At 57.9% G+C, this 230686-nt stretch carries 186 protein-coding genes, 5 tRNA genes, 6 rRNA genes, 1 other RNA gene and 6 pseudogenes (1 of these 204 cut by a window edge); 93 read left to right on the top strand and 111 right to left on the bottom strand.

The window, feature by feature from the left end; genetic code table 11:
* Positions 1–48: 48 nt before the first annotated feature.
* The 3 genes from pap to fhuF all read right to left on the bottom strand — a co-directional run bounded on the left by pap (position 49) and on the right by fhuF (position 3123).
* Positions 49–1536, bottom strand: a complete 1488-nt coding sequence (pap, locus tag AC0J6G_RS06235) for a polyphosphate:AMP phosphotransferase (protein ID WP_475252269.1) — start codon at positions 1534–1536, stop codon at positions 49–51.
* A gap of 73 nt (positions 1537–1609) precedes the next feature.
* The gene (locus tag AC0J6G_RS06230) at positions 1610–1918 is read right to left on the bottom strand and encodes a class I SAM-dependent methyltransferase (protein ID WP_475252267.1); all 309 of its coding nucleotides are present in this window, start codon (positions 1916–1918) and stop codon (positions 1610–1612) included.
* 350 nt (positions 1919–2268) lie between these two features.
* Positions 2269–3123, bottom strand: a complete 855-nt coding sequence (gene fhuF, locus AC0J6G_RS06225) for a siderophore-iron reductase FhuF (RefSeq protein ID WP_475252265.1) — start codon at positions 3121–3123, stop codon at positions 2269–2271.
* 101 nt (positions 3124–3224) lie between these two features.
* Here fhuF and AC0J6G_RS06220 point away from each other — a divergent pair, with 101 nt between their 5' ends.
* The 6 genes from AC0J6G_RS06220 to AC0J6G_RS06195 all read left to right on the top strand — a co-directional run bounded on the left by AC0J6G_RS06220 (position 3225) and on the right by AC0J6G_RS06195 (position 10404).
* Positions 3225–4445, top strand: coding sequence for an MFS transporter (locus AC0J6G_RS06220; RefSeq protein ID WP_475252263.1), 1221 nt, complete (start codon positions 3225–3227; stop codon positions 4443–4445).
* A gap of 61 nt (positions 4446–4506) precedes the next feature.
* Complete coding sequence (locus tag AC0J6G_RS06215) at positions 4507–6480, top strand: TonB-dependent receptor plug domain-containing protein (RefSeq protein ID WP_475252261.1); 1974 nt, start codon at positions 4507–4509, stop codon at positions 6478–6480.
* A gap of 58 nt (positions 6481–6538) precedes the next feature.
* Positions 6539–7576 carry a FecCD family ABC transporter permease gene (locus AC0J6G_RS06210; RefSeq protein WP_475252259.1) on the top strand — a complete coding sequence of 346 codons (1038 nt, stop codon included), beginning with the start codon at positions 6539–6541 and terminating at the stop codon, positions 7574–7576.
* Positions 7577–7578: 2 nt separating this feature from the next.
* On the top strand, positions 7579–8622 hold the full coding sequence (locus AC0J6G_RS06205; RefSeq protein WP_475252257.1) for a FecCD family ABC transporter permease: 1044 nt from the start codon (positions 7579–7581) through the stop codon (positions 8620–8622).
* Complete coding sequence (locus tag AC0J6G_RS06200) at positions 8622–9458, top strand: ABC transporter ATP-binding protein (RefSeq protein ID WP_475252255.1); 837 nt, start codon at positions 8622–8624, stop codon at positions 9456–9458. Before AC0J6G_RS06205 ends, AC0J6G_RS06200 begins: the two co-directional genes overlap by 1 nt.
* Positions 9459–9462: 4 nt before the next feature.
* Entirely contained in the window at positions 9463–10404 is a 942-nt protein-coding gene (locus AC0J6G_RS06195; RefSeq protein WP_475252253.1) for an iron-siderophore ABC transporter substrate-binding protein, read from the top strand.
* Between the two features lie 354 nt (positions 10405–10758).
* On the opposite strand, the gene AC0J6G_RS06190 is transcribed toward AC0J6G_RS06195, so the two are convergent.
* Positions 10759–11235: a DUF1289 domain-containing protein gene (locus AC0J6G_RS06190; protein WP_475252251.1), complete on the bottom strand. Its 477-nt coding sequence runs from the start codon at positions 11233–11235 to the stop codon at positions 10759–10761.
* A 405-nt stretch (positions 11236–11640) separates the two neighbouring features.
* Between AC0J6G_RS06190 and acnB the strand changes: the two genes are divergently transcribed.
* The 4 genes from acnB (at position 11641) to alaC (ending at position 17674) form a co-directional block, all read left to right on the top strand.
* Positions 11641–14250, top strand: coding sequence for a bifunctional aconitate hydratase 2/2-methylisocitrate dehydratase (gene acnB, locus AC0J6G_RS06185; RefSeq protein WP_475253621.1), 2610 nt, complete (start codon positions 11641–11643; stop codon positions 14248–14250).
* Positions 14251–14457: 207 nt separating this feature from the next.
* Complete coding sequence (locus AC0J6G_RS06180; protein ID WP_475252249.1) at positions 14458–15654, top strand: CmpA/NrtA family ABC transporter substrate-binding protein; 1197 nt, start codon at positions 14458–14460, stop codon at positions 15652–15654.
* A gap of 1 nt (position 15655) precedes the next feature.
* On the top strand, positions 15656–16234 hold the full coding sequence (locus AC0J6G_RS06175; RefSeq protein WP_475252247.1) for an ANTAR domain-containing response regulator: 579 nt from the start codon (positions 15656–15658) through the stop codon (positions 16232–16234).
* Between the two features lie 210 nt (positions 16235–16444).
* Positions 16445–17674, top strand: a complete 1230-nt coding sequence (alaC, locus tag AC0J6G_RS06170) for an alanine transaminase (RefSeq protein ID WP_475252245.1) — start codon at positions 16445–16447, stop codon at positions 17672–17674.
* A gap of 70 nt (positions 17675–17744) precedes the next feature.
* On the opposite strand, the gene AC0J6G_RS06165 is transcribed toward alaC, so the two are convergent.
* Positions 17745–18137: a hypothetical protein gene (locus AC0J6G_RS06165; protein ID WP_475252243.1), complete on the bottom strand. Its 393-nt coding sequence runs from the start codon at positions 18135–18137 to the stop codon at positions 17745–17747.
* 196 nt (positions 18138–18333) lie between these two features.
* Between AC0J6G_RS06165 and AC0J6G_RS06160 the strand changes: the two genes are divergently transcribed.
* From AC0J6G_RS06160 to cobA, 9 genes are all read left to right on the top strand, one after another.
* Positions 18334–18651: a transcriptional regulator gene (locus AC0J6G_RS06160; RefSeq protein ID WP_475252241.1), complete on the top strand. Its 318-nt coding sequence runs from the start codon at positions 18334–18336 to the stop codon at positions 18649–18651.
* Between the two features lie 437 nt (positions 18652–19088).
* Positions 19089–20372: a CmpA/NrtA family ABC transporter substrate-binding protein gene (locus AC0J6G_RS06155; protein WP_475252239.1), complete on the top strand. Its 1284-nt coding sequence runs from the start codon at positions 19089–19091 to the stop codon at positions 20370–20372.
* A gap of 14 nt (positions 20373–20386) precedes the next feature.
* Positions 20387–21238 carry a nitrate ABC transporter permease gene (ntrB, locus tag AC0J6G_RS06150; protein WP_475252237.1) on the top strand — a complete coding sequence of 284 codons (852 nt, stop codon included), beginning with the start codon at positions 20387–20389 and terminating at the stop codon, positions 21236–21238.
* 39 nt (positions 21239–21277) lie between these two features.
* Positions 21278–22069, top strand: a complete 792-nt coding sequence (locus tag AC0J6G_RS06145) for an ABC transporter ATP-binding protein (protein ID WP_108488301.1) — start codon at positions 21278–21280, stop codon at positions 22067–22069.
* A gap of 125 nt (positions 22070–22194) precedes the next feature.
* A complete protein-coding gene (locus tag AC0J6G_RS06140; protein WP_475252235.1) occupies positions 22195–22644 on the top strand; it encodes a thioesterase family protein in 450 nt (149 codons plus the stop codon).
* 302 nt (positions 22645–22946) lie between these two features.
* Entirely contained in the window at positions 22947–25418 is a 2472-nt protein-coding gene (gene nirB, locus AC0J6G_RS06135; RefSeq protein WP_475252233.1) for a nitrite reductase large subunit NirB, read from the top strand.
* Positions 25415–25741 (top strand): nitrite reductase small subunit NirD, encoded by a 327-nt coding sequence (nirD, locus tag AC0J6G_RS06130; RefSeq protein WP_475252231.1) that lies wholly within the window; start codon positions 25415–25417, stop codon positions 25739–25741. Before nirB ends, nirD begins: the two co-directional genes overlap by 4 nt.
* Positions 25742–25820: 79 nt before the next feature.
* The gene (locus AC0J6G_RS06125; RefSeq protein ID WP_475252229.1) at positions 25821–28529 is read left to right on the top strand and encodes a nitrate reductase; all 2709 of its coding nucleotides are present in this window, start codon (positions 25821–25823) and stop codon (positions 28527–28529) included.
* Positions 28530–28540: 11 nt separating this feature from the next.
* The gene (gene cobA / locus AC0J6G_RS06120) at positions 28541–29278 is read left to right on the top strand and encodes a uroporphyrinogen-III C-methyltransferase (protein ID WP_475252227.1); all 738 of its coding nucleotides are present in this window, start codon (positions 28541–28543) and stop codon (positions 29276–29278) included.
* 132 nt (positions 29279–29410) lie between these two features.
* Here the strand turns inward: cobA and AC0J6G_RS06115 are convergent, their stop codons facing one another.
* The 8 genes from AC0J6G_RS06115 to ppsA form a co-directional block, all read right to left on the bottom strand.
* Positions 29411–30379 (bottom strand): OmpA family protein, encoded by a 969-nt coding sequence (locus tag AC0J6G_RS06115; protein ID WP_475252225.1) that lies wholly within the window; start codon positions 30377–30379, stop codon positions 29411–29413.
* A gap of 101 nt (positions 30380–30480) precedes the next feature.
* The gene (gene sigX, locus AC0J6G_RS06110) at positions 30481–31080 is read right to left on the bottom strand and encodes an RNA polymerase sigma factor SigX (protein ID WP_475252223.1); all 600 of its coding nucleotides are present in this window, start codon (positions 31078–31080) and stop codon (positions 30481–30483) included.
* A gap of 88 nt (positions 31081–31168) precedes the next feature.
* Positions 31169–31984: a mechanosensitive ion channel family protein gene (locus AC0J6G_RS06105; RefSeq protein ID WP_475252221.1), complete on the bottom strand. Its 816-nt coding sequence runs from the start codon at positions 31982–31984 to the stop codon at positions 31169–31171.
* 2 nt (positions 31985–31986) lie between these two features.
* A complete protein-coding gene (locus AC0J6G_RS06100; protein WP_475252219.1) occupies positions 31987–32232 on the bottom strand; it encodes a CrfX protein in 246 nt (81 codons plus the stop codon).
* 54 nt (positions 32233–32286) lie between these two features.
* The gene (locus tag AC0J6G_RS06095; protein WP_475252217.1) at positions 32287–33282 is read right to left on the bottom strand and encodes a zinc transporter ZntB; all 996 of its coding nucleotides are present in this window, start codon (positions 33280–33282) and stop codon (positions 32287–32289) included.
* A 20-nt stretch (positions 33283–33302) separates the two neighbouring features.
* Positions 33303–33791, bottom strand: a complete 489-nt coding sequence (gene rraA / locus AC0J6G_RS06090; RefSeq protein WP_475252215.1) for a ribonuclease E activity regulator RraA — start codon at positions 33789–33791, stop codon at positions 33303–33305.
* A 183-nt stretch (positions 33792–33974) separates the two neighbouring features.
* Positions 33975–34979 (bottom strand): alpha/beta fold hydrolase, encoded by a 1005-nt coding sequence (locus AC0J6G_RS06085; protein WP_475252213.1) that lies wholly within the window; start codon positions 34977–34979, stop codon positions 33975–33977.
* A gap of 201 nt (positions 34980–35180) precedes the next feature.
* Positions 35181–37556 (bottom strand): phosphoenolpyruvate synthase, encoded by a 2376-nt coding sequence (gene ppsA, locus AC0J6G_RS06080; RefSeq protein ID WP_475252211.1) that lies wholly within the window; start codon positions 37554–37556, stop codon positions 35181–35183.
* 235 nt (positions 37557–37791) lie between these two features.
* Between ppsA and ppsR the strand changes: the two genes are divergently transcribed.
* Positions 37792–38610, top strand: a complete 819-nt coding sequence (gene ppsR / locus AC0J6G_RS06075; protein WP_475252209.1) for a posphoenolpyruvate synthetase regulatory kinase/phosphorylase PpsR — start codon at positions 37792–37794, stop codon at positions 38608–38610.
* Between the two features lie 67 nt (positions 38611–38677).
* On the opposite strand, the gene prpF is transcribed toward ppsR, so the two are convergent.
* From prpF to AC0J6G_RS06050, 5 genes are all read right to left on the bottom strand, one after another.
* On the bottom strand, positions 38678–39865 hold the full coding sequence (gene prpF / locus AC0J6G_RS06070) for a 2-methylaconitate cis-trans isomerase PrpF (RefSeq protein WP_475252207.1): 1188 nt from the start codon (positions 39863–39865) through the stop codon (positions 38678–38680).
* Between the two features lie 138 nt (positions 39866–40003).
* Positions 40004–42613 (bottom strand): Fe/S-dependent 2-methylisocitrate dehydratase AcnD, encoded by a 2610-nt coding sequence (gene acnD, locus AC0J6G_RS06065; RefSeq protein WP_475253619.1) that lies wholly within the window; start codon positions 42611–42613, stop codon positions 40004–40006.
* Between the two features lie 14 nt (positions 42614–42627).
* The gene (prpC, locus tag AC0J6G_RS06060; protein ID WP_475252205.1) at positions 42628–43788 is read right to left on the bottom strand and encodes a bifunctional 2-methylcitrate synthase/citrate synthase; all 1161 of its coding nucleotides are present in this window, start codon (positions 43786–43788) and stop codon (positions 42628–42630) included.
* An 87-nt stretch (positions 43789–43875) separates the two neighbouring features.
* Entirely contained in the window at positions 43876–44760 is an 885-nt protein-coding gene (gene prpB, locus AC0J6G_RS06055) for a methylisocitrate lyase (RefSeq protein ID WP_475252203.1), read from the bottom strand.
* Complete coding sequence (locus AC0J6G_RS06050) at positions 44757–45494, bottom strand: GntR family transcriptional regulator (RefSeq protein WP_475252201.1); 738 nt, start codon at positions 45492–45494, stop codon at positions 44757–44759. Before AC0J6G_RS06050 ends, prpB begins: the two co-directional genes overlap by 4 nt.
* Positions 45495–45798: 304 nt before the next feature.
* Between AC0J6G_RS06050 and rloA the strand changes: the two genes are divergently transcribed.
* The 4 genes from rloA to pabB all read left to right on the top strand — a co-directional run bounded on the left by rloA (position 45799) and on the right by pabB (position 50491).
* Positions 45799–46335, top strand: a complete 537-nt coding sequence (gene rloA / locus AC0J6G_RS06045) for a retropepsin-like aspartic peptidase RloA (protein WP_475252199.1) — start codon at positions 45799–45801, stop codon at positions 46333–46335.
* A gap of 5 nt (positions 46336–46340) precedes the next feature.
* Positions 46341–47867, top strand: a complete 1527-nt coding sequence (rloB, locus tag AC0J6G_RS06040; protein WP_475252197.1) for an osmotic stress tolerance membrane protein RloB — start codon at positions 46341–46343, stop codon at positions 47865–47867.
* A 4-nt stretch (positions 47868–47871) separates the two neighbouring features.
* The gene (locus AC0J6G_RS06035; RefSeq protein WP_475252195.1) at positions 47872–48858 is read left to right on the top strand and encodes an alpha-L-glutamate ligase-like protein; all 987 of its coding nucleotides are present in this window, start codon (positions 47872–47874) and stop codon (positions 48856–48858) included.
* A gap of 283 nt (positions 48859–49141) precedes the next feature.
* Positions 49142–50491 carry an aminodeoxychorismate synthase component I gene (gene pabB, locus AC0J6G_RS06030; protein ID WP_475252193.1) on the top strand — a complete coding sequence of 450 codons (1350 nt, stop codon included), beginning with the start codon at positions 49142–49144 and terminating at the stop codon, positions 50489–50491.
* Between the two features lie 161 nt (positions 50492–50652).
* On the opposite strand, the gene AC0J6G_RS06025 is transcribed toward pabB, so the two are convergent.
* The 3 genes from AC0J6G_RS06025 to AC0J6G_RS06015 form a co-directional block, all read right to left on the bottom strand.
* Complete coding sequence (locus AC0J6G_RS06025; protein WP_475252191.1) at positions 50653–51606, bottom strand: L,D-transpeptidase family protein; 954 nt, start codon at positions 51604–51606, stop codon at positions 50653–50655.
* 75 nt (positions 51607–51681) lie between these two features.
* Complete coding sequence (locus tag AC0J6G_RS06020) at positions 51682–51963, bottom strand: hypothetical protein (protein WP_475252189.1); 282 nt, start codon at positions 51961–51963, stop codon at positions 51682–51684.
* Between the two features lie 58 nt (positions 51964–52021).
* Positions 52022–52627, bottom strand: a complete 606-nt coding sequence (locus AC0J6G_RS06015) for an arylesterase (RefSeq protein ID WP_475252187.1) — start codon at positions 52625–52627, stop codon at positions 52022–52024.
* A gap of 10 nt (positions 52628–52637) precedes the next feature.
* Here AC0J6G_RS06015 and AC0J6G_RS06010 point away from each other — a divergent pair, with 10 nt between their 5' ends.
* The 4 genes from AC0J6G_RS06010 (at position 52638) to mnmC (ending at position 58398) form a co-directional block, all read left to right on the top strand.
* Positions 52638–53321, top strand: coding sequence for an ABC transporter ATP-binding protein (locus AC0J6G_RS06010; RefSeq protein WP_475252185.1), 684 nt, complete (start codon positions 52638–52640; stop codon positions 53319–53321).
* Positions 53321–55819, top strand: a complete 2499-nt coding sequence (locus AC0J6G_RS06005) for an ABC transporter permease (protein WP_475252183.1) — start codon at positions 53321–53323, stop codon at positions 55817–55819. Before AC0J6G_RS06010 ends, AC0J6G_RS06005 begins: the two co-directional genes overlap by 1 nt.
* Before the next feature lie 90 nt (positions 55820–55909).
* Positions 55910–56407 carry a transcription elongation factor GreB gene (gene greB, locus AC0J6G_RS06000; protein ID WP_475252181.1) on the top strand — a complete coding sequence of 166 codons (498 nt, stop codon included), beginning with the start codon at positions 55910–55912 and terminating at the stop codon, positions 56405–56407.
* A gap of 11 nt (positions 56408–56418) precedes the next feature.
* Positions 56419–58398: a bifunctional tRNA (5-methylaminomethyl-2-thiouridine)(34)-methyltransferase MnmC2/FAD-dependent 5-carboxymethylaminomethyl-2-thiouridine(34) oxidoreductase MnmC1 gene (gene mnmC, locus AC0J6G_RS05995; RefSeq protein ID WP_475252179.1), complete on the top strand. Its 1980-nt coding sequence runs from the start codon at positions 56419–56421 to the stop codon at positions 58396–58398.
* A gap of 57 nt (positions 58399–58455) precedes the next feature.
* On the opposite strand, the gene rlmKL is transcribed toward mnmC, so the two are convergent.
* Complete coding sequence (rlmKL, locus tag AC0J6G_RS05990; protein WP_475252177.1) at positions 58456–60729, bottom strand: bifunctional 23S rRNA (guanine(2069)-N(7))-methyltransferase RlmK/23S rRNA (guanine(2445)-N(2))-methyltransferase RlmL; 2274 nt, start codon at positions 60727–60729, stop codon at positions 58456–58458.
* 424 nt (positions 60730–61153) lie between these two features.
* Between rlmKL and rmf the strand changes: the two genes are divergently transcribed.
* Positions 61154–61369 carry a ribosome modulation factor gene (rmf, locus tag AC0J6G_RS05985; RefSeq protein ID WP_090255928.1) on the top strand — a complete coding sequence of 72 codons (216 nt, stop codon included), beginning with the start codon at positions 61154–61156 and terminating at the stop codon, positions 61367–61369.
* A gap of 236 nt (positions 61370–61605) precedes the next feature.
* On the opposite strand, the gene AC0J6G_RS05980 is transcribed toward rmf, so the two are convergent.
* Both AC0J6G_RS05980 and AC0J6G_RS05975 read right to left on the bottom strand, forming a co-directional pair.
* Entirely contained in the window at positions 61606–62634 is a 1029-nt protein-coding gene (locus AC0J6G_RS05980; protein ID WP_475252174.1) for a quinone-dependent dihydroorotate dehydrogenase, read from the bottom strand.
* Between the two features lie 80 nt (positions 62635–62714).
* A complete protein-coding gene (locus tag AC0J6G_RS05975) occupies positions 62715–62936 on the bottom strand; it encodes a DUF2835 domain-containing protein (RefSeq protein WP_475252172.1) in 222 nt (73 codons plus the stop codon).
* Positions 62937–63086: 150 nt separating this feature from the next.
* Here AC0J6G_RS05975 and AC0J6G_RS05970 point away from each other — a divergent pair, with 150 nt between their 5' ends.
* The gene (locus AC0J6G_RS05970) at positions 63087–63959 is read left to right on the top strand and encodes a DUF6685 family protein (protein ID WP_475252170.1); all 873 of its coding nucleotides are present in this window, start codon (positions 63087–63089) and stop codon (positions 63957–63959) included.
* Between the two features lie 133 nt (positions 63960–64092).
* On the opposite strand, the pseudogene AC0J6G_RS05965 reads toward AC0J6G_RS05970, so the two are convergent.
* Positions 64093–69711, bottom strand: a pseudogene (locus AC0J6G_RS05965) (retention module-containing protein); the annotation flags it as partial.
* Positions 69712–70149: 438 nt separating this feature from the next.
* Between AC0J6G_RS05965 and AC0J6G_RS05960 the strand changes: the two are divergent.
* Genes AC0J6G_RS05960 through AC0J6G_RS05950 form a run of 3 tightly spaced genes read left to right on the top strand, consistent with a single transcriptional unit; the run spans position 70150 to position 75057 of the window.
* Positions 70150–71505: a TolC family outer membrane protein gene (locus tag AC0J6G_RS05960; RefSeq protein ID WP_475252168.1), complete on the top strand. Its 1356-nt coding sequence runs from the start codon at positions 70150–70152 to the stop codon at positions 71503–71505.
* Between the two features lie 34 nt (positions 71506–71539).
* Positions 71540–73690, top strand: a complete 2151-nt coding sequence (locus AC0J6G_RS05955) for a type I secretion system permease/ATPase (RefSeq protein ID WP_475253617.1) — start codon at positions 71540–71542, stop codon at positions 73688–73690.
* A gap of 8 nt (positions 73691–73698) precedes the next feature.
* A complete protein-coding gene (locus AC0J6G_RS05950) occupies positions 73699–75057 on the top strand; it encodes an HlyD family type I secretion periplasmic adaptor subunit (RefSeq protein WP_475252166.1) in 1359 nt (452 codons plus the stop codon).
* A 56-nt stretch (positions 75058–75113) separates the two neighbouring features.
* Here AC0J6G_RS05950 and AC0J6G_RS05945 read toward each other — a convergent pair whose 3' ends face one another.
* The 7 genes and pseudogenes from AC0J6G_RS05945 to aceK all read right to left on the bottom strand — a co-directional run bounded on the left by AC0J6G_RS05945 (position 75114) and on the right by aceK (position 83986).
* On the bottom strand, positions 75114–77282 hold the full coding sequence (locus AC0J6G_RS05945; RefSeq protein ID WP_475252164.1) for a retention module-containing protein: 2169 nt from the start codon (positions 77280–77282) through the stop codon (positions 75114–75116).
* Positions 77283–77487: 205 nt separating this feature from the next.
* Complete coding sequence (locus AC0J6G_RS05940; protein ID WP_475252162.1) at positions 77488–78087, bottom strand: tRNA-uridine aminocarboxypropyltransferase; 600 nt, start codon at positions 78085–78087, stop codon at positions 77488–77490.
* Between the two features lie 96 nt (positions 78088–78183).
* The gene (locus AC0J6G_RS05935) at positions 78184–79203 is read right to left on the bottom strand and encodes a methyl-accepting chemotaxis protein (protein WP_475253615.1); all 1020 of its coding nucleotides are present in this window, start codon (positions 79201–79203) and stop codon (positions 78184–78186) included.
* Positions 79204–79467: 264 nt separating this feature from the next.
* Positions 79468–79749: pseudogene (locus AC0J6G_RS05930) on the bottom strand (PAS domain-containing protein); the annotation flags it as partial.
* Between the two features lie 237 nt (positions 79750–79986).
* The gene (locus AC0J6G_RS05925) at positions 79987–80121 is read right to left on the bottom strand and encodes a PA1414 family protein (protein WP_475252160.1); all 135 of its coding nucleotides are present in this window, start codon (positions 80119–80121) and stop codon (positions 79987–79989) included.
* 95 nt (positions 80122–80216) lie between these two features.
* The gene (locus tag AC0J6G_RS05920) at positions 80217–82250 is read right to left on the bottom strand and encodes a TonB-dependent receptor family protein (protein WP_475252158.1); all 2034 of its coding nucleotides are present in this window, start codon (positions 82248–82250) and stop codon (positions 80217–80219) included.
* A 5-nt stretch (positions 82251–82255) separates the two neighbouring features.
* A complete protein-coding gene (aceK, locus tag AC0J6G_RS05915; RefSeq protein WP_475252156.1) occupies positions 82256–83986 on the bottom strand; it encodes a bifunctional isocitrate dehydrogenase kinase/phosphatase in 1731 nt (576 codons plus the stop codon).
* A 199-nt stretch (positions 83987–84185) separates the two neighbouring features.
* Between aceK and AC0J6G_RS05910 the strand changes: the two genes are divergently transcribed.
* Positions 84186–85082: a DMT family transporter gene (locus tag AC0J6G_RS05910; RefSeq protein ID WP_475252154.1), complete on the top strand. Its 897-nt coding sequence runs from the start codon at positions 84186–84188 to the stop codon at positions 85080–85082.
* A gap of 247 nt (positions 85083–85329) precedes the next feature.
* Here AC0J6G_RS05910 and AC0J6G_RS05905 read toward each other — a convergent pair whose 3' ends face one another.
* A complete protein-coding gene (locus AC0J6G_RS05905) occupies positions 85330–86091 on the bottom strand; it encodes an SDR family oxidoreductase (RefSeq protein WP_475252152.1) in 762 nt (253 codons plus the stop codon).
* Between the two features lie 222 nt (positions 86092–86313).
* On the opposite strand from AC0J6G_RS05905, the gene AC0J6G_RS05900 reads away from it, so the two are divergent.
* On the top strand, positions 86314–87321 hold the full coding sequence (locus AC0J6G_RS05900) for an NADP-dependent oxidoreductase (protein WP_475252150.1): 1008 nt from the start codon (positions 86314–86316) through the stop codon (positions 87319–87321).
* A gap of 131 nt (positions 87322–87452) precedes the next feature.
* On the opposite strand, the gene relA is transcribed toward AC0J6G_RS05900, so the two are convergent.
* From relA to cysM, 3 genes are all read right to left on the bottom strand, one after another.
* Positions 87453–89696: a GTP diphosphokinase gene (gene relA, locus AC0J6G_RS05895; RefSeq protein WP_475252148.1), complete on the bottom strand. Its 2244-nt coding sequence runs from the start codon at positions 89694–89696 to the stop codon at positions 87453–87455.
* Between the two features lie 166 nt (positions 89697–89862).
* Positions 89863–91215, bottom strand: coding sequence for a 23S rRNA (uracil(1939)-C(5))-methyltransferase RlmD (rlmD, locus tag AC0J6G_RS05890; protein WP_475252146.1), 1353 nt, complete (start codon positions 91213–91215; stop codon positions 89863–89865).
* Entirely contained in the window at positions 91215–92126 is a 912-nt protein-coding gene (gene cysM, locus AC0J6G_RS05885; RefSeq protein ID WP_475252144.1) for a cysteine synthase CysM, read from the bottom strand. The genes rlmD and cysM overlap by 1 nt, the downstream gene beginning before the upstream one ends.
* Before the next feature lie 150 nt (positions 92127–92276).
* On the opposite strand from cysM, the gene AC0J6G_RS05880 reads away from it, so the two are divergent.
* The 4 genes from AC0J6G_RS05880 to AC0J6G_RS05865 are packed head-to-tail and all read left to right on the top strand — an operon-like array spanning position 92277 to position 96924.
* Entirely contained in the window at positions 92277–95027 is a 2751-nt protein-coding gene (locus AC0J6G_RS05880; RefSeq protein WP_475252142.1) for a response regulator, read from the top strand.
* Positions 95028–95062: 35 nt separating this feature from the next.
* Complete coding sequence (locus AC0J6G_RS05875; protein ID WP_475252140.1) at positions 95063–96055, top strand: 2-hydroxyacid dehydrogenase; 993 nt, start codon at positions 95063–95065, stop codon at positions 96053–96055.
* Positions 96056–96082: 27 nt separating this feature from the next.
* A complete protein-coding gene (locus tag AC0J6G_RS05870) occupies positions 96083–96523 on the top strand; it encodes a hypothetical protein (protein ID WP_475252138.1) in 441 nt (146 codons plus the stop codon).
* The gene (locus AC0J6G_RS05865) at positions 96520–96924 is read left to right on the top strand and encodes an META domain-containing protein (RefSeq protein WP_475252136.1); all 405 of its coding nucleotides are present in this window, start codon (positions 96520–96522) and stop codon (positions 96922–96924) included. The genes AC0J6G_RS05870 and AC0J6G_RS05865 overlap by 4 nt, the downstream gene beginning before the upstream one ends.
* Before the next feature lie 153 nt (positions 96925–97077).
* Here the strand turns inward: AC0J6G_RS05865 and AC0J6G_RS05860 are convergent, their stop codons facing one another.
* From AC0J6G_RS05860 to AC0J6G_RS05845, 4 genes are all read right to left on the bottom strand, one after another.
* Positions 97078–97839 (bottom strand): amino acid ABC transporter ATP-binding protein, encoded by a 762-nt coding sequence (locus AC0J6G_RS05860; RefSeq protein WP_160087619.1) that lies wholly within the window; start codon positions 97837–97839, stop codon positions 97078–97080.
* A 9-nt stretch (positions 97840–97848) separates the two neighbouring features.
* Positions 97849–98946 carry an amino acid ABC transporter permease gene (locus AC0J6G_RS05855; RefSeq protein WP_475252134.1) on the bottom strand — a complete coding sequence of 366 codons (1098 nt, stop codon included), beginning with the start codon at positions 98944–98946 and terminating at the stop codon, positions 97849–97851.
* 9 nt (positions 98947–98955) lie between these two features.
* Positions 98956–100140 (bottom strand): amino acid ABC transporter permease, encoded by a 1185-nt coding sequence (locus AC0J6G_RS05850; RefSeq protein ID WP_475252132.1) that lies wholly within the window; start codon positions 100138–100140, stop codon positions 98956–98958.
* 101 nt (positions 100141–100241) lie between these two features.
* Positions 100242–101270 carry an amino acid ABC transporter substrate-binding protein gene (locus tag AC0J6G_RS05845; protein WP_475252130.1) on the bottom strand — a complete coding sequence of 343 codons (1029 nt, stop codon included), beginning with the start codon at positions 101268–101270 and terminating at the stop codon, positions 100242–100244.
* Between the two features lie 477 nt (positions 101271–101747).
* On the opposite strand from AC0J6G_RS05845, the gene AC0J6G_RS05840 reads away from it, so the two are divergent.
* From AC0J6G_RS05840 to rhlB, 3 genes are all read left to right on the top strand, one after another.
* Positions 101748–102407, top strand: coding sequence for an alpha/beta hydrolase (locus AC0J6G_RS05840; RefSeq protein WP_475252128.1), 660 nt, complete (start codon positions 101748–101750; stop codon positions 102405–102407).
* A 335-nt stretch (positions 102408–102742) separates the two neighbouring features.
* Entirely contained in the window at positions 102743–103681 is a 939-nt protein-coding gene (locus AC0J6G_RS05835; RefSeq protein WP_475252126.1) for a GGDEF domain-containing protein, read from the top strand.
* 260 nt (positions 103682–103941) lie between these two features.
* Positions 103942–105384: an ATP-dependent RNA helicase RhlB gene (gene rhlB, locus AC0J6G_RS05830; protein WP_475252124.1), complete on the top strand. Its 1443-nt coding sequence runs from the start codon at positions 103942–103944 to the stop codon at positions 105382–105384.
* A gap of 57 nt (positions 105385–105441) precedes the next feature.
* On the opposite strand, the gene AC0J6G_RS05825 is transcribed toward rhlB, so the two are convergent.
* Positions 105442–105723 carry a GNAT family N-acetyltransferase gene (locus AC0J6G_RS05825; RefSeq protein ID WP_475252122.1) on the bottom strand — a complete coding sequence of 94 codons (282 nt, stop codon included), beginning with the start codon at positions 105721–105723 and terminating at the stop codon, positions 105442–105444.
* Positions 105724–106242: 519 nt separating this feature from the next.
* Between AC0J6G_RS05825 and oprI the strand changes: the two genes are divergently transcribed.
* Complete coding sequence (gene oprI, locus AC0J6G_RS05820) at positions 106243–106494, top strand: outer membrane lipoprotei OprI (protein ID WP_090242095.1); 252 nt, start codon at positions 106243–106245, stop codon at positions 106492–106494.
* A 241-nt stretch (positions 106495–106735) separates the two neighbouring features.
* Here the strand turns inward: oprI and recR are convergent, their stop codons facing one another.
* From recR to dnaX, 3 genes are all read right to left on the bottom strand, one after another.
* Complete coding sequence (recR, locus tag AC0J6G_RS05815) at positions 106736–107335, bottom strand: recombination mediator RecR (protein ID WP_475252120.1); 600 nt, start codon at positions 107333–107335, stop codon at positions 106736–106738.
* 138 nt (positions 107336–107473) lie between these two features.
* Positions 107474–107800 carry a YbaB/EbfC family nucleoid-associated protein gene (locus AC0J6G_RS05810; RefSeq protein ID WP_090385942.1) on the bottom strand — a complete coding sequence of 109 codons (327 nt, stop codon included), beginning with the start codon at positions 107798–107800 and terminating at the stop codon, positions 107474–107476.
* 18 nt (positions 107801–107818) lie between these two features.
* Positions 107819–109858, bottom strand: a complete 2040-nt coding sequence (gene dnaX / locus AC0J6G_RS05805) for a DNA polymerase III subunit gamma/tau (RefSeq protein ID WP_475252117.1) — start codon at positions 109856–109858, stop codon at positions 107819–107821.
* Between the two features lie 459 nt (positions 109859–110317).
* Here dnaX and AC0J6G_RS05800 point away from each other — a divergent pair, with 459 nt between their 5' ends.
* Both AC0J6G_RS05800 and AC0J6G_RS05795 read left to right on the top strand, forming a co-directional pair.
* Positions 110318–110539, top strand: coding sequence for a hypothetical protein (locus AC0J6G_RS05800; protein ID WP_475252115.1), 222 nt, complete (start codon positions 110318–110320; stop codon positions 110537–110539).
* 70 nt (positions 110540–110609) lie between these two features.
* On the top strand, positions 110610–110897 hold the full coding sequence (locus AC0J6G_RS05795) for a DUF3509 domain-containing protein (RefSeq protein ID WP_475252113.1): 288 nt from the start codon (positions 110610–110612) through the stop codon (positions 110895–110897).
* 274 nt (positions 110898–111171) lie between these two features.
* On the opposite strand, the gene ffs is transcribed toward AC0J6G_RS05795, so the two are convergent.
* The 3 genes and pseudogenes from ffs to AC0J6G_RS05780 all read right to left on the bottom strand — a co-directional run.
* Positions 111172–111268, bottom strand: an RNA gene (ffs, locus tag AC0J6G_RS05790) — signal recognition particle sRNA small type.
* A 100-nt stretch (positions 111269–111368) separates the two neighbouring features.
* The gene (locus AC0J6G_RS05785; RefSeq protein WP_475253613.1) at positions 111369–112211 is read right to left on the bottom strand and encodes a methyl-accepting chemotaxis protein; all 843 of its coding nucleotides are present in this window, start codon (positions 112209–112211) and stop codon (positions 111369–111371) included.
* Between the two features lie 15 nt (positions 112212–112226).
* A pseudogene (locus AC0J6G_RS05780) lies at positions 112227–113003 on the bottom strand (MCP four helix bundle domain-containing protein); the annotation flags it as partial.
* Positions 113004–113173: 170 nt separating this feature from the next.
* Between AC0J6G_RS05780 and AC0J6G_RS05775 the strand changes: the two are divergent.
* Complete coding sequence (locus AC0J6G_RS05775) at positions 113174–113452, top strand: HU family DNA-binding protein (protein ID WP_475252111.1); 279 nt, start codon at positions 113174–113176, stop codon at positions 113450–113452.
* Between the two features lie 178 nt (positions 113453–113630).
* Here the strand turns inward: AC0J6G_RS05775 and AC0J6G_RS05770 are convergent, their stop codons facing one another.
* On the bottom strand, positions 113631–113933 hold the full coding sequence (locus AC0J6G_RS05770) for a DUF1883 domain-containing protein (protein WP_411185349.1): 303 nt from the start codon (positions 113931–113933) through the stop codon (positions 113631–113633).
* Positions 113934–114089: 156 nt separating this feature from the next.
* Here AC0J6G_RS05770 and AC0J6G_RS05765 point away from each other — a divergent pair, with 156 nt between their 5' ends.
* On the top strand, positions 114090–115127 hold the full coding sequence (locus AC0J6G_RS05765; RefSeq protein ID WP_475252109.1) for an RNA methyltransferase: 1038 nt from the start codon (positions 114090–114092) through the stop codon (positions 115125–115127).
* A 191-nt stretch (positions 115128–115318) separates the two neighbouring features.
* On the opposite strand, the gene nfuA is transcribed toward AC0J6G_RS05765, so the two are convergent.
* A complete protein-coding gene (nfuA, locus tag AC0J6G_RS05760; protein WP_411185347.1) occupies positions 115319–115903 on the bottom strand; it encodes a Fe-S biogenesis protein NfuA in 585 nt (194 codons plus the stop codon).
* Positions 115904–115994: 91 nt separating this feature from the next.
* Positions 115995–116690, bottom strand: a complete 696-nt coding sequence (locus AC0J6G_RS05755; RefSeq protein ID WP_475252106.1) for an alpha/beta family hydrolase — start codon at positions 116688–116690, stop codon at positions 115995–115997.
* A gap of 104 nt (positions 116691–116794) precedes the next feature.
* On the opposite strand from AC0J6G_RS05755, the gene ccoN (AC0J6G_RS05750) reads away from it, so the two are divergent.
* The 15 genes from ccoN (AC0J6G_RS05750) (at position 116795) to hemN (ending at position 130843) form a co-directional block, all read left to right on the top strand.
* Positions 116795–118234 (top strand): cytochrome-c oxidase, cbb3-type subunit I, encoded by a 1440-nt coding sequence (gene ccoN / locus AC0J6G_RS05750; protein WP_475252104.1) that lies wholly within the window; start codon positions 116795–116797, stop codon positions 118232–118234.
* Positions 118234–118842: a cytochrome-c oxidase, cbb3-type subunit II gene (gene ccoO / locus AC0J6G_RS05745; protein WP_475252102.1), complete on the top strand. Its 609-nt coding sequence runs from the start codon at positions 118234–118236 to the stop codon at positions 118840–118842. The genes ccoN (AC0J6G_RS05750) and ccoO (AC0J6G_RS05745) overlap by 1 nt, the downstream gene beginning before the upstream one ends.
* A gap of 5 nt (positions 118843–118847) precedes the next feature.
* On the top strand, positions 118848–119033 hold the full coding sequence (locus tag AC0J6G_RS05740; RefSeq protein ID WP_475252100.1) for a cbb3-type cytochrome oxidase subunit 3: 186 nt from the start codon (positions 118848–118850) through the stop codon (positions 119031–119033).
* Positions 119030–119968 carry a cytochrome-c oxidase, cbb3-type subunit III gene (gene ccoP / locus AC0J6G_RS05735; protein WP_475252098.1) on the top strand — a complete coding sequence of 313 codons (939 nt, stop codon included), beginning with the start codon at positions 119030–119032 and terminating at the stop codon, positions 119966–119968. The genes AC0J6G_RS05740 and ccoP (AC0J6G_RS05735) overlap by 4 nt, the downstream gene beginning before the upstream one ends.
* Before the next feature lie 372 nt (positions 119969–120340).
* Positions 120341–121783, top strand: coding sequence for a cytochrome-c oxidase, cbb3-type subunit I (gene ccoN / locus AC0J6G_RS05730; protein WP_475252096.1), 1443 nt, complete (start codon positions 120341–120343; stop codon positions 121781–121783).
* Positions 121783–122391, top strand: coding sequence for a cytochrome-c oxidase, cbb3-type subunit II (gene ccoO, locus AC0J6G_RS05725; RefSeq protein ID WP_475252094.1), 609 nt, complete (start codon positions 121783–121785; stop codon positions 122389–122391). The genes ccoN (AC0J6G_RS05730) and ccoO (AC0J6G_RS05725) overlap by 1 nt, the downstream gene beginning before the upstream one ends.
* Before the next feature lie 6 nt (positions 122392–122397).
* Positions 122398–122583, top strand: a complete 186-nt coding sequence (locus tag AC0J6G_RS05720; RefSeq protein WP_090256143.1) for a cbb3-type cytochrome oxidase subunit 3 — start codon at positions 122398–122400, stop codon at positions 122581–122583.
* The gene (gene ccoP, locus AC0J6G_RS05715; RefSeq protein ID WP_475252091.1) at positions 122580–123569 is read left to right on the top strand and encodes a cytochrome-c oxidase, cbb3-type subunit III; all 990 of its coding nucleotides are present in this window, start codon (positions 122580–122582) and stop codon (positions 123567–123569) included. Before AC0J6G_RS05720 ends, ccoP (AC0J6G_RS05715) begins: the two co-directional genes overlap by 4 nt.
* 136 nt (positions 123570–123705) lie before the next feature.
* Positions 123706–125118, top strand: a complete 1413-nt coding sequence (gene ccoG / locus AC0J6G_RS05710; protein ID WP_475252089.1) for a cytochrome c oxidase accessory protein CcoG — start codon at positions 123706–123708, stop codon at positions 125116–125118.
* A 12-nt stretch (positions 125119–125130) separates the two neighbouring features.
* The gene (locus AC0J6G_RS05705; RefSeq protein WP_475252087.1) at positions 125131–125655 is read left to right on the top strand and encodes a FixH family protein; all 525 of its coding nucleotides are present in this window, start codon (positions 125131–125133) and stop codon (positions 125653–125655) included.
* Between the two features lie 8 nt (positions 125656–125663).
* A complete protein-coding gene (locus tag AC0J6G_RS05700) occupies positions 125664–128063 on the top strand; it encodes a heavy metal translocating P-type ATPase (protein WP_475252085.1) in 2400 nt (799 codons plus the stop codon).
* Positions 128064–128189: 126 nt separating this feature from the next.
* Complete coding sequence (locus AC0J6G_RS05695; RefSeq protein ID WP_475252083.1) at positions 128190–128468, top strand: hypothetical protein; 279 nt, start codon at positions 128190–128192, stop codon at positions 128466–128468.
* A 3-nt stretch (positions 128469–128471) separates the two neighbouring features.
* Entirely contained in the window at positions 128472–128693 is a 222-nt protein-coding gene (gene ccoS / locus AC0J6G_RS05690; protein ID WP_475252080.1) for a cbb3-type cytochrome oxidase assembly protein CcoS, read from the top strand.
* Positions 128686–129369 carry a sulfite exporter TauE/SafE family protein gene (locus AC0J6G_RS05685; protein ID WP_475252078.1) on the top strand — a complete coding sequence of 228 codons (684 nt, stop codon included), beginning with the start codon at positions 128686–128688 and terminating at the stop codon, positions 129367–129369. The genes ccoS and AC0J6G_RS05685 overlap by 8 nt, the downstream gene beginning before the upstream one ends.
* A gap of 91 nt (positions 129370–129460) precedes the next feature.
* Complete coding sequence (gene hemN, locus AC0J6G_RS05680; RefSeq protein WP_475252076.1) at positions 129461–130843, top strand: oxygen-independent coproporphyrinogen III oxidase; 1383 nt, start codon at positions 129461–129463, stop codon at positions 130841–130843.
* A 19-nt stretch (positions 130844–130862) separates the two neighbouring features.
* Here hemN and AC0J6G_RS05675 read toward each other — a convergent pair whose 3' ends face one another.
* Entirely contained in the window at positions 130863–131312 is a 450-nt protein-coding gene (locus AC0J6G_RS05675; protein WP_475252074.1) for a hypothetical protein, read from the bottom strand.
* Between the two features lie 152 nt (positions 131313–131464).
* Here AC0J6G_RS05675 and fnr point away from each other — a divergent pair, with 152 nt between their 5' ends.
* Together fnr and AC0J6G_RS05665 are read left to right on the top strand one after the other, a co-directional pair.
* Positions 131465–132199: a fumarate/nitrate reduction transcriptional regulator Fnr gene (fnr, locus tag AC0J6G_RS05670; RefSeq protein ID WP_475252072.1), complete on the top strand. Its 735-nt coding sequence runs from the start codon at positions 131465–131467 to the stop codon at positions 132197–132199.
* Positions 132200–132227: 28 nt separating this feature from the next.
* A complete protein-coding gene (locus tag AC0J6G_RS05665) occupies positions 132228–132776 on the top strand; it encodes an adenine phosphoribosyltransferase (protein ID WP_475252070.1) in 549 nt (182 codons plus the stop codon).
* Between the two features lie 111 nt (positions 132777–132887).
* Here AC0J6G_RS05665 and AC0J6G_RS05660 read toward each other — a convergent pair whose 3' ends face one another.
* Positions 132888–134447, bottom strand: coding sequence for a cation:proton antiporter domain-containing protein (locus AC0J6G_RS05660; RefSeq protein ID WP_475252068.1), 1560 nt, complete (start codon positions 134445–134447; stop codon positions 132888–132890).
* Positions 134448–135007: 560 nt separating this feature from the next.
* Between AC0J6G_RS05660 and AC0J6G_RS05655 the strand changes: the two genes are divergently transcribed.
* The gene (locus AC0J6G_RS05655) at positions 135008–135220 is read left to right on the top strand and encodes a cold-shock protein (RefSeq protein WP_069516724.1); all 213 of its coding nucleotides are present in this window, start codon (positions 135008–135010) and stop codon (positions 135218–135220) included.
* A gap of 75 nt (positions 135221–135295) precedes the next feature.
* Here the strand turns inward: AC0J6G_RS05655 and AC0J6G_RS05650 are convergent, their stop codons facing one another.
* Positions 135296–136444 carry an acyl-CoA dehydrogenase family protein gene (locus AC0J6G_RS05650; RefSeq protein ID WP_475252066.1) on the bottom strand — a complete coding sequence of 383 codons (1149 nt, stop codon included), beginning with the start codon at positions 136442–136444 and terminating at the stop codon, positions 135296–135298.
* A gap of 361 nt (positions 136445–136805) precedes the next feature.
* On the opposite strand from AC0J6G_RS05650, the gene AC0J6G_RS05645 reads away from it, so the two are divergent.
* The 3 genes from AC0J6G_RS05645 (at position 136806) to AC0J6G_RS05635 (ending at position 141331) form a co-directional block, all read left to right on the top strand.
* Entirely contained in the window at positions 136806–138467 is a 1662-nt protein-coding gene (locus AC0J6G_RS05645) for a VRR-NUC domain-containing protein (protein WP_475252064.1), read from the top strand.
* Positions 138464–140758, top strand: coding sequence for an ATP-dependent DNA helicase (locus tag AC0J6G_RS05640; protein WP_475252062.1), 2295 nt, complete (start codon positions 138464–138466; stop codon positions 140756–140758). Before AC0J6G_RS05645 ends, AC0J6G_RS05640 begins: the two co-directional genes overlap by 4 nt.
* Before the next feature lie 189 nt (positions 140759–140947).
* On the top strand, positions 140948–141331 hold the full coding sequence (locus tag AC0J6G_RS05635) for an ArsR/SmtB family transcription factor (protein WP_475252060.1): 384 nt from the start codon (positions 140948–140950) through the stop codon (positions 141329–141331).
* A gap of 96 nt (positions 141332–141427) precedes the next feature.
* On the opposite strand, the gene AC0J6G_RS05630 is transcribed toward AC0J6G_RS05635, so the two are convergent.
* On the bottom strand, positions 141428–142321 hold the full coding sequence (locus tag AC0J6G_RS05630) for an MBL fold metallo-hydrolase (RefSeq protein WP_475252058.1): 894 nt from the start codon (positions 142319–142321) through the stop codon (positions 141428–141430).
* A 344-nt stretch (positions 142322–142665) separates the two neighbouring features.
* Between AC0J6G_RS05630 and cynR the strand changes: the two genes are divergently transcribed.
* Entirely contained in the window at positions 142666–143577 is a 912-nt protein-coding gene (gene cynR / locus AC0J6G_RS05625; RefSeq protein WP_475252056.1) for a transcriptional regulator CynR, read from the top strand.
* A gap of 98 nt (positions 143578–143675) precedes the next feature.
* Here cynR and AC0J6G_RS05620 read toward each other — a convergent pair whose 3' ends face one another.
* From AC0J6G_RS05620 to cynS, 3 genes are all read right to left on the bottom strand, one after another.
* The gene (locus AC0J6G_RS05620) at positions 143676–144335 is read right to left on the bottom strand and encodes a carbonic anhydrase (protein ID WP_475252054.1); all 660 of its coding nucleotides are present in this window, start codon (positions 144333–144335) and stop codon (positions 143676–143678) included.
* A gap of 38 nt (positions 144336–144373) precedes the next feature.
* The gene (locus AC0J6G_RS05615) at positions 144374–144556 is read right to left on the bottom strand and encodes a DUF2790 domain-containing protein (protein ID WP_475252052.1); all 183 of its coding nucleotides are present in this window, start codon (positions 144554–144556) and stop codon (positions 144374–144376) included.
* A gap of 167 nt (positions 144557–144723) precedes the next feature.
* Complete coding sequence (gene cynS, locus AC0J6G_RS05610; RefSeq protein WP_475252050.1) at positions 144724–145191, bottom strand: cyanase; 468 nt, start codon at positions 145189–145191, stop codon at positions 144724–144726.
* 337 nt (positions 145192–145528) lie between these two features.
* Here cynS and gnd point away from each other — a divergent pair, with 337 nt between their 5' ends.
* Positions 145529–146563, top strand: coding sequence for a phosphogluconate dehydrogenase (NAD(+)-dependent, decarboxylating) (gene gnd, locus AC0J6G_RS05605; protein ID WP_475252048.1), 1035 nt, complete (start codon positions 145529–145531; stop codon positions 146561–146563).
* A 197-nt stretch (positions 146564–146760) separates the two neighbouring features.
* On the opposite strand, the gene thrH is transcribed toward gnd, so the two are convergent.
* Positions 146761–147378, bottom strand: coding sequence for a bifunctional phosphoserine phosphatase/homoserine phosphotransferase ThrH (gene thrH / locus AC0J6G_RS05600; protein ID WP_411186584.1), 618 nt, complete (start codon positions 147376–147378; stop codon positions 146761–146763).
* 189 nt (positions 147379–147567) lie between these two features.
* Here thrH and AC0J6G_RS05595 point away from each other — a divergent pair, with 189 nt between their 5' ends.
* The gene (locus AC0J6G_RS05595) at positions 147568–148302 is read left to right on the top strand and encodes a phosphoadenylyl-sulfate reductase (RefSeq protein ID WP_475252045.1); all 735 of its coding nucleotides are present in this window, start codon (positions 147568–147570) and stop codon (positions 148300–148302) included.
* Between the two features lie 220 nt (positions 148303–148522).
* Here AC0J6G_RS05595 and AC0J6G_RS05590 read toward each other — a convergent pair whose 3' ends face one another.
* The 8 genes from AC0J6G_RS05590 to AC0J6G_RS05555 all read right to left on the bottom strand — a co-directional run bounded on the left by AC0J6G_RS05590 (position 148523) and on the right by AC0J6G_RS05555 (position 156751).
* Entirely contained in the window at positions 148523–149320 is a 798-nt protein-coding gene (locus tag AC0J6G_RS05590; RefSeq protein ID WP_475252043.1) for a transglutaminase family protein, read from the bottom strand.
* Complete coding sequence (locus AC0J6G_RS05585; protein WP_160084806.1) at positions 149317–150267, bottom strand: alpha-E domain-containing protein; 951 nt, start codon at positions 150265–150267, stop codon at positions 149317–149319. The genes AC0J6G_RS05590 and AC0J6G_RS05585 overlap by 4 nt, the downstream gene beginning before the upstream one ends.
* A gap of 2 nt (positions 150268–150269) precedes the next feature.
* The gene (locus tag AC0J6G_RS05580; RefSeq protein ID WP_475252041.1) at positions 150270–151679 is read right to left on the bottom strand and encodes a circularly permuted type 2 ATP-grasp protein; all 1410 of its coding nucleotides are present in this window, start codon (positions 151677–151679) and stop codon (positions 150270–150272) included.
* A 251-nt stretch (positions 151680–151930) separates the two neighbouring features.
* Positions 151931–152638 (bottom strand): type 1 glutamine amidotransferase, encoded by a 708-nt coding sequence (locus tag AC0J6G_RS05575; protein WP_475252039.1) that lies wholly within the window; start codon positions 152636–152638, stop codon positions 151931–151933.
* A 255-nt stretch (positions 152639–152893) separates the two neighbouring features.
* Positions 152894–153229 (bottom strand): ribonuclease E inhibitor RraB, encoded by a 336-nt coding sequence (locus tag AC0J6G_RS05570; protein WP_475252037.1) that lies wholly within the window; start codon positions 153227–153229, stop codon positions 152894–152896.
* Between the two features lie 371 nt (positions 153230–153600).
* The gene (locus AC0J6G_RS05565; protein WP_475252035.1) at positions 153601–154362 is read right to left on the bottom strand and encodes an SDR family oxidoreductase; all 762 of its coding nucleotides are present in this window, start codon (positions 154360–154362) and stop codon (positions 153601–153603) included.
* The gene (locus tag AC0J6G_RS05560; RefSeq protein ID WP_475252033.1) at positions 154363–155292 is read right to left on the bottom strand and encodes an alpha/beta hydrolase; all 930 of its coding nucleotides are present in this window, start codon (positions 155290–155292) and stop codon (positions 154363–154365) included.
* Positions 155276–156751 (bottom strand): flavin-containing monooxygenase, encoded by a 1476-nt coding sequence (locus tag AC0J6G_RS05555; protein ID WP_475252031.1) that lies wholly within the window; start codon positions 156749–156751, stop codon positions 155276–155278. The genes AC0J6G_RS05560 and AC0J6G_RS05555 overlap by 17 nt, the downstream gene beginning before the upstream one ends.
* Positions 156752–156870: 119 nt before the next feature.
* Here AC0J6G_RS05555 and AC0J6G_RS05550 point away from each other — a divergent pair, with 119 nt between their 5' ends.
* Complete coding sequence (locus AC0J6G_RS05550; RefSeq protein WP_475252029.1) at positions 156871–157893, top strand: AraC family transcriptional regulator; 1023 nt, start codon at positions 156871–156873, stop codon at positions 157891–157893.
* Between the two features lie 218 nt (positions 157894–158111).
* Positions 158112–158609: a methylated-DNA--[protein]-cysteine S-methyltransferase gene (locus AC0J6G_RS05545; protein WP_475252027.1), complete on the top strand. Its 498-nt coding sequence runs from the start codon at positions 158112–158114 to the stop codon at positions 158607–158609.
* 29 nt (positions 158610–158638) lie between these two features.
* On the opposite strand, the gene AC0J6G_RS05540 is transcribed toward AC0J6G_RS05545, so the two are convergent.
* From AC0J6G_RS05540 to aroC, 5 genes are all read right to left on the bottom strand, one after another.
* Entirely contained in the window at positions 158639–159193 is a 555-nt protein-coding gene (locus AC0J6G_RS05540; RefSeq protein WP_475252025.1) for a histidine phosphatase family protein, read from the bottom strand.
* Between the two features lie 2 nt (positions 159194–159195).
* The gene (locus tag AC0J6G_RS05535) at positions 159196–159387 is read right to left on the bottom strand and encodes a PLDc N-terminal domain-containing protein (protein ID WP_275961538.1); all 192 of its coding nucleotides are present in this window, start codon (positions 159385–159387) and stop codon (positions 159196–159198) included.
* A 75-nt stretch (positions 159388–159462) separates the two neighbouring features.
* Positions 159463–160011: an acireductone dioxygenase gene (locus AC0J6G_RS05530; RefSeq protein WP_475252023.1), complete on the bottom strand. Its 549-nt coding sequence runs from the start codon at positions 160009–160011 to the stop codon at positions 159463–159465.
* Positions 160012–160046: 35 nt separating this feature from the next.
* Entirely contained in the window at positions 160047–161225 is a 1179-nt protein-coding gene (locus AC0J6G_RS05525) for an MFS transporter (RefSeq protein ID WP_475253611.1), read from the bottom strand.
* Between the two features lie 58 nt (positions 161226–161283).
* Entirely contained in the window at positions 161284–162375 is a 1092-nt protein-coding gene (gene aroC, locus AC0J6G_RS05520; protein WP_475252021.1) for a chorismate synthase, read from the bottom strand.
* 162 nt (positions 162376–162537) lie between these two features.
* Between aroC and AC0J6G_RS05515 the strand changes: the two genes are divergently transcribed.
* Positions 162538–163536 carry an alpha/beta hydrolase gene (locus AC0J6G_RS05515; protein ID WP_475252019.1) on the top strand — a complete coding sequence of 333 codons (999 nt, stop codon included), beginning with the start codon at positions 162538–162540 and terminating at the stop codon, positions 163534–163536.
* Between the two features lie 64 nt (positions 163537–163600).
* On the top strand, positions 163601–164392 hold the full coding sequence (locus AC0J6G_RS05510; protein ID WP_475252017.1) for a hypothetical protein: 792 nt from the start codon (positions 163601–163603) through the stop codon (positions 164390–164392).
* On the opposite strand, the gene AC0J6G_RS05505 is transcribed toward AC0J6G_RS05510, so the two are convergent.
* Positions 164389–165222, bottom strand: coding sequence for a helix-turn-helix transcriptional regulator (locus AC0J6G_RS05505; protein WP_475252015.1), 834 nt, complete (start codon positions 165220–165222; stop codon positions 164389–164391). The two genes, AC0J6G_RS05510 and AC0J6G_RS05505, sit on opposite strands and share 4 nt — an antisense overlap.
* A 3-nt stretch (positions 165223–165225) precedes the next feature.
* Positions 165226–165795, bottom strand: a complete 570-nt coding sequence (locus AC0J6G_RS05500) for a GNAT family N-acetyltransferase (RefSeq protein WP_475252013.1) — start codon at positions 165793–165795, stop codon at positions 165226–165228.
* A 238-nt stretch (positions 165796–166033) separates the two neighbouring features.
* Between AC0J6G_RS05500 and AC0J6G_RS05495 the strand changes: the two genes are divergently transcribed.
* Positions 166034–169510, top strand: a complete 3477-nt coding sequence (locus tag AC0J6G_RS05495) for a hybrid sensor histidine kinase/response regulator (RefSeq protein WP_475252011.1) — start codon at positions 166034–166036, stop codon at positions 169508–169510.
* On the opposite strand, the gene prmB is transcribed toward AC0J6G_RS05495, so the two are convergent.
* A complete protein-coding gene (prmB, locus tag AC0J6G_RS05490; protein WP_475253609.1) occupies positions 169511–170431 on the bottom strand; it encodes a 50S ribosomal protein L3 N(5)-glutamine methyltransferase in 921 nt (306 codons plus the stop codon).
* 333 nt (positions 170432–170764) lie between these two features.
* Here prmB and AC0J6G_RS05485 point away from each other — a divergent pair, with 333 nt between their 5' ends.
* The 4 genes from AC0J6G_RS05485 to folE all read left to right on the top strand — a co-directional run bounded on the left by AC0J6G_RS05485 (position 170765) and on the right by folE (position 173031).
* A complete protein-coding gene (locus AC0J6G_RS05485) occupies positions 170765–171361 on the top strand; it encodes a cysteine hydrolase family protein (protein ID WP_475252009.1) in 597 nt (198 codons plus the stop codon).
* A gap of 94 nt (positions 171362–171455) precedes the next feature.
* Positions 171456–171776, top strand: a complete 321-nt coding sequence (locus tag AC0J6G_RS05480) for an LPXTG cell wall anchor domain-containing protein (RefSeq protein ID WP_475252007.1) — start codon at positions 171456–171458, stop codon at positions 171774–171776.
* 62 nt (positions 171777–171838) lie between these two features.
* Complete coding sequence (locus tag AC0J6G_RS05475) at positions 171839–172396, top strand: Smr/MutS family protein (RefSeq protein ID WP_475252005.1); 558 nt, start codon at positions 171839–171841, stop codon at positions 172394–172396.
* An 86-nt stretch (positions 172397–172482) separates the two neighbouring features.
* The gene (gene folE, locus AC0J6G_RS05470) at positions 172483–173031 is read left to right on the top strand and encodes a GTP cyclohydrolase I FolE (protein ID WP_475252003.1); all 549 of its coding nucleotides are present in this window, start codon (positions 172483–172485) and stop codon (positions 173029–173031) included.
* A gap of 287 nt (positions 173032–173318) precedes the next feature.
* On the opposite strand, the gene rrf (AC0J6G_RS05465) is transcribed toward folE, so the two are convergent.
* The 13 genes from rrf (AC0J6G_RS05465) to AC0J6G_RS05405 form a co-directional block, all read right to left on the bottom strand.
* Positions 173319–173434: ribosomal RNA gene (gene rrf / locus AC0J6G_RS05465) — 5S ribosomal RNA — on the bottom strand.
* Positions 173435–173570: 136 nt separating this feature from the next.
* Positions 173571–176460, bottom strand: a 23S ribosomal RNA gene (locus AC0J6G_RS05460).
* A 247-nt stretch (positions 176461–176707) separates the two neighbouring features.
* Positions 176708–176783: transfer RNA gene (locus AC0J6G_RS05455), tRNA-Ala, on the bottom strand.
* A 31-nt stretch (positions 176784–176814) separates the two neighbouring features.
* Positions 176815–176891: transfer RNA gene (locus AC0J6G_RS05450), tRNA-Ile, on the bottom strand.
* 65 nt (positions 176892–176956) lie between these two features.
* Positions 176957–178493, bottom strand: a 16S ribosomal RNA gene (locus tag AC0J6G_RS05445).
* Positions 178494–178867: 374 nt separating this feature from the next.
* Positions 178868–178983, bottom strand: a 5S ribosomal RNA gene (gene rrf, locus AC0J6G_RS05440).
* A 136-nt stretch (positions 178984–179119) separates the two neighbouring features.
* Positions 179120–182009, bottom strand: a 23S ribosomal RNA gene (locus AC0J6G_RS05435).
* Between the two features lie 247 nt (positions 182010–182256).
* Positions 182257–182332, bottom strand: a tRNA-Ala gene (locus tag AC0J6G_RS05430).
* 31 nt (positions 182333–182363) lie between these two features.
* A tRNA-Ile gene (locus AC0J6G_RS05425) sits at positions 182364–182440 on the bottom strand.
* 65 nt (positions 182441–182505) lie between these two features.
* Positions 182506–184042: ribosomal RNA gene (locus AC0J6G_RS05420) — 16S ribosomal RNA — on the bottom strand.
* Together the 16S, 23S and 5S rRNA genes with 4 tRNA genes alongside form the textbook arrangement of a ribosomal RNA operon.
* Positions 184043–185466: 1424 nt before the next feature.
* Positions 185467–185856, bottom strand: a complete 390-nt coding sequence (locus tag AC0J6G_RS05415; protein ID WP_475252001.1) for a DUF6538 domain-containing protein — start codon at positions 185854–185856, stop codon at positions 185467–185469.
* 102 nt (positions 185857–185958) lie between these two features.
* A tRNA-Ser gene (locus AC0J6G_RS05410) sits at positions 185959–186048 on the bottom strand.
* A 92-nt stretch (positions 186049–186140) separates the two neighbouring features.
* Positions 186141–186383 (bottom strand): hypothetical protein, encoded by a 243-nt coding sequence (locus AC0J6G_RS05405; protein WP_475251999.1) that lies wholly within the window; start codon positions 186381–186383, stop codon positions 186141–186143.
* Positions 186384–186554: 171 nt separating this feature from the next.
* On the opposite strand from AC0J6G_RS05405, the gene AC0J6G_RS05400 reads away from it, so the two are divergent.
* The 7 genes and pseudogenes from AC0J6G_RS05400 to AC0J6G_RS05370 all read left to right on the top strand — a co-directional run.
* Entirely contained in the window at positions 186555–187244 is a 690-nt protein-coding gene (locus AC0J6G_RS05400; protein WP_475251997.1) for a crotonase/enoyl-CoA hydratase family protein, read from the top strand.
* A gap of 171 nt (positions 187245–187415) precedes the next feature.
* A pseudogene (locus tag AC0J6G_RS05395) lies at positions 187416–188441 on the top strand (HAMP domain-containing protein); the annotation flags it as partial.
* 30 nt (positions 188442–188471) lie between these two features.
* Positions 188472–189299 (top strand): methyl-accepting chemotaxis protein, encoded by an 828-nt coding sequence (locus AC0J6G_RS05390; protein WP_475253607.1) that lies wholly within the window; start codon positions 188472–188474, stop codon positions 189297–189299.
* A 221-nt stretch (positions 189300–189520) separates the two neighbouring features.
* A protein-coding gene (locus tag AC0J6G_RS05385; RefSeq protein WP_475249676.1) for an IS3 family transposase occupies positions 189521–190671 on the top strand; the annotation gives its coding sequence in 2 pieces (ribosomal slippage) (positions 189521–189764 and positions 189764–190671; 1152 coding nt in all).
* Between the two features lie 29 nt (positions 190672–190700).
* Positions 190701–191456: pseudogene (locus AC0J6G_RS05380) on the top strand (substrate-binding periplasmic protein); the annotation flags it as partial.
* Between the two features lie 70 nt (positions 191457–191526).
* A complete protein-coding gene (locus AC0J6G_RS05375; protein ID WP_475251995.1) occupies positions 191527–192252 on the top strand; it encodes a 1-acylglycerol-3-phosphate O-acyltransferase in 726 nt (241 codons plus the stop codon).
* 65 nt (positions 192253–192317) lie between these two features.
* Positions 192318–192722 (top strand): annotated as a pseudogene (locus AC0J6G_RS05370) (CorA family divalent cation transporter); the annotation flags it as partial.
* 116 nt (positions 192723–192838) lie between these two features.
* Here AC0J6G_RS05370 and AC0J6G_RS05365 read toward each other — a convergent pair.
* The 4 genes from AC0J6G_RS05365 to AC0J6G_RS05350 all read right to left on the bottom strand — a co-directional run bounded on the left by AC0J6G_RS05365 (position 192839) and on the right by AC0J6G_RS05350 (position 197863).
* Positions 192839–193567 (bottom strand): amidotransferase, encoded by a 729-nt coding sequence (locus tag AC0J6G_RS05365; protein ID WP_475251993.1) that lies wholly within the window; start codon positions 193565–193567, stop codon positions 192839–192841.
* Between the two features lie 223 nt (positions 193568–193790).
* Entirely contained in the window at positions 193791–195935 is a 2145-nt protein-coding gene (locus tag AC0J6G_RS05360) for a 3-hydroxyacyl-CoA dehydrogenase NAD-binding domain-containing protein (RefSeq protein ID WP_475251991.1), read from the bottom strand.
* A 16-nt stretch (positions 195936–195951) separates the two neighbouring features.
* A complete protein-coding gene (locus AC0J6G_RS05355) occupies positions 195952–197157 on the bottom strand; it encodes an acetyl-CoA C-acetyltransferase (protein ID WP_475251989.1) in 1206 nt (401 codons plus the stop codon).
* 403 nt (positions 197158–197560) lie between these two features.
* Entirely contained in the window at positions 197561–197863 is a 303-nt protein-coding gene (locus AC0J6G_RS05350; RefSeq protein ID WP_475251987.1) for a hypothetical protein, read from the bottom strand.
* Between the two features lie 12 nt (positions 197864–197875).
* Between AC0J6G_RS05350 and AC0J6G_RS05345 the strand changes: the two genes are divergently transcribed.
* The 4 genes from AC0J6G_RS05345 to AC0J6G_RS05330 all read left to right on the top strand — a co-directional run bounded on the left by AC0J6G_RS05345 (position 197876) and on the right by AC0J6G_RS05330 (position 200480).
* Positions 197876–198058, top strand: a complete 183-nt coding sequence (locus AC0J6G_RS05345; protein ID WP_475251985.1) for a hypothetical protein — start codon at positions 197876–197878, stop codon at positions 198056–198058.
* Entirely contained in the window at positions 198055–198234 is a 180-nt protein-coding gene (locus AC0J6G_RS05340; protein WP_475253605.1) for a rhodanese-like domain-containing protein, read from the top strand. The genes AC0J6G_RS05345 and AC0J6G_RS05340 overlap by 4 nt, the downstream gene beginning before the upstream one ends.
* A 446-nt stretch (positions 198235–198680) precedes the next feature.
* Positions 198681–198827, top strand: coding sequence for a c-type cytochrome (locus AC0J6G_RS05335; RefSeq protein ID WP_475251983.1), 147 nt, complete (start codon positions 198681–198683; stop codon positions 198825–198827).
* Positions 198828–199085: 258 nt separating this feature from the next.
* Positions 199086–200480 (top strand): tyrosine-type recombinase/integrase, encoded by a 1395-nt coding sequence (locus AC0J6G_RS05330; protein WP_475251981.1) that lies wholly within the window; start codon positions 199086–199088, stop codon positions 200478–200480.
* A gap of 106 nt (positions 200481–200586) precedes the next feature.
* On the opposite strand, the gene AC0J6G_RS05325 is transcribed toward AC0J6G_RS05330, so the two are convergent.
* The 17 genes from AC0J6G_RS05325 to AC0J6G_RS05245 all read right to left on the bottom strand — a co-directional run bounded on the left by AC0J6G_RS05325 (position 200587) and on the right by AC0J6G_RS05245 (position 227730).
* Positions 200587–202731, bottom strand: a complete 2145-nt coding sequence (locus tag AC0J6G_RS05325; protein WP_475251979.1) for a DEAD/DEAH box helicase — start codon at positions 202729–202731, stop codon at positions 200587–200589.
* A 94-nt stretch (positions 202732–202825) separates the two neighbouring features.
* A complete protein-coding gene (locus AC0J6G_RS05320; RefSeq protein WP_475251977.1) occupies positions 202826–204463 on the bottom strand; it encodes a HamA C-terminal domain-containing protein in 1638 nt (545 codons plus the stop codon).
* Positions 204464–204672: 209 nt separating this feature from the next.
* Complete coding sequence (gene brxL, locus AC0J6G_RS05315; protein WP_475251975.1) at positions 204673–206724, bottom strand: BREX system Lon protease-like protein BrxL; 2052 nt, start codon at positions 206722–206724, stop codon at positions 204673–204675.
* On the bottom strand, positions 206721–209042 hold the full coding sequence (gene pglZ / locus AC0J6G_RS05310; protein ID WP_475251973.1) for a BREX-1 system phosphatase PglZ type B: 2322 nt from the start codon (positions 209040–209042) through the stop codon (positions 206721–206723). The genes brxL and pglZ overlap by 4 nt, the downstream gene beginning before the upstream one ends.
* Before the next feature lie 39 nt (positions 209043–209081).
* Positions 209082–210755: a DUF262 domain-containing protein gene (locus tag AC0J6G_RS05305; protein WP_475251971.1), complete on the bottom strand. Its 1674-nt coding sequence runs from the start codon at positions 210753–210755 to the stop codon at positions 209082–209084.
* A 120-nt stretch (positions 210756–210875) separates the two neighbouring features.
* Positions 210876–211829 carry a hypothetical protein gene (locus AC0J6G_RS05300; RefSeq protein WP_475251969.1) on the bottom strand — a complete coding sequence of 318 codons (954 nt, stop codon included), beginning with the start codon at positions 211827–211829 and terminating at the stop codon, positions 210876–210878.
* A gap of 4 nt (positions 211830–211833) precedes the next feature.
* Positions 211834–213501, bottom strand: coding sequence for a hypothetical protein (locus AC0J6G_RS05295; RefSeq protein WP_475251967.1), 1668 nt, complete (start codon positions 213499–213501; stop codon positions 211834–211836).
* Positions 213502–213509: 8 nt separating this feature from the next.
* The gene (locus AC0J6G_RS05290) at positions 213510–214022 is read right to left on the bottom strand and encodes an SMI1/KNR4 family protein (RefSeq protein ID WP_475251965.1); all 513 of its coding nucleotides are present in this window, start codon (positions 214020–214022) and stop codon (positions 213510–213512) included.
* A gap of 57 nt (positions 214023–214079) precedes the next feature.
* Complete coding sequence (locus tag AC0J6G_RS05285) at positions 214080–217406, bottom strand: Eco57I restriction-modification methylase domain-containing protein (protein ID WP_475251963.1); 3327 nt, start codon at positions 217404–217406, stop codon at positions 214080–214082.
* 157 nt (positions 217407–217563) lie between these two features.
* Positions 217564–221028 (bottom strand): BREX system P-loop protein BrxC, encoded by a 3465-nt coding sequence (gene brxC, locus AC0J6G_RS05280; protein ID WP_475251961.1) that lies wholly within the window; start codon positions 221026–221028, stop codon positions 217564–217566.
* Positions 221029–221051: 23 nt separating this feature from the next.
* Positions 221052–221597 carry a BREX protein BrxB domain-containing protein gene (locus tag AC0J6G_RS05275; protein ID WP_475251959.1) on the bottom strand — a complete coding sequence of 182 codons (546 nt, stop codon included), beginning with the start codon at positions 221595–221597 and terminating at the stop codon, positions 221052–221054.
* Positions 221590–222369, bottom strand: a complete 780-nt coding sequence (locus AC0J6G_RS05270; protein WP_475251957.1) for a hypothetical protein — start codon at positions 222367–222369, stop codon at positions 221590–221592. Before AC0J6G_RS05270 ends, AC0J6G_RS05275 begins: the two co-directional genes overlap by 8 nt.
* A gap of 1038 nt (positions 222370–223407) precedes the next feature.
* Entirely contained in the window at positions 223408–224253 is an 846-nt protein-coding gene (locus tag AC0J6G_RS05265; RefSeq protein WP_475251955.1) for a hypothetical protein, read from the bottom strand.
* Positions 224254–224416: 163 nt separating this feature from the next.
* Positions 224417–225058, bottom strand: a complete 642-nt coding sequence (locus AC0J6G_RS05260; RefSeq protein WP_475251953.1) for a peptidase M15 — start codon at positions 225056–225058, stop codon at positions 224417–224419.
* 5 nt (positions 225059–225063) lie between these two features.
* Positions 225064–225753 (bottom strand): hypothetical protein, encoded by a 690-nt coding sequence (locus AC0J6G_RS05255; RefSeq protein WP_475251951.1) that lies wholly within the window; start codon positions 225751–225753, stop codon positions 225064–225066.
* A gap of 16 nt (positions 225754–225769) precedes the next feature.
* On the bottom strand, positions 225770–226045 hold the full coding sequence (locus AC0J6G_RS05250) for a hypothetical protein (RefSeq protein WP_475251949.1): 276 nt from the start codon (positions 226043–226045) through the stop codon (positions 225770–225772).
* 104 nt (positions 226046–226149) lie between these two features.
* Entirely contained in the window at positions 226150–227730 is a 1581-nt protein-coding gene (locus AC0J6G_RS05245) for a DNA recombination protein RmuC (protein ID WP_475251947.1), read from the bottom strand.
* Between the two features lie 126 nt (positions 227731–227856).
* Here AC0J6G_RS05245 and AC0J6G_RS05240 point away from each other — a divergent pair, with 126 nt between their 5' ends.
* Together AC0J6G_RS05240 and AC0J6G_RS05235 are read left to right on the top strand one after the other, a co-directional pair.
* Complete coding sequence (locus AC0J6G_RS05240) at positions 227857–228732, top strand: helix-turn-helix transcriptional regulator (protein WP_475251945.1); 876 nt, start codon at positions 227857–227859, stop codon at positions 228730–228732.
* 14 nt (positions 228733–228746) lie between these two features.
* Positions 228747–229328, top strand: a complete 582-nt coding sequence (locus AC0J6G_RS05235) for a plasmid pRiA4b ORF-3 family protein (RefSeq protein WP_475251943.1) — start codon at positions 228747–228749, stop codon at positions 229326–229328.
* 419 nt (positions 229329–229747) lie between these two features.
* On the opposite strand, the gene AC0J6G_RS05230 is transcribed toward AC0J6G_RS05235, so the two are convergent.
* From AC0J6G_RS05230 to AC0J6G_RS05220, 3 genes are all read right to left on the bottom strand, one after another.
* On the bottom strand, positions 229748–230029 hold the full coding sequence (locus tag AC0J6G_RS05230) for a type II toxin-antitoxin system RelE family toxin (RefSeq protein ID WP_475251941.1): 282 nt from the start codon (positions 230027–230029) through the stop codon (positions 229748–229750).
* On the bottom strand, positions 230019–230264 hold the full coding sequence (locus tag AC0J6G_RS05225) for a type II toxin-antitoxin system prevent-host-death family antitoxin (RefSeq protein ID WP_475253603.1): 246 nt from the start codon (positions 230262–230264) through the stop codon (positions 230019–230021). Before AC0J6G_RS05225 ends, AC0J6G_RS05230 begins: the two co-directional genes overlap by 11 nt.
* 146 nt (positions 230265–230410) lie before the next feature.
* On the bottom strand, positions 230411–230686 hold the 3' end of the coding sequence (locus tag AC0J6G_RS05220; RefSeq protein ID WP_475251939.1) for an NERD domain-containing protein. 1854 nt of this gene lie beyond the right edge of the window; 276 of the gene's 2130 nt are visible here — the last part of the coding sequence; its start codon lies beyond the right edge, outside the window; the stop codon is at positions 230411–230413.

Genomic DNA, 230686 nt, shown 5'->3' with positions numbered 1-230686 from the left:
TCATCAGCCGTATGCGAAACCATCCTGTTGCCGGCATGCTGCAGCGGCTTAGTCCCTGTCGAACGCGGCCTCAAGCGCTTCGTTAATCGTGCGCAGCACCTTGATTCGGGCGAAGCGCTTGTCATTGGCTTCCACCAACGTCCAGGGCGCGATTTCCGTGCTGGTGCGGTCGACCATATCGCCCACCGCATCGCGGTACAGCGGCCACTTCTCACGGTTGCGCCAGTCTTCTTCGGTGATCTTGAAACGCTTGAAGGGGATCTGCTCGCGCGCTTTGAAGCGCTCCAACTGGGTTTGCTGATCAATCGACAACCAGAACTTCACCAGCACCACGCCGGCTTCGCTGAGCTGTTCTTCGAAGTCATTAATCTCGCCATAGGCGCGCAGCCAGTCGCCCGTGCTGCAAAAGCCCTCGACTCGCTCCACCAGCACCCGGCCATACCAGGAGCGATCAAACACGGTGAACTTGCCGCGCGGCGGTATGTGCCGCCAGAAGCGCCACAGATAAGGCTGCGCGCGCTCTTCATCGGTTGGCGCGGCAACCGGGACGATGCGGTATTGACGCGGGTCGAGCGCCCCAATCACCCGGCGAATCGCCCCGCCCTTGCCCGCCGCATCGTTGCCTTCAAACACTGCAATCAGCGAATGTCGGCGCATGCGTTTGTCACGCATCAAACTCGACAGGCGCGCCTGTTCGCTGATCAGTTGCTCGGCGTAGGTGTCCTTATCCAGCACCTGGTTCATATCCAGGCTGTCGAGCAGCCCGTGTTCACCTAAGCTGGACGTCAGCGGCGCTGCATGGGGATGGGGGATGGGTCGCGCTTTCGTTTTCAGCGCAGCCTGCAAGCCATCAAGGAGGATGCGCCCGACTGTCAGGCTACGGTAATACTCATCCACACCTTCAACCACATACCACGGTGCGTAATCACGGCTGGTGCGGCGCAAAATACGCTCACCGACCCGCACAAACTTGTCGTAGGTTTTTGATTGTTGCCAGTCCAGCGGGCTGATCCGCCAGCTGTGCAGCGGGTCATCCTGCAGCGCTTTAAGCCGAGCCGTCATCTGTTGTTTGGACAAGTGGAACCAGAACTTGAAGATCAAGGTACCCTCGTCGCAGAGCATGCGCTCCATCCCCAACGTGGTGTCGATCGCCTGGTCAAGCACGGCATTTTTGATCCGTTTGTGCACGCGCCCTTGCAGCATTTGGCTGTACCAGTTGCCGAAAAACACACCGGTGCGTCCCTTTGGCGGCAATTGCCGCCAATAGCGCCAGGCAGACGGGCGAGCCAACTCTTCATCCGTTTGCTGGTCGAAGGTGCTGACTTGAATCAGTCGCGCGTCCATCCACTCGTTAAGCAGCTTAACGGTCTCGCCCTTGCCCGCGCCTTCAATCCCATTAATCAGGATCAGTACGGCAAAACGCCCTTGCTGCTGTAACTCGTACTGCGCGTCCAGCAGCGCTTCACGCAGTACTGGAGCCTCGGCCTCATAGGTTTCTTTATCGATGCTGCGGCCGATCTCGGCGGATTCGAACATAGCCCACTCCCTGACAATATCGTTTGAGCCTAGCGGATAGACAGTGGCTTTGACCAAGCCGCGCAGTATTCAATTAACGCCGAGTAATCAACCCTTGCTTGGCCACACGCGTCAGCTGGCGCACGGTTTCTTCCAGCTGAGCAGCCGCGGGGGCTTCAATAACCGCCATATCAAAATGATCAGTGGCAAATCGCGCCAGGGATTCGCCGTCACGGACAAAATTGATCAGAAAGGTTCGCGCGACCGGCCAACGTTTAGGCCAGCCGTCGAGGTAGCGCAGCAGCGTTGGCTGGTGGCTGCCGCTAAGCAGGATTTTCGGGTTGAGCTGAGCCGGCCCGGAGGTGATTGGGGCCAAGCGAATAAGCGGTTGGGGACAATTCATCTGCGTGTCTCCGCCTCATTGGGTCCGCTGGGCAGCGGTGAGAGGCGACACCGAACCAGCGCTTTAGCGGTATTTCGAAGACTCCGAAGAGTGCTTCTGAGGGTTGTGCTGTAAGCAAGCAACCCGGCGCCCCGCAAGTAGCTGTTTAAATCGGCGCATGGGTTGGCATCCTAGAGAAGCCCGCGCAAAGCTGTCAATACTCAATACAGTTGGCCAATGGAGCCATAGATGATAAGCAATCTGGCTAGTGATGTATTGCTGATGGCGGTTTGGCAACGCAAGCCAAAACAAAAAGGGTAAAAGTTAAGTCACTCACAAGATTGCGAATTCACACATGAATTACCGAGGTTCTATAGCGCCGGTGGTCGATTTAACCGTGGGCAGTTGGGGCACAACTCCACCCCTGGCAGCACATAGCGGATGCAGCACAAACGCCGCTGCCGCCAGGGGCGCACCTGGCCGTCGGCGTGCTCGATATCGATATAGCGGATTGGCGCATACAGCGGGTTGCGCGAGCCATCCTGGCGTTGCGCGGCGCTCAGTAGGCGCTGGCCATCGAGCAATAGCTCAGGTTGCTCGCTGCGTTTTTGCAGCTGCCCTAGCCAGGCCTCGAAGTAGTTGCCGGCATTGCTCCAGAGCACTTTCGCCGATACTCCGGTATGGGCGCAGAGCGCCTGGATAAACGGCTGCAGATTGTCATCGAGCAGATGGGCGAAACGCTCGAAGGGATTCTGCGGCGGTGGTAGCGGCTCGCACGGCCCAGGCAGTTTGAACACCAGCGGCAAACCTTCGCCATCGACGATGATCGCCAGCTGTTCGATCCGCAGCGGCATGCGTTGGTTCAGCAGCAGCGCCGCGCTGATCACCGGCGGAAACAGGCGCATAAAGTACTGATTGGCCCAGATCGACGCCAAGCCGCGCTGGTCGGCCGTCGCGAACTGCGGACGGAAGCGCGCCATCAACGTACTCAGCGTCTGCGGCTGAAGGAACTCGGCGCCACTGATTGCCTCGCGCGGATCATCCGCCGCCACAAAAACATTGCGGTAACGCGCCAGATCGCCAGTGAACAGCGTAGCCAGTTCGGACAACACCTCTACTTCAACAGAAGTATCCGTTGAGACCGCTGGAGCAGCCGTTGCAGACAAATTAGTCGCCTCAGCAGCAGCGTCCTTCTTGGAAATATCCTTGGCGTGCAATGCCTTCATCCGTCAAAAAACACCAATAGTAACGCTAACGATTAGCATTTGCGAAATACTGATTCATTACTTAAGATGCAGCCCGCGCCCAATCTAGAGCGGTTATGCACATGGATGATGTAGGACACTCGAAAGCAGCCGTGCATCTGGCGATGCTGATAAACCTGCTTTCCATCGGCAGCCTGATGATGGTGATGCCCCTGGGTCCAGACCTTGTGCGCGACCTCGGCATGCAGGCCAGCCATGTTGGCTATATCAGTGGCGGCGCCACGCTCGCCTCGGCCCTGAGCATGGCTCTTGCCGCGCCCTGGCTGGATCGCCTAAAGCGCAAACAGGCACTGGTGATCCTTCTGACCCTGCGCTTCGCCCTGCTGATGGCCTGCTCCATGACCAGCAGTGCCGAGCAACTGATTTTGCTGTTTGTACTCTCCGGCCTGGTTGCCGGGCCCATGGGCGCGCTGCTGATGGCAAGCATGCTCGACATCATCCCGACGGCCGAACGCGGGCGAAAACTCGCCTACATTGGCATGGGCTTTTCTCTGGCGGCGATTGTGGTGGTGCCCCTGGCTCTGGAGCTGGCGCTGCGCTGGAGTTGGCAAGCGCCCTTTATCGTCTTCGGCGGTCTGGGCCTGGCGCTGGCGTTGTTGTGTCACCTGCTGCTGCACATCCAGGTCAGCGCTTCGCGGCCCAGCGGCTCGGTGTTGCCGCTGCTGAAATCGCCGCTGTGCCTGGGCGCACTGGCGATCACCGCGCTGCAGATATTCGGCCACTTTCTGCTGGTGCCGCATTTCTCCAACTACTTCCAGTTCAACCTGAATTTTCCCCGCGAGCAGATCGGCTTGCTGTTTCTTTGCGGCGGCCTGGCCAGCCTGGCGGCCATGCGCCTGGGCGGTATCTGGATCGACCGCGGCCAGGCGCTGACGGTGATTCTGCTCAGCAGCTTCGGTCTGGCACTGACCACGCTGCTGGGTTTCGCCACGCCGATTGGCCTGTCGATCTACCTGGTCTTCGTGCTGTTTATGGCCGCCAGCGCGGTGCGCACCAACAGCAGCATAACCATTGCCGCAGCGATCCCGCCGCCGCACCAGCGCGCCGCCTTTATGGCGTTTCAGGGCACCGTCAGCAATGTCGCTGCCGGGCTCGGCAGCCTTTTCTCGGCGCTCTATCTGAGCACCGGCGCAGACAACCAGCTTCAGGGCTTCAACCAGTTGAGCGGCTTTTATGTGGTCGTCGGAATACTCACGGGGGTGGGTATGTGGTTGCTCCAACGCGGTATCCGGCGACACGACGCCGCCAGCCACACCGCAGGCATAACAACACAGGCGGGCTGAAACCGCCGATCACCAGTGATCAGCTGTAAACGTGTCAACACCTACTCAAATGGAACCTGTCATGTCTTTTGTCAGAAACATCAATCGCCGTCGCGCCATCTCGGTAGGCGTACTGGGCGGCCTGCTGCCTTTCGCGGCGATGGCCGACAACAGCGTCACCTTGGAAGACAGCATCGTCACCGCCTCGCAAACGGCCCACAGCCAGTTGAGCGTCCCCGCCAGCGCCTCGGTTATCACCCGCGCTGAACTGGACAAGATGCCGGTCTACGACCTGGCCGATGCGATAAAACGTCTGCCGGGCGTACACATCAATACCTCCTCGGCCTATGGCCGCAAGGAGATCAAGATTCGCGGCATGGACTCGGACTACACCCTGCTGCTGGTCAACGGCCGCCGCATCAACTCGCGTGACGCCCTGACCTCCAACTACGCCAACGACTTCGACCTGTCCTCGATCCCCATGGCAGCGGTTGAGCGCATCGAAGTGATCCGTGGCCCGATGTCTTCGCTGTATGGCGCCGATGCCCTCGGCGGGGTGGTAAACGTCATCCTGCGTCAGCCCACCAACAGCACCGAAGCCGGCGTGGCCTACAGTTACGAACACCCGACCAAGGGTGATAACGGCGACCGCCATATCAGCAGCGGCTACCTCAGCGGCGCGCTGATTGAGGACAAACTGCTGGGCAATTTAATTGTCGAATCCACCGACCAGGCCGCCTGGCAAACCGACAAGCTCAGCCTCAAGGGCACCGACGCCACAGAAAAGCGCCAAGGCGCCAATGTGCTGGGTTCACTGAGCTGGTTGCTCGACGAACAGCAGAGCATCGATCTGGACTTCAGCCACCGCAAGGATGAGCGCAAGGCACGTTGGAACAATGCCGGCGCCCCAGCCCCGCTGGTGACTAACGTGCAGGAAATGGATCGCACCACTTTCGGTCTGTCCCATAACGGCAACTGGGACAGCTTCAACTCCCGCGTGCGCTACTACTACGAAGAAGTCGACCTGACTGACGACTCGCAGATCATGACCACCCTGCGCGGCCGTGTAGGTGAAGTGGAGCAGAATAACCACACCGTAGACGGCCAGATCTCGACCACCTTGGGCAGCCATCTGCTGACCGCTGGTAGCGAGCTGCGTCGTACCACCTTGGAGCACAACCAGAACCTCGGTGAGGAAACCGAAGTCGATCAGAAGGCCGTCTACCTGCAAGACGAGTTTTCCCTGGGTGCCCTCGACATCACCCTCGCCGGACGCTGGGATGACCACGAAGTATTCGGCGGCGCATTCAGCCCACGCCTCTACGGCATCTACAACCTCACCGACAGCTGGGTGCTCAAGGGCGGTGTCGGCAAGGCCTTCAAGGCACCGGACATTACCCAGTCCGACGAGAATTACAGCGTCCTGGCTTGCCGTGGCATGTGCCAAATCGTCGGCAACCCGGACCTGAAACCGGAAACCTCGGTCAGCTATGAGCTGGGCACCCTGTATCAGGACGAGCGCCTGCAAGCCGGCATCATGTTCTTCAACAACGAGATCGAAGACATGATCGTCAGCGACAGCTGGCGGCCGCCGCTCTACCGGCCACGTGTCATGACGTACACCAACGTCAGCAAGGCGCGTATTCAGGGTTATGAGTTGCAGGGCAGCTACGCCTTTACCGATGCACTGAGCGCACGCGCCAATTACACCTACTCCGACGCCGAAAACCGTGACACGGGCAACGAGCTGAACTACAGCCCGAAGCACGTTGGCAACATCGGCCTCGACTGGCAGGCACTGCCGAAACTGGGTCTGAACCTGGACTACCAGTACACCGGCAACCAGATGCTGGTTATCCCCAACAACGCCTCCAGTGTTGAATCGGATGCCTACCACACCGTCAGTCTGGGCACCAAGTTCCAGGCCACCAAGGAGCTCGCGCTCAAGGCCGGGGTAAACAACCTGACCGATAGCAAACGTGATGATGTGGCGCAGTCCATCGACCACCTTCTGATGGGCCGCACGGTATTCGTCGGTTTCAGCTACGACCTGTAACACCCGTACCCCGGTGGCACCTGTCGCCGGGGTTACCCGAATTCTGCCCAGTAGAACCATGAGCCAACTAACCCGCACCTTCCATATCCAGCAACGTCACGTCCTGCTTGCCGGCAGCCTGTTGCTGCTCGGCCTGCTGGCGCTATCCCTGGCCACCGGTGCCGGGCAATACGGCGCGGCGGATGTGCTTGGTTTTCTACTGGGTAACCCCAGCAGCCTGGCCGATGACAAACTGGCCATGGTGGTTAACAGCCTGCGCCTGCCGCGCACCCTCGCTGCGCTGCTGGTCGGCGCCAGCCTGGCGTTGGCCGCCACTCTGCTGCAAAGCGCAACGCGCAATCCACTGGCCGAACCCGGCTTGCTCGGGGTCAATGCCGGCGCGGTGCTCGGCCTGGTGATCGGGCTGATCTACTTTGGCATCGAATCGACCCAGGGCTATTTGCTTTGGGCCGGTGCCGGCGCGCTGCTGGGCAATCTGCTGGTGCTCGGCATCGGCGTAATGCTTGGCCAGGCCAGCCCGCTCAAACTGATCCTCGCCGGCATGGCGCTGGCGGCGGTGTTCGGCGGCATCGCCAATTTTCTGTTGCTCTCCACCCGAGTGGCGCTGGAGCAGTTTCGCTACTGGAACCTCGGTTCACTGTCGGCCTCCGAGCTGTCGGCCGTGACCACGGTCAGCCCGCTGGCGCTGCTTGGCTTGGTGCTCGCCGCATTGCTCTGTCGGCAGCTGACGCTGATGCAGATGGGCGACAGCCAGGCCCGCGCCCTAGGCATCTCGACCACCTGGGTGCGCGTTGGCGTATTGCTCGCCGCCACCCTGCTGACCGCCTGCGCCATCGCCCTGGCCGGGCCGATCGGCTTTGTTGGCTTTCTGGCTGCCTACAGCGCGCGTTTGCTGGAACCGGTGGCGCTGCTACGTCAGCTGCTGTTCTCCAGCCTGTTCGGCATGCTGTTTCTCCTCGCTGCGGACATCCTTGCGCGCTGGCTGGTGCAGCCCTACGAGCTGCCTGTCGGCACCCTGCTGGCTGCGCTCGGTGCGCCGGCCTTGATTGCAATCGTCCTACGCGGCGGCTTCCGTTCTCTATTGGCGGTGAAATAAGCATGCCCAGCCATCAACCCTCCGGGCTCTGGCACCTGCGTCTGGGCCACCTCAATCTGCTGCTGCATCGGCGCACCTGGCTGCTCAGCCTGCTGGTGCTGGCAGTGCTGCTGACGCTGGTGATCATGGCCATCAGCCTCGGCTCCGGGCGTATGGGCGTGCTCGATGTACTGGCCACGCTAAGCGGCCAGGGCAGCAAGCTCAACGACATCATGGTATTCAAGATCCGCATGCCACGGGTCGCCGCTGTGGTTGTCGCAGGACTTGCCATGGGCATGGCCGGCTGCCTGATCCAGACCTTGGTGCGCAACCGCCTGGCCACCCCGGACATGGTCGGGGTTAACGAAGGCGCATCGCTGGCAGTGATCGGTTTTGCTCTTTATCTGACGGTAGGCAGCTGGCCCTGGTGGGCCTCGCCACTGGGTGCGGCACTGGCTGCGGTAGCGCTGTTCGTGCTGTGCCGCCGGCCTGGCGAGCAGGGTTATCTGTTTATCGTTATCGGCATCGCCCTGTCAGAGCTGCTCGGCGCCATCGGTGATTTTATGATGGCCACGCAACCGCTGGTGCACCTGGGCAGCATCTACCTATGGACCATGGGCCACTTCGCCGGGGCCAGCTACCAGACGGTCGCGCCGATTGCGCTGATTCTGTTGGCGCTCTGTCCACTGCTTGCCTGGCTTAACCGCCCGCTGGCGCTGCTGCGCTTCGGCGAAGCGACCGCGCAGAACCTCGGCATCAAGGTCGCGGCGCTGCAATTGACTGTTCTCGGCGTGGCGATTCTGGTGGCGGCGCTGGGCACCGCCATCGGCGGCCCGGTGATATTTATCGCCATGGCCGCGCCGATCATCGCGTCCTGGCTGGCCCGTAATCACCTCGCGCCGATCTGGCTGGCGGCGTTATGTGGTGCGGTGTTGCTGGTGGGCAGCGACACCCTGGCACGCCTGCTGGCGCAACCCGAAGAAATTCCCACTGGGATCATGACTCGCCTGCTCGGCGGCGTGCTGCTGCTGATCCTGTTGCTCAAAGACCGCAAAGGTTCCGATTGATGACCCTGTTGTCCACGCCAATACCCCAGACCCGACCCGCGCAATTGCGCGCGCACAACCTGAGCTTTGCCTACCAGGCCAAGAGCGTGCTGCAGGACGTCTCATTCGAGCTACCCAAGGGTAAGCTGATCGGCATTGTCGGGCCCAACGGCAGCGGCAAATCCACCCTGCTCAAGCTGCTGGCGCGACAACTGCCATTGCAGGGTGGCCAGGTCGACCTCAACGGCATACCGCTGCAACGCTACGCAATGAAAGCCCTAGCACGCGAGCTAGCCTTTCTGCCGCAGCGCCCGGTGATGGCCGAAGGCATTCGCGTCGAGCAACTGGTGCAATACGGTCGCCATCCGCACCAGGGCTGGTTCAACCAATGGAGCGCGGAAGACGCCCGCCAGGTCGCCCGTGCCCGCGATGCCATGCAACTGCAGGACATCTGGCAGCAGGTCGCCTCCTCGCTGTCCGGCGGCCAGGCCCAGCGCGCCTGGCTTGGCATGATACTGGCGCAAAATACCGACCTGGTGCTGCTTGATGAGCCCACCAGCGCTCTGGATATCGGTCACCAGGCCGAGGTGATGGAAGCGGTGCTGAATATCGTCGCCGAGGGCCGCACCGTACTGATCGTGGTTCACGACCTGGGCGTGGCCGCGCGCTACTGCGATGAAATCATCGCCCTCGACAACGGCCAAATCGCCGCCATGGGCCAGGCCCGCGAGGTGATCAACAAGACCCTGGTCGACCAGCTCTACCACACCGACGTGGACATCCTCGCAGCGCCCGATGACGGCGCCCCGGTGGTGGTGCCGCGCCGGCGCAAGCCCGCCCACTCTGAACAGGACTAATCCGATGACTACTCTATTGCGCTGGAGCCTGCCCCTGCTGCTGACCAGCCAGCTGTTAAGCGCGGCCGCCATGGCCGACACCCGTCAGATCGAAGATGCTTTCGGCAATCCGGTTACTGTCCCAAGTGCACCGCAGCGGGTGATCACCTTGAGTGAACTGGATCTGGATGCGGCGCTGGCCCTGGGCATCACCCCGGTCGGCACGATTAACGGCCGTGGCCAGGCCGCGCCGCCGCGTTACCTCGACAGCCAAGCAGTGGCCGGGATCAAGGTGGTCGGCGATATCGACAACCCCAACCTGGAAACCCTGCTGGAACTGGAGCCTGACCTGATCCTTACCGGCCCGGTGAAACCCGAGCAACTGGCGATTCTCAATGAAATCGCCCCCACGGTGATCACCTTCGCCTGGGCCAAGCCCTGGCAGGAAAGCCTGCAGCGCACCGCCAACGCGCTCAACCAAAGCGCTGCCGCCGATGCGCTGCTGGCACGCTACAACGCCCGCGCCGCCGAAGCCCGCGAACGCTTGAAAGATCACCAAGGCGAGACCCTCAGCATCGTGCGCTGGAACCCCAAAGGCCCGTCCTACATGTTCAAGGACTCCTTCGCCAGCAGCGTGATCAGCGACCTAGGCCTGGTTCGTCCGAGCTATCAGCAGGACCCCGGCCACACCCACTCCATGGCCCTGAGCCTGGAATCACTACAACTGCTGGATGCCGACTGGCTGGTAATCGGCACCCTGAGCACCAGCGGCGAAGCGGTGGAAGCCCTGCAACAGGCCGAACAAACCCCGGCGTTCAAGCAACTCTCGGCAATCCAGGGCAAACGCTTTGGCGCAGTCGATGGTTCGCTATGGACCTCGCTCGGCGGCCCGCAGGCCGCGTTGCAGGTGATCGCCGATATCGAACAGCTGCTCGGCAAGGCTGACGCTCAGCCGCTCAAGAACTGAACGACTAGACGCTGTAACACTTGTGGGAGGGGCTGGGCGGCATTCCGCTTTAGCCGCGAGCTTTCTTGATAGCAGAACAACATTCGCGGCTAAAGCCCCTCCTACACACCTCACGCAGCCACTACGACTGCTGTAAGCCATCGGGGGCTACGCTTACGATCCAGCTTGCCACTGGCCATTTTCGGCAGGCTATCGAGCAACAGAATGCGCCCCGGAATCATTTAGTGCGGCAGCCTATGTTGCAGCGTTCGATGGATCGCCATAAGGCCCAAACCAGCCCTCTCGCGCAACTCAACGTGCGCCAAAGAACACACGTCATCGCCACTGAAATGCGACCGCAAAGCCGCATCCTTTCTAAACTCTCACCTCAAGCCCTTCGAGCAAAAAGCGTGGCGCGATGTAGCGTTCGTAGTGCGCTTCAGAAAGCAGAAAGAATTCACGATCAATGGCGTCGCGCAGCTCGGGCAAGTTCCACTCACGAAACTCCGGCAATAACACCACACCGTAAGCGTCCAGCTGGCTGATCACCCGCGCACCACGGACAATGAGTTGGTAAGCCCAGCAATAGGCCGATTGCTGCGGAACAAACCGAATTTTGCGCTGCTCCAGTTGCATACGCAGACGATCAGCATCAAACACTTGCAGTTTTGCGGCCATGACCTGCACCAGCAGCACTTCCAAGCGCAGCCAAACGGCGCGTTTTTCTTCGTCGCTATAGCCGTTCCAGTTAATCACCTCATGGTGAAAGCGCTTACAGCCACGGCAAACCAAGTCACCGTAGACAGTGGAGCACAGGCCGACACAAGGGGTTTTGATGCGTTGGTTAGACATAACGAAAGGTATGAACACTGGTAAACAGGCAGGCATCTTAGCCCTTTGTCTAAGGCATATCACCTCTATATAAGAGGGGCCTTTGGCTTAACTTTATCAAAGCTTTCCAGTAGACTCGGCCGGCCTTTTAAAGGCAGCAACGTCCGTTGGAAGCTGTTTTCAAAGCGTCACGAGCACAGTCAATCCTGCAGGTTCGATGTTGGTGCCGATCCTTGAACCACCCTTCAAGTGTCGTCACCAGCCCTCATCCAACCGTCCTGCCGGCGTAAAACTTTGAAAACAGCTTCTGCAAGAAAGCAGCGCAACCTCGGCTGAGCGGCCCATAACGCCACGAAGCGCCTGGTTGGTTGTTTTCTGGATCGCGTCCCGGACAACCCTTTGGGACCACTGATGAGGGTAATAACTGTGCTTGAAGCCTACCGCAAACATGTAGCAGAGCGTGCCGCTCAGGGTATCGTGCCCCAGCCGCTGAACGCCGAACAAACCGCAGGCCTGATCGAGCTGCTGAAAAACCCGCCAGCCGGCGAAGAAGCGCTTCTACTCGACCTAATCACCAACCGCGTGCCGCCAGGCGTCGACGAAGCCGCCTACGTTAAAGCCGGTTTCCTCTCTGCCCTCGCCAAAGGCGAAGCCACTTCACCATTGATCAGCAAGCAACACGCTGTTGAACTGCTCGGCACCATGCAAGGCGGTTACAACATCGCCACCTTGGTTGAGCTGCTTGACGACAGCGAACTGGCTGCCGTGACTGCCGAGCAACTGAAGCACACCCTGCTGATGTTCGACGCCTTCCACGACGTCGCTGAAAAAGCCAAGAACGGCAACGTTCACGCCAAAGGCGTACTGCAGTCTTGGGCTGATGGCGAGTGGTTCAAGAACCGCCCAACCCTGGCCGACAAAATCAGCCTGCGCGTATTCAAGGTCACCGGCGAAACCAACACCGACGACCTCTCCCCAGCACCTGATGCTTGGTCGCGCCCGGATATTCCGTTGCACGCCCTGGCCATGCTGAAAATGGCCCGTGACGGCATCGTGCCGGACGAGCAAGGCGTTACCGGCCCGATGAAACAAATCGAAGCCATGCGCAGCCAAGGCTTCCCGATCGCCTACGTCGGTGACGTAGTCGGTACTGGCTCCTCGCGTAAATCCGCCACCAACTCGGTGCTGTGGTTCTTCGGCGACGACATCCCAAACGTGCCGAACAAGCGCGCGGGTGGCTTCTGCTTCGGCAGCAAGATTGCTCCAATCTTCTACAACACCATGGAAGATGCCGGCGCTCTGCCAATCGAATTCGATGTTTCCAACATGCACATGGGCGACGTGATCGACCTGTACCCGCATGCTGGCAAAGTCTGCAAGCACGGCACCGACGAAGTATTGACCACCTTCGAAATGAAGACCCCAGTACTGCTCGACGAAGTCCGCGCTGGCGGCCGTATCCCGCTGATCATCGGTCGCGGTCTGACCGAGAAAGCGCGCGCCGAACTGGGCCTGGGCCCAACCGACCTGTTCAAGCTGCCTGAGCCACCTGCTGCTAGCACTAAGGGTTTCACCCTGGCGCAGAAGATGGTCGGCAAGGCGTGCGGCCTGCCAGAAGGCAAAGGCGTACGCCCGGGCACCTACTGCGAACCGAAGATGACCACCGTCGGCTCCCAGGACACCACTGGCCCGATGACCCGCGACGAGCTGAAAGACCTGGCTTGCCTGGGCTTCTCTGCTGATCTGGTCATGCAGTCGTTCTGCCACACCGCGGCTTATCCGAAGCCAATCGACGTCACCACCCACCACACCCTGCCGGATTTCATCCGCACCCGTGGCGGCGTGTCCCTGCGTCCTGGCGACGGCATCATCCACAGCTGGCTGAACCGCATGCTGCTGCCGGATACCGTCGGTACCGGTGGTGACTCGCACACCCGTTTCCCGATCGGCATCTCCTTCCCAGCCGGTTCCGGCCTGGTAGCCTTTGCCGCTGCCACTGGCGTAATGCCGCTGGACATGCCGGAGTCGGTACTGGTGCGCTTCAAGGGCAAACTGCAGCCAGGCATCACCCTGCGTGACCTGGTGCATGCCATCCCTTACGTAGCTATCCAAAAAGGCCTGCTGACCGTTGAGAAGAAGGGCAAGATCAATGCCTTCTCTGGTCGCATCCTTGAGATCGAAGGTCTGGACGAGCTGACCGTTGAACAAGCTTTCGAGCTGTCCGACGCCTCTGCTGAGCGCTCCGCTGCGGGTTGCACCATCAAACTGCCGGAAAAAGCCATCGCCGAGTACCTGCGTTCGAACATCACCCTGCTGCGCTGGATGATCAGCGAAGGCTACGGCGATGCCCGCACCCTGGAGCGTCGCGCCCAAGCGATGGAAGCGTGGCTGGCTGATCCGAAGCTGATGGAAGCCGACAAAGACGCCGAGTACGCCGAAGTCATCGAAATCGACTTGGCCGACATCAACGAGCCGGTACTCTGTGCACCGAACGACCCAGACGATGCCCGTCTGCTGTCCTCGGTTCAGGGCGAGAAGATCGACGAAGTGTTTATCGGTTCGTGCATGACCAACATCGGTCACTTCCGCGCAGCCGGTAAGTTGCTGGAAAAAGTCGAAGGCACCCTGCCGACCCGTCTGTGGCTGTCGCCGCCGACCAAGATGGACCAGCATCAGCTGACCGAAGAAGGCTACTACGGCATCTACGGTAAAGCCGGCGCGCGCATGGAAATGCCGGGCTGCTCGCTGTGCATGGGTAACCAGGCACGCGTTGAAGCGAACTCCACCGTGGTGTCGACTTCCACCCGTAACTTCCCCAACCGTCTGGGCGATGGTGCCAACGTTTACCTGGCTTCTGCCGAGTTGGCGGCTGTTGCGGCCATTACCGGTCGCCTGCCGACTGTTGAGGAGTACATGGTCTACGCGAAGGAAATCGACACCATGGCAGCGGACGTTTACCGCTACCTGAGTTTCGATCAGATCGCCGAGTTCCGTGAAGCGGCTGCCAACGCGAATATTCCTGCTCTTCAGGTCTAAGCGCTTGCAGCAATGACAAAGCCCCGCTTCGTGCGGGGCTTTTTCTTTTCTGTCGTGCCAGTCCGCTGGCATATGCCTTGCTTTGCTTGTTCCACCAGGCCTTTCCAACGGCGGAAATGACTGCAATAGACAATGGTGTCGTTCTGATCGCCGACTGAGGTCAGCGTTTGGTACGGCACTTTTTTGTGTGGGCACAGGAAAAGCACGATGAGCGAGCAAGGCACCTGCCACAGCCAAACACCGGAAAAACCCGTACTGAACATCGGTTTTATGGCCTTGAGTGATTCAGCCTCGGTGATTGTCGCAGCCACCCAGGGCTTCGCTGAGAAGTACGGTTTAACCCTGAATCTGCACAGGCAAGCCTCCTGGGCCGGCTTACGCGACAAATTACTCAGTGGCGAGCTGGACGCTGCCCACAGTCTTTACGGCCTGATCTATGGCGTTCAGCTGGGACTGGGCGGAGCACCTGCGACTGACATGGCCGTGCTCATGGGCCTGAACCAGAACGGACAAAGCATCAACCTGTCGCAACCCTTACAAGCCGCCGGAGTGACCAGCGCTGAAGCGCTGTGCCAGCATGTGCACCAGCATGGGGCGCGACTGACCTTTGCCCAGACCTTCCCAACGGGCACCCATGCCATGTGGCTGTATTACTGGCTGGCCAGCCAGGGGATTCACCCGCTACGCGATGTCGACAGCGTGGTGGTTCCACCGCCACAAATGATTGAACACCTTAAAGCTCAGCGTATTGACGGTTTCTGCGTGGGTGAACCTTGGACAGCCAAGGCCGTGGAGGACAATCTCGGCTGTACCCTGACGACCATTCAGGCCATCTGGCCCAATCACCCAGAAAAGGTACTCGGCTGTACCCGTGGTTTTGCCGAACGCCACCCCAATAGCGCTCGCGCCTTGATCATGGCAGTGCTGGATGCCAGCCGTTTTATTGATGAATGCGAAGAAAACCAACGCAGCACGGCGCAGTTACTCAGCGGTGCTGCCTATGTTGATGCACCGCTGTCTGTCATCCAGCCCCGTTTTCTCGGCCACTACCAGGATGGTCTTGGCCATGCCTGGCAGGACAACCATCCGCTGCGCTTTCATGGCGAGGGTGCGGTCAACATGCCCTACCTGTCTGATGCCATGTGGTTTATGACACAATTTCGCCGTTGGGGCCTGCTGCGCAGCGACCCTGACTATCTAGGTATCGCCCGCCAGGTTCAGCAAATTGATCTTTACCGCGAGGCCGCAACAGCGCTCGGTGTGCCGGTTACCGAACCGATGCGCAGCAGCCAACTCGCCGATGGCACCACGTGGGATGGCAGCAATCCAGCGGTATATGCCCGCAGCTTTGCCTTGCACGCGTTAACGGATACAGCAGCCAGCGCAGCTCAGGAGACTCATTAAGATGCTGCGCATTCTATTGATCAATGACACCGCCAAGAAAGTCGGCCGCCTGAAAGCCGCACTGACCGAAGCCGGTTTTGAGGTGATCGATGAATCCGGCCTAACCATCGACCTGCCGGAGCGGGTCGAGGCTGTGCGACCGGATGTGATCCTGATTGACACTGAGTCCCCTGGACGTGACGTGATGGAACAAGTGGTATTGGTCACGCGCGACCAACCCCGCCCTATCGTGATGTTCACCGACGAACACGACCCCGGTGTAATGCGCCAGGCCATTCAGAGCGGCGTCAGCGCCTACATCGTCGAAGGCATCCATGCACAGCGCCTGCAGCCGATTCTGGACGTGGCCATGGTGCGCTTTGAGAGCGACCAAGCGCTGCGCGCCCAGCTGCAGGCACGCGATGCCCAGCTGGCCGAACGCAAGCGCATCGAACTGGCCAAAAGCCTGCTGATGAAAATGAAAAGCTGCGATGAGGAACAGGCCTACACCCTGATGCGTCGCCAGGCCATGAGCCGTCAGCAGAAGCTGGCGCAGGTGGCCGAACAGATCATCGCCATGCACGACATGCTCGGCGGCTAACCACCGCTCCTGTAGCCCGGATGCAGTCCGAGGATTGCGACCCCCGGATTGCATCCGGGCTACGACCTACCAAACTAAGGCTGTACTGCCGAGTTTCATGGCAACTGCTCTAGACAGTACCACTGCGCCCCGCTTATCTTCGCCGCCTGGCCAGCGCACTGGCCAACGTCGCTCGGACGGTTCCGGGCGCTTACGTACCGCGAGGAAATCATGGCTGAGAACGCCAAGCGCCGTTTTGCGCGCATCGATCGTCTACCCCCTTATGTATTCAACATCACCGCCGAACTGAAAATGGCCGCCCGGCGCCGTGGCGAAGACATTATCGATTTCAGCATGGGCAACCCGGATGGCCCCACGCCGCCGCACATTGTTGAGAAGCTGGTGCAAGTCGCCCAGCGTGAAGACACCCACGGCTACTCCACCTCACGTGGCATTCCACGCCTGCGCCGCGCTATTTCGCGCTGGTACAAAGATCGCTACGCCGTCGACATCGACCCGGAAAGCGAAGCCATCGTCACCATCGGTTCCAAGGAAGGTCTGGCGCACTTGATGCTGGCCACTCTGGACCATGGCGACACCGTGCTGGTGCCCAACCCCAGCTACCCGATTCATATCTACGGCGCAGTCATCGCCGGCGCCCAGGTGCGCTCGGTACCACTGATTCCCGGCGTGGACTTTTTCGCTGAGCTGGAGCGGGCGATTCGTGAATCGATCCCTAAGCCGAAGATGATGATTCTTGGCTTCCCCTCCAACCCTACGGCGCAGTGTGTGGAGCTGGACTTCTTCGAGCGCATGGTGGCCCTGGCCAAGCAGTATGACGTGCTGGTGATTCACGACCTGGCCTATGCCGATATTGTTTATGACGGCTGGAAAGCTCCGTCGATCATGCAGGTGCCGGGCGCTAAAGACATTGCCGTGGAATTCTTCACCCTGTCCAAAAGTTACAACATGGCCGGCTGGCGAATTGGCTTTATGGTCGGCAATCCCGAGCTGGTCAACGCCCTGGCGCGGATCAAGAGTTATCACGACTACGGCACCTTTACCCCGCTGCAGGTCGCGGCCATTGCAGCGCTGGAGGGTGATCAGCAATGCGTGCGCGATATCGCCGAGCAGTATCGCCAGCGCCGCAACCTGCTGGTTAAAGGCTTGCATGAACTGGGCTGGATGGTCGAAAACCCCAAAGCCTCAATGTATATCTGGGCCAAAATTCCGGAGCCGTATGCCCATCTTGGCTCATTAGAGTTCGCCAAGAAGTTGCTGCTGGAGGCCAAGGTCTGCGTGTCGCCGGGTATCGGTTTTGGTGACTACGGCGATGACCACGTACGCTTTGCCCTGATTGAGAACCAGGACCGCACTCGCCAGGCCATTCGCGGCATCAGGGCGATGTTCCGCGCCGATGGTCTGCTGCCGGAGAAAAAGGCCAAAGCCGACAGCGTGTAGCAACGCCAGGGATTAGGTGTGCAATGCGCACCTAATCCCTCATCAATCTACCCCCTCAACGCAATCCAGCTCAGCCTGAGTAATCCAACACGGTCCACACCCGGCTCAAGCCCTCGGCAATCAGGCAATTACTGTTGGCCAGCGAGTTGCTGCGGTGCAGTGACATCCGGCTGGTTGCCCCGTCTGTAGCACTGGAATGCTCGCTCAACCACTGCATGCGCCCACAATTCGCCGTTTCAATCACATAGCTGGCGGCCACTGCAGAACCCTTGTTGGGCAGCCTGATCATGTCAACCACCGTGCCTGGCTCTTCCACGCGCTTGCCGTTGTCCACCATCACAGCCCAGGCCTGACCATTTTCAATCACCAGGTAGGTGCCGTTAGCGCGCGGCGGGTCCAATTGTGGCTGCGCGCAACCGGCCAAAAAGCTCAACAGCACAACGGTCATGAGCATCTGTTGCATTATCGGTGACTCCTCTGCGGTGCTTGTCGCCATTGGCGTTGCGTGCGGTTGGCGAGAATGATCGAGTGGTTGCCGGATAGGCAGTGGGATTACTATTATCGAATACTGTTTATATGTACAGTATTTTTCAGCTATCCTGACACACGGCCACCCGCCAACCTGTTGCTGCCCACCCAAACTGCCCGGAGTAAGGCCAATGCTCGACGTTCTGCAGCTCAAACACAGCATGAACCGCATGCCTCTGGAAAAAGTCCGAGACACCGTGAATGAGTTAAAGCTGGAAGGCATCGTCACCGAAAACAAAACACCGTTTAACCGCGTGCATTTCAACACCTGCTTTGCCGAGATTGAGGCCTTGCTGCAACGCGCCGGTTATCACCGCCCACTCGATGTAGTGGGTTATGAAGGGCAAGCCTATGCCCTGTTCGACCCCACGCGCTGGGAGGCCGTGCATGTGCTGCGTTGGTTAAGAGACTTTGTTGAAGAAGCGCAACGCTGCCCACAACCGGGTTAAGGCTGCCCTGTTAGACGCCTTGACCGCTAAGCACTAAGACGATGCGCAGTGCTGAATTACCCTGCAGGACTGCACACTTTTAGCTCAACGCACGCCGCAGCAGAGGCGCTGCTTGCAGGTGATGCAGCGCATGGCCGTTACGCCGGCCCGACAACCGCGACTTAATCAATGCGCTAAGCCATTGATTAATAATATTTAGCCACCAACCTTCCAGAGCGCAGGCGAATTTCTCAGCCGCCCTCGGCGTTCATATCTGGGTTCCATAGCAAACATGGCAAGCCCTTTGCTTTGTGTCCCTCACGATTGCATCGCAGCCCACCAACGGCGGTGAGCCGCAGATCACGGACAACGGCGTCCGTCAGGTGACTTCTCCAGAAGAAGCCTGACGGATGCCGTTTTTTGTTTCAGCCGTATAAGGCCAGAGAAGGACAAACCCCATGACTGATCGTGATTCGAAGAACCCAAGCCTGCACAGCCGCCGTCACTTCCTGAAAACCTCGATTGCCGTCGCCGGCACCGTCGGCGGTGTCGCTGCACTTGGCTTGAGCGCACCCACCTCGCTGCGCAGCGTGGCCTGGGCCGCTGGTTCCGATGCGCCAGAAAAGGCGGCGCTGAAAGTGGGCTTTATTCCACTGACCGACTGCGCCTCGGTGGTGGTCGCCGCGACCCAGGGCTTTGCTGAGAAAAACGGCTTGAGCATCACCTTGAGCAAAGAAGCCTCTTGGGCCGGGGTGCGCGACAAACTCAATACCGGCGAGCTGGATGCCGCCCACGTGCTGTACGGCATGATGTACGGCGCGCAGCTGGGTATCGCCGGGCCGCAGAAGGATATGGCCGTATTGATGGGCCTGAACCAGAACGGCCAGGCCATCACCCTTTCCAAACAGCTCAAGGAAGCCGGCGTCACCAATGGCGCACAACTGGCCGAGCATGTGAAAAAAGGCGGTAACCCGCTGACTTTCGCCCAGACCTTCCCCACCGGAACCCACGCCATGTGGCTGTATTACTGGCTGGCGAGCCTGGGCATCAACCCGATGAGCGATGTGAAAACTATCGTCGTACCGCCACCACAGATGGTCGCTAATATGCGCGTCGGCAATATGGATGGCTTCTGTGTCGGCGAGCCTTGGGGCGCGCGGGCGATTGCTGAAAAAATTGGTTACACGGCTGTGACTACTCAGCAGATCTGGCCGGATCACCCGGAAAAAATCCTCGGCACCACCCGCGCCTTTATCGAGCAATACCCCAATGCGGCCCGCGCGCTGATCATGTCGATCCTTGAGGCCAGCCAGTTTATCGAGGCCAGCGAGGAAAACCGCAAGAGCACGGCCAAGCTGATTTCCGGCAAGGCTTACGTCAATGCACCGGTCAAAGTGATCGAACCGCGCTTCCTCAGCCAGTACGAAGACGGCCTGGGCAACAGCTGGAAAGACGACCACGCCATGGCTTTCTGCAAAAACGGCACAGTGAACTTCCCGTATCACTCCGACGGCATGTGGTTTATGACCCAGTTCAAGCGTTGGGGTCTGATCAAGGAAGACCCTAACTATGCCGCCATCGCCGCAGGGGTCAACCAGGTTGCACTGTACAAGGAGGCCGCCAGTGCGCTGAACATCCCCGTGCCGGCCAGCTCGCTGCGCAGCAGCACGCTGATCGATGGCAACATCTGGAATGGCTCCGACCCGGCGGCCTACGCCAACTCCTTTGCGATTAAAGCCTGATTGGGAGGTTCGTGATGAACGCACCACTGAAAACCCCATTGCCGTTGTCTGCGCCGATCAGTAAAGCGCCACGTCTGGCTCTGCCAGGCGTGGCGGCGCTGACCAGCCTGCTCAAGGCGGTTGTGCCGCCGCTGTTGGGTATCGTGCTGTTTATCGGCGTGTGGGCGCTGATTGCGACCAAGAGCGAGGGCCTGCCTGGCCCGATCAGTACCTGGGCGGCGGCGCTGGAACTGTTTGCCAACCCCTTCTATGACAATGGCCCAAATGACATGGGCATCGGCTGGAACATCCTGCATTCGTTGGGTCGCGTCGGTATCGGCTTTGGTTTGGCGGCGCTGGTGGGCATTCCGTTGGGCTTTGCCATCGGCCGCTTTGCCTTCTTGGCCGGCATGCTCTCACCGATCATCAGCCTGCTGCGCCCAGTGTCGCCGCTGGCCTGGCTGCCGATTGGCTTGCTGGTATTCGAAGCGGCTGGCCCGGCTTCGATCTGGGTGATCTTTATCAGCTCGATCTGGCCGATCATCCTCAACACCGCCGCCGGCGTGGCCAGCGTGCCGCAGGATTATCTGAACGTGGCACGAGTGCTCAAGCTGTCGGAGTTCAAGGTACTCACGCGCATCCTGTTTCCCGCCGTATTGCCGCACCTGATGACCGGCATTCGCCTGGCCATTGGCGTGGCCTGGCTGGTGATAGTCGCGGCAGAAATGCTCACCGGCGGCACCGGCCTGGGCTTCTGGGTGTGGGATGAGTGGAACAACCTCAACGTCGAACACATTCTGATCGCCATCATCATCGTCGGCCTGGTCGGCCTGGCGTTGGAGCAACTGCTGTTGCTGCTGGCCAAACGTTTCGATTACGCCAGTTAAAGCAGGCCAGCTGGTAATGCCCGTTTAAGGAGCCGCAACATGGATAAATTCGTGGAGCTGACCCAGGTCGGCAAACATTTCGACACCAAGAAAGGCCGCTTCCAGGCCCTCACCGACGTCAACCTGAGCATCGCCAAAGGTGAGTTCGTCACCCTGATCGGCCACTCGGGTTGCGGTAAATCCACCGTTCTCAACCTGATCGCCGGCCTGCTCGAGGCCAGTGAAGGCGGGCTGATCTGCAATGGCCGCGAGATCGACGGCCCTGGCCCGGAGCGCGGCGTGGTGTTCCAGAACCACAGCCTGCTGCCCTGGATGACCTGCTACGGCAACGTCTACCTGGCGGTGGAAAAGGTCTTCGCTGGCAAGGAGAGCAAGGCCCAGCTCAAGGAACGCACCGAAGCGGCGCTGGCCATGGTTGGCCTGAGCCACGCCACCTACAAGCATCCCAATGAAATTTCTGGCGGCATGAAACAGCGCGTCGGCATCGCCCGCGCCCTGGCCATGCAACCCAAGGTGCTGCTGATGGACGAACCCTTCGGCGCGCTGGATGCCCTGACCCGCGCGCACCTGCAGGACGAACTGCTGCGCATCGTTGGTGAAACTCACAGCACGGTGGTGATGGTGACCCACGATGTCGATGAGGCGGTGCTGCTGTCTGATCGCATCGTGATGATGACCAACGGCCCGGCAGCGACCGTGGGCGATATCGTCAAGGTCGAGCTGGCGCGCCCGAGGGATCGCCTGGCCCTGGCCAATGACCCGCACTACCACGCCTACCGCACCGCCGTGCTGGAGTTTCTCTACCAGCGCCAGCAACGCCCCGCGGCTTAAAGCAACTCAGGCACGGAGCAGGTATCTGCCTCCGTACCCTGCCTAGTAATCGAGCGCAGGACGTCTGCAACACGCATTACATCAGGGTTAATATTGGCCACCTTATTCCAATACCGGATACAGCAATGGCCCGTCTGAACCTTGAGTTCCCCGAAGATCAGTTCTGCTACAGCACCCACCTGACCGTGCGGGTGACCGACATCAACGCCGCCAACCACCTAGGCAATGACTCAATGATCTCAATGATTTCCGAGGCGCGGGCGCGGTTTCTGTTTGAGTTCGGCATTGAGGAAACCCAGGAAGACGGCACCGGCATCATCGTCACGGACCTCGCTACCACCTACCGCGCCGAAGCCCATGCTCGCGACCAATTGCTGTTCGAAGTCGGCGTGATGGACTTCAACAAATACGGTGGCGACATTACCTTCCGCATCACCCGCCCAGCGGACGGCAGCCTGGTGGCCATGGCTAAATCAGGGTTTGTGTTCTTCAACTATAAACTGGGCAAAGTGGTGCCCATGCCTACACGCTTCAGCGACACGTTCAGCAAGGTTAACTGGCTCAACCCAGCCTGAGCACGCGCACCAGCGCAGCGCACCATGGCTTATAAAGGAGCACTCAACAGCAACCGGTGCTGCACAGCCTGCGCCCCCCCCGCGTAAATCAACACATCGCAAGTTGGCACAAGCTCTGCATTGTTGATTGCACAATTTAATAAAGCGCAGCGCTCAATGAAGAGTGCAGCACTTCCCGAGAGAACGGGACTTGGACAAAGGCGTCCTCGCTAGGTGACTAGCGGGACGCCTTTTTTGTTTTTCGGGCCTGCCATTTACGGCAGCCACCTTTTCCGTGATCAATGACTCAGGAGATAGCCGGCATGCAAAAACTCAAGCTGGTGATGATCGGTAATGGCATGGCCGGTGTGCGCACCCTGGAAGAGCTGCTCAAACTGGCCCCCGACCTGTATGACATTACTGTGTTCGGCGCAGAGCCTCATCCCAACTACAACCGTATCCTGCTCTCGCCCGTGCTGGCCGGCGAACAACGCTTTGAGGAGATCATCCTCAACGACCTCAACTGGTACAGCGACAACCACATCCGCCTGCTGCTGGGCCGCACCGTGGTCAATATTGATCGCAAACAGCGCGTAGTCACGGCTGACGATGGCACAACAGCCGAGTACGACCGCCTGTTGATCGCCACCGGTTCCACCCCGTTCATCTTGCCGATACCCGGCAACAGCCTGGACGGCGTGATGGGATACCGTGACATCGCTGACACCGACAGGATGATGAGCGCCGCCACAACCCATCGGCATGCAGTGGTGATCGGTGGTGGCCTGCTGGGTCTGGAAGCAGCCAACGGCCTGAAGATGCGTGGCATGGATGTGACCGTTGTACATATTTCTGACTGGTTGCTGGAGCGCCAACTGGACCGCACTGCCGGCAAGCTGTTGCAAACCGCGCTGGAAGCACGCGGCATTCACTTTCGCCTCAATGAACAAACCTCAGCGCTGTTGGACAACGGCGAGGGGCGCGTGTGTGCAGTGCAATTCAAAAATACGGAGGTCATCCCCGCAGACATCGTGGTCATGGCCGCCGGCATCCGCCCCAATACCGCACTCGCGGAAAAAGCTGGCATCCCGTGTAACCGCGGTATTTTGGTCAACGACACGCTGCAGACCTATGACCCGCGCATCTACTCCATTGGTGAATGCGCCAACCATCGCGGTATCGCTTACGGTTTGGTCGCGCCGTTGTTTGAACAAGCCAAGGTCTGCGCCAACCATCTGGCCCAGCTTGGTTTTACCCGATATCAAGGTTCGGTCACCTCGACCAAACTCAAGGTCACCGGCATCGACCTGTTTTCCGCGGGCGAATTTATGGGCGGTGAAGGCTGCGAAACCATCACCCTCTCCGACCCCATCGGCGGCGTGTACAAGAAACTGGTGATCCGTGACGACGTCCTCGTCGGTGCCTGCCTGTATGGCGACACGGCTGACGGTGGCTGGTATTTCCGCCAGATCAAAGAAAACGCCAACATCAGCCAGATCCGCGATCACCTGATGTTTGGTGCGGCCGGCATCGGTGAAAGTGCCATCGGCGATGTGGGACACCAAGGCGTCGACAAGACCGCCAATATGCCTGACAGCATGGAAGTGTGTGGCTGTAACGGCGTGTGCAAGGGCACCATCGTCAAGGCGATTCAGGAAAACGGCCTATTCAGCGTCGATGAGGTGAAAAAACACACCAAAGCGGCCAGTTCCTGCGGCTCATGCGCCGGCCTCGTCGAGCAAATCCTGATCAATACAGTGGGCGGTGCCGCTGAGGTAAAACCCAAGAGCGAAAAAGCCATCTGTGGCTGCTCGGATCTCAATCACGGTCAGATTCGCCAGGCGATACGCGAGCAACACCTGACCAGCCTGACGCAGACCATGACTGCGCTGAACTGGAGCAGCCCCAATGGCTGCGCCACCTGCCGCCCGGCACTGAACTATTACCTGATTTCCACTTGGCCGGGTGAAGCCAAGGACGACCCGCAGTCGCGCCTGATCAACGAGCGCGCCCACGCCAATATCCAGAAGGATGGCACCTACTCGGTGGTGCCGCGCATGTGGGGCGGCGTGACCAATCCATCCGAACTGCGCCGTATCGCCGATGTGGCCGACAAGTACAATGTGCCCATGGTCAAAGTGACCGGCGGGCAGCGCATCGATCTGTTGGGCATTAAGAAAGAAGACCTGCCAGCGGTGTGGAAGGAACTGGACATGCCGTCTGGCCACGCTTACGGCAAATCCATCCGCACGGTGAAAACCTGTGTCGGCAGCGAGTTCTGCCGTTTTTGCACGCAAAACTCGACCCAGTTGGGTATCGATCTGGAGCACGACCTGTTCAACATGTGGTCGCCGCACAAGGTCAAGCTGGCGGTTTCTGGCTGCCCGCGCAATTGCGCCGAAGCCGGTATTAAAGACGTCGGCATCATCGGCGTGGACTCGGGCTTTGAGATGTACATAGGCGGTAACGGCGGGATCAAAACCGAGGTGGCCGAGTTCTTCGTCAAAGTAAAAACCGCAGACGACGTGCGCGAATACAACGCCGCCTTCCTCCAGCTTTACCGCGAAGAAGCCTTCTATCTGGAGCGCACCGTGCACTACCTGCAACGCGTGGGCATGGCCTACATCAAAAAAGCCGTTGTGGAAGATGAGGCCAACCGCAAAGCCCTGACCGCCCGCCTGCAGTTCGCCCTGTCGTTCGAGCAAGACCCGTGGAAGGAACGCATCGAACAACCACTGCTGAAGAAAGAATTCGAACCGATCAAGCTCGTGCAACTTGAGGAGGCCACGCTATGAACTGGCTGGATATCTGCGCGCTGGAAGACATCAACGTGCTGGGCTCGCGCATTGTGGCCGGGCCAAAAGGCGATATCGCGATTTTCCGGACGTCAACAGATGAGGTGTTCGCCCTCGACGACCGCTGCCCGCACAAAGGTGGGCCGCTGTCGCAGGGCTTGATCTTCGGCAAACGCGTGTCGTGCCCGCTGCACAATTGGCAGATCGAACTGGACAGCGGTGAAGCCGTAGCACCGGACGTGGGCTGCGCCCACCGGCATAACGCCAAGGTTGAAAACGGTCGCGTACTACTGGCCCTCAATAGCGCCGAAAAGTGCGCGTAAACCCTACTTATAGGAGCGGCACATGGCCGCGAACAGCGCTCGCGTCCATGGGCCGCTCCTACCGGGGAGAACCTGAATCATGAGCCAAATCACCGCATCAACCTGCTGTTACTGCGGCGTGGGCTGTGGCGTGCTGATCGAGCACGACGGCGAGCAGATTTTCGGCGTGCAGGGCGATCCACAGCACCCGGCCAACTTCGGCAAATTGTGCAGCAAAGGTGCGACGCTGCACCTGACCGGCGACCTTAATGCCCGCGCCATGCACCCCGAATTACGCTTAGGCAAAGGCCTGGCTCGTTCGCGCACAGACTGGGACAGCGCACTGGATCATGCGGCCAACGTATTTGCCGAGACCATTCGCGAATACGGCCCGGACAGCGTGGCGTTTTATATCAGCGGCCAATTACTCACCGAGGATTACTACGCCTTCAACAAGCTGGCCCGCGCCCTGGTCGGCACCAACAACATCGACAGCAACTCACGCCTGTGCATGAGTTCAGCCGTGGTCGGCTACAAACGCAGCCTGGGTGCGGATGCGCCGCCGTGCAACTACGAAGACATCGAGCAGAGCGATTGTGTGCTGATCGTCGGCTCCAACATGGCTTTCGCCCATCCAGTGCTGTTCCGCCGCCTTGAAGAAGCCAAGGCCAAGCGCCCTCACATGCAGATCATCGTGGTCGATCCACGGCGCACCGATACCTGCGAACTGGCCGATCTGCACCTAGCGATATTACCCGGCAGTGACGTGGCACTGTTTCACGGCTTGCTGCACATCCTGCTCTGGGAAGGCTGGGCCGACCGGCGCTTTATCGACTCCCACACCGAGAGCTTCGAGGCGCTTAAAAGTCTGGTGCACGCCTATAACCCGCAGATGGTCAGCGAACTGTGCGGCATCAGCGTGGACAGCCTGCAGCGATGTGCACGGCTGATCGGCAACGCGCCGAGTTTCCTCTCGCTGTGGTGCATGGGCCTGAATCAATCCACGGCGGGTAGCGCAAAAAACAGTGCGCTGATCAACCTGCACCTGGCAACCGGGCAAATCGGCAAAGTGGGCAGCGGCCCGTTCTCCCTCACCGGCCAACCGAATGCCATGGGCGGGCGCGAAACCGGTAGCCTCAGCAATCTATTGCCCGGCCACCGTGAAGCCGCGAATACTGAGCACCGCCAGGAAGTGGCTGATTATTGGGGCGTCGACAGCCTGCCGGAAAGCACTGGCCTGACCGCGATCGAACTGTTTGAGGCGGTGCGCGTGGGCAAGGTAAAAGCCCTGTGGATCGCCTGCACCAACCCGGCGCAATCGTTGCCAGACCAAAACAAGGTGCATGAAGCCCTGGCCGCCTGCCCCTTTGTCGTCGTGCAGGAAGCCTTCTTCACCACCGAAACCTGCCACTACGCCGACCTACTGCTGCCGGCCGCCAGCTGGGGGGAGAAAGAAGGCACCGTGACCAATTCCGAACGGCGCGTCAGCCATGTGCGCCGCGCCATCCCTGCACCGGCTGAGGCGCGGCCGGATTGGGCGATCACCACGGATTTCGCCCGCCGCTTAGAACAACTGCTACGCCCCGGCCTACCAAGCTTGTTCGCCTTCGACGGCCCGCAAGCGCTGTTCGAGGAATACAAACACCTGACCGCCCAGCGTGACCTCGACCTCTCGGGGCTCAGCTACGCGATCCTGGACAACCAAGGCCCTCAGCAGTGGCCCTTTCCGGCCGGAGCTACCGGCGGTACGCCACGTCTATATGGCGATGGCCGCTTTCCCACCGCCAACGGTCGTGCGCAGTTCATCGCCGAACCCTTCCGCGCCGCCCAGGAAAAGCGCGACACCCGCTACTCGCTGACCCTCAACACCGGCCGCCTGCGTGATCAATGGCACGGCATGAGCCGCACCGGTTCGGCTGCACGGCTGTTTAGCCATGCACCAGAAGCGCTATTAAGCCTGCACCCGGACGAACTGCGCCGGCGGCGGCTGAACAGCGGTGATCTGGTGAAAATACGCAGCCGTCGCGGCAGCCTGATCGTGCCCGTGCAGGCCGATGACGCTGTGCGCAGCGGCCAAGCCTACTTGCCCATGCACTGGGGTAATCGCTTTCTTAAAGGCCTGGGCACCAACGTACTGACCCAACCGGCGTTCGATCCATTATCCAAACAGCCGGAGCTGAAACATGCTGGCATCGAGCTGGATAAAGTCGAACTGCCTTGGCATTTTTTTGCCCTGGTTGAAGGTCAGGTGCAAACGCGCTTCGAGGCATTGCGCCCACTGTTTGAAGACTTCGCTTACGCCAACCTGACGCTGACAGGACGTGAGCGGCCAGCCCTGTTGATTCGTGCAGCCTGCGCCATAGCACCTGCGCCTGAGTGGTTGGCGCAGATTGATCAAGCACTCGGTCTAATCGACGGCCCAGTACTCGCCTACGACGACCCGCGCAAGGCCGTGGGTAAACGCGTACGCATCGAGGACGGGCGCATCACTGCCATTCGTTTGGCCGGCGAAACCGCCGCCCGTGACTGGCTCAAGGGCCTCTGGGACAGCGGCAGTGCCGACGCCGAATTACGTCGCTGGCTGCTCGCGCCACGCTCGACACCGCCGGAGAACAGCGCCACCACAGCCGTCGGCAGGACCCTGTGTAACTGCCTGAATGTCAGTCACGAAGCTATCTGCGCAGGCATCGCTCAAGGCCTAGACCTCAATGGCCTCAAACAAACACTCAAGTGCGGCACCAGTTGCGGCTCCTGCGTCCCCGAAATCAAACGCCTGCTGGCCACCCAGCCAGTCGCCGTCAACGCTTAGAGGTATCCGATATGAACGCAAAAGTTTGGCTGGTTGGCGCTGGCCCCGGCGACCCAGAGTTGCTGACGCTCAAGGCTGTCAAAGCCCTGCATCACGCCGATATCGTCATGATCGATGAACTGGTCAACCCGGCTGTGCTGGAACACTGTCCCCACGCGCGCATCATGCACGTGGGCAAACGCGGCGGCTGCCGCTCGACTCCGCAAGCCTTTATCCATCGGCTGATGCTGCGTTATGCGCGCCAAGGTCAATGCGTGGTGCGCCTCAAAGGCGGCGATCCGTGCATCTTCGGCCGGGGCAGCGAGGAAGCCGACTGGCTCGGCCAGCACGGGATTGAGGTGGAAATAGTCAACGGCATCACGGCAGGCCTGGCCGGTGCCACCCACTGCGGCATTCCCCTGACCCTGCGCGGTGTAGCCCGTGGCGTCACCTTGATCACCGCCCACACCCAGGATGACAGCAGCCTGAATTGGCAGGCTCTGGCTCACAGTGGCACGACGTTGGTGGTCTATATGGGTGTGGCCAAACTGGCTGAAATCCGCGAAAACCTGTTGGCGGGTGGGATGCGCGCGGACATGCCGGTGGCCTTAATCGAAAACGCTTCACTGCCGCAACAACGCGAATGCCGCAGTAATCTGGCAAGCATGCAGCAAGCCGCTCAAGACTTCCGCTTGAAAAGCCCGGCCATCTTGGTGATTGGCGAAGTAGCCGCGCAACCTAACCTCCAGCTGGCAGCCATCAGCGCCTAACTGCTACGCGCTCTGCGAAGTTGTCCTCGCCCGGCAAAACGGGGTTTTTTCGCAGAGTCGCTTTATAGCCGAGGTTAATTTCGCCCATAAAAAAACCCGGCCGAAGCCGGGTTTTCTATGCAGCCAGATCGATTACTGCTGGATCTGAGCTTCTACTTCAGCTTCTACGCGGCGGTTAACAGCGCGGCCAGCGTCGGTAGCGTTGTCAGCAACTGGACGGCCTTCACCGTAGCCAGCAGCGTTAACACGGCTAGCTTCTACGCCGTACTGGTTAACCAGCACGTCACGAACAGCGCTTGCACGACGCTCGGACAGGTTCTGGTTGTAAGCATCGCTGCCCTTGGAGTCAGTATGACCTTCAACCACGGTGGTGGTCTGTGGGTACTGCTTCATGAAGTCAGCCAGGTTTTTGATGTCACCGTAGCTTTCTTCTTTAACGCTGGCTTTGTCGAAGTCGAACTTAACGTCCAGCTCAACGCGAACCAGTTCCATCGGCTCTTCAGCAGCAGCTACAGGCTCAGCCACTGGCTCAGCAACAGCGGCTACGACTGGAGCAGGCTTGCTGCCGCCGCCGAAGTTCATACCGATACCGACGCTTGGCGCCCACTCGGTGTCGCCTTGGTCGATGTTGTACTGAGCTTCAACGCCAGCACGGGCATAGAAGTTGTCAGTGAAGTAGTACTTGGCACCGCCGCCAAGGTTGGCGAAGGTAGAACCGTTACGACCATTGCGACCGGATTGACCGATGCTCTGATCCGAGAAGCCTGCAGAAACGTAAGGACGCAGTGCGTCGCCAGCGTTGTTGAAGTGGTACAGAGCGTCCAGAGCGGTGTTGGAGCCCTTGATGTTGCGGCCGTCTTCGCCACGCGCGTTGTGCACTTCGTCATAAGCCAGACGCAGTTCAACGTCATCAGTCAGGTAGTAACCGATGCTGCCGCCGAACAGGTTGCCGTTGTTTTTGAAGTCACGGGCGCTGTCGAACATTTCCTTCTTGGCGAAACCTTCCACTTCTACAGCGCCTTGGCCCTGAGCCAGAACGCTAAGGGAAGAGGTGGCCAACAACGAGCCAATTACGACGCCTAAAGTGTTTTTCAATTTCATTACTAATCTTCCCTATCTCATGGTGGTCAGTAAGTTGTCTGACAAACACAAGACAACTCAGCCGGCTATTCTACCAGAATTAACCGTTAGCTATGACGGTTTTATTCCAAGTAAGTTTCAGTACTGTCTGAAAATTTATCGCGCAAGCGATCCAGGGCGCGTTTGTAGCGCATTTTCGTGGCGCTCAGGCCCATGTGCATGATGTCTGCAATCTCTTGAAACTCTAACTCTGCGACAAAACGCAGCACCAGAATTTCCCGATCAATCGGATTGACATGCACCAACCAACGATCAAGCCCCCCTTTATCCTCAGGTTTAGGCGCCTTTTCTTCGGTCGCTTCCTCAAGTGGATCTAAACTTAGGGCGTCAATAAGGCGGCGTTTACGCCGCTCTTTGCGATATTGAGTAATACATTCGTTGTACGTAATGCTGTACAGCCAGGTTTTAAACTTTGACTTTCCCTCAAAGTTCTTAAGGCCATATAAAACTTTAAGCATGACTTCTTGACAGACATCATCGGCATCCCGGTCATTACCCAAATAACGCGCGCACACATTAAACAGCGTGCGCTGGTAGCGACGCATCAACTCTTCATACGCACGGGTGATGTGGAATAACTCGTCGCGGGCACGCAGCACCAGCTCTTCGTCCGAGAGTTCGCGGGGGTCATAACGCAAAGATGCAGAGTGGGCTTTATTCAAAACGAGTCGGGCCGACAGTCAGGACATAAGCCAGCGCAGCCTGCAAATCAGGCTGCGGATTGGCCGCATACAATAGCAGGGATTGGCCTTAGCGGCTGCTCACTTGCTGCTCAAGCAGGGTACGGTTGGCCACTGAAACCAACTCGCCGGCTTCTGTCAGCAGGGTGGTTTTGACTGTACCGATTTCTTCGATCTGCCCTTCGACCTCACCGACCTGCACTTGTTGCCCGACCTCATACAATTCGCGCACATAAATACCAGCCAGGATCTGACTGGCAATACCGCGGCTGCCCAAGCCCAGCGCCAGGGCAACAGCCAGGCCTACGGAGATCAGCACAATGGCGATGACGTTATTCAGCAGGTCAGTTTTGACCTCCAGCTGCCCGATAGCCACCGAGATGCTGATGATGATTACCAGGCCCTGAGCAATACGCCCTAGCCCATTGGCATAATCGAGCCCAACGCCTTCGGCGGCGCCACGCACCAGACCGCTGACCAATTGCGCCAGCAGCACACCCGCCAGCAACACCAAGGCCGCGCCGAAAACTTTGGGCAAGTACAACGCCAGCACGTCAAGGGTGGCGGAAACGCGCTCCAGCCCCAGAGACTCGGCAGCCGTCACCAAGAAAATCAACAACACGAACCAATAAACGATTTTGCCGATCAAGGTTGATACCGGCACCTGAATACCGGCGCGGCTAAGAATTTTGGTCAGTCCGGTGCCCGCCATCAAACGGTCCAGACCGATCTTGCCAAGCAACTTCGACAGCAGCGTGTCAAGAAACTTGGCCACTACAAAGCCCAGCAGTACCACGACCATGGCACCGAACAACCGCGGGATAAAGGCCGCAATCGGGGTCCACACACTGGCCATCGCATCAACTAAAACTTGAGTAAATTCCATGCTCAGTCAGCCTTATTAAGAGAGGATTCAGAGGATTTACGGCGCGAGACCGGCGAAATATGCGCCGAGCCGTTGTTCAGCGCGATCATCAGTGCACCGGCCCAATGCCCCATCAGCGCAAACAAATCACCGACTCCGAGCTGCCGATTGGCGGTTTTAAGCACGCGATGCAGACAGGCGTCATCGTCATGATTTGAGCTGGGCGAATTGAGTAAATCGCGCAGTGATTCTTCAAAGGGATCGTGCATAGCGCACCTCACAGGATGTGACGGCTAGACGAGATGAGCACCGGGCAGGTCACATCAGATCCAGCGCAAGCGGCGAAACAGCAGCCATTGCACCAGCGCCACCACAGCCATTAACGAGCAGGCCAGAAGAAAGCCATGGGGGCTTTCCGAGCCGGGAATGCCGCCGACGTTGATGCCGAGCAACCCTGTGAGAAAACTCATCGGCAGGAAAATCCCGGTGATGATGCCGAAACGGTACATGGTGTGATTCATACGCTCATCCATGCGCCGATTCTCAGCCTCCAACAGCAGGCTGACGCGCTCGCGGCTGAGCTCAAGCTCCTCAAGGTAACGGGTCAGGCGGTTATTCAACTCATTCCAATAACTGCTATCGCCCTCAACAAACCAGGCATGGCCACTGGCGGTCAATTGCGCGTAGATATCACGCTGCGGCGCCAGGAAACGACGCAGGCTGGCCGCACGACGGCGTATTTGCAGCAGTGTGGAATGGTCAGGCGCCTCACTGGATTCAGCATCGGCGCGCTCTTCCAGATCATCAATCTGCTCCGACAGCTGGCTGACCAATAACTCAACCTTGTCCGTCAGGTAATGCGCCATGCTCAGGATCAGCTCAGCCGAGGTTTTCGGCCCCCGCCCCGCCAGCAGATCCTCGATCAATGACTCCGTGGCCCGCAGCGGACGCAAGCGTATAGATATGGCCCGCTGCGTATCCGCAAAGATGCGTACAGAAACCATGTCCTCAGGCTCGGCACCTGGGTTGAGATTCAAGCCACGCAAGAACAGCAATAACTGTTGCTCAGGCAAAGCCAGCAGCCGTGGCCGCGTATTTTCTTCCAGTAGCAGGTCGCAGCAGAACTCACTCAGGCCGCTTTCTGCACGCAGCCAGGTGTGAGTCTGCGGGTGACCACGGTCCCAGTGCAGCCAGAGACTTTCGTGCTCAGCCAGAATAAGCGCAGGCAACTCATCGCGCGCGATGCTGCGAGCGCCGCCTCGGCCGTTGAGGACAAAGGCGTGCACCAGGCCCCACTGCGCGTTTTCACCTTCGTGCATGACAGTTTCTTGCAAGCGCCTTACTCCGGCATTTGCAAGACAGATGGCGAGATGATCACGCCATTGTTGTCGGCATAGACAAACTCGCCCGGACGGAATGTCACGCCGCCAAAGGTCACGGCGACATTCAGATCACCGATACCGCGCTTGTCGGTTTTCATCGGATGGCTGGCCAGGGCCTGGATGCCCAGGTCGGTTTGCGCCAGCACATCAACATCGCGCACACAGCCATACACTACGATGCCTTCCCAGCCATTCTTCGCGGCTTTTTCGGCCAGCATGTCGCCGAGCAGCGCGCGACGCATGGAGGCGCCACCGTCGACCACCAGCACTTTGCCTTTACCCGGCTGATCGACCTGCTCTTTAACCAGCGAGTTGTCCTCGAAGCACTTGATGGTCACGATCTCACCGCCAAAGGAATCGCGACCGCCAAAATTACTGAACATCGGCTCAACCACCTGAACCAGTTCCGGGTAGGCGTCGCACAAATCGGGAGTGATGTAGTACATGGCAAAGCTCCTTGGAGAGTGTAAGTGTGCTTACTGGTCGATCCCGACCCGGTCCGCATCTAGGCCACAGGCAAATACACAAAACGGACACAGGGCGCATTCAACGCGCGCCTACTGCCCAGGTCAAACTTAATGACGTACCACAAGCAACACCGAACATGGCAAGCACGCCCAACTGCAGGCTTACTCAGCAGCTGCGGTATTGCTCTCTAACGCAAGGCTTTCCAGCTCAGCCGCCACCTGCGGGCTTCTGCGCAACCATTGCTCCAGCAAGGGCCACACTTCGCGCTGGGCTTCTTTGCTGATGAGCATTTCAACATGGCCAAAATCCCCGCTAAAGCCATGTTTCTTGCCCAGACACAGAAACTCGCTCAACGGTGAACCAAACTGCTTTAACAACTTCTCGCATGCCCAGGGCGGGTCCTGCTTATCACCCAACGCCGCCACCGCCATGACTGGCACACGCACCTCTGCCAACCCGGCAAACCAGTCCCGCTCGGCGTCACCGAAGCGGCCAAACAGGCCATGCCAGCGCAGGCTCTCGATTGCCAGACTAATTGGCTCGTCCTCCGGGCCGCGCTTGAGGCGTGAACCCGAAAGCACGGAGAAACGCTTGAGCAGGAGTCGCGCCGTCCACTCCAACGGCGGTACCTTCAGCGGCCAATAAACCCGGCTGACTTGGCTGCCAAATAATACGCTGGAAGCAACTTTCGCCTCATCCAGATAACGCCCGCCTAATCCGCCGGCAAGAATAACGCCGCCTAGGGAATGCCCAAGCCAGTGAGCTTTCTGCGGGTTCTGCTCGTGGACAAAATCAGCAATCGCGGGCAAGTCGTAACGCACGTAATCGCGGACCGTATTGCGTGAATAGTCACGGTTACGCGGTGACAGCCCATGGCCGCGCATTTCAGCAATCCACACATCGTATCCCGCACGCGCAAGGTAAGGCCCCAGGCCAATACCTTTGGGCGAGTACCAGAAACGTCGATTCGAGAAGCTACCGGGAATCAGGATGACCGGTACACCTCGATTGTGTTCATGGCCCGCACGGCCCAGGCGCGTCAAGGCCAGCTCGACACTTCGATCCGGGCTGTTACAGGGCTTGAGGCGATAAATATCCTCACTCAGATCACCCCGCAATTCCGCGCCGATCAAGGCAACGGGGAAAAGCTCACTGCTGCTTTGCATCTATTTCCGCTCTGATACCACATATTGCCGGGAGCAATTTTCACGTCGCCAAACGATGCTGCACAGGATCGCCGCACGCATGGCGAACTGCAAAACCAAGGGCGCTCCAGCGTGCACACCCCAAAGGGTTGAGCACAGGATGTGCTGAACATAAAAAAGGGCAGGATTAACCCGCCCTTGAATCACGATGTTAAAAGGCAATCAAGCAGGCTGCTGACCCTCGGCCAGGAAGAACCAGGTGTCGAGCACCGAGTCCGGGTTCAGCGATACGCTTTCGATACCCTGCTCCATCAGCCAGCGCGCCAGGTCCGGATGGTCCGAAGGGCCCTGACCGCAGATACCAATGTACTTACCGGCCTTGTTACAGGCCTGGATGGCGTTGCTCAGTAGCTTCTTCACAGCAGGGTTACGCTCATCGAACAGGTGCGCAACGATGCCGGAATCACGGTCCAGGCCCAGGGTGAGCTGGGTCAGGTCGTTGGAGCCAATGGAGAAGCCGTCGAAGAATTCGAGGAACTCTTCAGCCAGGATCGCATTGGAAGGCAGCTCGCACATCATGATGATTTTCAGGCCATCTTGACCACGGGCCAAACCATTAGCCGCGAGTAAATCGATCACTTGGCTGGCTTCGCCGAGGGTGCGCACGAACGGCACCATGATCTCGACGTTGGTCAGGCCCATCTCGTTACGCACTTTTTTCAGCGCGCGGCATTCCAACTCAAAGCAGTCACGGAAGGATTCGCTGATGTAACGCGACGCGCCGCGGAAGCCCAGCATCGGGTTCTCTTCTTCCGGCTCATACAGCTTGCCGCCGATCAGGTTGGCGTATTCGTTGGACTTAAAGTCCGACAGACGCACGATAACTTTCTTCGGCCAGAACGCCGCAGCCAGGGTGCTGATGCCCTCGACCAACTTCTCGACGTAGAAATTAACCGGGTCGTCATAGCCGGCAATGCGCTTCTCGACGCTGTCCTTGATCTCCGGCGGCAGGCCGGCGAAGTTCAGCAGCGCTTTAGGGTGCACGCCAATCATGCGGTTAATGATGAATTCCAGACGCGCCAGGCCCACACCTTCGTTGGGCAGTTGGGCGAAGTCGAAGGCGCGATCCGGGTTACCGACGTTCATCATGATCTTGAACGGCAGATCCGGCATGGCATCGACCGAGTTTTTGCGGATGTCGAAGCCCAACTCGCCGTCAAAGATAAAGCCGGTGTCGCCTTCAGCGCAGGAAACCGTCACGCCCATGCCGTCTTTCAGCACTTGGGTGGCGTTACCGCAGCCGACGACCGCCGGAATACCCAACTCACGGGCGATGATCGCCGCGTGGCAAGTACGACCGCCGCGGTTGGTGACGATGGCGCTGGCGCGCTTCATCACCGGTTCCCAATCCGGGTCGGTCATGTCGGAGACCAGCACGTCGCCGGGCTGAACCTTATCCATCTCCGATACGTCATGGATGACGCGCACTTTGCCGGCACCGATCTTCTGACCGATAGCGCGACCTTCCACCAGCACAGTGCCGGTTTCTTTGAGCAGGTAGCGCTCCATCACATTGACGTTGGTGCGGCTTTTCACGGTTTCAGGGCGCGCCTGAACGATATACAGCTTGCCGTCATCACCGTCTTTGGCCCACTCAATGTCCATCGGGCGACCGTAGTGCTTCTCGATAATCATCGCCTGCTTGGCCAGCTCGCTGACCTCAGCATCGCTCAGGCAGAAGCGTGCGCGCTCGGCGCGATCGACATCGACCACCTTGACCGATTTGCCGGCCTTGGCTTCGTCGCCGTAGATCATCTTGATGGCTTTACTGCCCAGGTTGCGACGCAGAATCGCCGGGCGGCCGGCTTCCAGCGTCTGCTTGTGCACATAGAATTCGTCAGGGTTGACCGCACCCTGTACCACGGTTTCGCCGAGGCCGTAGGCGCCGGTGATAAACACCACATCGCGGAAACCCGACTCGGTGTCGAGGGTGAACATCACACCGGCGGTGCCGGTTTCCGAACGCACCATGCGCTGCACACCTGCAGACAGGGCGACCAGTTTGTGGTCAAAGCCCTGGTGCACGCGGTAAGCGATGGCGCGGTCGTTGAACAGCGAGGCGAACACTTCTTTGGCCGCACGGATTACGTTTTCCACGCCACGAATGTTCAGGAAGGTTTCCTGCTGGCCGGCAAACGAGGCGTCTGGCAGGTCTTCGGCAGTGGCCGAGGAGCGCACGGCAACGGCCATATTGTCGTTACCACCGGCCATTTCAGCGAAGGCGGTACGAATCTGCGCGTTCAACTCTTCGGGGAAAGCAGCATCCATCACCCACTGACGAATCTGCGCACCGGTCTTGGCCAGGGCGTTGACGTCATCGACATCAAGGGCATCGAGCGCGGCATGGATCTGATCGTTCAGACCGCTCAGTTCGAGAAAGTCGCGGTAGGCTTGGGCTGTGGTGGCGAAACCACCGGGGACCGACACTCCGGCACCGGCAAGGTTGCTGATCATCTCGCCCAGGGAGGCGTTCTTGCCCCCTACGTGCTCAACATCGTGATTGCCGAGCTTATCGAGGGAAACTACGTACTCTACCAAGGTGATTTCTCCACTTATGTGTTGGAAAAGCTCAGATACTCTGCAGGACCTGCGCTACATCGGCCCTACTGCGTTAAAAGCAGACTCGCTAAGAGCTGGGAAAGTTCGCCGGCAACATGCCTGCACGATTGTGGCCCAGCCCCGGAAAATAAGTAACAATGCCGGCCTGTTCGGCCCTGCGAAGGCGGGCCTATGATAGCCAAGATTCGTCCTCAGCTTAAGGCCCACGGCGCAAATGAAACGTACCGCTTTTTTCATCTCTGATGGCACCGGCATAACCGCCGAAACCCTGGGCCAAAGCCTCTTGGCGCAGTTTGAAACCATTGACTTTACCAAGCTCACGCGCCCGTACATCGACAGTGCGGAAAAGGCGCGCGCAATGGTACAACAAATCAACAGTGCCGCAGAGAAAGACGGCTCACGCCCGATCATTTTCGACACCATCGTCAATCAGGACATACGCGACATCCTGGCTCAGTCTGATGGTTTTATGATCGATATCTTCTCAAGCTTTCTCGCACCGCTGGAACAGGAACTGACGTCGCACTCCTCCTACTCGGTGGGCAAATCGCATTCCATCGGCCACAACTCCAATTACATGGAGCGTATTGAGGCGGTCAACTTTGCCCTCGATAACGACGATGGCGCACGCACTCATTACTACGATAAGGCGGACTTAATCTTGGTCGGCGTATCGCGCTGTGGCAAAACACCCACGTGCCTGTATATGGCCATGCAATATGGCATTCGTGCAGCCAACTACCCGCTGACCGAAGACGACATGGAACGCTTGCAGTTGTCACCGGCCTTGAAACAGTACAAGGACAAGTTGTTCGGTCTAACCATCGACCCAGATCGCCTCACCGCTATTCGCAATGAACGTAAACCCAACAGCCGTTATGCCAGTTACGCCCAATGCGAGTTTGAAGTACGCGAAGTAGAAAGCCTGTTCCGCCGCGAGAACATCAACTTCATCAACTCCACACACTTTTCAGTGGAAGAGATTTCCGCCAAGATTCTGGTCGAAAAAGGTGTTGAGCGCCGCTTTAAGTAATGAACCCAACTAATTGATTTAAATAGAAAAGGCTCGGTAACTTCGAGCCTTTTCTCACATCTAAAACTCAGAACGAATCGGCCGGAACGCGCACCCAGCCTTCCATCAAAATTCGCGCACTGCGCGACATGATGGCCTTGGTGACTGTCCATTGCCCGCCAACCAAAGCCGCCTGCGCACCAACGCGCAAGGTGCCGGATGGATGACCAAACCGCACCGCCTCGCGCGCGCTACCACCCGCGGCCAAATTAACCAGGGTGCCTGGAATGGCTGCTGCAGTGCCAATGGCCACCGCACAGGTGCCCATCATCGCGTGGTGCAGCTTGCCCATGGACAGCGCGCGCACCAGCAGATCGACCTCGCCCGCAGGCACCGTCTTGCCGCTGGATGACAGGTAATCCTTGGGCTTGGCGACAAAGGCGATCTTCGGCGTGTGCTGACGCGTCGCCGCCTCTTCCGCCGTTTTAATCAAGCCCATACGCAAGGCCCCCGCCACACGAATCTTCTCGAAACGTGCCAGCTGTTCAGGGTCACCGTTGATCTGCTCGCGCAGCTCGGTACCGCTGTAACCGATGTCTTCGGCATTAACGAACACGGTAGGAATACCGGCAGTGATCATGGTTGCCTTGAAGGTTCCGACGCCCGGCACGTCCAGCTCATCGACCAGGTTGCCGGTGGGAAACATCGAACCACCCTCCTCGCCATCATCGGACGGATCGAGAAACTCCAACACGATCTCGGCAGCCGGAAAGGTCACCCCGTCCAGCTCGAAGTCGCCGGTTTCCTGAACCTGGCCATTGCTGACCGGCACATGGGCGATGATGGTTTTCTGGATATTCGCCTGCCAGATACGCACTACGCACACGCCGTTCTCCGGAATACGCGCCGGATCAACCAAGCCTGCATGAATGGCAAAAGCCCCGGCACCGGTGGACAGGTTGCCGCAGTTGCCGCTCCAGTCGACGAAAGCCTTGTCGATCGACACCTGACCGTAGAGATAATCGATATCGTGATCCGGCTGACTGCTTTTCGAGAGGATCACGCATTTGGAAGTCGAGGAAGTCGCGCCGCCCATGCCGTCAATTTGCGCCGCATAAGGGTCAGGGCTGCCAATCACCCGCATAAACAGCTTGTCGCGCGCCGCGCCCGGCACCTGGCAGCTTGGTGGCAGGTCCTGCAGACGGAAGAACACGCCTTTGCTGGTGCCGCCACGCATATAAGTGGCGGGAATCTTGATTTGAGGTTGCTGAGCCATGATTTCGTCCTGGCTAAGAGATGAAAGCAGCCCGGAGAACATCCGGGCTACGCGCCTGGCGTAGGGTGGATGGCGCTTTTCTCATCCACCGTGCAGAACGTAACGGTGGATCGGTGAAGCGTGATCCACCCTACAGGTTCAAGCCACACTGCCTTCCAGGAAGTCCTGAGCGAAGCGCTGCAACACGCCGCCGGCGTTGTAGACGTTGACTTCGGCAGCGGTATCCAGACGACAGATCACCGGCACCTTGACCACCTCGCCATTACGGCGATTGACCACCAGGGTCAGCTCACAACGCGGCGATACCTCACCCTCGATGTCGTAGGTTTCGGTGCCATCCAGACCTAGGGTCAGACGGGTGGTACCCGGCTTGAACTCGACCGGCAGCACGCCCATGCCAACCAGGTTGGTGCGGTGGATACGCTCAAAGCCTTCGGCGACGATCACTTCCACGCCCGCCAGGCGTACGCCCTTGGCCGCCCAGTCACGCGAGCTGCCCTGACCGTAGTCAGCACCGGCAACGATGATCAGGTTCTGCTTACGGCTCATGTAGGTTTCGATCGCTTCCCACATGCGCATGACCTTGCCTTCCGGCTCGACACGCGCCAGCGAACCCTTCTTCACCGCACCGTCAACAACGGCCATTTCATTGACCAGTTCTTTGTTGGCGAACGTAGCGCGCTGCGCCGTCAGGTGGTCACCGCGGTGGGTGGCGTAGGAGTTGAAGTCCTCCTCGGGCAAGCCCATCTTGTGCAGGTATTCACCGGCGGCCGAGTTCATCTGGATCGCGTTGGACGGCGACAGGTGATCGGTGGTGATGTTGTCTGGCAGGATCGCCAGCGGCAGCATGCCCTTGAGCGTGCGCTCACCGGCCAGCGCACCTTCCCAGTAAGGCGGACGGCGGATGTAGGTGGACATCGGACGCCAGTCGTACAGCGGGCTTTCTGCTTCCTGAATGGTGCCCAGATCAAACATCGGGATATAGATCTGCTTGAACTGCTCAGGTTTCACCGAGGCGGCAACAATCGCGTCGATTTCTTCATCGCTTGGCCACAGGTCTTTCAACGTCACCGGATTGCCATTGCGGTCGTGGCCGAGCACATCCTGCTCGATATCAAAATGCACGGTGCCGGCAATCGCGTAAGCCACCACCAGCGGCGGTGAAGCCAGGAACGCTTGTTTGGCGTAGGGGTGGATACGACCGTCGAAGTTACGGTTACCGGACAGCACCGCCGTGGCGTAGAGGTCACGATCGATGATCTCCTGCTGAATCACCGGATTCAGCGCGCCGGACATGCCATTACAGGTGGTGCAGGCATAACCGACGATGCCAAAACCGAGCTTTTCCAGCTCCGACAGCAGACCAGCATCTTCCAGGTACAACTTGGCGACCTTGGAACCCGGAGCGAAGGACGTTTTGACCCACGGTTTGCGCAGTAGACCCAGCTCGTTGGCCTTCTTCGCCAGCAAGCCGGCAGCCACCACGTTGCGCGGGTTGGAGGTGTTGGTGCAACTGGTGATGGCGGCGATGATCACCGCGCCGTCGGGCATCAGGCCTTCAGCTTCTTCGAGCTTGCCGGCGGCCAGCTTGGCTTCATCGGCAATACCGCGCTCATGCAGCGCTGAAGTCGGCAGGCGCTTGTGCGGGTTGGACGGGCCAGCCATGTTGCGCACCACGGTAGACAGATCGAAGCTCAGTACGCGCTCATACTCGGCGCTGACCAGGGCATCGGCCCACAGACCGGTGGTCTTGGCGTAGTTCTCTACCAGCTCGATCTGCTCCGGCTCGCGACCGGTGAGCTTGAGGTAATCGATGGTTTGCTGGTCGATGTAGAACATCGACGCGGTGGCACCGTATTCCGGGCACATGTTGGAAATGGTCGCGCGGTCGCCGATTGACAGGCTATCTGCACCCGCGCCGAAGAACTCGACCCAGGCACCGACCACGCGCTCCTTACGCAAGAACTCGGTGATCGCCAGGACGATGTCGGTGGCGGTAATGCCAGGCTGGCGCTTGCCAGTGAGCTGCACGCCGACGATGTCGGGCAGGCGCATCATCGACGGCAGGCCGAGCATCACGGTTTCCGCCTCCAGGCCGCCGACGCCGATGGCGATTACGCCCAAGGCATCGACGTGCGGGGTGTGCGAGTCGGTACCCACGCAGGTATCGGGGAAGGCCACGCCGCCGCGCGCCTGGATCACCGGGCTCATTTTCTCCAGGTTGATCTGGTGCATGATGCCGTTACCGGCCGGGATCACGTCGACGTTCTTGAACGCAGTCTTAGTCCACTCGATAAAGTGGAATCGGTCCTCGTTGCGACGGTCTTCGATGGCGCGGTTCTTAGCGAAGGCGTCCGGGTCGAAGCCCGCAGCTTCCACCGCCAGGGAGTGGTCGACAATCAGCTGGGTCGGCACCACCGGGTTGACCTTGGACGGATCACCACCCTTCTCGGCGATGGCATCACGCAAGCCAGCCAGGTCGACCAGGGCGGTCTGGCCGAGGATGTCGTGGCAGACCACGCGAGCCGGGTACCAGGGGAAATCCAGGTCCTGCTTGCGCTCGATCAGCTGCTTGAGCGCATCGGTCAGCGCGGCTGATTCACAGCGACGCACCAACTGCTCGGCCAGCACGCGCGAGGTATAGGGCAGCTTGGCGTAGGCACCCGGTGCGATGGCATCGACTGCCTCGCGGGTATCAAAGTAGTCCAGCGCGGTGCCGGGCAGGTGCTTGCGATACTGAGTGTTCAGCTGGCTGTTCATGGTTATTTGCGATCCTTGAGCGGCACGAACTTGAGGTCCTCAGGGCCTGTGTAGTTGGCGCTCGGGCGGATGATCTTGCCGTCGATGCGCTGTTCGATCACATGGCTGGACCAGCCCGAGGTGCGCGCAATCACGAACAGCGGGGTGAACATGGCAGTGGGCACGCCCATCATGTGGTAGCTGACGGCGCTGAACCAGTCGAGGTTGGGGAACATCTTCTTGATTTCCCACATGGTGCTCTCTAGGCGCTCGGCAATGTCGTACATCTTCATATTGCCCTGCTCCACCGACAGCTCGCGCGCCACTTCCTTGATCACCTTGTTGCGCGGATCACTCACGGTGTAAACCGGGTGACCGAAGCCGATCACCACTTCCTTGCGCTCGACGCGGGCACGAATGTCGGCCTCGGCCTCATCGGCGTTGTCGTAGCGCTTCTGAATCTCGAAGGCCACTTCGTTGGCACCACCGTGTTTCGGGCCGCGCAGCGCGCCGATGCCGCCGGCGATGCAGCTATACATGTCGGAACCGGTGCCGGCGATCACCCGCGAAGTAAAGGTCGAAGCGTTGAATTCATGCTCGGCGTATAGGTTGAGCGAGGTGTGCATGGCGCGCACCCAGGACTCGCGTGGTTTCTCACCGTGCAGCAGATGGAGGAAATGCCCGCCGATGGAGTCGTCGTCGGTTTCCACATCAATGCGTTTGCCGTTGTGGCTGAAGTGATACCAGTACAGCAACGCGGAACCCAGCGAGGCCATCAGCTTGTCGGCGATATCGCGGGCGCCCGGGTGGTTGTGGTCGTCCTTCTCCGGCGACACGCAACCGAGCACGGACACAGCAGTGCGCATCACGTCCATCGGGTGGGCGGACGGCGGCAGTTGTTCGAGCGATACCTTCAACGCTGCGGGCAACCCACGCAGCGCCTTGAGTTTAGCCTTGTAACCAGCCAGCTCGGCCACGTTGGGCAGCTTGCCGTGCACCAGCAGATGAGCGATTTCCTCAAACTCACAGCGGTTGGCAAAATCGAGCACGTCATAGCCACGGTAATGCAGGTCGTTACCGGTGCGACCGACCGTGCACAGAGCCGTATTGCCGGCGGTTGTACCACTCAGGGCCACAGACTTTTTCGGTTTGAAGCCGCTGGTGGTTTCGGGGGTAGCGCTCATCGCTGGTATCTCCTGATCAAATCCGGTTAGGTACTTCTTGTTATTGCCGCCAGCCGCGGCGCAAAGCCTGGCGGCCGGCGTTGCCGGTTACTTTTTGGCAGCAAACAGGGCGTCAAGGCTCTGCTCGAAAGCGTGATAATTGATGCGCTCGTACAACTCCATGCGTGTTTGCATGGTGTCGATCACATTCTTCTGCGTGCCATCGCGGCGTACCGCCATGTAGACGTTCTCAGCGGCCTTGTTCATCGCGCGGAAAGCCGACAGTGGGTACAGCACGAGGCCGACATCTACCGAGGCCAGCTCTTCGGTGGTGTACAGCGGTGTGGCGCCGAATTCGGTGATATTGGCCAGAATCGGCGCGTTCACCCGGTCAGCGAAGGTTTTGTACATCGCCAGCTCAGTGATCGCTTCCGGGAAGATCATGTCGGCGCCAGCCTCGACACAGGCCGCAGCGCGGTCCAGCGCCGAGTTCAGGCCTTCCACGGCCAGGGCATCGGTACGCGCCATGATCACAAAGCTGTCGTCAGTACGCGCATCGACGGCCGCCTTGATACGGTCGACCATTTCCTGCTGGGTGACGATCTCCTTATTAGGGCGATGACCGCAGCGCTTGGCGCCAACCTGATCCTCGATATGAATCGCCGCCGCGCCGAACTTGATCATCGATTTGACCGTGCGCGCGACGTTGAACGCCGAGGCGCCAAAACCGGTGTCAACATCCACCAGCAGCGGCAGGTCGCAGACATCGGTAATGCGGCGTACGTCAGTCAGCACATCATCCAGCCCGGTGATACCCAAATCCGGCAGCCCGAGGGAGCCTGCCGCCACGCCACCACCAGACAGGTAAATCGCCTTGAAACCGGCGCGCTTGGCCAGCAACGCATGGTTGGCGTTGATCGCGCCAATGACTTGCAGCGGGTGCTCTTCGGCAACCGCATCACGGAAACGCTGGCCTGGACTCTTCAAGCTCATGACTCACCTCGGGTTTTGGCTGTTTTGCTGGGCGCGCCCTGCACCATGCTCATGGCGAAGTGGCGCTCGATATTGCGTTTGGAGGCACCGATGTGCCGGCGCATCAATAACTCGGCCAACTCGCCGTCACGCTCGGCAATGGCATCGAGAATACGGTGGTGTTCGGCAAACGCCTGCCGGGGCCGATTCGGCGTAGCGGAAAACTGCAGGCGGTACATGCGCACTAACTGGTAGAGCTCACCGCACAGCATCTGCGTCAGGGTTTTATTGCCGCTGCCTTGGATGATGCGGTAATGAAAGTCAAAGTCGCCTTCCTGCTGGTAGTAACCTACGCCAGCCTTAAAGGCTGCATCTTGCTCGTGCAAATCCAGCACCCGGCGCAGCTCGTCGATTTCCGCCGCGCTCATGCGCTCAGCCGCAAGACGACAGGCCATGCCTTCCAAAGACTCACGAATTTCGTAGAGTTCGATCAGCTCGGCGTGACTAAGCGAGACCACCCGCGCGCCAATGTGCGGCACACGCACCAGCAAACGCTGACCTTCCAGGCGGTGAATCGCCTCGCGCAGTGGGCCGCGGCTGATGCCGTAGGTGCGCGCCAATTCAGGCTCGGATATCTTGCTACCGGGCGCTATCTCGCCTTTGACGATGGCTGCCTGAATACGCCGAAAAACCTGCTCAGAAAGGGTTTCTGAGTCTTCTTGACCAGACACGGGAGGGTCGATTACATCAAGCATATTGTCGACACTAATCAAGTTAAGTAGTCGAAAACTACCCGCAAGCAGCAGTAGTGTCAAACAACCAACAACTATTGTTGACAGTTTTGCGGATTACTTTAGTCGGTAACAGGCATGAACTTAGGTGCACAAACGCCCATAAGCGCCTGTGCTGACTGAAAAAGCCCATGGTAGAATGCTGCCCGCTTAATGCGTGCAGTGGAATTTTTGCCTGCCTGCTAGACTCTCAGCCGAAGCGAGCAGGTCGCAGCTTGCGCTCTTTGCTTTTGCTTGAACCCTCATCCACGCCATGCCTTCAGGATTTATGACACTAAAGCCCTCTTTTTTGCTGCTATGCCTGCTACTTGCTTCCGGCCTCAGTTTTGCCGAGGAGAAGACAGTCTATGGGCTTAATGAATACGTCCGCCTATTCGACCTCGACCTAAAGCTTGCGGCCAAACTCGACACAGGCGCCAAAACTGCCTCACTCAGCGCTCGTGATATCCAACGTTTCAAGCGCGACGGCGAAACCTGGGTACGTTTTTACCTGGCCATCGATGAGGCGCACACCAGCCCAATCGAACGCCCGCTGGCGCGCATCAGCAAAATAAAACGCCGCGCGGGCGACTATGATCCTGAAGAAGAAAAAACCTACACAGCGCGCCCGGTGATCGAAATGGATGTGTGCATGGGCAATACCCTTCGCACAATTGAAGTGAACTTGACCGATCGCAGTGCATTCCAATACCCGTTATTGATAGGCTCCGAAGCACTCAAGCGTTTTTCGGCCCTGGTCGATCCGAGTCTTAAATACGCAGCAGGCAAACCTGCCTGCACCCCTGACGCAAACCCTGGCGAGTAATTCCCATGCGCTCTCTTACCCTTCATCTGAAAGTCCTGGTCATACTCCTTGTGAGCTTGGGCGTTCTGATTACGGCTTATCAGATTTTCATCCTCGGCATCCCCATGACCGAAGACGAGACTGACGACCTGTGGAACATCGACGCCAAAGTCGAGTTCCAAGCCAACCCGCGCGATCCGGTTAAGCTGCAGATGTTTGTGCCGCCCCTGACCCAGGATTACGTAAGCCTGAATGAGAGCTTTATCTCGAACAACTACGGCGTGAGCATCAACCGCGCCGACGGCAATCGCAAAGTCACCTGGTCCGCACGTCGCGCCAGTGGCAAGCAAACGCTGTACTACCGCTTGGTACTGACCAAGCGTTACAGCGGCGAACAAGCAAAGGCCAAAGGCCCGATCTTCCGTGACAGCATCCCGGTTGAAGGTGCTGAGAAGATTGCCGCTGAAGCGCTGCTCGCACCGATTCGCCAACACTCGGCGGATGTTGAAACCTTCATCAGTGAAACCATCAAACGCGTCAACAACAGCAACGACGACAACGTCAAATTGCTGCTGGGCGGTGATGCCTCCACACCTAACAAAGCCAAAGCCATTGAGCTGCTGCTGTCCATTGCTCACGTCCCCATGGAGCGCGTGCACACCATTCGCCTGGCTGCCGAAACCCAGCAAAGCCCAGAGCTGTGGCTGCGCAGCTTCAACGGTGAAAAATGGCTGTATTTCAACCCAGAGAGCGGCGAGCAGGGATTACCCGCTGATCGTCTGGTCTGGTGGGTGGGCGATGAAAACCTGGTCACCCTGGAAGGCGGCAAGCAGGCGCAAGTCAGCTTCAGCCTGAACAACAGCGAGATGAACGCCATTCGCCTGGCCAAGCTGACCGACGAAAATACCGACGCCGACTTCCTCGAATACAGCCTGTATGGCCTGCCGTTGCAGACCCAGCAAACCTTCATGATCATGGTGATGATCCCGATCGGCGTGCTGGTTATTCTGATTCTGCGCAACCTCGGCGGCTTGCAGACACTGGGTACCTTTACTCCGGTACTGATCGCCCTGGCCTTCCGCGAAACCCAACTGGGCTTCGGTATCATTCTGTTTACTGTGATTACCGCCCTCGGTCTGTCGCTGCGCTCTTACCTGGAACACCTGAAGCTGCAGATGCTGCCAAGGCTATCGGTGGTGCTGACCTTCGTAGTGGTGTTGATCGCCGTCATCAGCCTGTTTAGCCACAAACTGGGGCTTGAGCGCGGCCTGTCGGTGGCCCTGTTCCCAATGGTGATTCTGACCATGACCATCGAGCGCTTGTCGATTACCTGGGAAGAGCGCGGTGGTGGCCATGCCTTTAAAGTGGCCATCGGCACCCTGTTTGCTGCAACCCTGGCACACCTGCTGATGAGCGTGCCGCAGTTGAACTACTTCATCTTCACCTTCCCCGCAGTGCTGATGATTATGGTGGGCTTCATGCTGGCGATGGGTCGCTATCGCGGTTACCGCCTGACCGAACTGTTCCGCTTCAAAGCCTTCCTCAAGGACTAATGCCATGTTCGGTCTGATCAAGACGTGGAAAGCCCTTGAAGCCAAAGGCATCATGGGCATCAACCGACGCAACGCGGACTACGTGCTGAAGTACAACAAACGGCACCTGTACCCGATCGTCGATGACAAGATCATCACCAAAATGCGCGCCATCGAAGCGGGTATCGATGTGCCGGAAATGTACGGCATCATCGATACCGAAAAGGGCATCGATAAGCTGCGCGAGATCATTGGCGACCGCCCGGACTTCGTCGTCAAGCCAGCGCAGGGCGCGGGCGGTGACGGCATTCTGGTGATCGCTGACCGCTTTGAAGACAAATACCGCACCGTCTCAGGCAAGATCATCAGTCACGAGGAGATCGAGCATCAGATCTCCAGCATCCTCACCGGCCTCTACTCCCTCGGCGGCCACCGTGATCGTGCGCTGATTGAATACCGGGTTACCCCGGATCAGATCTTCAAAAGCATCAGCTATGAAGGCGTACCGGATATTCGCATCATTGTGCTGATGGGCTACCCCGTCATGGCGATGCTGCGTTTGCCAACCCGCCAATCGGGCGGCAAGGCCAACCTGCACCAGGGCGCCATTGGCGTCGGTGTGGACCTGGCCACTGGCGTAACCCTGCGCGGCACTTGGCTGAACAACAAGATCAGCAAGCATCCAGACACCACCAACGCGGTTGACGGCGTGCAATTGCCGAACTGGGACGGCTTTATGAAGCTTGCCGCTGGCTGTTATGAGCTGTGCGGCCTGGGCTACATCGGTGTGGACATGGTGCTGGATCAGGACAAGGGGCCCTTGATTCTTGAACTCAACGCCCGCCCTGGCCTGAACATCCAGATTGCCAACGACTGCGGCCTCACCCATCGCGCCCATGCTGTTGAAGCACGGCTGGCGGAGCTGAAAAAGAAAGGCATTGTGGAAACACCAGAAGAGCGCATGCGCTTCTCGCAAGAGCTGTTTGGCCACATACCGCCCGCTCAGGGCTGATCACTCACACGATTGAGACCCGGACTCGTTCGTGTCAACCCCATGACACCGACACCCTGCGAAGGCTAAGCCTTCGCAGGGTGTTTTTTTGAATGCCCTCAATCTCAAACTCATCCCGCCCAAGCATCGCCAGCGCAGCCACAGTGTTTTGCTGCAAGGTGTAGCGGCCACCCTTCAGCAACCCTCACCGTTAAACCCGAGCCGCGCTAAACACTAAGGGCAGCGCTAGGATGAACGCGGGCGACGTTTTACAATCGGCCTCCGCACACCTCGAATGTGTCATATGCCTACTTGCCTTGTACTGCCACTGCCTTATCACGCAGACCCTTCTTACTATTTCAACAGCATCCAGCAGGCCCCTGGCGCAGTGATGCTGGATGCCGGACGACCGAGCGCACAGCGCGGACGGTACGACCTCATCAGCGCCTGGCCGCTAACTGAATTGGAGCCAACACCTGACGAAACGGTCAACGCATTTCTGCAGCGCCTACGTCAAAACCTCACCGCCCTGGGTGAAGCCGAAGCCCCCGCCAACAATCCACTGCCGTTCGTGGGCGGGCTGATTGGCTACTTAAGCTATGACTTCGGCCGCAGGCTGGAGCATCTACCCGGCCAAGCTGTCGATGACCTCGATCTGGCGGATGCACGCTTTGGTGTTTACGCCTGGGCGCTGATTACCGATCACCAGCATCAGCGCAGCCAGCTGGTATTTCACCCAAGCCTGCCCATGGAAGAGCGCCAACGCCTGGGCGCCCTATTCACGCGACCAACAGCGCAGGCACTGCAACCTTTCAAGCTGCTGCAGCGCTTCCAGCATGACATTACTCAAGAGCAGTACTTAGAGCGCTTTGCGCGTATTCAGGCGTATATCCAGGCCGGCGACTGCTATCAGGTGAACTTTACCCAACGTTTTCGCACGAGCTACCAGGGCTCACCCTGGACCGCCTACCAGGCACTGCGTGCAGCCTGCCCGACCCCCTTCTCGGGTTATCAGGCACTGCCGTGCGGCGGCGCGATCATCAGCCTGTCACCGGAGCGCTTCATGCGCATCAGTGAAGGCCAGGTTGAAACCCGACCGATCAAAGGCACGCGCCCTCGCCACATCGATCCGCAGCAGGATCAAGCCGAAGCTAATGCCTTGCTCGACAGCCGCAAAGACCGCGCAGAGAACGTGATGATTGTCGATCTGCTGCGCAATGACTTGGGCCGCAGCTGTAAGGTCGGCTCCGTGCGAGTACCGGAGCTTTTTGCCCTGGAAAGCTATCCCAACGTCCACCACCTGGTCAGCGCCGTAACAGGCGAGTTGGCAGCCGACAAAGATGCCCTGGACCTGATCGCCGGGAGTTTCCCTGGTGGATCGATTACTGGCGCACCGAAGATCCGCGCCATGCAAATCATCGATGAACTGGAGCCGACCCGCCGTGCGCTGTATTGCGGCTCACTGCTGTATCTGGATGTGCGCGGCGAAATGGACAGCTCCATCGCGATCCGCAGCCTGCTAGCCAAGGACGGGCAAATCAGCTGCTGGGGCGGCGGCGGCATCGTGGCCGACTCCAACGGCCCGGCCGAGTACGAGGAATCGATTACCAAAGTCAGAGTGCTGCTTCAGACCCTGGAGCAGTTCTGCGACTGAATGCAGTTGAGCGAACTGCCTTCCCGAATCGACACCCGATCGTGCCCTGCCCCGCAAAACCAAAACACCCTGCGAAGAGCTTGCCCTCGCAGGGTGTCTGAATCACCACCTAAGCAGCCCACAGGCGGTTGCACCTGACGAACTGTTTCAGCTCAACATCGTTAAATGGCTGGCACTCCAGCCGCCACAGCCTGGCCAGGCTGTGCAATTTCCACCGGTAGACCGTCTTCAGCCGCGACGACTTCACGCAACATTTCCCAATCCAAACGCAGGTCAGCGAATTCGTCGCTGTTCAACAGGGTATTGATCACGGCGGTGTGCTTATCGACCACCGAGGCTTCTCCGCTGTCGTTCAGCGGTGCGTGCGCCTCAAGGTAAACCTTACCGCCGCTACGGCCAAACTTGTACGGCTCGTTGATGATGCGCACCGGCGTGCCAACGGCGACCATTGATGCCAGTTTCAGCACGTTGTGGTTAAGCATACGAAAGCAACCATGGCTCACGCGCATACCAATACCGAACTTCTTATTCGAGCCGTGAATCAGGTAACCCGGTACCGAAAGCCCCAACTTGTAAGGGCCCAGCGGGTTATCGGGGCCTGGCGGCACATACGCCGGCAACGGATCACCGTCGGCAGCATGCTCATCACGAATTGATTGCGGCGGAGTCCAACCCGGGTTCGGCGTCTTGGCCGTGATGCGCGCGTTGGCCACCGGCGAGCTCCAACCTTCACGGCCAATACCCAGCGGGTAGGTGTAAACCACGTTAGCGTTTTTGGGGTAGTAGTACAGACGGTACTCGGCGAGGTTAATCACAACGCCCTCGCGCGGGCCAGGCGGCAGTATGTAGCGCGTCGGCAGGACAATCTCGTTGCCTTCACCGGGCAACCAAGGGTCAACACCGGGGTTGGCCGCGACCATTTCCAAGTAGCCCAAATCATTGGCCACACCCAGATCGGCAAAGGTGTCTTCGTATTTGGCCTTGATCACCTGCACTTCGCCCACAACATCTTCACCTGGCGGCGGCAAAGGAAACTCAAGCGCATGGGCAGACGCTACCGCAAAAACAGCGGCAAGTGGCAGGCAGCGGGTGACGGCAAAAGCACGCGACAACATCCGGGAATTCCTGACGAAAATAGTTGGTAAGAGTGAATGGCGAGTGTACACCGATTGATCAATCGCCGGGATAGCTCAACAGCCCAGCAATGCCGGACGATCACCACGTTTCTGCGCATCAAGCCTCGCCCGGCAAGCTGGGCACAAGCGTTTATCGCGCAGCATGGTTTTGTTCAGATCACGCCATAACGGCTGCGCCGGCAGCAAACCGCCGCACAACGTGCGGTCGGCGAATTCGCCCAACTCAAGCTGACGCGCGAGCAGGTGCACGCGCACTTCTCGGCAGGCGAACAAGTCGAGCTGCTCGTCAGGTTCGATCAGTTGGTAGGCATGCAAAGACCAGGCAGGACGCGGCATTGAGGGCTCCAGTGCGGGGGCGCCACATTAGCCGAAAGGCACCGTACAGAAAAGCCTCTCAGAGCAAAGGTTTTAGCCGCGGCCACACATTGTCCAACAGCTTGGGCTGCGCCTCAGCATTAGGGTGAATCCCATCGCTTTGCATCATAGAAGGCACGCCACCCACGCCCTCCAGCACGAACGACACCAAGGCGGTGTCGAACTCTTGCGCCACCTTGGGGAACACCTCAGCAAACGCTGTGGTGTAACGCACCCCGTAATTAGGCGGTAGCTGCATGCCAAGGATCAGCACCTTGGCACCTTTTTGCTGCGAGGCTTGCACCATGGCCGCAAGGTTTTGTTGCAATTGCGCAGGGGGCTGACCACGTAGGCCATCGTTGCCTCCCAGCTCGATAATCACCAGCTCCGGCTGATGCTCTGCAAGTAGCGCAGGCAGCCGTGCGGCGCCGCCTGCGCTGGTATCACCACTGATCGAAGCATTGACCACCTGATGGTCAAACCCCTCTTGCGCCAAGCGTTTTTCTAGCAAGGCGACCCAACCCTGTTGGGTATCCAGGCCAAAAGCTGCGCTGATACTATCGCCCACGACCAGTACGGTACCCGCGAACGCCGCAGGCCCCCACAGCAGCAGGCTCAGGGCAGTACCGATAAACCACTTACGCATTGGATTCTCCATGAGCTCAAGTATTCTCACCGCGCGAAACCTTAGCAAAGTGGTCCCCAGCACGGAAGGCGAGCTAACCATACTCCATGATCTGTCACTGGAGCTGGTATCCGGTGACAGCCTGGCGATTGTCGGCAGCTCCGGCTCGGGCAAATCCACCTTGCTCGGCTTGCTCGCCGGGCTCGACCTACCCAGTAGCGGCAGCGTGGTACTGGCCGGCAACGACCTGGCCAGCCTCGATGAAGATCAGCGCGCGCGCGTTCGCGCTGAACACGTCGGCTTTGTCTTTCAGTCCTTCCAGCTGCTCGACAGCTTGAATGCCCTGGAAAACGTCATGCTGCCACTGGAGCTTGAAGGCCGTACCGATGCCCGCCACCGCGCCCGCACCCTGCTCGACCGTGTCGGCCTGGGTCAACGCCTGACCCATTACCCACGCCAGCTATCAGGCGGTGAACAGCAACGCGTGGCCATCGCCCGCGCATTTGCCGCCGAGCCTGCGGTGCTGTTTGCCGACGAGCCCACCGGCAACCTCGACAGCCACACCGGCGAGCGCATCAGCGACCTGCTGTTCGAACTGAACAAGGAACGCGGCGCGACCCTGGTACTGGTCACCCATGACGAGCGCTTGGCTCATCGCTGCCAACGCCTGATCCGTCTGGAAGGCGGCCATCTGGTCGACCACGTGGAACCCTGATGAATCATCTGCCGTTTACCCGCCTGCTTTCCCTCGCCAGCCGTCAGTTACTGCGCGACGCCCGTGCCGGCGAACTGCGTGTGCTGTTTTTCGCCCTGCTGATCGCGGTCGCCGCCAGCACGGCCATCGGCTATTTCAGCGCGCGCCTGAACGACGGCATGCTGCTGCGCGCCACCGAATTTCTCGCTGCTGACTTGCGCCTGACGGGCAGCTCGCCCAGCGCCCCTGAGCAGATCAGCAGTGGCAAGCAGCTGGGGCTGGAGCATGCCCAGCTGGTGGAGTTTTCCAGCGTGGTCGCCAGCGACGCGGGTATCCAGCTGGCCAGCATCAAAGCAGCGGATAGCGCTTATCCTCTGCGTGGTGAACTGAAGAGTGCCGCCGCGCTGTATGACGTCGAACAAGCCGGCGCTGGCCCACAGCCCGGCGAAGCCTGGGCAGAAGCCCGCCTGTTTGTCGCCCTCGACCTCAAACCCCGCGACAGCGTCGAGGTCGGCGCGAAAACCCTGCGCCTGACCCGCGTGCTGACCTTTCTGCCCGACGAAGCCGGCGACTTCTACAGCCTGACCCCGCACCTGCTGATGCACCTGGATGACCTGGCCGCCACTGGCGTGGTGCAGCCGGGCAGCCGCGTGCGCTATCAGGAACTGTGGCGCGGTGAGGCTGATGCATTGGCGCAGTATCGCCAGGGCATCACCCTTGCACCCAACCAGCGCCTGGAAGATGCCAAAGATGGCAATCGCCAGGTTGGCAGCGCCCTGGGCCGCGCCGAACGTTATCTGAACCTTGCCAGCCTGGCCGCCGTACTGCTGGCCGGGGTTGCAGTGGCCTTGTCGGCGGCACGCTTTGCCGCCAGACGTTTCGATGCCAGCGCACTGCTGCGCTGCCTGGGCCTGTCACGTAACCAGGCGCTCGGTCTGTTCAGCCTGCAGCTGGCGCTACTGGGCATCACCGCCAGCCTGATCGGCGCATTGCTGGGCTGGCTGGCTCAGCTGGCGCTGTTCAACCTGCTGCAGGACCTGCTCCCAGCGCAAATCCCACCCGGCGGCCTGTGGCCCGCGCTAGCCGGTATGGCTACAGGACTGGTCGCCCTCGCCGGCTTCGCCTTGCCGCCACTGGCCGCACTCGGCCGTGTGCCGCCGTTGCGAGTCCTGCGCCGCGATCTGCTGCCTGTGCCGGCCAGCTCCTGGCTAGTGTACGGCGCAGCTTTGTTAGCGCTGGGCCTGATCATGTGGCGCTTGAGCCTCGACCTGCAGCTGACCTTCGCCCTGCTCGGCGGCGGCCTTGTAACCGCGCTGTTGCTGGGCGGATTACTGCTGCTCGGCCTGCAGAGCCTGCGCCGCATGCTGGCCGGTGCTTCGCTGCCCTGGCGGTTGGGCCTGGGCCAATTGCTGCGCCACCCACTCGCGGCAGCCGGGCAATCGCTGGCTTTCGGCCTGATCATTCTGGCCATGGCGCTGATCGCCTTGCTGCGTGGCGAGCTGCTCGACACCTGGCAGGATCAGTTACCCGAAAATGCGCCAAACCACTTCGCCCTGAATATCCTGCCGGCAGACAAGGACGCCTTCGCCGCTCGTCTTAATGAACTATCACCGCACCCCGCGCCATTGTTCCCCGTGGTGCCAGGCCGACTGGTGATGATCAATGGCGAGCCGGTACGGCAGATCGTCAGCAAGGAATCCCAAGGTGAGCGGGCGATTCGTCGTGACCTAAGCCTGACCTGGGCTGCCGATTTGCCGGCAGACAACAAACTCATCGCCGGAAACTGGTGGACAGATGCCAATACCAGCGAATTGCCGGGCGTATCGGTGGAATCCGAGCTGGCCGAAAGCCTGCAATTGAAGCTGGGCGACCGCCTGAGCTTCAGTGTTGGCGGCCTTAACCGCGATGCGGTGGTCAGTAGCCTGCGTGAAGTTGACTGGAATAACTTTCAACCCAACTTCTACATGATCTTCCAGCCTGGCACCCTGCAGGATCTGCCGGTCACCTACCTGACCAGCTTCTACCTACCGCCGCAGTACGAGAAACAACTGGTCGACCTGTCGCGCGCTTTCCCAGCTGTGACCTTGCTGCAGGTCGAGGCGCTGCTGGAACAACTGCGCAGCATCCTCGCCCAGGTCACTTTGGCCATCGAGTTCGTCCTACTGTTCGTGCTGGCGGCCGGCCTTGCCGTGCTGTTCGCGGGCCTGCAAGCGACCCTGGATGAACGCATCCGCCAGGGCGCTCTATTGCGCGCGCTGGGCGCGGAACGCAAGCTGCTGATCAAGGCACGCCGCGCCGAATTCGGCCTGCTCGGCGCCTCCAGCGGGCTGTTGGCAGCCTTTGGTTGTGAGCTGATCAGCTTCCTGCTCTATCGCTTTGCCTTCGACCTCGCCTGGCAGCCGCACCCCTGGCTGCTGTTGCTGCCATTGATCGGTGCGCTGCTGGTAGGTACGGCAGGCGTGCTCGGTACTCGTCGGGCGCTCAACATCAGCCCGCTGACGGTGCTGCGCGAGGGCTGATAAACTCGCGCACTACTTTTCTCAGCCGCCTGAACGCCTGTTTTTAACGCAACAGGGCTCTGACGCGCAGCAGACGTTGCATAGGTTCTTATGAGTCGCTACCGCCCACCCCGCTCCGCCGGCACTGCTCTCATCACGCCTGAGGGCGAGGCCCGCATGCGCGCCGAGCTGCACGAGCTCTGGCATGTACGCCGCCCCCAAGTCACCCAATCGGTCAGCGAAGCTGCCGCGCAAGGGGATCGCTCGGAGAACGCCGAATACACCTACGGCAAGAAGATGCTGCGCGAAATCGACAGCCGCGTACGTTTCCTAACCAAACGCTTAGAAAACCTCAAGGTCGTCAGCGCCCGGCCCAGTGATCCGGATAAAGTCTACTTCGGCGCCTGGGTCACCCTGGAGGATGAGGACGGCAACGAGTCGCGCTACCGTATCATCGGCCCGGACGAGCTGGACCTGAAAAACAACCTAATCAGCATCGACTCCCCCCTGGCCCGCGCCCTGATCGGCAAAAGCCTCGACGCCGAAGTGCGGGTGCAAACCCCAACCGGCGAGAAGACTTGGTACATCGTTGCCATCGACTACCCGTGACCGAGCCGCACATGCCCTCCACACCTGATACCGCAACCCAGCAAGCCCGCCTTGAGTGGGATGAGCAGGGCCAACCGCTGTCCAGCCTATTTGCCGACGTGTATTTCTCTAACGAAAACGCGCTGGCCGAAACCCGTTATGTGTTTCTCGCCAACAACCAATTACCAGAACGCTTCGCCGCGCTGACGGCCGATCAGCACTTGGTCATTGGCGAAACCGGCTTCGGTACCGGGCTGAATTTCCTCTGTACCTGGCAGCTGTTTGATGAGCACGCTATGGCGGGCGCACGCCTGCACTTTGTCAGCGTGGAAAAATACCCGTTAAACAAAACCGACCTGCACCGTGCGCTGGCGCTGTGGCCAGAACTTACGCCTTACGCCGAGCAGTTGCTGGCGCAATATGTGGCGTTGCACCCTGGCTTGCAGCGCCTGGTTTTTGCGGGCGGGCGTATAACCCTGACTCTGTTGATTGGCGATGCGCTGGAGCTATTCGAGCAACTGGATGCCAAGGTAGACGCCTGGTTCCTCGACGGCTTTGCGCCTGCGAAAAATCCGGATATGTGGACGCCAGAACTGTTTGCTGAGCTGGCCAGACTGTCCCACGCCAGCACCACTCTGGGCACCTTTACCAGCACCGGTTATGTGCGCCGCCGGCTGAACGATGCCGGCTTCAAAATGAAGCGCGTACCGGGCCTGGGAAAAAAATGGGAAGTGCTCAAGGGCAGCTTTATTGGAGAGCCGACAGCGGCAGAAAAACCCTGGTTTGCCCGCCCGCCGCAGCCGGTTGGCGCACGCACTGCATTGGTGATCGGCGCAGGGCTGGCCGGTTGTGCCACTGCCGCCAGCCTGGCCCAGCGCGGCTGGCAGGTCACCTTGTTAGAACGGCATGCCGCCATCGCCCAGGAAGCCTCAGGCAACCCACAAGGCGTACTTTATCTCAAGCTTTCGGCCCATCACACCACGCTGTCACGCCTGATCGTCAGCGGCTATGGCCATACCCGCCGGCTACTGGAGCGCCTGCATAAAGGCACAGACTGGGATAACTGCGGCGTGCTGCAACTGGCCTTCGACGCCAAAGAAGTGCAGCGCCAAATGCAGCTGGCGGCGGCTTTTCCGGCCGACCTGCTGACGAACCTGGACCGCAGCGCCGCCGAAACCAAAGCCGGCATCACCCTGCCCGCCGGTGGCCTGTTCTATCCAGAAGCCGGTTGGGCGCACCCGCCAGCACTGTGTGCGCTGCTTAGCCAGCAGCCGGCAATCCAGCTGCAACTGCATCAGGAGGCGCTGGAACTGCGCCGTAACGGTGATAGCTGGCAGGCATGGAATGGCGATCAGCTGCTGGCCAGTGTCAGCGTGGTGGTACTGGCCAGCGCCGCCGAGATCAAGGGTTTCAGTCAGAGTGCAGGCCTGCCGCTGAAACGCATCCGCGGGCAGATCAGCCGCTTACCGGCCACGGCGGCCAGCCGCGCATTAAGCACCGTGGTGTGCGCCGAAGGTTATGTCGCGCCAGTACGTCAGGATGAACATACTCTGGGGGCGAGTTTTGATTTCAACAGTGACGATCTGACGCTCAGCAGCGCCGATCATGCGAGTAACCTGCAGCTATTGGCAGAAATTTCGCCCGCGCTTTCCCACGCGCTAAATACTGAAGCTCTCAACCCCGAACAACTGCAAGGCCGCGCCGCGTTTCGCTGTACCAGCCCGGACTACCTGCCAATTGTCGGCCCACTGGCCGACACAGCTGCTTTCGCCGAGGCTTATGCGGTGCTGAGCAAGGATGCTCGCCAAGTGCCGAATACGCCCTGCCCCTGGCTCGACGGCTTGTATATCAACAGCGGGCATGGCTCACGCGGGTTGATCACCGCGCCACTGTCGGGCGAGCTGATCGCCGCCTGGCTCAACGATGAACCCTTGCCAGTGCCCGCCGATGTGGCGCAGGCCTGCCATCCGAATCGCTTCGCCTTGCGTGATCTGATCCGCAATAAGTTCTGATCCAGGATCGAGGCGGACAAGGCTTCGCCATGTCCGCCCTACATGCGTGCGCAAGCATCAGCCGCGCAGGCTAAAACGCCAGGCGCGGTGGATTTTCGGGTTGCGGGCAAAATCAGGGTCGAGGGTCGATGCGCTGATGTCTTCAACCTGATAACGCGCCGCCAGGCTCGCATCGAGCTCAAACTTGCGGAAGTTGTTGGAGAAATACAGCACGCCGTCCTTGGTCAGACGGGCCATGGCCAGGTCGAGCATCTGCACATGGTCACGCTGGATATCGAAGATGCCTTCCATGCGCTTGGAGTTGGAGAAGGTCGGCGGATCGATAAAGATCAGCTCGTATTCGCCACGGTCTTCGGCCAGCCAGGCCATCACATCGCCCTGTTCCAGCTTGTTCTTGTCCGAGTAGCCATTGAGCGACAGGTTGCGCCGCGCCCAATCCAAATAGGTTTTCGACAGGTCAACGCTGGTGGTGGTACGCGCACCGCCTTTGGCCGCATGCACAGTCGCGGTGGCGGTGTAGCAGAACAGGTTGAGGAAGCGCTTACCAGCAGCCTCTTTTTGAATCCGCAGGCGCAGCGGGCGGTGATCGAGGAACAGGCCGGTATCCAGGTAATCGGTGAGGTTGACCAGTAGCTTTACCCCGCCCTCGCTGACTTCCAGAAACTGGCCTTGGGTGGCCTGGCGCTGGTACTGCTTGGTGCCGCTCTGGCGCTCACGGCGCTTGATCACCACCTTGTTCTTGTCGACGCCCAACGCTTGCGGAATCGCGGCGATGGCATCGAACATGCGCGCTTTGGCTTTCTCAGGGTCAATCGACTTGGGCGCGGCATATTCCTGCACATGCACCCAATCGCCATACAAATCCACCGCCATGGAATATTCCGGCATATCGGCATCGTACAAGCGATAGCACTCAACGCCTTCCTTACGCGCCCACTTACCCAGCTGCTTGAGGTTCTTTTGCAAGCGGTTGGCAAGCATCTGCCCACCTTCGCTCAGGCGCGCCTGCTCAACCACTGGAGCCGGTGCCGGCGCGGGTTTGATCGGGTTACCGTTTTTGTTGTACTGACGCTCGATTGGCTCCAGCGGTGCCTTGTCGGCTTCAGCCTGTTCACGCTCACGTTCACGCTGCTCAGGCGTGCGGCGCTCGCCGGTTACAAACTGCTCGGGCTGCACCTTGATCAGTAGCAATTTGCACGGCAACGCACCGTTCCAGAAGGCGTATTGCTTGTGGCTGCGAATACCCATGCGCTTGCCCAGGTCCGGCGCGCCGGTAAACACCGCCGCTTCCCAGCCCATGCAAGCCTGACGCAGACGCTCGCCGAGGTTCTGGTAGAGGTACAGCAGGCTGGCTTCATCACCCAGGCGCTCACCGTAGGGTGGGTTGCAGATCACCAAGCCTTTCTGGTTTTGATCCGGGCGCGGCTCGAAGGTCGCCACCTCGCCCTGATAGACCTTGACCCAATCGCTCATGCCTGCGCGTTCGATGTTGTTGCGCGCCGGCTGAATCAGCCGTGGGTCGGCCTCGTAGCCGCGAATCCACAACGGTGGTTTAGCCATACCTGCGGCTGCGCGCTCTTCGGCCTCGGCATGCACTTTCTTCCACAAAGCCGGCACGTGGCCCAGCCATTTGCTGAAGCCCCATTGCTCACGGGTCATGTTTGGCGCGATATCGGCGGCGATCATCGCCGCTTCAACGAGGAAGGTGCCGACACCACACATCGGGTCAGCCAGCGCGCCGCCTTCAGCCGCAATACGCGGCCAACCGGCACGAATCAACACGGCAGCGGCGAGGTTTTCCTTGAGCGGTGCAGCACCTTGCTGCAGGCGATAACCGCGCTGGTGCAAGCTGTGGCCGGACAGGTCGAGGGAGAGAATGGCCTCACCGCGGTCCAGGCGCAGGTGAATGCGCAGGTCCGGGTTGAGCTTGTCTACTGAGGGCCGCGTACCGTCTTTCAGGCGCAGCTTATCGACGATGCCATCCTTGACCTTCAACGCACCGAAATGGGTGTTATCGATGCCCGAGCCATTACCGCTGAACTCCACGGCCAAGCTGCCGGTGGATTCTAGGTGCTCGAACCAGTCGACCTCCAACACACCCTCGTAGAGGCTCTGGGCGTCTTGCACGTTGTAGCGTTTGATCACCAACAGCACACGGTTGGCCAAGCGCGACCACAAGCACAACCGATAGGCAGTTTCCATGTCAGCCATGCCACGAATGGCCGAGGTGTGTTCACGCGCCTCTTCTAAACCAAGCGCGCTGGCTTCTTCAAGCAGCAGGCCTTCAAGGCCCTTGGGGCAAGTAAGGAAGAGTTCGTAACGATCCGACATGAGAATTTCCAGTGCCTAAGGCAAAAAGCGCCGCGCCAATTAATCAGCGCAGCCAAAATAAGTGACAAAGCGCCCAAAGCGACCCTTCGTCGGAATAAACAACAGTCTCAATCGCAATCCATTCGCGATAGCACAACACCAGCACACCCTGTGCATACGCCCACAGCATAGGCGTTACAGCAAAAAAGCCGAGCGTTTAACGCAGCTCTTATTGCATGCACCTCAAAAATGTTACGGCCTTATGACGAAATGATCATTCACAGGCACTCGCGCATTGGTTAGAAATCATCCCAGGCCAGCACTGCAACGGTGATGGCAAGGAGGCTCGCGACGCCGGCAGCGAACTCCGTAGGCAGAACTTTCTCTGCCTGACCTTGCGACAAGGTCTAAAGGATATAACAGTCAACATTGAGGGCTTCACCCTATGAGAAGACTTAAGCGTGATCCATTAGAAAGAGCTTTTTTGCGCGGTTATCAGTACGGCATTAGTGGTAAATCCCGCGAACTCTGCCCCTTCACCCTCCCCTCTGTGCGCCAAGCCTGGTTGAACGGCTGGCGCGAAGGCCGAGGTGACAACTGGGACGGCATGACCGGCACCGCCGGCATCCATCGACTCAACGAACTTCACGCTGTCGGCTGATAAAGGAACCTACCGACTCACCAAGCACGCTCCATCCGAGCGGCGGGCGCGAGCCCAGGGGCTCCTTTAGGGAGCCCTTTTTATTGCCTGCCATCCATGGCGGCAACACTCCGGGCCGTCGCTACGCGACGTTAAAAATTCCTCCCGGTAATTTTTTATTGCCTAACATCCATCGCGGCTACCCTCAAGGCCATCGCTACGTGACGTTAAAAATGGCTCCCGGCCTTTTTTATTGCCTACGATTTGCTCGGTAGTGCCGCAATCGCATCAACCGCTTCGCGGATCAATGCAGGGCCCTTGTAGATAAAACCGGAGTAAATCTGTACCAGGCTGGCACCGGCGGCGATCTTCTCAGCCGCATGCTTACCTTCAGTAATGCCGCCCACTGCGATAATCGGCAGACGGCCTTTCAACTCGCTGGCCAACACCTGAACGATATGTGTGCTCTTCTCACGCACTGGCGCGCCGGACAATCCGCCTGCTTCATCCGCACACTCCAAGCCATGCACACCCTCGCGACCCAGCGTGGTGTTGGTCGCGATCACCGCATCCATACCCGCTTCAACCAGCGCATTGGCCACTTCGATGGTTTCTTCATCGCTCATATCCGGCGCGATCTTGATCGCCAGCGGCACACGTTTCCCGTACTGCGCGGCCAGATCTTCCCGACGCTTACGCAAGGCTTCGAGCAGTTGCTTGAGCGAGTCGCCGAACTGCAGGCTGCGCAGCCCCGGCGTATTCGGCGAGCTGACGTTAACGGTGACGTAGCTGGCATGTTGATAGACCTTGTCCAGACACAGCAGGTAGTCATCCACGGCGTTTTCGACTGGGGTATCGAAGTTCTTGCCAATATTGATGCCTAGCACGCCCTTGTATTTGGCTGCCTGCACTCGTGCCAGCAGGTGATCGACGCCGTGGTTATTGAAGCCCATGCGATTAATGATCGCCTCGGCCTCAGGCAAGCGGAACAGACGCGGCTTGGGGTTGCCTGGCTGTGGGCGTGGCGTCACGGTGCCGATTTCCACAAAACCGAAGCCCAACTGAGCGAAACCATCGATGGCGTCGCCGTTCTTATCCAAGCCAGCAGCCAAACCGACAGGGTTGGGAAACTCCAGCCCCATCACCTTGACCGGCAGCGCGGCCGGGCTCTTGGTCAGTAAACCGTTAAGCCCCAGACGACCGCCAGCACCGATCAAGTCGATGGACAGTTCATGGGAGGCTTCAGGGGAAAGTTTGAACAGCAGCTCGCGGGCCAGGGTATACATGGGCAGGCTTAGCTCGATAAAGTTACAAAGGCCGCGATTATAGCCGGCTGCGCACCTGATAGGCGAGGCGCACAGTGCTATCAGCCCAAGCGGCGCAGGCTAAGCAACTCACCGGTTGCGCTGAACTCCAGCTCAAAGCAACCATAGACGCCGTTGTGGGTCAGGAATGACCGAAAATGATGAGCCGGCACACTGACATTCCGCCCATCACGGCTTTTCACCAATATACGATTAGCACGTCCTTGGTAGACTACCCGTAGGCGCTCGGCCGACAACGCAATATCAAACACCAAACTGGGCATGGAGGAACCTTTGCAACGGATTGCCGTAATCTTGCCATACGTCGCACAGCGGCTAGGCAAAAAACCTGTTGCCGCAACCGATAAAGCTTGTGCAGCGCCCAGTGGGCTCTGCCACACTGGCTGTGGTGATTTTGGAGTTCGTACCTGGCCATGAGTTCGCCTGAGCAGCCTTCCACCTTCGGCTCACGCCTCGGCGCCTTGGCGCAACGGCTAGGCCTAATTGGTCGTAGACAACGCCAGATACTCCAACGCGCTAGCCAACTTCGCCTACCCTTCAGCCCTCTGCAGCAACTGCATGACAGTATCTGCTGGCAAGATGGCCCTCAGCTGCACAGCCTGATAGACCTCCCCCGCAGCGCACTTTCCGGCCCAGTTCAGGAAGACAAGGCGCAAGCCCACGCAATGCTGGTGCGGGTGATCGAAGCGCAAGAGCAACAGCTGACATCCTTCGACCTGCGCATGATCGACGGCTTATCGTCCCGTAATTCTCGGGAGGCGGGCTACACCAGCTTTGAAGCCTTCGCCTCAAGCGAGTACTGCCGTCAGGTACGTATCATCAGTTACAAGGACTTCGTCAAAGCCATCAGCCTAGCACTGCCGCGTTTTCTGGCGGGTGAGCGCATCATCCTGCGTCAAGCCAGCTGGCGTGGCGAGCGGGTATTCTGGGCCGGCGAGCATTATAGTGAGGCCTTCGCCTGCGCCATTGCCTACGCGCGCCGGCGCGAGCTAGAGGTCAACCTGCCGGCCGAACTCAGCCATTATCGTTTGAGTGAGCAAGGTATAAGCAATCTGCAGCGGCACTATCACGTATTGGGCATGCCCAACGCGGCCTGGAACGACCCGGCGTTTATGGCACTCCTGCTAGATAACGGTCTGCCCTATGCGCGCCTATCCCTGCTGGGTTCCCCCGGCTCACCGGAATTCCTCTTGCTACCCAAACATTCCAGCGAAGCCACAGCGCTGGGCGAAGGTCTGCGCCTGGCGGGTGCACCGGATGTGGTGGCATATCTACAACAGCTGTAACCGCGACATAGCCGCCATCCGAATGAGCCCCCAAGACCAGGAAGCCAAGTAAGAAAAAGCCCGCAATCCTTTTAGGATTGCAGGCTTCAGTGTGGCTACCAACCTAACATCACACTACCTGCAAGACGTTATCTCCCAACAGCCCATTGATGACACTGGCTGTATCAGCACCTCCAGAAATGATGCCGCCACCGCCCGGAGTCACACCGTACTCAACAGCGGCATTAAAGCCAGTCAATTCAATGGTTGTGGTTGCAACACCGCCTGCTGTAGGACTAACCGCAATAATGGTGCTGTTATCAACTACCGAGAAGCTAAGGAAATCATCCAGCGATCCTGCGTTGTAGGACTCTCCAATCAGCAACTGGGTGAGATCGAGCTTGTCGCCTTCGCTTAGATTGAAGTCCAGCACCTTGTCGGCACCCGTAGTGTCGCCCGCCAACCAGCGGAAAGTATCCGCCACCGCGCCACCGGAGAGAATGTCGTTACCCAGCCCGCCGATGAGAATGTCGTTACCCGGCCCGCCGATGAGGATGTCATTGCCAGCCTCCCCCCAAAGAACATTGTCCTGACTGTCACCTGTGAGACTATCGGCGTAGTTGGAACCAATCAGATTCTCTATATCGCTCAGAGTGTCACTTCCAGATCCCCCAGTAGCCTGTGCGGTGGCAATTGCCAAGCTGACGGTGACGCCACTGGTTGAATGCAGGTAACTGGCAGTATCGACACCTTCATTGCCATCTATCAGGTTATTGCCAGCCGTGGCTTGAAGTACCTGATCAGAGGCATCGCCAATTAGGCTACCGCTACTGACGATGTCCACGGACAGCTGCTGGCTGCTAGTGAAATCACCATCAGCGTCAATCAGAGTGAAACTGAAGTTCAGGTTGGCGTCGAGCGTACTAGTCTGCGGACTGAGAAGGCCTAAATCCACCACCTTGATCACATCACGATCAGCGGTTCTAGTGGTTGTATTTCCCGCATCGGCCGCGAAGATAATTAAACTCGACAGTACCGACGAACCACCTAGCCCCCCAATATCACGGTTCAGATCGATACCCGAACCATTTACCCCTTCGGTCGAAACCAGCAACTGCGCACCGTAGATCAGGTAATTCTCACCTGCGGCGTTATAGTCGTTGGCCTCGATTATCACTACACCGTCACTTCCATCGGTGAAGGTGATGCCGTAAGGGTTGGCTTCGTTAGAACTATAAATATCATTGGCCCCCACCACCACGACACGCGTGGTGGTCACATTGGTCAGTGGATTGATCAATTTGAGCAGGACGACCATGTCCTCGGTCGAGCCCAGCTGCCCCAGCTTGAGGTACATCACACTGGCCTTAGCATTACCCGCCCCCGGGTTGGGGCTGTCTCCGGGGCTGGTGGTGTAGAAGTCCATATTCAGAACCTCACCCGCCTGCAAAGTATCGCTGGCCACACCATTCTCGTTACCAGAGATACTCACCCATACTTGACTAGCCGTAAACATTTCACCCGCCGTCAGAGTGGCATCACCGCTACTAGTATTCAGATCGACTTTAGGATTACCCCCTACCTCCTCGGCACCGGTAAAACGCACATAGAAATTATCCGCCAGCTTGGAAACCACGATTTCCGGTTGAGATTCGGAGTTTCCGACAATATTGAAGCTCTCCTTGGACTGAGTCTCGCTGGTCTTCAGGAAGCTGTAACCTTCCAGAGGGGTATTCAACTTCAACGTATAAGTACCAGCTGCCTTGTCGAAGGTCAGCGTCCCACCTGCATTACTCAACGCATTAGTGTTCGATATCGGATCCGCATCATATTTGAAGAACACATTGAAGACCGCCTGAGCATCACTCTCCGAAGCCCATGTAACCGAAGAGTTGCTAATGCTGCCGACACCAACTGTTCCCGCCAACAGGATCGACGAGAAATCTGAGTTGCTGAGCGAATAGCTAGCCCGCGTGTCCGCCCCAATCCGGTACTCAAAGATGCCGGTACCGCCAGTGGTGCTGTTGGCGGCATTGACATACATCAAATTGGAGGTACCCAGTATGACCGGCACATCATCCTCGACCTGGACAATGAAGTCGCGAATCAGTGGGACACTGGTCACGCCCTCCTTCGCCACGATGACACTGGAAAGATCCAGATCTTTCAGTTCCTGGTCGTCCCCGCTCGGCGACGCATGGTCGATGGCCCCCAGCAAGCTGAAGGTGTAACTGCCATTGGCCTGCAACACCAGAGTGAAGATGGTTTCCGTGCCCGCCTTGGCTGTCAGGGTATCGGACGTCGGCCCATCGGCCACGCTGTAGGTGATGGTCACACCATCCGCAGTCAGCGCCGGCAAACCGCTGGTGCTGCCCAGACTGAAGGTCACCCCAGCACTATCAGCCACCACCGCAGCCAAACTGCCATCTACCACAGTGACATTCGAGCCCACATCCGGAAGGCCGTTGGGCAAGCCATCTTCGTAGACATTGGCAATGATCGGGCTGGTATCCAGAATGTTGATATTCAGATCAGCACTGGAGGGGTCACCATCGTTGTCAACGATGGTGTAGGTGAAGACCTCCTGGCTATCGATCAGCACATCGTTGGGCGGTGTGTAGCTGTAGGAACCATTGGCATTGACCACCAGGGTGCCGCCGAGCGGCGTGCTGATCGGCCCGGTTGTACCGCCCTGTACCAGGAAGGTCACCACATTGCCAACGATGCTATCGGCCACCGCGACGTAAGCCGACGGATCGGCTGCAACGAAGCTGATCTGGGTCACAGTCAACAGACCATCCGCACCCGCGCTGTCGACGCCATCCACCGCATCAACATCGGTCACCACGTTACCCATGGCCGGTTGCGGCACAGTGGCCTGCAGGGTCGCATCGAGGTCATAGGGGTCATCGATCAGGGTGACGGGATCACCATTATCTTCGACCAGTCCCAGCTGAGCGATCGCTCCTGCGTTACCGCTGACATTGAGACCAACCGCATACACCTCGGCGCCACTGGCATTGATAAAGGATGTCCAGCCCGCCGGGACGTTGCCCACATTGGGCTGCCCATCGGACAGGAAGTACACCCGATGTTCGTAGTCAGGTAAGTTGACCAAATCATTGGTCAACTGGTTCTGCGCCAGCACCAGCGGTGCGTTGTAATTGGTATTGCCGCCGTCGGTGGCCAAATTCTGGATATTGACCTTGGCCACATCCGGATCGGTGGTCTGCGGGATCAGCAGAGCCCCCGTGGCGAAGTCGATCACCGTGATCGCCAGATTCACGCCAAGGTCAGCGTAACTGTCGATCATGCTGGCCAAGGCTGCCTTGGCCAGCTGCAGCCGGTTGGGTGACCCCTGATTATTTGTACCGATCTTGTAGAGCATGCTGCCCGAAGTATCCACCACCAAAATCAGGTTGAACGGTGGCACACCTCCTTCCGTTACGGTGATGGTGTTGTCCTTGGCCACCGGCACGTCGTCCTGCACGTTCACATCGATATTGATGCCACCCGCAACCGGGTCGCCATCACCATCCACTGCCGTCACGGTGAAACCACCGGCCAGTAGATCCATCCAGTTCTCATCATTCCCTATCGGATGGCTCAGGTTGTCCTTCAGGGTGAAGATGTAAGTGCCGTTCTCATTCACCACCAGCTCGTAGACCGCAGTACTGATCGTGTAAGTACCAGCACCTGCGTTGTGTACCGCCGCCGGCTGGCCACTACCACTGACACCCGTCACCTTGCCAAACCCATCCGCACCCCAGGACACGTTGTCCACGATGGTGCCGTTGGTCACCGTGTAGGACAGACCATCGTCTAGCTCGTTATTACCACCGATGCCCGGTACCGACTCTTCTTCCACGTCAATCGAGTCGCCACCCCCCTGGCCCAGTACCGGCACGTCGTCCTGCACGTTCACATCGATATTGATGCCACCCGAAACCGGGTCGCCATCACCATCCACTGCCGTCACGGTGAAACCACCAGCCAGTAGATCCATCCAGTTCTCATCATTCCCTATCGGATGGCTCAGGTTGTCCTTCAGGGTGAAGATGTAAGTGCCGTTCTCATTCACCACCAGCTCGTAGACCGCAGTACTGATCGTGTAAGTACCAGCACCTGCGTTGTGTACCGCCGCCGGCTGGCCACTACCACTGACACCCGTCACCTTGCCAAACCCATCCGCACCCCAGGACACGTTGTCCACGATGGTGCCGTTGGTCACCGTGTAGGACAGACCATCGTCTAGCTCGTTATTACCACCGATGCCCGGTACCGACTCTTCTTCCACGTCAATCGAGTCGCCACCCCCCTGGCCCAGTACCGGCACGTCGTCCTGCACGTTCACATCGATATTGATGCCACCCGAAACCGGGTCGCCATCACCATCCACTGCCGTCACGGTGAAACCACCAGCCAGTAGATCCATCCAGTTCTCATCATTCCCTATCGGATGGCTCAGGTTGTCCTTCAGGGTGAAGATGTAAGTGCCGTTCTCATTCACCACCAGCTCGTAGACCGCAGTACTGATCGTGTAAGTACCAGCACCTGCGTTGTGTACCGCCGCCGGCTGGCCACTACCACTGACACCCGTCACCTTGCCAAACCCATCCGCACCCCAGGACACGTTGTCCACGATGGTGCCGTTGGTCACCGTGTAGGACAGACCATCGCCTAGCTCGTTATTACCACCGATGCCCGGCACCGACTCCTCTTCCACCGTGATGGTTGAAGTGGATGTACCAGCTAGAGGTCCATCGTCATAAACAACAACATCCAAGTTGACCGTTGGTGAGACATCACCATCGTTATCAAAAACTCGGATCGGGAAGCTCTCACCTACTTGGTCATCTGCGCCAGTTGCATTGTCGATACTGTGATCCAAGGTATTGTCGTTGAGGATATAAACCCAGTTGCCCGCAGCATCAAACTGCAAGGTGCCGTACTCCCCGGTGACAGTACCGCCCCCCTGTACATTGACCCATACACCGTCAGCACCCTGAACTTCGATCCGGGAAATTCCATCTGGGGAATTAATGACCAAAGTGCCATAGGTGAACTCAGCATTGCTGCCGGGGGTACTGCCATTTGATAAGGCAGCCTCACTGACCACTCCTGGCCCGGCTATTACACCTGGATCGCCGCCTTCATTACCCTCACCATCATCGGGAGGGCCATCGAAATAAATCACCTCGATTTCAGGAGTAAAGTCAGGCGGAGTCGGCTCATCTGCCGGAGCCTCATCACTCACCACTGGCTCAGGATCTGGAAACTCCGGTCCAGTGTTCAGCCCTTCGGTTGGGAAGCCAATGATTGGATCAAGCGCGCCGCCGGTTTCGCCCAGCAATACAAAAGAATGGCCACCGCCCGCAGCACCTGCACCGCCGGCCGCACCCGCGCCTGGGCCAGCAGCGGTTGCTTCACCAGCAAGAGTTGGGTCGACGCCGGCCTCAATAGCGGCTTGCAACCGTTCAACATCGGTCAAGTCGCCATCACTTGGCTCAGCCGGAGACGTTTCAGCAGTAGGGGCTTGTTGGTTATAACGGCCTGCGAGCATTTGCTCGGTGAGGTTCAGGCTGCTGTCGCGGCCTAAGGTGAGTTGCTGTCCATTGCTCATGGCAACCGCAATAGATCCCGCGGCACCAGTAACGATTTGCTCCCCTGCAAAAACTCGATCGCCTTCGCTGAGTGGCCGACGCGTTCCGTCGCCAGCTACTGCATAGACTTCGCCGATCACTTGGCTGACGACACCGATCAAAGTAGCCATGACTCCATCCTCACTACAGCTGCCGACCAGCGCCGACACGTATGCTCAAAAAGATCGAAATACCCTTCAAGGAGAGAACAAAACCACTGGCTGACAACAGCGACGTAACACCTAAAAACAATAACGACAAAAAACTGTCATCCTGACTCACGTCGCCCAACGCACCAGCGAAATCCCACCCCTATTCGCATCTGACCCACTTTAAGAAACTCACAATTCGACCCAACGCACGAAATGCAAGGCTTGTGGACGAGAACAATGTGCTGCTTTTCTCAGCCTGTATAAGAATTTTTTCTTATAGACCTTGTAACTAATTTTTCTTAGCTACGCTTGAAAGTGTTCTTAGCTATGAAGTTACAGGCTCAAAGCTATTCATGAGAAAAATAAGTCATTTTATTGGCGACTCACTTTAGGGATTTCAAAAAGGAGAATTATCCAATGCGCGCACTCAACCCTTTATGGAGCAGTATCGTGCTGGCAGCGGTCTGTACCCAGGCACACGGCATCACCTTATCGGAGGCCATCCAGAGCACACTGGACAACCACCCTGAGGTTCATGCAGGGGCTAACAGCCGCCTTTCATCGGACGAAGAAGTGAATATTGCTAAGGGTGGTTATCTGCCCACCGTCGACCTGCTGATGGGATACGGCCGAGAAAATACCGATAGTCCAAGCACCCGGGCCCTGGGCAATCACAACACCGAGACACTTAATTACGGCACCTCCGAGCTACGACTGCGGCAGATGCTGTTTGATGGTTTTAATACGCCCAATGAAGTCGCACGCACCAAAGCGGTGGTGAACTCGCGGGCCTATCGCCTGCTGGGCACTTCAGAAAGCCTGGCGCTGCGAACCGTCGAGGTTTACCTGGATTTACTGATGCGCCGTGAAATGGTCGAACTGGCGCGTAATAACCTGCAAGCCCACCTGCGCATCAATGACCAAATAGGTATGCGCAGCCAGCAAGGCGTTGGCAGTACGGCAGACCTCGATCAATCCGAAGCTCGTTTGGCGCTGGCCGAGAACAACCTTTATACCGAGCAGGTAAACCTAGCCGACGCTGAAGCCAACTTCTTCAGCGCCGTGGGCCGTATGCCTGACGAGCTGGTCTCCCCCGCCTCACTGAAAGGTTCATTACCAGAAAGCCTCAGCGAAGCCCGGCAAGCAGTTGTAAGTAACAACCCCTTTTTGAAATCCGCACAGGCCGATGTGCATGCGGCCGAAAAACAATACGAGGTTGCCAAATCGACCTTCTACCCACGCGTGGACCTTGAGCTAGCCACCAATGCCGATAACAACACTCAAGGTGATGAAGGCCACAACAATGGCTGGCGCGCCGCTGTCGTCATGAATTACAACTTGTTCAACGGCATGCGTGACAAAGCGCGCTTGCAATCGACCGCCCATCAGATCAACGAATCGATGGACATCCGCAACAACGCCCTGCGCGTACTCAATGAAAACCTGTCCCTGGCCTGGAATGCCATGGAAAACGCCCGCCTGCAAACCCCCAAGGCCCGCGATTACGCCGACTACACCTCACGCGTGCGTGAGGCTTACCAACAACAGTTCGGCCTGGGCCAACGCACCCTGCTCGACCTACTGGACAGTGAAAACGAACTGTTTACTGCTAACCGACGCTACAGCGAAGTGCGCTTTAGCGAAGAGTTCTCGATGTACCGGGTAAGTGCGGCGATGGGGGACTTGTTGCGCCAGCAGCAAGTGGTCGTGCCGGCAGAAGCTGTAGCCCTCACGGAAGTGAAGAGCGAGGCCCGTTTGCCGGACATGAAGTAGAACCGACAATAAGGAGTAGTAAAACTTGACCACCATGGAACGGCCGGGGCCATCCAGCGATCCGCGTGTTAATCACGACGATCCGCTGCTTGATGGCTTGTTGATTCTTTGCAAACTCCACGGCTGCTCAGCCAGCCGTGGCAGCTTGAGTGCAGGCCTGCCGTTGCCAGAGCAGCGCCTAACCGCCGAGCTGTTACCCCGCGCTGCGGCGCGGGCAGGCTTGCAAGGGCGTTTGCTGCAGCGTGATCTGGCGACTATCTCAACCCTTAACCTCCCAGTACTGCTGCTGTTGAAAAACGGCCGCAGCGCTGTGCTGCGCCAATGGGGACCGGAAAATAAGGCACAAATACTGCCCTGCGAGGCCGATGGCGGCGAACAGTGGGTCAGCCGTGAACAACTGGCCAGCGAGTACAGCGGCCAAGCCTTCTTTGCCCGCCCACGGCATGAGCTGGAGGAGGCACGCTCACCACTCGTACCACGCATAGAAGCCTGGTTTCGCGACACCCTGAAGCTCTCGCGCTGGCTGTATACCGATGCCATTCTCGCCAGCCTGCTGATCAACCTGCTCGGCCTAATGGTGCCGCTGTTTGTCATGCAGACCTATGACCGCGTGGTGCCCAACCAAGCCACCTCGACACTCTGGGTACTGGCCATCGGTTTATTTATCGGCATGAGTTTCGAGTTGCTGCTGAAAATCCTGCGCTCGCACCTGCTCGATACTGCAGGCAAGAAAACCGATGTGGTGCTGTCAGCCACGTTGTTCGAACGTATCACCGGCATGTCGATGAAGGCCCGTCCGGCCACCATAGGCGGCTTTGCTCAGAGCATTCATGATTTTCAGGGCCTGCGTGAATTTCTCACGGCCGTCACCCTCACTAGCCTGATCGACCTGCCCTTCTCATTTCTGATGATCACGGTGATCTGGCTGATTGGCGGCTGGTTGGTTGTCATCCCCTTACTGGCGTTCCCGATCACCGCCCTCTTCGCCTTTATCATCCAGGCGCGCCTGCGCGATACCGTAGAAAAAAGCCTGCAGCTGGCCTCGCAACGCCAGGCGCTACTGATCGAAACCCTCGGCGGCCTGGAAACCCTGAAAGCCTGCAGCGCGGAAAGCGAACGCCAGCATCAATGGGAAAAAACCCACGGCGCCCTTACCCGCCTGGATATCCACGCCCGCTCACTGGCGGCCATCGCCACTAACGGTACGCTGTTTTTGCAGCAATTCGCCGGCATGGCCACCATCGTCGCAGGGGTTTACATCATCATCGCCGGCCAGCTAAGTGTGGGTGCGCTGGTGGCCTGCTACATGCTGGGCAGCCGCATTCTCGCGCCGCTTGGGCAGATTGCCGGGTTGATCACTCGCTACCAGCAGGCGCGCCTGACCATGACCAGCACCGATGCGCTGATGGCCCTACCGCAAGAACGCCAAACCAAACAACGCCCACTGGATCGCACCCAGCTGCATGGCGCGCTGGATGTACGCGACGTCACGTTCAGTTACCCCGGGCAAAGCACCCCAGCGCTTGCGGGCATTAACCTGCGTCTGACTGCCGGCGAACGCGTCGGTATCATTGGTCGCAGCGGCTCCGGCAAGAGCACCCTGGCGCGTTTGGTGATGGCCTTCTACAGCCCGGACAAAGGACAGATCCTGCTGGACAACCTCGACCTGCGTCAGCTCGACGTGGCCGATTTGCGCCATCAGATTGGTTACGTCGCCCACGATTTGCCGCTACTGGCCGGCAGCCTGCGCGACAACCTGACCTTGGGCGCGCGCTATGTCAGCGATGCACGCATGCTCGAAGTGGCCGAGCTGACCGGTGTGGTCGACCTGGCCCGGCAGCATCCACAAGGCTTCGACCGGCCCGTGGGCGAGCGCGGCCAGCTGCTGTCAGGCGGGCAACGCCAAGCCGTACTGCTGGCCCGCGCCTTGTTACTCGACCCACCCATTCTGCTGCTGGATGAGCCCACCAGTGCAATGGACAACACCAGCGAGGAAATCCTGCGCAACCGCCTGCAAACTTGGGCACAGGGCAAAACCATGCTGCTAATCACGCATCGCGCTTCCATGCTCAGCCTGGTTGATCGCCTAGTAGTGCTGGATAACGGACATATTGTTGCCGACGGCCCTAAAGAAGCGGTCATTGAAGCGCTGCGCAAAGGTCGAGTTGGCCCCGCAGCGGTATAGGAATGGTCATGCAAATAAGCACCTCGATACGCGACTACTTCGCCAGCCTGCACCAGCGCAAGCAGGACACCGAGTTTATGCCGGAGGTCGACGGTGCCATTCTCGAAGACTCGCCCTGGTTTACCCGCATTACCGTTTGGGTGGTCAGCGCGTGCCTGATCACTGCATTGGTATGGGCCAACTTTGCTGTACTGGAAGAAGTCACTACCGGTGAAGGCAAAGCCATCCCCTCCAGCAAGATCCAGGTCATCCAGAACCTGGAAGGCGGCATCGTCAGCGAGATATTTGTGCGCGAAGGCCAGATTGTCGAAAAAGGTGCCGTGCTGCTGCGCTTGGATGACACGCGCTTTCTCTCCAATCGTGGGGAAGCCGAAGCCGACCGCCTGGCACTGGTGGCAAGGGTCGAGCGCTTAACCGCAGAAGCGGAAGGTCGCCCCATCAGCATGCCGGCGGATATTCTGCGCGAGGCCCCGCAACTGGCCGAGGATGAGCTGGCACTCTATCAATCCCGGCAAAATCGCCTGCAAAGCGAACAACGCACCCTTGGCGAACAACTGCGGCAAAAAACCCAGGAGCTGGCCGAGTTCCGCGCCAAAGCTCAGCAATACCGCTCCAGTGCGGGCCTATTGCAGCAAGAGCTGAACATGTCGCAACCGTTGGTGGCAACCGGTGCAATTTCCCAAGTGGAAATCCTTCGCCTACGCCGCAGCTTGGTGGAAGTGCGCGGTTCGCTGGACGCCACCAACCTGGCGATCCCTAGGGCTGAATCGGCGATGGATGAAATAAAGAGCAAGATTGAAGAATCCGAGCTGAGCTTTCGTTCTGATGCCTTCAAGGAACTCAATGAAATACGCACTGAGTTGCAGAAGCTCAATGCTAGCAGCGTGGCCATTGACGACCGCGTCAGCCGCACCACCGTCGTTTCGCCCGTGCGCGGGGTGATCAAGCAACTCAAGGTCAACACCATTGGCGGCGTGGTGCAGCCAGGCAGTGACATGCTGGAGATCGTGCCGCTGGACGACAGCCTGCTGATCGAGGCCAAGGTGCGTCCGCAGGATGTCGCCTTCCTGCATCCTGGGCAGAAAGCCATGGTCAAATTCACCGCCTACGACTACACCATCTACGGCGGACTGAGGGCCAACCTAGAGCTGATCAGCGCCGACACCATCACCGATGAAGAAGGCAACAGCTTCTACCTGATCCAGGTACGCACCGATAAAAGCCACTTGGGCAGTGAAGAGCACCCGCTGCTGATCATCCCCGGCATGGTCGCCACCGTGGACATCATCACCGGCGAGAAAAGCGTGCTCGACTACCTGCTTAAACCTGTACTGAAGGCTCGCTCGGAGGCCATGCGCGAGCGTTAGCAGAGGCCGTCGGTAAACAGCCTCTGTGCCATACCGCGGAGTCACGCGCATTTAGTTCACACCGTATCTACCCGCAGTGCCTGGTCGCCGAACAGGCCATCGATCATCCGCGTGGTATCCACACCGGCGCTGACGATGCCACCTGAGCCGGGGGTGACGCCGTAATGCGCAGCCAAGTCGATACCGGATAGCTCGATGGTCTGGGTCGCCGGGCCTGCACCACTGGGGCTGACCGAGATCAGCGTACTAACCGCTCCGCCGTTATCGACCACGGCAAAGTTGAGGTACTCGCTCAAGCTGCCGGATGTCTCGCCACTGAGTAGATCGCTTAGATCCAGCGCATCACCTTCGCTGCCGCCCAGGGTGAAGTCGAGAATCCGGTCATGGCCTTGATCGCCCGCGTTCCAGACGAATGCATCCGCGCCGCTACCGCCAAGCAACAGATCATCGCCCATCCCGCCGATCAGGGTGTCACTGCCGCCCTGGCCAAACAGCACATCGTTTCCCGCCCCGCCGACTAGCAGGTCCGCGCCGCCCCGCGGGTCGCTGCTGAGGTTGAGCGCCATGGCATTCTCGACGATGTAGCCGCGCACCTGCTCCACGCTGGGCATACCGCCGCCATTGCTGGCTTGCAGGAAGTCGAGCAGGGCCTGGTAGCCCTGGCCGTTGTGGCTACCGGCAGGATTACCAGCCCAAGCCAGGTGGTCGGTGTTCAGGCTGTCGCCAAAGATAATGTCGTCACCCGCCGCGCCATAAAGCTGATCATGGCCGAGGGGCAAGGGGATAATGTCGGTGGAGCCACCAATCAGTAGCGCCTGCAATTCCCCGGCGCTTTGCACAATCTGCGACTCGCCCGTCGGCGCAGTGACCGTGCTGCCATCAGGCAGGAACACAGTGCCGATACCACTCGGGCCGGTGTTGTCGAACATATCCAGCACCGCCGAGGTGCTGGCCGAACCGATGCTGATTGCATGCACCTGAATCGGATTACCGCCAATGCCGGTCTGCAGCATGCTGTTGGCGGCCTGCAGGGCATCGTCAACATCACGGAAATTGGACATGTTGCCGCTGTCGGTGACCGGGTTACCCAGCGCATCCAGGTACACCGTGGGTTGCCCGTCTGAGAGAATAAAAGCCAGTTGCTGGTAATTCTGCGTACTGTCGGCGCCGGCCACGCTGATCTGCTGGTTAAACCACTGCGTCGCTTCGGTGAAGGCAGCTTCATAATTGGTGAGGCCATGGGCCTTAAGCGCGTCGATGGCTGCCAGCAGCAGGCCCACATTGGCCGCATTGAGCCCATAAAGAGTGGTGACCGTCCCCAGGTTGCTGTTGAACGGCACCAGCTGAACGTTGATCACTCCATCGTGATCTTTGAACTGATTGGCCAGATGACTCAAGGCATCCTTGGTCAACTGCATCTTTATCGCCCCAGACCCCGACTCGTAGGCCATGCTGCCCGAGGCGTCCACCAGCAAGGCGATATTGTAGTTTTTGCCTGGATTGACCAGGCTCTGCACCCCACCTGCATCGCCGACCAACACATCGTTACCGGAGCTGCCGGTCAGACTGCCGGCACCCTCGGCGTCCAGCGGGCTGGGCAACAGATGCGGCGCGCTGCCCCCTGCCTCGTCGTCGGCATTGCTGCCGACCACCAGCAAGGGCGGTTCCACTGGTGAAACCGGATCGATTGGCGGCGTTGGCGGGTTCGGAACGGTGGGATCGACGTCATCCAACGTATCGGCGGCCGGCAGCAACGTTACATCCAGGCTGGCAAAATGCAGAGGCCCGGTGTCGAAACCGATCTCGGGTTGCAGCTGACCGCCCGTCTCGCTTAGCAGCACGAACGAATGACCGCCGCCGCCATTACCCGCCGCCTGCGGCCCAGCCGCCGGAGCCTCTGCAACCTGGGTAGGGTCCTCATTCTCGGCAATCGCACGTTGCAGCGCCTCCACCTCGCGCAATTGCTCGGCGCTAGGCTCGGGTGGCAGTTGCTCCTCAGCCTGGACGACGAGCCATGCTGGGCTAAGCAGCAGGCTGCTCGCGCGGCCCATGGTCAGATCGCCACCTTGATCGAGGCGGATTGCCACCGCACCGTCATTGGCGCAAACCAACCGCTCGCCAAGAAACACCCGGTCGCCTTCGGTCAATAGGCGGGTTGAACCGTCGCTGGCGACAGCCGAAACCTGGCCAACAACCTGAGTAACCACCCCAATAGAACTGCTCATGCATTCTCTCCTTGATAAGCGGCAGAGCAACGCAAGAGGCGCACCCGATCCGTAGTGCCAAACCAATGCACAGGTGTTGGGCAAGCAGATCGAGTACTTGGTTTAACTAATCGTTAAGACCGTTTTTTCCATATTTGCTAAGGGGTTATACGATTTAGGTTACGTATGCGGGATCGCACACGCAGTCAGATTTTCAACGGGCTGCTCAGTCCAGGTGGTTACGCTGATAGGTCTGCTCGCCCATGGCCGCGATCTGGCCCTCGATCAGGACCTCGAACGGCCTCAGTAAGGCATCGAAGTGTGCCGGGGCCTCCAGGGTTGCCAGCGCACTGACAATCGCTTCGATAGTCGAGAGCGCCCCTGCTTGCGGTGCTTTGCGCAACCGGTAGCGCGACTGCAAGCCAGGTTCCAGGCTGACCCGTGGCAAAGCAGCCAGCAGCGGATTGCAATGCAGCAGCTTGCGCGCCTTGCGCCAGGTACCATCCGGCACCACCAGCAGGGTTGGCTGCCCAGCCGCTTGTTCGGCGAACTGCGACAATGGCAGCGCGCCCTCCCCGGGGAACAGCAAGCAGGTCTGGTAACCCGGCTGATTCAGCAACGCCGGCAGGTCTTCGAATACTTCCCCCACCCGCAACTCGGCATTGGTCAGCCCCAACACAGCCAGGCGCGCAGTATTCAACGCATGCCGGACTTCACTCGGATGCTGCAAGATCAGCACCCGAGTACGGCTCGCTAGGCTAGGAATAAGCGCACACAGGCAGCGCTCGGATGGGCGGGTGCAGCGTGGGCATTGCGGGCGTGGCATTGGTTTCTCCTCGGCCGCGCAGTTTGCCATAACGGATAAAAAATCGGCCCACCTCAAACACGAGGTGAGCCGATGCCGATGCCAACAAAGCGTTACTTAGCGATTAAAGCGCTCCGCCAGGCTGTGCAGGTAGTCCGCCATGTCTTCCAGCTCCTGACCAATCTGTGCGCCTTGGTGAGCCTGTTCCGCACTGCGATCAGAAAGCTGGGCAATCTGCGTAATCTGCCGGCTGATATCTTCCGCCACATGGCTTTGCTCTTCAGAGGCCGAGGCCATCTGCTGACTCATCCCAGTAATGCGGCTGACGGCTTCGCTGATGCCATCCAGCGCCGTGCGCACAGACTCCACGCTCTCGACACTTTGTTTAGAAATCGACTCACCCTTACCCGCTGTCACCACCGCCCGTTCAGCACCAGCACGGAGTGATGAAATGATCTGGTGGATTTGCTCGGTTGATTCACGCGTGCGTGAAGCCAGCGAGCGCACCTCATCCGCCACCACCGCAAAGCCACGCCCTTGCTCGCCCGCACGCGCCGCCTCGATCGCGGCGTTGAGCGCCAGCAGGTTGGTCTGCTCGGCAATCGAGGTAATCACATCCGCCACGCTGCCAATTGATTGGGTTGAATTGGCCAGGTCATTCACCGCCTGGCCGATGTCCACCACCGCCTTGGCCATGTGGTGCATGGAATCCAGGCTGCCGCTGGCCAGTTGCAAACCCTGCTTGGCCAAACGATCCGCCTCCTCAGCGGCATGCGAGGTGCTCTGCACGTTGTGCGTGACTTCCTGAATAGTTGCCGCCATTTGGTTGATTGCGGTGGCTGATTGATCGGTTTCACTGCGCTGCTGGTCAAGCATTTCAGCGCCAGAGCGAGACAAGCTGGCAGAGCGGCTGGCGTGTTTTTTAACGTTATTGCCAGCGTCCTCAATGCGCGTCAACGCCGCCTGCAAGCGCGCCTCTTCACTGATCATCGCCATATCCAACAACGCCTGAGCGCCATGGCTGTCGGTGTAGGTCAGAGCGACCAGCGAACTGGTAAATGCTTTAGGGTGTTCAGCAAGCGTGCGCCTGATAAGGCTGCGCTTGGCGTGCAATTGATAAGAACCAAGCCCAAACATGATCGCGACAATAAAGCCCCACAACCAGGGGCCGCTGAGGGTAAATCCTGCGCCAATAATCAGCAGAGCAGTTAGGATCAGCGGCCACGACTGGATGATATCCAGCATCCAGTACTCTAGTTTCGGCACTGGCGGCTTACCCTCACGCAAACGTGCATAGAGCTTTTCCGCCCGCCGTTTCTGCGCTTCATCGGGCAGAGAGCGCACCGACTCATAGCCTGCAACCCGGCCCTGTTCATAGATCGGGGTGACATATGCGCTAACCCAATAGTGGTCACCATTTTTAGAGCGGTTTTTAACAATACCCATCCAGGGCTTGCCCTGTTTGAGGGTGTCCCACATATGAGCAAAAACAGCAGCGGGCATGTCAGGATGGCGCACCAGATTATGCGGCTGACCGACCAGCTCCTCTCGGGTAAAGCCGCTGATCTCGACAAAGGCGTCATTACAGTAGGTGATGTTGCTGTTCAGGTCGGTTGTAGAAATCAGCCGCTCCTGTTCAGAGAAGGTTCTTTCCCGCTGCGTAACTGGGAGGTTCTGGCGCATGTGAGCTGTCCCTGTCTGAACTGTTTTTGTAGCTTTGTTTAGGTCTAGCACAGCGGTAGCAACTCGCTAGCAAATGCTTGCTTGAATTATTTTTAGCCAGCAGTGGCGGCAACAGGCTTGGTATTGCACAAGAAGGGGCAGTAAAGCGCAGGGATTTAAAACCATGGGAATCTGCCCGAGTGCACGTGGCGCAAACTCGGGATAAGGGCAGATTGTTCAGGGCCTTACTCTTGCTTATCAGCCGCGTCGCCGGCCTGCAGCCTGAGAAGCGGGCTTATCACTGCGTATAGGAATAGGCTGCAATGTAGGCGGCTCGCGCAGGCCAAGTGCAACCAACAAATCCAGCAAGGAATTCTGCAACTTGGCGTTCATATAAAAGTCTCCAACCAAGAACATCGAATAGGTGCTTGAACACCCCATAACAGCCTAGCCCAGACTGTTTGAAACTGCTGCTGCACCACTGCAGGCTAAAACACCACACGCAGCCCGGCATACAGGGTTCGTCCCGGCCCCGGCTCGAAGTAGCGAGCGTTGCCGTCGTTGATGCGCAGGTTATCGAAGTACTCACGCCCCAGCAGGTTATCGATGCCCAGGTAAGGCTCCAAGCTTTGCTCGCCGACCTGAAAACGCTTGCCGAGGCGCAGATTGAACAAGGCATGACCCGGTGCGGACTGCGTATTCGCATCGTTTGCATACACCCGCGCCTGAGCTGTAACCCCAAGGCGCGCATAGGCGCCTTGATGCTCATAGGCCAACTCGCTGAACAGGGTTTGCCGTGGGATACCCGCAATGCGTTTGCCGGAAAAATCGCCCGCAGTCGTTTGATAATCCTCGAAACGATAACGGTTGTAGGCATAGGCCGCTGACCAGCGCCAGGCATCGGCAAACTGCCAATCCAGGCTCACTTCCAGGCCATCGCGGCGCGACTGCCCGGCATTGCGATAGAAGTTACGGCCGGACTGAAAACTGAACGCCGCCAACTCATCTTCCAGTTCAATTTGGTACACCGACAGGCCGTAACGCAGTGAAGACCATTCACCTTTGATGCCCAGCTCACGGCTGAACGCCTGGGCAGGTTGCAACGTGGTATTGAAGCCGCCCCCTTGCGGGTTGCCCAGCTCGCTGATGGTGGGTGTTTCAAAGGAGCTGGCCAGCCGCGCATACAGCGATTGCTGCGGGGTAACGCGGTAACTCAGGCCGGTGCTGTAATTCCAGTCTTCCAGGCTAAGCGAGCCTGAATCATCACGATTATCGGCTAGATAGAAGTCATCCACTGCCAGCCGCACCTGGTCATAGCGCAGCCCAAGCGTGGCCTGCCACTGCTCGCTCAGGTCGATCTGATCTTCGATAAACAACCCCTGACTCAGTGCCGACTCATCCTGCTGTTGGCGCGACTGCCCACGCTCACCGAGCAGGTTGTCATAACGCCGGCGATCATCACGCTGCGCCTCTAGCTCGAAGCCTGTGGTGATCTTATGCGCCAGGCCGATTAGCTCACGATGATGACTGTACTGCCCACCAACCCCGCTGAAGTAACGCTCGAACGTCGTCTGACCGCTGGTGGCAAAGCCCAGTCGATTGCCAAACTCGCGCTGCCCCAGGTAACTGCGTAGCTGATACTCATCGGCACCCGCCGCGTAACCATCCCAGACCAAGCCCAGCCGCTGCTGACGGATATATTCATCGGCATCAAAAAGTAGGTTGTTCGGCGCCGCCTGCCGGCGATCCGCCTTCACTTCGGCAGCCGTGAGGCCGCCTGGGTCTTCGGCGCGGTTGTCGATGGCATTGAAGCTCATGCGCAAGCGGCCAGTCGGTGCATACCAGCGCAGCTTGCCGGTGAGGCTGTTGGTCTGCGCCCGGCTGTGATCGCTATAGCCATCGAGAACGGTGCTGTTAAATGCCAGCAAACCACCCAGATTACCGTCGCTACCGCCGATCTCGCCGCGCGTGCGCTGATAACCCAGGCCTGCCGCGCTCAGATCCAATTGCATTGACGGGATGGCCGGTGGTTCACGGGTTTCGATGGCCAGCACACCGCCAGCAGCATTGCCGTACAGCACCGAAGCAGGGCCGCGCAGCACTTCCATGCGTTCGACCAGGCCAAGATCAAGGCCGTCGAGTTCGGTTTGACCATCGGGCATGGTCAAGGGCACGCCATCGACCAGCACGCGAATGCCGCGCACACCAAAATTACCGCGTGCGCCAAAACCGCGAATCGCTGGGCGCAGGCCCTGAGCCAGGTTGTAGCGGTTGAGGCTAAACACGCCCGGCACGCGGGCCAGCAAAGCATCCAGCGCCAGGTTCTGCTCACCTGGCGCAGCAGCGGCATCAACCACCGTCACTGCAGCCGGGGTACTCAACCAGCGCGTGGTGCTGCGCGGCGAGGTGATCAGCAGTGGTGCCAGCTCAACAGCCGCTTCCTCAGCTTCGGCCGCCTGCACAACGGCACTGTCGTTCAGCAACCATAAACTGGCGGTGAGTGCCCCGAGGGTCAAACGCATGCGGCTCAATACTCCCTGTCCGCTTGATCCTTGCGCCGATAGGGGAATACATCGATGACCTTGCCGGCGCGTATCGCCTCTTGCAGGCTTTTCCAGTAATCGGCGTCATACAGCTCGCCGTGCAGCTCGTTGAACAGCTTGCGCTGCTTCATATCGGCAAACAGGAACGGCGGGAACTCCTCGGGGAACACATCCAGCGGCGCCACCGAATACCAAGGCTCGGAAGACATTTCATCTTCCGGGTAGCGCGCCTGAGGGATACGGCGGAAATTCGCCTCGGTCAGAAAACAGATCTCGTCGTAGTCATAAAACACCACGCGGCCGTGACGGGTGACGCCGAAGTTTTTCAGCAGCATGTCGCCAGGGAAGATATTCGCCGCCGCCAGTTGTTTGATCGCCAGGCCGTAGTCATCCAACGCTTCACGCACTTGGGCTTCGCTGGCGCTTTCGACATACAGGTTGAGCGGAGTCATGCGTCGCTCAGTCCAGCAGTGACGCACCAGTACCGTGTCGTCATTAACCTCGACGGTGGACGGCGCCACCTCCAACAGCTCAGCCAGGCACTCGGGGTCAAACTTGCTCAGCGGGAAACGGAAATCGGCGAACTCCTGGGTATCGGCCATGCGCCCTACCCGGTCGACGGTTTTCACCAGGCGGTACTTCTCGATCACCGTATTGCGGTCAACGTTCTTCGACGGCGAGAAGCGGTCCTTGATGATCTTGAACACGGTGTTGAAGCCCGGCAGGGTGAACACGCTCATGACCATACCGCGTACACCGGGGGCCATGACAAACTTGTCATCGGTGGTGGCCAGGTGGTTGATCAGCGAGCGGTAGAACTCCGATTTGCCGTGCTTATAGAAACCGATCGAGGTGTACAGCTCAGCAATATGTTTGCCCGGCAGAATGCGCTTGAGGAAGCCGACAAACTCGGCCGGATAACCAACCCGCACCATGAAATAGGAACGGGTGAAGGAGAAGATGATCGACACCTCTGCCTCGTCGGTGATCAGCGCATCGATCTGGATGCCCTGGCCTTCGCGGTGCAGCAGCGGAATCACCAGTGGCCATTGCTCGTCACGGGTGTAGATGCGCCCCACCAGATACGCACCTTTATTGCGATACAGGCGCGAGGCAAACAACTCGATGCGCAGGTCTGGGTCTTTACACACCCAGTCTGGGAGGCTTTGCCGCAGCTGCTTCAGCAGGCGCTGCAGATCGCGCTCAAGGTTTTCGTAGCCAACTTCAAAGCTGAAATCTTCAAAAATCTGCCTTAACGCCGGCTCGATATCGCTTTTGGGTTCATACAGGCGGGTCTGTGGCGTACGCGTAGTAACCCGCAGCGCCGGGCGGGTTGTGTGAATAAACATGCAGCCATCATTGATCTGGTCGTGGCTGAACAACCCGCAGAAAATCGAGTTAAACCAGGTTTCCGCCAACTCGTCGTCATCACGCAGGTTAATCAACCCTATATAGGCGGCCTTAACCAGTGGCCACTGCGCCACATCCATCAGCACATCGTCGGCGTAAGCGTCGCGCAGCCGCGTACTGACGGCGCCGACAGAGGCTTCATACAGCGCAATGCGCTGCGCAGAGGCCTGCTGGATTTCCTGCCACTGGGCCTGCTCGAAACGCAGGCGCGCACCATTGGTAATCTGCCGAAACTGCTCGCGGTAATCGTCGAAGCCGTCGAGGATAAGTGCGGCAATTGCGCCAGCCGGCCATTGCTGTGGCATAAACGAACCCCTTTGATGAACGCGAAAACGTCCCCGAGCTTATCCAGTGGGCCCAGCAAGTAAAAGCAGCTAATGCATGGGTACGCGCTTATCTGCGACGAAATATTGCCGATCCGTCCTGTGCCTGCGCATTTCGAATTGCCTTGGCGCAACAGCCCGGCAACACTGCTCGCCCTTTCTTACCGCGTTGGAGTCCGTTGTGCGCCCTGCCGACCTGATCCGTCTGCTATTGCTTGCTGCCATCTGGGGGGCAAGTTTTCTATTTATGCGCATCGTCGCGCCCGTGCTGGGCAGCATGCCGACGGCATTTTTCCGCGCCAGCCTGGGCATGCTCGGCCTGCTGGTGATTTTGTTGCTGATGCGCGTGCGCTGGGATTTCCGCGGCAAGCTCAAGCATTGTTTGATGCTCGGCGTTATCAACGCCGGCCTACCCTCGGCGATGTACTGCCTGGCGGCGCTGGTTCTACCGGCGGGCTATTCAGCCATTCTAAATGCCACCACGCCGATGATGGGCGTGCTGATCGGCATGCTGTTCTTTGCTGAGGCCTTAACCTTGAGCAAAGCGGCCGGAGTTGCCGTGGGGTTGTTTGGCGTAGCGGTGCTGACCCGTACCGGCCCGGTGGAGTTTGATATGCCCCTGCTGTGGGGGGCCGCCGCCTGCCTGGTGGCCACGGCCTGCTATGGCTTTGCCGGCTTTCTCACACGGCGCTGGATCGGCCAACAAGGCGGCCTGGATAACCGCCTGACCGCTTTCGCTAGCCTGTGCGGCGCAACGCTGTTTTTATTACCACTGTTCGGCGGCTCTCTGGCGATACAGCCCCCCGCCAGCTGGGGCGGCCTTGAAGTGTGGCTATCGCTGGCCGGGCTGGGCTTTATCTGCACAGCCCTCGCTTATGTGCTGTATTTTCGGTTGCTGAGTGACATCGGCCCGATCAAAGCCAGCACCACCACTTTTTTGATCCCACCCTTCGGCGTGTTGTGGGGTGCGTTGCTGTTGGATGAACCCCTGTCCTGGGCCTATCTGTATGGCGGTGTGCTGATCGCCATCGCCCTGTGGCTGGTGGTCAGGCCAACTGCCGCCGTTAAACCGGCTTGAGTCAGCCCTAGGTTTTGCGCCGTTATCAGCGGCTGCTCGGTCAGCTCTCCGTGCAGCGATCTGGCCGGCATAAAAACCAACGCCGCGGATGCTGACGCAAACAGACTGCGTTGCTGACGATAATCGCCTTGGATGTCGCCCTAAACGGCAATGCCCCATCGAGCGATGGGGCATTGTTTTCAATTCCGCTCAGGCGCTCAGTTTTCACCACGTCTGTGTATCGACGCCATTTCATAAGCCAGCAGGCTTAGATCGCCGTTGCGCCGCCATCCACGGCCAACGCATGGCCAGTGGTAAAGGCTGCGTTGTCACAGCACAGGTACAGCACTGCTGCGGCAATTTCTTCAACCTTGCCGATGCGGCCAACCGGGTGCATCGCCGCAGCAAATTCGGCTTTTCGTGGGTCGGTTTCGTAGGCGCGGCGGAACATGTCGGTGTCGATCACTGCTGGGCACACGGCGTTGACCCGCACTTTCTTCTTTGCGTATTCGACTGCAGCGGATTTGGTCAGGCCGATTACTGCGTGCTTGGACGCGCTGTAAATGCTCATCTTCGGCGCAGCACCAAGGCCCGCGACCGAAGCGGTGTTGACGATAGCACCACCGCCCTGGGCCAGCAGCAGCGGAATCTGGTGCTTCATGCACAACCACACACCTTTGACGTTAACGCCCATGATGGCGTCAAACTCGCTCTCGCTACCTTCGGCCAGCTTGCCCTGCTCGATCTCAATGCCAGCATTGTTAAAGGCATAATCCAAGCGCCCGTAAGCGCTTAGCGTGCGTTCCATCAGCACCTTAACCTCGGCATCACGGGTCACGTCGCAACGCACAAACAGCGCATCGCCACCCGCCTCACGGATCAGCGCAACAGTCGCCTCGCCACCTGCCACATCCACATCAGACACCACCACCTGCAGGCCGGCGTCGGCAAAAGCCAATGCCGTAGCGCGACCGATACCAGCTGCACCACCCGTGACCAGGGCAACCCGGCCAGAAAAACTAAAGCTCATCGATGTGTCCTCGCGGGGTTAATAATTGCCGAAGTCTAATCAGCTCACCGCACACCCAGGCAGCACTATCAAACTGGCAGTGATAGCTTCATCCAGATGAGTGATTAACACCCCAGGCCAGCTATCACTCAGGTAGATCAATCACCATTCGGCCCAAGGGCAGATCTTGCCCCTGGGCCGGGTTAGGGCTATCACAGACGTCCCGCTCAGTGAGTACCCGCCATGACTGCCACACTCAACCGCCAGTTCTTGCTTGCCCAACGCCCGGTCGGCCTGCCCAGCCGCGAAACCTTCAGTTATGTGGAAACCAATGTCGGCGAACCCGGCCCCGGGCAGATTCTGGTGAAGAACGCCTACTTGTCGCTGGACCCGGCCATGCGCGGCTGGATGAACGATGCCAAGTCCTATATCCCCCCGGTCGGCTTGGGTGAGGTGATGCGCGCCCTCGGCGTGGGTGAAGTGGTGGCCTCACAGCACCCGGACTTTGCTGTGGGTGACCATGTAAACGGCGCCCTTGGTGTGCAGGATTACTTCCTCGGTGAGCCTAAGGGCTTCTACAAGGTCGACCCCAAGCGCGCACCGCTGCCGTTGTTCCTGTCAGCACTGGGCATGACCGGCATGACTGCCTACTTCGCCCTGCTGGATGTCGGCGCACCAAAAGCCGGTGAAACCGTGGTGATTTCCGGCGCAGCCGGCGCGGTCGGTAGCATTGCCGGACAGATTGCCAAGCTCAAAGGCTGCCGCGTGGTCGGCATCGCCGGCGGCGCGGACAAGTGCACGTTCCTTATCGATGAGCTGGGCTTCGACGGCGCCATCGACTACAAAAATGAAGACGTGATCGCCGGTCTCAAGCGCGAATGCCCGAAGGGCGTAGACGTGTATTTCGATAACGTCGGTGGCGACATTCTTGATGCTGTATTGACGCGCCTGGCCTTTAAAGCGCGGGTAGTGATCTGCGGCGCGATCAGCCAGTACAACAACAAGCAAGCGGTCAAAGGCCCGGCCAACTACCTCAACCTGCTGGTCAACAGCGCGCGCATGGAAGGCATGGTGGTGATGACCTACGCCCCCCGCTTTGCCGAAGCGGCGGCGGAAATGGGCGGCTGGCTGGCCAGTGGCAAGCTGAAATCCAAGGAAGACATCGTCAGCGGCCTGCAGACGTTCCCGGAAACCCTGCTCAAGCTGTTCAGCGGCGAGAACTTCGGCAAGTTGGTACTCAAGGTCGACTAAGCGCCTGGGCCTCAAAACCAGTCGCCAGTCGCTTGAATAAAAAGGGGTTTAACCGCCGCGCGGTTAAACCCCTTTCTAGCAACACCGCGCAGAAAACCCGCCCGCAGTTACCGACTCAATGTATCGCCGTGTTAGGACGCACGATGGCGACGCACCTCGATAATGTTCGGCAGACGCGAGATACGTCCAAGCAAACGCCCCAGCGCATCGAGGCCGGGGATTTCGACCGTGATCGACATCGAGGCGGTGTTGTCCTCTTTGTTCGAGCGCGTATTAAGCGCCAGCACATTGAGCTTTTCGTTCAACAGCATCTGGGTCACGTCGCGCAGCAGGCCAGAGCGGTCATAGGCGCGAATGATGATGTCCACCGGGTAGGTCTGAACGGGCACGGGGCCCCAGCTAACCTGGATGATTCGCTCCGGCTCACGCCCGGCCAATTGCAGCACCGACGCGCAATCTTGGCGGTGAATACTGACGCCGCGACCCTGGGTGATGTAACCGACAATCGGGTCACCCGGCAGCGGTTGGCAGCACCCGGCCATCTGCGTCAGCAGGTTGCCGACGCCCTGGATCTGAATATCACCGCGCTTACCCGGCTTAAAGCCCAACGCCTTGCGCGGAATCAGCTCCAGCTGTTCGTTAACCCGATCCGGCTCAACCAACTGCTGCGCCAGGTTGACCAGTTGCGCCAGACGCAGGTCGCCGGCACCGAGAGAGGCGAACAGGTCTTCGCTGGTTTTCATGTTGGCCTTCTCGGCCAACTTGTCGAAATCCACGTGCGGCAATGCCAGGCGCTGCAGCTCACGCTCCAGCTGAACTTTACCGGCCGCCACGTTTTGATCGCGGTCCTGCAATTTGAACCAGTGGACGATCTTCGCCCGCGCCCGCGAGGTGGTGATGTAACCCAGGTTGGAGTTCAGCCAGTCGCGGCTCGGCGTACCGTGCTTGCTGGTGATGATTTCCACCTGCTCGCCGGTTTGCAGGCTGTAGTTAAGCGGCACAATGCGCCCGTTGATCTTCGCACCCCGGCAGTTATGGCCGATTTCGGTGTGCACCCGGTAGGCAAAATCCAGCGGCGTCGCACCCTTGGGCAAGTCGATGGCGTGACCGTCCGGGGTGAAGACATAGACCCGGTCCGGCTCGATATCCACCCGCAGCTGTTCGGCCAGGCCGCCGATATCGCCAAGCTCCTCGTGCCATTCGAGCACCTGACGCAGCCAGGAAATCTTCTCTTCGTAATGATTGGAGCCGGATTTGACGTCGGTGCCCTTGTAGCGCCAGTGCGCACAAACGCCCAGCTCGGCTTCCTCGTGCATGGCTTGGGTGCGGATTTGCACCTCCAGCACTTTACCGCCCGGGCCGAGTACGGCGGTGTGCAGGGAGCGGTAGCCGTTTTCCTTGGGGTTGGCGATGTAGTCGTCAAATTCCTTGGGAATATGCCGCCACAACGTATGCACGATACCCAGGGCGGTGTAGCAATCACGCACCTGCGGCACCAATACGCGCACCGCGCGCACGTCATAAATCTGGTTGAACTGCAGGCCTTTGCGCTGCATTTTTCGCCAGATTGAGTAAATGTGCTTCACCCGCCCGCTGATGTCCGCCTCGATGCCAGTGGCATCCAGCTCCTCGCGCAGGTTACTCATGACCTCATTGATGTACTGCTCACGGTCAAGGCGCCGCTCATGCAGTAATTTGGCAATTTGTTTGTATTGCTCGGGCTCAAGGTAACGGAAGGACAGGTCTTCCAGTTCCCACTTGATGTGGCCGATGCCCAGGCGATGCGCCAGCGGCGCGTAGATGTCGAATACCTCACGGGCCACGCGCTGGCGTTTCTCTTCGTCGGCTTCTTTCACCGCGCGAATCGCACACGTGCGCTCGGCCAGTTTGATCAGTGCAACACGCACGTCATCGACCATAGCCACTAGCATCTTGCGCAGGTTTTCCACCTGCGCCTGAGAGCCCAGCACCAGTGAATCGCGCGGGTTCATCGACGCACTGATCGCGGCCATGCGCAGCACGCCTTCCACCAACTTGGCCACCACCGGGCCGAAACGCTGATGGACCATCGCTAAGGGCACCTTGCCTTCGCGCACGCAGCGGTAGATGACGGCAGCGACCAGAGAGTCCTGATCGAGCTTGAGGTCTGCCAGGATTTCGGCAATTTCCAGCCCGGAGCGGAAACTCGATGCGCCTTCCGTCCACAGATTTTTCGCGGCATTGGCCTGCTGTTCAGCCTCACGGGCGAACTCGCAGGCCTCACGCAGGGCCTTGCGTTCCAACGCAGGATCGACACTCAGCACATGGTCGAGCCATGCCTCAAGGTTGATGCTACCGTCGTCATTGATCGGCTGATGCGCTCTGACCTGAACCATCTTGCTTACCTTCCCTACGGTGCGCGGCATGCACACCGAACAGTCGCCAACTTCTATGAGCCGGTCGGTTTAACCACTTAAGGCGCACTCCCTGTGCCCCCCTGTTGCATCGAGCCCCGCGTGAGGCTTAATAAAACCGAGCGCTCGCTGGCGTATCTCGATGCGATTACGCCCTCACAAACAGCGCCATCGCTTCGACGTGTGCTGTTTGCGGAAACATATCAAGAATACCGGCCCGTTCCAGCTGGTAGCCCTGCGCCAGCAACTCGGCGCTGTCGCGAGCCAGGGTCGTCGGGTTGCATGACACATACAACACCCGTTTAACCCCTAACGCGGTCATCTGTTTAACCGCCTGCAACGCACCATCGCGTGGAGGATCGAGCAACACGGCGGCAAAACCACCCTGCCCCCAGCTCGCATCAACCAGCGGGTTGGACAGGTCGGCCTGGTAAAAGTACGCATTGCCCAGGCCGTTGCTGGCGGCATTTTCAGCGGCGCGCTCGACCATGGTTTGCACGCCCTCCACCGCCACCAGTTCACGCACGCGCTGGGCCAGCGGCAAGGCAAAATTACCCAAACCACAAAAGAGATCCAGCACCCGCTCATCGGCCTGTGGCGCCAGCCAGTCCAGGGCCTGGGCAACCATGGCGTCATTCACCGGTTGGTTGACTTGGACAAAATCACCAGGCCGGTACGCCAAGTCGAGATTAAAAGCCTCCAGGCGGTAAGCCAGCGGCTGCACCGGCTCGAACGGCTGCGGCTCGGCAGTACCGTGTAACCACAGCTGCGCATCCTGCTCAGCGCAGAACGCCTGCAAACGGGCCACGTCCGCCTCACTCAATGCAGCGGTATGCCTTATCAACACAGCACTGCTGCTACCACTGAACAACTCGACATGGCCAATGGCCTGGGGTTTATCCAACGCACGTAACACCTGCGGCAAAGCATGCAGGATGGGCTGCAAGGGCTGTACCAGAACCGGGCATTCGCTAATGGCAATAATGTCTTGGCTGGCGGCGGCGCGGAAACCCACATCCAAGCGCTTGGCCTTATTGTCCCAGCGTACGGCGATGCGCGCGCGGCGACGATAGCCCAGCTCCGGCCCCATCAGCGGCGCGGCCCACTCACGCGGTTCAAGGTTGGCCAGACGGCTTAACTGTTCCGCGAGCATGCGCTGTTTCAGAGCAAGCTGATCGGCATGGGGCATGTGTTGCAAGCTGCAGCCGCCACAGACCTTGGCATGCTGGCACGCTTCAGTACGGCGTTCGGCACTGGCGGTAAAAATCCGCTCAACCCGCGCCTCAACTACCTTGCCATGAGCGCCCAGCACCCGCGCTTCGATCTGCTCACCGGCCAGCGCGCCGCTGACAAACCAAGTGCGACCGTCGCTGAACGCGATGCCACGGCCATCGTTGGCCAAACGCTCGATGGTCAGCTTCTGCTTCTTACCCACTGGCACCTGCGGCGCCCGGGAACCACCGCTGGGTTGAAAGCGTAGACCGCCGTCTTTCTTAGCCATCAGTTGCTCTTGCCATCCATGCTCGGTGCATCGTAAACGCCACTGGACAGGTAGCGGTCGCCGCGGTCACAGATGATCGCCACCATCACTGCGTTCTCAACTTCCGCCGACAGGCGCAGCATCGCCGCCACCGAACCGCCGGAGGACACGCCGCAAAAGATGCCCTCTTCACGTGCCAAACGGCGCATGACGTTTTCGGCTTCCTGCTGGCCCATGTCGATGATGCGATCAACCCGTTCGGCCTGATAGATACTCGGCAAATACTCCTGCGGCCAACGGCGAATGCCAGGAATGGCTGCGCCCTCCATCGGCTGTAAACCAACGATCTGCACCTCGGGCTTGTGTTCTTTCAAAAAGCGCGACACGCCCATGATAGTACCGGTGGTGCCCATCGAGCTGATGAAGTGGGTGACCTGCCCGCCCGTCTGTTGCCAGATTTCCGGGCCGGTGCTGGTGTAGTGAGCCATCGGGTTATCGCCGTTGGCGAACTGATCAAGCACCTTGCCCTTGCCGTCGGCCTGCATTTGCAGGGCCAGGTCACGCGCCTCTTCCATGCCCGCCACCAAAATCAACTGCGCGCCGTAAGCAGCCATGGCCGCCTTGCGTTCGGCGGTGGAGTTGTCCGGCATGATCAGGATCATCCGATACCCCTTGATCGCCGCTGCCATCGCCAGGGCGATACCGGTGTTGCCGCTGGTGGCTTCAATCAGCACGTCACCCGGAGTGATGTCACCGCGCAACTCGGCGCGACTGATCATCGACAACGCCGGGCGGTCTTTCACCGAGCCGGCTGGGTTATTGCCTTCGAGTTTCAGCAGCAAGGTGTTGCTGGTATTACCCGGCAGACGCTGCAAGCGCACCAGCGGGGTGTTGCCGACGCAATCGGCAATGGTTGGGTAATGCAGGCTCATGGCGAACGGGATGATCCAGAAGCGAAGAAGGCGCCCATGATACCGGCAAACCTGCGCCGGCCATATAACAGAGGCGCGCGGCCCATAGCATTTGCCATGAGGGCGGGCGCAACCGCTAAACTGCCCGCACGTCAGTACAGGAGGCAGTGCGTGATCAAGGATATAGGCATCAAAGGCCGGGTGCTCATGCTCACCCTGCTGCCCACCAGCTTGTTGGCGCTGGTGCTGGGCGGTTATTTCACCTGGGGGCAGTTGTCCGATTTGGAGGGGCAATTGCTGCAGCGCGGGCAAATGATCGTCGAGCAACTGGCGCCCCTTGCCGCGCCGGCTTTGCAAGCCGGTGATACTGAGTTGTTGCAGCGTATTGCCAGCGAAGCCCTGGAGCAGCCGGACGTTCGCGCGATGAGCTTTCTCAGTGCGCAACGCAAAACGCTGGCCCACTCGGGGCCGCGTATGCTCATTCCGCCACCGGCGACTGCCGAGCAGCAGCCCGCACCCAACGTCAACAAGCACGCGACGCGCTTTCTGCTGCCGGTGTATCAGCAACACCTTAGCCTCACGGGCAAGAGCCCAAGCAACTCAGGTACCGAGCTACTGGGTTGGATCGACTTGGAGTTGTCAAACCAGAGCACCCTGCTCAGTGGTTACCGCAGCCTGCTCGCCAGCCTGCTGCTGATCGCGTCTGGCCTGATGGTCACAGCCCTCCTGGCAATTCGCATGAGCCGCACCATCAGTGGCCCGCTGCTGCAGATCAAGCACGGCGTCGCCCAGCTCAAGGACGGCCACCTGGAAACCCGCTTGCCGCCGCTGGGCAGCCATGAGTTGGACGAACTGGCTTCGGGGATCAACCGCATGGCTGAATCCCTGCAAAATGCCCAGGAAGAACTGCAACACAGCATCGATCAAGCCACCGAAGACGTGCGGCAGAACTTGGAAACCATCGAAATCCAGAATATCGAGCTGGACTTAGCGCGCAAAGAAGCCCTGGAAGCCAGCCGGATAAAGTCCGAATTCCTTGCCAACATGAGCCACGAGATTCGCACCCCGCTCAACGGCATCTTGGGCTTCACCAACCTGCTGCAGAAAAGCGAGCTGACCCCGCGCCAGCAGGATTACCTGGGCACCATCGAAAAATCTGCCGACAGCCTGCTGGCAATCATCAACGAGATTCTCGACTTTTCGAAGATTGAAGCCGGCAAGTTGGTGCTGGAAAACATCCCATTCAACCTGCGCGATTTGCTGCAAGACACCCTGACCATCCTGGCCCCAGCGGCCCACGCCAAACAATTGGAGCTGCTCAGCCTGGTCTACCGCGACACGCCGCTGTCACTGATTGGTGACCCCTTACGGCTTAAGCAGGTGCTTACCAACCTGGTCAACAACGCCATCAAGTTCACCCGCGCCGGCACCATTGTCATGCGCGCCATGCTTGAAAACGAAAGCGCCGACCGTGCGCAGCTGCGTATCAGCGTGCAGGACACCGGCATTGGCCTGTCCGATGAAGACCTGCGCGAGCTGTTCCAGGCCTTCAGCCAGGCCGACAACTCACTCAGCCGCCAGGCCGGTGGCACCGGCCTGGGCTTGGTGATTTCCAAGCGTTTAATTGAGCAGATGGGCGGGGAAATCGGCGTCGACAGCACCCCCGAAGAAGGTTCGGAATTCTGGATCACCCTAAGCCTGCCCAAAGCCCGTGATGATGCCGAAGACCTGCCGCGTGCACCGCTGCGTGGGCGCCGCGTGGCTACCTTGGAGCATCACGACCTGGCCCGCCAAGCTCTGCAGCACCAGTTGGAAGACTGCGGTTTGCAGGTCAGTGGCTTTGACAACCTCGACAGTCTGCTCAGCGCGGTGGCCGACGCGCGGCACAGTGCCCAGCCAATTGAGCTGGCGGTGCTTGGCGTCAGCACCCAAAGCCTGCCGCCAGAGCGCCTGGATCAGCACATCTGGGAGCTCGAACGCCTGGCATGTAAAACCCTGCTGCTGTGCCCCACCACCGAACAGGCGCTGTACCACAGCGTGCTGCCGGATGCTCATCGCCAGCTGCAAGCCAAGCCGGCCTGTACCCGCAAGCTGCAACGCGGGCTGACCGAGCTGGTCAGCCCGCAGCAAAGCCGCACAGAGGCCAAACACAACGCCCCCAGCCGACCACCACTGATTCTTTGCGTCGACGACAACCCGGCCAACCTGCTGTTGGTGCAAACCCTGCTGGACGATATGGGCGCGCAGGTGAGCATCGCCAACAGCGGCTATGAGGCGGTGGAAAAAGCCGCCGAGCAGACCTTCGACCTGATCTTTATGGATGTGCAAATGCCGGGCATGGATGGCCGCCAGGCCACCGAGGCCATTCGCCAACGGGAAAACGAGCGCAACCAGGGCCCGGTGCCGATTATCGCGCTGACCGCCCACGCCCTGGCCAACGAGAAACGCGCCCTGCTGCAGAGCGGCCTGGACGACTACCTGACCAAACCGATCAGTGAGCGCCAATTGGCCCAGGTGGTGCTCAAGTGGACCGGACTGGCCCTTCGCAACCAGAGCAGCGAACACACCGGCATCAGCGCGACACACAACAACCTCAGCGTGCTGGATGCCGAAGAAGGTCTGCGTCTGGCTGCCGGTAAAGCCGACCTGGCTGCCGATATGCTGAGCATGCTGCTCGCCGGCCTGCCGGGTGACCGTCAGGCCATCCGCCAGGCGCGGGCCAGTGGCGAGCGCAACAGCCTGATCGAACGTGTGCACCGCCTGCACGGCGCGACCCGTTACTGCGGTGTGCCGCAGTTACGCGCGGCCTGCCAGCGCAGCGAAACCCTGCTGAAACAGAATGACCCCGCCGCCCAACAAGCCTTGGATGAACTGGAAGCCGCCATCGAACGCCTGGCGCAGCACGCCGAAGTTGGCGCCTGAATCAGGCGGAACGAACCCACGAGATCGAGAACCCCATGCGCATCATTCTGTTCAGCAGCAAGTCCTACGACCAACAGAGCTTTAGCCGGGCGCACCTGCCTGACGACTGGCAGGTGAGCTTCCAGGAAGCCCACTTGCGCGAGGACAGCACCAGCCTGGCCGAAGGCTGCGAAGTGGTTTGCGCCTTTATCAATGACGACCTCAGCGCGGCGGTATTGCAGCAACTCGCTGCGGGCGGCACCCGCCTGATTGCCCTGCGCTCGGCCGGCTATAACCATGTTGATCTGCAAGCTGCGCAGGCCCTCGGCCTGACCGTGGTGCGGGTGCCCGCCTACTCGCCCCACGCAGTAGCCGAACATGCCGTTGCATTGATCATGACCCTCAACCGGCGCACCCACCGCGCCTTCAACCGCACACGTGAAGGTGACTTCTCCCTGCACGGCCTGACCGGCTTTGACCTGTACCAAAAAAATGTCGGCATTATCGGCGCCGGGCAAATCGGCCTGACCTTTGCGCGAGTCATGGCCGGTTTTGGCTGCCAGCTGCTGATTCATGACCCAACGCCCATCGCCGACCTGCCCGCCGGCGCGCACCAGGTGACGCTGGATGAGTTGCTCAAAGGCAGCGACATCATCAGCCTGCATTGCCCGCTCAATACAGCCACTCAGCACCTGATCAACGCTGCACGTTTGCAGCAGATGCGCCACGGCGCAATGCTGATCAATACCGGGCGTGGCGCATTGATTGATACGCCAGCACTGATTGGCGCCCTGAAAAGCGGGCAACTGGGCTATCTGGGCCTGGATGTGTACGAGGAAGAGGCCGAGCTGTTCTTCGAAGATCACTCGCAACAACCGCTGCAAGATGATGTGCTGGCACGCTTGCTGAGCTTCCCCAATGTGCTGATCACCGCGCATCAGGCCTTTCTCACCCACGAAGCCCTGGCAGCCATTGCCACTACCACTCGCGACAATATCGCCGCTTGGTACAGGGGGGCGCCGATTAATCAGCTGCTTCCTGCCGCGTGATAGCATTTGTGCCTACTTGGAGGATTCATGGCTGAACACGATTTTCGCTACAACCTGCTCAACCCCGAGCACACCCTGATTGAATGCCGCGCACTGGCACCTGGCCGCTATCAAGTCACCGGCAATGGCGGCTCGATCCAGAGCGGCGATACGCTGCTGGTGACCCTCAAGGGCAGCCGCGAGCTGTCCATGCGCCTGCAGGCTGACAAAGTACGTCACCTGATTAACCCGCGAGGCCAGTGGGTAGCCGTGGCTAGCGGCCCGGTATTCGGCGAACTGGCCATTTTTAACTGGCAGGTCAATTGCGACAGCTGTAATACGCAACTGGACTTCGAGTTTGCAGTCGATGCCGCGCTTGGCAAGAAGGCCCAGGCGCCAGCGGCCGAAGCACGGATCAAAGCGCTTGGCTGGCAGTCGAAAAACGCCAAACATGTGTGCCCTACGTGCATCAATAAGGAGGCTTCATGAACCGCATACTGACTATTAGCCTGCTGGCTGCCGGCCTCGCGGGCTGTGCCACGTCCGCGCCGCACCTGCAAACCGAGCACACCTACCAAGTGGAATGGATTGGTGAGCGCCCGTTGATCGACAACAGCCACCTGACCATCACCCTCGGTGAAGACGGCCGCGCCTATGGCAACGCCGGCTGCAACCATTGGTTTGCCGGTTATACCCTGGCAGGTGAAAAACTCAGCTTCAGTGCCGCAGGCAGCACCCGCAAACTGTGCGCCCCCGCGTTGATGGAGCAAGAAGCACGTTTTCTCGACAGCCTGAGCCAGGTTGAACGTTGGGACTTCTCGCCGATTGAACAACTGCGCCTGTGGCCCGCCGAGGGCAAACCACTGCGCCTATGGCCTGAGAACCAATAAGAGGCTGCCTCGGATCTGCTGCATGCCAGCCAAACCGCGTTGAAAACGGCGTCGGATACGCCAACTCGCGAGATCCGAAACAGGCTCTAACTGCACACCCCATGCGCACTAAAAAGGGAGCCCTAAGGCTCCCTTTTTAGTGGCGGCTGAAACTCAGTGAATGATCTGGCTGAGGAACAGCTTGGTGCGTTCGTTCTGCGGGTTGGTGAAGAAGGCGTTGGGCTCGTTCTGTTCCACGATCTCGCCCTTGTCCATAAAGATCACCCGGTTTGCTACGGTGCGGGCAAAACCCATTTCGTGGGTTACGCAGAGCATGGTCATGCCGTCTTCAGCCAGGCCGATCATGGTATCCAGCACTTCCTTAACCATTTCCGGATCGAGGGCCGAGGTCGGCTCGTCGAACAGCATGATCTTGGGCTTCATGCACAGCGCACGGGCAATCGCCACGCGTTGCTGCTGGCCACCGGAGAGTTGCCCTGGGTACTTATGGGCCTGCTCCGGAATGCGCACGCGCTCAAGAAAGTGCATGGCAATCTCTTCCGCCTGACGCTTGGGCATCTTGCGCACCCACATAGGCGCCAAGGTGCAGTTCTGTAGCACAGTCAGGTGCGGGAACAGGTTGAAGTGCTGGAACACCATGCCGACTTCGCGGCGCACCGCTTCGATGTGCTTGAGGTCGTGGGTCAGCTCGGTGCCATCCACCACGATGCGACCTTGCTGGTGTTCTTCCAGCCGATTGATGCAGCGGATGGTGGTCGATTTGCCCGAGCCCGAGGGCCCGCACAACACGATACGCTCACCCGGCTGCACGCTCAGGTTGATGTCCTTGAGCACATGGAACTGGCCGTACCACTTGTTCACGCCCTGCAGCAGGATCATCGGCTCGGCGCTGGGTTGCTTGTTGGCTTCACTCATAACTCACTCCTAACGCTTGTGGCCGGTGTCCAGCTTGCGCTCCAGATGCTGGGAGTAGCGGGACATACCAAAACAGAAAATCCAGAAAATCAGCGCGGCGAATACATAGCCTTCAGTGGCCATGCCCAGCCAGGCTGGATCGGTAGTGGCTTGCTTGATGCTGTTGAGCAGGTCGAACAGGCCGATGATGATCACCAGGCTGGTGTCCTTGAACAGCGCAATAAAGGTATTGACGATGCCAGGGATAACCAGCTTCAGGGCTTGCGGCAGAATCACCAGGCCCATCATCCGCCAGTAGCCCAGGCCCATGGCCGCAGCGGCCTCGTACTGACCCTTGGGAATCGCCTGCAAGCCGCCGCGCACCACTTCGGCGATATAAGCCGACTGGAACAGGATCACCCCGATCAATGCACGCATCAGCTTGTCGAAGCTCAGGCCCTCAGGCAGGAACAGCGGCAACATCACCGAGGACATAAACAGCACGGTGATCAACGGCACCCCGCGCCAGAACTCGATAAAGGTCACGCAGATCACCCGAATCGCCGGCATGTCCGAACGCCGTCCCAGCGCCAGCAGAATGCCCAACGGTAAGGCACCGGCAATACCCACAGCGGCGATCACCAGAGTCAGCATGAGCCCGCCCCACTGGCTGGTGGACACGGTCGACAAGCCCATGAAGCCGCCGTGCAGCAACCAGAACGCCAGCACCGGGTAAATCAGCAAAAAGGCCAGGCCATACAGCGCTTTGCGTGGCATTTGCGGGATAAACAGCGGCGCAGCACCAATTACGGCCAGCCACAGAGTCAGATCCACACGCCAGCGCAGCTCAGTCGGGTAGAAACCGTACATAAACTGGCCGAAACGCTGTTGCACAAACACCCAACACGCGCCGCCGCTGGTGCAGTCGGCCCGGGTGGTACCGCTCCAGTCCGCATCAATAAACGCCCACTGAATCAGCGGTGGCAGCATCAGCCACACCAAGTAGGCTGCAAACAATGTCAGCAGGGTGTTGAACCAGCTGGAGAACAGGTTGGCGCGCAGCCAACCCACCACACCAACGCTGAGCGCGGGTGGCGGTAGATCAGATTTGAACGTATGCGTTTGCATGGCTGCTCCTTACCGCTCGATCAGCGCAATGCGCTTGTTGTACCAGTTCATCAACATGGAAATGCTGATACTGATTGCCAGGTACACACTCATGGTGATGGCAATCACCTCAATGGCCTGACCGGTTTGATTGAGTACCGTGCCGGCGAACAGCGAGACCATGTCCGGATAACCGATACCGGCAGCCAGCGAGGAGTTTTTCGCCAGGTTGAGGTATTGGCTGGTTAACGGCGGAATGATCACGCGCAGCGCCTGCGGGATGATCACCAGACGCAAGGTCTTACCGGCTGGCAGCCCAAGCGAGCGAGCCGCTTCGGTCTGGCCGTGGCTGACCGCCATGATCCCGGAGCGAACAATTTCAGCAATAAATGCAGCCGTATAGATGGTCAACGCCAGGGTCAGGGCCATCAGCTCAGGGATCAGCACCCAGCCGCCACGGAAGTTGAAGCCCGCCAGCTCCGGCACACTCCACTGCAGCGGATTGCCACCGAGCAAAATCGCCAAACCTGGCAGGCCAATCAGCAGCGCAATCGCCCCGATGGACACCGGGAAACGGCGGCCGGTGGACTCAAACCGAGCGTTGGACCAGCGCGACAGCAACACCACACCAATAATTGCCACAATCACCGCGCCGGCAAACAAACTGAAGTTGTCCCCCGGGCTCGGGGCCGGCATATACAGGCCACGGCTGTTGAGGAAGAACGTTTCACCCATACCCATGCTTTGCCGCGGCCCGGGTAAGGAGAGCATCACGGCGAAGTACCAGAAGAAAATCTGCAGCAGCGGCGGGATATTGCGGAAAATCTCGATATAAACAGTGGCCAGCTTGCTGACCAGCCAGTTCGGCGACAGCCGCGCCACACCCAAGATGAAACCCAATAGCGTGGCCAGGACAATACCAATCACCGACACCAACAAGGTGTTGAGCAGGCCCACCACGAAAACACGCCCATAGGAGTTGCTTTCGTTGTAGTCGATCAGGTGCTGGGCAATGCCGAAACCGGCGCTGTTGTTGAGAAAGGAAAAGCCAGAGGTGATCCCACGCTTCTCTAGGTTGGTCTGGGTGTTGTCAAACAGAAACCAGCCGAGTGCCACAACGGCGATAACGGCAAGAATTTGAAATAGCCAAGCACGCGCCTTGGGGTCGGTCCAAACCGATCTACCGGGGCGCGGGACATTTGCAGTGGTTTGCATAGGAGCCCTCTTGGAACCCTCATGCCCGCATTAGCGGGCATGAGGTTCACATCAATCAGAACAATGCCAGCCGCTCAGGACGAGCCGCTGGCAGCGGACGGTCAGCGCACCGGCGGTGCGTACTGCAGACCACCCTTGTTCCACAGGGCGTTGAGGCCACGTTCGATCTTCAGCTCGCTACCAGCGCCGACGTTGCGCTCGAAGCTTTCGCCGTAGTTACCCACTTGCTTGACGATCTGTACGGCCCAGTCTTTCGGCAGTTTCAGGTCTTTACCGAATTCACCTTCAGCACCGAGCAGACGCGCTACGTCGGGGTTTTTGGTGGCTTTGGCTTGCTCTTCGACGTTAGCCGAGGTGATGCCCAGCTCTTCCGCGTTGACCATCGCGTACAGCGACCAACGCACGATGTCGAACCACTCTTCGTCACCCTGGCGTACGACCGGGCCCAGTGGCTCTTTCGAGATCACTTCCGGCAGTACCACATAGGATTCCGGATCGGCCAGTTTGATGCGCTGTGCGTACAGCTGCGACTGGTCAGAGGTCAGTACGTCGCAACGACCCGCTTCAACCGACTTGGCGCTCTCGTCGGAGGTGTCGTAGGTGATCGGGGTGTACTTCAGGTTGTTGGCGCGGAAGTAGTCGGAGAGGTTCAGCTCGGTAGTGGTACCCGCCTGGATGCAGACAGTTGCGCCGTCGAGTTCTTTAGCGCTGGAAACGCCGAGTTTCTTGTTAACCAGGAAGCCTTGACCGTCGTAGTAGTTCACACCGGCAAAGTTCAGACCCAGGCCGGCATCGCGCGAGCTGGTCCAGGTGGTGTTACGCGAGAGGATGTCGACTTCGCCGGACTGCAGCGCGGTGAAGCGCTCTTTGGCGGTCAGTGGGCTGTACTTGACCTTGGTCGCATCACCGAACACGGCAGCGGCCACTGCGCGGCACACATCAACGTCGAGGCCCAGGTAGTTGCCCTTCTCATCGGCATAAGAGAAACCAGGCAGACCATCGCTGATGCCGCACTGTACAAAACCTTTTTTCTGGATTGAATCTAGAGTTGCGCCTGCTTGAGCAAAACTGCTGACACCGAGAACTGCAGCGGTGGTCAGTACTGCCAATGTGGATTTCACCATCTTCATTAAAACCTCCAGTTGCTTTTGTTGTGTTTGGAGTCTCGGTTCTACCACCGTACCCTTATGGGGCTCGTTGGCTGTGTCGGCAGCAACACAGTCAGCCGGGGATCAAACCTTGGATCGAGTCTAGTTGCCGATTGCTCCAGCGGCCATAAACTCTCCCCCGCCCATTGTTTGAATGGACCAGAGACGGGTAGCACGTAACGTGTCGCACAGCATTCAGCGCCTGGCGAACCTGTAAAGGTCGGTAAGCACGCTTCAGTCTGCTCCGCGCCCGGTTAGGTGACAGTGTTACCACGGCCAGGCAACGTCATCAGTCTCGAAGGTTGATAGCAAGGGCCGTACCAGACTCGATATTTAAAGGCTGCACAGACAGGTCAAGAGCAAAACTTGCACCCTGGCGACATCTTCTTTCCATAATCGCCAGAACCTATTTTTAACCACGCACTAAAGCAGTGCGCTCGCACCATAGCGGAGCCTCAGATGAGCGAACCCTTGATTCTTCAACCCACACTTGCCGCCGACGCGTGCGTCATTTGGTTGCACGGCCTTGGTGCCGACCGTTATGACTTTATGCCGGTAGCCGAGATGCTCCAGCAACGCCTGCACAGCACCCGCTTTGTTCTGCCGCAAGCGCCAACCCAGGCGGTGACCATCAACGGTGGCTATGCCATGCCCAGTTGGTACGACATTCTGGCCATGAGCCCGGCCCGGGCGATCAACCGCGAACAGCTGGAAGCGTCAGCACAACAGGTCATTGAGTTGATCGAGGCGCAACGTGACAGCGGCATTGATCCTGCGCGCATTGTTCTTGCTGGCTTCTCTCAAGGCGGTGCGGTGGTGCTGCACACCGCTTTCCTGCGCTGGCAGTTCGCCCTGGGCGGGGTCATTGCCCTGTCGACTTATGCGCCAACCTTCAGCGACGAAATCACCCTCGCCGACATAAAGAAACAACTGCCGGTACTGTGCTTGCATGGCACACTCGACGATATCGTGTTGCCGACCATGGGCCGCGCAGCCCATGACTACCTGAGCGCCGCTGGCGTCAGCGTGCAATGGCGTGATTACCCGATAAGCCATGAAGTGGTGAATGAGGAGATTCGCGATATCGCCGACTGGCTGGAGCAACGCTTTAGCCGTTGACTGTCTGCGGGCAAAAGACGCCCCTAACGACGCCTGGACCATCAAGGCTATCACTCACATCTATTTGGCTGCGCTACCGGACCTGTGACCCAACGCTTGGCCGGCGCTGCGCTGGCCAAACGGCAGCACGCCGCCAGGTAAACAAGTGCTGGCGCGACTATGGCGCCAGATTTGTGACTAACCATTCAATTTCAACACCACTGGTCGCCCGTGCGTCTGACAAGGATTGTCAGGCCGCAGGCAGCGGAATACCTTGCTAGCGGGTATTCGCCTTTGATGCAGGGAGCGTAAGCGATGGCCAGCAACCCCAATACACAATCCGCCTCATCTGCGCGATGAAAAACGCCACGTGGCAGACTGATCTGCAGCAACTTCGTCACCTGCGACTGTTTAATAATGTCGCCGCCAGCAGCATCAATTTACTGCTGAAAGAATTCAGCGCCTGCGATCTCGAAACCGGCGAGATTCTGCTCTCACCTTTCAATCGCAACCAGTACCTCTACCTGCTGCTCAAGGGCCAGCTAAAGGTGTACCTCGGCTCGCTCGACAGCCAAGCAGTCAGTACTTTAAAAGTTGGCGAATGCGCCGGCGAAATCAGCTTTATCGACAACGAGCACCCCTCTGCCTACGTGGTGGCGACAGAGCCTTGCTGCGTGCTGCGTCTGCACCGTGAATCGCTGTACAACCTGTTTCAGCAATCGCCCGAGCTGATGCAAAACCTGCTCGAACTGCTCTGCGACCGTGTACGCAAAGGCAACCGGCTGATTCTCGACAGTGAACAAAACGCCAATATTGACGCCCTCACCGGCGCTTACAACCGTCGCTGGCTGGAGCATATCTTTGAGCGGGAAAGCACCCGCAGCGCTTTTAATGACAAGCCCTTGTGCATGCTGATGCTTGATGTCGACCATTTCAAAGCCTACAACGACCAGCACGGTCATCTCGCCGGTGACTATGCACTGTGCCTCGTGGCACATACTCTGCGCAATCAGCTACGGCCCAAAGACAGCCTGACCCGTTTCGGCGGAGAAGAGTTTGTCATTCTGCTGCCGGAGATCAGCATTGATGAAGCCCGCAATATTGGCGAACGGCTGCGGATGGCACTGAACCAAGTCAGCTCCTTCCACGCCCCCATTGGCGAGCTGCCGGGGGTGACGGTGTCTATTGGCCTGGCGCAGATGCAACCCAAGGACAGCTTGCAGGGCTTGATCGCCCGCGCCGACAGCGCGTTGTATCAAGCCAAACAGCGAGGTCGCGACTGCCTCTGCGGTTAGTCTGCAGCGTTGCACCCAGCCACAATCCCCCTTCAACCCGTGCGTTACGCACAAGCGCCTGCTTAGGACTGGCGTTAATCATTCCGTCATCGCCGTCGCCATGAGTGGTACAGGTAAAGCTGACTGCTCAGCAGCCTGCGGTCCACTTACGGGCTCACAATCTTCCGCTGCCAAGCGCCATCCGGCGCGGCACTTCGCCGCGCCGGCTTCTTGCTTTACACTGGCAACCGTTCACTCCTTAACCAACTGATGAGATGACCGTGCTCAAAGCACTCAAGAAAATATTCGGCAAAGCCGAGGGCGAGCAATCCAGCCCAGCAAACCCAACTCCTGTAACGCCCAGCGTACCGCGCGTCCAGCCTGACGCAAGCGCTGAAAACTCCAGCCGCAGCGCCCCAGCGCGCCCCACTGAAGCCGCTGAAAAACCGCTACAGAGCAAGGTAAAACCGGCGAAACCGCGCCGTGAGCGTTCAGCCAAACCGGTTGACACATGGAAGCTCGAAGACTTCGCCGTAGCACCAGCTGAAGGCAAGACCCGTTTTCATGACTTCAAGCTCGCTCCCGAGCTGATGCACGCCATCCATGATCTTGGCTTCCCTTACTGCACACCGATCCAGGCGCAAGTGCTGGGTTACACCCTCCGCGGTCGTGACGCCATCGGCCGTGCCCAAACGGGCACCGGCAAAACCGCCGCCTTCCTGATTTCAATCATCACTCAGCTGCTGCAAACACCGCCGCCGAAAGAGCGCTACATGGGGGAGCCGCGCGCGCTGATTATTGCGCCAACCCGCGAACTGGTGGTGCAGATCGCCAAAGACGCCGCCGACCTGACTAAATACACCGGCCTCAACGTGATGAGTTTTGTCGGCGGCATGGACTTCGACAAACAGCTCAAGCTGCTCGAATCGCGTTTTTGCGACATATTGGTGGCCACCCCAGGGCGTTTGCTCGACTTCAACCAGCGTGGCGAAGTGCACCTGGACATGGTCGAAGTGATGGTGCTCGACGAAGCCGACCGCATGCTCGACATGGGCTTTATCCCACAGGTGCGTCAGATCATCCGCCAAACGCCGATGAAAGGTGAACGCCAGACGCTGCTGTTCTCCGCGACCTTCACCGAAGACGTGATGAACCTGGCCAAGCAGTGGACCACCGATCCGGCCATCGTCGAGATCGAACCGGAAAACGTCGCCAGCGACACGGTCGAGCAACACGTTTATGCCGTAGCCGGTAGCGACAAGTACAAGCTGCTGTACAACCTGATCACCCAAAACGACTGGATTCGCGTGATGGTCTTCGCCAACCGCAAGGATGAAGTGCGACGCATCGAAGAACGCCTGACCCGCGATGGCATCAGCGCCGTACAGATGTCTGGTGATGTGCCACAGCACAAACGCATCCGTGCCTTGGAAGGCTTCCGTGAAGGCAAGATCCGCGTGATGGTCGCAACCGATGTGGCCGGTCGCGGCATCCATGTTGACGCCATCAGCCACGTGATCAACTTCACCCTACCGGAGACCCCGGACGACTACGTGCACCGCATCGGCCGTACCGGCCGTGCTGGCACCAGCGGCACCTCAATCAGCTTTGCCGGGGAAGACGACGCCTACGCCCTGCCCGCCATCGAAACATTGTTGGGCCACAAGATCGCCTGCGAAATGCCACCTGACGAGCTGCTTAAGCCGGTGCCACACAAGCACTGAGCCTGATACAAACAAAAAAGCGAAGCCCATGGCTTCGCTTTTTTATAGCTTCATCACTCAGCTTTTATTCGTATGGCGCTCACGGCGTTGCATATAACGCTCAACATAAGAGCACGACGGAATCACCGTATAACCCAAGCGCTCGGCATATTGCAGCGCATGCTCGGTCAGAGCGGCGGCGATTCCTCGCCCGCGCAAAGAGTTGGGCACAAAGGTGCGATAGATATCCAGGGTTTGCTTGCCAAGATCCATGTAGGCCAGATACGAGCGATCACCGTCCACGGTGGTCTCGAATTGATGGCCTGCTAGGTCATGGTGAATGGACAACGCCTCGCTCATTGCTACCCCTCTCTATAACTCGCCTACCCGATACCTGCTTCGCTGGCAATCAGGTTACAACAGTGCGCACCTAATACGATGTAAGCAATTGCTGCAAGCTTATCAGGCCAAAACCCGCGAGGTCACGTGAATCAATGACTTAGATGACAGCGAAAGGTATTTTGAGACCTGCGCTGCCCAATTGCTGAGTGCATCGGCGCCGTAAGTAGGCAGCATTGACAGTACCCACCTCTACCGCCGGAACATCGCGAGATCACTTTCCAGGTAAAGCGTGACAACCCCTGGACCGTCATACGCCATTAACTAGTGCGTAAAAACTGTCATGCGACTGGGTTCTGGTTGTTTTTTAATCAAAAAATACTTTATTAGAAGCCGGGCATACAGGATTCACAAAAAAAATGTTGAGCCTTGCCTTGCCTCCGTTTACTTACTACAAGTTACAGGTAGTATGTACGCCGGCTAATTTCCCATTATCGGGAAGTTGCTTTTATGGAAAACCTCCACCTCAAGGGGAACACGATGAACAACGTTCTGAAATTCTCTGCTCTGGCATTGGCCGCAGTTCTGGCTACCGGTTGCAGCAGCATGTCCAAAGAAACTGAAGCTCGTCTGACTGCTACTGAAGACGCAGCCGCTCGCGCTCAAGCCCGTGCAGATGAAGCCTATCGTAAGGCTGATGACGCTATGGCTGCTGCTCAGAAGGCTCAGCAAACTGCTGACGAAGCCAATGAGCGCGCACTGCGTATGCTGGAAAAAGCCAGCCGCAAGTAATAGCTCACAAGGCTATGAAAAGCCGACCCAGTTTCTGGGTCGGCTTTTTTATTGGCTGCATACCTGCACTAAACCTATAAAGCTCGCACTGGCGGCGCATATTCAAAATAGCGCGTGCTATGCGTGCGCAGCCGTAAGAGTCTTACTGGCTGAAGCGTTCGAACGTTATGACCTTGAGGCTGCGCACCAATCAAAAGCTGCTGCATGCGCCATGCAGTAGAGCCTCTCATGTATCGCTAACCTAAAGCAGGATGGGTCGTCGCCCGGCAATCGAGTGCGCCAGAGTGCCGCCGTCCACCAGATCAAGCTCACCGCCCAGCGGCATACCGTGAGCGATGCGCGAGGCAATAAGGCCCTTGCCGGCCAACAATTGGGCGATGTAGTGAGCTGTAGCCTCGCCTTCAACCGTCGGATTCGTCGCCAGGATCACCTCACTGAAACCGCCAGACGCAATACGCGCGAGTAGCTCTGGAATGCCAATCGCTTCGGGCCCCAGCCCGTCGAGCGGCGACAAGTGCCCTTTGAGCACAAAGTAGCGCCCGCGAAAACCCGTGTGCTCAACCGCATAAACATCCATGGGCCCTTCAACCACGCACAACAAACTGTCGTCACGGCGCGGATCAAGACACAACTGGCACACATCACTTTCACTTAAGCTGCGGCACTGCTGGCAATAGCCGACCCCATCCATAGCCTGCGTCAGCGCCTGAGCAAGACGCAGGGCACCAGAGCGATCACGCTCAAGCATCTGCAACGCCATACGCTGAGCAGTCTTCTGCCCGACGCCAGGAAGAATGCGTAAAGAGTCGATTAGGTGGCGGATCAGCGGGCTGAAACTCATGGCGCAATACTCAACAGTTGCAACTCTTCTTAGCAAAACCCTGCTGGGCTAGTGATACCTAAAAAGATATAAAGAGGCCGGCGTGGGCTAGCTGGCTACGCCGGCTTACAGTGCACTCAATGCACCAAAGGCGATGCTTTAGAACGGCATTTTGAAGCCTGGCGGCAACTGCATACCGGCAGTCATGCCTGACATTTTGTCCTGACTGTTTTGCTCGACCTTGCGCACGGCATCGTTGACAGCTGCGGCGATCAAGTCTTCAAGAATTTCCTTGTCTTCTTGCATCAGGCTGTCATCTAAGCTCACGCGCTTAACGTCGTGACGCCCGGTCATGACCACGCTGACCAATCCGGCACCGGACTGCCCCGTCACTTCGGCGTTCGCCAGTTCTTCCTGCATCTTCTGCATTTTTTCCTGCATTTGCTGAGCCTGCTTCATCAGGCCGGCCATGCCACCTTTCATCATGGTGTGAGTCCTCGGTAATTAGGGGTTAACAGGAGTATCAAGAGGTTCGATGCTGTCCGCACGGATAACCGCGCCGAACTGCTGAATCATTTGCTGGATCACAGGATCCTGATGGATTGAGGCCTCAGCGTCACGCTGACGATCAGCGCGCTTACGCGCCGCTGCCTGAGCGGGTGTTTCTTGTTCCGGTTTGCGCAACTCAATCGACAGGCTGAGCTCTCGCCCATGGAACTGATTGAGCGCATCATTCAGGCGCCGCTGCTGAGTGGGGTTGAATAACGCAGACTGTGCTGGATCAAGGTGCAGCAACCAGCTATCACCTTCAACCGAAATCAACGTGCAGTTGGCGCCGATGCTGCCGGTCATTCCAGACAAACCCAGCTTCGGGAATAACTCCAGCCAATCAGCAGCAAGCCCTGTCGCCGGTTGCGCCGCAGGCACAACCTCGGGTTCGGCAGTCTCGCTTGAATCTAGCGTATTGAAGTCATAATCAAACGACTCAGCATCCATCTCGACATAGTCGTAGTCGCCGGGCGGCGGCTCATCGTCATCTGCATCAGCGGACGGTGATACCTCGACCGGCTGCGCCGCCGGTGCTGCAGGTTTTATGGGCTCGACCTGCGTAGCAAGAACATCCGGCATAACCGGCTCTGGCACTTCCGTAACAGGCTCAGCCTCTTGAGCGACTGGTGCATGAACTTGCTCTTCCCAGGGCAAGTCCACAACTGGCGCCACTAAATGTACGGCATCGCTTGTTGCAGGCTGTGCAACCGGCTCACTGGGTGCTTCATGCACGGATTCAGGCGCCACAACAGACGCTTCGGTAACCACAGCCGGGGCGGCACGTGGCGTTACAGCTGAGATAATGGCCGGGGACGCTACAGCAGCACCGGCCACTGAGTTGGTCGTGGAATCAGCAGTGGCCTGGCTAATCCCCAGCGGCTTTAGCGCCACCCTGGGCGCGTCATGGGTATCCGCCGGACGAAATGCCAGCATACGCAGCAACACCATTTCAAAACCGCTGCGTGGGTCTGGCGACAACGGCAAATCGCGTCGGCCAATCAGGCCCATCTGATAATAAAACTGCACATCCTCACTAGGCAGAACGCGGGCTAACTCAAGCACTCGCTCGCGATCACCCTGGCCATTATCTACCGCTTCAGGCAGCGCCTGGGCAATAGCCACTCGGTGCAGAACATTAAGCATTTCAGATAACACGCCATTCCAATCCGGCCCCTGCTCCGCCAAATGACGTACGGCTTCAATCAGCGCACGTGCATCGCCCTCAAGCAGGGCGTGCAACACACCGTATACCTGACCATGATCGAGCGTACCTAACATCGCTCGGACATCGGCCGCCAGCACCTTGCCCTCGCCGAAGGCTATCGCCTGATCGGTCAAGCTCATGGCATCACGCATGGAACCATCGGCCGCACGCCCGAGCAGCCAGAGCGCATCGTGCTCAAATGGGATCTGCTCAGCAGTCAACACGTGACTGAGATGATCAACCACACGTTCCGGCGGCATATTTTTTAGCGAAAACTGCAGACAGCGCGACAGCACCGTGACCGGCAGCTTTTGTGGGTCGGTTGTGGCCAAGAGAAATTTGACGTGGGGAGGCGGCTCTTCCAGTGTTTTCAACAGGGCGTTGAAGGAGCTGGTAGAGAGCATGTGCACTTCGTCGATCAGGTAAACCTTGAAACGCCCGCGACTGGGCGAATACTGCACGTTGTCGAGCAACTCACGGGTGTCTTCGACCTTGGTACGACTGGCAGCGTCGACTTCGATCAGATCAATAAAGCGCCCTTCATCAATCTCTTTGCAAATCGAGCAAACACCGCAAGGCGTTGAGCTGATGCCGGTTTCACAATTCAGGCATTTGGCAATAATCCGCGCAATCGTTGTCTTGCCTACACCGCGGGTGCCCGTAAACAAATAGGCATGATGCAAACGCTGGCTATCAAGCGCATTAATCAGCGCTTTAAGAACATGGGCTTGACCAACCATTTCGTTGAACGAGCGTGGGCGCCACTTGCGTGCAAGAACCTGATAACTCATCGAAACCCGTCACAAGAGGAAAACCAAAGTGGGGCTAATCCTAACGGAGCATGGGGCAAATTGCATCCGACGCACGCGCTACTGGCGATCGCTGCGTAGCATTGCCTATTAATTAGCTGGCGAAAAAATAACCAGGCAGGTATGATCTGCCGCGTTTGTACCACGCTGTAAGTCAATTAGGCCTTGTAGGCCCCCTCGCTGGTATCCAAGTAAGAGCGCATCCCCACTGGGAATGCCGCACAGCTCTCGCTCACGACCCAACCTGCTGACTGACCTGGCCGTCCCGCGTAAGCGCCGACTCAAGCCCGCCTCCGACGTACTGACCCGCACAATGCATTCCCGGTGGGAACTTGTGCGTGCAGCCCAGCTCCTATCTGCACATGCAATCGATATTTAGGTCGACAGCCTGGAGCTCTACTTAGCGCAATGACGCGCACGTTGTTTTAGGAAACACTAGAAATGAACACTCAACACCAAATTCAGGATGCTATTCGCACCCTATCCAGTGCATTTGCACCGCTTGACTGCCGTATTCTGGCTGCTCGTAAAGGCAGTTTCAGCTTCACTATTGTCAATGATGCCGGCATTGCCCAGCACAGCCAGCGTCTATATCCCGGCCAATATAGTGATACACACCTGCAACAAGTTATTGAGCGCGCCAGGCAATCGCTCGCAGCCTGATTAGCGCACTCGGCGAACGATCGACTCCCCCTGAGGTCTCAAGCAGTCAACCTCAGGATGGAGCATGATCATGGACAATATTGACCGCGAACTTGTTGAGCAGCTGTTTTCCCCACTGCGCGCCACATTCGGATCACCACGCCCTGACGGCGGGGTGGTGCTGTCACTACTGGATGCAAGCGACGCAACTGCCTATAGCCGCGTACTCAGCGAAGCTCAGCGCACCGACCCAAAAGCATTCGCGCAAAGCCTGGAAGACATCCGCCTGGAGCTTGCCATGCGCTCCGGCACAATCCCGGCCGATATGCGCAAAGCACTGAAAGAACAAGATAGCGTGCTCAGTTATCACCCAAACTGAAAGCACTCAAGGCTCGCACTGAACGGCAGAGCCTCTCCTACCTAAAACCCAATGTTTTACACCCGTGAGAAATCATTGGGTTACCGTGCCCTTGATCGGCGGCAAAAATAGACGCCGCTCCATCAAATGGCCGAACCCACAACGATGGCAATAATTAAACGCAGCACTGCTGATAAAAACTCAGCAAATGTCTAATTTCAGAATGGGGTGCTACAAGAAGGGAAGGAAGCTGGTGGCGACTCAGGAACTGAGACTGCTGAGGTGATGGAGGCAACCCTACCAGCCGCACCTCGGCACACAATGTTCCCGCTGTGGCTGCTTCCTTCCGGATCTGACCAGGTTCACGGGTAATCGTTGCGAGGGGACCGGCAGGGCCACCATAACGCTACTCACCAGAGGCGAGCCGCGCCATTGTACCGGCTTGAATCGAAGTTACAACCGTTTCAAACACTTAGCTTATCGAACCACAGGCTATACACGGAATCGACCAACCAGCGCGGTCAAGCCATGCGATAGCTCGGACAAACGCTGACTGGCTTGCGCACTCTGCTCTGAGGTTTTTGCCGCTTGGTTGGACAAGTCCCGAATGTCGCTGATATTGCGTGCGATCTCTTCGGTCACGCTGCTCTGCTGCTCGCAAGCAGTTGCGATTTGCGCAGTCATATCATTAATACGTTGCACGGAATCGCTGGTATCTGTGAGCGCTTGATCCACGCCCGCAGCCTGCTCAACACTTTGCCGCGCTTTGCTGCTTCCCGAATGCGTGGCCTTAACGGCATTTTGCACGCCGACCTGCAAACGCTCGATCATCACCTGGATATCCTTGGTCGACTCCTGAGTGCGTGCCGCTAAGGCACGCACCTCATCGGCAACAACCGCAAAACCCCGCCCTTGCTCTCCGGCACGCGCTGCCTCAATCGCCGCATTGAGGGCTAATAAATTGGTTTGCTCAGCAATCCCTCGGATGACAGCTAACACCACGCCAATATTTGCTGCCTCCTGCTCCAAGGCCTGAATGGTTGTGGATGCGCTTTCAACCTCTTGCGCCAACTGACGAATAGAACTGATCGTGGCGCTCACCACCTGCGCCCCCTCTCGCGACTGAGCTTCAGCACTACGCGCCGCGTCAGCGGCATTTTGCGCATTACGCGCCACCTCATGCACAGCAGAACTCATCTGCGTTGCCGCAGTGCTGACCTGATCGACTGCTGCATGCTCACTGCTAATCAGCCGATCGTTGGCGGCGGCTAACCCCGCTAAACTTTGCGCAGCACTTTCGACCTCATCCGTAACCCGGCCAACTTCCTTGATCAACGGCTGCAATTTATCCAAAAATCGATTGAAGGCCAGGCTGAGTCTGCCCAACTCATCGTTCGACAACACATCCAGGCGGACCCGCAAATCACCATCACCATCAGCAATCTGCTCGATGCGATTGAGTAAGTGGTGCAGCGGCCCGGTTACCAAGATCGGAAAACCCACCACCAACACAAGGCAAACGCCCAGACCGATGGCAATGATCACCCCCTGCTGCCAACTCAGGGCTGCCCCCTGCTCTATTGCAGCCAACCCTTCAGCATTAGCTGCAGCATCCTCCATCTCACCTAACTGATTAATTACAGCCCGCATCGCATCAAACTGCTCTTCGCTGCTGCCAAAACTCAGCACGCTAGCCGCTTGCGGATCGCTCGCAGCCAACTGCAAAACCTTTTGCGAGGTGGCTTTCCAGCGCTCAAAGCCCTCATCGAATTGCCTGACCAACTGCATGGCATCAGCACCAGGCTGCATATCGGCAAATTTATGTACGCGCTCATAAGCTTGCTGCAGGTTTTCGACATGGGCGGCAGTTAACGCAGCGACCTGCCCAGTTACCCCCTCATCAAGTAAGCTGCGCTCCGCAATAAAAGCCTGATAGAGATCGCGATCCGCGTTCAGAAGCAAACTGATGCCCGGCAAAAAACGATTGGTCAACTTGGTACTAGAGTCTGCAACTTGACCAATACCTCGCATCCCCAGAAAACCCATGGACACCATTAAAACCGCCAGCACCAGAATCGGCAGGGCAATCTTCCAACGAAACCCTAAATCAGTGAATGCACGCAACATTCTGGCGCCTCTTAAGTAATGGCTTAGTAAAATCAATATAGGCTACCGAGCGAGGGCCGACAAAGATCATACCGAGCGCCCGTCAAGTGGCTTTTAACTACTGAATAGACGTTTGACGTGCTGGTTATTGTGGCCGCAGCAAACCTACCCCACCTCAGAGGAACAACATCATGGCGATGACCAAAGACCAGTTGATCAGTGATATTGCCGACGCAATCGACACCCCGAAAACCACGGTACGCGCTGCACTTGAACAGCTGAGTGAAATTGTCAGCGACGCATTGGAAAACGGCGATGAAATCACCCTACCCGGCATTGGCAAATTCAAAGTAAGTGAGCGCCCGGCTCGCACCGGTCGCAACCCCCAAACCGGCCAAGCCATAGCCATTGCGGCTAAAAAGGTCGTCAAATACGTACCCGCCAAAGCGTTGAGCGACGCAATCAACTGACCGCTGAGCTCAGCTGACCATGCTGGCTGGCGATGCCCGGCACGCGATATCTGGCAACCCCCACACACCGGTTATTACCGGCGAAACAAAACACCCTGCGAAAACGTGGCCTTCGCAGGGTGTGAGGTGGGCTGCTATTTAGACTGTAAGCGGCTTATCGCCCTCAGACGGACAAGCGTCAGCTCAGGCGCGATGTCGACTTACGGATGATCTTGATCGAGTGTTTGAGCGTCGGCTTACGCGTCACACTGATGGCTTTGCGCGAAACGGTGTCGATGGTGATATTCCAAAAACCGCTGCTCGGTACGGTGATCTTTGCCGGAAAGGTGTCGAACGCACCGCCGTGATAGGTGTGCCGGCCGCCATTTTTAAAGCTGCGGAAGTTGGCATCGCTCATCAGGCGAATATTGCAGGTTTGCGAGCACTCGATGACGACGACGTCGTCTTCGTTGAGGTGTTCGCGCTGGTGTATAAATTTCATCTACCGCTCCGCACAGCTGGGTCAGGCCAATCAGCCCGCTAGTATGAGTGCCTCGCACGGCTTGAGCAAAGGCTAAGCGGTTTTGCCTGAATCTCAGACGCGTGCACACCTCGACGCATACCGCCGAAACCTGGCCGGTGGTAGCATGCGCGCCCCATGAATATTGACGACTTTCACCAACGCCTCACCAACCTCGGTGCCAAGCCCATGCACATCGGGCGAATTACCCGTGCCTGGCTGCGCGGCATGCCGCTGGACACCGGGACGCGTAACCAGAAGACCGAGAACTTCCTGCCGCTGGCGGTGCGTAACGCCCTGCCCGAACTGAGCAACGCGCTGGATGAACTGGCCCGCCTCAGCGCCGAACACCCGGCGACTGATGGCTCGGCGCGCTTATTGGTAGAGCTGGCCGACAAGCAGATGGTGGAAAGCGTACTGCTGCCGCGCGATGGGCTGTGCGTGTCCAGCCAGGTCGGTTGCGCTGTGGGCTGCGTGTTCTGCATGACCGGCAAGAGCGGTCTGCTGCGCCAGCTGAGCACCGCCGAGATTGTTGCCCAAGTGGCCCTGGCGCGGCGCTTCCGAGCGGTTAAGAAAGTGGTGTTTATGGGCATGGGCGAGCCAGCCCATAACCTCGATAACGTGCTCGAAGCGATCAACCTGCTCGGCACCGAGGGCGGTATCGGTCAGCGCAATTTGGTGTTTTCTACCGTCGGCGATCCACGGGTGTTCGAGCGCTTGCCGCAGCAGCAGGTCAAGCCGGCGCTGGCACTGTCGCTGCATACCACCGATGCCGAGTTGCGCCAGACGCTACTGCCGCGCGCGCCGCGTATCGATCCTGAAGAGCTGGTGGAACTGGGCGAAACCTACGCGCGGCAGATCGATTACCCAATCCAGTACCAGTGGACGCTGCTCAAGGGCATCAACGACAGCCAGGAGGAGATGGACGGCATCCTGCGCCTGCTCAAGGGCAAGTACGCGATCATGAACCTCATCCCCTACAACAGCCTGGAAGCTGACGAATTCCAGCGCCCGGATGGCGACCGCATCGTGCAGATCGTGCGCTATCTGCACAGCCGTGGGGTGCTGACCAAGGTGCGCAACTCGGCGGGTCAGGACATTGATGGCGGCTGCGGGCAACTGCGCGCGCGGGCAACCGAGGTGCTGGATCGGCGCAAAGGCCGCGCTAAGGCGTGATCACGTTGGTCCTGTCGCGGCTAAAGACTCTCCCACATCATTCGGCAAGCAGCTACGGATCGACGGGAAACCTGACTCCCATGGGAGGGGTCGGGCGGCGCTCCGCTTTAGCCGCGAGGCTTTGCTTCAACAAACAACCAGCAGCATAAAAAATGCCCGCATATCGCGGGCATTTCTATTTAGCCATCTACTTAGTAGTAGGCATTTTCCTTGATGCTGTGGTCGGTCACGTCACGCACACCTTTCAGTTCGGGAATGCGCTCAAGCAGGGTTTTCTCGATGCCTTCCTTGAGCGTCAGGTCAACCTGACCGCAGCCCTGACAGCCGCCGCCGAACTTGAGCACGGCAATGCCATCTTCGACCACGTCGATCAGGCTGACTTCACCACCATGACTGGCCAGACCGGGGTTGATTTCGGTCTGCAGGTAGTAGCTGATGCGCTCGTTGATCGGGCTGTCTTCATTGACCATCGGCACTTTGGCATTCGGCGCCTTGATGGTCAGCTGGCCGCCCATGCGGTCGGTGGCGTAATCAACCACGGCGTCGTCGAGGAACGGCTCGCTGACGGCATCGATCCAGGCGGTAAAGCTGGCCAGGCCCAGTGCGGTGTCTTCGGCTTTCTGCTCGCCCGGCTTGCAGTAGGCAATGCAGGTTTCAGCATACTGGGTGCCCGGCTGGGTGATAAACACGCGGATGCCGATGCCCGGGGTGTTCTGCTTGCTCAGCAAGTCAGCCAGATAATCGTGGGCAGCGTCGGTAATAGTAATGGTGCTCATGGCAACTCCTCGCAAACATGCGCGCAGTGTACGTCACTCGCCAGCGCCGGCAAAGTCCCAGTGTTTTAGTAGGATTAAAGCTGGCCCGTATTTATAAAGCGCCGTACCTGCGAGTGAGAAAAGTAGCAATCACCTCAGCAGCGCTAAGCAGGTGTTGAGGCTGAGTGAACCCTGAACTTTTCAGCGGTTTAAGATCGTGATCACCGGCAGCGAGCCAATGCAGCTTGATCGCTGCGGACAGCGTATAGCCGGCAACCGCCTGACGATTACCCAGCGCGTCGCGCTCGCCCTGGATAATCAGCGTCGGCGTGTGCAGCTCAGCCAAGTGCGCCACCCTTGGCTTCTCTGGCTTACCGACGGCGTAAAAGGGATAGCCCAGACACACCAGCGCATCGACGCCCAACTCATCAGCCAGCAGGCTGGCCATGCGCCCGCCCATGGACTTGCCGCCGATGGCCAACGGCCCTGCGACCTGTTGGCGCACGTGGTGGTACACCTCGCGCCATTGCTCAAGCAATTGCGCTTGCGGATTAGGGGGGCGCTTCTTGCCGTCCTGGCGCCGCGCCGCCATATAGGCGAACTCGAAACGCAGCACCGCAACCCCACAAGCGGCAAGGTTTTGCGCCATTTCCTGCATAAACTCACTGTCCATCGGCGCGCCGGCGCCATGGGCCAAAATAAAGGTCGCATGCGACTCACCGACGGGCCGATCCCACAACCAACCCGCTGGGCTCTGTTCCTTCACGTATTGATCCCCGTCAATACCCGCCCCCGTTGCTTTGCTCATGCTTACCTCGTTTAAAGAATCTGTTGGACTGCGGCGCTGATCGTACAGGCGCACAGCCGCTGATTTTCAATGATCTGCCTATAACCGTGGATGGAAGCCCAGACATGAACACAACCAGCAGCAGCGCCTACAACTACAAGGTGGTGCGCCAATTCGCCATCATGACAGTGGTGTGGGGCATTGTCGGGATGGGGCTCGGCGTGTTTATCGCCGCGCAACTGGCTTGGCCCGAACTCAACTTCAACCTGCCGTGGACCAGCTTCGGGCGTTTGCGCCCGCTGCACACCAACGCAGTGATCTTCGCCTTCGGCGGGTGCGCACTGTTCGCGACCAGTTACTACGCGGTGCAACGCACCTCGCAGACCACGCTGTTCGCACCCAAACTTGCGGCCTTCACCTTTTGGGGCTGGCAACTGGTGATCGTCCTGGCGGCGATTACTCTGCCAATGGGCTGGACCAGCTCCAAGGAATACGCCGAGCTGGAATGGCCGATCGATATTCTGATCACCATTGTCTGGGTCAGCTACGCCATCGTGTTCTTCGGCACGGTAATCAAGCGCAACGTCAGCCACATCTATGTAGGCAACTGGTTCTTCGGTGGTTTTATCCTCACCGTGGCGCTGCTGCACCTGGTCAACAACCTTGAAGTACCCGTCACATTGACCAAGTCCTACTCGGCCTATGCCGGTGCGACCGATGCGATGATTCAGTGGTGGTACGGCCACAACGCCGTGGGCTTTTTCCTCACTGCAGGCTTTCTGGGGATGATGTATTACTTCGTGCCCAAGCAGGCCGGTCGTCCGGTGTATTCCTATCGCCTGTCGATTGTGCACTTCTGGGCGCTGATCGCCGTCTACATCTGGGCCGGCCCTCACCACCTGCATTACACCGCGCTGCCAGACTGGGCGCAGAGCCTGGGCATGGTGATGTCGCTGATTCTGCTGGCACCTAGCTGGGGCGGCATGATCAACGGCATGATGACCCTCTCCGGAGCCTGGCATAAGCTGCGTACCGACCCGATCCTGCGCTTCTTGGTGGTATCGCTGGCGTTCTACGGTATGTCGACCTTCGAAGGCCCGATGATGGCGATCAAGACCGTCAACGCCCTATCTCACTACACCGACTGGACCATCGGCCACGTACACGCCGGCGCGCTCGGCTGGGTTGCCATGGTGTCGATCGGCTCGCTCTATCACATGCTGCCCAAGGTCTTCGGCCGTGAAGAGATGCACAGCATCGGCCTGATTAACGTGCACTTCTGGCTCGCCACCATCGGCACCGTGCTGTACATCGCCTCGATGTGGGTCAACGGCATCGCCCAGGGCCTGATGTGGCGCGCAGTCAACGAAGACGGCACCCTCACCTACTCATTTGTTGAAGCGCTGGAAGCCAGCCACCCGGGCTTTGTAGTCCGTGTGATCGGCGGCGCGATCTTCTTTGCCGGCATGCTGGTGATGGCCTGGAACGTTTGGCAAACCGTGCGTCATACCAAGGCCGCTGAAATGGAAGCCGCCGCGCAGTTTTCGCTTGAGGGAGCCCACTGATGAGACACGAAATACTCGAAAAGAACATCGGCCTGATGGCGTTGATGATGGTGCTGGCCGTGAGTATCGGCGGCCTGACCCAGATCGTTCCGCTGTTCTTCCAGGATGTAGTCAATGAACCGGTGTCCGGGCTCAAGCCTTATACCGCGCTGCAACTGGAAGGCCGTGACATTTATATCCGTGAAGGCTGCGTTGGCTGCCATTCGCAGATGATCCGTCCGTTCCGCGCCGAAACCGAGCGCTACGGCCACTACTCGGTAGCCGGCGAAAGCGTTTACGACCACCCCTTCCTCTGGGGTTCCAAGCGCACCGGCCCGGACCTGGCCCGTGTCGGCGGCCGCTACTCGGATGAGTGGCACCGTGCCCACCTGTACAACCCGCGCAACGTGGTGCCTGAGTCGAAGATGCCCGCCTACCCATGGTTGGTGGAAAGCACCTTGGATGGCGAGGACACCGCCAAGAAAATGCAGGCCCTGCGCTTTCTCGGCGTGCCGTACAGCGAGGAAGACATCGCTGGCGCCTCCGATGCCGTCAAAGGTAAGAGCGAGATGGACGCCATGGTTGCCTACCTGCAAGTGCTCGGCATTGCCGTTAAGAACAAGAGGTAGGCCGTATGTCATTCGAATTTATTGATATCGGAACGTTACGCGGCATTGGCACAGCACTGGTTCTGCTGTCCTTCGTTTGCGTCACCCTGTGGGCTTACAGCGGCAAACGCCGCACGGCGTTCGATGAAGCCGCCCTTTTGCCCTTTGCCGATGAACTCAAGCTGGCTGCACCGAGGAGCAACACCCCATGAGCACGTTCTGGAGCTGGTACATCACAGTGCTGACCGTCGGCACCCTGCTCGCCCTGTTCTGGCTGATTTTCGCCACCCGTAAGAGTGAAGTTCACAAGAGCGAAACCGAGCAGACCATGGGCCATGCCTTCGATGGCATCGAGGAATATGACAATCCACTACCCAAGTGGTGGTTCATGCTGTTTATCGGCACCATTGTCTTCTCCATCGTCTACCTGGTGCTGTACCCCGGCCTGGGCAACTGGAAAGGCGTGCTGCCGGGTTATGAAAATGGCTGGACCCAGGTCAAGCAATGGGAACGCGAAGTCGACAAGGCTGACGAACTCTATGGCCCGATCTTCGCTAAATACGCCGCCATGCCCCTGGAGGAGGTCGCCAAAGACGAGCAAGCACTGAAAATGGGCGGTCGCATGTTTGCCACATATTGCTCGGTATGCCACGGCTCCGATGCCAAAGGCGCAGTGGGCTTCCCTAACCTGGCCGACAACCACTGGCGCTGGGGCGGTGAGCCCAGTGCAATCAAGACCAGCATCCTCAACGGCCGCATGGGGGCTATGCCAGCCTGGACCGCAATCATTGGTGAAGACGGCGTGCAACAGGTCGCAGCGTTTGTACGCAAAGATCTGGCCGGCCTGCCACTGCCAGCTGACAAGAGCTTCGACCTGGAAAAAGGCGCTGCCATTTATGCCGCCAACTGCCTGGCCTGCCATGGCGCAGAAGGTAAAGGCATGGCCATGCTCGGTGCCCCCGACCTGACCAGCCCGGCCGGTTGGATCTACGGCAGCAGCCTGGTGCAGTTGCAGCAAACCATCCGCCATGGCCGTAATGGCCAGATGCCTGCGCAGGATCAATACCTAGGCAACGACAAGGTGCATCTGTTGGCTGCTTATGTGCTGAGCTTGAGCCAACAACAGCAGAGCGCAACGGCGCAATAATCCACCCGCAATAAGGCCTGGCGGTCCCGCATCGCCAGGCAACCTAAACACCCTCCCCCTCGCTGGACACCCCTCCAAGCTCTGCGACCCAAGGTCGCACCCCTGCGACCAAGTGCACGCGCACGCGTTGACTTGAGCTAATCTTGTCCTCAGTCGCCAAACGCCATAACTCCAAGGCGATTCCCATCTTTGCGCTACGCCACTTAGGCGTTTGTTGCTTGCAGCAAGGGTCCATATCAATGACTCTGCATGCTTGCTAAGAGCTCTGAAAGCCCTATCGCACCGGCTCGCGTCGTTGCAATGAGAATCTGCTTTCTACATACTTGCCGCCGATTTTTGCCCCTAAAAAATCCATTAACCGTGGAACCCATAATGAGCACAGCAATCAGTCAGACTGCTTATAACTACAAGGTGGTTCGCCAGTTCGCCGTAATGACGGTGATTTGGGGAGTCATTGGCATGGCTCTAGGTGTTTTCATCGCCGCACAACTGGTGTGGCCTGAACTCAACCTAGGCATGGAATGGACGACCTTTGGCCGTCTACGCCCGCTTCACACCAACGCGGTAATCTTCGCCTTCGGCGGTTGCGCCCTGTTCGCCACGTCTTATTACGTGGTGCAGCGCACCTGCCAGACGCGCCTGATTTCCGATGGTCTGGCTGCTTTCACCTTCTGGGGCTGGCAAGCAGTAATCGTCGCAGCAGTGATTACCCTGCCGATGGGTTACACCGGTTCCAAAGAATACGCCGAGCTTGAGTGGCCGATCGATATCCTGCTGGGTATTGTCTGGGTCACCTACGCCGTGGTGTTCTTCGGCACAGTGGTCAAGCGTAAAACCAAGCACATTTATGTGGGCAACTGGTTCTACGGCGCCTTCATTCTGGTTACCGCGATGCTGCACATCGTCAACAGTGCTGCCGTTCCGGTGAGCCTGTTCAAGTCTTACTCGGCTTACGCGGGTGCGACTGACGCGATGATTCAGTGGTGGTACGGCCACAACGCTGTGGGCTTCTTCCTGACCACCGGCTTCCTGGGGATGATGTACTACTTCGTACCCAAGCAGGCTGAGCGTCCGATCTACTCCTACCGCCTGTCCATCGTGCACTTCTGGGCGCTGATCACCCTGTACATCTGGGCCGGCCCGCACCACCTGCACTACACCGCACTGCCGGATTGGGCACAGTCGCTGGGTATGGCGATGTCGATCATCCTCCTGGCACCAAGCTGGGGTGGCATGATCAACGGCATGATGAGCCTGTCAGGCGCCTGGCATAAGCTGCGCACCGACCCAATCCTGCGCTTCCTGGTGGTATCGCTGGCGTTCTACGGCATGTCGACCTTCGAAGGTCCGATGATGGCGATCAAGACCGTCAACGCCCTGTCGCACTACACCGACTGGACCATTGGCCACGTACACGCCGGCGCTCTCGGTTGGGTTGCGATGATCTCCATTGGTGCCCTGTACCACATGCTGCCAAAAGTCTTTGGTCGCCCGCAGATGCACAGCGTTGGCCTGATCAATGCTCACTTCTGGCTGGCCACCATCGGTACCGTGCTGTACATCGCCTCGATGTGGGTCAACGGCATCACCCAGGGCCTGATGTGGCGTGCAGTCAACGAAGACGGCACCCTCACCTACTCCTTTGTTGAAGCGCTGGAAGCCAGCCACCCGGGTTATGTCGTGCGCATGATCGGCGGCGCCTTCTTTGTCGCGGGCATGTTGCTGATGGCTTACAACACCTACCGCACCGTGCGTGCCGCCAAGGCTTCGGAATATGAAGCGGCTGCACTGATTCCTGCCGGAGTAGCGCACTGATGAAACACGAAATCATTGAGAAGAACATTGGCCTGATGGCGCTGCTGATGGTTTTAGCCGTCAGCATCGGTGGCCTGACTCAAATCGTTCCGCTGTTTTTCCAGGACGTAACCAATGAGCCGGTGGAGGGCCTCAAGCCTTACACCGCGCTGGAGTTGGAAGGCCGCGACGTGTACATCGCCAACGGTTGTGTCGGCTGCCACTCGCAGATGATCCGTCCGTTCCGCGCTGAAACCGAACGTTACGGCCACTACTCGGTCGCCGGTGAAAGCGTATGGGACCACCCGTTCCTGTGGGGTTCCAAGCGTACCGGCCCAGACCTGGCCCGCGTTGGCGGTCGTTACTCGGATGAATGGCAGCGTGCGCACCTGTACAACCCGCGCAACGTCGTACCTGAATCCAAGATGCCTGCGTACCCCTTCCTGGTCGAGAACAAGCTCGACGGCAAGGACACCGCCAAGAAGATGGAAGTCATGCGTGGCTTTGGCATCCCTTATACCGATGAAGACATCGCCGGGGCCAAGGACGCGGTAAAAGGCAAGACCGAAATGGACGCACTGGTGGCGTACTTGCAGGTTCTCGGCACTTCTATCAAGAACAAACGGTAACGCACGATGGATATCGGGACTATTCGCGGCATCGGCACAGCAGTGGTGTTCATCGCCTTTATTGGCGTGGTGCTCTGGGCCTACAGCAGCAAGCGTAAATCCAGCTTCGACGAGGCCGCTAACCTGCCCTTCGCCGATGATCCCAAACCCAACGAGCGTGACGAGCAATCTTCCAGGAGCAATAACCAATGACCACGTTCTGGAGTTGGTACGTAACCATTCTGTCTTTGGGCACTATTTTCGCCCTGACCTGGCTCATTTTTGGTACCCGCAAGGGCCAGCGCCAGGAAACAACCGAACAGACCATGGGGCATACATTTGACGGTATCGAGGAGTATGACAACCCGCTGCCCAAGTGGTGGTTCATGCTATTTATCGGCACCATCATCTTCTCCCTCGGCTACCTGGCGCTCTACCCGGGCCTAGGTAACTGGAAAGGTCTGCTGCCAGGCTACGACTACCTCAATACCGAGACCAAGACGCCTTTCGCCACCAGCATTCAAATTGCTGATGACCAAGAGCGTAATGCGGGCTGGACTGGCGTACACCAGTGGGAAAAGGAAATGGCGAAAGCTGACGCTCAGTACGGGCCGATCTTCGCTAAATATGCAGCCATGCCGATTGAGCAAGTGGCTCAGGACGAACAAGCGTTGAAAATGGGCGGCCGCCTATTTGCTTCCAACTGCTCGGTCTGCCACGGCTCTGACGCCAAGGGTGCTTATGGCTTCCCGAACCTGACCGACAACGACTGGCTGTATGGCGGCGAGCCGGAAACCATCAAAACCACGCTTATGCTCGGCCGTCAGGCCGTGATGCCCGCGTGGAAAGACAGCATCGGTGAAGAAGGCATACGCAACGTTGCCGGCTACATCCGCAGCTTGTCGGGTTTGAAGACGCCGGAAGGTATCGAAGTTGACCTTGCCGCAGGTCAAAACATCTTTGCGACCAATTGTGCAGTCTGTCATGGCGCTGAAGGTAAGGGTCAACAGGCCATGGGCGCGCCCAACCTGACCGACAAAGTCTGGCTCTACGGTTCCAGCTTTGCCCAGGTGCAACAAACTCTGCGTTATGGTCGTAACGGTAAGATGCCAGCCCAGGCCGACTTCCTAGGCAACGACAAAGTGCATCTACTGGCTGCTTACGTTTACAGCCTGTCGCAAGACAAAACCGAGAAGTAATTCTCTGGCCCGGCAGGCGCGACCGCAAGTCGCACCTGCCGAGCAATTGTCAGGCGTACCATAGTGCAGGAGCCCGTATGACCCCGGCCGGCACGTATCGACCAGGGCAGCCAATCAACCGCCGTGGTACACACTGATGAGCGCACAGATCCCCGTTAAAGACATCACCCCTGCCCAGGCCAAGGTCGACGTTGTTGACCTGTACGCCAATCGCGAAAAAATCTACACCCGCTCCTTCACCGGCATTTTCCGCAACTTGCGCATGCTCGGTGGCGCGACCCTATTCCTGTTGTACTTCGGCACCGTATGGTTGACCTGGAACGGTCGCCAGGCTGTTTGGTGGAACCTGCCGGAGCGCAAGTTTCATATCTTTGGGGCCACCTACTGGCCGCAGGACTTTGTCCTGCTCTCAGCCCTCTTAATCATTGCCGCGTTCGGGCTGTTTTTTATCACTGTATTCGCCGGGCGCGTGTGGTGCGGTTATACCTGCCCGCAAAGCGTATTCACCTGGGTTTTCATGTGGGCGGAAAAGGTCACCGAAGGTGATCGCAATCAGCGCATGAAACTCGACAAAAGCCCGATGACCGCGCAAAAGTTCACGCGCAAGCTGGCCAAACACGGTATTTGGGTCGGCGTATCGCTGGTCACCGCCATTACCTTTGTCGGCTATTTCACACCGATTCGCGACCTGATACCGGAGCTGTTTACCCTCAGCGCAAGCGGCTGGGCGCTGTTCTGGGTAGGCTTCTTTACCCTCGCCACCTACGGCAACGCCGGTTATCTGCGCGAGCAGGTGTGCATTTACATGTGCCCTTACGCGCGCTTCCAAAGCGTGATGTTCGACCAAGACACCCTGATCGTCTCCTACGACCCACGCCGTGGAGAGCAACGCGGCCCGCGTAAGCGCGATGCAGACTACAAAGCCGAAGGCTTGGGTGATTGCATCGACTGCAAGATGTGTGTGCACGTCTGCCCGACCGGCATTGATATTCGTGATGGCCTGCAAATCGAATGCATCGGCTGCGCCGCCTGTATCGACGCCTGCGACAGCATCATGGAAAAGATGAACTACCCGAAAGGGCTGATCAGCTACACCACCGAACACAACCTCTCAGGGCAAAAAACTCACCTGGTACGACCGCGCCTGATTGGTTACGCCATCGCCTTGCTGGCCATGTTCTGCGTGTTTAGCTGGGCCATCGTCGATCGCTCGCTGGTGGAGCTGGATGTACTCAAAGACCGCGTGCTCTACCGTGAAAACGAAGAAGGCCGGATCGAGAACGTTTATACCCTCAAGATCATGAACAAGGCTCAGCATGAAGTGACCTACCGGATCGAAGCCGACGGCCTCGACGGTTTGGTGTACGAGGGTAAGCGCGAAATTAGAGCGCTGGCCGGTGAAGTCTTGTCATTGCCTGTCGAGCTGTCCATCGAGCCCGAAAAACTGCCTTCAAGCACCAATGAAATCAACTTCCGACTGCGCGCGGTAGATGACCCAAGTATCAACACCCACGCGCCCAGCCGCTTTATCGGCCCCAGCGTGCGCTAACCAGAGAAGACCATGACCGAGCCCATCGCTGAAAAGAACGCCGAGATCATCAAGCCCTGGTACAAGCAATTCTGGCCCTGGTTCCTGATTGGCCTGCTGGCCTATTCAGTGGTCCAGGGGCTGACCTTGCTGACCATCGCCACGAAGAACCCGCCGGGATTGATTTCCGATGACTATTACGACGTCGGCAAAGGCATCAACCAATCCCTGGAGCGAGAGAATCACGCCATTCGCCTCAAGCTGCATGCCAGCCTGGTACTCAATGATGACAACGGTACGGCCACCCTGCAATTGAGCGGCAACAGCCGTCCGCAGCAGTTGGTGCTCAACCTGATTTCACCGACTCAACCGGAGCGTGATCGCCGCGTGATTCTGCAACCGCAGGCCAATGGCAGCTACAGCGGCCAAATGATTGATGCGATATCCGGCCGCCGCTTTGTTGAGCTGATCGGCCAGGAAGGCGGTAAAGACTGGCGTCTGTTTGAGGAAGAAAACGTGCAAAGTGGGCAGACCATTCTTCTCGGGGATGCTCAATAAGCGCACCGATGGCCAGCCCAACTCCTTGCTTCCACTGTGGCCTGCCGGTACCCACCGGCAGCCGTTTTCAGGCCCATGTATTGGGCTCGACCCGCGACATGTGCTGCCCGGGCTGCCAGGCCGTGGCCGAAGCCATCGTCAGTGGCGGCCTGGAGCATTACTACACACACCGCAGCGAAAACGCTGCCAACCCACAGAGCCTGCCCCAGGCGTTGCCGGATGAGCTGGCGTTGTATGACCGCAGCGACGTACAGCAGCCCTTTGTCGAGCATGACGGCGAACTCAGTGAAACCTGCCTGCTGATCGAAGGCATCAGCTGCGCGGCCTGTGGCTGGCTGATTGAAAAACACTTGCGCGCCCTACCCGGCGTCAGCGAGGCACACCTCAACCTGTCCAACCACCGCCTGCAAGTGCGCTGGGCCGACAGCCAGCTGCCGTTAAGCCAACTGCTCAAGGCACTGCGCAAAATCGGCTACGCCGCCCACCCTTGGCAGGCCGATGCCGCCGCCGAACAGCTGCAACGCGAGAACCGCCGCGCCATGCGTGAGCTGGGCGTGGCCGGCATGTTATGGATGCAGGTGATGATGGCCACTATGGCCACCTGGCCGGAGTTCAACATCGACCTCAGCCCCGAGCTAGACAAGATCCTGCGGTGGGTCAGCTTGTTCCTCACCACCCCGATTGTCTTCTACTGCTGCGGCCAGTTCTTCCGCGGCGCGCTGCGCGACCTGCGTACGCGTCACCTAACCATGGATGTATCGGTATCACTGGCAATTGGCGGGGCTTATATCGCCGGCATCTGGTCAACCGTTACCGGCCAAGGTGAGCTGTATTTTGACGCCGTGGGTATGTTCGCCCTCTTTTTACTGGCTGGCCGCTACCTGGAACGCCGCGCCCGCGAGCGCACAGCCGCCGCCACCGCGCAGCTGGTCAATCTACTGCCGGCGTCCTGCCTGCGCCTGGATGCGCAGGGCCAGAGCCAGCGCATTCTGCTCAGCGAGCTGCAGGTGGGCGATCAGGTATTGGTGCCGCCGGGCTCTTTGTTGCCCGCCGACGGACGCATTGTGCAGGGCCAATCGAGTGTCGATGAGTCGCTGCTAACCGGCGAATACCTGCCGTTACCACGCGCGCCTGGTGATGCTGTCACCGCTGGCACCCTCAACGTCGAGGGGCCGCTTACGGTCGAAGTGCAGGCCCTTGGTGACGCGACTCGCTTATCGGCCATTGTCCGCTTGCTGGAACGGGCGCAGAACGACAAACCGCGTCTGGCGGTATTGGCCGATCAAGTCGCGCAGTGGTTTCTGGTCATCGTGCTGGTGGTCGCGGCCATCGTCGGTCTGGTCTGGTGGCAACTTGACCCCTCACGCGCATTCTGGATCGTCCTTTCCCTACTGGTCGCCACCTGCCCCTGCGCCCTCGCATTGGCCACCCCCACGGCACTGACTGCAGCGACCGGCTCACTGCACAAGCTGGGCATGCTGCTAACTCGCGGTCATGTATTGGAAGGGCTAAACCAGATCGACACCCTGGTGCTGGACAAGACCGGCACCCTCACCGAAGGCAAGCTAACGCTTAGCGGTATTCATCCCCTGCGCGAGCTGGATGCCGACAGCTGCCTGGCCCTGGCCGCCGCCCTGGAAAACCGCTCAGAACACCCGATTGCCCGCGCCTTCGGCCAGGCCCCCGAAGCAGCTGAAGCAGTCGACAGCCATCCAGGTTTAGGCCTGCAAGGGCGTGTGGGCAGCCGTGTGCTGCGTATTGGTGAAGCCAACTTCGTCTGTGAACTCAGCGCAAGTGCTGCGCCGACCATTACCGGTGAACACGGCCAATGGCTGCTGCTGGGTGATGAACAGGGCCCGCTGGCCTGGTTCGTCCTGGATGACCGCCTGCGTGAAGATGCACCGCAACTGATCAGCATGGCCAAGACCAAGGGCTGGCAAATCATGTTGTTGTCCGGCGACAGCTCGCCCATGGTCGGCGAAGTAGCGCGTCAGTTGGGCATCATTGACGCCCGTGGCGGCCTCACCCCGGATGCCAAGCTGGACGTGCTCAAACAACTGCACAGCCAGGGCCGCCGGGTGTTGATGTTGGGTGACGGCGTCAATGATGTGCCGGTATTGGCTGCCGCTGATATCAGTGTGGCCATGGGCAGTGCCACTGACCTGGCAAAAACCAGCGCCGACGCCGTGCTGCTGTCCAACCGCCTGAGCAGCCTGGTGCAAGCGCTACACATGGCGCAACGAACCCGTCGCCTCATCATTGAGAACCTGACTTGGGCCAGCCTGTACAATGGCTTGGTATTGCCCTTTGCCGCCATCGGCTGGATCACGCCGATCTGGGCCGCGTTGGGCATGTCGGTCAGCTCATTGCTGGTGGTGGTCAACGCACTGCGTCTGACGCGTACGTAGGGTGGATCACGCTTCACCGATCCACCACCGCAATGCCAGGGTGGATCGATGAAGCGCTAGCTACGCGCCCCGATGCGCCCTACGCCTCACGGTCAAACAGCCCACTAACACGCTCGGCGAGGTTTTATGCGAAACAACGTGACTGGCAAGGTCGTCTGGTGGGTGCATTTACTCGCCATAACGCTGATCAGCCTGCAACTGTTCATCGCCTACCAGTTTGCCGCCGCGCTGATCAGTCAGCCGGCCATGCTCAGCAGCCTGTTTGCTGAAAACCTGCCAGACGCTTTGATCTTGGTTTTTCTTAACGCTCTGCTTGCCTTCGTTGCAGCGACCGGCCGCAGTCCTGACAGAGTCTTCCCGGTTGCCAGCCTCAATCTGCGGCAACTCTTGCGCCGGAGCCACTAAGCCATGCCAGCCCTTTACATCCTGATCCCGGTCGCCATTGCCTTGGTGGCTTTTGCCATCTGGCTGTTCTTCTGGGCGGTGGACAGCGGCCAGTATGATGACCTCGACGGCCCGGCCCACAGCATCCTGTTTGATGACGAAGACCCCAAGCACACCGCTGCCGTAAGCCAAGTGCAGCAGCAGGATCAACCTCAAGACCCACAGCAGGAAAAGCCCGGTGCTTGATCTACTGCCGCTGCTGATTTCAGCGCTGATTCTTGGCCTGCTTGGTGGCGGCCACTGCATGGGTATGTGCGGCGGGCTGATGGGGGCGCTGACCCTGGCCATTCCACCCGAACGCCGCGCACAGCGTTTTCAGCTGTTATTGGCATATAACCTAGGGCGCATTCTTAGCTACAGCCTCGCCGGTCTGCTGCTGGGCCTTGCCGGCTGGGCGCTGGCTAACAGTCCACTGGTCATGGGCTTACGCATTATCGCAGGCTTGTTGCTGATCGCGATGGGCCTGTACCTGGCCGGCTGGTGGAGCGGCCTGACCCGTATCGAAGCCCTAGGCCGTGGTCTATGGCGATATATTCAACCGCTGACCCGACGTTTTATGCCGGTCACAAGCCTGCCGCGTGCGCTGGTTTTGGGCAGCCTATGGGGCTGGCTGCCCTGCGGCTTGGTCTACAGCACCCTGTTGTGGGCCGCCAGCCAAGGCAATGCCGTGGATAGCGCCGCACTGATGTTTGCCTTTGGCCTCGGCACCCTGCCGGTGTTGCTAGCAACCGGCCTGGCTGCCGAACGCCTAACGGCCCTGTTACGCAAGGAAGGCGTGCGCATGGCCGGCGGCATTCTGGTGATCCTGTTCGGCTTGTGGACCCTGCCCGGCCCGCACCAACACTGGTTGATGGGCCACTAAGCGATACCTCGCTGCTTGATACAGGTCAAAACACACCCGGCATTCCCCTTTTAGACTCCCTGGTATTGAAAGCCAAACCGGGAACCCCCGCATGCTCAACGCCATCCAGTGGGACAGCAACCTGATTCGTCGCTACGACCAGGCCGGCCCGCGCTATACCTCTTACCCAACCGCCGTGCAGTTCCACGAGCGCGTTAGCCAGTTCGACCTGCTGCACGCCCTGCGCGACAGCCGCAAAGCACTGCGGCCACTATCGCTGTATGTGCACATCCCGTTCTGCGCGCACATTTGTTACTACTGCGCCTGCAACAAGGTCATCACCAAGGATCGCGGGCGTGCCCAGCCTTACTTGGAAAAACTTGAGCGCGAAATCGAGATCATCGGCCGTCATCTCGACCCACAGCAGAAGGTTGAACAACTGCACTTCGGTGGGGGCACGCCGACCTTTCTTAGCCACGATGAACTGCGCCACCTGATGAGCCACCTGCGCCAGCATTTCAACCTACTGGACGATGACTCAGGCGACTACAGCATCGAGATCGACCCGCGCGAAGCCGACTGGTCGACCATGGGCCTGCTTCGTGAGCTGGGCTTCAACCGCGTCAGCCTGGGCGTACAGGACCTCGATCCAGCCGTGCAGCGCGCCGTCAACCGCCTGCAGACGCTGGAAGAGACTCGCGCCATTATCGAAGCCGCGCGCACGCTGCAATTTCGCTCGGTAAACATCGACCTGATCTACGGCCTGCCGCTGCAAACGCCAGAACGCTTCGCCCGCACCGTGGCCGAAGTGATCGCCCTGCAACCTGATCGCCTGTCATTGTTCAATTACGCGCACCTGCCAGAGCGTTTTATGCCGCAGCGACGCATCAACACCTGCGACCTGCCCAGTCCAGGCGACAAGCTGGCCATGCTGCAGGCCAGCATTGAACAACTGAACGCAGCGGGTTATCGCTACATCGGCATGGACCACTTCGCCCTCCCCGATGATGAGCTCGCCAGCGCCCAAGAAGATGGCAGCCTGCAGCGTAATTTCCAGGGCTACACCACCCACGGCCATTGCGACCTCATCGGCCTTGGGGTGTCATCGATAAGCCAGATTGGTGATCTTTACTGCCAGAACAACAGCGACCTGAGCAAGTACCAGGACAGCCTCGGCAATAACGAACTGGCCACCCTGCGCGGCCTGCATTGTGATGATGATGATCGCCTGCGGCGCGCAGTGATTCAGCAGCTGATTTGCCATTTCCAGTTGCGCTTTACCGATATCGAGCAGTCGTATGCCATCGATTTTCGTAACTACTTTGCTGATATCTGGCCACAACTGCAGCAGATGGCCAGAGACGGCCTGATCGAATTGAACGCCCACGGGATCGACGTACTACCTGCTGGGCGGCTACTGGTGCGGTCGCTGTGCATGTTGTTTGATCGCTACCTGAATGAGCTGAGCCGGCAGCGCTTTTCCCGGGTGATCTGACCCACCGCTGAGCGTGGCCTTACTTCATGATGAGGCTGGCCACTTCCTGCATCTGCGTCGCGCTCAGGTTCTGCTCGCGCAGAACCTTGATCAGTGTCGCGTTGGCGCTACTCAGCGCCCCCTGCAACGAACTCAGCTCCGCCTGCAGGGCTTCAACCTTCAGGCGTTTACTCTCGGGACTCGGGCTTTGCGCACTTAGGGCGGCCTTCAGTTCGTTTTTCTTCGCGGCAATCTGCGCCTTGAGCGCGCGAATCATCTTAAGAAGATCCTTGAGCACATCCGGCAGGCTGCTCTCGTCAATGTCCTTATTTTCCTGCGTCGCCGCAGAACGGGCCTTACCCAGTACTGACAAACTCACGCGTAGACCGTCACGCAGTGCTTGCTCATCCATCGGGTCGCTTTCAGCAGCCTTGTTACGCTCAAGCGTAAGAGCCAAGCGGCTGATCAGCCCCGTCGATTCAATACGCATAGCCATGCTCCCTGCTGGTCGGTCAGCTCCATTGCCCTATCGACTGTCCGACCTGAAACTTGAACATCTACCGAGGAACCGTATCCGGGTGGCCCTGCTCTGCGCCCTGCTGTAACCTTGTGCGCATTGTGTGTTTAGCTAGGATCTCCCCGATGTCCGAAAGCATCAAGTTGCATGCACCCCATCAAGCCCATTGCAAGGATTGCAGCCTGGCGAGTTTGTGCCTGCCGCTGTCGCTGAACCTGGAGGACATGGACGCGCTGGACGAAATCGTCAAACGCGGCCGCCCACTAAAGAAGGGCGAATTCCTCTTCCGACAAAGTGATGCTTTTAACTCCGTATTCGCCGTACGTTCAGGCGCTTTAAAAACCTTCAGCTTGAGCGACAGCGGCGATGAGCAGATCACCGGCTTCCACCTGCCCAGCGAGCTGGTTGGTCTGTCCGGCATGGACAATGAGCGCTACCCAGTCTCAGCTGTAGCGCTTGAAACCACCTCGGTTTGTGAAATCCCTTTCGAACGACTCGACGAATTATCGACACAGCTGCCGCAACTGCGTCGCCAATTAATGCGCATCATGAGCCGTGAGATTCGCGACGATCAGCAAATGATGCTGCTGCTCTCGAAGAAAACCGCTGATGAGCGTATCGCCACCTTCCTAGTTAACCTCTCGGCACGCTTTCGCGCTCGCGGTTTCTCGGCCAACCAGTTTCGCCTGGCCATGTCGCGTAACGAAATCGGCAACTATCTGGGCCTCGCGGTCGAGACCGTGTCGCGAGTGTTTACCCGCTTCCAACAGAACAAGCTGCTCGAAGCCGAAGGCAAAGAAGTGCATATCCTCGACCCCATCGAGTTGTGCGCCCTGGCCGGCGGCAATCTCGACAGCTGATAGAACCGCTTAGCGCAGGACATCACCCATGATTTTCGACGAATTCAGCATCAAAACCCTGATCCGCCCAGTGGTGGACTTCCCCAAACCGGGAGTGATCTTTCGCGATATCACCCCGCTGTTCCAGTCGCCACGTGCCCTGCGCATGGTCGCTGACAGTTTTATTCAGCGCTACGTCGAAGCCGACTTCAGCCATATCGGCGCCATGGATGCGCGCGGCTTCCTGATTGGCTCAATCATCGCCTATGAATTGAATAAACCGCTGGTGCTGTTTCGCAAGCAAGGCAAGCTGCCCGCTGATGTGCTGAGCGAGAGCTATCAGACTGAATACGGCGAGGCCAAGCTTGAAGTGCATGCTGACAGCCTCTGCGAAGGCGACAAAGTACTGATTTTCGATGACTTGATCGCCACGGGCGGCACCCTGCTGGCCGCCGCGCAACTGGTACGGCGCATGGGCGCCAGCATCATTGAAGCCGCAGCCATCATTGACCTGCCAGAATTAGGCGGCTCGCAGAAACTGCAAGACAGCGGCATTGCCACTTTCGCCCTGACCAGCTTCGCCCTAAACGACCAGTAATCACGCAAACACCACCAGCGCCCGCTTTTGCGGGCGTTGGCGTTTTCAACGCGGCACAAGCGGCGAGCCTTCGCCTCTGGGCTTCAAGCGCAGGCTGAAAAACCACAAGGCTCAGGACACCTCGACGCGGCTTTCCAGCGTTCTGATGACATGCTCAGCCAAGCCCGCCCCAGCTTCACTCATGGTCAGGTAAGTGCGATCAGCACCAGCGTCCTGAATACGCTTGGCAATGTCTTCATACATGGCATGAGACACCACCAAGCCACTAAAGCCTCGATCACGCAGCTTCTGCGTTGCAATAACCTTGGCCTCTTCATCGTTGAGCGTCAGTATCACCGCATCGACATTAGGCATATCCAGGTGCTGCCAGAACACGGAGTCCTCGCCGTCGGCGAACAACACATTACGCCCGGCAACTTTGCTCTGCTCAATCACAATAGGGTCGGAGTCCAGCCCGATCACGCGATAACCCTGCTCCTCTAAATAGTCGTAAGCCGCACGCCCCGTGCGCCCCATGCCCATCACCAGCGTTTGTGCATCGCCCAGAGAGAGTGGCTGCTCATCGGGGTGGCGGGTATTGCGCTCAAGAGCAATCAGACGCTTGGCCCAACGCTCATAGAGCGGGTGGACGACGCGATTGAGTGGTGCCGAGAGCACAAACGAGAACGCCACCGTGAGCGCCAATGGAATAAGCCATTGCGGCAGCACCACGCTGGCCATAATCAGGCCGAACTCGCTGTAGTTGGTAAGGCTGACGCTTGCGAGAAAAGCGCTGCGCGCACGCAAGCGAAAGAGCAGAAACAGAAAAAAGAACAGCACACCCTTGAGTGGCAGTAACAAGGTCATTACCAGCGCAAACTTCAAGGCCTCAACATCTGGAAGCCCGCCAATACCGATCTGCAGGAAGAAACCGACCAGAAAGATCTCTTTGATGCCCCACAACGAATTGGACAGCTCGGTTGCCTGCTTATGCTTCGCCAAAAGCGCACCGAACGCCAAGGCGCCCAACTCAGAACTCAACCCCACTTGCTCAAAGCCAAAGCCACCGGCCGCCAACGCCAATAGCAAACCGAGCAGCAGCATCAACTCCTCGTGACCACAGGCGTCAACAAGCCGAAATAACAGAGGCCGCAGTAATGGCAAGCCAAACACTAAAAGCGCCCAGGGCGAAGGTAAATCGCCTGCTGCCAGGCTCATCACCAACAGCGCGATCATGTCCTGAATCACCAGAACGCCAATCGCCAGACGACCGTGAAATGCCCGCAGCTCGCGTTTACTTTCCAGTACTTTTGCCGCCAACACCGTACTGGAAAACGACAAGGCACTCGCCAGCAGGAGGGATTGATACCAGGGTAAATCGAGCAGCAGCATGATCGCCGGGAGATACAGCACACTGGAAATAACGAAGTGCAGCAACCCGCCCCCCATAACCTCACGCCGCAGCAGGTTACTTGGCTTCAGCTTTAAGCCAACGGTAAACAGCAACAGCAGCACGCCCAGGTGAGCAATGTGCTGCAGCACCTGACTGTCGCGCGCGCCAATACCGATGAACTTGCCTACCGCTGCCAAAGCAAAACCAGCCCCCAGGTAACCAACCAGTGGCGGCAGCCCCACACCTCGCGCAGCCAAGCCCATGCCAAAGGCAAAAGCAATCCAGGCAGCTTCAATCATCAGTAATCCTTATAAACAGAAGTAAAGACAGGCGAACGGCAGAGCAGCCTAAATAGGCAAGGTAAGTCAGCCCAACAGCATACGAGGCTAAGGCCTCTAGCGATATTGACCAACATCAGTCAGGGCGTTGTCGCGAAACGCTGTGTAGCGACCGAAAAAACGCGAGAAACTGGCACCCACAGCAGCCGCATGACGATTACCTCAACGAATCTTTAGGGTTCTGCGCCGCACAATTGCATTCTGTAAGGGCCATTGACAGCATCAAAACCCTGAGCAGCCAGTGCAGCCGAGGCGTTTTCAGCGGCTATTTACCCACTAAAGCTATGGAAATAGCCATGATCGACACCTTTTATCGGATGCCTAACCTGCCTGCAGGCCAATAAAATAGGGCACCTACCGGTTTGACACAGATAAAAACATGAATAATTGATGTTAAACCCAACACTATCCGTAAAAACGGCCTATTATGGCTGAGCTGACTTCTTGTAGTTATCAGCAAAACCGCATAGGTGCTATGAGCACTCTGGCACCGCAATTCGTATCGATTTAAGAGACACACCATGGCAAATCGCGAAACTGGCACCGTCAAATGGTTCAACGATGAGAAAGGCTTCGGCTTCATTACCCCGACTAACGGCGGCGATGATCTCTTCGTTCACTTCAAAGCTATCCAAAGCGACGGTTTCAAAAGCCTGAAAGAAGGCCAGACTGTTACCTACGTGGCCGCTCGCGGTCAGAAAGGTATGCAAGCTGAAGAGGTACAGGTGGCTTAAGCCTCTGTCCTGATCTAAAACAAACCCCGCGGCCGCGGGGTTTGTTTTATCTGTCGTTTGTAAAACCCAGCGGGTCTATAAGCCCATCTGCTTGCTGATGATCTCGTTCATGATTTCACGCGAGCCACCCCCGATCGAAAGAATACGGTTATCGCGGTACAGCCGCTCCACTAGGCTTTCGCGCATGTAACCCATGCCACCCATGATCTGCACCGCGTCGTAGGTCAGCCGATCGGCAATATCAGTGGCAAAGTTTTTGGCCATGGATATTTCCTTGATCACACTTTTACCTGCCGCCATCTTCGCTGCTTGTCGATAGGTAAAGTCACGCGATACCTCCAGCTGGGTCGCCATCTCAGCCAAACGATGCTTGAGCACCTGGAACTTGCCGATGGGCTTTCCAAATGCTTCGCGCTGCTTGGCCCATTTCAGCGCCTCCTCCAGCGCCAGCTGCGCTGTCATGTTGGCCATGATCGCCAATGACAATCGCTCGCTCTGAAAATTGGCCATGATGCAGGCAAAACCCATGTTCTCAGCACCGATCAGGTTAGCCACGGGAACCTTACAGTCCTCAAAGAACAGCTCTGCTGTGTCAGATGCCCACCACCCCATTTTCTTTAGCTTACGGCCCACAGTGAACCCAGGTGTGCCTTTCTCCACCACCAGCAAACTGACACCGGCAAACCCTTCGCCCCCCGTGCGCACCGCAACCGTGTAGTAGTCGGCGCGTATGCCACTGGTGATAAAGGTCTTGCTGCCCGTGACACGATAGAAATCGCCATCACGCACCGCGCGGGTTTTCAGATTGGCCACATCCGAACCGCCTGAAGGCTCAGTCACCGCCAGCGCCATGATTTTCTCGCCTGCCAGCACCTGCGGCACGACGCGATTGCGCAGCTCAGGTTTGGCCCACTTCAGCACCGGCGGCAAGCCAATATCCAACGAGCCAAGCCCAGCCACCAGCCCGCCTGAGCCTGAGCGCATCAACTCCTCGCTGGCCGCAACCTTGGCAAATACGTCCCCCTCGTGGCTGCCACCAAACGCTTCCGGGTAGCCGATGCCGAGAATCCCCGCCGCCCCTACCTTCAGGTAGAGCTCACGGGGAAATGCCTCAGCCTCCTCCCACTCATTAATATGCGGCAAAATTTCACGCTCAACAAAACGCCTGACCGAATCACGCACGAGCTGATGAGAACCATCGAAATATTCTTGGAAGGCTGACATGAGGTAATCCCAATGAGGTTTCGGCCAAAATACCAAGCGCTTGCTTGGTTAGCAAGAAAGAAGCACCATGCCGACTGTTTGAGCATCCTTGCTGGGAAAGCATCCAGCTCTGCCGCGCGAATTTGCTTCGGCTCAATACCTGCACAGGCCTCATGCAAATCAGCCAGAATCGGCGCGGTTAATGATTAACCTAGCCTTAGGCAGCCTATTCGCAAATGAACTACTGTATATATAAACAGCAATGTTAGACTCTCCCCCGACCAATCTAGGCCGTTAAAAGACGGCATACTCGTCGCCGATATTATTGAGCCTTAACCGTTCACGCCGCATGACCCGCCTAGCGAGGCGCTGATACCCAACGATGCCAACAGCCCCCAGCACACCCACGCCGCCACTGCTTGACCCAAGTTTTTATTACTTGTCGAATTTCCTTCAGGCCTTAACGTGGCTGCAAGAGCGTTCTGCCGACCTGCTGAATGAGCCAGAACACGCGTTCCTGACGCAGTTCTTGGCGACAGAAAAAGCATCACAGGCTCTGCTGGTGCGCATGATCATGCGTAAGGGCTCGCACTTTCGCGCCAGCAAGCTGGCCTACACCGAGATCGGTTGCCCCCGCTTGGCCGCAAAGCCTTTACTCGATGCGGGCTGGATCAAGCACGACGCTATGCTGTCACTGGACGAACTGTTCAGCGTGCTGCGCAAGGATGAACTGCTTGAGCACCTAGGTAACCCGAAGCACAAGGCGCTGAAGAAAAGCGAACTACGGGAGCAGCTGAGCGAGACCCATGCCGAGCCTCGCCCCTTTGCAGAGTGGTGCCCGACCTCTGATGACCAGTTGTTCAGCCTGACCATCGATGCGGTGTGTGAACGCCTAAGGCTGATGTTCTTTGGCAACCTGCATCAGGACTGGTCAGAGTTCGTATTGGCCGAACTTGGCATCTTCCGCTACGAACCTGTAGCGCTGACCACCGATTCGCGGGCCTTTCGCCACCGCGCAGATGTGGATTGCTACCTGCAACTGCAACACAGCCGCGAGCAGTTCGAGGCTGGCGCGCCGATCAGCAGCGTTCTGCAACAGATCAGCGCACTGGTCTGCGACACGCCTTTTCTTGCCGCTCGGCGCCACAAGCTGTTATTTCGTATGGGCCAACAGCTGGAGCGCGGAGGTGATCTGGCAGGTGCGCTGAGCTTTTATGTGGACTGCCGTTATGTTGGCGCTCGGCTACGACAAATCCGCTTATTGGAACGTTTGGGCCGCCAGGAACAGGCCTATGCGCTGGCCCTCCAAGCCTCACAGGCCCCGGAGAATGATGCTGAAGAGCAAGCAGTGGAACGCGCGCTCACGCGGCTGGCACGCCAGCTGGGGCAAACACGGCCAGGCAAAGCCAAAACCGCTGCGCCAATCCGCCTGGATCTGCGCCTAGCCAAGCCCGAAAAAGGCAGCGTCGAGTTCGCGGTCAAAGCCCATCTGAGTGAGCCTGAAAGCCCGGTGCACTATGTTGAGAACAGCCTGATTTGCAGCCTGTTCGGCCTGCTTTGTTGGGAGGCGATTTTTGCGCCCTTGCCGGGGGCCTTTTTCCATCCGTTTCACACTGGCCCAGTCGATTTGTTCAGTGCCGACTTTTACCCACGCCGCGCCGAGCTGTTCGATGCCTGTTTGGCGCACCTCGAAACAGACGCCTACAAACACATCATTCGCCAACGCTACGCGGATAAATTCGGCATCCAGTCGTCGTTCGTGTTCTGGGCCGCGTTGAATCCGGCGTTGCTGGAGCAAGCACTCCATTGCCTGCCCGCCGCTCATCTGCGGGCCTGGTTCAAGCGCCTGCTGCTGGATATCAAAGCCAACCGCGCCGGCATGCCGGACCTGATCCAGTTCTGGCCGGCCGAGCAGCGCTACCGCATGATTGAGGTCAAAGGCCCGGGCGACCGCCTGCAGGACAACCAGCGGCGCTGGCTGGCATTCTGCGCCGAACACGGCATGCCGGTGGATGTGTGTTACGTGCAGTGGGCCGACGCGTGAACTATCAAGTGGCCGTGCGCGCACTGTGTGAGTTCACCGCCAAGGTGGGTGACCTGGATTTGCGCTTCACGCCCTCGCCAACGGCGCAGGAAGGCATGGCCGGTCACGCCATCGTCGTCGCCAGACGCGGCGCAAGCTATTACGCCGAACTGCCGTTGAGTGGTGAATACCAAGGCTTACAGGTACGCGGCCGAGCAGATGGTTACGACCCGGATGAAAACCTGCTGGAGGAGATCAAGACCCACAGGGGCGATATAAGCCGTATCCCGGAAAACCATCGCCTGCTGCACTGGGCCCAGGCCAAGGTTTACGGCTGGCTGCTCTGCCAGGAGCGTGACATGGCTGAGATCAACCTGGCGGTGGTCTATTTCAATGTCATCACCCAGCATGAAACCGCCTTTCACCTGACCGTCAGCGCGGATGAGCTGCGAGCGTTTTTCGAGCTGCAATGCAGCCGCTATATCCACTGGGCCGAGTACGAGCGAGAGCATCGCCGCCAGCGCGATGAAGCCCTGCTCCGCTTGCGCTTTCCCCATGCCGAGTTTCGCAGCGGGCAACGCCAGCTGGCCAATCAGGTTTACCGCGCGGCGCGTGACGGTCACTGCCTGATGGCCCAGGCCACCACTGGCATTGGTAAAACCCTCGGCACGTTGTTTCCGCAGCTCAAGGCTTTTCCCGAGCAGCAACTTGACCGGTTATTTTTCCTCACGGCGAAAACACCCGGCCGGCGCCTAGCCCTGGATGCCCTGGCCACCCTGCGCGGCCAGGAAGAAGCCATGCCGCTGCGCGTACTGGAACATGTGGCACGGGATAAAGCTTGTGAACACCCGGACAAAGCCTGCCATGGCGACTCCTGCCCCCTGGCCAAGGGCTTTTATGACCGCTTGCCAGCCGCCCGTCACGCGGCGCTCAAAGGTCAATGGCTGAGCCATGAGAGCGTACGGGCAACCGCCCTCGCGCATCAGGTCTGTCCTTATTACCTGAGCCAGGAGCTGTGCCGCTGGGCGGATGTGGTGGTCTGCGATTACAACTATTACTTCGACATGGGCGGTCTGCTGTATGGCCTCACGCTGCTGAATGAATGGCGTGTGACACTGCTGGTGGATGAGGCCCACAACCTGATTGAGCGCGGGCGTGGCATGTACACCGCCGAGCTCAACCAACAGCGTTTCGAAGCGGTACGGCGCATTGCACCCAGCGTGATGAAGGCCCCACTGGAGCGCATCAGCCGGCACTGGCGGCAGTTGGAGCGCGACCAAGAGGTGGCGTATCAGGTTTACCCCACTGCACCTGATTTGTTCGTGATGGCGCTGCAAAAAGCCGTCAGCACCCTCACCGACCACCTGAGCGAACAACCGGCCGGCAATGCCAGCGAACTGTTGCACTTCTACCTCGACGCCATGTTGTTCTGCCGACTGGCTGAAGCGTTTGGTGCGCACTCGTTATTTGATATCAGCCGGGACGAAAGCAACGATCAGGCGGTATCGACCTTGTGTATCCGCAACATCGTACCGGCACCGTTTCTCGCCCCGCGCTTTGCAGAGGCGCACAGCTGCACACTGTTTTCCGCCACCCTAAGCCCCGCGCACTACTATGCCGACCTACTTGGTTTGCCGGAAGAAACCCCCTGGATTGATGTGGAGTCGCCCTTCAGCGCCGAACAACTGCACGTACATGCCGTCAGCAACCTCTCTACCCGCTATGCCCATCGTGACTTTTCCCTGGCACCGATCAGCGCCTTGATGGCACGCCAATTCACTGAGCGCCCGGGTAATTACCTGGCCTTTTTCAGCAGCTACGCCTATCTGCATTCGGTACTGACTGAGTTTCGCGCGGCCCACCCGCTGATTCCGGTCTGGGTGCAATCTCGACAAATGGATGAGGACGAACGCCAGGCCTTTCTCGACCGTTTTAGTAGCAATGGCCGTGGCATCGGTTTTGCCGTATTGGGCGGCGCATTTGGCGAAGGCATCGACCTGCCGGGAGACCGACTGATCGGGGCGTTTATTGCCACACTCGGGCTGCCGCAGATCAACCCAGTCAACGAAGAAATCAAACAGCGCATGCAAGTGATGTTCGGCAGCAACACGGGCTACGACTACACCTACCTCTACCCCGGCATGCAAAAAGTCGTGCAGGCTGCTGGGCGCGTCATCCGCACAGTCAAAGACCAGGGCGTGGTTTACCTGATTGATGATCGCTTCAACCAGCCGGCCATCCGCAAGCTGCTGCCCACATGGTGGAAGGTTGATCGCTACAGCCTGCGGCTGAGCCAACACAAACCCATTTGAAGCCGCTCCGCTCGTTTCAGCCTTCGGTGCTCAGCGAGCGGCATTGCCATTAGGCGCCCTGACGCTGCTGATCTGATGCTGATCGGCAACCGCCGGCAACGGCACAATTACAAGCGAGCGACTACTCAGGGGAAGCGCGATATACGCTAGAATCGCGCGCCAACACTCCAGCATAGGCACCCGCAGGCCATGACTGAAAAAACCGCGCTCGGCAAGAATATGCTCGCCAATCACCCCTCTCGCGAGTTGATTCGCCTTGAGCATGTTTTTGTAGCACTGGGTAACCCGCTCCGACTCGCCGCCGTTCATGTGATTGCGCAGGGCGATGAGTTTCTGTGCTGCGACGTGTTGTCCGACATACCCAAATCCACCATGACCCATCACTGGCGGATTTTGCGAGACAGCGGTGTGGTATGGCAGCAACGCGTCGGGCGTGAATACCGACTTTCGCTACGCCGCGATGACCTGAACGCTCGCTTCCCTGGCTTACTCGACGCTATTTTGCAGCCGTTGGCGCACGACACGCTCACGTCAGAGGCGATTAATCAGTACCTTGGCCATGACCTATCGTAGCGAGGCGCGCAACGCGCATTCGTGTGCGCGCCCGGTTTGTATAGACACCGCAAAGGGCCGCCGGGCTATTTCTCCAGGCGGCCTTTGCAACTCAACTCAACGAACTGGACCGTACTCTACGGGCACCCAGCGATAAGCATCGCCATCCGTCACCACATGGCCGATACCAGGAAACGGCAAGTGGGCCGCCGCAATCCACAGCTTGCCTTGCACCGCAGACTTCAGGATGCGCTTACGGGTAGCAATGGCCGCTTCAGGGTCATGATCGAACACCACAGACACTTCGGGGTGCTTGAATTGCACCGCATGGCTGTGAACAACGTCGCCCCAGACCAAGAGCTTCTTATCACCGCTGCCAATCAGATACCCCGTCATGCCTGGCGAATGACCCGCCTCATCGACACTTTCAATGCCAGGAGCTGGGGACTCACCTTTTGCAAAGGTGCGGAATTTACCGGCAGCCTTGTAAGGCGCAACGGTGCGTCGGGCCGCCTCAAAAAAAGCACGATCCGCCTCGGGCGCAGCGCTGGCAATTGATTCACTCAGCCAGTAATCCGCATCGTCCTTGGGCGCTACGAATTCAGCATTAACGAATGCAACTGTACCGTCAGGGTTCGTTGCACCACAGGCATGGTCTGGGTGCATGTGCGTGACAATGACCTCGTCAATCTCATTCGGGCTGATGCCAGACAACTGAATGTTATCGACCAAATTACCTAAGGTATCGCCAAAGCATTTAGCAGCACCGGCATCGATCAACGTAAAACGCCCGTTCTGCTGAACCAAGTAAGCATTCACCGAGGTTTGCACGCCCTCTTTACTGACGGGTACATGCATCGCGTGCAACAGCCCATCCAGATCCAGGCCGTCAGCATTTTTCAGCACCGCGTTTTGCAGATACGCCGGGCCGTCATAATAGGCAGTTACGGTGACATCATCGCCCAATGCCATCCGATAGTAGCCAGGCACCTGAGCACTTTCCGTGTTCATGCGCGGCGTCTTTTCCGCTGCCACAGCCATAGAGCCAGAACAGGCCAGCGCCACCCCAGCAACAATGGCACTGAGTGCGCCCCAACAATGCTTACTCATCGTGCTCTCCCTCATATTCGCTATAAATGTGCAGCCGACTGACTGTAGCCCTAACACCTGTATACAGCAGGACGACAGGCAGTAGCGCCTGAAGGTACGATAATACTCGTACCATAAAATAACTGTCAACGTTGCCCATAGCTCGCTAAGCGTCTTGCACGACGCGCAACTGCTCACGCCTACCTATAGGATAATTAACGATATAAAATACCGCGCATATGTATTACCTATAGGTTTTGACTCTGATGCTACTAAGACACCTGCGCTATTTGTTGGCGGTTGCGGATAACGGTGGCTTCACGCGCGCCGCAGAGGTGCTGCATGTATCCCAACCGACCCTGTCACAGCAGATTCGCCAACTGGAAGAGACCCTCGGCGTCAGCCTATTCGACCGTACCTCGCGCACGGTAAAACCCACCGATGCGGGGCAGGCCTATATCGAATCGGCCCGTCGGGTATTGGTGGAACTGGAAGCGGGCAAGCGGGCGCTGCATGACGTGAAGGATTTGTCGCGCGGCAGCCTGAGACTGGCCATGACGCCAACGTTTATGGCCTACCTGGTCGGGCCACTGGTCCGCGCTTACATCGCGCGGTACCCCAATATCCATTTGCAGATTTTCGAGTTGTCGATGAGCGACATCGAAACGGGGCTGGCGAATGACTCACTGGACATCGCCATTGCATTTGATCAGGTAAGGAATGCTGACATTGAATCACTACCGGCGTTTACCGAAACCCTGGCGCTGATGGTGGGGCGTGATCACCCCCTCTTCGACAGCCAAACCGCACTGAGCGCTGAACAACTCGCCCAGCTGGAGTTTGCCCTGCTGACACCGGACTTTATTACGCGCACCTGTATTGATGAGTTTTTCGCCAACGCGCATATCACACCCAAGGTGGTGATTGAGGTCAACTCGGTAAATACCCTGCTGGAGGTGATTAGGCACACCAGCGTCGCCACCATTTTGCCCGAAGCCATTGCCACTCAAGACCGCGCCCTGCGCAAACTGGCATTGCTAGACGATGCGCCTCAGCGCGGCGCCGCGCTGCTGCGGCGTAAAAACAACTACCACAGCGCGGCGTCAGAGGCTTTTATGAACCTAATGCTGGACTCGGCGTTGGGGCAAGAACAGTCCAGTACAGCCAAGCCGCTATAGAACGCTGCGTGCAGCGCTCTACTCAGTTGACGATAAGCCGTTGAGCAGCCGGCAACGGCCGCGGTGCTTGCTCACACGCCAAACACGGCACAAGCGCGTCAGGCCGCAACGGCTGAGCGTGCCGGTACCGCGCAAGTGGCCGGGCACTCAGCCAGCGGTTTGAACGAGCGGTTGTCGTTGTCCAGCGCGTCGATTGAGCCGGTTTCAATGTCATAGACCCAGCCATGCAGGTTCAACGCACCCTTTTCCTGGGCCAGGCGCACGCTCGGGTGCGTTTGAATGTTGGCCAGTTGAGCGATCACGTTTTCCCGAACCATTGAGCTGACTTTCGCCGCATCATTGGCATGAACGCGCGATTCGTTGATGACTTTCGCCGACTCAGCATGTTGCAGCCAGCCGCTCACGGCGGGCAGATGGTCCATGCATGTGCACGTGGCAACCGCGGTCATGGCGCCGCAATCAGAGTGGCCGCAAATAACGATATCGCTCACGCCTAGCACCGCGACGGCGTATTCGACTGTCGCCGACACGCCACCGGGGTGCGGGCTGTAGGACGGCACAATATTGCCTGCGTTACGGATCACAAACAGCTCGCCGGGCTCTTGTTGAGTCAGCAGTTCCGGCACCACACGACTATCGGAACACGTGATAAACAAGGTACCTGGGTGTTGCGTGGTGGCCAGGTGTTTGAACAGGTCGGAACGTTGCGGGAAGGCTTCGCTCTGGAACTTCAGAAACCCGTCAATAAGCGCTTTCATGGGATGGTCCTGTCGATAACGTCTGAAGGGTTGAGTGGCTATGAATCGCTACAGCCGGTGCCATACAGGCTGTATTGCAGCACATGAATCTCACCCTTTGAGTCGCGGTAGGTCATTTCTGCTGGCGTCGGTCCGCAGGTGTCGGCAGCCGAGGAAATACGCAGCACGTGAGCAATATCCAAGTGCATACCGTAGGTGTATGTGACGGCGTGCGCTGGCACGCTCGACTCCTCGGCATGGGCCGATACAGAGGCTGTCAGTGACAGGCCTGCTATCAGAATTTTTTTCACCGGTAATCCTCCATCACAATGTTGGCAGATGAAATCAGTGCAGGTTTTTGAGCAGGCCCGCCGAACTGCGGGCCTGACTTACAGAGGGCGCGCAGGAATCAGAACGGGCGCAGGGGCAGGAACTTGCCATCCAGCGTGATAACGGCACGGGAGCCGCCTTCTGGGTCGTCGACCTTCTTCATGTCCAGCTTGAAGTTGATCGCGCTGATGATGCCGTCGCCGAACTGCTCATGCACCAAGGCCTTCAGCGTGGTGCCATAGACCTGGATCATTTCGTAGAAGCGGTAGATGGTCGGGTCAGTCGGAATACCCGAGAGGCTGCCGCGCAAAGGAATAATTTGCAGGCGGGCTACCGCGTCGGCGTCCAACTCAAGCTTGTCGCCAACCACTTTGGCAGCGCTTTCCGGCAGCGGGTGCTGGCCGAGCAATGCCGCCGTTACATAAGCCAAACCAAGGCCAGTGCCGTCGGCTAGGTCCTGCCAGGATAGATTTTTGCGCGCCTTGGCATCGAGAATTTCAGTGGTCAGCGCGAGGCTAGGGTCGTTGTAAGCGTGGGACTGTTGCATGGTGCTGCTCCTATCGGGCTTGCTTGGGTGTGAAGCCATGATCGGCCGACAGACCCATAGCGTCAAAGACGCATATACAATTTAAAACATAAGCAAAACTTATAGATAGGCACAGCAGACCGCCTGCAACCAAAGGCAATTGGTTGAGGGCCATTGCCATGGGTTCGGCAACGAACAGACATCCACGCCAGCTAACCGCACAGTGCGACGCGAGGCCCTACGCCTAAAACGCCTCAGTCGACCGCAGCGCCAACCCAGGCGCCTCTTAATTGCCGGCGATACCGGCAAAGCCCACGCATTGCTTGCAATGCGGTTCCCCCCATAAAGGAGTACAGCGATGCAGATCGGCATGATCGGCCTCGGCCGTATGGGCGCCAGCATGGTGACCCGCCTGCTGCGCGGCGGCCACGAGTGCGTGGTGCATGACCACGCGCCTGAAGCGAGCGTCCACCTGGTCGGACTGGGCGCTACTGACGCCTCATCGCTGCAGCAGTTAATTGAACGGTTGCAGGCGCCCCGAGCGGTTTGGTTGATGGTGCCGGCAGCGGTCGTCGAGGGCCTACTCGAACAACTGACGCCCCTGCTACACCCCGGCGACCTCGTTATCGACGGCGGTAACTCGCACTACCACGATGATCTGCGCCGTGCCGAGGCCTTAGCCGCACGGGGTATCGGCCACATGGACGTCGGAACCAGCGGCGGCGTTGCCGGTCTGGAGCGCGGCTATTGCCTGATGATCGGTGGCAGCCATGAGTCGGTGCTGCAGCTCGCGCCCGTATTTACCACGCTGGTCCCAGGGCCGAGCAGCGCAGCGGCAACACCGGGGCGCAGCTTAGGCCAGAGCACGGCGGATCAAGGTTGGTTGCATTGCGGGCCACACGGCGCCGGCCACTTCGTCAAAATGGTACACAACGGCATTGAATACGGCGTGATGGCGGCTTATGCCGAAGGGCTGAATATACTCCACAACGCAAATATCGGCCTGCGCAAGCAGGCCGTTGATGCCGAAACCACGCCGTTACGACACCCCGCGCACTACCACTACCAGATGGACCTGCCCGAGATCGCTGAAGTCTGGCGTCGCGGCAGTGTGATCGGCTCGTGGCTGTTGGACTTAACAGCCGAAGCGCTGACAGCGAACCCAACACTGGCCGGTTACTCAGGGCGGGTTTCGGACTCCGGCGAAGGCCGCTGGACGCTGCAGGCAGCCATCGACCAAGGCGTGCCCACGCCAGTGTTGAGCGCCGCGTTGTATGCGCGCTTCAGCTCACGCGGCGAGGCTGATTTTGCTAACCGCCTGCAGTCAGCCATGCGCCATGAATTCGGCGGCCATGGCGAAAAGCCCGATCAAGCCCCCGCGGCGGAGCAATAAACGGGGGCAGCGAGCAAGCCCTGCCAACACTGCACACCTGCAGAGCTGGCGCAAACACACGGTATGGCTGACACCTTCGCCTTGAACATCGCCCATAAACGACAATGCCCCATCAACCGATGGGGCATTGTCTCAACTTACCTTCAAACCGCTAAGTCTCACTCAGCCTGAACTACCGGCGCTTCAGCGCTGACTGATTACAGGCTCAGCTGGCGATTAGACGCCTTGAGGAACTCGCGCTTGAGGTCTTCATAGGTGTGTACTGCAGGGAACTGCGGAAACTCGCGAATCACATTATCCGGGGCGTGGAACAAAATACCCGCGTGGGCTTCGCTCAGCATGGTGGTGTCGTTGTACGAATCACCCGCGGCAATCACCCGGTAGTAAAGGCTCTTGAAGGCCAGCACCGACTGACGCTTAGGGTCTTTTTGGCGTAGCTGATAATCCACCACGCGATCTGTTTCATCCGTGATCAGCTTGTGGCACAGCAGCGTCGGGAAACCTAGCTGACGCATCAGCGGCTGGGAGAACTCGTAGAAAGTGTCCGACAGAATCACCACCTGGAAACGCTCACGCAGCCAATCAACAAATTCCACCGCGCCTTCCAAAGGCTTGAGCGTCGCGATCACTTCCTGAATGTCAGAGAGCTTCAAACCGTGCTCATCCAGAATACGCAGACGCTGCTTCATCAGCACGTCGTAATCCGGAATATCCCGGGTGGTCGCTTTCAGCGATTCGATGCCAGTTTTTTCTGCAAAGGCGATCCAGATTTCCGGGACCAACACGCCTTCCAGGTCGAGACAAGCGATTTCCACAGGACACTCCTAGCTTGGATTTATTAGAGAAGGCGGCACTCTAGCCGCTCCCCCATAGCTCTGCAACGCAGAGCCTTATACCCAAATCAAAGCTCTACTACGGCACTTGGTTATTTAGTCGTATAACCGGCTTTTGTTACCATCGCCACACATGACGCGCAACGTCACCCTAACTAGGAATTCAGCCCGATGAGCCATCCCTTCGATGCAGCCGAACTGGCGGCGAGCTATGCCAACAAGTCGCCCCAGGACATTCTCAAACTGGCATTCGAGCACTTCGGTGATGAGCTATGGCTATCATTCAGCGGCGCAGAAGATGTGGTGCTGGTCGACATGGCCTGGAAGCTCAACAAGAACGTCAACGTCTTCAGCCTCGACACCGGCCGCCTGCACCCGGAAACCTATCGTTTTATCGATCAGGTGCGCGAGCACTACGGCATCAGCATCGACATACTTTCACCTGAAGCCGCTGCACTGGAGCCCCTGGTCAAAGAGAAGGGTCTGTTCAGCTTCTACAAGGATGGCCACGGTGAATGCTGCGGCATCCGCAAAACCGCCCCGCTACGCCGCAAACTCGCCACAGTAAAAGCCTGGGCCACCGGCCAGCGCCGCGACCAGAGCCCGGGCACCCGCAGCCAGGTTGCAGCGGTCGAGCTCGACGGCGCCTTCTCCACAGCGGATAACACCCTGTACAAGTTCAATCCGCTGGCGCAGATGAGCAGCGAGGATGTTTGGGCCTATATCCGCATGCTGGAGCTGCCTTTTAACAGCCTGCATGAACGCGGCTTTATCAGCATCGGTTGCGAACCCTGCACCCGCCCAGTGCTGCCCAATCAGCACGAGCGCGAAGGCCGCTGGTGGTGGGAAGAAGCCACGCAGAAAGAGTGCGGTCTGCATGCCGGCAATCTGATTGCCAAGCACTGATGGCCGAACGCAGGGCCGTCATTGAGTCCTGAGCGGCATGCAAACCTTCTCAGCAACTCTGACAGATGTTCAAAACGCCCGACGCACAGCATCGGGCGTATCCACCGCGTGAGTACATCGAATCACGCAGCGGTGACACCCACCACATCGATAGCATGGGTATCGCTGTACGCACTCCAACCTGCCACCCCATCCACCGTTTAAAGCCTGCGCAGCACTCTTATTGCTGTTGCACCCGCACCAGCGGGGCAACCTCCACCTGCGCATGCATCTGTTCAGTGCCGCCGCCTCGGCGCATGCCGCGTACCGGGCAGGCGTCCAGATAATCCAGGCCCACGGCCAACTTCAAATGCCGCTCCGGTTTGGCCAAGCAGTTGGTCACGTCAAAGCTGTACCAGGCGTCATCCAGCCAGGCTTCGGCCCAGGCGTGGCTGGCCAGGTGATCCTCACTGTCGGTAAACAAATAGCCCGAGACATAACGCGCCGGAACGCCCAGGCTGCGCGCACAGGCCAGGAAAGCGTGCGCATGATCCTGACAAACGCCCTTGCCACCGGCGAAGGCCTCACTGGCGCTAGTTTCCACGGCGGTGCTGCCCGGCTGGTAGCGGATATGCGCATTGAGGGCGTGCATCAGATCGATCAGGCCGCTACGGTCAGGACGGCTGCGGCTCTGCAGCTTGGCGAATTCGCGCAGGGCTTCGTCGGCCTCGGTCAGGCGGGTAAAGCGCAGGAACGGCAGGGCCGACTGGCTTTCGTGCTCGGCCTCGCGCGCTTCGTCAATTTCCACCTGGCCACGGGCACCGATGACGATGGATTCGTGCGGCTCATCCATGGTCAGCACATGCAGGATATTGCCGTAGGGGTCGAGTTGGGCGCGCACCGGGCGCGGCAGGGTCAACTGCCAGCTGAGTACGTGCTGGCGCTCGCTGTCGTGCGGCGTCATGCGCAGGTACTGGATACTGGTGCGCACCTGATCTTCATAGTGATAGGTGGTGTCGTGGCTGATGGACAGTCTCATGCGACCTCCAGGTAGGAACTTTGGATGGCTTGGCCCAGCTGGCGGACCAGCAGGATGAAATCGGTGAGCCAGGCGTGCAGGCCCTCGTCGAGTACTTCTTCGATGCTGGTGTAGCGCAGCCGCGCTTCCAGTTCGGCGGCCAGGCGCTGGGCCGGGCGGCCGTTGTCGCCAGGCAGGCTGGCGAGCATCAGGCTGAGTTCGTCCATGCACGCACGCAGCGAGCGCGGCACGTCGGCGCGTAGCAGCAGCAGTTCGGAGACTTTGCGCGTACCGGGCGAACCGCGGTAGATCTCGGCAAACGCCTCGAACGAGGACAGTGCGCGCAGCAGCGCGGTCCACTGGTAGTAGCTGCGCGCCGGGCGGCCGTCGACTTCGTCGATGTCTTCGCCAAGCATTTCATAGCGCGCATCGAGCAGGCGCAGGGTGTTGTCGGCGCGCTCGATAAAGGTGCCAAGGCGGATAAAGCGGTACGGGTCCCCGCGCATGATGGTGCCGAAGGTGGCGCCACGGAACAGGTGCGAGCGCTCCTTGACCCATTCGCAGAAACGGCTGATGCCGTAGCGGCTCAGGCCTTGCTGCGCGATGCCATGGATTTCCAGCCAGGTGGCGTTGATGTTTTCCCACATGTCAGCAGTGATCCGCCCGCGCACGGCGTGGGCGTTGCTGCGCGCGGCCTGCAGGCAGCAGTAGATGCTCGCCGGGTTGGTCGCATCGAGGGCGAAGAAGTGCAGCATGCGTTCGGCGTGCAGCGGGCCGTGACGCTCGAGGTAATCATCCAGGGTGCCGGTAATAAGCAGCGGCAAAGCCAGTTCTTCCAAACCATCGCCGCGCCCGTCCTGCGGCATCAGCGACAGCGAGTAGCTGACTTCAAGCATGCGCGCGAGGTTTTCCGCACGCTCCAGGTAGCGCGACATCCAGTACAGATCAGAGGCAGTTCTTGAAAGCATGGTTAGTCCTCCACCACCCAGGTGTCTTTGGTGCCGCCACCTTGGGACGAGTTGACCACCAGCGAGCCTTCGCGCAGCGCGACGCGGGTCAGGCCGCCGGGGACGATGCGGGTTTCCTTGCCGGACAACACGAACGGCCGCAGATCGATATGCCGAGGCGCAATGCCGCTGTCGACAAAGGTCGGGCAGGTCGAGAGACATAAAGTCGGCTGGGCGATATAGGCCTCGGGTTTGGCGATCAGCCGGGCGCGGAAGTTTTCGATTTCCGCCTTGCTAGCGGCCGGGCCTACGAGCATGCCGTAGCCGCCGGAGCCCTGGGTTTCCTTGACAACTAGGTGTTCCAGGTTGGCCAGCACGTGGTTTAACTCCACCGGATTGCGGCACTGGAAAGTCGGCACGTTTTTCAGGATCGGTTCTTCGTCCAGGTAGAAGCGGATCATCTCGCCGACATAGGGGTAAATGGATTTGTCGTCCGCCACCCCGGTGCCGATGGCGTTGGCCAGCACAACGTTACCGCTGCGGTAGCAGGCCAGCAGGCCAGGCACGCCGAGCATGGAGTCGGGGTTGAAGGCCAGCGGGTCGAGGAAAGCGTCGTCGAGGCGGCGGTAGACCACGTCCACCTGCTTGGCCCCGGCGGTGGTGCGCATAAACAGCTTGTCGTCGCGCACGAACAGGTCCGCGCCCTCGACCAGTTCAACGCCCATTTCACGGGAAAGGAAGGCGTGCTCGAAATAGGCGCTGTTGAAGCGCCCCGGCGTCAGCACCACGACGTTGGGGTTATCCAGCGGGCTGGAGGACTTCAGCGTGTCGAGCAGCAAGTTCGGGTAGTGATCAATCGGCGCCACGCGCTGCGCAGCAAACAGTTCGGGGAACAGCCGCATCATCATCTTGCGGTCTTCGAGCATGTAGCTGACGCCGCTGGGCGTGCGCAGGTTGTCTTCCAGCACGTAATAGCTGCCATCGCCATCGCGCACCAGGTCGACCCCGGCTATGTGGGCATACAGGCCACGATGCAGGTTGAGGCCCTGCATGGCGATCTGGTAACCCTCGTTGGCCAGCACTTGTTCGGCAGGGATGATCCCGGCTTTGATGATGCGCTGGTCGTGGTAGAGGTCGGCGAGGAACATGTTCAGCGCCTGCACGCGCTGGATGCAGCCGCGTTCGACGATGCGCCATTCACTGGCGGGGATGCTGCGCGGGATGATGTCGAATGGGATCAGCCGCTCGGTGCCCTGGTCGTCGCCGTACAGGGTGAAGGTGATACCCGCGCGGTGAAACAGAAGGTCGGCTTCCCGGCGGCGCTGGGCCAACAGTTCATCCGGCGTATCCGCCAACCAGCGGGCAAAGGCTTGATAGTGCGGGCGAACAGCGCCACTCGCGTCGTACATCTCGTCATAAAAGGTGCGGGCCATGCCGTACTCCTTGTCACCCGGACATGGAGTCAGCTTTGCAAGGCTCGCGCCATACAACAAAAATGTTTTAGATCAATAGCTTGAGTATTTAACGCGCGAATAACGCACCAAGCCAGGGCGCAATCGTGACCGCCAAGTCGCAGGGCGCGCCATTTTAAGGCGGCCAGTCCGTGCGGTGGATAACACTCTTTTTATCCACCACCAGGCAACCACTGGTGGATGGGTAGAGCGTCATCCACCCTACCGGAGCATCAAAGCCTAGCCAGTTGCAGCCAGTGGCGATAGAAGCCTTCGGCGACTCGATTCAGCTCGGCGACTTTGGCCGGCAGGTTTTCGAGCATCTGCACCCGGCTCTGCTGGCTGGGTTGGCTTTCATCCAGCAGGTGATGCCAGTCGCCGAGCCACTGGCGGACCAAGGCTTCGTCCATTTCCGGATGGCCTTGCAGGGCCAGCAACTTGTCGCCCCATGCAAACGCCTGATTGCTGCACCAGGGGCTGCTCAGTAAGGGTTGCGCGCCCTCGGGAATGGCGAAGGTGTCGCCATGCCACTGGAAGATTGGGAACTGCTCAGGTAGGTGCTGCAGCCAGGGGCTGGGCGCAGCATGATCGAGGCGGCTTAGCGGCTGCCAGCCGCTTTCGGTATAGGGCATACGCGTAATGTCTGCACCTAGGGCCTTGGCCAGCAGCTGGCCGCCCAGGCAATGGCCGATCAGCGGAATATCGCGGCGGATAAAATGCTGCAGCGCGGCGACCTCGGTGGCCAGCCAGGGCAGCGGATCATTCACGCTCATCGGCCCGCCCATGATGGCTACGGCCTTGGGCCGGTCCAGATCAATGCCGTTCAGCTCACCGAGGTCAGCGCGTAACACTGAGAATGGATGACCCGCCTGCTCCAACACCTTGCCCAAATGGGCCGGTGGGCAGTAATCAATATGGGTAAAAATCAGGATATCGGTCATGCGCCAAGTCTGAAGCAAAGCGCAGGCTGGGGTCGAGTGGCGATTTATTGGGGAACGCTTTGGCCAAATAGAAATGACACGGGCCAGCTTATGGCCGGCCCGTGTTTGGATTGCAGAACCTGTTTACGATCTCGCGAGCTAGAGCCATGCAAGGCAAAAATAGGCGAGGAAGCGGAGTTTACGGGCTGTAAATGAGCATTCCGAGCCTGTTTTTAACGCAGCAGGGCCGACGCGCAGCAGACCGTAGACAGGTTCTCAGGGCTGCCTTACCTCCTGGGTAACACCCCACCCATCCAGTTTGCCGCCAAGCGGCGCCACAACGGACTCCAGGTCATGCTCGAAGTCATCAATGCCGTGGTAGGTCGCGAACATTACTTTACTGACTTGTAGGTGCCACACACCGTCATCACGCTCGGTCACCAGGGCGTGTAAAGACTCACCTCGAAATTTGCGGGTCGCCATGCGGGCCCGCTCCTCATCAGGGAAAAGGGCGTAGAACTCGATGGGATGGAAGCTGGCAAAGTCGAAGCCACCTTCCTTCATCCGCCGTAAAACCCCGTTACCGACATCATCATGCAAGGCTGTGCTCATGAAGTGATCTCCTCAGGCGATGGATAAATTTACAGGACGCGAAAGAACCAACTCGATGTCGATACTGCAGTGCGAAGACCTGTTAAACGCTTTCCCATTGCTACCGCCAGAGTTCCAGCGGTGTTGCGGCACAGTGTGCAGTGCCGCCCGAGAATCAAGCGATCACGCTGCTTGATAGGTCATAAGTCAGACCCGAAACCAGGCCTGGACAACGCAGGCTTGTTCAGAGCGAACAAGTCAGAAGCGTTAGCTGCAGACTAGTCCCATCGCAGGCGGTTTGCCCAGCGAAATATCAATGGCTGACCCATCACTGCTCTGACACAGATATTCCGCGGCTAAAGCCCCTCCCACGGTTTTGCCCGCCAAGGTCGTTACTCGCGGCTTAACCAGGCCATGATGCGCCGTGTGATCCAGGCCGGGGTGATTTGCCCCGACCAGTACAACAGCTTGAATTGCAGGCTGATTGGTCGGTGAACCGCGCGGCTTTGGGTCTGCGCCCAAGCGGCCTGCGCTACCGCCTCGGCTTGCAGGTTAACGCCCAAACGGCGCAACACCGGCGCTTGAAACCGCTGGTTGTTAAGCATCGGCGTGCTGACAAACGGCGGCATCAGGTCGCCGACGCGGATGCCGTGCTTGGCCCACTCTAGGTCCAGCGCCTCGGTCAGCCCGCGCACGGCGAACTTGGAGGCCGAATAGCTGGCCAGATGCGGTACGCCATAGAGCCCGGAGGCCGAGCCCATATTGATCACCTGGGCGTCGCGCGAGGCTTTCAGATAGGGAAAGGCCGCGTGGGTCATGTTCAGCAGCCCCTGCACGTTGATCTGCAGAATGCGCGCATGCTCGCTTAGCTCGATGTCCTCGAAGTGCCCGCATCGCAGAATCCCGGCACTGTTGAACAGCAGGCGCAACTGACCGCCATGCAGGGCGCAGAAGTCCGCCAGGGCGACCTTGACTGCCGCCGGGTCGGCCACATCAAGCTCGGCATGCCAGACGTTACCCAACTCACCGGCCAACTGAGTCAGCGCCTGGTGGTTGATATCCAGCAGCCCAACCTGCCAGCCGTGTTGATGAAACAACCTGGCGGTGGCGGCGCCTATCCCTGACGCGGCGCCGGTAATCAGAATATTGTTCACTCAACAGCCCCGCTCGCGCAGAAAGCTCACCACTTCGGCAAGGGCAAAATCGGCAGCCTTGAGCATGCCCGCGTGGGCCTGAAACACGTGCCACAGGTCCGGATAACGCTGCAGGCGCACATCCACACCCGCCGCCTGGGCCTTGTCAGCAAAGCGCAGGCTGTCGTTACGCAAGATCTCGTCTTCACCGACCTGAATCAACACAGGGGCCAGGCCATGCAGGTCAGCAAACTGTGGCGACAAGCCAGGGTCGTCGTGGGCCAAACCCGCCGGGCAATACAGCGCCAGGGCCTGCTCCACCCATTTGCGGTGAATCAGCGGGTCACCGGCTGGCGGCTCGTGCAGCTGCGTACCGGTAAAGTCAGTGACCGGAGAGAAGCACACCAACGCTTCCGGTTGCGGCAAACCCAGGTCGCGCAGGCGCAGGCTGGTGATCAGGCTCAGGTTGCCGCCGGCCGAATCACCGCCGATCACAATCTGCTCAGGCGTGTAACCCAGCGTCAAAAGCTCCTGAAACGCGGCCAACGCATCGTCAAGGGCGGCTGGGTACTGATGCTCAGGTGCCAAGCGGTAATCCAGCGCGCACACATCCATCTGTCCGCGTTTGGCCAGGGTCGAGCAGATCGTGCGGTGGGTATTCGCTCCGCCGATCAGGTATGCACCGCCATGCAGGTAAAGCAGCACCGTGCCGCGACCACTCTGTGGTTTATGCCACTCACAGGATCGCCCACCCAAGGTGCCGGCGCTACGGGTAACGCCACTCGGCGCCGGGCTGACTGCTGTCAGCAGGCGCAGTACCGCGCGCTGCCCGGCAATCGGCATGGGTGGGCGTACCAGACCACGGAACAGCAGGCGCAGGCTGGTACGCAAAACGCTGCGCAGAAGTGCCTGATCGGCCGCCGGCGCGGTGAATTCAACGGGTGCATTCATAGTCATCAAGCTCCGGTGCGCGGGTCTGCTGGCGGTAAGTGAAGGTATAGCCCGGCCAGTTATTGGTGCTTTTGCCGGAGGCGGTTTTGTACCAGCTTGAGCAGCCCTGCTCCCATATCGTTCGATGTGAGCTGGCCTGAATCTGCTGGTTGTAGCGCTGCTGTACTAAGGCTTTTACGTCGACATAACGGGCGCCTTGCTGGCGCAGCAAATCGATGCAGCCGAGCACGTAACGGAACTGACTTTCGAGCATATAAATGATCGAGTTATGCCCCAGGTTGGTATTCGGCCCGTAAAGAATAAACAGGTTGGGAAAACCGCTGACGCTGATGCCCTTGTAGGCTTCGGCGCCGTCGCGCCAGGCCTGATTCAGCTCCTGCCCGCCGAGCCCGCGAATCTGCATCGGCGCGAGAAAATCCGTGGCGGCAAAGCCGGTGCCGTAGATCAGTACATCGCACGGGTGCTCGCGGCCATCGGCGGTGATGATGGCGCGCTCGCCGACGCGGCTGATCGCCTCGCTGACAACCGTCACATTGGGCTTCGCCAGGGCCGGGAAGTAGTCATTACTGATCAGGATGCGCTTGCAGCCCATGGGGTAATTCGGCTGCAGCTGGGTGCGCAGCTGCGGATCACTGATGTGCTGATTAAGGTGGCGTTCGAAGCTGAAGCGAAACAGCTTCATCAGCCACGGCATGCTGATAAACGCCAGGCCGCGCACCTCGTGTTGCAGGTACTTGAGGCCGCGGTCGATGCGTTGCAGCCAGGGCAGCCGGCGCATTACCGCTAGCTCCCACGGCCGATAGGCACGGTCCGGCTTGGCCAGCACATGGGCCGGCGAGCGTTGAAACAACTTGAGTTCGGCCACATGCGGCTGAATCTGCGGGACAAACTGAATCGCCGAGGCGCCGGTGCCGATCACCGCCACGCGCTTGCCGGTCAGGTCCAGGTCATGCCGCCAGCGCGCCGAGTGAAAGGCCTCACCGGCGAACGTCTCGATGCCCGGAAACGCCGGATAGGCCGGCTGGTTGAGCTGACCGCAGGCGCTGATCAGCACTTCGGCGCAGAGTTCTTCGCCATTGCTCAGGGTCACCCGCCATAGCGCTGCCGCCGCATCGAAAGCGGCAGACGCTACCTCGGCATTGCAGCGAATACGCGGCCGCAACTGGTACTTGGCCACGCAATGCAGCATGTAGCCATGGATTTCCGCCTGGGGCGCGAACTTGCGGCTCCAGTCGGTTTTCGGCTCGAAGGAAAACGAATACAGGTGCGACGGCACATCGCAGGCCGCACCCGGGTAGCTGTTGTCACGCCAAGTGCCGCCGACTTCTGCGGCCTTCTCGAGGATCAGAAAATCTTCGATCCCGGCCTTCTGTAACTGGATGGCCATGCCCAGGCCGCCAAAGCCGCTGCCGATAATCAGCACGCGCAACGGGGCCTGGTTCTGGGAAGTGTTGTGCATTGTTATATCCCCAACCGCAAACAGTGCGGATACCAAGATGCTACTTGCCCGGCACGTGAGAGGTTATGGCATAGTCGGCCAATGGATTGTGACTTTCGGACAACCGCATCGGACACCCTATGCCAAGCACCTCCGCTCACCTGCCAAAACGCAGCATCACCAGCGCCCAGCTGCTCACTCAATTAGGCCTCGACCATGGCCTCAGCGTTGAGCGCTGCCTGCTTAATACCGGCCTTAGCCCCCTGCAATTGGCCGAACTGCACAGTGAAATCGACGGTGCGCAGGAACTGCAGTTGATCCGCAATTTGCTCGATGCCTTACCTGAACAGCACGACCTCGGCCTGCAGGCTGGCCTGCGTTATCAACTGACCACTTACGGCATCTGGGGTTACGCCCTGCTCAGCAGCCAGACGTTCCGCCAGGCCGCCGATCTCGGCCTGCGTTACCTAGACCTGACTTTTGCCTTTAACCGTATCACCTTGAGCGAAGAGGCCGACCAGGCACACCTCGATCTGGATGGCAGCCATTTACCGAGCCACCTCAGGGACTTTCTCCTGCTGCGCGACGCCGTTGCAGTGATGGTGATTCAGCGCGAACTGACCGGCAGCCGCATACCCCTGAATCGCGTGCAACTAAGCATGCCAGCGCCGACCGACCCTGCGCGTTTTATCGAGCAATTCGGCCTGCTCCCAGAGTTCGCCTGCACACGCAACCGCATCAGCTTACCGCGCCGCCTGCTCGACTTGCCTCTGCCCCGAGCCAATCCGCACAGCGCCCAGCTCTGCGAGCTGCAGTGCCAGGCGCTGCTGGCTAAACGACACGTGCGCAGCGGCCTGGCTGGCCAGATTCGCGATCGTTTACTCAGCACACCCGGCCGGCTGCCGGATATGGAACTGATCGCCAGTGAGCTAAACCTCAGCAGCCGCACCCTACGCCGCCGCCTGGAGGATCAGGGCAGCAGCTTTCGCCAATTGCAGGAAGAAGTACGCCAGGCCCTGGCCGAAGAACTGCTGGCCATCGCCAGCCTGAGCCAGGAAGAAATCGCCGACCGCCTGGGCTACAGCGAGGTGTCGAACTTCCTGCATGCCTTCAAACGCTGGAAGGGCATCACGCCTGGGCAATACCGCCAGACGCTGGGTTAATGTCACGGCCAGTTTGAAAGTCAGTTCAGCACTGACTGTCGCTTACGCTGCAGGTATCGTTCGGCCACGGCTAAGTATCCAGCCCAGCCGCTACGGCGCACTAAGCCACCGTCTTGGCAGCGGCGCAATGCACGAGCGCATAGCCCCAACGCTCTGGCTGGGAGCCAACGCTTGCGCCACTACGCACCAGTGGCATAACAACTCAGAGGGCTGAACCGATGTTCTACCGCCACCACGACAGCCCGATCGGCCGCCTGCTGTTGGCAGCTGACGAAACCGGCCTGCAAAAACTGTTGATGGATGTCGATGACAAGCCCTGGCCTATCAGCGAACACTGGCGCCGCGCCGCCAATGAGCTGGATGAAGTGTGCCGACAACTGGATGAGTATTTTGCTGGGCGTCGACAGCGTTTCGACGTGCGCCTGGCGCCGCAGGGCACGGCGTTTCAGCAGGCCGTATGGCAGGCGCTGCAACGCATCCCGTTTGGCAGTACCCGCTGCTACAGCGCCCTTGCCGCAGAAATCGAACGGCCCAAGGCGGTGCGTGCTGTGGGCGCAGCCAATGGTGCCAACCCGATTGCCATCATCATCCCCTGCCACCGGGTAATCGGCCGTGACGGCAGCCTTACCGGTTATGCCGGCGGCCTGCCACGCAAGGCGTTGCTGCTCAAACTGGAGGGCGCTCAGCTGCCGGAACAGCGGCTGCTGAGTATTTAACTGGCGCAGCGATTCAGGGATTCAGGGATTCAGGGATTGACGCGCGCCAGTACACGCGCCGGAGCCCCTAGCGGTAACGCCAGAATCAGACCCTCGCCAGACGCCGGGTAGATGCCAGTCAGCGCGGTGATATTGACCTGATGGGAGACCAACACCAACGGCGCACCACGGGGTTGTGCATTGATCTGCTCGATCAGCGCTGCGGTCTGCTCACGGGCGGTATTGGGTGTTTGAAAGAATGAGTCCAAGGCTGGCAGCGCTTCAACTGCGCCCAAGCCTATTTCACGGGCTGTGTCCTGAGCGCGGCACCAGCGGCTGCTGAGCAGGCGCGGTTCAATCCACTGGCTGCGCAACAATTGACCCCAACGCTGCGCCTGCTCGCGGCCGACTTGGTTGAGGTTGCGCTGGGTGCGGCAATCATTCAGCTGGAAATTCGCCGGATCACCCGTGCCGGGCGCTGTGGCATGGCGCAACAGCAGCACGGCGCGGCCTTCACGCAACGCGGTCCAGGCTTGCGTATCGCTGGCCTGCACCGCACCGCTCAGCAGGCACAGCGCCAATAGCCACACGCCTGCCCGCCGCATGGCTAGAACTTGACCGTGCCACGCGGGCCCATCAACGCCCAGATGATCAGGCCGATCACCGGCAGCAAGACGATCAGCAAGATCCACAACACCTTGATGCCCGTTTCAGCGTTGCTTTTGATCACGCTGAGAATCGCCCAGATATCCAGCGCCAGGATAACCAAGCCTAGTAAACCGTTGAATGTAGAACCCATAACTTGACGCTCCTATGCGAAAAACTCGCCTAGCTAGGATAACCGCTCGCGACCAGAGTTCAGCGCTTTGATTACTCAGCAATCATCCAGGCCGGCAAAAGCCGCCGCAAAATCACCGGTTTGCCGAGTAAAGGCCGGCACCTGCGGGCTGTCAAACAGGCGCAACACGGCGAAGCGCGAATGCTCGCCGCCATCGAACCAATGCGCCGTGCCGGCGGGTAACCGCACCAGATCGCCCTTCTCGCACAACAGGCTGTAGACGTACTCGCCAATATGCAGCGCCAGCAGGCCACGGCCGGCCAGGTAGTAATGCAGGTGGGCCGGCCGACAGTTCTGCTCCGCGCGCAAGGCGCGGGCCAGGTCACTGCCCTCGCCGCGCTCATCACACAGGCTTAAAACCTCGGCGCTGGTATAGCCATGCTGGGTCATCAGCTGGTCGATTTGCGCACGGCTGGTCATCATCAGTTCATCACTGGCGGTGCCGGCCGTGACCGGCTGCGCTACCGGCACCTGGCTGAACTGCACACCAACGGTGGCCAGGGTGCTGGCGATGTCTTCGACGTGGGTCAGCAGCTTGTTCGGGTACTCGGGCGAGGACTGGTGGTAGACGGTCAGGAAGCTCATGGTCAAGACTCTCGTGCAGTGAGAAAAGGCTCAATTCAAACCTGTGAATTGCGGACATGTGGCGATGGCCGCTCATCTCGCATATAGCGCGCAGTGATCACCGCAGCCGCCAGGGCAATCAGGCTGGCGATGGCAAAGGTCCAGGCCGCGCCGAGGCTATGCCAGCTGTACCCGGAATACAGCGCCCCCAACGCACCGCCGACGCCCGCCAGCGCGGCATATAGCGCTTGGCCCTGACCTTGCTGGCGGTCAGCAAAACTGCGCTGAACAAAATGCATGGCCGCCGCATGGAAGGCACCAAAAGTCGCCGCGTGCATCAGCTGAGCAAACAACAACACCGGCAGATGGCCAGCCAGGTTACCCAGCAATAACCAGCGCAGCGCCGTAATCAAAAAACTCGCCAGCAGTACGGTGCGTATCGAATAGCGCGCCAGCAACCTGGCCATCACCATAAACAACACGATCTCGGCCAGCACACCCAGCGCCCATAGCTGGCCGATCACCCCGCGCGAATAACCCAACGCCTCCAGATGCAGGCTGAGAAAGGTGTAATACGGGCCGTTGCTCAGCTGCATCAGCCCGGCGCTGAGGTAGAAGGCGAGAATCCCCGGCCGGCGCAGCTGCTGGAGAAAGCCACCTTGCTCATGGGTATTGGGGCGCATCTGCGGCTGGGCGTTGGGTACCCACCAACTGCTCAACACAATACCGCCCATGATCACAATCAGCGCCCAAGGATAGGCGTCCAGACTTAACAGCTCGAATAACTGGCCCAGCCCCACCACCGCGACGATAAAACCGATGCTGCCCCACAGGCGAATCTGGCTGTAGCGCGCGGCCTGCTCCTTGAGATGAGCAAAGGTGATGACCTCAAACTGCGGCAATACCGCGTGCCAGAAGAACGCATGCAGCGCCATGATCAGCGCCAGCCAGGCGTAGCTCTGGCTGATAAAGATGCCGGCAAAACACAGCAGCGTGCAGAGCGCGCCAAAGCGCACGATGGCCAGCCGCTGGCCCGTGTAATCGCCTAACCAACCCCAGATGTTTGGCGCGATGCAGCGCATCAGCATCGGAATGGCGATCAGCTCGCCAATCCGCGCGGCAGAAAAACCCAGGTGGTCGAAATACAGCGCGAGAAACGGCGCGGTGGCGCCGAGCAGCGAGAAATAGAAGAAGTAGAAACTGGACAGGCGCCAGTAAGGCAACCCCGAGTTCATGCCGTGCATAAACCCGGAGCCTGGCTGCGGAACGCGGTTGGTCGCGCAGCAGCACTGATCACAGTTGTGGCAGCACCGGCGTGCTAACCCGCACATCGGCATTCTGCGCGCGGTGGCGCAGCAGATGGTCCATCAACACGATGGCCATCATCGCCTCGGCGATTGGCGTGGCGCGGATACCCACGCACGGGTCGTGACGGCCCTTGGTGATGATATCCACCGGGTTGCCGTGAACATCAATCGAACGCCCCGGCGTGGTGATGCTCGACGTCGGCTTGAGTGCCAGGTGCGCAACAATTGGCTGACCACTGGAGAGACCACCAAGGATGCCGCCGGCGTTATTGGAGAGGAAACCTTCAGGGGTCATCTCGTCACGGTGCTCGGTGCCGCGCTGCGCAACGCTGGCGAAACCCGCGCCGATTTCCACACCCTTGACCGCGTTGATGCTCATCAGCGCATGGGCCAATTCGGCGTCCAGACGGTCGAAAATCGGCTCGCCCAGCCCCGGCATCACACCTTCGGCCACCACGGTGATCTTCGCCCCGACCGAATCCTGATCACGGCGCAGCTGGTCCATATAGGCTTCCAGCTCTGGCACCTTGTCCGGGTCAGGACTGAAGAAGGCGTTCTGCTCGACCGATTCCCAGCTCTTGAACGGAATCTCGATAGGGCCGAGTTGGCTCATATAGCCGCGAATCACGATGCCCTGGGTGGCCAGGTACTTCTTGGCGATGGCGCCGGCGGCGACGCGCATAGCAGTCTCGCGCGCCGAGCTACGGCCACCGCCACGGTAGTCACGCACGCCATACTTATGGTGGTAGGTGTAGTCAGCATGGGCCGGGCGGAAGGAGTCTTTGATCGCTGAGTAGTCCTTGGACTTCTGGTCGGTGTTGCGGATCAGCAGGCCGATCGAGCAACCGGTAGTCTTGCCTTCAAAGATGCCGGCAAGGATTTCCACCTCGTCGTCTTCCTGGCGCTGCGTGGTATGCCGGCTGGTACCCGGTTTGCGCCGATCGAGGTCGCGCTGCAGGTCTTCCAGGTTAATCTCCACCCCCGGCGGGCAGCCATCTACAATGGCGACCAACGCCGGGCCATGGCTTTCGCCAGCGGTGGTGACAGTGAACAGCTTGCCGTAGGTATTGCCGGACATGTGCAAAACGCTCCGCGAAAATCAGCTCCGAGGCTACGCCAACCCGCGCAGAACCCCACTTGAGTAAAGGCGGCGAGTATACCCGTGGCGTCCGCCCAGATCATCCTCGAACCTTCAGGGCGGATAAACGTCCAATCCGCTCACCCCTGGCAGTCCCTATCCATGACCCGAGTTCTTCTGTTACCCCTGCTCCTCTGCAGCACCCTGTTGCAAGCCGCCACGCCCAACACTGTAACTAGCAGCAACGCACACAGCAGCGCGCAACAAACCATGCGCCTGCACACCACGCAGGGCACGCTGCACGGCACGTTGCTCAAGCCCAGCGGCACAGAACCGGTGGCCGTTGCCCTGCTGATTGCCGGCTCCGGCCCCACCGACCGTGACGGCAACAACCCGGAAGGTGGCCAGAGCGATAGCCTCAAGCGCCTGGCGCAGAACCTGGCTAAACAGGGCATCGCCAGCCTGCGTTATGACAAACGCGGGGTGGCCGCCAGCCGCGCGGCCACGCCGGATGAGCGCGACCTCAGTGTCGAGCGTTATGTCAGCGATGCGGTAGGCTGGGCACAGCTGCTCAGGGCCGACCCGGGATTTGACCGGCTAATTCTGATCGGCCATAGCGAAGGCGCGCTGATTGCCAGCCTGGCTGCCGAACAGGCCCAGGCCGATGCCCTGGTGTCGATAGCGGGCAGTTCGCGACCGATTGATCAGCTGCTACGCGAACAGCTGGCTGCGCGCCTGCCGCCGCATCTGTTGGCGCAGAGCAATCAAATACTCGACCGCCTGCTGGCCGGGCAATTCAGCCCCAAGGTGCCTAAAGAGTTGCAGGTGCTGTTTCGCCCCAGTGTGCAGCCTTATTTGATCTCACTGCTGCGGCAGAACCCAGGCCAAGCTTTTGCTCGCTTGCAGATTCCGGCGCTGATCGTGCAAGGCAGCCACGACATTCAGGTCAGTGTCGCCGATGCCCACGCTTTGCAGGCCGCCAAGCCCGATGCCGAGTTGCTGATCATCCCCGGCATGAACCATATGCTGCGCATCAGCGCGCTGGATTTACCGGCGCAACTGGCCAGCTATGACAACCCTCGGTTACCGTTGGCGCAAGGGCTGGGCGAGCAGATCGCCCAGTTCATCCAGCGCAGCGGCAAAAAGCCAGCCTCCAGTTAGCCGAGCGGCGGCCGATAAGCGCATCAGGCGACACCCAAAGGTGTCGCGCACAGGACCGCCGCTTATGACCGACAGCCCCGCGCCGCCAACCGACACCGACGCCACTCAGCAGGACGTTGTCGAGCCCACCCACCCGTGGGCTGAGCTTGCCCCCGAGCATTTCAGCCTGCTGCGCCTGGCCCCCTTACCCACCGACCGCCACACTGGCGCGCGGCCGCTGCGCTTTATTCAGCTGGGCCGTGTCGAGCGCCTGGGCAAGCAACACAGCCTGCTGCGCCTGACCTTGCAGCTGCCCGGCCAACGCGTGCGCAAGGAGCAAAACATTCTTGAGGTTTGGGCCGACCATGAGCAACGTCTACTGAGCTTCGGCCCCGACAGCGGCCTGCTGGTACAACCGGAAAATCGTGGTCTGGGGCGCTTTATGCTGGCCCAGGGGATTAGCTGGGCACGCCAGCACTACGCCCACTATCAAGTGGCAAACACCATCCTGCCGAGCAAGGACGCCTTCAGTGAAGAAGCCCGCGCGCGCCGCGATCATTGCCTGCAGGCCCAGGGCTTTGTAATCGACTACCTCGACCCGCTGAAAATCAAAGCCCAGTGCGGCGCGCCACGGGTCAGCGCGCTGCATGGCGACTGGCATACGGAAAAGGTGCAGAGGGTCGAACTGCTGGACGCCGCCAATATGCTGCAGCAGGCCGATCAGAGCCTGCGCGAGCTGGAAGTGAAAGTGCGCAAACTGGAAGAACGCATCGAGGTTTTCAAACGCGAAGACGGCGGCTTGCGCTTCACCATCACCTGCCTAGTGGCCTTCTGCGTGTTTCAAGCGGGGCTGCTGATCTGGATTGCCACGCGCTAGCGAATGGTGCGGGCCTGGCGATACTGCCCTGGCGCCACGCCGTAAGCCTGCTTGAACTGCCGACTGAGATGGCTCTGGTCAGCAAAGCCCAATTGCATCGCCACACTCAGCGGCGCGCAGCCATTCCTTAATAAAGCGCGAGCCTGTTCCAGGCGGCGCTGCATCAACCAGCTATGCGGCGGCAGGCCGGTGGCGCGGCGAAACACTCGAGCGAAATGAAACGGCGACAAGCCCACCGCCTGCGCCAGTTGCTCCAGTGATGGCGGCGCTGCCAGCTGACTGGCCAGCAATTCCTTGGCGCGGCTGACGGCACGGGGTTCATCGCCCGGCGCCAGCCCTTCAGGCACGCGCGCATGGCGCTGAAACAGCAGCAAAATCGCCTCACGCCAGGCGGTTTGCAACTGCAGCGCCGGGGCCTGGCTGTCCAACAACTGATGCAGATTGCCGAACTGGCGATGCAGCTGCGGATCATGCAGCACGCTCAGGGCGAATGACGGCATGCCCTGCTGGCCCAGTTCCAGCTCGGCCAGCACACCGCAGACTTGCGCGTTGTCCGGGTAGAAGCCGCGGTAGTGCCAGCCCTGGTCGTGGGCCTTGGAACCGGTGTGCAGCTCATCCGGGTTGATCAGCACCATGCTGCCGGCCGGGGCCAGATGCTCGCTGCCACGGTGGCGAAAGCGCTGGGCACCCTCTTCGATCACCGTGAAGACAAAGCCTTCGTGCACGTGGGGCGAAAAGCGTTGCTCGATGTAGTGCGCGTGCAGCAGTTCGATACCGCCCAGTTCGCGCGCCTGCCAAAAACGTGTTTGTTCGGTACCCGCGTGCGCCATGCCTTAACCGCTGAAACGCGCCTCCAGTTGCTGCTTCATGCTCGGCCACTCGTGGTCAGTGATGCTGTACAGCACGGTGTCGTCCAAGCGCCCGTCAGCCAGGCGGCGATGGTTGCGCAGCACGCCCTCACGTTGTGCACCGAGCTTTTCGATAGCGCGTTGCGAGCGCAGATTACTGGCCGCTGTTTTCAGCTGCACTCGGACCATGCGCCAATTCTCGAAAGCGTGCTTGAGCATCAGGTACTTGATCATACTGTTAAGGCCCGTGCCGTGCTGGCGACGATCCAGCCAGGTCCAGCCGATTTCTGCGGCCGGCAGGCTGCTGACAAAGTCGGCAAAGCGGGTGGTGCCGACCAGTTGCTCACCCAGGCGGATCACCAACGGCAATGCACGCCCTGCACGCTGTTCGCTTAGGCCCTCGCGATACCAGTCAAGGCGCTGGGTGCCATTCATGTAAACCAACTCGGCGCGATTAGCCTCAGCCAGGCTGACCAACGCCGGAATGTCGGCATCGATCATCGGTTCGATGCGCAATCCGCCCCGTTGCAAGGTAATCAGTTGCGGCTTGAACATGGGAGCCCTCCTCAGACAACGTCACTGCCGCTTCACGCTAACAGCGCCCTCCTGGGTGCACAATCGACAACCGCATTAAGACCGGACGCTTGCGACCTTTGTCGTGCCTGACGCACCGCCACTTTGCTGCGAAACTGCCGCTCATTATCTGCCCTCGGTGCTGATGCGGTAGGCTTTCACAACCGCTGCGCTAGCCACTACGCCCCAGCAGCACCCGTCGTTTGTTTTTGGAGTATGCATGACCCTGTCTAGCGGGCTGATCGCCGCAGTGGCGCTGGCCTACATGGCCACTTTGTTTGCCATCGCCTTTTACGGCGACCGCCGTGAAGCGCCTATGCCGCCGCGGGTGCGGGCCTGGGTTTACAGCTTGTCGCTGGCGGTGTACTGCACCAGCTGGACGTTCTTTGGCGCGGTTGGCCAGGCCGCCGAACAGCTCTGGTCATTTCTGCCGATCTACCTCGGGCCGATCATCATCCTGGTCTTCGCACCTTGGGTGCTGCAGAAGATGGTGATGATCAGCAAGCAAGAGAACATCACCTCGATTGCTGACTTTATCGCCGCGCGCTACGGCAAATCCCAGGCCCTGGCGGTGGTCGTGGCCTTGGTTTGCCTGGTTGGCGTGTTGCCCTATATCGCTCTGCAGCTCAAGGGCATTGTGCTCGGGGTTAACCTGCTTATCGGTGCCGGCGCCGGCGCCAATGGCACCAGCGCGCAGGACACCGCGCTGATCGTGTCGCTAGTGCTGGCCCTGTTCACCATATTGTTTGGTACACGCAATCTGGATGTCACCGAGCACCATCGCGGCATGGTCCTGGCAATTGCCTTCGAGTCGCTGGTTAAGCTGCTGGCCTTTCTCGCCGTCGGCGCCTTTGTCACCTACGGCCTGTACAACGGCTTTACCGACCTGTTGACCCAGGCCAAGGCCAGCCCAGCCCTGGATAACTTCTGGGCGGAAACTGTGAACTGGCCGGCGATGATGACGCAGACCGGTCTGGCCATGATCGCCATCATCTGCCTGCCCAGGCAGTTTCATGTGACGGTAGTGGAAAACATCGAGCCCAAAGATCTTGGCTTGGCCCGCTGGGTGTTCCCCGCTTACCTGGTCCTCGCCGCGCTGTTTGTGGTGCCGATTGCCTTGGCCGGACAGATGCTGCTGCCGGCCGGCATCACCCCCGATTCTTTTGTAATCAGCCTGCCGCTGGCCGAAGCCCACCCGGCGCTGGCGCTGCTGGCGTTTATCGGCGGCGCATCAGCGGCCACCGGGATGGTGATTGTCGCCTCGGTGGCGCTGTCGACCATGATTTCAAACGACATGCTGCTGCCCTGGCTGTTGCGCCGGCAAAACACGGAACGCCCCTTTGAAGCCTTCCGCCACTGGATGCTGACCGCGCGCCGCGTCAGCATCGTGCTGATCCTGCTGCTGGCTTATGTGTGTTATCGCCTGCTCGGCTCCAATGCCAGCCTGGCGACCATCGGCCAAGTGTCCTTCGCCGCCATCGCCCAACTGGCGCCGGCGATGTTCGGTGCGCTGGTGTGGAAACAGGCCAACCGCCAGGGCGTATTTGCCGGGCTGTTTTTCGGTGCACTGATTTGGTTTTACACCCTGGTCATGCCCCTCGTCGCCCGCAGCCTCGGCTGGCCCGTGGGAGTCTTGCCGGGTATCGAAACCCTGCTATACGGGCCGCTTGGTTTTCAGGTCGACCCGCTGACCCGTGGTGTGGTGCTGTCGCTGGCGGGTAACTTCCTGCTGTTCGCCTGGGTCTCGTATTACTCGCGAACGCGGGTGGCTGAGCACTGGCAGGCCGGGCGATTTATTGGCCATGACCTGGGCAACAAACCGAGTAACCGCAGCATGCTCGCGGTGCAGGTCAGCGACCTGTTGCTGTTAGCCAACCGCTTTGTCGGCGAAGACCGCGCCCGCCAAAGCTTTATGCGTTTTGCCTACCGCCAGGGCAAAGGTTTCGACCCGAACCAGACGGCCAACAGTGACTGGATCGCGCACACCGAGCGTTTGTTAGCAGGCGTGCTGGGTGCCTCTTCGACCCGCGCTGTGGTCAAGGCCGCTATCGAAGGCCGCGAAATGCAGGTTGAGGATGTGGTGCGCATCGTCGATGAAGCCTCCGAGGTGCTGCAGTTCAACCGCGCGCTGCTGCAAGGCGCCATCGAAAACATTACGCAGGGCATCAGCGTGGTCGACCAATCCCTGCGGTTGGTGGCCTGGAACCACCGTTACATTGAGCTGTTCAACTACCCCGAAGGCCTTGTGTATGTAGGCCGTCCGGTGGCTGAATTGATCCGCTTCAATGCTGAACGCGGCTTGCTCGGCCCCGGCGATATTGATGAGCACGTCAGCAAGCGCCTGTTCTGGATGCGCCAAGGCACGCCCCACACCTCAGAGCGCCTGTTCCCCAACGGTCGATCGATTGAGCTGATCGGCAACCCGATGCCCGGCGGCGGCTTCGTGATGAGTTTTACTGACATCACCGAGTTCCGCGAGGCCGAGCGCGCCCTCAAGGACGCCAACGAAGGCCTCGAACAACGCGTCAGCGAGCGAACCCATGAACTGTCGCAACTGAATCAGGCGCTGACCGAAGCCAAAGGCGTAGCAGAAGCCGCTAACCAATCCAAAACCCGCTTTCTCGCCGCCGTCAGCCATGACCTGATGCAGCCCTTGAATGCCGCGCGGTTATTCTCTGCCGCGTTGTCTCATCAGGACGACGCACTGCCCCAGGACGCCCGCGAACTGGTGCGCCATCTCGACAGCTCACTGCGTTCGGCCGAAGACCTGATCAGCGACCTGCTGGATATCTCGCGCCTGGAAAACGGTCGTATCACCCCGGACCGCCATGCCTTTGTACTGAACAACCTGTTTGACACCCTCGGCGCGGAATTCAAGGTGCTGGCTGCCGAGCAGCGAGTAGACTTCCGCCTGCGCGGCAGCCGCCTGCGCGTGGACAGCGACATAAAACTGCTACGGCGTATCTTGCAGAACTTCCTGACCAATGCCTTCCGCTACGCCAAAGGCCGCGTGGTGCTGGGTGTGCGCCGCCAAGGCAATAACCTGTGCTTAGAAGTATGGGACCGCGGCCCAGGCATACCGGACGACAAGCGCAAGGTGATTTTTGAAGAGTTCAAGCGCCTGGACAGCCACCAGACCCGCGCCGAAAAAGGCTTGGGCTTGGGCTTGGCGATTGCTGATGGCTTGTGCCGCGTGCTCGGCCACAAGCTACAAGTGCGCTCCTGGCCGGGCAAGGGCAGCGTATTCAGTGTCACCGTTCCTTTGGCACTGAAGGCAGAAGCTCCTGCGCCGGTTGCCCAGATCGATCATCAAGGCCAACCACTGGCGGGTATCCAGGTGCTGTGCGTCGACAATGAAGACAGCATCCTCACCGGTATGCACAGCCTGCTATCGCGCTGGGGGTGCCAGGTATGGACGGCACGTAACCGTTTAGAGTGCGAGCACCTGCTCAGTGAAGACGTACGGCCGCAACTGGCGCTGGTGGACTTTCACCTGGATGACGGCGAAACCGGTACCGAACTGATGGCCTGGCTGCGCACGCGCCTGGGTGAGCCGCTACCGGGTGTGGTGATCAGCGCCGACGGCCGCCCCGAGCTGATCGCTCAGGTGCATGCCGCCGGTCTTGATTACCTGAGTAAACCCGTCAAGCCGGCGGCTTTGCGGGCGCTGCTAAGCCGCCATCTTAGCTTGCGCTGATTATCCCTGCTGACGCTGACGGAACAGCGCCTGGTGCACGCGGCACTGCTCGGCAGCGAGAAGGAACACGCCGTGGCCACCGCGCTCGAACTCTAACCAGGTGAAGTCCACTTCTGGGTACAGCGCTTCAACATGCACCTGGCTATTGCCGACTTCAACAATCAGCACGCCCTTCTCGGTCAAATGGTCCGCTGCTTGCGCCAGCATGCGCCGCACCAGATTCAGGCCATCCTCACCGCAGGCCAGGCCCAACTCGGGTTCGTGTTGGTATTCGGCCGGCATGTCGGCGAAGTCTTCGGCATCCACATAGGGCGGGTTGGAGACAATCAGGTCAAAACGCTGACCCGGTAGGCCGGCAAAACCATCGCCCTGCACGGTGTACACGCGCTCATCCAGGCCATGTCGCTCGATGTTCTGGTTGGCCACTTCCAGCGCGTCGTAGGACAGATCCGCCAGCACCACTTCCGCCTCAGGAAACTCATAGGCGCAGGCAATGCCGATGCAACCGGAGCCCGTGCATAGATCGAGAATCCGCGCCGGTTCCATCGCCAGCCAGGGCTCGAAGTGCTGCCCAATCAGCTCGCTAATCGGCGAGCGTGGAATCAGCACGCGCTCGTCGACGATAAACGGCATATTGCAAAACCAGGCTTCACCCAACAGATAGGCGGTTGGCACGCGCTCGTCGATACGCCGCGCAAGCAGCGCATGCAGGTGGGCATGCTCGTCGTCTTCGAGGCGGCAGTCGAGGTAGCTGTCGGCAATTTCGTAGGGCAGGTGTAAGGCTCCCAGTACCAACTGGCGCGCTTCGTCCCACGCATTGTCAGTGCCATGGCCGAAGAACAGCTCTTCAGTATGAAACCGACTGACCGCCCAGCGAATATAGTCACGCACGGTGCGCAGGCGAGTTGGGTAGGCATGTATAGCGTCGGTCACGGCAGCTCTCCGCAGAAAAAGTCGGCCATTCTAACAGCCTGCAGCGCTGCACTGGGCCAAGCAGCAGCGTGGCTGACAAGAGGCGAAGCATGGCTGACCGCATAGGCAGTCACGCTCGCAACGCAATGCTGCTGACGCATGACGGCCTCTGCTAGACGCAGCAATCAACACCTAAAACGCTCCCTGCCCACCTCCCGGCTACAGGTTTCTCTGGCTAGTAATACTCAAGTGGTGAGCACGCTCATCGCTGACAGAGGTTCACAGAAACGCAGCACGGGGGGACAATGCCCAATCCATCCATACCAGCCCGGAGTTCCTGCGATGTCGCACCCAAAAACAATGTTCGCCCTCACCGGTCGCGGTCATGCGCCTGCTAGCCTGAGCAACGCGACCTTGGTTGTTATTGATGCGCAAGAGGAATACCGCAGCGGCGTTTTACAGTTACCAGGCCTGGATGCAGCACTGGAAGAGGTCGCCAAATTGCTTGCCGCCGCACGCACCCTCGGCAGTGCCATAGTGCATGTAAAACACCTTGGCATCCCCGACGGCCTGCTCGATCCGCGCGGCCCGCGCGGCGCGCATCTGCCAGAAGCAGCGCCGTTGCCGGGGGAAATTATTGTCGAGAAACGCATGCCGAACGCCTTTAACGGCACCGACCTGCATGAGCGCTTGCAGTCGCTGGGGCACTTGGATCTGATCATCTGCGGATTTATGACCCACTCCAGCATCAGTACCACGGTACGCGCCACCAAAGATTATGGTTACCGCTGCACCGTGGTCGATGCAGCATGTGCGACCCGTGATCTGCCAAGCCTTGATGGTCAGATAATCAGTGCCGCCGACATGCACCGCGCTGAAATGATCGCCCTGGCCGATAACTTTGCCGCCGTAGTGCCGAACGCTAGCGCATTAATCTGAGCAGTCTGCCTCACAGTTACGCAAAGCCGTCACCAGCGTTGAACCACGTCCGCGCACGCCGGTCATACCGCCGATGACCACAGAGGAAAATGGCATGAAACTCTCCGATGGTTTTGATGCACGCCGCCTTCGTCCGCGTAATGCCAGTAACTGGCGTTTTCGCCTGGGCGCAGGCGCGGCCGCATTATTCGCCACGTTTGGTGTGCTCCTGGCTATGGCCGGCATCGCAACCCTGCTGGGTCAACCGGCCGCACTCGGTCCGCTCAACGAGTCACCGGCCGCTGCCAGCCTGTTTGTAATCTTCGGCTTGGTATTACTGGCGCTTGGCGTGCTGTTCTGGCGCCGAGTCAGACGCCGCTTGCGTCGTGCTAGCGAACTAAGCATGGCACCGCACCTGATGAAAAAGCGCGACTGAGTGCTTCCGGGCAACACGGATCTGGCAGCTTGGTTACACTAGCGGCCTTCGTGGAGGTCTAGATGCAAGACGACGATTTTTCCCTGTTTAAAGCCGAATTGCGCGGCGTCAAACCGATCAAGCATGACCGCGCCGACACCGGCAAACCCAAACCCAACCGCGCCCAACTCGCCACCCTGCGTCAGGCTGCTACTGCGCGCGTGGAGTCGATCAAAGTTGACGGTCTGTCCGACCAGTTTGTGATCGACGTAGGCGCCGAAGACCCGCTGCACTGGGCTGCCAACGGCGTTCAGGAAGGCCAGATGCGCAAGCTCAAGCTGGGTCAAATCAGCTTTGAAGGCAGTCTCGACCTTCACGGCATGACCGTAGAAAAAGCCCGCGACACCCTGTGGGAGTTTATTGCCGAGGCTAACAATCTAGAGGTGCGCTGCGTGCGCATCACCCACGGTAAGGCCGTGCGCATGGATGGCCGTAAGCCGATGATCAAAAGCCACGTCAATACCTGGCTGCGCCAACACCCTCAGGTGCTTGGCTTTACGTCCTGCCTGGCCAAACACGGCGGCACCGGAGCGGTTTACGTAATGCTCAAGCGCACCATGATGGATGGCCGTGACGAATAAACGGCATTGACTGAAGGCCTGCGCACTTGCCAGCCAGTGCCACGCGACCTAACCTGCGCCCTTTTGAAAGACCTACGAGATAGTCCATGTCCCTGGAACAACAATACACCGCGATCCTTGGCCAACTTGGCGAAGACGTATCCCGCGAAGGCTTGCTCGATACGCCTAAGCGCGCCGCTAAAGCCATGCAGTACCTGTGTAAGGGCTACCAGCAGAGCTTGGAAGAAGTCACCAATGGCGCGCTATTCAGCTCTGATAACAGCGAAATGGTGCTGGTGAAAAACATCGAACTGTACTCGCTGTGCGAGCACCACCTGTTGCCCTTTATCGGCAAAGCTCATGTTGCCTATATTCCCAACGGCAAAGTGCTTGGCTTGTCGAAAGTCGCGCGGATTGTCGATATGTACGCGCGCCGCTTACAGATCCAAGAAAACCTGAGCCGACAGATCGCCGAAGCCGTCCAACAGGTTACCGGCGCGCTCGGCGTCGCGGTGGTGATCGAGGCGCAGCATATGTGCATGATGATGCGCGGCGTGGAAAAGCAAAACTCAGCCATGGTCACCTCGGTGATGCTTGGCGAGTTTCGCGAAAACGCCGCAACCCGCGGCGAGTTCCTCAGCTTGATCAATACCTGAGCAACCCTTGCTACGAAGCGGGTTAAGCGCTGGCTTAATCAGATGGTCCCCTAACACCCCTTGAAATCAACACTTTCACGGGGTGTTTTTATATGTAGGTGACAGTCCTGATTTAGCAGACGACTCATCCGCTAAGCGTGGTGAAGATGTTAGCTCCAGCGAATGCGGCAGCCTGACAACGATGCACTGTTTAGTTGCCCATCAAGTGTTGGTGATGCGCGCGGATATTTTCGATGTGCAAAGTAAAACCCCCGACCAGTTTCCTGATCGGGGGTTTTGGTGTAGGTGCTTGACGATGACCTACTCTCACATGGGGAAACCCCACACTACCATCGGCGATGCATCGTTTCACTACTGAGTTCGGGATGGGATCAGGTGGTTCCAATGCTCTATGGTCGTCAAGCGATTCAGCTGGAGCCTCGTCGTTAGACGCTGCTCCGAATTGGGTATGTGATAAATGGTTTTGCAGTGCTTACAAATTTTCGGCTGTTGCGGTCTTCTGTATTAGACACACAAACATCAAATTGTTTGGGTGTTATATGGTCAAGCCTCACGGGCAATTAGTATTGGTTAGCTCAACGCCTCACAGCGCTTACACACCCAACCTATCAACGTCGTAGTCTTCGACGGCCCTTTAGGGAACTCAAGGTTCCAGTGAGATCTCATCTCGAGGCAAGTTTCCCGCTTAGATGCTTTCAGCGGTTATCTTTTCCGAACATAGCTACCCGGCAATGCCACTGGCGTGACAACCGGAACACCAGAGGTTCGTCCACTCCGGTCCTCTCGTACTAGGAGCAGCCCCTCTCAAATCTCAAACGTCCACGGCAGATAGGGACCGAACTGTCTCACGACGTTCTAAACCCAGCTCGCGTACCACTTTAAATGGCGAACAGCCATACCCTTGGGACCGGCTTCAGCCCCAGGATGTGATGAGCCGACATCGAGGTGCCAAACACCGCCGTCGATATGAACTCTTGGGCGGTATCAGCCTGTTATCCCCGGAGTACCTTTTATCCGTTGAGCGATGGCCCTTCCATACAGAACCACCGGATCACTAAGACCTACTTTCGTACCTGCTCGACGTGTCTGTCTCGCAGTCAAGCGCGCTTTTGCCTTTATACTCTACGACCGATTTCCGACCGGTCTGAGCGCACCTTCGTACTCCTCCGTTACTCTTTAGGAGGAGACCGCCCCAGTCAAACTACCCACCATACACTGTCCTCGATCCGGATAACGGACCAGAGTTAGAACCTCAAGGTTGCCAGGGTGGTATTTCAAGGTTGGCTCCACGCGAACTGGCGTCCACGCTTCAAAGCCTCCCACCTATCCTACACAAGCAAACTCAAAGTCCAGTGCAAAGCTATAGTAAAGGTTCACGGGGTCTTTCCGTCTAGCCGCGGATACACTGCATCTTCACAGCGATTTCAATTTCACTGAGTCTCGGGTGGAGACAGCGCCGCCATCGTTACGCCATTCGTGCAGGTCGGAACTTACCCGACAAGGAATTTCGCTACCTTAGGACCGTTATAGTTACGGCCGCCGTTTACCGGGGCTTCGATCAAGAGCTTCGCGTTAGCTAACCCCATCAATTAACCTTCCGGCACCGGGCAGGCGTCACACCCTATACGTCCACTTTCGTGTTTGCAGAGTGCTGTGTTTTTAATAAACAGTCGCAGCGGCCTGGTATCTTCGACCGGCATGGGCTTACGCAGTAAATGCTTCACCCTCACCGGCGCACCTTCTCCCGAAGTTACGGTGCCATTTTGCCTAGTTCCTTCACCCGAGTTCTCTCAAGCGCCTTGGTATTCTCTACCTAACCACCTGTGTCGGTTTGGGGTACGGTTCCTAATTACCTGAAGCTTAGAAGCTTTTCCTGGAAGCATGGCATCAACCACTTCGTCATCTAAAAGATAACTCGTCATCAGTTCTCGGCCTTGAACGCCCGGATTTACCTAAGCATTCAGCCTACCACCTTAAACACGGACAACCAACGCCGTGCTGGCCTAGCCTTCTCCGTCCCTCCATCGCAGTAATTAGAAGTACGGGAATATTAACCCGTTTCCCATCGACTACGCATTTCTGCCTCGCCTTAGGGGCCGACTCACCCTGCGTCGATTAACGTTGCGCAGGAAACCTTGGTCTTTCGGCGTGGGAGTTTTTCACTCCCATTGTCGTTACTCATGTCAGCATTCGCACTTCTGATACCTCCAGCAAGCTTCTCAACTCACCTTCACAGGCTTACAGAACGCTCCTCTACCGCTCATCCTAAGATGAACCCGTAGCTTCGGTGTATGGTTTGAGCCCCGTTACATCTTCCGCGCAGGCCGACTCGACTAGTGAGCTATTACGCTTTCTTTAAAGGGTGGCTGCTTCTAAGCCAACCTCCTAGCTGTCTAAGCCTTCCCACATCGTTTCCCACTTAACCATAACTTTGGGACCTTAGCTGACGGTCTGGGTTGTTTCCCTTTTCACGACGGACGTTAGCACCCGCCGTGTGTCTCCCGTGCTGACACTTGTTGGTATTCGGAGTTTGCATCGGTTTGGTAAGTCGGGATGACCCCCTAGCCGAAACAGTGCTCTACCCCCAACAGTGATACACGAGGCGCTACCTAAATAGCTTTCGAGGAGAACCAGCTATCTCCGAGCTTGATTAGCCTTTCACTCCGATCCACAGGTCATCCGCTAACTTTTCAACGGTAGTCGGTTCGGTCCTCCAGTTAGTGTTACCCAACCTTCAACCTGCCCATGGATAGATCGCCCGGTTTCGGGTCTATACCCAGCGACTGTCGCCCTATTAAGACTCGCTTTCGCTACGCCTCCCCTATTCGGTTAAGCTCGCCACTGAATATAAGTCGCTGACCCATTATACAAAAGGTACGCAGTCACCCAACAAAGTGGGCTCCCACTGCTTGTACGCATACGGTTTCAGGATCTATTTCACTCCCCTCTCCGGGGTTCTTTTCGCCTTTCCCTCACGGTACTAGTTCACTATCGGTCAGTCAGTAGTATTTAGCCTTGGAGGATGGTCCCCCCATATTCAGACAAAGTTTCTCGTGCTCCGTCCTACTCGATTTCATTGATAAGAGAATTTCGTGTACGGGGCTATCACCCACTACGGCGGCACTTTCCAGAGCCTTCCACTATTCTCAAATCAACTTAAGGGCTAGTCCCCGTTCGCTCGCCACTACTAAGGGAATCTCGGTTGATTTCTATTCCTCAGGGTACTTAGATGTTTCAGTTCCCCTGGTTCGCCTTACACACCTATGTATTCAGTGTGTAATAACCAGCTTATGCTGGCTGGGTTCCCCCATTCAGAGATCTCCGGATCAAAGTCTGTTTGCCGACTCCCCGGAGCTTATCGCAGGCTACAACGTCTTTCATCGCCTCTGACTGCCAAGGCATCCACCGTATGCGCTTCTTCACTTGACCATATAACCCCAAGCAATCTGGTTATTGTCTAATAACGTGAAGACGACATTCGCCGAAAATTTGCAATTGAGAACTACAAATTTTACCTTGACCAAATTAATTACCAGTGAAAGTAATCAATCAGTCACTTCTATCACATACCCAAATTTTTAAAGAACGATTTTCTTACTGGTCAAAGACCAGAAATCAACATTCATCTGCTTTTTGCAGGAACGTTCATTTCTGAACTCTAAAACGAGGCTGTATATGGTGGAGCCAAGCGGGATCGAACCGCTGACCTCCTGCGTGCAAGGCAGGCGCTCTCCCAGCTGAGCTATGGCCCCATATTCTTACAAGGCCAAACCCCACAACAATTGGTGGGTCTGGGCAGATTCGAACTGCCGACCTCACCCTTATCAGGGGTGCGCTCTAACCAACTGAGCTACAGACCCAATCGTCTTTTTCAATGAATCAAGCAATTCGTGTGGGAACTTATGAAGAAGCTGAAGTCTTCGATTAAGGAGGTGATCCAGCCGCAGGTTCCCCTACGGCTACCTTGTTACGACTTCACCCCAGTCATGAATCACACCGTGGTAACCGTCCCCCTTGCGGTTAGACTAGCTACTTCTGGTGCAACCCACTCCCATGGTGTGACGGGCGGTGTGTACAAGGCCCGGGAACGTATTCACCGTGACATTCTGATTCACGATTACTAGCGATTCCGACTTCACGCAGTCGAGTTGCAGACTGCGATCCGGACTACGATCGGTTTTATGGGATTAGCTCCACCTCGCGGCTTGGCAACCCTTTGTACCGACCATTGTAGCACGTGTGTAGCCCTGGCCGTAAGGGCCATGATGACTTGACGTCATCCCCACCTTCCTCCGGTTTGTCACCGGCAGTCTCCTTAGAGTTCCCACCATTACGTGCTGGTAACTAAGGACAAGGGTTGCGCTCGTTACGGGACTTAACCCAACATCTCACGACACGAGCTGACGACAGCCATGCAGCACCTGTGTCTGAGTTCCCGAAGGCACCAATCTATCTCTAGAAAGTTCTCAGCATGTCAAGGCCAGGTAAGGTTCTTCGCGTTGCTTCGAATTAAACCACATGCTCCACCGCTTGTGCGGGCCCCCGTCAATTCATTTGAGTTTTAACCTTGCGGCCGTACTCCCCAGGCGGTCAACTTAATGCGTTAGCTGCGCCACTAAGAGTTCAAGACTCCCAACGGCTAGTTGACATCGTTTACGGCGTGGACTACCAGGGTATCTAATCCTGTTTGCTCCCCACGCTTTCGCACCTCAGTGTCAGTACCAGTCCAGGTAGTCGCCTTCGCCACTGGTGTTCCTTCCTATATCTACGCATTTCACCGCTACACAGGAAATTCCACTACCCTCTACCGTACTCTAGCTCAGCAGTTTTGGATGCAGTTCCCAGGTTGAGCCCGGGGATTTCACATCCAACTTACTGAACCACCTACGCGCGCTTTACGCCCAGTAATTCCGATTAACGCTTGCACCCTTCGTATTACCGCGGCTGCTGGCACGAAGTTAGCCGGTGCTTATTCTGTCGGTAACGTCAAAGTAGCAACGTATTAAGTTACTACCCTTCCTCCCAACTTAAAGTGCTTTACAATCCGAAGACCTTCTTCACACACGCGGCATGGCTGGATCAGGCTTTCGCCCATTGTCCAATATTCCCCACTGCTGCCTCCCGTAGGAGTCTGGACCGTGTCTCAGTTCCAGTGTGACTGATCATCCTCTCAGACCAGTTACGGATCGTCGCCTTGGTGAGCCATTACCTCACCAACTAGCTAATCCGACCTAGGCTCATCTAATGGCGCGAGGCCCGAAGGTCCCCCGCTTTCTCCCGTAGGACGTATGCGGTATTAGCGTCCGTTTCCGAACGTTATCCCCCACCACTAGGCAGATTCCTAGGCATTACTCACCCGTCCGCCGCTCTCAAGAGAAGCAAGCTTCTCTCTACCGCTCGACTTGCATGTGTTAGGCCTGCCGCCAGCGTTCAATCTGAGCCATGATCAAACTCTTCAGTTCAATACTGCTTGGGTTTTGAGAAAACCCTAAACTTAGCTCAGCAATCGTTGGTTACATCTTTGATTTCTCGCGGAGTAACTTGTGATGCTGATAATCTTGCGACTAGCAGTCTTACCTCACAAGCACCCACACGAATTGCTTGATTCAGTTGTTAAAGAGCAGTTGGTTAAGTCTTTCGTCTCAACCGAGGCGCGAATTCTACAGCAGCCTCATCTTTCGTCAAGCTGTTTTTCGAAGTTCTTTTCTAAAAGCGCTTTCTACTCAACAACTTGCGTTACATCTCACTGGCTGTGATTTTGATCGCTCAAAACTTCATGCCTGTACTAATAGTAAAACCCCCGACCAGTTTCCTGATCGGGGGTTTTGGTGTAGGTGCTTGACGATGACCTACTCTCACATGGGGAAACCCCACACTACCATCGGCGATGCATCGTTTCACTACTGAGTTCGGGATGGGATCAGGTGGTTCCAATGCTCTATGGTCGTCAAGCGATTCAGCTGGAGCCTCGTCGTTAGACGCTGCTCCGAATTGGGTATGTGATAAATGGTTTTGCAGTGCTTACAAATTTTCGGCTGTTGCGGTCTTCTGTATTAGACACACAAACATCAAATTGTTTGGGTGTTATATGGTCAAGCCTCACGGGCAATTAGTATTGGTTAGCTCAACGCCTCACAGCGCTTACACACCCAACCTATCAACGTCGTAGTCTTCGACGGCCCTTTAGGGAACTCAAGGTTCCAGTGAGATCTCATCTCGAGGCAAGTTTCCCGCTTAGATGCTTTCAGCGGTTATCTTTTCCGAACATAGCTACCCGGCAATGCCACTGGCGTGACAACCGGAACACCAGAGGTTCGTCCACTCCGGTCCTCTCGTACTAGGAGCAGCCCCTCTCAAATCTCAAACGTCCACGGCAGATAGGGACCGAACTGTCTCACGACGTTCTAAACCCAGCTCGCGTACCACTTTAAATGGCGAACAGCCATACCCTTGGGACCGGCTTCAGCCCCAGGATGTGATGAGCCGACATCGAGGTGCCAAACACCGCCGTCGATATGAACTCTTGGGCGGTATCAGCCTGTTATCCCCGGAGTACCTTTTATCCGTTGAGCGATGGCCCTTCCATACAGAACCACCGGATCACTAAGACCTACTTTCGTACCTGCTCGACGTGTCTGTCTCGCAGTCAAGCGCGCTTTTGCCTTTATACTCTACGACCGATTTCCGACCGGTCTGAGCGCACCTTCGTACTCCTCCGTTACTCTTTAGGAGGAGACCGCCCCAGTCAAACTACCCACCATACACTGTCCTCGATCCGGATAACGGACCAGAGTTAGAACCTCAAGGTTGCCAGGGTGGTATTTCAAGGTTGGCTCCACGCGAACTGGCGTCCACGCTTCAAAGCCTCCCACCTATCCTACACAAGCAAACTCAAAGTCCAGTGCAAAGCTATAGTAAAGGTTCACGGGGTCTTTCCGTCTAGCCGCGGATACACTGCATCTTCACAGCGATTTCAATTTCACTGAGTCTCGGGTGGAGACAGCGCCGCCATCGTTACGCCATTCGTGCAGGTCGGAACTTACCCGACAAGGAATTTCGCTACCTTAGGACCGTTATAGTTACGGCCGCCGTTTACCGGGGCTTCGATCAAGAGCTTCGCGTTAGCTAACCCCATCAATTAACCTTCCGGCACCGGGCAGGCGTCACACCCTATACGTCCACTTTCGTGTTTGCAGAGTGCTGTGTTTTTAATAAACAGTCGCAGCGGCCTGGTATCTTCGACCGGCATGGGCTTACGCAGTAAATGCTTCACCCTCACCGGCGCACCTTCTCCCGAAGTTACGGTGCCATTTTGCCTAGTTCCTTCACCCGAGTTCTCTCAAGCGCCTTGGTATTCTCTACCTAACCACCTGTGTCGGTTTGGGGTACGGTTCCTAATTACCTGAAGCTTAGAAGCTTTTCCTGGAAGCATGGCATCAACCACTTCGTCATCTAAAAGATAACTCGTCATCAGTTCTCGGCCTTGAACGCCCGGATTTACCTAAGCATTCAGCCTACCACCTTAAACACGGACAACCAACGCCGTGCTGGCCTAGCCTTCTCCGTCCCTCCATCGCAGTAATTAGAAGTACGGGAATATTAACCCGTTTCCCATCGACTACGCATTTCTGCCTCGCCTTAGGGGCCGACTCACCCTGCGTCGATTAACGTTGCGCAGGAAACCTTGGTCTTTCGGCGTGGGAGTTTTTCACTCCCATTGTCGTTACTCATGTCAGCATTCGCACTTCTGATACCTCCAGCAAGCTTCTCAACTCACCTTCACAGGCTTACAGAACGCTCCTCTACCGCTCATCCTAAGATGAACCCGTAGCTTCGGTGTATGGTTTGAGCCCCGTTACATCTTCCGCGCAGGCCGACTCGACTAGTGAGCTATTACGCTTTCTTTAAAGGGTGGCTGCTTCTAAGCCAACCTCCTAGCTGTCTAAGCCTTCCCACATCGTTTCCCACTTAACCATAACTTTGGGACCTTAGCTGACGGTCTGGGTTGTTTCCCTTTTCACGACGGACGTTAGCACCCGCCGTGTGTCTCCCGTGCTGACACTTGTTGGTATTCGGAGTTTGCATCGGTTTGGTAAGTCGGGATGACCCCCTAGCCGAAACAGTGCTCTACCCCCAACAGTGATACACGAGGCGCTACCTAAATAGCTTTCGAGGAGAACCAGCTATCTCCGAGCTTGATTAGCCTTTCACTCCGATCCACAGGTCATCCGCTAACTTTTCAACGGTAGTCGGTTCGGTCCTCCAGTTAGTGTTACCCAACCTTCAACCTGCCCATGGATAGATCGCCCGGTTTCGGGTCTATACCCAGCGACTGTCGCCCTATTAAGACTCGCTTTCGCTACGCCTCCCCTATTCGGTTAAGCTCGCCACTGAATATAAGTCGCTGACCCATTATACAAAAGGTACGCAGTCACCCAACAAAGTGGGCTCCCACTGCTTGTACGCATACGGTTTCAGGATCTATTTCACTCCCCTCTCCGGGGTTCTTTTCGCCTTTCCCTCACGGTACTAGTTCACTATCGGTCAGTCAGTAGTATTTAGCCTTGGAGGATGGTCCCCCCATATTCAGACAAAGTTTCTCGTGCTCCGTCCTACTCGATTTCATTGATAAGAGAATTTCGTGTACGGGGCTATCACCCACTACGGCGGCACTTTCCAGAGCCTTCCACTATTCTCAAATCAACTTAAGGGCTAGTCCCCGTTCGCTCGCCACTACTAAGGGAATCTCGGTTGATTTCTATTCCTCAGGGTACTTAGATGTTTCAGTTCCCCTGGTTCGCCTTACACACCTATGTATTCAGTGTGTAATAACCAGCTTATGCTGGCTGGGTTCCCCCATTCAGAGATCTCCGGATCAAAGTCTGTTTGCCGACTCCCCGGAGCTTATCGCAGGCTACAACGTCTTTCATCGCCTCTGACTGCCAAGGCATCCACCGTATGCGCTTCTTCACTTGACCATATAACCCCAAGCAATCTGGTTATTGTCTAATAACGTGAAGACGACATTCGCCGAAAATTTGCAATTGAGAACTACAAATTTTACCTTGACCAAATTAATTACCAGTGAAAGTAATCAATCAGTCACTTCTATCACATACCCAAATTTTTAAAGAACGATTTTCTTACTGGTCAAAGACCAGAAATCAACATTCATCTGCTTTTTGCAGGAACGTTCATTTCTGAACTCTAAAACGAGGCTGTATATGGTGGAGCCAAGCGGGATCGAACCGCTGACCTCCTGCGTGCAAGGCAGGCGCTCTCCCAGCTGAGCTATGGCCCCATATTCTTACAAGGCCAAACCCCACAACAATTGGTGGGTCTGGGCAGATTCGAACTGCCGACCTCACCCTTATCAGGGGTGCGCTCTAACCAACTGAGCTACAGACCCAATCGTCTTTTTCAATGAATCAAGCAATTCGTGTGGGAACTTATGAAGAAGCTGAAGTCTTCGATTAAGGAGGTGATCCAGCCGCAGGTTCCCCTACGGCTACCTTGTTACGACTTCACCCCAGTCATGAATCACACCGTGGTAACCGTCCCCCTTGCGGTTAGACTAGCTACTTCTGGTGCAACCCACTCCCATGGTGTGACGGGCGGTGTGTACAAGGCCCGGGAACGTATTCACCGTGACATTCTGATTCACGATTACTAGCGATTCCGACTTCACGCAGTCGAGTTGCAGACTGCGATCCGGACTACGATCGGTTTTATGGGATTAGCTCCACCTCGCGGCTTGGCAACCCTTTGTACCGACCATTGTAGCACGTGTGTAGCCCTGGCCGTAAGGGCCATGATGACTTGACGTCATCCCCACCTTCCTCCGGTTTGTCACCGGCAGTCTCCTTAGAGTTCCCACCATTACGTGCTGGTAACTAAGGACAAGGGTTGCGCTCGTTACGGGACTTAACCCAACATCTCACGACACGAGCTGACGACAGCCATGCAGCACCTGTGTCTGAGTTCCCGAAGGCACCAATCTATCTCTAGAAAGTTCTCAGCATGTCAAGGCCAGGTAAGGTTCTTCGCGTTGCTTCGAATTAAACCACATGCTCCACCGCTTGTGCGGGCCCCCGTCAATTCATTTGAGTTTTAACCTTGCGGCCGTACTCCCCAGGCGGTCAACTTAATGCGTTAGCTGCGCCACTAAGAGTTCAAGACTCCCAACGGCTAGTTGACATCGTTTACGGCGTGGACTACCAGGGTATCTAATCCTGTTTGCTCCCCACGCTTTCGCACCTCAGTGTCAGTACCAGTCCAGGTAGTCGCCTTCGCCACTGGTGTTCCTTCCTATATCTACGCATTTCACCGCTACACAGGAAATTCCACTACCCTCTACCGTACTCTAGCTCAGCAGTTTTGGATGCAGTTCCCAGGTTGAGCCCGGGGATTTCACATCCAACTTACTGAACCACCTACGCGCGCTTTACGCCCAGTAATTCCGATTAACGCTTGCACCCTTCGTATTACCGCGGCTGCTGGCACGAAGTTAGCCGGTGCTTATTCTGTCGGTAACGTCAAAGTAGCAACGTATTAAGTTACTACCCTTCCTCCCAACTTAAAGTGCTTTACAATCCGAAGACCTTCTTCACACACGCGGCATGGCTGGATCAGGCTTTCGCCCATTGTCCAATATTCCCCACTGCTGCCTCCCGTAGGAGTCTGGACCGTGTCTCAGTTCCAGTGTGACTGATCATCCTCTCAGACCAGTTACGGATCGTCGCCTTGGTGAGCCATTACCTCACCAACTAGCTAATCCGACCTAGGCTCATCTAATGGCGCGAGGCCCGAAGGTCCCCCGCTTTCTCCCGTAGGACGTATGCGGTATTAGCGTCCGTTTCCGAACGTTATCCCCCACCACTAGGCAGATTCCTAGGCATTACTCACCCGTCCGCCGCTCTCAAGAGAAGCAAGCTTCTCTCTACCGCTCGACTTGCATGTGTTAGGCCTGCCGCCAGCGTTCAATCTGAGCCATGATCAAACTCTTCAGTTCAATACTGCTTGGGTTTTGAGAAAACCCTAAACTTAGCTCAGCAATCGTTGGTTACATCTTTGATTTCTCGCGGAGTAACTTGTGATGCTGATAATCTTGCGACTAGCAGTCTTACCTCACAAGCACCCACACGAATTGCTTGATTCAGTTGTTAAAGAGCAGTTGGTTAAGTCTTTCGTCTCAACCGAGGCGCGAATTCTACAGCAGCCTCATCTTTCGTCAAGCTGTTTTTCGAAGTTCTTTTCTAAAAGCGCTTTCTACTCAACCACTTACACTTTCGATCATCTTACCGATTCTCGTCAGCGGGAGGCGAATCTTACAGCGTTTGAAACCGCTGTCAACTGCCTCTTTACCGCTTGCGATCATCTCGACCGAACCACCGACAAAACCAAACATCTACCCTGTCAGCCCGGCGCATTCTACGCAGCTTTTGCGGCTTTGCAACCCCCAACCAAATCTAACTCATTGTTTAGCAAGCAGTTTAAGGATTGCATGCACCCAGACAGCTACGCTAATCGCGTGATTGCGATGCACAACCACACATATATCCAGAGATTTGCGGAGCCTGCAGAAACGACAAAGCCGTTGAAGCTGACGCTTCAACGGCTTTGCAGGAACAACCATTCGCGAGCTTAGCGCCCATCAATAACACCGAACGCCACGAGCAAGACAGCATGAATGTAAGCTAGAAAACAACGCCTTAACAACTACCAAGCCGTTCGCCCTCAATCAAGAGAGAGACGCCTCGTGCTAACGACCTGTTATTGAAGCACCATCAAGACGACATCAAAGTAATGAACCAAGCCACCACACAAACCTGTCGCACTGAATCGCCCCAGAACAAGGGTTAGCATCTATATGATGGAGACCACATTACTCTGACGGCTCCGCACCTACGGACACTACCCACCCCTCTCCGCCTAAAAAATCAGGGCACACCCTCCCCGACCAAACACAATGCTCAGGCTTACCTGTCGACAACGAGGGCGATCCGGGCCACGACGATCACCCACGGGCCCCTACCTCACGCCCACATGAGCGAGTACCGCACTCTGACCAGAGGCCTCGAAGGATAGATCATCAACAAGGGCAGCCAATAGAGCGCCTGGCCGAAATCGGATTGCGGTGGCTGCCACTGCCCTTTGAAAAGAGGACTACTGAAGATCGCTGCCAGATCCCTGCGCGTGTAATGCTTCTCCTCTGCGCTTCTGCTCTCAGAGCGTCGAGCAGCCTTGGCAATACTCCTGAGCATTCCTGATGCAGAGATCGGCTCCTCGCTGATAGCTGCAAGCCTTTGTACGGCAAAGCTCATGACAGCAGACATTGCCCGCAATTGCTTCTTAACCGTTGCAAGCCCTGCAGTTGGGAGCCCCTCCGCCTCTGCTTTAGCTATCAAGTCTGGCGCTGCCAGCCCTCTGATACCCTCACCCTTGGTGGGCAACTTGCTTAGGGACGCCTTGAACTCCTGACACAGCGCTCGACTTATCCGCGATACCGGAAGGTCGCCGTAAGTCACTGAGATCCTCAGGCTTGATTTCCCAGGATTCTAGAACAGCTTTCGCCCAGCGATCAGCTAGCTTGGGAGCATCGGAAGCAAGGATACGAGGACGACCAGCGAGATGATCCTTTGCTGCCAGAAAAAGCTCTTCGCAGCGGATGAGTTCTGCAGCAAAACGAGGACGGGCAGTGGCGAAGTCTTTAGTCCCGAGAGAGACCTTCCATTCGCGCTTGCCGATGATTTGACGGATGTTTTGGGGAACTTCACGGCGGAGGTAAAAAATCCCCGATTGAGGATGCTTCCACGGCTCGGTCATGACACACATCTGTACCACCTCTCTGTACCAACGGGGCAGAAAGGCGAATCTTAGGAAACAAAAGACCCCTGATTCTCTAGGAAAATCAAGGGCTTATATGTCTGGCGGTGAAGGTGGGATTCGAACCCACGATACGATTTCTCGTATACACACTTTCCAGGCGTGCTCCTTCAACCGCTCGGACACTTCACCGGGTCTCGATAGTCATTGCTGTCTGTCGAGGCGCGCAAATGTAGCCGAACAGCCAGCCAAAGGCAAAATCTTTTTTCAAAAGATTCATGTGCTTATGCCAAATGCTGGTTCTCGGTAGAGGACTTATCGGGATTGGGTTCAAATCGGTGTTGGCCGAACAGAATAAAGCCAAGCGAGATAAAGAGGCTGAAAGCAAACAAGCCCAGCACGCCGACAGGGTTTTGGCTGCGCGGCTCACTGGCCAGCCAGAGCAGCCCGAGCATTAGCAGCAAGGCCAATGCAACGCGCCAGCATCCCAAGCAGAGGATTAAACCACGCATAGCGTCATCGCTCATGAATAAAGCGTCGACGGTAGCGGTGCATCCGCCCAGCCGACCAATTGCCGATATTGATCAAGGTCATAGCTGAAGCGGCCGCGCTCGCTGACCAGCCAGTCAGCCATCGTGCTTTACCTGACCAGTGCGGATGAGTAACGTCTGCTGCACTTCAGCACAAGGAACCCGACCATGAGCGACCTGATCAGCTACCAACTCGACGATGGCATTGCCACCCTGACCCTGTGTAATGGCAAGGTGAATGCCATCTCCCCGGATGTGATCACTGCTTTCAATGCGGCTCTGGATCGCGCCGTGCAGGACAAGGCCATCGTAATCATCACCGGCCAGCCAGGCATTCTGTCGGGTGGCTACGACCTTAAAGTGATGACCTCCGGCCCGCAAAATGCCATCAACCTAGTGGCTTCCGGTTCCACCCTGGCGCGCCGCATGCTTGCTCACCCCTTCCCGATAATCGTTGCCTGCCCAGGTCATGCGGTCGCCAAGGGTGCCTTTATTTTGCTCTCGTCCGACTACCGTATCGGCGTCGAAGGCCCGTTCAGCATCGGCCTCAACGAAGTGCAGATCGGCATGACCATGCACCACGCTGGCATCGAACTGGCCCGTGACCGCCTGCGCAAATCAGCCTTCCACCGTTCGGTGATCAATGGCGAGATGTTTGACCCGCAAAACGCTGTTGATGCTGGCTTCCTCGACAAAGTAGTGCCAGCCGAACAGCTGCAGGCCACGGCCCTGGCGGTTGCCCAGCAGATGAAGAAAATCAACATGACGGCGCACAAGAACACCAAGCTGAAAGTGCGCAAGGCGCTGCTTGAAGCCCTCGACCAGGCTGTCGAGCTGGACAAGAAGCACATGGTGTAAACACACCCCGCAACACCGAAAAGCCCGGCCCATGTGCCGGGCTTTTGCATTTAATGGCAAAACAATGGCGAGCCCGCAAGCAATCTGGCCAGGCTGTATTACTTTTAACAGGTAGAGCCAAGGAGCAGAGGCGCCCAACGATCTATTCGAAATTGCCGCCGGGAGCGTGTTATGAAGATTGCCCACAAGGTTGGTCTGGCCGCGGCCATCGTGTTGTTCCTCACCACCAGCCTGCTGTCGCTGGTACAAGTAAACCAGGTTCGCGTCACCCTCCAGAACCAAGTTGCTGCGAGCATCGCAGAATCAAGTAACGCACTCGCAAGGCAAATCGAGAACTGGCTCAACGCCAAGCTCAAGTTGATGGACTTGATGGCACAAGGCATCGACAGCAACTATAGCCCCGAAGAAACCCAGCGCATCGTCAACAGCCCCATGCTGAAGAACGAATTCATTTTGGTATTCGGTGCACTGCAAAGCGATGGCAAGCCGATCAAGAACAGCGATGAATGGAAGCCTGCCCCTGAATGGGATGGTCGTCAGCGCCCCTGGTACGCGACAGGTAAAGACGGCACACAAGCCGTACTGACCGAACCCTATGTGGACTCCACTACGGGTGAAATCCTGATTTCTGCTGTTACGCGCATCACCAATGCCGGCGAATTTCTGGGAGTAATGGGCGGTGATATCCGCTTGAAAACTGTTGCGGATGCCGTTAACACCCTGGACTTCAACGGTGCCGGCTACGCGTTTCTACTCACCCGCAATGGCAACATCATTTCCCACCCCAACACCGAGCTGAACGGCAAAAACTACAGCGAGTTGTTCGGTGGCCAAAGTCCAGCCTTAAACAAAGAGCTGCAGGAAAGCAGTGGCGGTGACAAGGGCCTGCTGATGTCCTTCACTCCGCTGACCAACCTCAAAGGCATGGACTGGTATATCGGTGTGGTATTGGATAAAGGCATCGTTATGGCCGAAGCCAATGCTCTGAGTTGGCGCGCGGTGATCGGCACCATACTGGGGGTGATCATCAGCCTGATCGTGCTGGGTGTATTGATGAACAGCCTGCTCAAGCCGCTCGACCACCTGCACAACTCTCTGCATGAGGTTAACAGCGGCGAAGGCGACCTGACCCGGCGCCTGCCTGCCACCGGCAACGATGAAATTGCCCTGGTCTCCAAGGAGTTCAACAGCTTTCTGCAAAGCCTGCAGAGCTTGATCAGCGAGGTGATGGGCAGTTCCAGGCAGGTGCGTGAAAGCACCACACTGACCTCCAGCGCAGCCAACCAGGCCGCCAATCGCTTGCAGCAACAGCTGCAGGAGCTTGATCAGCTGGCCACCGCCATGCAGGAAATGGCCTCTACCGCCGAAGAAGTGGCGCGTAATGCACAGGCTGCGGCACAAGCCGCGCTGGCGGCCAATCAGGAAACCGAGAATGGCGTGCGCGTGGTGTCGCGCTCCACCGAAGCAATCAAGCACCTCGCTGATGAAATGGACGAAACCAGTCACGCGATCAACGAACTGGCCAAACTCAGCCACAACATCGAATCGATCCTCTCGGTGATCACCAGTATTGCCGACCAGACCAACCTGCTTGCTCTTAATGCAGCTATCGAAGCGGCACGCGCCGGTGAATCCGGCCGTGGCTTTGCCGTGGTTGCTGATGAAGTCCGCTCACTGGCCTCACGTACCCAGCAGTCGACCCAGGAAATCCGCCAGATGATCGACCAGCTGCAATCCGGGGTTAAGCAGGCCGAATCGCGCATGCAGCAAAGCCGCGATACAGCCAGCAAAACGGCAGAAGAAGCCGGCGCGGCCAACGATATGCTCGGGCGTATTAGCGATGCGATCACCCGGATAAACGACATGAACCTGCAAATTGCCACCGCCGCAGAGCAGCAGAGCGCTACTACCGAGGAGATTAACCGCAACACCACCAATATCCGCGACATCAGCCATGAGGTGGCCGCAGGCGCCGAAGAACAGGTGCGCCAATGCGCTGTGATGGTTGAACAGGTCGGCCAGCAAGATCATCTGCTCGGGCGTTTCAAGGTCTGAACGCCAACCCACCAGGCTGCACTCGTGCGTGCAGCCTGCGCTAACAGATGAGGGGGTTGGGCATGCGCATACTTGTAACGTGGCTCCTGTTCCTGACCATACATGGCATCGCACAGGCGCAAACACCCATCAGTGTTACGGTGCTGTGTGACGCCAGTTTGAATCGCCCCTAGTTTCGTAGACACCTCCAGGCCTCATAATACGGCCCATTAGGAGGTGCCATGAGCAACCCGCGTTATCCCGAAGAATTCAAAATCGAAGCAGTCAAACAGGTGACCGAGCGAGGTCTGCCGGTGGCTGAGGTAGCTGCTCGTTTGGGCATGTCTACACACAGCCTGTATGCCTGGGTGAAGCGCTACAGCAAGCCCCAAGAGCAGCGAGCGCAAGAGGACGACCAGCAAGCTGAGCTACGTCGTCTGCGTGCTGAACTCAAGCGCGTGACCGAAGAGCGAGACATCCTAAAAAAGGCCGCCGCGTACTTTGCCAAGGAGTGCGGCTGAAGTACGCCTTCATCAATCAGCTATCCGCAGACTATTCGGTTCGTCGTCTGTGCCTGACTCTGAAAGTACATGCCAGCGGTTACTACGCCTGGCTGGCTGAACCGAAGTCAGCACGAGCCAAGGATGATCAACGTCTGCTTGGTCTGATCAAGCACTCGTGGCTAGAGAGCGGTGGTGTGTACGGCTACCGCAAAATCCATGACGATCTGCGTGAGCTTGGAGAACAGTGCGGAAGGCATCGCGTTGCTCGGCTAATGCGCCAGGAAGGGCTGCGTTCGCAGACGGGGTATCGGCGGCGTCCGGGACGTTATGGTGGCAAGCCACCAGTGGCCTCGCCGAATCATCTTGAGCGTCGATTCAATGTCACCGAACCCAACAAAGTCTGGGTCACGGACATAACATACATCCGCACCTATGAGGGCTGGTTGTATTTGGCGGTGGTGCTAGACCTGTTTTCGCGGCAGGTAATCGGTTGGTCAATGAAACCGCAGATGACCTGCGACCTGGCTATTGATGCCTTGCTGATGGCGGTTTGGCGACGCAAGCCAAAGCAGGAAGTGATGATTCACTCAGACCAGGGCAGCCAGTTCAGCAGCGGCGACTGGCAGAGTTTCCTGAAAGCCAACAACTTGCTTGGCAGCATGAGTCGACGTGGCAACTGCCATGACAACGCGGTAGCAGAAAGTTTTTTCCAGCTGCTGAAGCGGGAGCGGATCAGGCGGAAGATCTACAGCACCAGGCAGGATGCCAGAGCCGATGTGTTCGATTACATCGAGATGTTCTACAACCCAAAACGCCGGCATGGTTTCAACAACCAGCTGTCACCGGTAGAGTTTGAGAAGCGACATTTACTGAGCCTGGAAAGTGTCTAGGGAATCCGGGGCGATTCAGTTATCCGCCCTACAGCCACGTCGAAAACGATGAAGCCAAAGGGTTGTACAGCGACATCCTGCGTGCAGCCTTTGCGCGCATGCCGGGTTACCAGGTCAGCATCCGTCCGGTGCCCTGGCCACGCGGGCTGGCCGCACTGGAGAAAGGCAAAGCCTTTGCTCTGTTCCCGCCGTATCACCGCCCTGTGGAGCGCCCATGGATGGATTATTCGCGACCAATTCTGGAAGAAAGCGTGGTGGCCTTTGTACGCACAGAGCTGGCTCAGCAGCGTGCCATCGCAGATTTCCCAGCGGCCTATGCGGGCCTGCGCATCGGCCTCAACCGCGGCTTCAATACCATCGCTGCACCTAGCTACAAGACCATGCTCGCGACTGGCGAGGTTACACAAAGCTACGCCACAGACAGTCGCACCAACCTGCTACAACTCAGGGGAAAACGCATTGATGTGTATATCAATGATCGCCTGTCGATACTCTGGGAGCTGCAGCAGATGCGCAGCGAAGGCCTCTTTGCTGGAAGTGGGCTGAACTGGTTGACTGAAGGCCCTACCCTGTCCAGTGAACACGGTCACGTGGGCTATACGCGTATCAATGAGCATTCCTACCCCTATAAACAGGACTTTATGCAGCAACTGGATCACGTCCTGCTAACCCTTGAGCAAGATGGCAGCATCATCCGTATGGCACAGCGTTACAGCTCAGTTGACCTGCCACCTGCCACTGGCAGCGCCTCTAACAATGGGGCAACAAGCGGTAACGACCTCTGACCAGCATCAATTGCCGAACGCAGTGCACGCCCGTACACTGCGCGCCTTTTTCCTATGACGGGCGTACCAAATGCTTTTTTTACTGCGCATGCTGGCGATGGGCGTGCACTTTATCCTCGCGGGCATCTTGGGCCTGTTAATTGGTATCTGCCGTCCCTTCAACCCGGACAACAGTCGCCTCTGCGCGCGCCTGTACAGCATTCCGGCGCAATGGCTGCTGGGCTGGAAGCTGACAACCGATGTGCAACCGCTGCTCGACCACCAACGCTCCTGCGTCATCATCGCCAACCATCAGTCCAACTATGACCTCTACGTGCTTGGGCGCGTGGTGCCCAAACGTACCGTGAGCATTGGTAAGAAGAGCCTGAAGTGGGTCCCCTTCTTCGGTCAGCTTTACTGGCTGGCGGGTAACGTGCTACTAGACCGTGGCAATGCGGTGCGGGCCAAACAAGCGATGCTCACCACCACCGACACACTCAAGCACAAAGACACCTCGATCTGGGTATTTGCCGAAGGCACGCGCAACCTAGGCAAAGGCCTGCTGCCGCTCAAAAAAGGCGCATTCCAGATGGCGATTGCTGCTGGCGTGCCGATCATCCCGGTGTGCGTCAGTACCTACGTTAATCATCTCCAACTCAATCGCTGGAATAGCGGTGAGATTTTGATCCGCTCGCTGCCAGCGATCCCCACAGCCGGCATGACTCAAAATGACCTGCCGCAGCTGATCGAAACCTGTCAAACGCAGATGCAGCAGTGCATCGACGCAATGGACAAGCAGCTGACCGCGAACGCTTAAGTACATGGCGCATGCATCAAAGCCCAGCCACTGCGCTGGGCTTTTTCTTGGCGACTGTTTTTCTTCTGCTACGCCTGCGTCGCTATATCCGGTCGTTGGCGGAAGTCTCCCAGGAGCTGCAGCGTCTCGACTTTCCGTTTATCGACAACAACATGCGGCCCTACTTTCGCGACGTGGCGATTCACGTCAACCGCCTGCTAGAAGACCTCACCGCCCTGCGCGAAATGGCCGACCACGCCATCGAGATTGGCCTGTTGCTGGAGTCATCCCGACAAAGCGTTACTCAACACAAGTTCGCCGCCTGGGCCGCCATCCTGGCCTTTCCCACCGCAGTGACGGGCATCTATGGGATGAATTTTCAAAACATGCCGGAGCTGACTTGGCACTACGGCTATTTCGTCGTACTCGGCGTGATCACCAGCGGCTACATCGGCCTGTTCATTAGTTTCAAGCGTTCCGGCTGGCTATAAAAATCGACTGGAGCGATTTTTAACGTCGCGTAGTGCGCGGCCCGCAAAGTGACGGCTATGGGTGAAATGCCATAAAAAAGCCCGGTCATTGACCGGGCTTTTTCATCCAGCGCAAATTACTCAGCTAAGCCCGCACGGCCTTGAGCGACAAAGCGCATCATCCACTCCGCCACAGTATGACCCTGGTGATCGCGCTGCAGGCTATCGACTCCCTTGGAGTAGGCAGGCTCGCCAATATGCTGTTGGCGCAGGTCAAGCAGCGCGCGCGAGTAGTCATGCACAAATTCAGGGTGGCCTTGGAAGCACAACACCTGATCACCAATGCAGTAAGAGGCAATCGGGCAAAACTCGCTGCTGGCCAGTAACGTGGCGTTCTCCGGCAGCTTGGTCACCTGGTCCTGGTGGCTGATCAGCAGGGTCAGGTCTTCCAAATCTGGGCTCATCCAGTTCGTTTTTTGCGCCATGCGGTATTGGTGAATACCGACGCCCCAGCCTTGCGTGGCGCGTTCAGTATTACCGCCCAGCAACAGAGCAAGAATCTGGTGGCCAAAACACACACCCAACAGCTTGTCGCCGTTGTTGTAGCGCTGTAACAGGTAGGTTTTCAGCGTCTGGATCCAGGCATCGCTGCCGAAGGAGTCGGCCTTGCTGCCCGTCACCAGGTAAGCATCGTAGCACTCGCTGTCCGGCGGGTAATGCCCCTCCATCACGTTGTACACCTTGAACTCGGCAGCAATCGGCTGGCGCGCGAACAACTGTTCGAACATACGACCATAACTGTCGTATTGGTCGACCAGTTCAGGGCGAAGAACATCGGTTTCTAGGATGCAGATCTGCAGCGGCATATGGGCGGTTACCTAGGGCGCAGGAGGGTTGATTTGCAAGCGCGCCAGCGTGCCTGCTGACAGCCTGCAAGGCAATAGCTGCAGGCCAAACACGACCAATTACCCGACCTGATTTACGGTCACGATAGTCGCCAAGGGGTCTTTTAACATCTACCGGTCACTATAAGCGCGAGGGCAATAAAAAGCCGGCTCACAGTAGCCGGCTTTTAAACACATCACGGCACTAGAACAGCTGGTTATTCGCAGCCTTCTCCAACAGCAAAGCAGGCGGCAGGAAGCGTTCGCCGTACTGCTCGGCCAGGTACTTGGCGCGGGCGACAAAGTCCTGCACGCCGTACTGGTTGATGAACTGCAACGCGCCGCCGGTCCAGGCGGCAAAGCCGATACCGAAGATCGAACCGATGTTGGCATCGGCTACCGACTTGAGCACACCCTCTTCCACGCAGCGCACGGTTTCGATGGACTGGATAAACAGAATGCGATCACGCACGTCGATCTGCGAGATCTGCGCATCGCGCTTCTCAAAGCGCGCCTTGAGTTCCGGCCACAGGTGCTTCTTGCCACCCGCCGGATAATCGTAGAAGCCCGCACCCGCTGCTTTGCCCGGACGTTTGTATTCATTGAGCATCATGTCGATCACGGCAAATGCCGGGTGCTCGGGAATCTGCTTGCCTTCGGCTGCGAGGTCTTTGATGGTCTGCTGACGGATATGGTTCATCAGGCTCATCGACACTTCGTCGCTGATCGCCAGTGGGCCGACCGGCATGCCGGCTTTGCGCGCTTCGTTCTCGATCATCGCCGCGCTCACGCCCTCGCCGAGCATGGCCAGGCCTTCGTTGGTGAAGGTGCCGAACACCCGCGAAGTGAAGAAACCACGGCTGTCATTGACCACAATCGGGGTCTTCTTGATCTGCATGACGTAGTCGAAACCACGCGCCAGGGTCTCGTCGCTGGTGTGCTCGCCTTTGATGATTTCCACCAACGGCATCTTGTCCACCGGGCTGAAGAAATGCAGGCCGATAAACTTGTCCTGCTTCTGCACCGCCGTGGCCAGGCCGGTGATCGGCAGGGTCGAGGTGTTGGAGGCAATCACTGCGTCAGCCAGCGCCGCGCGCTCAGCAGCTGCGGTGACGTTGGCTTTGAGGTCACGATCCTCAAACACGGCTTCGATGATCAGGTCGCAGCCTTCAAAGTCAGCTTCACTGACGGTGGATTTAATCCGCGCCAGAATGCCATCGCGCTTCTCAGCGCTCATCTGGCCACGGCCAACTTTCTTCTCCAGCAGCTTGACCGAGTAGTCCTTGCCCTTCTCAGCGGCCTCGATGGAGATGTCCTTGAGCACTACGTCGATACCGGCGACCGCGGACACATAGGCAATACCGGCGCCCATCATGCCTGCTCCGAGCACACCGACCTTCTTGGTCACATAGGGCTCGAAGCCTTGCGGACGTGAGCCGCCGGCGTTGATTTCATTGAGCTGGAACCAGAAGGTGCCGATCATATTCTTCGCCACCTGGCCGGTGGTCAGCTCGGTGAAGTAGCGTGCTTCGATGATCTGCGCGGTGTCGAAGTCAACCTGCGCGCCCTCAACGGCGGCGCACATGATCTTCTCCGGCGCAGGGAAGCAGCCCTTGGTCTTGTCACGCAGCACGCTTGGCGCGATGGCCAGCATTTGCGCCACATTCGGGCTGGACGGTGTACCGCCAGGAATTTTGTAGCCTTTCACGTCCCACGGCTGCACAGCGGTCAGGTTGGCGACAATAAAGGCGCGAGCCTTGGCCAGCAGATCATCGCTATCGCTGGCCAGTTCATGGATCAGGCCGGCTTTGAGCGCCGCATCGGGGCGTACCTTCTTGCCTTCGGCCAGGTACGGCAGGGCTTTTTCCAAGCCGAGGATACGTACCATGCGCACCACCCCGCCGCCGCCCGGCAGCAGCCCGAGGGTCACTTCCGGCAAACCGAGCTGGATGCTGGAGTTGTTCAGGGCGATACGGTGGTGGCAGGCCAGGGCAATTTCCCAGCCGCCGCCCAGGGCCGCGCCATTGATCGCCGCAACCACCGGCTTGCCGAGGCACTCCAGACGGCGCAGTTGGCCCTTGATATTGAGGATCATCTGGTAGAAGGCCGGCGCATCGGCCTTGGTGACCTTGATCAGCTCATTGAGGTCGCCGCCGGCGAAGAAGGTCTTCTTCGCAGAAGTAACGATCACCCCGGCGATGGAATCCTTCTCGGCCTCCAGGCGGTCAACAATCTTGCCCATGGCTTCGCGGTACACCGTGTTCATGGTATTGGCGCTCTGGCCGGGCATGTCCATGGTCAGAACGACGATATTGTCCTGGCCTTTTTCGTAACGGATGGCGTCAGTCATTTTTCTTATCTCCGCCTCAAACTCGTTCAATGATGGTGGCGATGCCCATGCCACCACCTACGCACAGGGTGGCCAGGCCGTAGCGCAGCTTGCGCTTCTCCAGCTCGTCGAGCAGGGTGCCGAGAATGGCGCAGCCGGTTGCACCCAGCGGGTGGCCCATGGCAATGGAACCGCCATTGACGTTGACCTTGTCCTCGCTGACGCCCATGTCCTTCATAAACTTCATAACCACCGAGGCAAACGCCTCGTTGACCTCAAACAGGTCAATGTCATTGACGTTCAACCCGGCCTTGGCCAGCGCCTTGCGGGTGGCCGGCGCCGGGCCGGTGAGCATGATGGTCGGGTCGGTGCTGGTCACGGCAGTGGCGACGATGCGCGCACGCGCCTTCAAGCCCAGTTCTTTGCCTTTGGCCTCGGAGCCGATCAACATCAGGGCAGAGCCATCGACGATACCGGAGCTGTTGCCCGGGGTGTGCACGTGGTTGATCTGCTCAACATGGCTGTAGACGCGCAGCGCGGTGCTGTCGAAGCCCATCTGGCCCATCATTTCGAAGCTCGGCTTGAGCTTGCCCAGGCCTTCGAGGGTGGACTCGCCACGGATAAATTCATCGTGATCGAGCAGGACGATGCCGTTCTGGTCGGCCACCGGAATCAGCGATTTGCTGAATGAGCCGTCTTTGCTGGCGCGGGCAGCTTTTTGCTGGGAACGCAGGGCAAAGCTGTCGACGTCCGTGCGGCTGAAACCTTCCAGGGTGGCGATCAGATCGGCGCCGATACCCTGCGGGGTGAAGTGGGTGTGCATGTTGGTGGCCGGATCCATCACCCAGGCACCGCCGTCGGAGCCCATGGGAATGCGCGACATTGATTCGACGCCGCCTACCACCACCAGGTCCTCGAAGCCGGAACGCACCTTCATCGCGCCCATGTTCACCGCTTCCAGACCCGAAGCGCAGAAACGATTGAGTTGCACGCCCGACACGCTGACATCCCAATCGGCTACCATGGCGGCCGTCTTAGCAATGTCCGCGCCCTGATCACCCACCGGCGTCACGCAGCCAAGCACGATGTCATCGACCTGGCTGGTGTCGAGGTTATTGCGCGCCTGCAGAGCCTTGAGCAGGCCGGCGATCAGGTCGACCGGCTTGACGCTGTACAGCGCGCCGTCCTTCTTGCCCTTGCCGCGGGGCGTGCGCACGGCATCGAAAATATATGCTTCGGTCATGGCGTCCTCAGACCTCCAATGGAGGGTGGCTGATGGCGCAGGTGAGGCCCGCGCCTGTTTTTGTTGAGTGTTGTCACCATACGCCGCACACCGGCAGGCTCAATGACCGAAGCGCTCAGGGCCATTGACCGCTCAGCTCAGACAAACGGTCAATCACTGGGCAATAGCGCATAAAGGTGTCTAGCACAGGGCTCACTCGTGAGTGCGAGGATCGGCCTCATAACTGCTGGAAACTAGCCTGCAAGCCATAGTAATCAAGGCGTCTATGACCGCCGGCCAGCCACCCTAGAGTTAGATTAGACCAGTTGAAAAGCTTGCAGGACGCTGGTTCTAGGTATCGCTACCGGGCTTTGCCGGGGCGATTCAAATGCCCCATATGAGGTGGGACGTTGCATCCAAGCAGTCAGTTGGACAGTGATCGCTCGCCGCAAAAAACAAAAAGGCCAACCGCCATGTTCAATCCCGTGAAGATGCGCCAAGCAGGCATGATCGTTTTTGCCATCACCGTCATTTTGATCCTTCCCAACCTCACCCGCTTGGTCAGCTGACGTTGCCACCACTCCTGTTTGTTTACCGGCCATTCAAACCACAACAATTCCAAACATTTCCCCCTTGCCATCCGCAGTAGGGTGCGCTGGCAAGGGCAGCACGACGCACGCCAATACTTGAACAGCAGCGCCTGTGATAGGGTGATTTCAATCACCATAAGTAGCCTGCCATGCGTCATCTAATCACCATCCTCGGCCTGCTTGTCAGCCAGCCACTGATAGCAGGCGAAGCCGAACTGAGCACTGCAGTCACTGCCCTGCAATCGCCCGATACGATGCTGATCGATGTTCGCACCGCTGAAGAGTTTGAAACTGGCGCTTTGCCAAACGCCGAGCGTATTGACCACGAATAAATCGCAAGCCGCATCAGCGCCATTGCACCCGGCAAAACACACCCATAATTCTCTACTGCCGCAGCGGCCGTCGTTCCAGCATCGCTCAGGAAAGCCTACGAGCCATGGGCTACAGCAACTTAATCAATGCCGGAGGCTATGAGGAACTGAAATTGGCTCTAGAGTCGCAGGATTAAAAAAAACGCACTCTTGGTATCCTCCTGCTCGCCCTTTAACCCTTCACACATCTGCACGCTGCCGAGCGAGCTGACCTTAGAAGGGGCTACGCCAGCCAACGCTCACCTGATCGCCCAAACACAAGCGCAAAGCGTCGAGATCAGCGACGACGTCAGCTACAAACGCAACATGCACTACCGCGCCGCATCGTTAGCCAGCTCTGCTGGAAGGTGTGCAACCGGGTAATCACCTGCAGCTGGTGGTTAGCGACAGCTTTGCCGCCAGACTCTCCGCCACACCTGCGCTCAGCCAAACCGGCAGCCAGACCTGGCTTACCATTGAAGACCCAGCCGCCAGGCAGATCGGCCCGGAGAAATTGCTGTTCCAACGGGCCACTACCCACAAACTTGCCCCGTTAGCACAGGGTTTCCCGCAACTACTGCCAGCGGCATAAGCCCGCTCGGCGGTGCAATCCGGTTTTGCCCAGCACCAGAAGAACTGCATAGTTTGTCATCGTTTGAATGGCGCAGGCGACTCGCAATTCGGCCCTAACTATTACAAAAAGGAAAGTAACGCAAAAATCCCAAACACAAAAAAGCCTGGTCATCACTGACCAGGCTATAATGTAGGGGTTGATTGGTCGGGACGGAGTGATTCGAACACTCTACCCCTTGCACCCCATGCGCTTATTTAGTGGATTTCCATGGATGTCCATAGACGCCCATAAACAACGCACACACTAGCAATTACGGGCCTTTCAGGCTACTTTACCTTCCCACAGCGTCCACTCCCGTCCACCACCAGCCAAGCGTTTCGGTGGCACAAAAGTGGCACAAAATTCGAGAGCGAAGAATTTTACTAGGGGTAGAGAGTGGCCAAGCTGACAATCAAGCAACTGGAGGCTTTCACAGCTGAAGATCACGGAAAGGTCTTCCGAGAGGATGGTGGGCTGGTTGCCGAGGTACGAGCCGGAATACGCGGAGTAACGGTTCAGTTCAGCTATGAATTCAAACTGGATGGCTCCAGAACCCGAAAGCGGCTTGGTAGCTGGCCAAAGAAAAGCTTGGCGCAAATCCGATCTGAGCGAGACGAATCCCGGGCTCTCGTCACGAAAGGCTTGCACCCTACCCTTGCCGCAAAAGCAGCGCGGATCGAGGCACAAGCTGCGATTGCCAACACTATCGCTGAAGCAGAGCGTGAGGCCGCCGAAAACAAAACAGTGGCTGACCTGTTTGACGAATGGATACGCGACGGCGTCTCCCGCCAGGATGGCAATGCCGAACTGGTGCGAAGCTTCAAAAAGGACGTGCTCCCCCTGATTGGCAAGAAGCCGTTGCGCAGTCTGACAGAGAAAGATCTGCTCACCGTCCTACGCTCGGTCAAAGCGCGCGGCCTGAACCGTACCGTCGTAATCCGCAGCAAGGACATCGGCCAAATGCTGCGCTGGGGAGAAAAGCGTAAGCCGTGGCGCACCCTGATGGCTGACGGAAATCCTGCCGACCTGATCGACGCCAATAAGCTGCTCGACCATGACTACGAAGAACAGCGCGACCGACTGCTTTCGCCGGCTGAAATCCGCGAACTACGCGATATCTTCGAGCGCCTGGAGCGCGATTACGAGGACTTACCTGCCGGCCAGAAGTACTCCGGCATTCGTCCGGTCAACCTGCGCGTTCAATGCGCTGTATGGGTCTGCCTGAGCACTCTTTGCCGCATCGGCGAGCTACTTAAGTCGGAATGGCGGTACGTGGATTTGGATAAAGGCACCTGGTTCATTCCAGCCGAAGCGACCAAGGGGCATAAGGGTAAGCGCCAGGATCACCACGTATTTCTTTCAGCCTTTGCCCTTGAGCAGTTCAAACGGCTGCACAAAGAAACCGGCCATACACCGTTCTGCTTCCCCAGCAAGGACGGCGATAGTCATGTCGATACCAAGACGGTAAGCAAGCTGATTGGCGATCGCCAATGCCGATTCAAGAACCGCAGCAAACCTCTGACGGGGCGCCATCACGACGACTCGCTAGTACTGAGCAAAGGTACCAAGGGTGAGTGGACTCCGCATGACCTGCGCCGGACGGGTGCAACCATGATGCAGGAGCTCGGCGTCACGCTGGAGATCATCGATCGCTGCCAGAATCACCTGCTAGGCGGATCCAAGGTTCGACGACACTATTTGCATCATGACTATGCGAAGGAGAAGACCGAGGCTTGGCGGCTTCTCGGAGAGAGGCTGAGTACTATCATGGTCGCACCTTTGGCTGACTAACCAGTTTTCAGGTCAAAACGCCCCAAAGCACTGCTTGCAATATCCCAGCACCAGCCAACATCGAACATGCTGGACGGTAGGGTTTAAGAATGAGGCCAAAAGAAAACTACATCTCCGCGATAGCCCAGCTCACCAAGCTCTTCTCGAAGTTGCTCAACTGCATCCTTTCTACCTGTGGTGCCAATGCCCGGAGTTTCCGAAGCAAATCATTCAGGTGCTCTGAAGGCAGGATCAGCCCTTTGATCTGGGTGGATACCTGAGTAGGAATGCCATATTCGTCAAGGGCAGTGAGCAATGGGTCAAGGAACAGGTTCTCCAACTGCTCCGCGAAAAAGCTGAAATCCCCGGGTTCGATACCCTTCTGTGTGAATACGTCCGCCTGGATCTTGCTGATGGCCATGATGTCCCGCGGTAGCCGGAAGCAAACCATGTTCCTGATGAACTTCAGCCGCAGGTTGATCGCCTCACTGGGGGTATCATCTACCCTGCGATTCTCCACAGCGTGCTGTAGGTAGGAGGCCAGATTTTTCTGCGCGCGAAGCTCATTGATGTGCCAGGCCAAGTGGGAGCTTGAGGAAATCCCATAGTCCATCAGGTTGCCGCCTTCCAAGCCGTAAACGAGCTCGCAGAGATAGTTGAGCTGATGTGGCTGCTCTGGAATGCCTTTCCAGGTGAGTAGTTGACGGCTTGCTGCTAACTCGCGAACGATAGTATTCGCAACTTCCAGCTGTCGATCGATGGGGATATGCCGATTCTCAATCAGGGTTGCAGCGGACAGTACAGGGTTGGCGTACGCCACCTGAAGCCGCCCACGCGAGATGTCGGTGAGGTACTCATTCTCCAGCTGCATCAACAGCCCCATTGGAGAACTCTCGGTCTGGTGACCGATGGGGTACTCGACGGTCAGGCCTTTCTCCGCTGGCGGGGCTTCGAGCATGAATACCTTGCCGATGAAGTATTTATTCATTCGGCCAGCGCGGCCGGAAATATTCTTGAACGTGAAGTAGTCGAAATTGGAGCCCTTCAGCCGTCGGTCATAGATGATGACGTTTTCAGCAGAGGTGTTTACCCCTTCGATCATCGTTGACGTGCAGATGATGTACTTAATGACACCTTCGTTGAACAGCTTGACGATGTATTGCTGTAAGGCGCGCGGGACTCCTCCATGGTGAATACCGACGCCCAAGGAAATTGCCTTGGCGACGTTCCACTGAGGGTGGTAATGCTTGGCGATCCATGCAGCAATCTCCTGCGTCTCCGGCACCTCCGACAGCCCAGCCTCCTCGATTAGGTACTGAGCAACTCGATTGGCACTGGGTGGCGCTTGGCAGTAAATCAGCGTTGGGGAATCAAGTGTCTTGACGAGCTCAAGGAGTTTTTCTTTCCGCTCCTCCGAGCGCATGCCCAGGCTGAAGTTCTGTATGTCGACTGCGACCGTACTGAAGTCGGACGGGATGAAGTTGTACTCATAGCTATCAAGCCCGGTGATCCGCTGAATGTGCGGACCAAGCATGTAAAACTGGGCGCGGGTCTTGGCGAGCTTGTGAAAAGCTAAGCTCAAATCGACAGCACGGGTACTCTCGTCCTTGTCGCTGGTCAGGTCGATTTTGTAAAACTCATCGACAACAAAAAATTCAACATCATCTAAATCTTTGCGCTGGATGACTCGTTCTTGGGTCAGCAGGTAGACATTGGTCGTTCCCGCCTCTGCTTCCTGGCTGGGATGGGTGATCAGGTTGAACTGCTTGAATCGTTTGACCAGGCGGCGACGGGTTTCGTCGATCAACGCAATGGTTGGAACGATCACAACGACTTTCTTGAAGCAGCGCTGTGCTAGGACAGCATCGACCACGAGGCTTTTCCCAACGCTCGTCGATGCGCTAAGCACCACGTTCCTGCCCTGCATGATGAGGCTGAAGACATGCGCCTGTAGGTGATGGAACACCATCCCCTGTTCGACCCCCTCAACCCGATGCGCCTCGTAAGCTAGACGGTCGGACATGGCGATGCTGCTTAAATAAGGTGTGATGTAGGGAAATAGGCCTACCGTGCGCACCATATTGAGCAACAACGATTGCTCGACGACATCGAAAAGGTCGAATTTGTCCAGAGCGCGGATGACCAGGTCACGCCCCTCCCACTCCGGATCACCTCTGTTGACCAACCTGTTAATAGCCAGTAGCAGATCGACCCTGAATGAGCTGTTCTCGTTGAGATGAGCCAGGTTTTCTTTGGCTGTTTCGTAATTCATGACCGCTTCATTCCTTAGGCCCCACGGGGGGCTGCGCTCATAACGTTTCCCATACCCTCTATCCCTTTGGCGCACAGCTACTAGCAGCGAACCGTCAGCTCAGCGTCTGTAAATTTTCAAGTGTTTGGCAGCGGTCGTTGAAGGCTTTAATTAACTTTGCAACGCTCTCCATGGGCACCAGGAAGACTGCAATCTTTACCTGTTCAAGATTTTCAGGGAGTTGTGCCTTCAGGGCACTGTAGTGGTCAACGATCTCACTCTTGAGGTTGTTTACGTAGTCGGCCAGCCAGCCAGAGGCGAGCGCTGCGCTGTCGTAGGTCAATAGGATGGGAAAGCACAGGACGTTGAGCATATCGTCCACAGGCGAGTTTCGATGCAACGCTTGATTGAATGTTTCGGCTTTGGGCAGGTGGTGATGAGGTTCGCGTAGCGCAATGATGATCTCGCGCTCAGCGGACAGAGCGGCATCCGAGATAGTGGCGTCCAGGACTTCGCAAATTTGCTTCAGAGTAGAGTCCATGCTGCCGGCTTGAATCAACCGCGCAAATCCAAGCCACAGTTGGTCGTTTTGGCCAGGTTCCTGGACAATGTGGGCATTGCCGAATTCGGAAAGCTTGCCTGCAGTCTTGTAGAAGACCTTACAGGCAATAGGCTCGCTATTTGCTCGGCCTCGCAGAATGGCGTGGAGAATGAGTTCTGCAACGAGTCTGTCTCGCGGCAGATCATTATCGTTAAAAGCGCAGATCGACCGTGCAATGATGGCCTCGGCATTGTGCGCTTGGATGTTCACAATCTCGCTGGCCTTGAGCGAGAACTCTGGTAACCATTCGATAAGGTGCTTTGCCAGGCCATCACATCGCCATTTCCTCAATGAATAGCGCACGTCGAAAGCGGTGACCGAACGGAGCAACTCCTCTTCAGTACTGGCGTGAAACTCCACCAGAAACGGGTCAGGCCGGACCTTATAGGGTTTTGAGGTAGAGGTTGCAACCGCATCGGCTTCGTCCAATCGCTGCCTGAGGAGGGCTAACGTAGTCTCGCGATGAATGATTTTGGTCGCGGCATCGGTCTTTACATCGGCAGTCGCGGCCTTGTCAGCTAGCTCCAAGAACTCATCGTAGATGCCTTTTAGCTGGTTGTAGTTGGGCCGATTGCCATAGTGCTCGGCCAGCTTCGCGAGCTTGTTGACGTTGATCGCTGCCAGAGCATCCACTTCGCCGTAGACCTGCCACACGAAATTCTCCGCCCAGTAGGAGAAGTCTCGGTTTTGAGGAGAGCGGGATTTCTTGAATTTCTTGAGAAGTGCCGCACCACGCTCCGTGGTAGCGTCAGGCAAGACTCGCTTTCCCAGCTCTGTTTTGAAGCCTTCCAATATGGTGGCGACGTCCCGCTTAGTCACTATCCGGAAGCGTGCTATGCCTGATCGAACATCACACTTAAGCGACTTCTGCAACAGGGAGGACTCCGCCTTCTTGCCCTCAAGATCGGTCACCTCTTTCCAGTTCCACTTGTGGTTACCCTCAGTGGTTTTGACCTGGATGTACTCGTAGACGGTCTGCCCCGAGCACTGGAACACGGCAACGATGTCGTCGGCTGTTTCGCACTCGACCTGTACGTAGGTGCTGTCGCGAAGCATCTTGAAAATGAAGCTGACTGCAACGTGATCTTGATACTTGAAGCCTTGCCTTGCCGCAGGCCCACCCTTGTTGGATGGACTAGATATACGCACCATGACATCCCTGCATAGCTAGAAATACCACTTGAAATCGGGTAGCCGCACAAGCTCTAGCAGGATGGGCATGAGGGGCGGTCCCTGTGAGTTCTGTGACGTTACCACTAAGAGCAATTAGCCGACCATCTACGTCTAGGAAAGTTAACCTTGGCGTTAATAAGTGCTGCTCGACGAGTTACACGTATAAGCAACAGGCCAGTGAACTCAATCTACTCAACAATCGCCTTCAAAAACGCATCCCTAGCATCCTGATAAAACTGGATATCAATCTTAGTGGCCATGTCATCAGACAGGTCATAGAGCTGGCGCCGACAGGTGACCGGCATCAATAGGGCAGTAGCGCCCTTCTCTACCGCCAACTCGGCGATGCTCACCGGGTTAAGCACAGGCTCGATAGACCCACCTAAGTTGATCTCACCCACCACAATCAACCCACCCCGAGCAGACTTCTTCAGCAGACTGCTGCACATCGCGATAAGCGCCGCTACACCTAGCTTGGAGCCGCGCTTGGCGGCGTCAAAAGCACGTAACTGCACAGTGAACTCATGCGCGCGAGGATCGCGGTCACCAATCAGTTGGGAGGCTCGAGCGTAAAGATTCTGCTCTGCGTAACGAACCGACTCTTTGAAGGCTGGCGGTACTGGATTATTGAGAATCTTCACCCCAGAACCTGGCCCTTCGTTGACCTCAATCCTGTAAAGCCCCGCGTTATCATCGATCTCTGCCCCACCCTCGCTGATTGTCCAGATCTGGCCAGGCTCGAGAGGGTCGTCCCCAATCTCGTTATCCGCACGCAGCTCAGGGGTCGCAACGAACTTCTCGACGCCGTCATCACCGATGAAGTAGCTGAAGTGGGTGTTTCGAAACTCAGCAGAACCGATACGCTTTTGCTGCTCTTTAACCCGGCGGCGAACCTCAAGAGCAAGGCGCGTTGCCCACTCCAGGTCGTCATCTGCAACTGCCTGAGATGAGTCGGGATAAAGCAGCTTGAGAAGGCCTGACGCCGTCTTGTTCACCGCATTGGTATCTCGGCCGCTCAACGCGCCGCCCAGATGAACTCGGTTCTGCAGCGCACTGACCCTGCTCTCATAGCGGAGACGGCTCAGACACTCCGAAAAGAAATCACTCACTAGCCCGAAATGATCGGTGGTCAGCTCACGACTCATCTTGGGCACATCCCAACCAGGTAGGAAGCAGTGAATCCGATCCATCCAGGCGGTGTCATCACGCATTTCCTGAGGCAGCGGCCCAAACAGATGCCCCACTCGCTGCTGGTGCTCAACGTCTACATCGAAATTCCCCACAAAGACCAGCGAACCATCGGCACGGATGCTTTCCTTGCCGCGGCTGAATTCGCCCGACTCCATGTACCCTTTCATGATGTTGATGCCTTCCTTCGAGTCGAAGGAAATTCCGCTGATTTCGTCAAAGCAGACCACGTCGTACTGGCACACCAGACCTCTCTGCCCGCTGGCGTTATTAACGAACATCTTGGCAATGGATGCCTTGCCACCTGAGATCAGGTGCGCATAAGGAGAGACCTGCTGAAACAGATGGCTCTTACCCGTACCGCGAGGACCCAGTTCAACCAAGTTGTAGTTCCGCTCAACGAAAGGAACCATACGGAGCAGTAGCGCATCCTTGGCTCGGGCATCCAGCCTCTCAGGCTCAAGGCCGATGGATCTCAGCAGAAAATCCTTCCACTCCTCGCTACTGAAAGACTTTCGCGCCTCTCCAAGGGTGTCGAGCACGTCGCGTTTCGAAAGCTGAATGGGCCGCAGATCTTGCACGCCAAAAGGGTTGCCTCGCTCCTCCGCTATTGCGGGGTCGTATTCCAGCGTGATTTCCGCATAGAAACCACCAGTGAGCAGGCGCTCGTTATCGTCCACTAACTTGTCTGCGATGCGAACGTTTGTGAGCTGCACGCTAGGCAGGCTTGCGAGATAACCGTTGTCTTTCTGACTGAAGCGCGCACTAACAAGATCAATCAACTTCACCGTGCCATTCTTGTATGCACGCGCCTTGAACAGCTCCTCCTCGCCGGCCTTGACTGTACGGGAGGAGAGCTGACGCTCTACGATCTCGATACCCTCCTCGATCTCATCGGGATCAGTGCTGGCGCAGTATCGACCCAACAAAAACTCAACAACATAGGTCGGCACTGGGAATTGCCTGGCAAAGGTCCTCACCAGATCCTTACGGACGATATATCCCTCAAACGCAGCCGCAGCTTTCGAGTCAAGAATGTCCAGTTCGATCACACTTCTTCTCCAACCAAGGTCGCCTGCTTAGCGAGCACATTCCCCGCGCTGTCTAGAACAACTACTACGACTGCATCCCCCTCCCGCTCATCGTCCTCCACCGGCAGGCTGCACTTGCCCCCCTTGAGGCTTTTGGCACGCACAAGCGAGCTTGCCGGATCCGCAGGGCTACTGCGCAGATCGACACTCAGATCAGCGGCTGTACTTTGTACCTCTACGCGACACGTCAGGCCCAGCCACTGCACCTTTGTGATAGCCGCAGCGCTTAGCTTCAACGACGGCGCAGCCGTGCTGAGCACCTCGATTATCGGCGTCAAACACTCCTGCAGGCTCAAGCCTCCATGATCGTAATGACGTCCAGCAAGGAAGGCACTGGCCCCTGGTGCAACGGCAATCGTTTGCTCTGGGTTCCAGTGCCAATTAACGGTGGGCAGAGTGGTTTGGACGGTACCCTTGATTTCAGCACAGCGAGCCCAGCGCACCTCTGCAAGGTGCTTGGGTAGATCAACTTTAGCCATCGGCTGCGGCGTCAGAAGCCAGCCATGATCCGTGACGATACGGATTTTTCGCCAACCGGCCTGCAGTAGCTCCTCAACGCGTAGGTATACATCCTGCAGCAGAGAATCAATCCGGCCGGCCAGGCGCAGATTGTCTGTGTGGCCTGCTTCATCGATATTTCCGGTCTGCACCCAGGCCAATCCTTGCGGATCACCATTCTCATCCGCCCCCAACACTTGCCAACCGCCCTCTTCCATTAACTTGCGGAAATAATGAGCGCTCAGGGGCTTGTCATCAGCTTTCAAGCTGGGCTGGAAGTCAGTATCGGTTGTACGCCCCGTTACCTGATAATGAATCGGCATCACGGCAGCTTTAGCCGTGGCCGTCACCGAAGGCAACGCAGCCCAGTTTGACCGCTGTCTAACCTCGCCCAAGCTCTGCAGGCGACCGACCAAACGCTGCGCTACGTCATAGCGCAGTCCATCGACAAAGAAAACGACCTCACTGGAGGTTTGATAGGTGGCAACAGCTTCATTGACACCGTCGCTCCCTGGGTAGCCTTTCGCTCTCACCAGCTGCTGGAAGTTCAGCGCCGTCTCGTGCAACCAGGGCGTATACAGGGTGTTGAGGATATCTCTCACCAACAACTGCATTGAGGGCTCTCGGGCCATCGCCAGGGCTCGGAGTTGAGCATCGTCAACGACCCAATAATGACTCCGATAATGCTCGGCCATTTCCTCGGGGGTGGTACCGGAAAGGCCACTATCAGCAACTGTTTTAGCAATCAGCACCAGGGGTTCGAGCAGCTGAACAATAGGCGCTAAACCTATCTCTGCCCACACCCATGACCGACGTACGCCGTGGTGAGCATCGAGATCAATCAGCCCCTGACGCAGCACACTGCTACCCCGAGTGGAAAGCGTACGCAGCTGCGCCAGCAGATCGTTTTCCTGCTGCTGGTTATAGCTTGGATAGGTCGAGACATCCGCTGCTAGATCTGGCTGGCAGCGCATCAAGGCATTCGGCAGCCTTGAAAAAGCAGCGGTGTTCTCAATGAACCGTTCCCAGACGCGTGCCCAGGGCCCCAACCGGGCGCAGAGATTCTCTGCCGCAACTAGGTCGCCATCTTTCTCTGGGTGAACCAAAAACTCGCTATGGGAGATGCCAACAAAGGCATCCCAACGAGCCCCTTCCCAACTGGCCTGCACAGCCTTGCTGTCACTGAGCCACGTCAGCACATCTCGTACGCTGTCGGTACTGAGAAGCTGGTTGAAGTCACTGGCCTCCAGTCGCCGGCCTTGGAGCCGTGAAGCATCAGTATCGAGTAATGGCTCAAGCGCACGCAGCATTGCTGTTTGGGTTTTGGCGTCCTGCGCAACATCCAACCCCAAGCCACCAGTGCGAGAAATCAGAAACGCATTGACGGTCCAGTCCTTAGCGTTCACCTGACTCCACAGCACGCCTCGATACTGCAGCTCAGCCAGGGGCTGCAGCTCCACAGGGCAGGCAGTGATTGCCCGCAAATCCTGCCGGCTTACCCCTGGCAAATAAATGATCGGGGTTTGACCAACCGGGAGGGAAATCTCAGGCAACGCATCAGCGATTACACACTTGAGCCATATGGCGGGGCCTTGCCGGTGATCAGGCTTGTAGCTTCCCAGCGAAAAAAGCTCTGGAAGCGCGCTTTGGAGTTGACCAAGCACAGGCAACCACTCTCGATCCTTGTCAGGCCAAAGGATCGCTGTAGGTGCAACCTGGGAACTGGCGTTGTACTGCGCTGCAGCACGAAGGCTCGCAGCCAAAGCCTCAAGTACGATCATCAATTAGCTCACAATCAAAAACGGGAAATACCTGAGCAACTACCCCAAACGCCAGCTGGCAGAAAGCGCTTTCAAAAGATCCTTCTGACGAGCTTCAACCTGCGTAGGTGTCCACTCATGCTGGTGCAGCACTTGGCTCGTCAAAGCATACGGCGTCACCCCCGTGCTACCGGCAAAATACGCAGACTTTTTCTTGGCAAAGTCATAGTTCAATGCCTTGGAGTTTCTAGCACGTGTCAGAGGCACTAGGTTCGCCAAGCGATGCAACCACTTCATACGCTCAATGGCGTCCGGCCAAGTGGTTGCCCACTCGCTCGCAGGATCTACAGTCTGAGGCAAGATATGTTCGATTGTCAGGACATTCGGCGTGTAGTTGGCTGCCATCGCAGACACAAAGGAGTCCAAGCGCAGGATCAAATAGTTTCGACGCCGGGCGGTCATCTCGTAGACGTTACCATCCAGAGCTCGCAACATCTCAGCGCACTCACCCGGCGTTAGCTCGACTCGGTCGACGTAAACCCCTTTCAGAATGTCCTCGATAACCAGGGCATAACGCTCGATACGCTGGTTCACATTCTTGGCAGTCAGGTGCAGGAAGGCTGCCAGCCGTTCAAGTCGCGAAATGAAGTCCAACACAGCCGCTGCATCATTGCCTTCTCGCGCCAGGAAGGCTATCGCTACAGGCAGCCAGTCTGAGTTGTCGATCCTGTTCAGCCAGGTGAAAAGCTCATTAATTTTATCGGCCGAGGATGTCGAGACATACCGGCACTGCTTGGCGATCAAATAGGCCTCGGCATAAGGCGCTACCACCTCATCGACCAAGGCCTCAGAGGACGTCACCTGGCTCAGCACGTGGTCCTTGAACTCCTCAAGCAGCATTCGCCGAGCCTTAAAGCGGGCATAAATCATCCGGATATGGCCAAAGAGCTCGTTAAAGCCATCGCGGCCGGTCGCGACCTCAAGGTCTTCCCAGCGATCATTGAAAGCTTCGCGCTTGTCTTCTGGAAGCTTGCCGATGACCTCCGCTTTGATGATATCTGTCGGTAGAAGATCCAAACCTCGATTGTTCAAAACCGAGAAGACCCTGAATGCCGATTGCTGACTCGGGGTGGTGACTGTCACCAGAAAGCAACGCATCAGCAGAAATGAGCCGAAGTTCACCAGAGCGGCTTCTTCACCTCTAAATTTTTCCTGAAGCCGCTCGATCAACAGGCGAGCATTACCTTGAATGTTTCGCTGCGACTCATTCGCAAGTTGCGCAGGATCAATCTGCACCAGATCAGCAAATCGCAACCCTTGAACATACTGAGCGAAAAATTCTCGATCTTTTTCTCTCAAGGCTAAACGCGGCTTGGGATTGAGCTTCAACGCTACGTTCCCCGGTTCACGAATGAAGCTATAAAAGGACGTATGGTTGTCCCCGGACAACAGGGACGTCAGGGTTGAAAGCAAAATTGTTAGGGTTGTTAAACGCTGCTGTCCGTCAATAACCTCAGCAGCGGGCTTGCCCTCATCCTTTATAAGAACAATCGATCCCAGAAAGTAGCTGTCCTCAGCCTCATTCCTAAAAAAATCATAGAGGTCGTCAAAGAGCTCACCTGCCTGATCTTTTGTCCAAGCATAGGGGCGCTGATAAGGCGGAATGACATAATCGAATTCAGAGCTAAATATTTTTGACAGCGGATACTCGGCACCACTAATTTTTTTGCTCATCTAAAACTCTCAGGTCATCCCAGACTTGGCAGGGGAAAATGAAACATTGGATGCTGCAAAAAGTCTGCCCAATATACAGCTCTTTTCTCGGACTACTTAGCCTCTAGAACTAATCGTATTTCAAAGCAGAAAACCTGCAGCCCCAACTCCCGCCAACGCAATGGCAAGCAAACTCATGCTAATGATCATTCGCTTGCTGTGGGCCGAATGCTGCAAGCTCAGCTCGTTCAAACGCAGCTCCATGGCTTCAGCATGCTGTGATACTGCAGCCATCTGCTTGTTTACAGCCTCTTCAACCAGTTGCAGTAGCGTACGTTCTAGAAGCTGAACACGGTCATCAAGCCCCTGCTGAAGCGAAGCGTGGCTGGCAATTTTTTGCTGTTGATCCTGAATGAACTGCAGCAACTGCTTGTCGCGTGCCTCTAGAGAACTCACAGCAGACGCTTGGGAGGTGCTTAGCTCTTCACGAACCTGATGAAGATGCTGCTCAATCGCAACCAGGAGCTGGCGATTGACCTCTGAGATTCGCTCTTCAGTGGCTTCAACTCGTTGGACGCACCCAACCAGGTTACGGGCCTGCTCAGCGGTAACACCCTTGGCCTCCATCAGCCCTTGGTTGGCTTTACGGATTTCATCCTGCTGGACCTCAAGAGTTTTCTGCTGAGCAAAAATATCTAAGTTTTGCTGCTTTAGCTGTTCTGCTTGCTCCTCAAGAATTTTCTGCTGGCGTAACAACACTTCTTGCTGATCACACAGTACCTTGGAAATAGCAGTGTTAAATATCAGCAGCTGGGAGGAGTGGCGATTAAGATTCGCTACAGTAGTGGTGAGCTTTAGCTGAGCATCCTTAACGTTATCCTCGCTATTGTTCCACCAGTTGCTAATCGCATTACTGTTGGCTTTGACCATTCTTGCCCACTGCAAGCGATCGGCGGCGCTACTGGCCTCTTGCTGAGCACCCACTACTGCCGAAATTAATTCTTTAACGCAACTTTCTCCAATCAGACTCTCTGGCAAATCTGCAGACGATAGCGCATTAACAATCTGAACTTCCTTACCTGTCAAACTGCTCATAGAACTACCTTTTATTAAAAAAATCGTCCAGCATGGCCTCAGTCTCATCAAGATACGAAATCATCTCTTTCGTTTCTTCAACCTGTGCCTTAGCGCTCGCTACAACATGATCCAGGCTAAAAATTGTGGCCTGCGAGGCCATACCAGCAGCGGCAAGCGTTTCACCTGTCTGCTGGTAGCTCTTGATCGAGTCGGCATACATGGCAATAGCGGCAAGCGAGGCCTCTGCTTGGCTGACCATATCGCTGGCAAATCTATCGGAGAGCTTTGCGTCGGCTGCAATGGCATCCAAGAGTTTCTCGTCATACGCGTAACGATAACGCTCAAAGAGGTTATCCAGCTGGTAAGCCAGGAACGCAGACAGCAGCCCCGTCATGATGCCAATCAACACCCCGGAGACCGCATCGGCGACAGGAATAAGAAAAGGCAGAGTCTTTAGAAAAGTCGCCACACTTTCCTGCAGCATAAAGCCAACACTGGTAACGATAACCAGCGTTAATATCTTCAGCCCCTCCTGCAGCGCCTCACTGGATGTCATGCCTTTAGGGGGGAACATGATCATCTTGAAAGCTTTGACCAGCCCCAGCAGCCCCTCGCGGATGATGGTCACGAAGCGCTTGGCCGTCGAAAGGAAGTTGTTGATCAAGAAGGTGATCAGGTTGCTCATAAAGCCACTGACCCCACCCTGAAAGGCTTGGGAAGCAGCTGCGGGGATTTTCTTGACCACAGAGGCTATCACGCGCTGAAGACGCTCTTTGATCTCCTCGAAGAGCGTCTTGCCTGCTTCAACGCCAGCCTTGATCAGTACTTTGAATTCGTTAAAAAGACAATTCACTAGCTCGGTCAGCAGTAGACCCAACGACTGCCTGAGCCCCATCAGAGCTGCCTGTTTGGCACCGGTTTGTAGCAGCTCAGTTGTTTGTTTCTTAAGAAGAGCAGTGTCTGCCGTACGCTCAGCGTGAGCTTTGGCTTTGGTGTGTGCGTTGTCGACCAACTCTTCGTTTAGGCCGTACTCTTCAGCATTTGTAGTACCGTCAGCTCGCTCCTTTTCAGCCCACTCTTTAAGATCCTGGGCTTTTTTAGAGGCATTAGCTGGCTTATTGGTCAAAGCCAGATTGTCATCGTGGTTAACCATCTCACGAATGCGAGCGGTATCAACCACCTTCTCCCCCGTTGCCGGATCGACAACAACCTTACCTAAAGCAAGGTGATTTTTCGCCGTGGCATGGGTTTCGCCAATCGAGACCACATGGTCAAGCTCAACAGAAACAACGTCACCGCTCTTAACCGTAGTGGTACCGTCTGCAGAGACATCAGCCCCAGTGTATTCATCGCGCCCTTTCGCGATTCGCTCGTCGCGCTTCTCTTTCCAGGTCTTGCCACCTGCAGTACTCGCCTTATCTTTTGTATCAACCTCGTAAAGCGCCCTCACCTCTTCGTCATACTCTTTCTTCGAATGAGCATGGAGAACCTTGTCTGACTCCGTCGCGACATAGGTATCGTCATCGCGCGAGAAATTATGCAGCGTCGTAACGTTGCCCCCGTTTTTGTCTTCGAACATGGCCATGGACAGGCCAAAGGGGCCAATGATCTGCCCAAGCACTTGCTGCTGACAGTCAGCAAATAATTTCTGCAGGCGCTCCTCGCGCAGCTCGGTAAGCGTTTTTTCCATATCGCACCTCAGCAGCCGACTTTAGCTTTAACAAACGACTCAAACCACTTAGAGAAACTCGATGCCTTCAAACGTCTGGAGGGCAACTCACCTGAATACTTGATGACTTGGCCAGACGTGCCCTTTGAGGAAGGCTCAAGATCCAGGCAGAAATGGTCGCCACCACCACTGGAAGTAAATGGCACCCAGCTTGGGCTCCACCACTCAGCGATCACTTCAGGATCTGGCTTTGCGGCTTCCCCGTCGAAATCACCACCTTTAAGCAGCCGATTCAATGTCGCCCAGTCCATCAGAATTTTCTCTATTGAGAGAAACTCGTGCCCCTCGAACAACCAGTCTGCTTTGCCCTTTTGCCCATTGTGAATTTTCAGGCAGTCGACAAAGTCGGCTGGTAATTGCACACAGAGGGTCTTTTCGAACTCACGAATCTGCGCGTCGGTGGCCGGGGGGTTTAGGTCGGCAAACTGCTCGGGGTTGTGAGCGCTTAGGTGGTTTTCCAGTTGCTGCCAGAGCTGCTTCATCTTTCGCCTCCTGCGGTGCATAGGCCCTGCCAACAGGAAGCTGGCAGGGCTGCAGTTTTATTGTTGTGCAGCTTTTTTCTCGGCCAAGGTCAGGTGATGGTCGTTGATACGGGCGCCTTCTTTTTCGCCGTATTCAAGGCCCAGGTTGTACCAAGGGGCACTGGGGACGTCGTTGCCGCGATCCTTTTTCCACTCGATGTTGAGTTTGGGCTTTTTGTTGTGGCGCAGGACTTCGGCAGTCATAAAGGGGCGGATGTTGAGGCGCACACCGTCGTTGAGGTCGGGGTTCCAGCCAATGGGCTGCTGCTCCAGCGGCTTCCAGCGTACGAAAATGTCGTAAGGGGCTTCGCCTTCGAGGATGCGCACCAGGCGAGCTTTCAGATCCTGTGCTGCAGCCAGGCGGGCATCGGCGCCGTCCACCTTCTCACTCGCGGCACGCTGCTGGTTGCTGATCCAGGTATCCAGGTAGGTGTAGATCAGCCGTTCCAGGTTGTTGCGGTCGAGCTTGTGGTAGTTGACAAAGGCGCTAAAGCCGTCCTTGAGGCCATCCCAGATCTGCCAGATAAAGGGACGGTGGTGGAACAGTTTGCAGTGCTGCTCGAAGAACTTGTCGCGCAGCCAAACATCGAGGCTTTTGGCGCCGGCCTGCTCCAATAGCTGATTACGACACTGCGGCGTCCAATCCGTACCGAACGCCGCGTGCAGCAGGCTTTCCAGACGATCAGCAGCCGCTTTCTCACCGCGTAAAGGCGAAAGACAGACGATGCCATCGTCATCGGCAAGGGGATTCAGCGCAGCGCTGCGAGCGATCCATTCGCGGGCCTCATCTGATAACTCCATCTCGATATCGGATTCAACAGGCCAGTGATACCCAAGCAGCCGGGCAACGCCAACATGCAAAGGCTCAGTAGCAGGCCGTGGATGACCATGGAATATCCACTGAGCAGGCGAATCAGAATAAGGTTTTGGTACTACCCCTCCAAAATTATCTGCAGCAAATTTATCCCAATACTCATAATCAAATCCGACCTTAGTTAGAGTTACATTTGTCAAACTAACCTTCATGTCAATTTTTCGTACATCTTCTGAAAACTGAGTACTAGAGCAATAGGCAACCAAAGCCGGCAAGTATGCTTCATTTTTTGGAACAAGCACCGCAAGGTTATTTTCGAACTTGTCACCATAATAGGTAACGCCTCGAAGATTCCTCATTCTATTTATCGCAACCCCAGAGTACCCCCAAGCTCTATTTCCACTTTCATGCATGTCATGCAGCTGCTCTCTCGTTTCCGCCGCGTACTCATGCAGCTGCCCTCTACCTTCCTGCCAAAAGACCGCAAGAGACAAGCCAGAGTATGGATCTTCATCATCCGACGAGGTCTGTAAAGGATCCCATCCTCCGCCGAAACCCACCTCCCAAAACTGACAGCAAAATCTATTCTTATCGCCAGTCACGATACCTTGATATGAATCTGCATACTTTCCAAGGTCTTCAGCATGTTGCTCGAGATCAACCAACAAAATTCGAGAGTCTGGGTTTTTTAGCTGCCCGCTCTGGCTAATAGATGTTACTTCCCCGCTACGCAGTAAATTAGATTTCTCTTGCGGCGTTCTCGGCACGCTTGCATCAATGCAACTCAGCCTACTGTCAGGACCCGGTTCCTTATCAGTCAGTGTTAGAAGAGCAACAAATGCACCAGCCGCCTGAGGGCTATCAAACCCCCTCTCACCTAACCGAGCGAGAAAGTTCCATGAGACACTCTTAAGCAACCTTTCTCTCTGCTTCTTATAGCTGCCAAGGAATAACCAATTTTGAGGCATTACAATTTGTACAGCGCCGTGCGGAGCAGAGAGTTCAAGGCTTCTCTCTAGGAAAACATTCGCTAAGTCAGCTTTCGCGGACGAGTAATGAGACTCAGCAAAGTCCTTTAGCCTCTCACATTGATCACCACGCCCCAGATAGGGGACATTTGTAATTACTAGCTGATACAGCTGGCTAAGCAGCTCTGCTGCTCGCTCCAACCCTTGCGCAGTGATAGCTGCCTCGCGTAGCTCTTCACCAATCTCGCCTACGGCCAAAGCCTTAGCGAGAAGGGGCTGCACTCGTGTCCAATCAGCCGTGAACAGATCTCCCTTTAGGCTACGAGCTGGATCAATTAGCGAGCCAAGAATCGGCGCATCACGGAAGGTGTCATACAACCGAGCCATGCCGGCTTTGATTTCGGAATTTTCACCGGCAAGCGCCAGCCACTGCTCGCGCGGTGTCTGAATCCGCTGTCCTACACAAGCAATATTGAGTGTCGGCAGGGGACGATAACCACCAGTTTCCTCATAACGCCAGGCCTCCAGTGCTACCGCAAAAGCAGCGAGCTCGACACAGCGCTGATCCAGCTCCAGGCCATGGAGGTTCTGGCTGATAACCGCATCAATGGCTTGATCAGCTGACAGGCCTTCGGCCTCCATCCGCATTGGCACCAGCATCAACAGAGTAGCCACTAGAAAATGACCCGAGCCGCAGCACGGATCCAGCATCTTGAACTGCGCCAGGTTCTGCGGCCAACCGTCAAAGGTACCTGCGGCAGGCACCTGTGCATTGGCGGATGAATCATCCTCGGCAGATGCAGGCACCATGCGCAGGTAGGTGAGCGGCAGTAGATCTCGATGCTGCGGGTAGTGGGTAACCCACCAGGCACCCAGGCTGTTATCCAGCAGGAACTGCACCATGTAGGGTTCAGTGAAGAGCTGGGTCACCGGCGACAACTCGTCGGCACCGATCTTCACGCCCGAGGCGTTCACTTCATCCTTCTTCTTGGCCTGCCAGTATTGGTAAACCCAGCCCAAGCTATCGGCCGCCTGGAAGGTGGCCTTGTCTAGGTCAGCAATCAACTTTTCCAGCGCACGTACGTGGTTAAAGGCAAGGGATAGCGCCAAAGCTGGCGAGTCGGCACGAAACACCTGGGGCAGCATGCGCGATGCCAGCTTGCCGGCCAGCTCCCAGCCATTGGCACAGCCTTCATCCGCCGCGAGCTCCTGGCACTCTTCCAGGGTGAGTGCGGTATGCGGGTCGTACATCAGCAGATGGTTCTGCTCAAGGAAGCGCGCGAATAGCATGCGGTGCCAATGCTCGTAGGCAATCTCCACACAAAGGCGCTGCGTTTCCTGCTGGCCAGTACGGGCATCACGCAGATCCCCCAGCTGGCGACCATGGGCACGCAAGCGGTTGCGCAATGCACGCTGCTCGTCATCCAGGTAACTGGCCGCGCTGGCGTCGCCAACACTGAGCCGGGTGAGTGCCTCTTGCGCAGCCTGCTCGGCGATATAGCGCGCCCGGATGACGGTGGTTTCCAGTTGTTTGCGAAGCTTTTTGTCGAGGAACTCGCGCATGGGTACGTCCTTGCCACAGCCAATGCTGGGGTATTCAGTCGGCCTGCCGCATCAAAGCGCAGGTGAGAATTCATGTATTCATTCTGTTGGCACTGCTTTGGTGGGTTATGCCGCGCTGCGGCTAACCCACCCTACGGGCCACTATGCTGCGGGGGAATCAGACCATCACGGGGCCTTCCGCCAGCTTGGCCAGCAGCTGAGCCTCAATCTCCGCCAACCATTGACGTAGCTGCGCTTCGTTTTCGAAGGTGCGTTTGGGCAAGCTGACATGCTGAACCTTGGGCTGCAGCAGCTTGACCGCTTCCTGGCGGGCGCTTTCAAACTTAGCAGCCAGGCTATCTTTACGATCAGTCCACTGCTCCAGACTGGTGGTTTCCAGGCTGTCGATAACTTCTTCACGGCTACCGAGGCTCAGCGCGTCAGGCTCCACCAGACCACGGCGAGCCAGCAGCTCATTCTGCTGAGCAGCAGAGAGCTGCTGCCAGTGACTGTCTGCCACCAGCTCAGCCTGGCGCTTTTGGTATTCGGTTTGGAAGGCGCGGAAGTGGTGGTTGATCGCCTCACGCAGTTGGCTGACGGTGGTGCTGATCAGGCTCTCGAGCGGATTGGGCTCGGCCAACAGGCTGCGATTGCTCTTGATGGCATCCACTTCGCCACTGAGCTTCTCACTGAAGGCCAATCCCTTACTGAGACGCAGCAGGGTTTGCAGCAGCTCCCAATCACTGCGGCGGGCACGCAGCTGTTCAGCCAGACTGCGCCAGGCGTCAAGCAGCGGCTTGATGGCGTCTTTGTTATCCAGCACCAACTTGAGTTGGGTGTTGCCACTCTCTCTGGCAATCTCATCGATCAAGCTGGCGTTCGGACGCGCAGGCGCCGGTGCCTCACCGCCTGCTGCGTGGTGCAGCTCGCGGGCCAGGTTGATCAGTGCCGGCAAACGGGCCTGCTCTTCACCTGGCGGACAGTCGATACCCAGCGAGCCGATCAGGCCACGGATCTTGATCAGATCCACAGGGCGAATCGTCACCGTCTCCGGACGGAAGGTGCTTTGGGTGAGTTTCTGGCGTTCCAGAGTTTGCGCCGTCAAGGCATTGCCGCTGGCATCGGTGGCACGCAGTACGCCCGCTGCGACCAACGCGAACAGTGCGCCATCAATTGTGTCCTGCTGCCAGCCATAGGGAGCAGCAGCAAACTGATCGCGGATCTCGTTACCTTTCTTGGAGGCACCGATGAAGCGCAGGATCGTGGCACAGACCGGGTGCTTTTCGGCATCACCACTGAAACCAACGGCTTCCAGGGCGTTCTGACCGCCGTCCTTGCGGGCGCGGTCGTAGACCTTGGCCCAATGCGGGCTGTCGGTCATATCGAATTCACGGTACAGCCGTACCACGGAAGCTTGAGCGGCGGTTTGAATGCGCTCGGCAATGCTGTTGCCGTCAACTTCCGCACCACCTGCTTGCAGCAGCTGCACGCCCGAAAGAATTTCCTTTAGAAGCTGGTCAACCTGCTTCTGTGCATCGCGCTGGCGGGTCTCCATCGCCTTGCGGGCATCTTTGCCCGCCTCGGTATTGGGCATGCCGCGCAGGCTCAGAGTCGCATCGGCGGCTTCCTGATGGATGATGGCGTTGTTCAGCTCGGAACGATTGCGCGCTGGTATATAGAGGTAAAGCGTCGGCAGATCCGGATTGGCTTTACGCGCCTCAGCCAGGAAGGATGACTCGTTCAGGCTCCAGCCGTCCTGTACCCAGAGGTAGATTTTCTGGTTGGCGTCTTTGGGCACTTCTGCATCGAAGCAGGCAATGACCTGGCGGTTCTCTTTGCACGCCCCCTGGGTGACACGGACCTTGGCCAGTTCGGACTTAATCTGCTTGTGTAGCAGGTCAATCCGGAAATTCTCGACACGCTGCATGTTACCGCGCAGGTCAGCCTCCTGCTGGCGGAATGTGTCGTACCACTGAGCGCTTTCTTGGGTTTGCAGGCGGTACTCGACACCAGCACTGGTCTCCATGGCCATCAGTTGACCATTCTTAGCCATGGCCTCCAGCTGAACCGGGATGTGCGCGCGCAGCTCGTCTTTGCCCTGGTTGAGATTGTCGAGCAGAAGGTCAGCCAGCATGTCGGCTGTGGCGCGTACACCACAGTCGGAAATCGGGTCTGTATGCAACTTGCCAATCAGCAGAATCAGCGAGAGCAGACGCGACTGCAGTTGCTGGTCGTCATTTCCGGCGGACAGCTCGGCAATGCGTTCGTAGTCCTCCTTAGAGATGACGCCGGTCTGCAACAGATTGGGCGCGATCTGCTGGTAGATAAAGTCGCCGGGAACGATATTGCCCAGCTCCTTCTCGGCCGTGGCCTTGGCGGCCTCGTGGATGACTTTGAGCTGGTTACGCAGCTGCGAAACAGTGCCGGTGGTATCAACAATACGCAGCACCTTCTCCCAGAAGCGGCGGCGCACGGGCAACAGCGGGTAGTCGGCCAGCATGACCTTCTCGTCATCCTGGTGATACTCCACCTTGGTACCGCGCAGATGACGGGAGATCTCGCCTAGGTGTTTGGTCAAAAGCGCCTGTAGACCGGCACGAGCGGTCTCGACCTTCTGCAGAATGACCTTACGGATGACCGACTCCACATCGGTGTCGCTGAGCATGATAGGGATCTGGAAACGACCCATAAGGCGCATCAAGTTCGGCATACCGGACAGCGCATTCTGGCCGGTCGCAATGAACAACAGACGATTACCGAAAGCAGAGTGTTTGCAGCAGGTCTCGACGACCTCCTGGATCATGTGCGCACGGTCTACATCGTTACCCACATATTGCTGGACTTCGTCGAGCACAACCAAGGCTAGCGGGAACTGGCCGTCGCGATCCAGCGTATCTGCGATGGCCTGAACCATTTGATCGTTGGTCACATCGGTGACTGTCGGGAATTGACCTTTGAGCAGTTGATGCACGCCCTGAGCGTCGTTAGCCATATCTGGGTAGGCCGTGAGCAAGGCATTGGCAATCAGTGGAGAGACGTACAGCTTGCTCAGCTCACGCTCCCAGGGTTTACCGGCATCTTCTACTGCCTGTTTAACGGCATCGAAGTAGCCTTGCTCTCTCAACCAGAGGACAAATCGAGCTTGGTGGTACTGCTCCGGCAGACCCGCTGACTTGAAGATGATGCCCAACAGGGCTAGGCGCACATTGTTGTTCGCACCCGCACCGAGCGTGCCGGACGCAGCATGCAGGCCACCATAGCGACGCGACTGAATGCTCAGCTCTTTGAATGCGTCTGCAACGTTCTGCGGCAGGTTGGCAATATGGCGCGCGGTAAGGCCGTCCGGGAAAGCCTGGTCGACCCACAGAGTGCGCAGCATCTTGGCCATGTGCGACTTACCCGAACCGAAGAAGCCGCTGATCCATACACCCGGCTGCTCATGATTACTGCCCAGGTTGCGCAGGTAGGTGGATAGGATCTTGTCCATACCGGCCTGGTACTCACCTTCACAGACGAACGTCTTGAGCTCATAACGAAGAGTGTTGAGCGCCTGCTCGGACAGATCATCCTTCACTTCGGCGACACCGTTGTTGGCCAGGCGGTTTTCCAGCGGATCGTTCAGGTAGATTTCGCGGTTAAGCATGTCAGTCCCTTAAAGCAAAACAGTCAGTTGTCAGCCGTAAGCGGCGTGGCGTGGTAGCCCCAGCCGTCACGGGCGTCCAATAAGCGATAGGTGTTGTCGATGTACTCACCCGGGAAGAGCACCAGCAGCCTACCGGGCACATGTGCAGAGAGCGCTTTGACGAAGCCCGCGACTGAGCCGAAACCAAACAAGGCACCGCTGCCAATCAGCGCTACGAGGGTGTTCTCGTTAGCTTGGTCACCCAGCTGCTGCTCCAGTCGATCTAGAAGGTCCTGAATGAAATCGGGGTAGTTACCGATCAGATCGCTGGGGTCAGTGAAATAGGCATCCCGGTACTCTTCTGCAGCCATCCACTCGGGAAATGCATTGGTGATATCCAGCGCCAGCCAGGGGTGGCCAGCGCCTTCAGTGGCCACTTTGAATTCTTCGATTCGCGCACGCAGCTTGAGCTCGTCTTCCTTGTGATAAACGGCAAATAGAACGCGCTGCTCGTCAGCCAGCCCCGCTTGCCAAGGCAGGCCGATATGGCGAGCGTAGTTTTTGATGAGCTTATTGAGGCGACTACTCATGGAGCCAGGCCTTCTCAGTGGCGGTGAGGAAGTCGGGGAACCCAACTTCAATGACTTCACCCGATTGTTTGAATGTGATCAGCCCACGCAAGGATGCCGTACGTGCAAGCTCTATCAGGCGTTCAACTCGACAATCCAGCAGCTTGCACCACTCACTGGAGAACAAGCGCTGCCCGCTCAAACCGTTGAGGTAGGCCTGAAACAGGGCATAGGCGACGTTCACCTCGGTTACCTGTGGCTGCGCCCTACTCTTCTTGACACGCCCACGGAGAAACCCGGCTTGAGTCCAGCTGCCGTTGATGTTTTGCGCATAAGACTTGAGCGACGCGGGACTGAATCGATTGGGATCTTGAGCAGCCAATGCCGCCTCAGTTTGTTCACGCCGCAGAGGCTCACCAGGCTGTAGCTCCAACATCAGCGGAACAGAAACGCGGAACAGTGGATCACGAGCTGCAGCGAGTTGGAGCGCGAGCAAAGGCTGCGCCTCTACGCGCACATCCCAAAGCTGGCGAAAAACGCGAAACAGTGTGATATCGGGCGACAAACCATAGAGATCAACCAAGTGCTCAGCCGTTAGCTTGCGCGCTCGACTGGTCGGCTTGTCCAGGCAGTTCAACTCTGTGATTTGCTCACGATACTGCGGTCGGCCATCGCTGGCCTGCGTGCAAGCGAAAAGGCTGCGCAACTCCGGCAACATCATGGTGCGGGAGTCATGCGCTCCGCTTCTGCCGAACTTGAAGCCGAAATTGATCAGAGACTGCTGATTGGTCATGGCATCACTTGTGGGTTCCCAGCTCACAGCACCCGCTGAACGGGTGTTGAGGGAGGGAATGATCTGCAAAGCTGCCATTATCTCTGACTATCCAATGTTGGTCTTGCTTCAATCCGTTAATCGTCAAGCTTGATATCAGTTCGACATTAACCCGCATCCTGCCTAATCAGCCAGGAATTGTCATCTGCCGCGACTCAAGCTGCTTGGTGCTGCGATCGACGTCGATGGTGGTGAGCTCCAGGCTTGCTGACGCAGAAGTCAGGGCTTCTGTGCCCAACAGTCACCACTGCGCCATCTACCACAACCACATAGACGTTCTGGGCCTTCTCGGCCAACTGCCGTTCAGCCGAGGAGAGCTTGAGCAACAGCCGCTTCAACCGCGCTCGGTCGAAGAAGTACACCTGCGCTCCACGATTCCAGGTATGGCATCCAAAATCGAGAAGCCACTGAACCTGCTGCTGCCGAATACCGCGTTGACTGCATCGTTGTATGGCATGTGTGGTGTACTCCATTACCCGTCTCCTCTGCGCTGTGACAACCCATCCTGTTTGAATTAGGCATCCCTGCCAGTGGCCTTCATCCAGCCCATTCAGTGGGCATAGCTGCAGGATATGTCGCTCAACTGGACACACCAATAATGGGCTTTCATACAGGTCAAGTATTCAGGCAGGTCGGCAGCCTCTAGAGATGCTGTCGATCAAAAACGGAGCAGCTCGCCAGGGAACCCGTGCGGATTGATGACGCGTTCAGTTCAACCCGGTAGAGGTGTTGAGTCTCTAGGGATGGTCTGAAAAAGTCCTTTCTCGAAAAATGCAGCTCAGCAAACATGAGGGTTTCAGAGCAGCGATTTCGCGAAACAGGGACCTTTTCAGAATTTCCCTAGCTTTTGAATAACGGAATTGTCGTTGCGTAGCGCGCTGGCGCAGCGCACCACCTGTGATCTGATGGGGCAGTAGTGCAGAGTACGGCCCAGTACAGACTCTGCCATTTGCAGGGAATCACTGGTACACAAAGCCGGAGAAGCTGGCCTGTGAGGGCTCAAGCCTCTTCGTCATGCTTGACGCGGTACTTAACAAAGGCGATGTACTTCGCAAAGCCGAAGTTGATTATGGGCTTGCGCTCCGAGCCGGCAAGCCATCCCATGACAAGGAAATAGGCACCCTCGAGCTCATCCAAACTTTTGAGGCGGAACGCCTTCAGCATTTCCTCTTCAAGGTTCTCATCTCTGACGAGCAGGCTTGGTTCGGTACGGTAATCCCCGCAGTTGAGCCAGACCTCGCCCTCCTTCCGGTTGACGTTGGTGACCAGCCCCCAGAACAAGCGAACCGTACCGAGTTCGATCCCAGCAAGATGTCGCTGATGGGAGAGCAGCTTACGGACTTCCCCTTCCAGAGCGACTCGACCACCGTCAGTTGTGATCCGGATCGAAATATCATCCTCTGGGTAGTCGGGGCTCTTGATCAGGCACGACAGGATCTGCCGGAGTGATTTGTTGATCGGGTAGTCTGCAGCGTTTGCGTATTTCCGCTGTAGCACACCCCATGGAGAATCGACGGGCTGCCGTTCTCTGGGCTCTGGTACCAAGATTTCCTGGGGTTTGCGCTTATCTAGATCGACATTGATGCGCGTAGTATCTGTACCCTCATCTGGCTCAGCCCCTTCATCATCAACAACCAGTACCACCGTCTTGATCTGGCAACCGTCTTGGTGGTGCGCGGCGAAGCAAGCAACACGCTCCCGACCGCCACTGACTGAACTTCTTACGAACCAGGCACTGGCCTCGCACTCTGAGCACTCGATATTGCCCGCGTACTTCTCGACATCCTGCTGGTACTGAAATGGCGTCACGGGACTCTGATCAAGACGGTAGGTAACAGATTGCATTCACACTCCAGATGATTGCTGCCCAAAAGCCGCTGCCGCAGCGGATACCCCGAAAAATATGTAGCCTTTCGAGATACATCTAGCGTGTTTACCTGTACAGGTAAAGTTTTCAAGCAGATGTCTTAGCAACGCAGGCCACTTGAACGGTTGATCGTTCTGCAACCTAGTTGAGACTCGCCAACCATGGGCGAACGATCGCCTTGCGCTCATCCAAGCTCAGCGTGGCCACCCCGCCCTTCACCAACGCTGTCTTGTCACCGGTATGGGGGTTGGTAACGTAGGTGCTGATGCTGGGTAACGTGTTCGGGTTTGCACTCCACCGAAGGTTAAATGTCGCAAGTCTGGGAAACCAGAACTGGCTGGCATACGGCAGGTTGTCGTGAATCCACCAGGCTAACGGCGTCCAGTCCTTGCGTTCCTCATACCAGGGCAGCAATGCCGGCACTACGATGCAGGCAGTGGCTCCCAGGTGGCCATCGGCATCCGGGTAGTCCCAAATGTGGGCGGCGTAGTTGCTTTCGTTCTTCGCACAATTGTTGCCGTCTTCTGCCCCCTTGGTATTCACTGCCGGGGAACGATATGCCGAGCGAATGGCTATTCGACCGAAGCGCTCTTGCAGAGGCTCCAGCAACTGTTCGCATAGCTGACGCCCTGCCTCGATGGCGCGGTCGGGGAAGTCAGGGATATTCGGGATACCGTCGATCTGGCTGATTTCCGAATAGAGAAAATCGCGCATGAAAAAGCTTTTGGACAGCCTGACACGCCCCAGTTCTTCGAGGGCACTTACGGTTTGTGGCTTTTGCATACTCGTCATTCTCGACCGGCGATCAGATGCGCAGAAATTTTGCTGAGGGCGTCTTCCCGGTGCTGTGCAGCCCGAATATTTCGCGGATGACTCGTGCGGTAACACAAGGTATTGCCCAGATAAAACTCCCACAGCGCCTTCTTTTCCAGCACGTGACTGCGGTCGATCAACCCATCCAGGGATCGTTTCAGGTCCGCGTCATATCGCCATCCCGTAACAAATATGATCGACTGAGGGCGTATGACCCTCAACTGCTCACGCAGCAAGTGCATAGACAGCTCCTGCACTGCTGCAAAAGACGTGGAGTCTTTCTTGGGCGAGCCTTTTTGATAAGCCACCGCGAATAAATTACCCCAGCCGATTTCCTCACGCGGGCAGCCAAGCTTTTCCGCGGCATATTGGTGAAAGCGCCCAAAGCAGGATCGACCAGGCGGCACATCTAGATACGCCTGGTGCTTACGCATGGAATCCTCAATGTAGTCTCTCAGATCCCCATCATGGATCCGATTGAAAGAACCATTCCAGGCACGCGTCTCCATACCAACGATCATGAGCCTCATCGGCTTTTCTGCTGCCGAGGGCAAGAACACTCCAGTCAACCCACCGCTACAGCCATCAAACTTGACAAGCATCTCTTGGCTAAGTACCGCTTGGTAGGCATCCCCAAGACGCTGTTTTATATGCCCCGACTGCATTAAGACTACTCCCTGGCTACCAACCTCGACGGGCCCGAACCATAACTTCACCGCCCCCATTCGGCAGCCAGACGACAGATGGTCTGGACTGCTCCAACCGCAAAATTCCATCGCGGCAATTCTGCTCCTGACATCGCGCTCGATAGATGATCAGGTCATCCAGAAGAGCTAGTGCAGAGGCTTTAAAACCAGACGCCTCCAGGGTTTCAAGATCAGCGTCCGAAAAGAAGAAGGAGGCTGCATCGAGTCGATTTTCAGCAGTCACGCTATGGAACACGATTTCCCCGTCCACAGCGGTCCCCTTCAAAAACTGCTCGCACAGTTGTGCCAACCGAAAACTCTCGAACGCAAAGTCGTACGACTCCCGCACACACTACCCCCTGTGCCCCGATGCGCTTACTGTGTCAATTCGCTGGGCTCATGCTCAACCAAGGCCAGTTCAAGATCTGCTCGGTCCACCCAGGTTTCGTCCAGCTCACCTCTAACTGCCACACCCAACTGACGGAAGTCGCTGACCTGTTTGACGAGATTGGCCTTGCCGCTGACCAGTTGATCACGCGCCTTGCGGTAGGCGTCCTGGGCCTTGTCCAGGCTGTTGCCGATGGCATCCATGCTGCCAAGGAAGGTGCGCAGCTTGTCGTACACCTTGCCGGCACGCTCGGCCAGCTCGGCGGTGTGTTTGTTTTGGTCTTCGAAACGCCAGAGCTGGCGGACGATGTTGAGGCTGGTGAGCAAGGTGGTCGGCGTGGCGACCAATACGTTCTGCTCGATAGCTTTTTGGAACAGGGTTTCGTCCGCCTTAAGCGCCTCGACGAAGGCCGACTCGATGGGTACGAACATAAACACCATTTCTGGAGCATTCAGACCCGGTAGATCGAAGTAATGGCGATCAGACAGCTCCTTGATTCGCTGCCCTACAGCGCTGACGTGCTCGGCCAGGGCCAGACGACGCTCAGCTTCGTCTTCGGCATTGATGTAACGGGTGTAGGCGTTGAGCGAGACCTTCGCATCGATAATCAGGTGCTTGCCCTGCGGCAGGTAGACGATCACATCCGGGCGCTGGCGACTATCCTCGCCATTGATGCTGACCTCGCGCTTGAAGTCTCGCCCGCTAACCAGACCGGAGCGCTCCAGCACGTTTTCCAGCACCAGCTCGCCCCAGTTGCCCTGAGCCTTCTTCTGCCCTTTGAGCGCAGTGGCTAGGTCATGTGCTTCCTGGGTAATCTGCTGGTTGAGCTCCTTGAGGTGCAGCAACTCTTGGGTCAGCGCGGCCTGCTGCTGAACATCCTTGTGGTGGATGTCTTCGACCTTGGTTCGGAAGCCCTCGATCTGTTCACGAAAGGGTTTGAGCAACGCATCCAGAGACTGCTGGCTGTGTTGCGAGAAGGCTTGGCCTTTGGCCTCGAAGATTTGCCCAGCAAGCTGCTCGAACTCCAGCTTGAGCTGATCGCGGCTTTCCTTGAGCAGCTGCTGTTGCTCGGCAAAGTGCTGCTGCTTCTGCTCCAGGCTGCTACTGAGGGTGGCGTGCTCCTTGGACAGATTGGCGAACTTATCCTGCATCACCTCATGGCTGTTCTGCAGGCGCTCATGAGACTGCTTGAGCTCAGCATGTTGCTGCAGCAATTGGCCGTGCTGAGCACGCGCTGCACTGGCCTGGCTTTGCACCTCCGCAAATCGGGAAAGCTGTAATTTCTGCTCATCGCGCAGGCCAGCGAGCTCCTCTTGGGCAAAGTCCAGCTGTCGCTGTAGCTGTTCGGCATGGGCTTTTTCTGCTCGTGCGGCAGCCGTCTGCTCACGCAGATCAGCTTCTTGCTGCTGACTCTGCTGCTGCAACTGCCCTAGCTGTGGCTGGTAATGCTGCAGAGTGACCACGGCTTCTCGACGGCGCATGATTTGCCAGAACAATGCCAGTGCCATCACGCATACCGACAGCAGAACGATACCCGCTACTCCCCAAGACATTCCAATACCGTTCACGATGCTTCTCCTTTTCGTGGCGGTCACTGCGCCAACTTGAATGACGCCATCAGAATATGTAGCTTAAGACGACGCATCCACAGTGTTTACTCGTACAGGTAAAGTTTTCGAGCAGATGGAGAGGCCATGAAACGCAAGCAAGCAATCGAATCCGTGCGCTGGGATCTGGCGCTGCGCTACCGACTGATCGAGACAGTCGCCTGGTGGGAAGGCCGCTTGACCACAGGCCACCTGATGCAAAGCTTCGGCATCAGCCGCCAGCAGGCGTCGAAGGACATCAACTCCTACATCACTGACTACGCGCCGAAGAATCTGGAATACGACAAACATTTGAAGGGGTATGTGCCAAGCCGCCACTTCAAGCCACTGTTCATTGACGACAGAGCCAGCGCTTACCTGCATCTGCTCAATCAAAACTACGAGCGGGCGCCTCATATCGATGGACTGGCCCTAGCCTATGCCCACACCGAAGTACTGGGCGTACCGGATCGATCTGTTCGCCCAGAGGTGTTGCGTCCCCTGCTCAAAGCCTGCCGAGAGGGGCTGCGACTGGAATGCGAGTATGTGTCTTTCAGCACCCCGGACGTTGAGACCAGGTTGATTGCTCCACACACCCTGATCTACACAGGTATGCGTTGGCATGTACGTGCTTACTGCGAGAAGAACCGGGACTACCGGGACTTTGTGCTAAGCCGCTTCCGTGGCGAGCCCGGACTAATGGACGATTTGTCAGAACACACCCGTAACATGGATAGCGGATGGAATACGGAGCTTGCGGTAATGATTGTGCCCGACTCGCGCCTGAAGCCCGAGCAACGCACCATCATCGAGGCCGACTACGGCATGCAGGACGGCCAACTGCTGATCGAAACCCGTGGTGCGCTCGTGCAGTACGTGTTGCAGCGCTACCAGATCGACCCAACCAAAGTGCACGCAAAGCCAGAAGCACAGCAGATTGTGGTCGCCAACCTCGATGAGCTGAAGCCTTGGCTATACCACTGACCAACGGAGCCTGAATGGCCACGCATCCTCTGCTCTATACCCTGCATATTCAGTTGGAGCCACTGCACTTCAATCCGCCGATCTGGCGACGCATTCGCGTGAACGGCGACTGTACGTTACGCAAGCTGCATCACTTCATCCAAGCTGCCTTTGGCTGGCACAGCAGCCACATGCATGAGTTCAGCGACGGCATGAATAGCTATCTACCGCTGGATGCCGAACTGATGCACATGTTCGAAGACGCGCTGGATGACCGAAAAATTAAACTGCGCCGCGTGCTGAAGGACGTTGACCGACTGCGCTACCTCTACGACTTCGGTGACAGCTGGCAACATGTTATCGCGGTCGAAACCGCAGAGCCTAGTGACGTTAGCGGCACCTGGTGCGAGGTACTCGGCGGCGCTCGCGCCTGCCCACCAGAGGATGTTGGCGGTGTGCCGGGCTATCTGGACTTTCTGGCTTCGCTCCAGCAATCAGAAAGCAAAGAAGGCCACAGCGCCCTGGTGTGGGCAGGAGGCAGCTTCAATCCCGAGCTGTTTGATCAGCGAGCAGCCAATGCGGCAGTACAGCGGATCCGCAACAACTTCTGGGGCTGAACAATTTGGCAAGGAGACGCAGCGCATCTGCGGACTAGCAAGCTAGGGGCTGGTGCCCCCTTCAGGGTGACTTGCCCAACAAGAACAGCCTTGCACCATCAATTTGGACGGATTTGGATCATGAAATTAGACGGACCGTTATCACGCAGATAGACGGCAGTCTAACCATCCCCATCACTTGAATCCGGCTGGGCTCAATCAGATGGCACGGCCACCGTAAGCGAGCCGTGCCAACCCAATCATCAGCAACATCGAACCCAACAACATGAGGTATTCACTCAGTGAACTCAGAATGATCATGGAAGGCCTCCTCGGTAGTGATGGGATGACCATAACCACGATCCTCACGTGCCGCGACACGTAAACTTTCCGCCTGTAAAGGTTTCGGACACATCCGGATCTGCACTAGCCTGCGGTCATTAACGACCCTTGGCAGATTGGTAAGCGGCCCCGCGCTCGCGCTTGCCAACGGCAACCACCACGACCACCACACGTTCATCTTCGACGCGGTATACCAGGCGATAGCCCGATGCGCGTAGCTTGATTTTGTAGTGCCCCGGCATATCCCTGAGGGCATCAGCCTGGACCTTGGGATTATCCAGGCGCTCGCGCAGTTTCTTTTTGATCTGCTCGCGCACTGTATGGCCAAGCTTCTGCCACTCCTTCAGCGCCGAGGGCAGGAACTCCAGCTCATAGCTCATCCAAGCGAACCGGGATAGGCTCCTCGCCCGAGCGAGCCTTCACTATTTCGACCAGTTCCAGATCATCCAGACGCTCCATCATCTGTTCGTAAAGCTCTGCTGGCACCATGTATCCCATGACACGATTGTGGTTGAGCACGGCGACAGGCATACCACCTGCGTCAGCCAGAACGCCCGATGGATTTTTCTTCAACTCAGAAACGCTGACAGCGACGTCAGCCAAGATACTTTGCATATCCAAGCCCTCAAATAAGACCTTAATTCTGGTCATAATTTAGAGTCATAGCAAGCTTTGTTTCGCTGAATCAACGAGCAAGCCACTGCTGCCGTCAGTGCCTAGGGCAAGCCCAGTTGCTAAGGCCTACGCCAGGTAAACGTCGCTTAAAGTAAGCCCCGCCAAACCTCGCTACGCTCGATGACACGGATAAATGCCTGAGCGCTGAATCCGTCCGGATACAGTGTGGCGATCGCCTCCTCTTCCTCCGCGTCCTGATCGAGAGCCCTCAGGTAATGCTGCTCATCACGCAGCGCGACTTCCAGGACTTCTCGGGATACCACAAGAGCGTCATCAACAACCTCCCCATCCAGCTCAATCGAGGTGTCTACAACCCAAGTGTGCAAGGCCGGCGACGGATCGGAAATCGCCAGCCCCAGCGC

The organism is Pseudomonas sp. TS_SC_3, from assembly GCF_056156225.1.
This window is presented reverse-complemented; position numbering and strand designations above follow the sequence as displayed.

Coding starts and splice junctions, on each gene's coding strand:
- pap (WP_475252269.1), bottom strand. CDS start 1,536: ATGTTCGAATCCGCCGAGATCGGCCGCAGCATCGATAAAGAAACCTAT.
- AC0J6G_RS06230 (WP_475252267.1), bottom strand. CDS start 1,918: ATGAATTGTCCCCAACCGCTTATTCGCTTGGCCCCAATCACCTCCGGG.
- fhuF (WP_475252265.1), bottom strand. CDS start 3,123: ATGAAGGCATTGCACGCCAAGGATATTTCCAAGAAGGACGCTGCTGCT.
- AC0J6G_RS06220 (WP_475252263.1), top strand. CDS start 3,225: ATGGATGATGTAGGACACTCGAAAGCAGCCGTGCATCTGGCGATGCTG.
- AC0J6G_RS06215 (WP_475252261.1), top strand. CDS start 4,507: ATGTCTTTTGTCAGAAACATCAATCGCCGTCGCGCCATCTCGGTAGGC.
- AC0J6G_RS06210 (WP_475252259.1), top strand. CDS start 6,539: ATGAGCCAACTAACCCGCACCTTCCATATCCAGCAACGTCACGTCCTG.
- AC0J6G_RS06205 (WP_475252257.1), top strand. CDS start 7,579: ATGCCCAGCCATCAACCCTCCGGGCTCTGGCACCTGCGTCTGGGCCAC.
- AC0J6G_RS06200 (WP_475252255.1), top strand. CDS start 8,622: ATGACCCTGTTGTCCACGCCAATACCCCAGACCCGACCCGCGCAATTG.
- AC0J6G_RS06195 (WP_475252253.1), top strand. CDS start 9,463: ATGACTACTCTATTGCGCTGGAGCCTGCCCCTGCTGCTGACCAGCCAG.
- AC0J6G_RS06190 (WP_475252251.1), bottom strand. CDS start 11,235: ATGTCTAACCAACGCATCAAAACCCCTTGTGTCGGCCTGTGCTCCACT.
- AC0J6G_RS06180 (WP_475252249.1), top strand. CDS start 14,458: ATGAGCGAGCAAGGCACCTGCCACAGCCAAACACCGGAAAAACCCGTA.
- AC0J6G_RS06175 (WP_475252247.1), top strand. CDS start 15,656: ATGCTGCGCATTCTATTGATCAATGACACCGCCAAGAAAGTCGGCCGC.
- alaC (WP_475252245.1), top strand. CDS start 16,445: ATGGCTGAGAACGCCAAGCGCCGTTTTGCGCGCATCGATCGTCTACCC.
- AC0J6G_RS06165 (WP_475252243.1), bottom strand. CDS start 18,137: ATGCAACAGATGCTCATGACCGTTGTGCTGTTGAGCTTTTTGGCCGGT.
- AC0J6G_RS06160 (WP_475252241.1), top strand. CDS start 18,334: ATGCTCGACGTTCTGCAGCTCAAACACAGCATGAACCGCATGCCTCTG.
- AC0J6G_RS06155 (WP_475252239.1), top strand. CDS start 19,089: ATGACTGATCGTGATTCGAAGAACCCAAGCCTGCACAGCCGCCGTCAC.
- ntrB (WP_475252237.1), top strand. CDS start 20,387: ATGAACGCACCACTGAAAACCCCATTGCCGTTGTCTGCGCCGATCAGT.
- AC0J6G_RS06145 (WP_108488301.1), top strand. CDS start 21,278: ATGGATAAATTCGTGGAGCTGACCCAGGTCGGCAAACATTTCGACACC.
- AC0J6G_RS06140 (WP_475252235.1), top strand. CDS start 22,195: ATGGCCCGTCTGAACCTTGAGTTCCCCGAAGATCAGTTCTGCTACAGC.
- nirB (WP_475252233.1), top strand. CDS start 22,947: ATGCAAAAACTCAAGCTGGTGATGATCGGTAATGGCATGGCCGGTGTG.
- nirD (WP_475252231.1), top strand. CDS start 25,415: ATGAACTGGCTGGATATCTGCGCGCTGGAAGACATCAACGTGCTGGGC.
- AC0J6G_RS06125 (WP_475252229.1), top strand. CDS start 25,821: ATGAGCCAAATCACCGCATCAACCTGCTGTTACTGCGGCGTGGGCTGT.
- cobA (WP_475252227.1), top strand. CDS start 28,541: ATGAACGCAAAAGTTTGGCTGGTTGGCGCTGGCCCCGGCGACCCAGAG.
- AC0J6G_RS06115 (WP_475252225.1), bottom strand. CDS start 30,379: ATGAAATTGAAAAACACTTTAGGCGTCGTAATTGGCTCGTTGTTGGCC.
- AC0J6G_RS06105 (WP_475252221.1), bottom strand. CDS start 31,984: ATGGAATTTACTCAAGTTTTAGTTGATGCGATGGCCAGTGTGTGGACC.
- AC0J6G_RS06100 (WP_475252219.1), bottom strand. CDS start 32,232: ATGCACGATCCCTTTGAAGAATCACTGCGCGATTTACTCAATTCGCCC.
- AC0J6G_RS06095 (WP_475252217.1), bottom strand. CDS start 33,282: ATGCACGAAGGTGAAAACGCGCAGTGGGGCCTGGTGCACGCCTTTGTC.
- rraA (WP_475252215.1), bottom strand. CDS start 33,791: ATGTACTACATCACTCCCGATTTGTGCGACGCCTACCCGGAACTGGTT.
- AC0J6G_RS06085 (WP_475252213.1), bottom strand. CDS start 34,979: ATGCAAAGCAGCAGTGAGCTTTTCCCCGTTGCCTTGATCGGCGCGGAA.
- ppsR (WP_475252209.1), top strand. CDS start 37,792: ATGAAACGTACCGCTTTTTTCATCTCTGATGGCACCGGCATAACCGCC.
- prpF (WP_475252207.1), bottom strand. CDS start 39,865: ATGGCTCAGCAACCTCAAATCAAGATTCCCGCCACTTATATGCGTGGC.
- prpC (WP_475252205.1), bottom strand. CDS start 43,788: ATGAGCGCTACCCCCGAAACCACCAGCGGCTTCAAACCGAAAAAGTCT.
- prpB (WP_475252203.1), bottom strand. CDS start 44,760: ATGAGCTTGAAGAGTCCAGGCCAGCGTTTCCGTGATGCGGTTGCCGAA.
- AC0J6G_RS06050 (WP_475252201.1), bottom strand. CDS start 45,494: ATGCTTGATGTAATCGACCCTCCCGTGTCTGGTCAAGAAGACTCAGAA.
- rloA (WP_475252199.1), top strand. CDS start 45,799: ATGACACTAAAGCCCTCTTTTTTGCTGCTATGCCTGCTACTTGCTTCC.
- rloB (WP_475252197.1), top strand. CDS start 46,341: ATGCGCTCTCTTACCCTTCATCTGAAAGTCCTGGTCATACTCCTTGTG.
- AC0J6G_RS06035 (WP_475252195.1), top strand. CDS start 47,872: ATGTTCGGTCTGATCAAGACGTGGAAAGCCCTTGAAGCCAAAGGCATC.
- pabB (WP_475252193.1), top strand. CDS start 49,142: ATGCCTACTTGCCTTGTACTGCCACTGCCTTATCACGCAGACCCTTCT.
- AC0J6G_RS06025 (WP_475252191.1), bottom strand. CDS start 51,606: ATGTTGTCGCGTGCTTTTGCCGTCACCCGCTGCCTGCCACTTGCCGCT.
- AC0J6G_RS06020 (WP_475252189.1), bottom strand. CDS start 51,963: ATGCCGCGTCCTGCCTGGTCTTTGCATGCCTACCAACTGATCGAACCT.
- AC0J6G_RS06015 (WP_475252187.1), bottom strand. CDS start 52,627: ATGCGTAAGTGGTTTATCGGTACTGCCCTGAGCCTGCTGCTGTGGGGG.
- AC0J6G_RS06010 (WP_475252185.1), top strand. CDS start 52,638: ATGAGCTCAAGTATTCTCACCGCGCGAAACCTTAGCAAAGTGGTCCCC.
- AC0J6G_RS06005 (WP_475252183.1), top strand. CDS start 53,321: ATGAATCATCTGCCGTTTACCCGCCTGCTTTCCCTCGCCAGCCGTCAG.
- greB (WP_475252181.1), top strand. CDS start 55,910: ATGAGTCGCTACCGCCCACCCCGCTCCGCCGGCACTGCTCTCATCACG.
- mnmC (WP_475252179.1), top strand. CDS start 56,419: ATGCCCTCCACACCTGATACCGCAACCCAGCAAGCCCGCCTTGAGTGG.
- rlmKL (WP_475252177.1), bottom strand. CDS start 60,729: ATGTCGGATCGTTACGAACTCTTCCTTACTTGCCCCAAGGGCCTTGAA.
- rmf (WP_090255928.1), top strand. CDS start 61,154: ATGAGAAGACTTAAGCGTGATCCATTAGAAAGAGCTTTTTTGCGCGGT.
- AC0J6G_RS05980 (WP_475252174.1), bottom strand. CDS start 62,634: ATGTATACCCTGGCCCGCGAGCTGCTGTTCAAACTTTCCCCTGAAGCC.
- AC0J6G_RS05975 (WP_475252172.1), bottom strand. CDS start 62,936: ATGCCCAGTTTGGTGTTTGATATTGCGTTGTCGGCCGAGCGCCTACGG.
- AC0J6G_RS05970 (WP_475252170.1), top strand. CDS start 63,087: ATGAGTTCGCCTGAGCAGCCTTCCACCTTCGGCTCACGCCTCGGCGCC.
- AC0J6G_RS05960 (WP_475252168.1), top strand. CDS start 70,150: ATGCGCGCACTCAACCCTTTATGGAGCAGTATCGTGCTGGCAGCGGTC.
- AC0J6G_RS05955 (WP_475253617.1), top strand. CDS start 71,540: ATGGAACGGCCGGGGCCATCCAGCGATCCGCGTGTTAATCACGACGAT.
- AC0J6G_RS05950 (WP_475252166.1), top strand. CDS start 73,699: ATGCAAATAAGCACCTCGATACGCGACTACTTCGCCAGCCTGCACCAG.
- AC0J6G_RS05945 (WP_475252164.1), bottom strand. CDS start 77,282: ATGAGCAGTTCTATTGGGGTGGTTACTCAGGTTGTTGGCCAGGTTTCG.
- AC0J6G_RS05940 (WP_475252162.1), bottom strand. CDS start 78,087: ATGCCACGCCCGCAATGCCCACGCTGCACCCGCCCATCCGAGCGCTGC.
- AC0J6G_RS05935 (WP_475253615.1), bottom strand. CDS start 79,203: ATGTTTGGGCTTGGTTCTTATCAATTGCACGCCAAGCGCAGCCTTATC.
- AC0J6G_RS05925 (WP_475252160.1), bottom strand. CDS start 80,121: ATGAACGCCAAGTTGCAGAATTCCTTGCTGGATTTGTTGGTTGCACTT.
- AC0J6G_RS05920 (WP_475252158.1), bottom strand. CDS start 82,250: ATGCGTTTGACCCTCGGGGCACTCACCGCCAGTTTATGGTTGCTGAAC.
- aceK (WP_475252156.1), bottom strand. CDS start 83,986: ATGCCACAGCAATGGCCGGCTGGCGCAATTGCCGCACTTATCCTCGAC.
- AC0J6G_RS05905 (WP_475252152.1), bottom strand. CDS start 86,091: ATGAGCTTTAGTTTTTCTGGCCGGGTTGCCCTGGTCACGGGTGGTGCA.
- AC0J6G_RS05900 (WP_475252150.1), top strand. CDS start 86,314: ATGACTGCCACACTCAACCGCCAGTTCTTGCTTGCCCAACGCCCGGTC.
- relA (WP_475252148.1), bottom strand. CDS start 89,696: ATGGTTCAGGTCAGAGCGCATCAGCCGATCAATGACGACGGTAGCATC.
- rlmD (WP_475252146.1), bottom strand. CDS start 91,215: ATGGCTAAGAAAGACGGCGGTCTACGCTTTCAACCCAGCGGTGGTTCC.
- cysM (WP_475252144.1), bottom strand. CDS start 92,126: ATGAGCCTGCATTACCCAACCATTGCCGATTGCGTCGGCAACACCCCG.
- AC0J6G_RS05875 (WP_475252140.1), top strand. CDS start 95,063: ATGCGCATCATTCTGTTCAGCAGCAAGTCCTACGACCAACAGAGCTTT.
- AC0J6G_RS05870 (WP_475252138.1), top strand. CDS start 96,083: ATGGCTGAACACGATTTTCGCTACAACCTGCTCAACCCCGAGCACACC.
- AC0J6G_RS05865 (WP_475252136.1), top strand. CDS start 96,520: ATGAACCGCATACTGACTATTAGCCTGCTGGCTGCCGGCCTCGCGGGC.
- AC0J6G_RS05860 (WP_160087619.1), bottom strand. CDS start 97,839: ATGAGTGAAGCCAACAAGCAACCCAGCGCCGAGCCGATGATCCTGCTG.
- AC0J6G_RS05855 (WP_475252134.1), bottom strand. CDS start 98,946: ATGCAAACGCATACGTTCAAATCTGATCTACCGCCACCCGCGCTCAGC.
- AC0J6G_RS05850 (WP_475252132.1), bottom strand. CDS start 100,140: ATGCAAACCACTGCAAATGTCCCGCGCCCCGGTAGATCGGTTTGGACC.
- AC0J6G_RS05845 (WP_475252130.1), bottom strand. CDS start 101,270: ATGAAGATGGTGAAATCCACATTGGCAGTACTGACCACCGCTGCAGTT.
- AC0J6G_RS05840 (WP_475252128.1), top strand. CDS start 101,748: ATGAGCGAACCCTTGATTCTTCAACCCACACTTGCCGCCGACGCGTGC.
- AC0J6G_RS05835 (WP_475252126.1), top strand. CDS start 102,743: ATGAAAAACGCCACGTGGCAGACTGATCTGCAGCAACTTCGTCACCTG.
- AC0J6G_RS05825 (WP_475252122.1), bottom strand. CDS start 105,723: ATGAGCGAGGCGTTGTCCATTCACCATGACCTAGCAGGCCATCAATTC.
- oprI (WP_090242095.1), top strand. CDS start 106,243: ATGAACAACGTTCTGAAATTCTCTGCTCTGGCATTGGCCGCAGTTCTG.
- recR (WP_475252120.1), bottom strand. CDS start 107,335: ATGAGTTTCAGCCCGCTGATCCGCCACCTAATCGACTCTTTACGCATT.
- AC0J6G_RS05810 (WP_090385942.1), bottom strand. CDS start 107,800: ATGATGAAAGGTGGCATGGCCGGCCTGATGAAGCAGGCTCAGCAAATG.
- dnaX (WP_475252117.1), bottom strand. CDS start 109,858: ATGAGTTATCAGGTTCTTGCACGCAAGTGGCGCCCACGCTCGTTCAAC.
- AC0J6G_RS05800 (WP_475252115.1), top strand. CDS start 110,318: ATGAACACTCAACACCAAATTCAGGATGCTATTCGCACCCTATCCAGT.
- AC0J6G_RS05795 (WP_475252113.1), top strand. CDS start 110,610: ATGGACAATATTGACCGCGAACTTGTTGAGCAGCTGTTTTCCCCACTG.
- AC0J6G_RS05775 (WP_475252111.1), top strand. CDS start 113,174: ATGGCGATGACCAAAGACCAGTTGATCAGTGATATTGCCGACGCAATC.
- AC0J6G_RS05770 (WP_411185349.1), bottom strand. CDS start 113,933: ATGAAATTTATACACCAGCGCGAACACCTCAACGAAGACGACGTCGTC.
- AC0J6G_RS05765 (WP_475252109.1), top strand. CDS start 114,090: ATGAATATTGACGACTTTCACCAACGCCTCACCAACCTCGGTGCCAAG.
- nfuA (WP_411185347.1), bottom strand. CDS start 115,903: ATGAGCACCATTACTATTACCGACGCTGCCCACGATTATCTGGCTGAC.
- AC0J6G_RS05755 (WP_475252106.1), bottom strand. CDS start 116,690: ATGAGCAAAGCAACGGGGGCGGGTATTGACGGGGATCAATACGTGAAG.
- ccoN (WP_475252104.1), top strand. CDS start 116,795: ATGAACACAACCAGCAGCAGCGCCTACAACTACAAGGTGGTGCGCCAA.
- ccoO (WP_475252102.1), top strand. CDS start 118,234: ATGAGACACGAAATACTCGAAAAGAACATCGGCCTGATGGCGTTGATG.
- AC0J6G_RS05740 (WP_475252100.1), top strand. CDS start 118,848: ATGTCATTCGAATTTATTGATATCGGAACGTTACGCGGCATTGGCACA.
- ccoP (WP_475252098.1), top strand. CDS start 119,030: ATGAGCACGTTCTGGAGCTGGTACATCACAGTGCTGACCGTCGGCACC.
- ccoN (WP_475252096.1), top strand. CDS start 120,341: ATGAGCACAGCAATCAGTCAGACTGCTTATAACTACAAGGTGGTTCGC.
- ccoO (WP_475252094.1), top strand. CDS start 121,783: ATGAAACACGAAATCATTGAGAAGAACATTGGCCTGATGGCGCTGCTG.
- AC0J6G_RS05720 (WP_090256143.1), top strand. CDS start 122,398: ATGGATATCGGGACTATTCGCGGCATCGGCACAGCAGTGGTGTTCATC.
- ccoP (WP_475252091.1), top strand. CDS start 122,580: ATGACCACGTTCTGGAGTTGGTACGTAACCATTCTGTCTTTGGGCACT.
- ccoG (WP_475252089.1), top strand. CDS start 123,706: ATGAGCGCACAGATCCCCGTTAAAGACATCACCCCTGCCCAGGCCAAG.
- AC0J6G_RS05705 (WP_475252087.1), top strand. CDS start 125,131: ATGACCGAGCCCATCGCTGAAAAGAACGCCGAGATCATCAAGCCCTGG.
- AC0J6G_RS05700 (WP_475252085.1), top strand. CDS start 125,664: ATGGCCAGCCCAACTCCTTGCTTCCACTGTGGCCTGCCGGTACCCACC.
- AC0J6G_RS05695 (WP_475252083.1), top strand. CDS start 128,190: ATGCGAAACAACGTGACTGGCAAGGTCGTCTGGTGGGTGCATTTACTC.
- ccoS (WP_475252080.1), top strand. CDS start 128,472: ATGCCAGCCCTTTACATCCTGATCCCGGTCGCCATTGCCTTGGTGGCT.
- hemN (WP_475252076.1), top strand. CDS start 129,461: ATGCTCAACGCCATCCAGTGGGACAGCAACCTGATTCGTCGCTACGAC.
- AC0J6G_RS05675 (WP_475252074.1), bottom strand. CDS start 131,312: ATGCGTATTGAATCGACGGGGCTGATCAGCCGCTTGGCTCTTACGCTT.
- fnr (WP_475252072.1), top strand. CDS start 131,465: ATGTCCGAAAGCATCAAGTTGCATGCACCCCATCAAGCCCATTGCAAG.
- AC0J6G_RS05665 (WP_475252070.1), top strand. CDS start 132,228: ATGATTTTCGACGAATTCAGCATCAAAACCCTGATCCGCCCAGTGGTG.
- AC0J6G_RS05660 (WP_475252068.1), bottom strand. CDS start 134,447: ATGATTGAAGCTGCCTGGATTGCTTTTGCCTTTGGCATGGGCTTGGCT.
- AC0J6G_RS05655 (WP_069516724.1), top strand. CDS start 135,008: ATGGCAAATCGCGAAACTGGCACCGTCAAATGGTTCAACGATGAGAAA.
- AC0J6G_RS05650 (WP_475252066.1), bottom strand. CDS start 136,444: ATGTCAGCCTTCCAAGAATATTTCGATGGTTCTCATCAGCTCGTGCGT.
- AC0J6G_RS05645 (WP_475252064.1), top strand. CDS start 136,806: ATGCCAACAGCCCCCAGCACACCCACGCCGCCACTGCTTGACCCAAGT.
- AC0J6G_RS05635 (WP_475252060.1), top strand. CDS start 140,948: ATGACTGAAAAAACCGCGCTCGGCAAGAATATGCTCGCCAATCACCCC.
- AC0J6G_RS05630 (WP_475252058.1), bottom strand. CDS start 142,321: ATGAACACGGAAAGTGCTCAGGTGCCTGGCTACTATCGGATGGCATTG.
- cynR (WP_475252056.1), top strand. CDS start 142,666: ATGCTACTAAGACACCTGCGCTATTTGTTGGCGGTTGCGGATAACGGT.
- AC0J6G_RS05620 (WP_475252054.1), bottom strand. CDS start 144,335: ATGAAAGCGCTTATTGACGGGTTTCTGAAGTTCCAGAGCGAAGCCTTC.
- cynS (WP_475252050.1), bottom strand. CDS start 145,191: ATGCAACAGTCCCACGCTTACAACGACCCTAGCCTCGCGCTGACCACT.
- gnd (WP_475252048.1), top strand. CDS start 145,529: ATGCAGATCGGCATGATCGGCCTCGGCCGTATGGGCGCCAGCATGGTG.
- AC0J6G_RS05595 (WP_475252045.1), top strand. CDS start 147,568: ATGAGCCATCCCTTCGATGCAGCCGAACTGGCGGCGAGCTATGCCAAC.
- AC0J6G_RS05590 (WP_475252043.1), bottom strand. CDS start 149,320: ATGAGACTGTCCATCAGCCACGACACCACCTATCACTATGAAGATCAG.
- AC0J6G_RS05585 (WP_160084806.1), bottom strand. CDS start 150,267: ATGCTTTCAAGAACTGCCTCTGATCTGTACTGGATGTCGCGCTACCTG.
- AC0J6G_RS05580 (WP_475252041.1), bottom strand. CDS start 151,679: ATGGCCCGCACCTTTTATGACGAGATGTACGACGCGAGTGGCGCTGTT.
- AC0J6G_RS05575 (WP_475252039.1), bottom strand. CDS start 152,638: ATGACCGATATCCTGATTTTTACCCATATTGATTACTGCCCACCGGCC.
- AC0J6G_RS05570 (WP_475252037.1), bottom strand. CDS start 153,229: ATGAGCACAGCCTTGCATGATGATGTCGGTAACGGGGTTTTACGGCGG.
- AC0J6G_RS05560 (WP_475252033.1), bottom strand. CDS start 155,292: ATGAATGCACCCGTTGAATTCACCGCGCCGGCGGCCGATCAGGCACTT.
- AC0J6G_RS05555 (WP_475252031.1), bottom strand. CDS start 156,751: ATGCACAACACTTCCCAGAACCAGGCCCCGTTGCGCGTGCTGATTATC.
- AC0J6G_RS05550 (WP_475252029.1), top strand. CDS start 156,871: ATGCCAAGCACCTCCGCTCACCTGCCAAAACGCAGCATCACCAGCGCC.
- AC0J6G_RS05545 (WP_475252027.1), top strand. CDS start 158,112: ATGTTCTACCGCCACCACGACAGCCCGATCGGCCGCCTGCTGTTGGCA.
- AC0J6G_RS05540 (WP_475252025.1), bottom strand. CDS start 159,193: ATGCGGCGGGCAGGCGTGTGGCTATTGGCGCTGTGCCTGCTGAGCGGT.
- AC0J6G_RS05535 (WP_275961538.1), bottom strand. CDS start 159,387: ATGGGTTCTACATTCAACGGTTTACTAGGCTTGGTTATCCTGGCGCTG.
- AC0J6G_RS05530 (WP_475252023.1), bottom strand. CDS start 160,011: ATGAGCTTCCTGACCGTCTACCACCAGTCCTCGCCCGAGTACCCGAAC.
- AC0J6G_RS05525 (WP_475253611.1), bottom strand. CDS start 161,225: ATGAACTCGGGGTTGCCTTACTGGCGCCTGTCCAGTTTCTACTTCTTC.
- aroC (WP_475252021.1), bottom strand. CDS start 162,375: ATGTCCGGCAATACCTACGGCAAGCTGTTCACTGTCACCACCGCTGGC.
- AC0J6G_RS05515 (WP_475252019.1), top strand. CDS start 162,538: ATGACCCGAGTTCTTCTGTTACCCCTGCTCCTCTGCAGCACCCTGTTG.
- AC0J6G_RS05510 (WP_475252017.1), top strand. CDS start 163,601: ATGACCGACAGCCCCGCGCCGCCAACCGACACCGACGCCACTCAGCAG.
- AC0J6G_RS05505 (WP_475252015.1), bottom strand. CDS start 165,222: ATGGCGCACGCGGGTACCGAACAAACACGTTTTTGGCAGGCGCGCGAA.
- AC0J6G_RS05500 (WP_475252013.1), bottom strand. CDS start 165,795: ATGTTCAAGCCGCAACTGATTACCTTGCAACGGGGCGGATTGCGCATC.
- AC0J6G_RS05495 (WP_475252011.1), top strand. CDS start 166,034: ATGACCCTGTCTAGCGGGCTGATCGCCGCAGTGGCGCTGGCCTACATG.
- AC0J6G_RS05485 (WP_475252009.1), top strand. CDS start 170,765: ATGTCGCACCCAAAAACAATGTTCGCCCTCACCGGTCGCGGTCATGCG.
- AC0J6G_RS05480 (WP_475252007.1), top strand. CDS start 171,456: ATGAAACTCTCCGATGGTTTTGATGCACGCCGCCTTCGTCCGCGTAAT.
- AC0J6G_RS05475 (WP_475252005.1), top strand. CDS start 171,839: ATGCAAGACGACGATTTTTCCCTGTTTAAAGCCGAATTGCGCGGCGTC.
- folE (WP_475252003.1), top strand. CDS start 172,483: ATGTCCCTGGAACAACAATACACCGCGATCCTTGGCCAACTTGGCGAA.
- AC0J6G_RS05415 (WP_475252001.1), bottom strand. CDS start 185,856: ATGACCGAGCCGTGGAAGCATCCTCAATCGGGGATTTTTTACCTCCGC.
- AC0J6G_RS05405 (WP_475251999.1), bottom strand. CDS start 186,383: ATGAGCGATGACGCTATGCGTGGTTTAATCCTCTGCTTGGGATGCTGG.
- AC0J6G_RS05400 (WP_475251997.1), top strand. CDS start 186,555: ATGAGCGACCTGATCAGCTACCAACTCGACGATGGCATTGCCACCCTG.
- AC0J6G_RS05390 (WP_475253607.1), top strand. CDS start 188,472: ATGGGCAGTTCCAGGCAGGTGCGTGAAAGCACCACACTGACCTCCAGC.
- AC0J6G_RS05375 (WP_475251995.1), top strand. CDS start 191,527: ATGCTTTTTTTACTGCGCATGCTGGCGATGGGCGTGCACTTTATCCTC.
- AC0J6G_RS05365 (WP_475251993.1), bottom strand. CDS start 193,567: ATGCCGCTGCAGATCTGCATCCTAGAAACCGATGTTCTTCGCCCTGAA.
- AC0J6G_RS05360 (WP_475251991.1), bottom strand. CDS start 195,935: ATGACTGACGCCATCCGTTACGAAAAAGGCCAGGACAATATCGTCGTT.
- AC0J6G_RS05355 (WP_475251989.1), bottom strand. CDS start 197,157: ATGACCGAAGCATATATTTTCGATGCCGTGCGCACGCCCCGCGGCAAG.
- AC0J6G_RS05350 (WP_475251987.1), bottom strand. CDS start 197,863: ATGGTGATTGAAATCACCCTATCACAGGCGCTGCTGTTCAAGTATTGG.
- AC0J6G_RS05345 (WP_475251985.1), top strand. CDS start 197,876: ATGCGTCATCTAATCACCATCCTCGGCCTGCTTGTCAGCCAGCCACTG.
- AC0J6G_RS05325 (WP_475251979.1), bottom strand. CDS start 202,731: ATGAATTACGAAACAGCCAAAGAAAACCTGGCTCATCTCAACGAGAAC.
- AC0J6G_RS05320 (WP_475251977.1), bottom strand. CDS start 204,463: ATGGTGCGTATATCTAGTCCATCCAACAAGGGTGGGCCTGCGGCAAGG.
- pglZ (WP_475251973.1), bottom strand. CDS start 209,042: ATGATCGTACTTGAGGCTTTGGCTGCGAGCCTTCGTGCTGCAGCGCAG.
- AC0J6G_RS05305 (WP_475251971.1), bottom strand. CDS start 210,755: ATGAGCAAAAAAATTAGTGGTGCCGAGTATCCGCTGTCAAAAATATTT.
- AC0J6G_RS05300 (WP_475251969.1), bottom strand. CDS start 211,829: ATGAGCAGTTTGACAGGTAAGGAAGTTCAGATTGTTAATGCGCTATCG.
- AC0J6G_RS05295 (WP_475251967.1), bottom strand. CDS start 213,501: ATGGAAAAAACGCTTACCGAGCTGCGCGAGGAGCGCCTGCAGAAATTA.
- AC0J6G_RS05290 (WP_475251965.1), bottom strand. CDS start 214,022: ATGAAGCAGCTCTGGCAGCAACTGGAAAACCACCTAAGCGCTCACAAC.
- AC0J6G_RS05285 (WP_475251963.1), bottom strand. CDS start 217,406: ATGCGCGAGTTCCTCGACAAAAAGCTTCGCAAACAACTGGAAACCACC.
- brxC (WP_475251961.1), bottom strand. CDS start 221,028: ATGCTTAACCGCGAAATCTACCTGAACGATCCGCTGGAAAACCGCCTG.
- AC0J6G_RS05275 (WP_475251959.1), bottom strand. CDS start 221,597: ATGAGTAGTCGCCTCAATAAGCTCATCAAAAACTACGCTCGCCATATC.
- AC0J6G_RS05270 (WP_475251957.1), bottom strand. CDS start 222,369: ATGACCAATCAGCAGTCTCTGATCAATTTCGGCTTCAAGTTCGGCAGA.
- AC0J6G_RS05265 (WP_475251955.1), bottom strand. CDS start 224,253: ATGCAATCTGTTACCTACCGTCTTGATCAGAGTCCCGTGACGCCATTT.
- AC0J6G_RS05260 (WP_475251953.1), bottom strand. CDS start 225,058: ATGCAAAAGCCACAAACCGTAAGTGCCCTCGAAGAACTGGGGCGTGTC.
- AC0J6G_RS05255 (WP_475251951.1), bottom strand. CDS start 225,753: ATGCAGTCGGGGCATATAAAACAGCGTCTTGGGGATGCCTACCAAGCG.
- AC0J6G_RS05240 (WP_475251945.1), top strand. CDS start 227,857: ATGAAACGCAAGCAAGCAATCGAATCCGTGCGCTGGGATCTGGCGCTG.
- AC0J6G_RS05235 (WP_475251943.1), top strand. CDS start 228,747: ATGGCCACGCATCCTCTGCTCTATACCCTGCATATTCAGTTGGAGCCA.
- AC0J6G_RS05230 (WP_475251941.1), bottom strand. CDS start 230,029: ATGAGCTATGAGCTGGAGTTCCTGCCCTCGGCGCTGAAGGAGTGGCAG.
- AC0J6G_RS05225 (WP_475253603.1), bottom strand. CDS start 230,264: ATGCAAAGTATCTTGGCTGACGTCGCTGTCAGCGTTTCTGAGTTGAAG.